This window comes from Dokdonia sp. Hel_I_53, from assembly GCF_007827465.1.
Lineage (GTDB): Bacteria > Bacteroidota > Bacteroidia > Flavobacteriales > Flavobacteriaceae > Dokdonia.
Genome location: NZ_VISL01000001.1, coordinates 1,906,372 through 2,137,057 on the forward strand (window position 1 = coordinate 1,906,372; position 230,686 = coordinate 2,137,057).

Below are 230,686 nucleotides of genomic sequence, written 5' to 3' on the forward strand. Positions count from 1 at the left end.
TTTTGAAAAAGTTAAACTTCCGTCACCGGATATAATTTATAACGCTTATCCTCATGAAATTTCTGGTGGACAGAAACAGCGAGTTATGATTGCAATGGCGATTGCATGTAAGCCCAAAATTCTTATTGCCGATGAGCCTACAACTGCACTTGATGTTACCGTGCAGCAAGAAATCATTCTTCTGCTCAAGGAATTACAGCAAGAAACAGGAATGAGCATTGTATTTATTTCTCACGACTTATCATTAGTAAGCGAGATTGCAGATAGAGTTATAGTTATGTACAGAGGAAAAATTGTGGAAACAGCAACCTCCAAAGAATTATTTAAATCACCTAAGCATCAGTATACTAAAGCGCTTTTAAATGCTAGACCTTCATTAGAGCAAAGACTAAAAAAATTACCAACTATAAAAGATTATCTGGAGAATAAACCTAGTTCTCCTATTGAGACAAAACAAGAACGGGAAAAACATCAAGAAGATTTATATGCTCAACAGCCATTATTAGAAATAAATAATATTGAAAAAACCTATTTCTCTAAAACAGGTTTTTTTGGAAAGCAAACTGAGTTTAAAGCTGTAAATGATGTCTCTTTTAGTATTTACGAAGGAGAAACTTTAGGTTTAGTAGGAGAGTCTGGCTGTGGGAAATCCACCTTAGGAAATGCTATTCTTCAACTAGACAAAGCAACGGCTGGATCTATCTTTTATAAAGGTAAAGATATAACAGCATTAAAAGGCTCTGAGCTAAGGTCTTTACGTAAAGAAATACAAATTATATTTCAGGATCCATTTGCCTCACTAAACCCAAGACTTACTGTAGGACAAGCTATCATTGAGCCTATGCAAGTGCATACACTATATGGCTCCAATAAAGATCGTAAAGAAAAGGTTTTTGAGTTATTAGAAAGAGTAGGTCTAGATCACTCTGCATATAATAGATATCCTCATGAATTCTCTGGAGGCCAAAGGCAACGTGTAGGTATTGCTAGAACTATAGCGGTAAAACCAAAATTAATTGTTTGTGATGAATCTGTAAGTGCGCTTGATATATCAGTACAAGCTCAGGTTCTTAACTTACTTAATGAATTGAAATCAGATTTTGGATTTACCTATATATTTATCTCACATGATCTTGCCGTAGTAAAATACATGTCAGATCAACTCGTGGTGATGAATAAAGGTAAAATAGAAGAAATAGGAGACGCTGATAAAATTTATGCCGCTCCAGAGAAAGAATATACGCAAAAACTCATTGATGCAATCCCAAAAGGTATTTAAAATTGCGTTTATAAATAACTAAAAGATAGCTTAATTAAAGACAGGCTACTACCAAATTTTAGAAGCTCTATTAAAGCATAAATAAAAATACTCTCTTCGCTAGTTTAGCACAATTTGCGGTGAATTCACTAGCTTCTTTTACTCCTTGAACAAAAGACTTAGATGATGTGATTAAAATTTCCATTGGGTTTCAGATTAATGTTTAAAAAATAAAATCCGTAGGGCTCCCCCCACGGATTTCTAACAAATCATAACTTATAACACTCTTATTAAAAGTTATTCTGTGTAGACTCACTTATGCAGTTCGTCCGATACTATCACCTCTTTAACGAGGTTTTATAATAATTTGGGGACTGCTAAAGTAATACAAAAAAACAATTGTCCAAATTTTTTCATAAGAATTTTTGTTAAAAGAAGAGAAAATTGTGTATTTCATCTGTGATTTAATGTTTTTTGTAGTACTTAAGTCATTTTCCTACACTCATGATTAAAAAATTCTTACAAAAAAAACCACCTAGCGGTGGTTTTTTGTGATTAATGTTACTGTAATTAAAAGATCATCTCAGGTATCTCCCCTTCGATTTCTAAAAACCCTTCTGTGGCTTGTTTTATATCTTCAATAGAAACACCAGGAGCTCGTTCCAAAAGCTTAAAACCTTTTTCTGTTATTTCTAATACAGCCAAATTAGTCACTATCTTTTTAACACAAGCCACTCCTGTAAGTGGCAAGCTACATCTTTTGAGAAGTTTAGATTCTCCAGCTCTATTGGTGTGCATCATTGCAACGATAATATTTTCTGCACTTGCGACAAGGTCCATGGCTCCTCCCATTCCTTTAACCATTTTACCTGGAATTTTCCAATTTGCAATATCGCCATTCTCAGCTACTTCCATTGCTCCTAAAATGGTGAGGTCAACATGTTTACCTCTTATCATACTAAAACTAGTTGCGCTATCAAAAAAACTAGCGCCAGGAAGTGTAGTGATAGTCTGCTTACCTGCATTAATAATATCTGCATCTTCCTCTCCTTCAAATGGGAAAGGCCCCATACCGAGAACTCCATTCTCACTTTGGAACTCCACATCTATATCCTCACGCACATAATTTGCTACCAAAGTAGGTATGCCTATTCCAAGATTTACATAATAACCGTCTTTTACTTCTCTAGCAATGCGTTGTGCTATTTGGGTTTTATCTAGTGCCATAATTATTCTCTTGTTCTAATAGTGCGTTGTTCAATTCTCTTCTCATAATTAGTTCCCTGAAAAATTCGTTGGACGAATATTCCTGGAATATGTATTTGATTAGGGTCTAAAGATCCCACAGGTACAAGTTCTTCAACCTCAGCCACCGTAATTGTTGCTGCACCACACATATTAGGATTAAAGTTACGGGCGGTACCTTTAAAAATAAGGTTGCCAGCTGCATCTCCCTTCCAAGCTTTTACAAATGCAAAGTCTGCCTTAAAAGCATGTTCTAAAACATACATCTTACCGTCAAACTCACGTGTTTCTTTTCCCTCTGCCACTTCTGTACCATATCCCGCTGGTGTATAAATTGCTGGAAAACCAGCCTGAGCAGCACGGCATCGCTCTGCAAGGGTTCCTTGTGGTATTAACTCTACGTCAAGTTCTCCGCTAAGCATTTGTCTTTCAAACTCTGCATTTTCTCCTACATAACTAGAGATCATTTTTTTTATTTGTTTTTTTTGTAGGAGCAGTCCTAAACCAAAATCATCTACCCCAGCATTATTTGAAATACAGGTAAGGCCACTTAAATTGAGAGCAACTAGCTCTGCAATTGAATTTTCAGGGATACCACTAAGCCCAAAACCGCCTAGCATCATCGTCATATTATCTGAAACTCCTTTTAGGGCTTCTTTTACTCCCGCAACTTTCTTTAATATCATATTCGTAATTATTGAGACTTAAAAATACATAATATACAGCCAATATATTCGTATTACGCGTATACAAACTGAAAAATATAATGCAATTCAAAAAGTTTTTGCTTTCGCGAAAGCAAAAAAAAAGAGCCCAAAAATTTGGACTCTTTTATATTATCAAGGATGAAGTTAAAAATCTAACTCGTCGGGTAAGTCATCACTTACGCCATTACTTTTATAATTATCACAATTTGTTTCAATACTAAGATTTTCTGGCCGTTCAAAATCTTTATCTGACACCTTCAGATCTATATTTGCATACACTCCCTTCATGTATAGTGCCCATATAGGTAAAGCCATGGTGGCTCCCTGCCCGTATCCTATTCCTGGAAAATGTACCGATCTATCATCTCCACCTACCCAAACGCCAGTAACTAGATCTGGTACTACCCCCATAAACCAGCCATCAGATTGATTTTGTGTAGTTCCTGTTTTACCCGCAATAGGATTTGTGAATCCATAGGGATAACCTGTAACGGTATTTTTATAAACCCCGTCTTTTCGCCAGCTGTGTCTTAGTCTTGCTCCAGATCCAGAGGAGGTCACTCCTTTCATAAGTTCTAGCGTAATATAAGCAGACTCATCACTTAATACATCTCTTGTCTCTGGAACATGTTGATATAATATAGTTCCATTTTTATCTTGGATTGTGCTTACCATTTGTGGCTTGACATACACCCCTTTATTTGCAAAAGCCCCGTAAGCCGAAACCATTTCATAAAGGCTTATATCTGGAGTTCCTAGTGCGATAGAAGGTACCTCTGGTATATTCTTTGTATCTACACCTAAGTCACTTGCTAATTTCAATACTTGTGAAGGACCAACCTTATCCATCAATCTAGCAGAGATTGTATTTATAGACTGGGCCAGTGCATACTTCATTGTAACCATACCTCCCATATCACCACCAGAGTTTTCTGGTGTCCAATCTTTTGTGTTCCCGTGAGATCCTGCTGGAATAGTATATAGCGTGTTAGGAAGCGTATCACAAGGTGATATGTGTAACTGATCTACTGCTGTAGCATATAAAAAAGGTTTAAAGGTAGACCCTACTTGACGCTTACCTGTCTGTACGTGGTCATATTGAAAATGCGTCATATTAATACCACCCACCCAAGCACGTACCTCACCGGTTTGCGGCACCATAGACATCATACCGCTGCGTAAGAATTTTTTGTAATACCTTATTGAATCTCTCGGTGTCATAAGGGTATCAATATCGCCTCTCCAAGAAAAAACGGTCATATCAGTTTTTACATCAAAGGATTTTTTGATATCACTATCACTTTTGCCTTGAGCTTTCATTTTACGCCAGCGTTCTGAAGATTTCATTGCTCTGTTAAAGATAAGTGCAATGTCCTCTTTTTCTATATCTCGGAAAGGAGCGGTTGTGTTATTTGCATTCTGTTTATCAAACGCACTTTGTAAATTCGGCATATGCTTTTCTACAGCTTCTTCCGCTAGCTTTTGCATGCGAGAATCTATAGTAGTCGTAATTGTAAGACCGTCCCTGTAGATGTTATAATATTCTAGATTTCCGTTTTCATCCTCCCCTTTTGGATTTTCTTCTATCCATTTACTTAGAAACTTTTTGAGATTCTCCCTGAAATAAGTCGCTATACCATCTGCATGTCCTTCTGGAGTAAAAGTGACTACCATTGGGATAGCCTGTAAGGAATCTTTCTCTGCAGTTGTGATCATCCCATTTTTCTCCATTTGTTTAAATACCTGATTACGCCTCATTAGGGATTTTTCTCGAGATATTTCGCGATAGGGATTATACTGTCTTGGATTTTTAAGCATTGCTACTAATACTGCGCTCTCGTGTAGCTCTAGGTCTTTTACATCCTTATTAAAGTAAATGCGGGATGCTGAGCTTATCCCAATAGCTCTAAAAAGAAAGTCAAACTTATTTAAATACATCGCTACAATTTCTTGTTTGGTATATTGTCTCTCTAGTCTAGTGGCAATCACATATTCTTTTACTTTTTGTGTGTATCGTTCCCAGCCTTTTGCTGCTTCTCCAGTAAATAAAAGCTTAGAAAGTTGCTGTGTAATAGTACTTGCTCCACCTTTTTTTCCCAAATAGGCAAATGCTCTGGCTGTTCCTTTAAAATCGATACCAGAGTGCTCATAATAACGCTCGTCCTCTGTGGCAACGAGGGCATCTATTAAGTTTTGAGGTAGGTCTTCATACTTAATAGGCGTGCGGTTTTCGTTATAGTAAGTCCCTAATAACTTCCCGTCTACAGAAATAATCTTAGTGGCCAGATTGCTTTCTGGGTTCTCAAGCTCTTCAAAGGAAGGTAATTCACCAAAAACATTCCAGCTTGCAAGTAAGAAGAGCATCACGACTGAAAGAATTCCTACAGCAAAAATTCTCCAAAACCAAGAGATATATTTCCCGTTGTTATTGGTAGTTTTTTTTGGTTTTTTTGAAGTTGCTCGTTTTGCCATATTTAATTCTTTTCTAGCTGCTTTTCAATACGCAACCCTACCTCTGTAATACCCTTTAACGTTTGGTCGCCAGAAATATTTCCATTTTTACGTACCGCGTGTTCTACGGTAAAAGTGTAGGTTCCGCTTTCGCGAAAGCGTTCTCCTCTTTTATACACTAATTTACTCTCCTTTATATCCCCAAAGCCCTCTCCTAACCATCTTCCGTCTGGTGCAGCCATTTCATACTCTAATGTATCTGTGAGTGTGTGACCCTGTGGAAATTCTAACGATGTAATTAAAAACAAATTGCTGTAAGGATACCTATTATCATTACGTACTGTGATGTATAGATTATAAGGCTGTACAGAATCTATATCCTTTATTTCTAAAGTTACAGGCTCATTAATATTCCAATTACCACCTAATGATTCATATCTGTGATAAACTTGATCTGAATCACAAGAGAACAGACCCATACAAATCACTACTAATAGAAATACGCTACGCATTAGGTTTTGGTTTTTGGGGGCGACGTTTATTTTTAGAATTTGACTTTGCTGCAGCGTTTTTTTGACTTCTCTGCTTAGACTCACTCGGCTGCTTTGAACTAACTTTATGAGTTGGGTTTACATCTTTTTGTACTTTTTTGTTTGTTTTTTTTGAACGATTATTTTTTACCTGAGGTGTATCTTTTGTTCCTTTTTTAGCTCTGTTTTTACGACGTTTATTGGTAGTTTTTGGTTTGTCAAAACGGGTCAAGCTGTCTTGACCTACTACATTACCAAAATCTACTTTATCTTCCTTCATTAACTCTGATGCAAACTCTTCCAAGCTAGCAACGGGCTCTTTTTTTCTATTTGCTGCAATAATCTCATTTGCATGCTCAGTTGTAAGCTTATGCCAGTTCATCCATTCTCCTTCGTAAGCATACCATAGGTGGCCCTGAAAAATATCTATTTTTTGACAAACAGCCGTTCCCTTTTGAGTGTAGAGCTTTATGTCAGTTTTAGGGAAGCTCTTTAGCGCATCCATATAAGAATCAAGCTCATAATTGAGGCAGCATTTTAATTTTCCACACTGTCCAGCAAGCTTTTGAGGGTTGAGAGATAATTGTTGATATCTAGCAGCGCTTGTAGTAACAGATCTAAAATCTGTAAGCCATGTAGAACAACATAACTCTCTACCACAAGAACCTATTCCTCCTAAGCGCGCAGCTTCTTGTCGTAAACCAATCTGTCGCATCTCAATACGAGTGCGGAATTCTTGAGCAAATTCTTTTATAAGTTGGCGAAAATCTACACGATCCTCTGCTGTATAATAAAACGTAGCTTTTGAACCATCTCCTTGAAACTCTATATCTGAGATTTTCATTTGGAGCTCAAGTCTGATCGCAATCTGTCGAGCACGTACTTTCATAGGCTCTTCCTTCTCACGAGCCGTTGTCCAGATATCTATATCTTTTTGGGAAGCTTTTCTATAAATCTTTAGTCGCTCAGGTGCATCTATTCGTACTTTCTTACGCTTCATCTGTACTCTCACAAGTTCTCCTGTAAGTGTAACCATTCCAATATCGTGACCAGACTCTGCTTGAGTCGCTACAATATCACCTATACTAAGCGTAAGGTTTTCTTCATTTTTATAGTAATCTTTACGTCCATTTTTAAAGCGCACTTCTACATAATTAAAAGTTTCTTGACCGTCTGGTAAAGACATGTTAGAAAGCCAATCAAAGACAGTAAGTTTATTACATCCATCTGTACCACAGGTTCCATTATTCTTGCATCCCTTAGGTGCTCCATCTTCTCCAGTGCCACAATTGCCACAAGCCATATGTTATATATTTGAGGTACATCACACTATATCAATCGTTAGAGAGCAACAGTAATGTGTACGTATTTTTTATTATGTTCAAAATGAACTATCGATAAAGATAAGTATTCTAAAAGAAGTATTTACTTCTTAAAAGCAAGCTTTTCAGAACGCCCTTTTTTGAATATTTTATTGCTATTACCTTTACCTGCTCGCAATTTCTTTTGCTCTTCAAAAGGAAGAGCATTTATGTCTGCGCATTCTGTTGAGCAGCAATTATGATTTGTTTTTGCACATTCTTCACATTGTATGAAAAGTAAATGGCAAGCTTCATTAGCACAGTTTACATGTTCATCACATGGAGTACCACACTGATGACAATTAGAAATCACTTCATTAGAAATACGCTCTCCACGACGGTGATCAAAAACAAAGTTTTTTCCTCGGAATTTATTATCTAATTTCTGATCTTCTACTTGACGAGCATATTCAATAATACCCCCTTCAAGCTGAAAAACATTTTTAAAACCTTTGTGCTTAAAATAAGCACTTGCCTTTTCACAACGTATTCCTCCGGTGCAATACATGACCAGCTTTTTATCTTCCTTGTGATTCTTTAAATCTTCCTCAATAATATCAAGACTATCTCTAAAAGTATCTACATCTGGTGTTACTGCATTTTTAAAATGTCCTATCTCACTTTCATAGTGATTACGCATATCTACAAGTACGGTATCTTCTTGCTCTATAAGTTCATTAAAGGCAACTGCATCCACGTGTACCCCTTTATTTGTGACATCAAAGCTTTTATCATTAAGCCCATCTGCCACAATTTTATGGCGCACTTTAACTTTGAGCTTCAAAAAAGATTTATTGTTTTGCTCTCTAGCAATATTCAATCTTACATTTTCTAAAAAATCAATATTATCAAGAAAGCTCTTAAACTCGTTAAACCTTGTTGCAGGTACAGACATCTGAGCATTTATACCTTCATGGGCGATATAGATACGACCTAGTGCGTTCATAGCATCCCATGCGATAAAAAGATGATTTCTAAAAAGTTCTGGGTTACCAATGTTATGGTATTGATAAAAAGAGAGTGTAAGGCGTTCTTCTCCAGCCTGCTCTATGAGCTCTGCTCTCTCTTTTGCGCTTAGTTTATTGTACAGTTGCATGCTATACCTATTTTAAGTGTTAAAGATTCTGGCAAAGATACATGAATTATATTCCTTAATTCAAATATCAGATAAGCACATACACAACAAATATCTGTATTTCTTGGCGGAAGTTATTTTTAAATTAACTCCACAAAAAATGCCCGGAAGTTCTTCTTGCGGGCATTTTTTGTGAACGGCTAATTCAGGTTTTTAACTTACTTGGTTGTTTTATAAGCAATCTCATTAATGTACTTTGTCGCGGTGGCCTTCCTAATATTGGTAAAGATTCCAAATTTTAGTATCTTTACTCAATATTGGGCTAAATTGGGTTTTATACTCGGTTAAACTTTAGTTTCAAATTTAAGATGCTGCAACTTACAAAAGGTTGCGTGTATTTAAATAGAAATGTTGTTAAAAAGTATTCCGCTTTCGCGAAAGCGGATCTTGTCCACACCTTTATTTAAACTTATTTTTACATTACAAATAAATGAAAAAAGACGATATGAGCAGTGAAAAAGAGGCAAAATTAAAAGCACTAAAACTTACACTTGATAAGTTAGACAAAACTTACGGAAAGGGTGCTGTTATGAAAATGGGAGACCAAGCTATAGTTGATGTAGAGTCTATACCAACTGGTTCTTTAGGTCTTGATGTTGCCTTAGGTGTAGGGGGCTATCCTCGTGGCCGTGTCATTGAAATTTATGGCCCAGAATCTTCTGGTAAAACAACCTTAACCTTACATGCAATCGCCGAAGCTCAAAAAGCAGGTGGTATTGCTGCTTTTATTGATGCAGAGCATGCTTTTGATCGCTTTTATGCAGAAAAATTAGGAGTTGATATTGATAACCTTATCATCTCTCAACCAGATAATGGAGAGCAAGCACTAGAAATAGCAGATAATCTGATCCGATCTGGAGCTATTGATATTGTTGTCATTGACTCCGTTGCCGCGCTAACTCCAAAAAGTGAGATTGAAGGAGAAATGGGAGATTCAAAAATGGGTCTTCACGCGAGGTTGATGTCTCAAGCACTTCGTAAACTTACTGGCTCTATAAGTAAGACTAATTGTACAGTGATATTTATCAATCAACTTCGTGAGAAAATAGGTGTTATGTTTGGTAATCCTGAAACAACTACTGGAGGTAATGCATTAAAATTTTATGCATCTGTTCGTTTAGATATACGCCGCTCTACTCAGATAAAAGATAGTAACGCTAACGTATTAGGAAATAAAACTCGCGTTAAGATTGTAAAAAATAAAGTAGCACCTCCGTTTAGAACTGCAGAGTTTGATATCATGTATGGAGAAGGGGTTTCTAAAGTAGGAGAGATTATAGATATTGGAGTTAATTATGAAATTATAAGGAAGGCAGGTTCTTGGTTTAGTTATGAAGACACAAAATTAGGTCAAGGTCGTGATGCAGTAAAAGCATTATTATTAGATAATCCTGATCTTATGGATGAGCTTGAGACTAAAATTCATGAAGCTATAAAATTATCTTCAGAATAAGTTTATCTGATAGTTTACACATAAAAGCCTCCTATTTAAGGAGGTTTTTTATTTTAATATATCCATACGCAACCTTTTAAAAGAATTGCATCTACAAAGTGTAAAGACATAAAAAAATTACCTATACGAGTAAATATTCTATAATCGATACCATAAAATGCTCTTTAAAGAGTTTTAGAGGTATCTGTTCTTATCTTGCCATAAGAACATAAAAAAGTTAAGTAGTTGAGTCAAAAGCAACTCATAAAGAATTGTAAAAAGAAGCTACCAAATGCACAAGCAGAATTGTACACCCGCTATGGAAGTGTGTTATTTTCTATATGCTTGAAGTATGCTCCTAACTATATGGAGGCAGAAGATATTCTGCAAGATGCTTTTATGACCATTTTTGACAAAATAGAGCAATATAAAAATAAAGGTTCTTTTGAAGGCTGGCTCAAGCGCATAGCAATCAATACTGCCTTACAGAGATACCGTAAGCCTGCTGTTTTTAGTCTGGTAAATGAGGAAAATTTAAATGTCGTTGAGGTAGAAGTAGATGAGGAAAGTGTTCCTCTAAATTTTTTACTCAAAATTATACAAGAATTGCCAGATAGATATAGAATGGTATTTAACCTCTATGTACTTGATGGATATTCACATAAAGAAGTTGCAGGATTATTAAATATATCGCAAGGAACATCTAAGTCAAACCTTGCAAGAGCTAGAGTAATATTAAAAGAAAAGATCGAGAGGAGCCAGCACAGCCCCCTAAGCAAATCTCAGATGTAATATGGAAGAAAATAAAAACATAGATAGACTTTTTCAAGAGAAGTTTAAAGATTTTGAAGCATACCCTAGTGATCGTGTATGGAATAAAATTGCTGCGAGGCAGAAGAAAAAAACTTCTAGAAAAGTAATTCCACTTTGGTGGAAGCTTGGAGGTATCGCTGCTGGTGTTGCCTTCTTATTAGGTTTAGGAAGCATTTTATTATCACCCGCAATATCTAATTCTCCTTTATTAGTAAATGAACAGCCTAATGAAAATCAAAAATCTATTATAGATAACGCTCCTCTTGATAAAAAACCACAAAAGAAAAACAATCCTTCTCATCTTATACCTGCTATAGAAGTGGTTAATAATTCTGACAAATCTAAACATCAAGGGAATACTACAGATAAAGCAACTATTCAGGAAAATGTTTCCTCGAGTATTAAATCAACATTTCTTCTTAATAAAAATAGATCGCTAGAATCAAAAACTAATAAAAGTTCTGTCGAAGAAAAAAATGCGTACACTACAGCTTCTGTAACGACAGACACTTTAAAAAACATTCAAGAACGTTCTGTTAAATCAAATATTAGTAATGTAGATCCCTTTCTTAGTTCAACTACAACGGTGACTTCAATAAATACGATAGATAATAAAAAAGATCTCACAGTAGAAGCTCAAAAAATTAAGGAAAAACAAAATGCAGAGGCCTTGGTTCAGGAACAAAACATACCTGGTACAAATAAATGGAATGTTGGAGCTATTGCAGCACCTGTTTACTATGGAGACTTTGGTGGTTCTGGTTTAGATAAGCAATTTGAGGATAATAGCAAGTCTGGTGATGTAAATTTTAGCTACGGAGTACAGGTGAGTTACGCTGTCTCACCTAAAATTAAAGTAAGAACAGGAGTAAGCTCCTTAGATCTAAGTTATACGACAAATGAAATCTCTTATAGTACCAGCGGGCAAGGAAGATCTTTACAAAGTGTAAACTACAAAGATGATGTAGCTACACTAATAATATCTGATAATAGCAGCGGTAATTTTATTGAAAATTTTGCTCCACAACGAGTGGGCAGCACTTCAAGTGGCGCTCTTGAGCAACGATTAAGTTATTTAGAAATCCCCATGGAAGCCGTTTATACCATTTCAGAAAAGCGCGTAGGAATATCACTTGTAGGAGGAGTAAGCACATTATTTCTTAATGATAACCGTGTGATTCTATCTTCTAAAGAACTCACTACAAATCTTGGCACCTCAAAAAATGCCAATGAACTTAGCTTTAGCACAAATATTGGCCTAGGATTGGATTATAAAATGTCAGATAAATTACAAATTAATTTAGAGCCTTCTTTTAAATATCAACTCAATGCTTTTGATAAGAATGCTGTAGACTTTAACCCTTATTATTTAGGTATATATACTGGATTAAGTTATAAATTTTAAAAAACATATACTCGATAAAAAGAGTAAATCCTTTTTTTTAGTTGGTTAGGTATTCGTTGTTTTAACAACGATAACTACAGAAGGCTCCGCTGGTTACGGAGCCTTTTTTTTAAAATCTTTTCTAAAAATTCTATTTACGCTTTCGCGAAAGCGTAATTCTAAAAACAGTTAGACATGCTTTTCCAATGCCGTGAGAATAACTTTTCGCGTCTCTTCTCTTAATTCCATTTTATTTACTTGAGACATCCCAGCAGTCGGAATAAAGGTGTGGACTCTCGCGCGCAATTTACCAGGACCTCCTTCTAAAAATGAATAAGGAAAGCGCTTTTTATTATCGTAAAATGTGATAGGCACAATAGGTAACTGGTGGTCAATGGCAAGTCTAAAAGCACCATCCTTAAAAGAGTCTAATATAAGGGAAGTATCATCTGGAACGCCACCTTCTGGAAAAATACAAATACTGAATCCCTGATTTAATCTACGCTGAGCTTGGTCAAAAACTGCTTTTCTACTCCTTGCATTTCCTCGGTCTACAAGAATACACGTACGCTTATAAAAAAATCCGAAAAGTGGAATTTTTGCAAGCTCTGCTTTACCAACAAATACAAATGGATTTTTAGCAAGATGTAGCATCAATAAAATGTCTAGCATAGAGGTGTGGTTAGACACCAACATGTAACTTTTATTTCTTACAAACTTTTCTTCTCGCTTTATAAGCGGTACAAAGCCCATTAAAAGCATAATCGTACGTGCCCAGATTTGAGCGAGCCTAAAGAAAACGCCATACCAAGTTTCCTTTAGAATACTTATAATAAGTAATGGAGACAAAATTAGAATAACGACTAGCATGAGGAAGTAAAACCATACTTTCCAAATTGCAGTAAAAATTTTATTTAGAATTTCCATCGAGCCAAAAATACCAAATTGTCACTAGCCAATAGACAGAAAAAGCTAACTTTGCTTTTTACTCAATTTTATGTCAAGAATACTTACTGGTGTCCAAAGTACAGGCACACCTCATCTCGGAAATTTATTAGGTGCTATTATTCCTGCTATCAAAATGGCAAATGACCCTTCAAATGAGTCATTTCTTTTCATAGCAGATATGCACTCACTTACACAAATAAAAGACGGATCACAACTGCGTCATAATACGTATAGTACCGCTGCCACTTGGCTCGCCTTTGGTCTCGACATCAACAAAACAGTTTTTTATAGACAAAGCGATGTGCCACAAACAGCAGAATTGACATGGTACTTGAGTTGCTTTTTTCCATACCAGCGACTTACACTTGCGCACAGTTTTAAAGACAAAGCAGATAGACTTGAAGATGTAAATGCTGGTTTATTTACCTATCCTATGCTTATGGCGGCAGATATTCTTCTATACGATGCAGAGATTGTACCTGTAGGTAAAGATCAAGCACAACATATTGAGATGACGCGTGATGTAGCAAGTCGTTTTCATGCTGCTACAAAAACTGAAGTTTTTGTTCTTCCAGAAGCAAGCCATAACGAGGAGACGATGTATATTCCTGGAACAGACGGTGCAAAAATGTCTAAATCTAAAGGCAATATTATTGACATCTTCCTTCCTGATAAAAAACTACGTAAACAAATTATGGGGATTAAAACTGACAGCACTCCAATGGAAGAACCTATGGAAACAGAAGGCTGTAATGTATTTAACCTCTATAAATTGCTAGCGACTCCAGAACAAGTAGAACGCTTACGCGAAAATTATAAGAGAACAGACTTTGGTTATGGTCACGCAAAGCAAGCAGTTTACGAGGTAATTATAGACACCTATGCTGAAGAAAGGAAAATGTATAGTTATTATATGGAAAACCTAGACCAAATAGACGCTGCACTCAAGATAGGGGCAGAAAAAGCTGGAAAAGTAGCAGATGAAGTTTTGGGAAGAGTAAGAAAAGTTGTTGGCTATTAGCCGAAATTTTTAATTGTTTAAATAAAGTAATATGGATTTTTTAAACTTTTTAAGTGGTAACGGACTTTTCCTCATTCTAGGATTGGTTTTGATTATCGTAGTTTTGTATAATAAATTTAGGAGAAGACGCTAGTTGAGGTGTTACCTTTTTCGCGAAAGCGGAAAACAAGAAGAATCAGTATGTCAAAAATTCGTATTACAAAACAATTCACTTTTGAAACAGGTCACGCTTTATATGGCTACGATGGGAAGTGTCGCAATGTACACGGCCATAGTTATAAATTAAGTGTCACAGTAATAGGTGAGCCTATCTCAGATTCATCACACGTGAAATACGGGATGGTGATTGATTTCTCTGACCTTAAGAAAATTGTCAATAGAGAGATTGTTGACGTTTTTGACCATGCAACTGTTTTTAACAAAAACACGCCTCACGTAGAGCTGGCAAAAGAACTTTCTGATCGTGGTCACTCAGTACTTCTCGTAGATTACCAGCCTACCAGTGAAATGATGGTCATAGATTTTGCCGCAAAAATCAAATCGCTTTTACCTAAAAATATTAAACTTCACTCACTACGCCTTCAAGAAACTGCCACTAGCTATGCAGAGTGGTTTGCAAGCGATAATTAATCTATGAAAATTAATCTTCCTCAAGGAAAAAAAATCTATTTCTCAAGTGACAACCACTTGGGTGCTCCCACTATGGAAGAGAGCAGGCCTAGAGAACGTAAGTTTTTGAGGTGGCTAGAAATGGCACGTAAAGATGCACAAGCTATTTTCTTAATGGGAGATTTGTTTGACTTTTGGTTTGAGTATCGCACCGTAGTCCCAAAAGGGTTTGTACGCACTTTAGGTAAACTAGCTGAGATGCGAGATGAGGGAATTGAAATATACTTTTTTGTAGGGAATCACGACTTATGGATGAATGGTTATTTTGAGGACGAGCTTGGCATTTCAGTTTTTCATGACCCAGAAGTTTTTCAAATCAATGATAAAAAGTTTTTTTTAGGTCATGGTGATGGGTTAGGACCTGGTGATAAGGGCTACAAACGAATGAAAAAAATCTTTCGAGGTAAGTTTTTTCAGTGGCTTTTTAGATGGGGGCATCCAGATATTGGGATGAGAATCGCACAGTATTTTTCGGTTAAAAACAAGCTTATTTCTGGAGATGATGATCATATTTTCTTGGGAGAAGAAAACGAATGGCTTGCTACCTATGCAAAGCGTAAATTAGAGACAGAACACTATGATTATTTTGTGTTTGGACACAGGCACTTACCTATGAATATCAAAGTAGGAGAAAATTCTACCTATCATAATCTGGGAGATTGGATTTCCCACTACACCTATGGGGTTTATGATGAAAAAGTTGGTTTCGAAATTAAAGAGTTTCACTCTTAATATCCTTAAGTCTAAGTTGTAGACTTACTTCACCATTCCACACATTTTCATCAATTGCATAAGCTGCCATAAACGGTTTTTTTCCTGATATGAGCTCATGCTTATTTCCTAAATTAAAACCTATTCCTCCAATGTAGTTACCTTTATTATTTTGTTTCACCGAAACTTTAAGGTGATCCTCATCTGCTCCTACTTTTTTTCCATAACCTGTATCGTACAAATCTCTTGTCATAAATGTAGGTGACATATTTTGAGGTCCAAAAGGAGCAAATTGTTTTAAAATGCGGTAGAATTTTGGGGTGATGTCTTTCAAATCAATTTCCGCATCTATAGCGATTTCTGGAACGAGTAATCGCTCATCACAACTTCTAGCAACGACATCCTCAAATTTGGCTTTGAAAGCCTCATACTGTTCGGGAAGCAAGGTAAGTCCGGCAGCATATTTATGACCACCAAATTGTTCGATGTGCGCTGCACATTCCTGAAGTGCATTATACACATCAAACCCTTTTACAGAGCGCGCACTTGCCGCATATTTATCGCCACTTTTTGTAAAAACTAAAGTAGGCCGGTAATACGTTTCTGTTAGTCGAGACGCCACAATACCAATAACTCCTTTATGCCAGTCTTCTTGAAAAACAACTGTCGTTTTTCTGCTTTCCTCTTTATTCTTTATAATTTGATCTAGGGCTTCTTTGGTAATAGACCTATCTGCCTCCTTACGATCTGCATTATACGTCTCTATTTCAGTAGCATATTGGCAAGCAACATTGTAGTCAGTCTCGCGTAGCAATGTCACGGCATGATTACCGTGTTTCATTCGGCCGGCGGCATTAATACGTGGTGCGATGATGAATACCACATCGGTTATGGTTAAAGTTTCTTTTTTAAGTTGTTTTATAATAGCTTCAAAACCTGCTCTTGGTGCCTTATTAATTACATGAAGTCCATGATAAGCAAGAATTCTATTTTCACCAGTAATAGGTACAATATCTGCGCCTATTGCCGTAGCTACTAAATCAAGATAAGGAAGCAATTCTTCTGGGTTACGCTTTCGCGAAAGCGTAATTGCACTTATCAATTTAAACCCAACACCACAGCCACAAAGCTCGTAATAGGGATAGGTACAGTCTTCTCGTTTTGGATCTAAAACTGCCACCGCATCTGGCAATGTTTCCCCGGGTCTGTGGTGATCACAGATGATAAAATCTACTCCCTTCTCCTTGGCATAGGACACCTTATCAATCGCCTTTACACCACAATCTAAGGCAATAATGAGTGTAATGTCATTGTCTACTGCAAAGTCAATACCCTTATAGGATACTCCGTAGCCCTCCTCATAACGATCTGGTATATACGTAGCGATTTGCGGGTGTAAGGTTTCTAAATAGGAGCTTACCAGCGCGACACTTGTGGTTCCATCCACATCATAATCACCAAAAACCATGATGTTTTCTCCACTTTCAACTGCCTTTTCTATGCGAGCAACAGCCTTATCCATATCCTTCATTAAAAAAGGATCATGAAGGTCTTCTAGAGCGGGTCTAAAAAATTTCTTTGCATCGGCAAAAGTTTCAATTCCTCGTTGTATGAGTAATCTTGATATTGGTGCGTCTACTCCCAGTTCTTGAGAGAGTTTTTTTTCTTTTTGTGGATCTGGTTTTGGTTTGTGTGTCCAGCGCATTGCATCAAATTTGGGAAATATAACAGGCTACTTCGTTATGAAATGAACCCCTATTTTAAGTTCGCAAAATTGTCTAAACATTTCCATCACACCACAATATTTTTCTTCAGAAAGCTTCACTGCTTTTTTAATCTTCTCTTGATCAAGGTGTTCACCATAAAAATGATAATCAAGTGTCACGGTATGGTAAGTCTTAGGGTGTTCCTCAGTTAAAACACCTTCTACTACCATCTCAAAATGTGGTATTTCTACGCGCATCTTTTTAAGCACATGAATGATATCTAAACCAGTGCAACCCGCTAGTGAAGAAAGCATTAAAGCTTTTGGTCCCATTCCCTCATTATCCCCGCCATTATCTGGCCCGGTGTTCATATATGTTTTGTAACCAGTGGGGCTATCGGTTTCAAATTGCATTTTACCCTTATATACTGTCGTAGTTTTATGTCCAGCCATTATTAAATTTTTTATTTTAAAATGAAGGTACAAAAAAACCGCTCCTTTAAAGAAGCGGTTTTCATAATCAAATATTTAAAATCGTTTAGTGAACGATGATTGTATCTGCATTACCATCTGGATCACCATTTACAGTTCCTCCTGAGCTAGCGTTACCTAAAAGTAATACTCCTGCTGCGTGAGGTGTTGCCATTGAAGTTCCACTTATAGTATTGTAACCTCCACCTTTCCAAGTAGACTTAATAGCCGATCCTGGTGCACAGTAATCTACTGGTGGATTTCCAAAGTTTGAAAAGCTAGACCAGTTATCACCTTGTGCCATAGAAGATATTGTATAAATATTGTTACCATTAACCCTTGCTGGTGAAACATTATTAGCATCTTGAGCCTCGTTTCCAGCTGCAAGCATGAAGCGTACACCTGATTGAGCAGCAGCTTTTATAGCGTCTTCTAGAGCTACAGAAATAGGACCTCCTAAACTCATGTTAGCCACATCTCCGGCAGAGCCATTTGCTGCAACGTGATCTACACCTGCTACAACTCCAGAGTAAGAACCAGAACCTCTCGAATCTAATACTTTAACAGGTATAACCGTTGCTCCTGCAGCAACACCTATAACCCCAAGATTATTATCTAAAGCAGCAATTGTTCCTGCAACGTGAGTACCATGACCGTTTCCATCATCTAATGAACGACCATCTTTACCTGATGTAAATGCGTTATATCCTCTAGACGCATCCACATTTAAATCTTGGTGATCAAGATCCACTCCAGAATCAAGGATCCAAGCTACGCTATTACCAGTGTAAGCAACACCTCCATTTACACGAGAAATCCCCCAAGGAGTTTCTTGTGCTGAAGATCCGCCATCATCACCTCCGCCACCATTTCCATCACAAGGTCCTCCGTTTGGAGTTCCACAAGGTGGAGCAAATTGAACAATTCTATCTTGTTCTATATATTTTACACGATTGTCTTTGTTAAGAAGTGCACGTTGATTCTCATTAAGAGATAAAGCAACACCATTAATCGATTTTGAATAGACATTACTAATACCTAAATCAGCTGCAGACCTTGTTGTTCCTAATATTTCTTGTGTAAGACTTAAAACAGCTTCTTTTGAAGATTGAGCGTTCATTGATTTTCCAAAATCTGTATTGTATACTACAATATATCTTCCTTCAAGATCTTGAGCGCTGCCCACATCTTCATTCATTTCTATAGTAAGTGATTCCTCTACATTTAAGTCAGAATCTGACAATGTAGCATCATTTGTACATCCTATTGCTGCAGCAGCAAGAATTACCCCTAAAATCTTTACATTTTTGTTCATCAAAATTTGAATTTTTAATTAATTATCACAAGAAACGAATAATTTGTAATATAATTAACATTTTATTTCATTTATCGACCAAATACACACTTCTTTGTTAAATTTTTAAAATCTATTTTATTTTTGTGTAGCTCATTCAATAATTTCTACAAAATCATCGATTTTAAATAAGTCTTATATTTAGCCTCATATTTTATTTAAATAATACTTTTCTTAAGAAAATTATAATTATGCCATTAGTCACTCCACTCTCTGCAGATCACGACGAAACCACTAAAGAGCTCGCCGAATTTTTCAATGAAACCTTGGGCTTTTGTCCTAACTCTGTACTTACCATGCAACGCCGTCCAGATATCTCGCGTGCTTTTATAAATCTAAATAAAGCAGTGATGGCAAATCAAGGTCGTGTAACATCTGCGCTCAAACGTATGATCGCTTGGGTATCTAGTAATGCCACTGGATGTCGTTATTGTCAAGCACATGCGATACGAGCTGCAGAGCGATATGGAGCAGAGCAAGAGCAACTAGACAATATTTGGGAATACAGACATCATCCAGCTTTTTCTGATGCAGAGCGTGCTGCGCTTGACTTCTCCCTGGCGGCGAGCCAAGTACCAAATGCCGTTGATAATGAGATAAAGGAAAAATTATATAAATACTGGGATGAAGGTGAGATTGTAGAGATGCTGGGCGTCATCTCACTCTTTGGATACCTTAATCGCTGGAACGACTCCATGGGAACAACATTAGAAGAAGATGCTATAGATTCTGGAAATCAATACCTCGGGAAACATGGTTTTGAAGTAGGAAAGCACGTTTAAAAAAATAAGAGTTGGAATTTTGAGACTATTGTAGAATGAAGAAAATTACCTCTGTAATAATCATCTATCTTTAAAACTTAATTGTAAAAGAAGCTCTAATTTCTAAAAAATTAGGTCTTTAAATTATTACTATTAAAAAAGTTAAAGAAGATTTCAGAATGGTCTATCTTACTTATGGCGTTTGAGATAAAATCTTTCACTTTTGGTGTAAATTTCTATCATTTTATTTTTGTGTTTTCAAAATATTTATAAATTTTTCCGAAAACTTGCCTAACTTACAAAGAAATCTGATCTCCTATAATACCTACTAAAAAGTATGACTCATAAAATACTTCATGAGGCTCTAATTGCTTTCCAATCGTTTTATTTGCATCTTTTTTTATAGACTCTATAAATGTTAATTCCTTAAATCCATCTTTACGTAAAGTAATCTCATAATTACTTTCTGTAAGATTTATAGTAATCTGTCCATCTTGATCTGTTTCTACTTCTTTAAAGTAATTTGTACGTTGATCTTTAATAGAAATTTCTACCTTATATAAAGCATTTTCTCCAAGCTGATCTTTAATAATAAAATGCACTCTTGAAGTAATAGTTTTAGGCGACTTTTGAATATTATAAATCATTAAGTTTTTTAGGTCTAACGTTTTTGCAGTTAACTGTAATTTTTGAGACAGTTGCACACTTTGTAGCGGCTTAGTCTGTTTTAATCTCATTTGCCTTTCAAAAAACTTAGGATTATTTCTACTCTTGGTCGATTTTATTTGAACTTTTTGGGCAGAGTTTTTTTGTTTTATTGTAGCAAACTTTTGCCTATGTAAAATTGGTTTTGCTTTTTTATGTTTAACAAGTGATCCTTTCTTTACAGGTTTTGATAATATAAGTCCTGAGGATATTTTTGCGAGTTTCTTATTAATCTTAGGAGCATAGGCCTTTGTGTATATTTCTTTACTGGTGATTGCTTTGATAAAAGTTTTTTTTGATGTGGCATTAATAAATGCTTGATTTTTCATAAAAATAGGTCCAAATTTTATGATACTATTCCCATCTATTTCTTTCTTCTCTTTAGGTGTAAGATCTTCCTTGAGAATTACACGTATATCCTTTATAAGAAGGATTTTATTTGCATAAGTAAACGTTTTGTTCTTGGTATTTCCATCTATAAACTCAGAGTCGAAAATGTTCTTATTGAGCCAAGGACGTTTTACCGTGATAATACAATAACTAGCAGTGATTTTCTCAATAAAATCCTCATTGTAATCAAACGTGAGTAAATCTTCATTAAATCCTTTAAGTGCTTTTTGAGCTCTTTTAAATATCGTGTCTACCTCGGCATTTGTAATTTCTAGCGAACTCCAAGAGAGATCACTTTTATTGAAATCTGTAGGGAAAATTTGCAGCTTAGAAAATTCTGACAAAGATTTTATTCCTGTGATTTCGGCGTTTCTTAAACGATTTTCAATTGTGTTTTTAAGTGCAAGAAAGGAATCAAAATCTGTCAGTTTATTAATACGTTCTAAAGCTTTTTCTATTTCTTCTTTGTGAGCATTAAGTTTCCAATTGGCTACAAAAAGTGCTAGTTGTTTTTGCAGTACATCCCATTTTCGACTGTTAAGAAGTTCTTCGGGCTCACTTGCCTCAACATCGATCTCGCTCAAAAACTCTCTATGTTCATCTAAAATCTGATCATATTCATCTAAGGTCTTTGTATAGTTTATAAGTGCTTCAGAAGGAGATCCATCTTTATTGTGTAACAATTCTTGAGCACTCTCATTGCCTTGTGAGACATCATCTTGCGTTCTTAATTTTAGATTTTCTAAACGTTCTTTATATAAATCAAACAGACTATTTGTTGCGTCTACATCCCAATATGTTTTGCTCGAACTTAGGGAGTTAAACTGCATAGAGATATTCTCTGTGCTTAGGCGATCTTCTGCATTCATCTGCGAGACCGTAAGAAAGTCAAAATCTGACGCTTCATAGACCCTTAGTGTCGGACAAGCTAGAAATTTATTCTCTACTCCAGATGTTTCTTGTACGAGTTCACTCAACTTTTGTATACAGGCAATATAAAATTTCATAACATTATTATTTAAAATTGTGCCGAACGTTTTCATCAAACCTTCGGCACACTAAAAATTATTTTACTTTAATCCATTCGTCATCCTTTATAGATGGTAATGGGTTAGGTGCGAGATCGAGAATTTTACATTTTCTTCCCACTAATAAAATTCCGTCTGAGGTGACTCCTTGACTTTCTTTTTCACCTGAACTATTTACTTTATCACTAGCATAGCCGTAAGAAGCACCCATTTTAAATAAACCTACACGTACGCTGCCTCCAGCATCTACAACATTCTTCACTTTTTTATAAGAAGATGATCCTTTTTTAAAGCCAATGTTGAGCTCAGAAAGCAAGTATAACTCTGTAGTGATTGCAGGTAAAAGCCCCCCACCTTTACCATCACTAAGCATCTGGTTATTCATAATATCTTTTCCGTGCTTACTGTACTTCCAGTATCTGGACTTTAGGTATGAGTTACTACACCACGGTCTAGACATGAAACACTTGGTAATCTTAAAAGACATTTTAAAGTCGTTAAAATTAAGTTCGGAGGTGTCTTTCTCATGCTTTCCTTCTGCATTTATTTTACCAATACCTCCGTAACTTGCTTTTGTGGACCATTTATGAGTGGTCTTCTTAGATTCATTATCATAATCAGATTTACTAAATTCAAACTTGGTCCACTTTGAACTGTTTTCAAGTATTTTACCCGGTATAGGAGATGAGTAATGGTAAGTGTTAGAGCCGCCAAGCCCTGTACGGCTTGCTGCTAGAAGTTCTGACTCATATCTCTTTTTGAGTGTTAAAAAATTACTGCTCTCTACCTCATCAAGGTAGTTCATTACCTTTTCAACTTTACCTTTATAACCCATAGACTCCCATCTCTTTAAGGCATTGTCCCTTTTTCTTTTAATACTACGACCTCTCATTGTCATTTCTGACATAGCTTCCAGATCTCCAGAATCTACTCGCATTTGTAAATCTGTAAGTACTTCATCGGCTTCTTCATAGAGCATCTCATACTCTAGATATTTAGCATAAGCTGGAGAAACAAAGGACTGATGGATATATTTTGGATTATCTTCTGGATGCTCTATAGACTCTTCATCAAAGTCGGGATTTTTGAGCTTCTTTGTTTTAAAGAGTTTTTTACGCTCTCGTTCAATACGCTTTACCACTTTAGGGTCCTCTTTACTATCCTTTACTACGCTAAATTCTAAAGCGTCACTATAGACATTAGACACTGTCTGCTCTGCAGGACTAAAAATTGTAAACTCCCTACTTTTTCCATCTGGAAGAAGTTTAGGGACGTGCGATGGTATCTGATCTGCTAGTCGTGCAAACTCCTCTGCAAAAGCATAACTTTCAAACTTCTTTTCGGCTCTGAGTGCTTGATACTGCTCGTCTGTCATTCCTTCAACCATAGGAGGAACACCTACTGCTCCTTTTGTTGCAAAGTCAAATGCTTCCTCATCTATAACCGTGGCAACAGGCTCCCAAGCAACAAAATTATTAGGTCCTAACATGGTGGGATCTCCACCATTTGTTAACTTTTTATACACTTGCCCTAAGACGACATTCATAAAGTCATCTGGAATTGGTTCAAATTTTGCCATAATACTTTTGTTTTAAAAATTTATAAATTGTTTGATTAATAATTCTAAAATTCTAATAAGTGATTTTCCATAACCTTATCTAGATATTCTCTCGTGGCTTTGTCTAGTTTGCCTGTAAGTTTTAAAAAACCGCTAGAGGCTTGAAAGTCTTTAAGACATTGTTCTGTTTTAGGACCGAATTTCCCATCAGTGGTCCCACAGTCGTATCCTAGTTGCTTGAGAATATCTTGTAGCTCTGCCACAGCAGTACCGTGGCTCCCTCTGTTGAGGTGCTGATCTTTGATCTCATTGACACCTACTTTACGCAGTCTTCTAAAACCTAATAGTCTATCCTTACCGTATGCTGTTATGGATACTTGATTGCCTTGATTACCACCTAAGCAATAGATACGCGATAGGTTATGTGAAAAACCAGTAAAGAATCCTACGTGACCCATCCAAGAATTACGATTTTCTCTCCAAAAAACTACTACATCTCCAGGCTCTGGACGATCTGTAGGAAAACCTACATTGAGCCAAGAGCGAGCTGTGAGTTTGCCTGTAGTTTCTAATCCGCCCTTGTGAGCAACCCAGTTTACAAAAAGACTACACCAAGCAGCATCGTCATTTGTATAATTGCTTATCCCAAGGTCTTTGGCATATTGCAAAATTTGCGCATTAGACTGGGAGCCGCTTATCTCTTTAACACCTAATTGTGAAGCTGCAGTTTGAATTGTGATTGACATATCTATATTATATTGTTTGAAGTGAGAGATAAAATTACTTAGTAGTAAGAAACTGATGGAGTATTAATAGACTGAAAATCAATAGGTAAACAACCCAAAATAAAAAAGCGCAAAAGCTATAGGATTTGTAAGAAGTTTGTTTATATAAATTTCTCAACAACTATAACTTCTTATAAAAAAGAATTATTTATACACTTTATAATTTGTCATAGTGATATTTGGTAAGAAGTCTCCTTTGAAACAAAAGGCTCCTTTACTGTAGAGAAAAACTCGTAAATTCGCACACAAACAATAAAGACTACAAAATGAGCGCTAAGTTCACTGAATATAAAGGATTAGACCTTCCTAATATCGCTAGCGAGGTACTTGCCTACTGGAAAGAAAACGACGTTTTTGAGAAGTCAGTTACCTCTCGAGAAGGAGCAAAACCGTATGTGTTTTTTGAAGGACCACCTTCGGCAAACGGACTACCGGGTGTACACCACGTACTAGCACGCGCGATTAAAGATATTTTTCCTCGTTATATGACGATGAAAGGTTTTCAAGTAAAACGCAAAGCGGGATGGGATACACACGGACTTCCTGTAGAACTTGGTGTTGAAAAAGAACTTGGTATTACTAAAGAGGATATCGGCACAAAAATCACTGTAGAGGAGTATAACGAAGCTTGTAAAAAGGCCGTGATGCGCTACACAGATATCTGGAATGACCTTACCGAAAAAATGGGCTACTGGGTAGATATGGATGATCCATACATTACCTACAAGTCTAAATATATGGAGACCGTATGGTGGTTACTTAAGCAAATCTATAACAAAGATTTACTGTACAAAGGCTACACCATCCAACCCTATTCTCCTAAGGCAGGAACGGGATTAAGCTCTCACGAACTTAACCAGCCTGGCTGTTACCGTGATGTGACAGATACTACGGTGGTTGCACAATTTAAAGTGACAGATCAAGGTGAAAATCCACTTGCAAAAGAACTTGCAGACGGGCAAACTTACTTTATCGCTTGGACAACAACCCCTTGGACGCTGCCATCAAATACTGCACTTACCGTAGGAAAAAAGATAGATTATGTACTTGTGGAAACATTTAACCAGTACACCTTCGAGCCCGTAAAAGTTATTCTTGCAAAGAACTTAGTCTCTAAGCAGTTTGATAAGAAATTTGCTTCCGCTTCCGCGAAAGAAGAGTTGGATGCATACAATGCTGGAGATAAGAAAATCCCATACTTCGTAGCCAGAGAATTTAAAGGAGCAGACCTTCTTGAACTTCGCTACGAGCAACTCTTTGATTTTGTACAACCTCATGATAATCCTCAAGATGCTTTCCGGGTGATTGCCGGTGATTTTGTGACGACCGAGGATGGTACGGGTATCGTACACACGGCACCTACCTTTGGTGCAGATGATGCTTTGGTGGCAAAGCTAGCTTCGCCAGAGGTACCACCATTACTAGTTAAGAATGAAGATGGAAACTTAGTACCGCTTGTAGATCTTCAGGGTAAATTTCGCCCAGAGCTCAAAGAGTTTGGCAACAAGTATATCAAAAATGAATATTACACAGATGGCGAGGCTCCAGAACGATCTATGGACGTGGAGCTTGCCATACGTTTAAAAGAAGAAAATAAAGCTTTCAAAGTAGAGAAGTACGTACACAGTTATCCACACTGCTGGCGTACAGATAAGCCGGTACTTTACTACCCGCTAGATTCTTGGTTTATAAAAGTAACCGATTTTAAAGATCGTATGCACGAGCTTAATCTTGGTATTAACTGGAAACCACAATCTACTGGGGAAGGCCGTTTTGGTAACTGGCTTGCTAATGCAAACGACTGGAACCTGTCTCGTAGTCGTTTTTGGGGAATACCATTACCTATCTGGCGTACTGATGATGGAAAGGAAGAACTACTCATAGGTTCTATAGCAGAGCTTAAAGCCGAAATACAAAAAGCACTTGACGCTGGTGTGATGGATGCAGATCCTTTTGCAGACTTTGAAGTGGGCAATATGAGTGAAGAAAACTATGAACTCGTAGACCTGCATAAAAATGTGGTAGATAAGATCACGCTCGTTTCTGCAAGTGGGCAGCCTATGAAACGTGAGGCAGATCTTATAGATGTTTGGTTTGACTCTGGATCTATGCCGTATGCACAATGGCACTATCCTTTTGAAAATAAAGAACTCGTAGAAGACACTTGGCGTAAAGCAGATTTTATAGCCGAAGGTGTAGACCAAACTCGTGGATGGTTTTATACACTCCACGCGATCGCTACAATGATTTTTGACGATGTAGCCTATAAAAATGTGGTTTCTAATGGACTAGTACTTGACAAGAACGGGCAAAAGATGTCTAAGCGACTAGGTAATGCGACAGACCCTTTTGAGACCTTAGAAAAATACGGGCCAGATGCAACACGCTGGTACATGATTTCTAACGCAAATCCATGGGATAACCTTAAGTTTGATTTAGACGGCATAGAAGAAGTAAAGCGTAAGTTCTTTGGGACACTTTACAATACCTATAATTTCTTTGCGCTGTATGCAAATCTGGATAATTTCGCTTTCGCGGAAGCGGAAATAGAACTTTCTCAACGTCCAGAAATAGACCGTTGGATTTTGTCAGAACTCCACTCTCTTATTGCCGAAGTAGATAAATTTTACTCACAATATGAGCCTACTAAAGCAACTAGAGCTATTGATAAGTTTGTACAGGAAAACCTGTCAAACTGGTTTGTAAGATTAAGTAGAAGACGCTTCTGGAAGGGTGAATATGCCACCGATAAAATTTCTGCTTACCAAACATTATATACCTGTCTTGAAACAGTTGCAAAGTTAAGTGCTCCTGTGGCACCATTCTTTATGGAAAAACTCTATAAAGATCTTAACGCTGCTACTGGCAGAGAAGATTTTGAAAGTATTCACCTCGCAAAATTTCCTATAAGCGATACGAATTACATCGATACAGCGTTAGAACATAAAATGCAAAAAGCACAAATTGTAAGTTCGCTTACCTTATCGCTTAGAGCAAAAGAAAAGATTAAAGTGCGTCAACCATTGCAACGTATTATGATCCCCGTGCTCAATGAAAATGACAAAAAAGAGATAGAAGCCGTAGCAGATTTGATCAAATCTGAGGTAAATGTGAAAGAAATTGAGCTCATTTCTGATGACTCTGGGATTTTAGTGAAGCAAATAAAACCAAATTTTAAGGTGTTAGGACCACGCTTTGGAAAAGATATGAAGCTGGTTGCCAGCAAAATAAATACTTTAGATGCAAAAAATATTGCCACAATTGAACAAGAGGGGCAATTACCTATTGAGATTAACGGAGAAAGCATTATTTTAGAGTCTGGAGATGTAGAGATTACCTCTCAAGATATAGAAGGTTGGTTAGTTGCTAGTCATGCTGGGGTAACAGTTGCTTTAGATGTAACGATAAGTGACGATCTTAAAAAAGAAGGAATTGCCCGAGAACTTGTAAATCGTATTCAAAATTTACGTAAAGACTCTGGTTATGAAGTGACAGATCGCATTCATATACAATTGCAAAATGAGCCTTCAATAGCGCAAACAGTAACAAGCAATGCTGACTATATTAAAGAAGAAACACTAGCAGATTCTCTAGAAATAGTAGAAAATATTTCTAACGGTTTAGAAATTGCTTTTGATGATATTAAAACATATTTAACCATTTCAAAACAATAGTTATGGGTACAGACACACAAGAACGTTTTAGCGATGCGCAACTAGAAGAGTTTCGCGAGTTAATTAACAAGAAAATTGAAAAAGCTCAGCACGATTTAGAGCTTATTAAAAGTGCTTATCTCAATGATGGAGATAATGGCACTGATGACACCTCTCCTCAATTCAAATCTTTTGATGAAGGTAGTGCAACTATGAGCAAAGAGGCGAATAGTGCGCTTGCCATACGTCAAGAAAAGTTTATAAGAGATCTTAAAAATGCCATCACACGTATTAATAATAAAACTTATGGTATCTGTAGGGTTACTGGTAAATTAATAAACCCAGAGCGCTTAAAGCTTGTTCCTCACGCAACGCTAAGCATTGAGGCAAAGAATATGCAAAGTTAACGCAGCTTTGTATTGCGATAACTAACATCTATGTTCTTAAGAAGAAGTATGATGTTCAATTTACAGAGCACTCTTTAGGGAGTGCTTTTTAATTATAATAATAGGGCTTAGAAGGCTCTAACCATATTAAGTAAAACCTTTGAAACTTTATACCGCCCTATTCATAGTTTTTTTTTCTGTGACCCTGACGGCTCAGAAAAGGGTTTCTAAAACATATTCTGCTGCTGGAGTAAAAGAACTGCAAATTCATAGTAATGAAATATTTGAGATCAAGGTCAATACTGCTCAAACTGACATAATCACTATATATACAGTTATTGACGGAGAAATCTTTGCTAGTACCCTTCTCAACACACAAATTGACAATGAGGTTTTACAAATTAAAACAGGTACAACTCCAGATTATGTTCCTTTTAATGATAAACTTTCTGCCCATAAAGTGATGGCTATTGAGTTAGAAATTATTATGCCTTTGGAAATGGATCTCTCTATTTTTTCTACCTTATCAAGTGTTATTACGGCTGGTAAATTAGGGAAAGTACGTATAGATTTAGGCAGAGGTAATTTTACTGCAAAAAAGTTTCGCTTTCGCGAAAGCGCAAAAATCAATACAATTTCTGGTAATGTCGATATAGAACTCGATCAAGCACATGTGACTGCACAATCTCGCAACGGGATCGTCGTTATACCCACAGACATTAATATGGGTGCACCGCTTTCTGTTGAGAGTTTAGATGGTGATATTACCATTCGTAAATCGCAGTAAATACCTTATTTTTGACACTTCCAAAAAATAGATTATGTCGCTTAAAAAAGCCGGGCTTATAATATTCTTGATTTTACTGGTAGATCAGGTTCTGAAAATTTACATTAAAACTAATTTTTACCTCAGAGAAAGTATTCAAGTTTTCGGTTGGGATTGGTTTCAAATTTTTTTTGTTGAGAATCAAGGAGCAGCTTGGGGTGTTGAGTTACCTGGTGAATATGGGAAGATAACACTCTCACTCTTTAGACTTATTATTGCTCCAGTAATTGCATACTGGCTCTATAAATCAATAAAAGACCATGCCCCTAAATTATTAATTATTGCGATCTCTCTTATTTTTGCTGGTGCATTAGGTAATATTATTGACTCACTTATTTACGGATCTATTTTTAGCGCGAGTACAACAAGTCAAGTTGCTACATTTATGCCAGAAGGTGGTGGGTATGCTCCCCCTCTTTTTGGAAAGGTGGTAGATATGTTATATTTTCCCTTTATAAAAAATGCACAATTCCCTGATTGGTTTCCTATATGGGGCGGAGACTCATTCACGTTTTTTAATGCTATTTTCAACATTGCAGATATGGCTATAAGCACTGGTGTAGGGATTCTTATTGTGTTTAACAAGAGAGTCTTTCCTCAAGATGAAGTGGCTGTAAAATAAAGGTCACTTTACACTCCCGTCCTTAAAACTTATGCACATTACGGGGTGTTATGCAATAATCTAACGCAACGTCATAACTGTTTGCTTCTATAGGCTCAACTTCTGGTTCAAATAAACTCATACCAACTTTAATTACTTCAGGGTTACAACTAGCTAAAAAGCGGTCATAAAATCCTTTTCCATAACCTACTCTATTTCCAAGCTTATCATACGCAAGAAGAGGTATGAAAACAACATCGATTTTGTCAGGCTGGATTTCAATACCATCTTTTGGTTCTGGAATCCCATAAGGGTTTACTTGAAGGATACTACTATCTGTTAAAAGAAAATGCTGCATTGATCCTTCATCAAAATTTGATTTTGATAAAAGAATATGCTTGTCTTTACCGCTAAGGATAGAAAGAAGATACTCAGTGTTGATTTCAAATAAGTGCTCTATAGGTAAAAAAACATGATAGTATTCATGGTCCCATAAGTCACTTTGCAATGCCTTATTTGCGATTTGAAGACTCATTTCTTCAAGGGTGTCTTTTGAGACGGTCGTACGCAATGCCTTATACTTCTTCCTCAGTTCTTGTTTGCTCACTTGCAACATTCTTTTGTAATGATGTATTAAAAATGGCATCCCCTTGATAGACCAGTGATGCCTCATTTACGTTAATAAGGTATCCTGCGTTTTTTGCAATCACTAAATGTCTAAATTTTCCGTAAGGATCAGTAATTGTTGCTAGGTGCTGTCCCACATTCACATACTCTCCGCAATTTACTTTTGTATGTAAAAGGCCAGAATATTTAGCTCTAAGCCATTGTGTTGCCTCCACTAATACCGAGGGTGCTTGAGCCTCTGGTACTTTAAAATCATCTGCAAGCATACCTAGATGAGCAAATACGCGCATCGCTCCAAAAACTCCTTGACGTGCAATATCCTTATCACTTACCTTAGACTTTCCTCCTTCAAAAAGTAGAATGGGCTTTCCTAGACGTGAGCAAGTTGCTCTATAGGATTTTGATATTGTTTTTGAATGTAATGTGAATGGTGCGTTAAAAACCTTTGCATATTGTGTAGACGTAAAATCAGAAGGATCTATACGCACCTGTGCAACATTAAATCTTGAAGCCCCTCCCGTATGAAAGTCCATACAAATATCTGCCACAGGAAGGATTTTCTTCACAAATTGATAGGCAAATCTACTCGCGAGGGACCCCCTTGGATTACCAGGAAAAACTCGGTTGAGGTCTCTTCCATCTGGGAAAGCACGCTTCATATCTAAAAAACCAAAAATATTTACGACAGGAATACATATTACGGTTCCTATTTTAGGTCGATTTATTTTTTTTGCTATAAGCTGGCGTACGATTTCTACTCCGTTGATCTCATCTCCGTGAATTCCTGAGGTAATCAGAATTACAGGGCCTGGTTTTTTTGACCTCTCAACTATGATCGGTACCTCAACAGCTGCTGTGGTATACAGCTTTGCAAGGTTAAAATTAACAGTCGCTCTTTTACCAGGTAAAATGCGCTCTCCTAATAACGTAAGTATATTATCGTCGTCAATAAATTTCACACGAATATTTATTAAATGTTGCGCTCTATATAGCGTATAATTGTTTTTGCAATATCTTTTCCAGTTGCTTTTTCAATACCCTCAAGTCCTGGTGAAGAATTTACTTCTAGTATTAAAGGCCCACGCTCACTCTGTAACATGTCTACCCCTGCCACTCCCAGTCCCATGGCTTTTGCAGCTTTAATAGCAGCATTTTCTTCCTCTTCAGATAGCTTAATGAGCTCTGCAGAGCCGCCTCTGTGTAGGTTTGACCTAAACTCGCCTTCTTTTCCTTGACGTTTCATAGCTCCTACAATTTGTCCATCTACCACAAAGGCTCGAAGGTCTGCGCCTTTTGCTTCTTTTATAAACTCTTGAATAATCACCCTGGCTTCCAGACCATTAAAGGCTTCAATAACAGACTCTGCTGCATTTTTTGTTTCTGCCAGTACTACTCCTAGTCCTTGTGTACCTTCAAGTAATTTAATTACCAATGGTGCACCTCCTACATGATCTATTACCTCAGAGACATCTCTACTGTAGTTTGTAAAAATTGTTTTAGGCATTCCAAGTTTTGACTTAGATAATATTTGCAAGCTTCGAAGTTTGTCACGACTCATAACAAGAGCTGTCGAAGTTGTCGTTGTAAAGCAATTCATCATTTCAAACTGACGTACTACTGCTGTCCCATAAAATGTGATCGAAGCACCTATACGAGGAATAATTGCATCCGTTGTGTCTAAGTGTCTTCCTTTATAGTAAACGATAGGCTTCTTTTTCTCTATAATGAGGTCACATTTGAGAGGATCTATTACTTCTACGCTATGACCTCTTTTTAAACCCACTTCAATAAGCCTACTAGTTGAATATAAATGCGGGTTTCGAGAGAGTATTTTTAAGTTCATTGGTTTTTTAAATTGAAGGACACATCTGTAAGCTCTGTATCTACTATGAATTTTTTAGTTAGAAATTTACGCCCCAAAAGTACGGGAAATCTCATATCTTCTCTTGATGATAGTGTTAAGGAGATTTTATATTTTTTATTGAAAATTCGTATGTCACTTTGCACTTCATATCGATATTGAATCTCTCCGTTGCTACTTTTTACAGCAGCAATGTCATAGTCTTCAAAAACAAGCTCCTTACCATTGTAAAGTGGATGTTTTTTATCAAAAAAAGTGCAAATAAGGAGACTGTCTACCTCAGTAATACTATGGCAATGAATTGAAGAGGTATATGCTCCAGTATCAATTTTCACATCAATATCTTCAAAGCCCAGTTCTGGAAAATCTGCTTTGTCAGTACGACCTATAATTTTTTTTGGCATAATAAAGCAAGGTACTAAATGTGATGGTCTGATGCATAGATTTAATAAGAATTTTTACGCTTTCGCGAAAGCGTAATCCCAATCATATACTATCTTTGAGTATGGCAAGTGCATCTGTAGAATTACATCTCAAAACGCTCCCTACCAGCCCTGGTATTTATCAATATTATGATAAAAATGGCAAACTATTGTATGTAGGTAAAGCAAAAAATCTCAAAAAACGAGTCCTCTCCTATTTCAATAAATCGCATGATAGTGGTCGTATACGGACCATGGTTAAAAAAATTCATGAAATTAAGCATATTGTAGTAGCGACAGAGACAGATGCTTTACTGTTAGAGAATAGCCTCATAAAGGAATACCAACCACGGTATAATGTCATGCTTAAAGATGACAAAAGCTACCCGTGGATTTGTATTAAAAATGAGCGATTTCCTAGAGTATTTCCCACAAGACGTCTCATAAAAGATGGAAGTGAGTATTACGGACCGTACACCAGTATGAAGACCGTACGTACCCTTCTTGATCTTATTAAAAGCCTTTATAAACTTCGCACCTGCAATTATGACCTTTCTCAAGAAAAAATAGATACTGGCAAATATAAAGTCTGCCTTGAATATCACCTTGGGAATTGTGAGGGTCCATGTGAGGGCAAACAGTCTGAAAAAGATTACCACGAACATATAGAGCATATCCGACAGATTGTAAAGGGAGATTTTAAAGAGTCTTTAGATCGCTTTCGCGAAAAAATGAAAGCTCATGCCGCCGCTATGGAATTTGAAGAGGCCCAACGTATCAAAGAGAAGTTAGATATTTTAGAAAATTACCAAGCTAAAAGTACAGTTGTACATCCTAAAATAAATAATGTAGATGTCTTCACCATCATAAGTGATGAAGGATATGGATATGTGAATTTTTTACAAATATCACATGGAGCAATTATAAAGTCTCACACCTTAGAACTCAAAAAGCAACTAGACGAGACAGATAAAGAATTACTAGAATTGGGAATTATTGAAATCCAACAACGCTTTGACCATAATTCAAAAGAAATATATGTGCCATTTGCTGTTGATATTGGGGAACATTATAAAGTAACTATTCCAAAGTTAGGGGATAAAAAACGGATCTTAGATCTTTCAGAACGAAACGCAAAATATTACCGTATGGAGCGTTTTAAACAAACAAAAATTGTTGATCCAGACAGGCATACAAATCGTATTATGGCCCAAATGAAAGTGGATTTACGATTGACTGAGGAGCCTCGCCATATAGAGTGTTTTGACAACTCAAACATACAAGGAACCAATCCCGTGGCGGCTTGTGTGGTTTTCAAAAATGGTAAACCTAGCAAAAGCGACTATCGCAAATTCAATATTAAAACCGTAGAAGGCCCAGATGATTTTGCTAGTATGGAAGAGGTTGTCTTTAGAAGGTATCGTAGGTTATTAGAAGAGGATCAACCACTGCCGCAACTCATTATTGTAGATGGTGGTAAGGGACAGCTTTCTAGCGGAGTAAAAGCATTAGAAACCTTAGGGTTACGCGGTAAAATCGCCATTATAGGTATTGCTAAGAGACTAGAAGAGTTATTTTATCCTGGAGATAGTATTCCGCTTTATTTGGACAAAAAGAGTGAAACACTTAAGATTATACAACAATTACGTAATGAGGCGCATCGTTTTGGAATCACCTTTCATAGGAATAAGCGTAGTAATGCCGCTCTTGGTACAGAGTTAGAAACCATTAGAGGAATTGGTGAAAAGACAATTGTAGATTTGTTGAAACACTTTAGGTCTGTCTCTAAGGTGAAAACTGCCACAAAGAAAAGCTTAACAGATGTTATAGGTCCTTCAAAGGCTGATATTATATATAATCACTATCACGCAAAATAATGAAGTATTTACTTTCTATATCGGTATTGTTTTGGAGCTTTCAAGTTTTCGCGCAAGCAGAAAATGATGATTTAAAAGTGGGGCTTGTCTTAAGTGGCGGGGGAGCAAAAGGTCTTGCTCATATTGGAGTTCTTAAGGTGATTGAAGAAGCGGGCATAAAATTAGATTATATAGCAGGAACGAGTATGGGAGCTGTGGTTGGCGGCTTATATGCAGCTGGATATAGCGCCTCTCAACTCGATTCTATTTTTACTAGTGTAAATTTTGATAATATCATACAGGACAATTTACCTCGAGAGGCAAAAACCTTTTATGAACGTGCGGATGCAGAGAGGTATGCTATTAAACTACCTTTTGATAATTTTAAAGTATCACTACCTAGTTCTTTAAGCAAAGGACAGAACACTTATAATTTACTGTCTCGTACACTAGAACACGTATCTGATATAGAAAACTATAGCAAATTACCTATTCCTTTTTTTTGTATTGCTACAGATGTAGAAAAAGGGGAGCAAGTGATTTTAGATTCTGGTTATCTTCCAGAATCTATAAGCGCCAGTGGGGCATTACCTTCTTTATTTAGTCCTGTATTGCTAGATGGGAAGTTACTAATAGATGGCGGTGTCGTGAATAATTACCCTATCTATGAATTAAGAGACAAAGGGATGGACATTATTATAGGTGTAGATGTGCAAGATACTTTGAGGGGGCGTAAAGATTTAAAATCTGCTACTGACGTACTGCTACAAATAAATAATTATAAAACTATCCAAGATATGGTCACAAAAAGAGGTGAGACAGACATCTACATACGACCAAGTGTGGATGACTTTTCTGTGGTTTCTTTTGATATGGGCAGAGAGATTGTTTCTAAAGGGTCTAAAATGGCAATGGATCAATATGAGATACTTAAAGAACTTGCCATTAAACAAAATGCCACGGTCAAGAAAAAAATAGCTCCAATCACCACAGACTCTATAGCTATACAGGCCGTAACGATAAGTGGTAATGATCACTATACAAGGAGCTACATATTAGGTAAACTAAAGTTTAAACCCCCTTTAACATTAAAATACGAGACATTGTATGAAGGTTTTAATAACCTTTCTGCAACAGAAAATTTCAAGAGGGTAGGCCACAAATTACAAGCTGTAGAAGATGGATACTTGCTACACATAGCCCTACAAGAGGCAACAAGTACTCAGTCTTTAAAATTAGGAATCCAATATAACGACCTCTACCGAGCTTCAGGTCTTCTGAATTTTACAAAGAAAAGAGTGCTCTTTCGTAATGATGTTGCCTCTATGGATTTAATTGTAGGAGATAATATTAGATACAATTTTGACTATTATATTGATAAAGGTTTTTATTGGAGTGTTGGTCTTAACTCTTCATACACATCATTTAATCACAGTATTAATGCACAACTTGTTGAAGAGGTACAAGGTATTGACATCGCTGGTGTCAATAAATTAAGCCTAGACTATCAAGATCTTACAAACAAAATTTACCTACAAACTCTATTTCTCAAACAATTCTCACTAGACTTAGGTTTAAAGCATAAGTATCTTGATGTTGAGACAGAAACCCTAGTCTCAACAAATGAAGGCGATCAAGGCGTAATCTTTGAAAAAAGTCATCTCGCAGGGGCCTACGGACAGCTCAAGTACGACTCTCTAGATAATATTTTTTTTCCAAATTCTGGATTCTATTTTGACGGAGATTTTAATTTGTATGTATACTCATCAGATTTTAATAATTCTTTTTCAGAATTTGGTATTGCTAATGCTGAATTTAAATATGCTCAAAACTTTAAACACAACCTAACCGCTATTTTAGAGATTTCAGGGGGATTTAAGGTAGGAGGAAAAGATACAAGGACCTTAGATTTTTTTCTTGGAGGATACGGAGCAAAAAAAGTGAATAATATGGTTCCTTTTTTAGGTTATGATTTTTTTAGTGTTACTGGTGATGGATATGTAAAGGCTGCTTTTGAGTTAGACTATGAAATTTTCAAAAAAAACCATGTAAATCTATCTGCAAATTTTGCAAATGTAGGATATGATCTTTTTGAATCACCAGATGACTGGTTACCGCCCCCTTCTTATTCTGGGTATTCATTAGGGTATGGAGCAGAAACATTTATGGGTCCTATGGAAGTAAAATACACCTATAGTCCAGAGATAAAAGCAAGTGAGTGGTTTATAAGTCTTGGTTTTAGATTTTAACGTGCTTAGACAATACTTTTAGGAATTGATCGTTAGTTTGATTTTATATTTTTTTTAACGCAACGAGACCAATTTATGGCATATATCGTGGTTTGATACTTATAACGTTTCATCTCTAAAATCCCTCCTTATGAAGACCTCTTTATTAATTGCTCTAAGTATCTCTCTCTTCTTTTTATCTACAAGCTGTAGCTCAGAAAAAAAGAATAACAACTCAACAAAGAGTGACGTTTCTATGAAGTCCTCCAGCCCTGCAGATGCTACTAACCTAAGTAAATCTTCTAACGCTTCTTTGTTTGTTAATGCCAGTTCTGGGTTGTCATTAAGAGAAGGTACAAATCTTAGATCCAATAAAATTCTCACATTACCATACGGCTCAGAGGTCATTAAAATAAGCACTCCAGCAAACACAAAAATGACCGTAGAGGGAATTACAGGAAATATGGTAGAAGTTAGTTATCAAGGGGCCAAAGGTTTTGCTTTTGATGGGTATCTAAGCCCGATTGCTCCGCCAAAAGCTGAAGAAACTTTAAAAAATTATGCAAGTCGTATCAGTACAGATTCACAAAAGATTGTGGTTGTAAAAACACCTCATAAGAAAGGAGATACATACGGAATGCTTACAGAAGTAATACTTCCAGCAACTAATTGGGGGGAAATATACAAGATTACCAAAATGCTTTTTAATTTACCTAAGAACATAAATCCCAATCTCTCTCAGGCTGAATCTAACATAAAGATAGTTAATAGTAGAAAAAGAGAGCGAACACTCATAGATGAGTTAACTATACATACGGATGATTCAAAAGAAATAACGTCTGTAGAATATGAGTACGTACTGAAAAATTATAGCAGGTCCGTACGAATTATAAAAGTGATAAACGGGTATAAAATTATCGAAAATGAAAGCTCTATATAAGTTGTAAACTAAGGTTGGAAGTTCATTCTTCCAACCCTTAGTTTAATAATCATAGATCTACACTTCTGATACTCGTAAAGTATTTACCATACCTCTGTCTAATAAGGGCATAGCTACTAGATTAATAAGCATATCACCTTTGTCAACAAAACCTCTATCTACAGCCAGTTGTCTAATATCTTCTACAGTCTCGTCAGTACTCACAAATTTGTCGTAAAACATTGCTTTTACACCCCAAAGCAAGTTGAGTTGCGTTAAAATTTGTTTATTCGAAGTAAATACTAAAATATGAGAAGAAGGTCGCCATGCCGAGATTTGAAAAGCAGTATACCCACTATTTGTAAGCGTTGTGATAGCTCTAGCATCAATTTCGTTTGCCATAAGTGAAGCATGGTAACAAATAGCCTTAGTAATATATCTCTTCGTTTTTATATGTGGAGGATTTTGAGGTACTTTTATGAGGTCTGAATCTTCCACATTACGACATATAGATGCCATTTTCTCAATTACTTGAACTGGATATTGACCCACTGAAGTTTCTCCAGAGAGCATTACAGCATCTGCACCATCCATTACAGAATTTGCTACATCATTAACCTCTGCACGTGTAGGTGTAAGGCTGGAAATCATCGTTTCCATCATTTGAGTAGCAATAATTACTGGAATACGAGCCTCCTTTGCCCTTAAAACTAATTGCTTTTGAATCAATGGGACTTCTTCTGCTGGAATCTCTACTCCGAGATCACCACGCGCGACCATCAAACCATCACAAAAAGCGATAATCTTATCAATATTTTCAACGGCTTCTGGTTTTTCAATTTTTGCTATAATTGGAATCTTATAATCAGAGTGTTCTAATATAATCTCTTGTAGTTGTTGTAAGTCTTGTGCGTGACGTACAAAAGAAAGAGCAATCCAGTCTACTTTGAGGCTAATAGCAAAAATGGCATCTTTTACATCCTTCTCAGTGAGTGCAGGTAGTGATATATTAGTATTAGGTAAATTCACACCTTTCTTTGAGCGTAATGGTCCGCCTTGAATCACTTCTGCTGTGACTTCTGTTTCTCCATCTGTTTCTAGTACCTCAAACATTAACTTACCATCATCTAATAAGATTCGTTCTCCTTTTTTTACATCTCTTGGGAAGTGCTTGTAATTCATATAGACACGATCTTTTGTACCCTCAAACTCACTTTCTGTAGAGAAAGTAATGTGATCGCCTGGTTGCACCACCACCTCTTCTTTCATCTTTCCAACTCTCAACTTTGGCCCTTGTAGGTCTGCAAGGATGGAAGTGTTATGACCCGTTTCTTCACTGAGTTGACGTATCATATCAACACGCTCTTTGACATCCTCGTAATCTGCATGTGAAAAATTGATTCTGAACACATCTACACCTGCATTCATCATATCGTGAAGTATCTCTTTCTTACTTGTAGCGGGCCCTAAGGTTGCTACTATTTTTGTTTTTTTTCTTTGTGGCATTATTCAAAAATTAAATTTTGTTTGTTTTTTAGCGAGCTCACATTAACGTCGTAAGCAGTTACGATTTGTGGTATTTGGTTGAGCGTTTTTAAGGTTTTCGCTTTCGCGAAAGCGCACCCATCTTCAACAATTTTTACAAAATAATCTACCTGTTGCATCTCAGGTATAAAATATGCTGTGCGTATTGATGATTCTGTTTCAAAAAGACCCGTTGCAGCTGTCACTATTTCTTGTCCTTTCATCTTATTTGAAAAAAGATAATAATCGATATACTGATGATCATCATTATATTCAAAATAAGGGTAGTTTAAGGGGTGAACCCCTTCATCTAGCACAAGGTCTCGATTTGATCTTGAGAGGCGGAGATTAAGGTGTTTATTAAGTAAAAAGGCAATATAATATGGTTCTAAAGAAGCATGAACAGCAATGAGCGTGAAGTCATAGCCAATAGAATCTTCTAAGAGAATTTTGTAAGCCCCCATAGTCACAAAGTAAGTAAGCAATATACAAATAAGTGATCGAACGCTTTTAAGCTTAAGCTTAAACTTACGTAAACGTTTGCGCTCATAAAATTTATGAAAGGGGCAGCGTAAAAGTAACTATTGTGCCTTTTCCAATCTCACTATCTATATGGAGTGATCCTTTGTGAATCTTGACCAAAGAAAAGCTTAGCACTAAACCCAGTCCTGAGCCTTTTTCTTTTTTTGCCCCTTCTTGAGCAACAAAACCTTTGAGATTAAAAAGCTTTGACTTATCACTTTCTGATATTCCTGTGCCTGTATCTTCTATACTAAAGGTAAAGTTGTTGTCTATTTTAGACAACTCGACGACTATAATTTCATTCTCATAGGAGAATTTTATAGCATTAGAAATTAAATTTCCAATTACTGTAGAAATCATATTTTTATCTCCAACTATGGTTGAATTAAAGCTTGATTCGACTCTTATATTTAAACTTTTGTTTAAAAGACCTTGCTGATGGGCTTTAATCTGGTCTTTTGTAATAGATAGTATATCTATTTCTTCAGGATTATATTTTATCTGGCCTTTCTGTAGTTTTGACCATTTTAAAAGATTGTCTATAAGTATGATACTATTTCTACTAGAGCATTCTAAAGATTTCATAATAGCCTTTGTCTCTTCATTTTGGATTTTTTCGTCATTAAGGACATCCAGAAAATTTATTATGGAAGATAGAGGACTCCGTAAGTCGTGTGCAATAATTGAAAAGAATTTATTTTTTGTTTCCACTAGCGAGGTAAGTCGCTTTTTTTGAGCTGCTATTAATCTATTTTTTCTTTTGTATATATAATATCGTACAGTTAGAAGCAACATAAACCCTAAAATCAACACATACAACGCTAGAGAAAATATAATAATTTTAGTGTTTTCTTTGTAACTGGATTTATAAGCGCTACTTACTATAAACTTTTTATTGTAAAATGAAAAAGTGGACGCTATAAATTGTTCTGGATGTATATCAAAGTTCTTATAATATTGAGGATCTTTTTCTTTTGCAAAAACCTTTTGACCGTTATACGCTCTAGTTCTATCAAAGTAACTGCCATCATTACTTTGAAATTTAAACACTAGATCTTTTATATTAATACCTAAATACAGATCGTCCATAATTGGGCCTAACTCAACTACACTAGAAATATACCCCAAGGAGACCCCCTCATTATTTACTATTCCAAATCCTACGGGTAGACCTACTCTGCCTTCTAAAAGATTTGTAGGGTTAGAAACATAAAAATCAGAACTGGTTATAAGAGTATCCATTCTTTCTATACCACTTTTTCCAATAATGGACTCTATAGATTTTCCAGCAAGTTGTAATGATTTTGTTTCTTGCATTGTAAAATCATATATGAAAATATGATTTGTATCAACATAGGAAACACAGAAGGGAGGGTTCGTATTTAAATCGTTAGTCTGATTTTCTAAATAGGTCTTTGCAAAATCTTCTGGAGGAACAATGTTTGTAAGCTCAATGTGTGATTTTAACCCTGATAATAATGTTGCGTAATTTTTAAAAGCATTTTCTAATCCCTCAGAAACGCCTCGATTAGCTATTTCTAGTCTTTGTTTTCTTGCAAATTTTTCTTGTGATAAGATATCTGAAGTTCCCCAGTATAACACAATAGCTGTCACAAGAGCTAGTAAAGCAAGTACAATATAATACTTCTTAGGAAAGTTTACAGACATAGACTAAAGAACAGAGGTTCAATGCTTTAATCTCCTAGGGACACAAGATGATTAAAAAAGCTAATTTAATGAAATGAATTCAAAAAATTATTTAATTACCTTCAATTTCTCGCTGAAAAGCATAAAAAGCCCGTTTAGATGCAATTTCTTCTGCTTTTTTCTTGCTAGTTGCTCTAGCCTTTGCGGCGATTCTACCATCGACATATAGCTTGACGCCAAAATGTTTTAAAGTGTCCTGTCCAGTATCTTCAAAAGTTTCAAACTTAAATGCTTTTTTCTCCTTTTGACACCATTCTATCAAAACGCTCTTATAACTTATGATACGACCCTCTAATTTTTCAATATCAACATAGGGTTTTATAACTCGTTTTTTTATGAATTTCTCGCAATAGCGATATCCTCTATCCAAGTAAATTGCACCAATAAGAGCCTCGAAGAGATTGCCGTGTATATTTGCTCCAAAGTTATCTAATGGGATATTTGCTCTTACGTAACGTATTAAATTAAGATCCCTCCCTAATTCATTGAGATGCTTACGGCTTACAACTTTAGACCTCATCTTTGTGAGATACCCTTCATTACCGCCCTGCACCACATCAAATAAATGAGCCGCAATTACAGAGCCTAGCATAGCGTCTCCTAAAAACTCTAATCGCTCATAGTTGAGTGGGTTACCATCTTCTTTCTTCAAAGCAAGAGAACGGTGAGTAAAAGCTTTTTCATAGTAGCTAATCTCTTTAGGCTTAAAGCCTAGTATAGAATGCATACGCATAAAAAAACTCCCGTCCTTGTTGGGACGAGAGTTAAATATTTTTTTTAGAGCACTCATTATTCTTAAGCCTCTAATTTTTTAAATAACACACAAGCGTTATGGCCTCCAAAACCAAAGGTGTTGCTCATGGCTACATTAATCTCTTTTTCTTGAGCTTTATTAAGTGTAAGATTAAAAGAGGGGTCTATATTTTCATCAACAGTCGTGTGGTTTATAGTTGGAGGGACAAGACTATGCTGCATTGCTAATATCGCAGCAATAGATTCTATAGCTCCAGCAGCACCTAAGAGGTGACCTGTCATAGATTTTGTTGAATTTATATTAATATCTGCTGCGTGTTCTCCAAATACTTTAGATATAGCTTTAAGTTCTGCTACATCACCAAGAGGAGTTGAAGTACCGTGTGTATTAATATGATCTACATCTTCTGGTTTTAAACCAGCATCTCTTAAACAATTGAGCATTACACGCTCTACACCTATTCCGTCTGGATGCGGTGCTGTCATGTGATAAGCATCACTAGACATACCTCCACCTACAACTTCTGCATAAATTTTTGCGCCACGTGCTTTAGCGTGCTCATATTCCTCAAGAATGAGAGCTCCGCCTCCTTCACCTAAAACAAATCCATCTCTAGTGGCGTCAAAAGGTCTTGACGCACTCTCCATATCATCATTTCTAGTTGATAACGCATGCATTGCATTAAAACCTCCCATACCTGCGGGTGTAACTGCTGCTTCACTTCCTCCTGTAACTATAATATCACAATGCCCTAAACGTATATAGTTAAGTGCATCGATCATTGCGTTTGCAGAAGAAGCACAGGCAGAGACCGTTGTATAATTAGGTCCCATAAAACCATGCTTAATAGAAATATTACCAGGAGCAATATCTGCTATCATTTTAGGTATAAAGAAAGGATTAAATCTTGGGGTTCCATCTCCGGCTCCAAAGTTGAGAACTTCATTTTGAAAAGTTTCTAGACCACCTATACCGGCTCCCCATATAACTCCAACTCTAAATTTATCAACCGTATCGAGGTCGATACCCGCGTCATTGATAGCCTCATCTGAGGCTACCAATGCATACTGGGCAAATTTATCTAGCTTTCGAGCTTCTTTACGATCAAAGAACTCGAGAGCGTCAAAGTTTTTAAGTTCACAAGCAAACTTCGTCTTAAACTTTTCTGCATCAAAATAAGTGATGGGCGCGCACCCACTTTTACCTGTAGAAAGTCCTTCCCAGTATTCTGCGATATTATTTCCAATAGGGGTAAGTGCACCAAGTCCGGTAACTACTACTCGCTTTAACTCCATAAGTTAAGACTTATTTTGCGTCTTCTATATATGAAACTGCTTGACCTACGGTCGCAATATTTTCTGCTTGATCGTCTGGGATTTGAATATCAAATTCCTTTTCAAACTCCATAATGAGTTCCACTGTGTCTAGTGAATCAGCGCCTAGGTCGTTTGTGAAGCTCGCTTCTGTTACAACTTCGTTTTCGTCTACTCCTAATTTGTCTACGATTATCGCTTTTACTCTTGATGCAATGTCTGACATAATTTTCTAATTTAAATTTTGATTTAAGTCGCAAAAATAACAAACTTTACCGTTAAACAAGTTTGCAACTCAAAAATGTGAAGGTAATTTACGTAATTCTACTATAAGTTAATCCTAAAGAACCCTCAAAATGTTACTAATAATTCTTTGTTTTGCACAGTCAACAGATCTAATCTAATGAAAAAAATCGTGATTTTTGCCTCGGGTAACGGTACAAATGCCCAGCGTATTATAGAGTTTTTCCAGGATCGTACGGATGCACAAGTTGTGCAAGTACTCTCTAACAACCCGCGTGCCAAAGTTTTAGAAAGAGCAACGCAACTAGAAACTAGCGCTATTTCTTTTAATAGAGAAGCGCTATATAGACAAGAAGACGTTCTAAACATTCTAAAAGCAACGGGCCCAGATGTTATTATACTTGCTGGTTTCCTTTGGTTATTTCCAGAAAAAATAATTTCTGCCTTTCCAGATAAAGTGCTTAATATTCACCCATCATTGCTCCCAGAATTTGGCGGTAAGGGAATGTATGGCAAACATGTACATGAGGCCGTTTACGCTTTCGCGAAAGCGCAACACCAAAAAAACCCAGAGAAAAAAGTGTATACTGGCATCACAATACATAAAGTAACTCCTGAATATGACAAGGGCGGCTTTTTATTTCAGCAAAGGGTTGAAGTTGACAAAGATGATACTCCAAAGTCTATTGCCGAAAAAATACACCTACTAGAATATGAGCATTTCCCAAAAGTGATCGCAAAATTCTTATCTTAGATAATGGCAAAAAAACAAAAATTCTACGTGGTCTGGGAGGGCAAAAGGCCTGGTATTTATGAATCTTGGAAAGATTGCAAGGCGATGATAAATGGTTATGCCGGAGCAAAATACAAGAGTTTTGAAACTTTTGCCAAAGCAAAAAAAGCATATAACGGAGACTATAACGACTTTAAAGGCTCCTCAATGAAGAAAAAAGTACTTACCGAAGCAGAGAAAGCCAAGTACGGCTTCCCTAACCTTTACTCTATCGCGGTGGATGCTGCGAGCTCTGGTAACCCCGGTAAGATGGAATATCGCGGCGTAGACACTCAAACGGTAAAACAGCTTTTTCACCAAGGGCCTTTTAAACAGGGTACAAATAATATAGGTGAGTTTCTAGCGCTTGTTCATGGTCTTGCATATTTAAAAAAAATAGGAAGTGATCGTCTCATTTATTCTGATTCTCGTATTGCCATAGGCTGGGTGAAGAAAAAGCATTGTAAAACAAATCTTAAAAAAAGTCCTAAAAATCAAGATGTTTTTGAACTCATACAACGTGCAGAGCATTGGCTTAAAAATAATACCTACACCACCACCATCGTAAAATGGGAAACCAAAGCCTGGGGGGAAATTCCTGCAGATTTTGGGAGGAAGTAATATTTCAAACTACGATGATCAAGTATCTCTTAATTTTAATAATTCTATTTACCATTACGAGTCATTCTCAAAAGAGTGATTTTGAAAATGTAGTCTATAATGTAGGCTTAGGCTCTTTTGGGAGTGCTATTGGTGCTGTTATTAATAAGAAAGAAAATGAAAAGTCAGGAAAAGTTTTTCTAAAAGGATTATGGCAAGGTAGTATAGGAGGTGCACTTATTTACGGCAGCAAAAAAATTGTCTCAGAAATTCCAAAAACAAAACATATAGAATATAATTGGGGTGCTAAGCTTGTAAATGCAGCAGGTGTATCTATTATAGAAAATGCGGCGAGAAATAGAGATTTTTGGGAACTATGGCATTTTAATTTAGGCTTTAATAGATTTGAATTTAATACTAAAGATAAATTTAAATTTACATACAAAATTAGACCCATCTCATTAGCTCTTACTTTAGGATCAGCTATAAATAGAAAAGCAGAATGGAGTCTTATGTTGCAATCTGGAGAAGTCATTTTTAGCGCATCAAAATTAAGACATAATGAGAATGCCGAGGCTTATGCACTTGGTCAAGCGGTTGTTTTAAAAGATAATAGCATTTTCAGTATTGAACAAGTTTTAGCTCATGAGTTCATTCACATTTATCAGTATAATGACTATAACTTTATTAATTCATATTTTACTAATACTATAAGTGATTTTCGTAACAAATCATCTTTAATTAATACATTAAGTAATTACATCTATTGGGATTTGCATTATCCTATAGTCGCAGGTCTTTATGAGATTGAAAGGAGGTCAAATACCTCTAACTCTGATAATTTTTTTGAAAGAGAGGCTCGCTTCTATTCTCCTGACGAATTAAATAGTATTTTTAATTACTAAATTTATGTGAAACTCTCAAAATATCACATCTTCACAAGCAAAAAAAGTTATTAGCATATTTTGGAAGGAAATAATTATATCATGAAATTAGAAAAAAGAAGGATTTACGGGTTGGCTATTGGCTTTATAATAGGATTGGCTATCGTTGAAAATTGGAATGCTATTAAAAGTTTTATCGGATCTCTAATTTGATATTGAAGTCTAATTTTCGCGAAAGCGAGCTTATCAAAGTTCACTTCTCAAACATTCAAAATCGTATATTTGCAAAAAATTTTTAGATGAGTAAATTGGTTATTGTGGGAACCTGCGCATTTGATGCGATTGAAACACCTTTTGGTAAAACTGAAAAAATTCTTGGTGGGGCGGCTACTTACATTGGTATGGCAGCGTCAAAGTTAAATAACGTTGATCCAGCTATCGTTTCTGTAGTAGGTGAAGATTTTCCAGATACATACTTGTCTTTATTAAAAGACCGTGATATAAATATAGATGGGCTAGAAATAGTTTCTGGTGGAAAAACGTTTTTCTGGAGTGGTAAATATCATAATGATATGAACACAAGAGATACCTTAGTTACAGAACTTAACACCCTAGAGAATTTTAATCCTAAAGTTCCTGCTTCTTATACCGATGCTGAGATTGTAATGCTAGGTAATTTACAGCCGCAAGTACAACTAAGTGTTATTGAGCAAATGGCAAAAAAGCCTAAGCTTGTCATTCTTGATACCATGAATTTCTGGATGGACATTGCACTTGATGAACTTAAGGAAACACTTAAGAAAGTTGACGTGATTACTATAAATGATGAAGAGGCTAGACAATTAAGTGGTGAATATTCGTTAGTAACAGCCGCAAAGGTAATTCACGAGATGGGACCTAAGTATGTGGTTATTAAAAAAGGAGAGCATGGCGCCTTACTTTTTGAAGGGAACAACGTGTTTTTTGCTCCTGCGTTACCACTAGCCGAGGTTTTTGATCCTACAGGAGCTGGAGATACATTTGCTGGAGGATTTGCAGGTTATATCGCTCAGGCAGGAGACACATCTTTTGAGACCTTAAAAACCGCCTTGATTTACGGTTCTTGCCTCGCCTCCTTTACCGTGGAAAAATTTGGAACAGAGCGTTTAGAGTCTGTAACTCGAGAAGAAATAAATAAAAGACTGCATCAGTTTAAACAGCTTGTGCAATTTGACATACACATTAATAATTAAACCTGCGCTCCATTATTGGAGCGCTTTTGTTTTATATACATTATGAGTGACGCTATTAAACACGAATGCGGAATTGCAGTAATACGCCTTAAAAAACCACTTCAATTTTATAAAGACAAATATGGCACAGCATTTTATGGGGTAAACAAAATGTACCTCATGATGGAAAAGCAGCATAACCGAGGTCAAGATGGGGCGGGCTTTGCTAGTATAAAGTTAGATGTCGCTCCTGGCGAGCGCTATATCTCAAGACAGCGCTCTACAGCGCAACAACCCATACAAGATATTTTTGCAGAGATTAACAACCGCATTAATACTATAATGACATCAAATCCAGATAAAAAGGATGATGTGGCTTGGCAAAAAAGTAACGTTCCTTATATAGGAGAACTCCTATTGGGTCACGTACGGTACGGGACCTTTGGTAAAAATAGCGTTGAAAGCGTACATCCCTTCTTACGTCAAAACAACTGGATGCATCGTAACCTTATTGTGGCTGGCAACTTTAACATGACCAACGTATCTCAACTCTTTGAGAAATTGATTTCACTTGGACAACATCCTAAAGAGCGTGCAGATACAATTACTGTCATGGAAAAAATAGGGCATTTTCTAGATGATGAAGTTTCAAAACTTTACAAAAAACTCAAAAAAGAGGGTTTTAACAAACAGCAGGCTTCGCCAAAGATTGCACAACGGCTCAAAGTAGGTAAAATACTTAAGCGTGCATCAAAAGATTGGGATGGAGGTTATGCTATGGCTGGACTATTAGGTCACGGTGATGCGTTTGTTTTACGTGATCCTGCAGGTATACGCCCTGCCTATTATTATGAGGATGATGAGGTTGCAGTTGTAGCAAGTGAGCGCCCAGTAATTCAGACCGCATTTAATGTACCGTTTGATGAAGTCAAAGAACTTGATCCAGGAGCAGCAGTTATTGTTAAGAAAAGTGGAGAGTTATCCATAGAACAAATTTTGACTCCGCTTGCGCGAAAAGCGTGCTCTTTTGAGCGCATTTACTTTTCAAGAGGTTCAGATGCCGAAATTTATAAAGAGCGTAAAATGCTTGGACGACTATTAATGCCAGAAGTTCTTAAAAGCATAGATTATGACACAAAAAATTCTGTATTCTCTTTTATTCCTAACACAGCTGAGACCTCTTTTTACGGAATGGTCGAAGCTGCACAAGATGAGTTAAATCGTCAAAAGGGTGAAGAAATATTAGCAAACAAAGATAATTTAGATCCCTCCTCTATAGAACGTATTCTATCAAGGAGATTGCGCACAGAAAAGATAGCTATAAAGGATGCTAAGCTCAGAACATTTATTACAGAAGATAGCAGTAGAGATGATTTAGTCGCTCACGTATATGATATAACATACGGTGTTATTAAACCAGAAGATAAGTTAGTCATCATTGATGATAGTATCGTACGTGGTACTACTTTAAAGAAAAGTATTATAAAAATGATGGCTCGATTGAATCCGGCAAAAATCATTGTGGTCTCTTCTGCTCCTCAGATTAGATATCCAGATTGTTATGGGATAGATATGGCTAAGCTAGAAGATTTCATTGCCTTTAGAGCAGCGATTGAGCTACTTAAGGATCATGGCAAAGATGGGTTGATAGATGAGGTTTATAATAAATGTAAAGCTCAAGAAGCCTTTGAAGATAAAGATGTCATAAATTATGTAAAAGAAATTTATGCACCATTCACTCAAAAGGAGGTTTCCAAAAAAATAGCAGAGCTACTTACAGATCCATCTATTAAAACTGAAGTCGAGATAATTTATCAAACAGTTGAAAATTTACACCAAGCTTGCCCAAAAAATCTTGGAGACTGGTATTTTACAGGAGACTATCCAACTGACGGAGGCCACAGAGTGGTAAACAAAGCTTTTATCAATTTTGTAGAGGGTAATAATGCTAGAGCATATTAATAGAAACTCTTAAAAAATCATAAATTATCAAATATTTGTGTATTTCGTCTAAAAAAAGTGTTTTTTATCTAATAGTAGCATAAAAGCTATTAAATCCCCCGTATATTAGCAAAGCCATAGCATAAGTAGGTTAAGTTCATGGTAGATTTGGGGCAAAAAAAGGTGGATCTTTCCACCTTTTTTTATTTCAATAAAATGACCTTATTATATTGTTCTAATAAAAAAAGCCACTTCATTATAAAGTGGCTTTTTAAATAAATAAATTAACACTATTTATTCTGAGCATACAATGCTGATACTTTTTCCCAATTAATTACATTGAAAAAAGCATTTACATAATCTGGTCGCCTGTTTTGATAATTTAGGTAATAAGCATGTTCCCAAACATCAAGCCCTAAGATTGGGAATCCTCCACAGCCTACTTTAGGCATAAGTGGATTGTCTTGGTTTGGTGTTGAGCATACTTCAACCTTACCGCCCTCATGTACACATAACCATGCCCATCCAGATCCAAACTGTCCGCCTGCAGCACTTGAAAATTTATCTTTGAAAGATTCGAAGTTACCAAAAGCATCGTTAATTGCTTCTGCTAGCTCTCCTTTAGGCTCTCCTCCTCCATTTGGAGACATAATTTCCCAAAACAGTTTGTGGTTATAAAAACCACCTCCGTTGTTTCTTACGGCCGTATTTGACATATCAAGGTTGATCAAAATATTTTCAATCGTTTTTCCCTCTAAATCAGTTCCCTCAATCGCATTATTAAGTTTTGTTGTATATCCTGCATGGTGTTTTCCGTGATGGATTTCCATTGTTTTAGCGTCAATATTTGGCTCTAAAGCATCTTTTGCATATGGTAATTCTGGTAGTGTAAATGACATTTTTTTAGTTGTTTAAGTTAAACTTCTACTCTAATTCTAACAAAGTTACACATTGTCAACGGTAAGCAATGTTATAGAATTCTTATAATAACCATATAAGTTATGTATTTTAAAATACTAATGTAATATAGGTGATCCTTTTTCTATCTTAGTAATATGACTCAAACAAACTCTTTTAAAGTTCTTAATGCTTCGGCTGGTTCTGGTAAAACGTATAGCCTTGTTAAGGAATATATTACAGTCCTTTTAAAGAGCAATAGCCTCACAAAATTTAGGAATCTATTAGCCATCACGTTTACAAACAAGGCGGTCGCCGAGATGAAAGAAAGAGTATTAGACACACTTACAGAACTCAACAATTATAAAGAAGGCCAGGATAAGCCAGCAATGTTAGATGATCTTATCGCAACTAGTGGGTTATCTACAGATATTATTGTAAACAAATCAGGTCAGATTTTAGATAAAATCTTACATAATTACTCAGCTTTTGATATCGTCACTATAGACACACTGACTCATAGGATTATCAGAACATTTGCAAAAGATCTAGATATTTCTGGCAGCTTTGAAGTTTCGTTAGATCAACAAACTCACAATGCTCAAGCAGTCGATGCTCTAATTGCTAAAATAGGGTTAGAAAAAGAAGTCACTGAGGTGTTAGTTAATTTTGCGATTGATAAAGCAGATGATGATAAAAGTTGGGATATCACCCGCGATCTTATTGATATAGCTCAATTGCTTCATAATGAAAATGATATCAAAGCATTAGAAGCCTTAAAAGACAAATCGCTCAGTGAATTTATCCAACTTTCCAAAAAATTAAATGCAGAAATAACTAAGCTCGCTGCCTCACAAAAACAAATCGCTACAGAGCTTCTTGATTTTATTCATGCTTTAGGTCTTGATCAAAAAAGTTTCAAAGGAGGATATTTTTATAATTTTATTGTAGATGTAAGTGAAGGAAAAAAGAAAATTTCTTACGTAGGAAATGGAAAAACCTACAAAGATCAAATTGAAGCTTATGATTTTTATAATAAATCTCATAATGATGAAATAAAGTCAATAATCGACATAAATAAAGGAACCTTTATTAGCACTTTTTTTAAACTGAAAAGTCTCTCTGGTAGGCAGCAACTTTTTAAAGCATTTAAATCTAAGCTCATTCCACTATCTGTTCTCCAACTTATAAAAAAAGAACTGGAACATATTAAAGAAGAAGAAAATATACTCCTTATTTCAGATTTTAATAAGTTAATAGCCGCCTCTCTTCGTGATCAACCTGCAGCTTTCCTCTATGAACGTTTAGGAGAACGATATACTAATTTTTTTATAGATGAGTTTCAAGACACCTCTATTTTACAATGGAATAATCTTATCCCATTGATAGAAAACTCTATAAGTACCCTATCTGAGGATCTGGTTGAAAACTCACTATTGCTAGTAGGTGATCCTAAACAAGCTATTTATAGATGGCGTGGTGGAGAGGCGGAGCAATTTATAGACTTAAGTTCTGGTAAGAACCCATTTTCTATTCCAGCACAAACAGATCAATTAGACACAAACTACAGAAGTCATGCAGAAGTTATAAATTTTAATAATAGTTTTTTTACGCACATCTCCTCACACTTCGATACGACCAAATATAAAGCTATTTACTTTACGGATAATGATCAAAAATTAAATCATCGTGCTGGAGGATATGTATCATTAGATTTTATCGATTTTACAGATCGAGCGGAAGCAGATATTGTTTATCCTGAACGGGTTTTAAATATCATAAATAAAGTGACCTTAGATGGGTTTTTATTGAGTGACATCTGTGTACTCACTCGTAATAATAGTCACGGTGGGATGATCGCTCAGTATCTCGAAAAAGAAGGGATTTCCATAATTTCCTCAGAAAGTTTGCTTGTGCACAACTCCCCTATTGTGCAATTTATTCATGCATTCCTTACTATGATCGTATATCGAGATAAAAAAGAAAAAAGACTTCCTGTTTTGTATTTTTTATCTGATTATCTGCAGATTGAACAACCACATCAATTTTACAAAGAGTTACTAGGCATGTCTGTATCAGAGATGCTTGTGTATCTACAACGATTTGATATTTTTATACACTTAGAACACCTACAAACACTTACTTTATATGAAAGTGTTGAGTATATCATACAGCGCTTTGCTTTACAAGAAAAAGGAGACGCTTACGTCCTAGCTTATTTAGATCTGGTTTATAATTATGTGCAAAAATCCGATCGTGGAATATTAGGTTTTTTAGATTATTATGATGAAAAAAAAGAAAAAGCTGCTATTGTAGCTCCACCACAAAAAGAGGCTGTTCAAATAATGAGTATTCATAAGTCTAAAGGATTAGAATTTCCTATCGTAATTTACCCGTATGCAGACACGAGTATATATCGTACTCAGGGCGAACATCAATGGTATCCATTACAGAACGAGACGGAAGTCACTGGCTTTTCTTTACTTATGGTACCTCACTCTAGTAAAATGTCAGAATTTGGAGATATAGGCAAAAGTCTCTATGAACAAAAACACAGCGAGCAGCAGTTTGACTCTCTAAACGTGCTTTATGTAGCGCTTACTCGCGCGGTAGAAAGATTATATGTGGTGTCACGCTTTCGCGAAAGCGTAAAGAATATTTCTACCCTCACAGATCTTTTTATAGATTTTCTACAAAAAAAACAATTGTGGAATGTGGAACAAAGGGTTTACACCTTTGGTTCACCAGATAAAGCAATTACTAAGCTTTCTGATAGTGAGGATTTGACTGTTACACTCCCTTTTATAAGTAGTTCAAAAGAGGATTTAGGGATTCAAATAGCAACACAAGCTGCTTTTTTATGGGATGACGAAAAGCAAAATGCTATAAACTACGGAAATCTCATACATAATCTTATGGCAGAAGTCAAGTATAAAGAAGATATCCCTGACGTATTAGATAACGCTCATGAAAATGGTCTAATCTCTTCTTCTGAAAAAGATATAATAGAAAAAATCATCTACTCAATTGTTCAACACCCTTCATTACAAGACTGCTTCGAGGTAGAAAATGAAGTGATTACAGAACGAGTTATACTTTCTAGCAACGGAGAATTTCATATTCCAGACAGGGTCGAAACAACGCCAGAGGGGCATACTACTGTTATTGATTATAAAACAGGAGCGCATAACTCCTCGCACATCACTCAAATTTCTGCCTATAGTAAACTACTTTTAGAAATGGGGTATCAAGTTGAGAAAAATCTCTTAGTTTATATAAATACCAAAGTAGAAGTTATCACAGTTTGATACCTTTATAAAAAATTTAAATATGTACGGTTCTATTAAAGAATATTTAGAAAAAGAGCTTTCTGAAATTAAAGAAGCTGGTTTGTATAAAAGCGAACGGATTATCACCTCTCCACAAGATGCAGTAATTAAAATATCTACTGGTGAAGAAGTTATAAATTTTTGTGCTAATAACTATCTTGGTTTATCCTCACACCCAGAGGTTATACAAGCTGCAAAAGACACAATGGACACTCATGGTTTCGGGATGAGTTCAGTTAGATTTATTTGTGGAACACAAGATATCCACAAGGAACTTGAACAGAAGATCGCAAATTTCTACGGCACGGAAGACACCATATTATATGCCGCTGCATTTGATGCAAATGGAGGAGTTTTTGAGCCATTACTTGGGGCTGAGGATGCTATTATTTCTGACTCACTTAATCATGCTTCTATTATAGATGGAGTAAGGCTTTGTAAAGCTGCTAGGTATCGTTATGCAAATAACAACATGACTGATCTTGAAGAACAACTCAAAAAAGCAGTAGCAAATGGAGCTCGCCATAAAATTATTGTAACAGATGGTGTTTTCTCTATGGACGGATTACTTGCACCATTAGATAAAATTTGTGACCTCGCTGATACATATGATGCGTTAGTAATGATTGATGAATGTCATGCTACAGGGTTTATAGGCGCAACTGGTCGTGGAACTTTAGAAGAAAAAGGAGTTTTAGGTAGAATAGACATCATTACAGGAACACTCGGGAAAGCGTTAGGAGGTGCCATGGGTGGTTACACTACTGCAAAAAAAGAAGTTATTGAAATATTGAGACAACGTAGTAGGCCTTACTTATTTTCAAATTCACTAGCACCTGCAATTGTTGGAGCCTCTATAAAAGTGTTTGATATGCTTGAGAATGATACTTCATTAAGAGATAAGCTAGCGAATAATACCACATACTTTAAGGAGGGTATGAAAAAGGCCGGTTTTGATATTATAGATGGTGATTCGGCAATTGTACCTGTGATGCTCTATGATGCGAAACTATCCCAAAAAATGGCAGATGCACTACTAAAAGAAGGAATTTATGTGATAGGATTCTTCTTTCCAGTTGTTCCGAAAGGAAAAGCTAGAATAAGAGTGCAACTAAGTGCTGCACATACAGAAAGCCACCTAGACAAGGCTGTAGAAGCTTTTACTAAGGTCGGAAAATCTTTAAACGTGATTTAAAGTCTCTTTGACAGTAGCAATAATAGGGTTTTTGGAAAATTTTAGGGTTTTTGTCTTTGCTGGTTAATTTTAACAACTTACTTTTGTTCTTAATTAACACTTAAAATTAAAGACTAAACAATGAAACATTTTAGCAGATTTTTAGTTGCTTCACTTTTGATTCTTGCTGTAGGATCTGTGAATGCACAAGACGAAAACAATCCTTGGAGCGTCTCTGTCGGAGTAAATGCAGTTGACACTTATCCAACAGGAGAAGCAGCTTATGATATTCCTTCAGGAATGATTAGCGATGAATTTCCAAATGAATTTTACAATGTAGAAGATCACTGGAACATCCTTCCATCTGTTTCTTATATTAACGTATCACGTTATGTAGGGAATGGTTTAGTAGTTGGTGTATCTGGTTCTCTTAACAGAATCGACCAAAGAGGTGATCAATCAGTTAATGATTTACAATATTATGCTGCAGATGCAGAAGTTGGTTATAGCTTAAGAGACCTTATCAATGGAGAAGGTGGATGGTTTGATCCTAGTCTTTATCTTGGTGGAGGTTACACTTGGTTTGAAAACCTTAACTCTGACGTAGTAGGTGATCCAACTGCAAATGCTGCTGCTGGTGTAAAAATCTGGTTTACTGAAAACTTTAACTTAGGTTTACAGTCAAAATATAAGCATAACTTCAGAACAGATTCTAGAAAGCACTTTCAACATGTAGCTTCTTTAGGAATTGCTTTTGGTGGAAAAGATACTGATGGTGACGGAATCTACGATAGAGATGACGAATGTCCTGAAGTAGCTGGTCTTCCTGAGTTTAACGGTTGTCCTGACACTGACGGTGATGGAATCCAAGATTCTAAAGATGCTTGTCCTACTGTATTCGGTTTAGCTGAATTTGATGGTTGTCCTGATACTGACGGTGATGGAATTCCTGATCCTAAAGATGCTTGTCCTACAGTTGCTGGAATCGCTGCTTTAGGTGGATGTCCTGATGCTGATGGTGACGGAATCAAAGATTCTGACGATGAGTGTCCTAACGAAGCTGGACCAAGAGAAAACAATGGTTGTCCTTATGCTGATAGAGATGGTGACGGAGTACTTGACAAAGATGATGAGTGTCCAGATGTTGTTGGAACTGTAGCAAATAATGGATGTCCTGAAGTATCAGTTGAGGTTCTTGCTCAATTAAACACTGATTTCAAAAATGTTTTATTTGATTACAATAAAGCAAGCTTACGTAAAGAGTCTTTTGAAACTCTTGATAGAGTTGCTTCAGTAATGATGGAATACCCTAACACTCGTTTCCTTATAGAAGGGCACACAGATAGTAGAGGTTCTGATTCTTACAACAAAAAACTTTCTAACGAAAGAGCTGCATCAGTTAGAACTTACCTTACTGGTAAAGGAATTCCTGCTGCTCGTTTAGAGTCTCAAGGTTTTGGTGAAGAAAGACCAATCGCAACAAACAATACAGCTGCAGGTCGTCAACAGAATAGACGTGTAGTATTATCTATCCTAGATAAATAAGAAATAAGATTTTTAATTCTTAGAAAAACGCCTCGCAATTGCGAGGCGTTTTTTATTTTAGACTATGCAAACTTTCATAGATACTGTTCTTAATGAAGAGCAGAACTTTAGTGATTTTAATACTATTTTTATCTCCCCAAGTAGACGTGCTGGAGGACTACTCAGGAAAAAATTAGCTCAAAGAAATACTAAAACTAGGTTTGCACCTCAAATATTTTCTATTGAAGAGTTTATAGAACATATTTCTGGATTATCTGCTTCAAGTACTATTGATCTTACTTTTAAGCTATACGAAAGCTATAAAGAAGTTGTTTTAGAACCGGTATCTTTCCAAATATTTTCTACTTGGGCACAACCTATACTGAGTGATTTTAATGAAATTGACCGCTATCTCTTAGATCATAATCAGATATTTAATCACCTCAAAGATCTAAAAAACATTAATGATCACTGGTCCCACTCTTCTAATGCTTTGGTTGTTAATTATCTGGATTTTTGGAATAGCCTCTTAAAAATATACGAAGTATTCATAGAAAAATGTCTTCAACAAAAAGCTACTCATCAAGGATATGTATATCGTCAAGCAGTTCAAAATATTGAACACTACATGACCTCCGTAAAGGATACTAGACACGTGTTTTTAGGTTTTAACGCCTTAAATACCTCAGAGCAGCAAATTATCCAATCATTACTTTCTAGGGAAATAAATACAATCTATTGGGATTCTGAGGAGACCTTTATGAATAACAAATCCCATGAAGCTGGAATATTTATTAGAAATTTTAAAAATACATGGCCCTACTATACCCAACACGCTTTTAAGTGGACTTCTAATAATTATAAAAATCAAAAAAAAATACAAACCTTTTCAGTCTCACAAAATATTCATCAGGCAAAAACAGTAGGTGCATTACTTTCTAAACTTTCTAAAGAAGATATTTATAAAACAGCCATTATTTTAGGTGATGAATCTTTACTCCTTCCTATTCTTAACTCACTACCGCTTAGTGTTGATAAAGTAAATGTTACTATGGGGGTTCCACTAGGGAAAACGCCTGCCGCTTCTTTTTTTGATCAGCTTATAGAGATGAAAAAGAGTGCCACAGACCGTGGTTACTATTACAAAAATGTGCTTTCTTTAATTGAACACCCTCTCTCAAAAAAATTATTAGGAGATACGCTCAAGCCTCTTGAAAACAAAATTATTAAAGAAAATAAAATTTTCATCCAGCCAGATGAGTTGATTAAAAATTACGACAAAGACACGTTAGATATTCTAGAATCGCTCTTCGCTTATTGGGAAAACGATCCAAAACGTGCAGTAAAAAATATACTTGATATTATACAAGCACTGAAGGCTAATTACCTAAAGTCACAATCTTTACAACTAGAGTATCTTTTTGGTTTTTATAAAGCGTTTAATAAGCTTGAAGAAATTATTGCTTCTTCTTCCTATGTAGAAGATATCTCTACTCTAATTTATTTTTATAGAGAAGTTCTCTCTTCAGAGACTATAGATCTCACAGGGGATCCAGAAGAAGGGCTACAAATAATGGGCGTTTTAGAATCTAGAGTAATGGATTATGAGCGAATTATCATAACCTCAGTTAATGAGGGAATATTACCATCTGGTAAAAGTCAAAACTCCTATATACCATATGATCTCAAAAGATTTTATAATCTCCCAACCTATACAGAAAAAGATGCCATCTATGCGTATCACTTTTATCATACATTACACCGATCAAAATATATAAGTCTTATTTATACTACAGAAAGCAAAGGGATAGGTAGCTCAGAGCCAAGTCGTTTTATAAAGCAACTTGAACGTGAAAAAATCCATACTATAAGTCATCAAATAGTCGCGCCTCCTACCCAAAAAATTGCGCAGAAAAAACTCACTATAAGTAAGACACCGGAAATCATAGAAAAAATAAATGATTTATTAAGAAAAGGGATCTCACCATCTGCGCTATCAACTTACCTTAGAAATCCATTAATCTTTTATGAGCGTTATATTCTAGGAGTGGATGAAAGTGATAATGTCGAAGAAACGGTTGCAGCAAATACTATGGGTACAATCGTTCACAACACCTTGGAAGAAATCTATAAGCCACTAGTTGGTTCTCATCTGGCGATAGCCGACCTAATGGGGCTGTTAAATACATTTCCTGATGAAGTTCAAAATCAATTCAAAAAAGAATATGGTGATACTCATATTAAGGAAGGAAAAAATTTAATCATATATGAAATCGTATGTCGTTTTATTGAAAACTATCTTAAGTTAGAAATAAAAAATCTTCAAAAAGGAGATAACGTTTACATACAATCTGTCGAGGAAAATTTATATGATATTCCCCTTACCGATACGATTAACCTAAGAGGCAAGGTAGACCTCGTAGAAGAACGAAATGGCAATTTTAATATCATCGATTATAAAACTGGTAAAGTAACTCAAAACCAGCTCAGAATTACTGATTGGCAAGATTTATTATTGCCAGAAGGAAAAGCAGAGAAAGCCTTTCAAGTACTGATGTATGCTTATATGATCCATAAGAAGGAATCCTTATCCTTTCCAGTGAGTGTGGGGATTATATCTTTTAAAAACTTACAATCAGGATATTTACCCTTTAAATTTGATAAAGACCCTCAAGTTACAGATGTAACTTTAAAACATTTTGAAACAATACTCAAACAACTTGTAAATGAAATTCTTGATCCAGAAGTACCGTTTCAAGACCGAACATAATTTTTCTTAATAAGCACGCTTTCGCGAAAGCGTACTCATTTAATAAACCTGTGGAGAATACCGGATTCGAACCGGTCACCTCTTGCCTGCCAGGCAAGCGCTCTAGCCAAATGAGCTAATCCCCCTTTAAATAATATCCAAAAATTAAGGAAATCCCTAATGCTTTACTCTTAATATGAGTAATGGCTTGCTTGTAAAAAATTCTTTCTTTAGAACTACATTTTTCTCCCAAAGCTTCTTAAAAAAACCACGCTTTCTTCTCACTACACAAATAATGTCGGGGTTAAAAGACTGAAAATGTTCAAGTACACCTTGATAAGTTGTTGCATTTACGGTTTTCTTATAAGATTTTTTTATTCTCTCTAAATCTTCAGAAACCTGAAGCATACTATCCGTACTATCTGGAGTTTCTACATGCAATAAGTGTACGTCTGTGCCAAAGTTTTTTTGGAATTTACGCAAAGGTTCTAACTGACGCTTTTTGTCAAAATTACCATTCTTAAAAGCCATCAGTATTTGTGTGGGATTTGTAAATGTTACATGTTCTGGCACAACCAATGCGGCAATATTTGTCTCCTTTATAAGCTTACCTGTCGTGTTACCCAAGTAAACTTCATCCCTTACAGAGTTACTGCGTGGAGAGAGAACCATTAAATCCACATGGACATGTTTATTAAAACGCTCCACTCCTTCAACGATTCCTCCTTTTATTGGGTGTGCAATTACAGAAACATTTTTGTGGTTAACACTAGACAATACTTTTGATAATTTCTTTTCTGACTCTTCTCTAAGAATAGAGTTTACTTTTGAAAGCCCACCAACTTTAGAGAGTTCTTGAAAAACAGAGATGGCATATACGTTTGCATCCATCGTATCTGCTAAGTCTATAGCATATTGTAATGTGTTTGAAGCATTTGATGATGAACCTATAGGAACCAAAATATTTTTCATAGTGAAATTGTATTTTTAAACCGTTAACAAAAATACCCTTTAAATCTGTGATTGTCACTGCAAAATTTTCAGAAATACCTGAAATTATATCTTTCACAAAAGCCTGTGCTCAAGAAATGATTTCTAGAAAATTTTTCAGTGGAATAATCATTATCCTTCTATAAGCATTTTTGAAACGACGTAGAACACGGTGAGTTATATGTCTTCAAGAGAAATAATACGCTCATAAGGATTAATGTGGTTTCTAATTACATGGGTACTTTGTACAAGAATGTCAAATAACTCACACCAAATAGAGAAAATATTTATATACATAGACTTCCTGTTCATCTAGAACACCAACATTTGGATATTGCTACTCTATTAATGGATTGTACGCTTAATCATGCAAAAAAGGAAAAAGCAACTTCAATTCGGCTGGATACTTATTTTAAAACAAAGTAAATCTAATGTTCTACAAATCTCGTGGTTATCAAAAGCCAGATATGATCTGTTTTCCAGATCAAAGCGTGTTTCCTTTTATTTGTTTTGAAAAAGTGCTTGAGAATAATGTTCTTGAGCAGACATAGACTTTAAGGAAAAGCACCTACTATAACCAACGGTTGTTTTACTTTTGCAAATATCAAACTTACAGCTCTGAGCACTCAAATAGATATTTCTTTTAACCGTATACAGCGACTAGCCATTCCGGCAATAATAGCTGGAATTGCAGAGCCTGTATTATCTAGCACAGACGCAGCTGTGGTAGGAAATATAAGCGAAAATAGTATCGAGTCTCTTGCGGCGGTTGGTATTGTGGGTTCATTTCTCTCAATGCTCATCTGGATTTTAGGTCAAACCCGCAGTGCTATATCTGCTATCATTTCTCAAAATCTAGGTGCAGGAAAACTTGATGATATAAAAGTGCTCCCTGCACAAGCTATATTTTTTAACATCTTACTTAGTATCATCGTACTTGCTAGTACTTACTTCTTTGTGGCAGAGATTTTTACCTTACTCAATGCGACAGGACTTGTTTTAGATTTGAGTATTGATTACTATAATATACGTGTATGGGGGTTCCCTCTTACCTTATTTACGTTTGCCGTTTTTGGCATTTTTAGGGGATTACAAAATACATTTTGGCCTATGGTAGTCGCTATTATAGGGGCTACTTTAAACATTTTACTTGATTTTTTGTTTGTATATGGTGTTGAGGGTTATATTCCTGAAATGGGAGTAAAGGGTGCTGCTTGGGCGAGTTTAATAGCCCAAGCAATAATGGCCGTAATGGCTTTGCTATTATTAGTAAAGAAAACAACTATTTCTTTAAAACTACAATTCCCACTTCATCCAGAAATTAAACGGCTAGTCTCGATGAGTCTCAACCTCTTTGTGCGATCTTTCTCCCTTAATATTGCACTAGTTTTAGCAGTAAGGGAAGCGACAGATATCAGTGATGAAACTGTAGCTGCCCACACTATTGTTGCTAATATTTGGTTATTTACAGCCTTTTTTCTAGATGGATATGGTGCGGCCGGTAATCTGTTAAGCGGGCGTTTATTAGGAGCACGCGATTATAAGAAACTCTGGGACCTTACAAAAAAAGTTATAAAGTATAATCTTGTTGTGGCTACGTTTTTGATCATACTTTGTAGTCTTCTATACAAACCTTTAGGACTTCTTTTTAGTAATGAAGGCGCTGTGCTCACTATTTTCTATAGCGTTTTCTTTATCGTTATCATAATGCAGCCTATCAACGCTATTGCGTTTACCTTAGATGCTATTTTTAAAGGACTGGGTGAAATGGCCTGGTTAAGAAATACGTTGTTGATAGCAACTTTTATAGGGTTTGTACCTGTTCTCTACCTAAGCAAGTATTTTCACTGGGGTATTATTGGAATTTGGCTTTCTTTTATGGTATGGATGATCTTTCGCGCAAGCGCACTCATCTATTTCTATCATAAGAAATATTATAGATTAGCTATAAATACTACTTCTTAATCTCCTATTGGTATTTCTATCTCTCCTTCTTCTCTATCGCTCGGGCTTCTAGTACTATCTTTTACTTGTTGAATAGTTTCGTCTGCAAGAGGTTTACCTAAATATACTATGTAGCTATCTTCAAACGATTTAAGTTCTAGTTCTTGGACAAGCGAACTTATAATATCAATAGTACCATCTGATTCTTTTACGAAAAGCGGGATCATGTCGTGGTCCTCTGCAATAATTTTTGCAATACTATGATACTCTGCTGAGCTATTGATAGCGACTTCGTTAATAGTAGGGAATTGGCGTGTAACTTCCGTCATATTTATAAAATCATCTGTAGATGAAAATAACCCTTCTTTAGGCAATTGAGTAACATTATCCATTTCTCTTTTGGAAATGAGGCGATAGGCACCATTTTCCCCAAATTGCTTTCTAAATCTATTAATCGCATATTTATTAATCTCGCTATTTCCTGTGAGTGACATTAAGTAACCTATGTCACTAAGCTCTACATCATCTGTGAGGTCATCTGCATAAATATTTGCCTGTAACGCTGTTAATCCAGATTCTTTAGCGGTACGGATATTAGTTACGTTACTATCCATAAGCACTACATGGCGACCATTTTTTTGTAAATATTTAGCTATAAGTCGTGGCATTTCTGAAGAACCTATAATTAGTATGCCCTCAGACTTTGTTAAAAAGACTCCTACTATTTTTGCAAAAAGTCTTGCCGTGGTTGCATTGAGCAATACAGTACCTAGTACAATCATAAAAACGAGCGGGGTAATATATTCTGCTCCGGGCTCTCCTTTTAAAATTAGTTTTGAACCAAAAAGGGAAGCAATACCTGCGGCTACAATACCTCTAGGTCCTACCCAAGATATAAAAAGCTTTGCCCCCATGCTTAGGTTTGAGCCCATGGTACTTAAGAAAACCCCTATAGGTCTTACTATAAAAACTACAACTAAAAACAGAAAGAGCGTGTCCCATCTGTATAATAATTCTAGATCAGCAATATTCATATTTGCTGAGAGTAATATAAATAAAACAGAGATTAAGAGAACACTAAGCGACTCTTTGAAATATAGTAATTCTTTTATATTAGGCAGGTTAATGTTTCCTAAAACCATTCCCATGACCACCACCGCGAGTAATCCTGACTCGTGAGCAAATTGATCTGACATCACAAAAACGCCTAGCACAGCAGCCAGTGTAAAGACATTCATTAGGTAATGTGGCACCAATTTTTTCTTTACTATTAACGCTAAAGCGTGGGCAAATGTAAAACCAAATGTACTTCCAAAAAGTACAATTTTTCCAAATTCCACTAAGGCTGTCTTTGTAAATTCAGCTCCTTGTCCTACGGATATAAATTCATACATTAATACGGCAACAAGAGCACCTATTGGGTCTATTAAAATACCTTCCCATTTTAGAACCGTAGAGATATCCCTCTTTACGGGAACATTTCTAAGTATGGGAGAAATTACAGTAGGTCCTGTCACTATTATTAGCCCAGAAAAAAGTAGAGAAATTTGTAAACTCAATCCAAAAATCCAGTACGCAGCAAAACCTGCACCTACAAAAGTTACAAGACTACCAAGAGAAATAAGTTTTGTAATTACTGGGCCTACATTACGTATCTCTTCTCTCTTGAGTGTGAGTCCTCCTTCAAAAAGAATAATTGAGATTGCTAGTGAGACAAACCAATAAAGACTTTCTCCTGGAAAAAGACCCTCACTACCGTCCCATATAGGCTGTATCCACTTTGTACCATCCTCAGAAATTAGTGTAGAAATAGGCCCTACAAAAAGTCCAATTAACAATAGAGGCAAAATTGCAGGTAGCTTTAAACGCCATGCAGCCCACTGTGCAATTATTCCCAATATGATGATTCCCGCTAGTTCTAACATAGTAAATCAGTTTTTGTGCGATATTAATCTTTTTCCGTTTTAAGAAGTTGCTGTCAAGTTACAATTCTTTGTTAAAAACAAGGCGTTACAACGTCTGAAAATAGGGATTTTGCTATTTTGCAGAGGTTTTGCCAGTATATAGATGCCTTTTTTCAAAATAGATACGCTTTCGCGAAAGCGTAAGCATCTAAGACAACTGTACATAATCAATCTATTTTTATGAAAATATACCCTATTGAAGCTGGAAATTTTAAACTAGATGGCGGCGCTATGTTTGGTGTGGTTCCAAAATCTATCTGGAGTCGAACAAACCCAGCAGATTCAAATAACCTTATTGATATTGCCGCTCGATGTATGCTTATTGAAAATGGTGATCGACTCACCCTTATCGATAATGGGATGGGAAATAAACAATCTGATAAATTTTTTGGATATTATTACCAGTGGGGAAATCACTCTATAGATGCATCTTTAAAAAAATATGGATTTCACAGAGATGATATTACAGATGTTTTTATGACTCACTTGCATTTTGACCACGTGGGTGGCGCTATCCAGTGGAATAAAAACCACACGGGATACGAGCCTGCTTTTAAAAATGCAAAATTTTGGACTAATGAAAATCACTGGAATTGGGCCATTAAACCTAACAATAGAGAAAAGGCTAGTTTTTTAAAAGAGAATCTTATTCCAATGCATGAAAGTGGCCACTTACACTTCATAGATAGAGGCATTGAAGAATATAAAGCAAATACAGAACTCAATTTTGGTATTTTATTTGCAGATGGACACACAGAAAAACAAATGCTTCCTCATATTGAAATTGCAGGAAAAATAGTTGTTTTTATGGCAGATCTCTTACCTACGGTAGGCCATATTCCTGTTCCTTATGTAACAGGTTATGATACAAGACCTCTACTTTCTATTGATGAAAAGGAGCGTTTTTTAAAAACAGCAGCAGATAGAAACTATTACCTCTGGTTAGAACACGACGCGCACAATGAATTAATTACCGTCCAGCACACTGATAAAGGCGTGCGACTCAAGGACACTTATACCTTTAATGAACTATTTAATTAAGATGATGAAAATAAAAAACCTAAAACCTATTCTCTTTGCAGCAGTAGCTAGCACCTTTCTTGTGGCCTGTGACACTCCCTCAGCTCTCGTTACAGTACCTGTAGAAAATGTAGATGATAATCCGTTAAAGATTAGTAGTCTTACTGAAGAGCAAGAAAAAACCTGGAGCCACCTAGATCTAAAAATGGATACCATACCAGGAATGAGTGTTGACCGCACCTATAAAGAAATATTACCTGGTAAATCTGGGCAACAAGTAATTGTTGCAGTTATAGATTCTGGAGTAGATATTACCCATGAGGATCTTAAAAATAAAATATGGACAAACCCAAAAGAGATCCCAGGAAATAATAAAGATGATGATAGTAATGGCTATGTTGATGATATGCATGGGTGGAACTTCTTGGGCGATGTTACATCAGAGCAACTTGAATTTGTACGTATAATCAAGCGATATGACGCTCAATTTTCTGGAAAAACACTTGCAAACATTCCAGCAAACCAAAAAGATGCTTTCTTGCAATATCAAAAAGCAAAAGGAGAGTACGATACTAAGGTGGGGGAAGCACAAGCAAACAAAGCTAGGTATGAGCAAATATTAAGTCAGCTTAAAACATCACATGCTGCTGTAAAAGCAAAGCTTGGAAAAGAAGACTATACGGCTGCTGAGTTAAAAGCTATCACAAATCCTTCTCCAGAAATGCAGAATCACATTGGTTTTCTTACGCAAATGCTGGGGTATGCAGATAGCATCCCAGAATTTATGAAAAACATAGAAGAAGGTGTGGAGTACTTTACAAATCAGCTTGAAGCAAATTATAATAAAACAGCAGATTTTAGGAAGCAACTAGGGGATGATCCTTATGATTTAACAGACAAAGTATACGGAAATAACAATGTTTATGGGCCAGAGCCAGACGGTGCAAAACACGGTACACACGTAGCAGGTATTATTGCTGCACAACGTAACAATGGCAAAGGAATGAACGGTGTGGCAAATGATAATATCAAGATTATGGTGTTACGCGCTGTTCCAGATGGAGATGAATATGATAAAGATATTGCACTTGCTATTCGTTATGCAGTAGATAATGGTGCAAAAGTAATCAACACCTCTTTCGGTAAATACTATGCTCAAAACCCAGAATGGGTCTATGATGCGATAAAGTATGCTGCAAAAAACGATGTCCTTATTGTAAATGCTGCTGGAAATGAAGGATTGAGCCTAGATGACCCAGCAAATAGAGTATATCCAAATGATCAATTAGACAATGTCTCTGAAATGGCAGATACCTTCTTAACAGTAGGTGCTCTTAACTTAAAATATGGTGGTGAGCTTGTTGCAGGTTTTTCAAACTATGGTAAATCTAATGTAGATGTTTTTGCACCAGGTGTAAAAATTTATGCAACTACCCCAGAAAACACATATGACTTCCTACAAGGTACATCCATGGCTTCGCCAAACACTGCTGGTGTGGCTGCTATGTTGCGTAGCTACTATCCAAAACTCTCTGCTTCTCAAGTTAAAAATATCATTATGAAAAGTGGTTTAACAACAAATACATCTGTTATCTTGGGGGGCGATACAGAAAAACAAGCTCGTTTTAGTGAGCTTTCAAAATCTGGAGAAATGGTTAATATGTACAATGCTTTTAGACTGGCAGAATTACAGAAGTAACAGTCACATAGAAGCCTAATTCTAAAAACTTTATAAAGAATGAAATACAACTTAAGAATTTTTGCCTTGATATTTGTTTTTGCTTTCGCGAAAGCGTTTGCTCAAAATAATACCTCGTACTGGCAACAACATGTAGACTATAAAATGGAAATTGATATGGACGTAAAGTCGTATCAATATGATGGAAAACAGAAATTAGAGTACACTAACAACTCTCCTGAGACCTTAGACCGTGTATTTTACCATTTATATTTTAACGCCTTTCAACCTGGAAGTGAGATGGATGTACGCTCACGCACTATTGCAGATCCAGACGGTCGTGTAAAAGATCGTATAAGTAAATTAACTCCAGATGAAATAGGATTTATAAAAATAAATTCTTTAACCCAAGACGGTACTCCACTAACCTATGAGGTGGCTGGAACGGTTCTAGAAGTAGAGCTTGCAGAACCCATAAAGCCAGGAAAATCTACCACCTTTGAGATGGACTTTAAAGGTCAAGTACCTGCACAAATACGTCGTTCTGGTCGTAACAATAAAGAAGGTGTTGCGCTATCAATGACGCAATGGTATCCTAAAATGGCCGAATATGATTTTGAAGGATGGCACGCAGATCCATACATTGCTCGTGAGTTTCACGGGGTGTGGGGAGATTTTGACGTAACTATTAATATTGATAAGGATTACACTATTGGAGGAACGGGATACTTACAAAATCCTAAAGAAATTGGTCACGGATATAATGGCCCCTCTATGAAGCCTGGAAAGGGTAAAAATGGAATACTATCTTGGCATTTTAAGGCTCCCAACGTACATGATTTTACGTGGGCTGCAGACCCAGAATATATCCATGACATTACAAAGGGAGAAAATGATGTAGACTTACATTTCTTCTATAAAGATAATGACGCAATCAAGGAAAATTGGAAAAAGCTACAGCCTATGACAGCGCAATTGCTGGCTTATTTTAATAATAATGTGGGTACATATCCCTACAACCAATATTCTGTCATACAAGGAGGTGATGGTGGTATGGAATATGCGATGTGTACATTAATTACTGGAGAACGCAAGTTTGGAAGTTTATTTGGTGTGACTGCTCATGAGATGGCACATACATGGTTTCAGTTTTTACTAGCTAGTAATGAGGCAAAGCACGAGTGGATGGATGAAGGTTTTACGTCTTACATCTCTGCTCTAGCAGAAAATGAAATTACAGGTGGTGACAACCCAAATCCACTTGCTGGATCTTACAGAGGCTATTACTATTTAGTAAAGTCAGGTAAAGAGCAGCCGCAAACAACACATGCAGATCGCTACAATGAAAATATGCCTTACAGCATTGCTGCATATAGTAAGGGTGCCGTATTTCTCGCACAACTGGGGTATGTAATAGGAAAAGAAAACCTTGACAAAACACTTAAGAAATACTTCGATGATTTTGCATTCAAACACCCTACTCCTAATGACATTAAACGAACCGCAGAAAAAGTTTCTGGAATAGAACTAGACTGGTATCTAATGGATTGGGCACAAACGACAAACACCATCGATTACGGAATCACTAGTGTTGAAGCAGACGGGGACAACACAAAGGTTACGCTTACGCGAAAAGGGCTCATGCCCATGCCTATAGATCTTTATGTAGAAAAATCAGATGGGAGCAAAATGTCTTACTACATCCCACTCAGAATGATGCGTGCTGAAAAAGAAAATCAAACTCCAAATATTATGCGTAAGCAGTTAGAAGATTGGCCTTGGACGAACCCAACGTATTCGTTTGTGATCGATGCTCCTTTAAAGGACGTAAAGATGATGACAATAGACCCTACTAGATTAATGGCAGATATTGATCAAGAAGATAATACTTGGATCAAAGAATAGAAGCGAGATTACAAAGAATCAAAAAAGGTCCTAACTAATTATTAGGGCCTTTTTTGATTTTATAAAATGAGTATTTTTGAGTCAAACTTTTTTAAAATGAAGAATTTTTTCTTTCTCCTATTACTTATTGGGTTTATAAATATAAGTAGTGCTCAAAATGATATACCTAAGCATCAAGAGGTTGTAAACCTGTTTGAAAAACATTTTAATAATGGAAATGACCAAGCGTTATTTGATCTATTTTCAGAAAGCATGCAGTCTTTTCTGCCTTTAGAAAAAGCTATAACTTACTTCTCAAATCTCAAAAATAATCTTGGTAAAATAGAAGCTTATAAATTTGATAGAATAACTCGAAAAGGTTTTGCCTCTTATAAAACTACCTTCACTAATGGACTTTTTTCTATTAATATAGCTTCTAATAAAGAGTCAAAAATCACAGGCCTCTTTATTGAGCCTTACAAAGAAAATAAACTTCCCGTTCTAGAAAAAAATATTTCTGATCTTATACTTCCCTTTACTAAAACGTGGACCGTTACATGGGGAGGGGATACCGTCATGCAAAATTATCATGTAGAGAGTACAGCTCAAAAAAATGCTTTTGACTTAGTAATCACAGATACCTCTGGAAAATCTTATAAAACAGACGGAAAGACAAATGAAGATTATTATGCTTTTGGAAAACATTTAATTGCTCCTTGTGATGCAGAAGTTGTTCTGGTTGTAGATGGGATAAAAGATAACCTCCCAGGGGAACTCAATCCAATCTACGTTCCTGGAAATACAGTGATCTTAAAAACCTCAAATGATGAGTTTCTATATTTTGCTCATTTTAAACAACATTCTATAATTGTTGAACTAGGCCAGAAAGTAGTGCAAGGGGAGTTGCTCGGGTTGTGTGGAAATTCTGGAAACTCATCAGAGCCTCACCTCCATTACCATATGCAGAATGTGGAAGACATGAACGTGGCAACTGGCGCAAAAAGTTATTTTAAGTCTATTGAAGTGAATGGAGAGGTAAAAGTTGATTATTCTCCTGTGAAGGGCGATAAAGTATCAAACCCTAATTAGATGTGTAAATTACCTAGCGGATCCATCCGAATGAGAAAATGTATATTGATACTATCTACAATTTGTTTTACAGCCTCCACTAGTGCACAAAAAAACGTAATTAAAGATTCTATTTTTAAAAAAGATCGCTCTCTTTCCTATGAGTCCTTTATCATACCCACAACACTTATTACATACGGCGCTGTAGCACTTAATGTTTCAAGTGTCAAAGATTTAGATACTCCTATAAATCAATATATCGACGGTAAAGAAGATTCCTTTCCTATTGATGATGTCACACAATTTCTTCCCTCTGCTTCCGTATATGTGCTTAACCTATTTGGGGTACCAGGCAAACATGATTTTATAGACCGCACACTAATTCTTGGAAGCGCCTACGTTCTTATGGGAGGCAGTGTGCGTATTATAAAAAACAATACAGGAATAAAGCGTCCAGATGGATATAGCAATAGGTCTTTTCCTTCTGGACACACTGCAACCGCCTTTATGGGTGCAGAGTTTTTATATCAAGAATACAGAGATGTCTCTATATGGTATGGAGTCACAGGCTATGCATTTGCTGTAAGTACTGCATTCTTACGACTTTATAATAATAAGCATTGGTTTTCTGATGTAGTAGCTGGAGCAGGAATTGGAATTTTAAGTACAAAAATTGCATATGCCATATATCCTTTTCTGAAGCGTATTTTTTTAAAATCTAAATCCACGAAGGCACTAGCGACTCCATTTTATAATGGGGAACATGTGGGTCTGGCATTTACGATGTCTTTTTAATTATACCTATTTCTAATAACTCACCCCACTGTGTAGTAAACCTTGGACTCCGTTCCTCTTTGATAAGTTCCCATTGCTTTTTACTTTTCTTTGTGCCTGATAACCCCGCACTCACTGTAGATTTCCCATAGCGATTATTAATGGTGTCAAACGTTTTAATGAGTGTAGTATTAAGTGACTGCCCTGTTGCAAAAAGATTTCCTTGAACTTGATTTTCTGGAATAAGCCCTAATAAATTTACTCCTACCTTTTTATAGCGATATCCTTTTTTATAAATCATTTGCAAGGCACGTTTGCCCTCGCTAATAAGTGTAAACGTATTATTTGTAGGCACAGCAAGTGTAATTGTTTTACTGTCTCTATACTGGTTATCGTAGAGGCTATGATAATTAGTAGTTAAAAACACCTGTAAATAAGTGCAGCAACATTTCTGAGCCCGCAACACCTCGCTTGTCTCGCTTATATAATAGGCACAAGCCTCTTCAATGGTTGCAAGGTCTGATAGTTTTTTTCCAAAAGACTTTGCGGTGCCTATGGCTTTTTTCTTTCGCGGAAGCGTTTCAAAAGTGATACACGATTCTCCATTGAGTTCTCTCCACATGCGTTCTCCTACCACTGTCATTTCCTTCCGTACCCATGACAGAGGGAGCTGTGTAAACTCATAGGCATTAAACACGCCTACTTTTGCGAGGCGTTCTACATGCTTTTTCCCCAGACCCCATATATCTTTTGTTTCGGCCCATTTAAGTGCTTTAATCCTTTTGTCTTCTGTATCCAACACAAAAACGTGTTTACAAGCAGGAAACTTTTTTGAGATACGATTAGCAAGTTTAGCAAGTACTTTAGTGGGGGCAATCCCTACACCTACGGGAATACCCGTATAACGCACTACTTTCTCTTTTATCTGAGTTCCATAAGTCTCTAGATCTATGTGCTGCATACCTGTGAGATTTACAAAAGACTCATCAATACTGTATACTTCTACATCTGGAGAGAACGTTCTCAAAACATTCATCACACGATCAGATAGATCGCCATATAGTGTATAATTAGAAGAGAAAAGCGTCACATCATTTGCTTCCAGCACGTGTTTTATTTTAAAAAGAGGCTCACTATATGGAATGTGTGTTAGTGCTTTTGCTTCTTTATTTTTTGCAATGATACAGCCATCATTATTGCTTAGCACCGCTACAGGTCTTCCTTTTAAGTCTGGTCTAAACACTTGCTCACAAGATGCATAGAAACTATTACAGTCTACCATCGCAATCATATAGCCTTATGTATTATGTATGTTATGATACCCCAAAGTTCCAGTTGACTTTTAAGCTTTGTGATCCTAATCACATTAAAATCACCTTCCTCAATTACTAGTGCTAATGTGTCAAGCGCTGGTGACAATGCCCGGTCTATGACTAAAATATCTTGATCTAGAATATTAAAATCGCGCCACTCATTCCCTTTTACACGTACATAGAAAGTCGCTTCTTTTGACGTTGTAAGTGCTTGATTTAAATCTATTACAGGCTCTCTGTAGTGCGTAGCAGGACTAGGAAAACCCGTTTGTACAGAGGTATTTCCATTATAATCTACAAGTGCCCGCTGTATTTTTTTAATTTTCAACTCCATAATAATGTAAAAGTATGGATATTTTCCATATTAATGTATTTATTCCAATATTTAACGTGTGTTTTATTTTTTTGATATCATCTCAATAGTACTCCTTGACTTAAAAAAGAATGGCTTCACGCAATGCTTTGTGAGTTAGTATTTCGCTTTCGCGAAAGCGAAAAAAACTATCTTTGTCCTAATGAAATACACGTATCCCAAGGCCGAAAGACTCAAATCAAGAAAGATCATTGATGCATTATTTGTTGAGGGACACTCTGTAAAATCATATCCGCTACGCCTAGTATATCTTGAAACGCCGCTACCAGTAGAAGGAATTAATGTTCAGGCTGGGGTTTCTGTTTCAAAACGTAGTTTTAAGCTTGCTGTCTCACGTAACCGCATCAAACGTTTAATGCGTGAATCGTACCGCCTACATAAAAACCTTATAGACACTAGCGGTAAAAGCTATGCGCTTCTTTTTCTATATACTGGTCGAGAAGAAATCTCTCAGCAAGATCTTCATAAGGCTATAATTAAACTTATAAAACGTTTTAATGAGGTGACTGTTCTTTCATAACAACTTTCTGCACGAGCTTTCCTGTTTTTATAGACTTGTTACATCTCTCTCCTTTTCTTATCTTGTTAGATCTAGAAATAGTTATGTACTATTCTATAGGAAAAATGTGGCGTGAACAGATGTACGCTTTCGCGAAAGCATACTATACTCTTTACCGTAATTTTACGTTATATCCAATGACTCTAGAACTAAAGAAATTCTAAATGAAAAAGAAAATAATCATACCTATATTAGCCATCACCATTGCTATAGGGACCTTAAGTTTTAAAAGTGACTTTTTTGAAATTGCAAAGCAAATTGAGATTTTTACAGATCTTTTTAAGGAGCTTAATATGAATTATGTGGATGAGACAAATCCAGCAGATTTAATGAATAGCGCCATCGAGGGGATGCTAGAAGACCTAGACCCATATACAAAATACTGGACAGAGCAAGAGGTAGAAGATGCGCGCATTAATCGCAGTGGAGATTATTCTGGCATAGGAGCAACTGTACGCAATCAAGATAGTAAGATGACTATTATGGAACCTCGTAAGGGCTATCCAGCAGATAAAGCTGGGCTAAAAGCGGGCGACGAGATTTTGAAAATAGGAGATATAAATGTAAAAGAGTTTGAGGGGGATGCTGGTGATCTTTTAAAAGGGGCTCCTAATAGTGAGGTAGAGATTACCTATAGCCGTCAAGGAAAATCGTCTACCACGACCATTACAAGATCTTCTGTAGAAATAGATGCAGTGCCCTTTTCAAAATTAATTAATGGGGATACTGGCTACATTGTTCTTACAAAGTTCAATAAAAAGGCTTCTGCGCAAGTGAAGGAAGCGCTCGTAAATTTAAAGTCTGATGGGGCCTCAAAAATTATTCTAGATTTAAGAGGAAATGGCGGAGGTCTTTTGAGTGAAGCTATCAACATCTGTAACCTATTTTTACCTAAAGGCAAACTTATTACCACCACAAAATCTGTCGTAAAAAAGTATAACAAAACGTATGTTACAAAGCAGGAACCTGTAGACACAGAAATACCGCTCGTAGTGCTTGTAAATGGCCGTAGCGCTTCTGCTTCTGAAATCGTTTCTGGAGGATTACAAGATTATGATCGTGCTGTTGTAGTGGGCGCTAGAACATTTGGTAAAGGACTGGTACAACGTCCTAAACCACTCACTTACGGAACTTCGGTTAAGATTACTATTTCTCGCTATTACACGCCTTCTGGGAGGTGTATACAGGCGCTAGATTACTGGAACCGTGATGATGATGGAAATGCTGTAAGAACTAATGCAGATGATTACAATGAGTTTAAAACAGTAAATGGGCGTAAGGTTTTTGATGGGGGCGGTGTATTGCCAGATATCCAAATTTCTTCTGCAAAATTAAGTCCCGTGACCACTGCTTTGCTTAAAGACAATGCAATTTTTGAATATGCTACAGATTATTATTACCGTCATCAATATAGTAATATGACCGAATTCAGCTGGACAAACGCAGATTATAATGACTTCAAAAGATTTTTGAAACAAACGGGGTTTGAATATGAGACAGAAACAGAAGTTGCGTTTGAAAAAGCGCTACAACAAGCTGGAAAAGATGACATAGAGAAAGAAGTTTTATCTGCTTACAACACCTTAGATGCGGCCATTGCTAAAGCAAAAGAAAAAGCTATAGATGAACGGCAAGAAGAAATAGAGAATTTACTAGTAGATGAGATTGTAAAACGATATTTCTATAGAGATGGACTGTATGAATACCAACTCCTTCATAATAAAGAAATTCAAGAGGCAGTGACTGTTCTAGGTGATAAAGGAAAATACAAGAAGATTCTCAATTACTAATTTACCACTTTAAGACATTTCCTTATTTCGTGAATGTCGCTTAAAAGTCTATATTTTATGTTGCTACAAGGCTCATTCTATCTGGGGAGTATTTTAAAAATATAGACAGACTTAAGAAGACTATTTTGAAATTTCAAAATAGAGTAACTCATCGCCATCAATTTCAATTTTTTTGGTAAACGCTAGACCTAGTTTTTTTAACAATTTTTGAGATGCTATATTATCTTCTACGGTGATAGCTCCTATTTTTGAAAGTTTAAACTCATTAAAAGCAACCTCAACTAATTTACGAGCAGCCTCATACGCATATCCTTTTTTCTCATGTTGCTCCAAAAAAGCAAATCCTATATCTACGCCTTCTAACCCTGAACGATCATATAGACCACAATTACCTAATAAAACTCCGTCTTTATCTCGAACGACCATATAGTTTCCATAGCCTAGCTTTTCAAATTGTGGAGTGATTTTTAAACGTATATAATTTTCGGCCTCTGAGATACTATGCACGTTTCTATCTCCTATGAATTGAAGCCATTTAGGCGAATTTACTAATGAGTAAATAAAAGGTGCATCTGCTACAGTAACGGGTCGTATTGTAAGGCGCTCTGTCGTGAATATTTTGTACATTTCTCAAAGATAGGACACAGTGATTGTCTATTTTAAGTTTTTCTATTTAACAAAAAAAGAGATTTTATCACATTTATACACATACTCTTATGGAATCTTTTTTAGATTTTTTTGAATTTATGCCGGTATGGCAAAATTAACTATGAGTATTATGCAATCAAGGGAAAAAATTTACAATTTTTAGAATGAAGAAAATGAAAATATGTCTAAAAGTTTATTTTGTAAATTTAGACTAGACAAATATTTTATAATTATGAAAAGGAAAGTTTTTCTTAGTATTATTAGTGTTTTTTATATTTCAAAACTTTTGGCTTCTTCTAAGATTTCTTCTAAAGTTGATTCAAAAAAAATCACTGTATTTTGGGATGCCTCCTCATTTGTTGATAATAAAAATTTAAACCTTGAACTTGAATTTCTTGACGCTTATCTCAATGAAGTTTATGACGCAGAAGTAAAATTGGTTGTCTTTTCAAATGAAGTTTTAAATTTTGACTTCTATCCAATCATAAATGGAGACTCATCATCACTTATTAAATATTTGAAGAATATCGTTTATGATGGTGATTCTGTGATTCCAATTGAACATATTAATGGGTGGGCAGATCAATATCTAATATTCACCAATGGACTATCTCTAAATGAAAGTGACTACTCAACTTTTGACGCGCAGATAATAGCTATAAATTCCTCAGATAATGTATCCAGTAAAGTTCTCCACAATTTTGCTTTTAAGAAATTGGGGTATTATTTTGACCTCAGAAAAATAGGCGTTAAGAATATTGTTCAAGATATTATTTCAGATAAAATCATTTTTACGATCTATGAGCCGATTCCTAAAAGCCAAGATGAATTTTTAATTTCTGGATTTTGCTACTCCTACGAGACGGGAGATGTCATTCAAAATTTTGAAATATTTCAAAATGGTAAACTTCAAAATTTTACTATTAATAATCAAGGAATGTTTGAAACAACAGTAAGATTAGGTGATACGCTTACATTTAATAGCCTTGGAAAAAATCAAAAAAAACTTGTAGTTCCAGATAAAGAGTTGCAATATGTTTACTTAACAGAACAAGTGGAAAACCTTGATGAGGTATTACTATCTAGTCGGAAATCTAGTAAATCTAATCTTCAAAAAATTACGGCTTATGGAAAAGTAAGTGAAGAGTCTGTAGGGTATGCTATTGAGACTATAGATAGAGATGATATTTCTGACTCTGCTAGAACTTTAGGAGAAATGATAAGTGGTAAGTTTTCGGGTGTACAACTATTTGATTCTCAGAATTTAGGAAAAGTTATAGTTCGCAATAATCGCAATATTCCGACATTTAGTAAGGGTGATAATAAATTTAAAGCCTATACATCAATTTATCCACTTTTTGTAGTAGATGGTATTCCTCTTAAAAGAAGTACTCCAGATAAAACAGTAGATTATAGTTTCATTAATCCAGATGATGTTAAAAGTATTACTGTACTAAAGGGTTTAGCAGCTACTAACCGATATGGCACACAAGGAAGTGCTGGTGTTTTTCTGATAGAAACTAAATCTAAAAACAAAGTCTACATAAAAGAAAAAACAAGAAGAAATTATACACGTGAACTAAGTATTTTTTCAGGAGATTTGAGCATTATTGATATTAAAACTAGCACAAAATATGTTGATAGACTTATGCATAAAAATATCAACACTTCTTATCAAAACTATTTAAAATATAAAGATGAATTTAAAGAAGATCCTCGATACTTTCTTAATTCTTCAGAATTTTTCCATAAGAATAAGAAATATGGCATAGCAAAAAGAATATTATCTAATATTCTTGTATATCATAAGGATCAATTATCTGTTTTACGTGTCGCTGCTTTTATCTTTAGAAAAAGAAATAATCATAGTGAGGCTTTAAAAATATATGAACGTATTTTAAAATTGAGTCCATACGAATCACAAAATTATCTAGATTTTGCAAAGGCACTTGGTAATGCAAACAAAAATAAAGAAGCAATAACCTTATTTCAAAAAATTCTAGACGGAAGCGCAAATTTAGAAATTGATTTTAGTAATCTTAGGCCTCAAATAGTATATGCATATAAAAAGTTATTAAATAAAAGAAACGGCTCTTGGGATACATCTAGCATTCCAAAAAATTATCTAAATGCAGCCTATCAGAAACTACGATTAGAAATTGAATGGACAAGTTACGATGATAGGTTTAGACTAAACATCGTAAGTCCAAATAAGAAATTATTGTATTGGGACCATACTGAAGAATTGGGATATGATGAGATTCAAAATAATTTAAAGTATGGGGTACTTTCTAAAGTAATAAATATCAACCCTCAGCAATTAGGAGAATATTATTTTGGTATTGAATCAAAGGACAGCCCATTTACTTCTAAAGAATCATTTGCTTTCGTTACAATTTATAAAAATTACGGTAGCCCAAATGAGACAAAAAAACAAAAACTTATTCCTTTGAGTTCTAATAATAATATATTTTTTCTAAAAACAACATTAGCTGTTGACTAAATAATAATGATGGCTTAACAGGTTTTTTTATATTTAGACTTTGGTAAATTATACGTCAAGCATTAGCTTTAATTATTAATGAATTTTCAAAAAAAAAGAATGACTTCAATAAATTAATATTTAATTTTAGGTAAAATAGCGCTATACTCAGCCCATACAAGGTATAAGTATGCTTTCTCACTAGTAAAATAATCACAATCAAAAAGCTACTGTCTCTTAGATCATTATTTATATTAACCTTCCGTAGGTCCCTTAAAGTAAAGACCTCACAGTTTGATGAACTTAAAATTTTTTCTCCCTACATATACTAAAGTAAATCTGTCTCACTAGAGAACATATTAATTACCAGAAGTGTAAAAGAAGACTATTTTATGATTTAATCATACCTATATGAGGGATACCGTCCTCTAAGTATTCTTTACCTACCTCGTAAAAACCTAAGTTATTATAAAACTTTTTGAGATATGTCTGGGCTGAAATTTTAATGGGCTGCTCTTCATAAAAATCATAAATACATTGTATAGAAGCTTCCATGAGATCATAGCCATATGCATGATTACGTTCTTTCTGCTTTACAAGAACACGACCTATACTTGCTTTATCAAAATAAAGTCCTGATTTAAATATACGGGTGTATGCGACTAACTCGTCATCTTTATATCCAAGAATATGGATGGCATCTTGATCTTTATAATCTATATCTTGATAAACACAGTCTTGCTCTACTATAAAAACTTCTGCACGTAATTGCAAAAGCGCATACAATTCCTTTATCGATAAAAACTCAAACTTTTTTATTTTAAAATCGAGCGCAATTTTCTCCATAATCTTGCCGCGAAGCGGTTTTTTTATACTATTTACATGCTATTTTTTCAACTCTAAGCTGGTGACGACCCCCTTCAAAAGGAGTATTTAAAAATGCCTTTACAATAGCTATTGCTTGATTTTCTGAAGTATATCTAGCAGGTATAGCTAGCACATTTGCATTGTTATGCTCACGGGCAAGAATGGCAATTTCTTTTATCCAGCAAAGCGCACCACGTACCCCTTTATGTTTGTTAACACTCATTGCAATACCATTACCACTCCCACAGATAACAATACCAAAATCTACACGACCCTCCTCAATATCTTGAGCTACAGGGTGTCCAAAATCTGGATAGTCTACACTAGCATCACTATCCGTTCCATAGTTTTTTACATTATGTCCTTCTGATTCTAAATAACTTTTTATAGCTACTTTATAACTTGTGCCTGCGTGATCATTACCGATGGAGATTTTCATAGTACGTTTGTTTTACAAACAAAAATAACAAAATGAGATACAGCTATCCTCCTTACGAGGTTTTAATAGTAATATTTAATACGGCTGTCAATACGCTTTCGCGAAAGCGTAAATTAGCATAAGTACCTTTCTACAAGAAGTTTAGATATAGGAAGAATAGCTTAAGGATTTATGAAATAGAGCGTTGTTCATAAGTAGCTTTAGATTGTTTATAGTACTTGTCAATAACTTTTAATCTAAAATGATAACTCTATTTGGATTATAAATTTAAAAACACAATACAGCGCATGGTTATTACAAAGCAAATTTTTCTCTCCCTAAAAGTGAGCAATTTTATGAATAACTTTTGACCATATTTTTAATAAGTTCATAACTTATTTATGATCAATTTTATGTCAATCTAGGTTATTAACAATTGTTAACAGAGATTGCTAAATTCCATAAATTCAGTCAATCAATACACTTTATAAAGTCTCATAATATGTCAATAAGTATCAAAAAGTAATATATGCTAACTTCTATACTTAAAGTTATACCGCTATTCACAGTATATAATAATCATCAATTATTTTTTAAAATTTTAAAGAAAACAAATGTTGTTTATATAGTATGTTGAAAACAATTAAAATTGACAAGACTTATAGATGTAAAAGCAACTGTAATTTTACTTTTAGTAAAATGGTATTTCTAATACTTTTTTTTAAAGATCAACTAGAAAAATAATGGGAAAGAATTTTAGCTGTTTAGAACAGTTGAAGTTTTATAAGTGGTAGAGGTCTGTTGCGCAGGATTCGCTTCAAAACTCGCATTGATATATATGACGAAACCAATTATACCTACTATAAATATTAGGATAAGCAATAGCGTAGTGCTGTAATATTTCTTTGGTATAGCCATAATCTTCAATACTGTAGACAACTTCAGTGTTAAAAGGTTTAACAAAATTAAGATAAATTTAAGAATTACCTAATCTATAACCTTTTTTTTTAGGTAAGCAACTGTTTTTTAGGCTAGTAATTTAAATGAGAACCTAAGCGATCATCGTTTTTTTAAAAATATTCATAATGTAAATTTCAAATCATAACTATTCATACAGCCTATAAATAAATTATTATGTTACTAAAACTTAAAATTTTAACACATATAGATGCATTGAATTATTTAACCCTAATTTTGTATTAGAAATAAATTAAATGAATCAGAAGAAAAGAAGGAGAGGATCAGGCAAAATATCAAACCTCTCAGAAAGAATTATTAAAATTCTAAAGGCAGATCAAAATAAAACATTCAATTATAAGCAAATAGCAGCAAAACTTGATGTTGATGATCCATCTAGCCGAAATCAAATTATAAAAAACTTACAGCAATTAAAGGCAAAAGAACAAATTGTTGAAGAAGGCCGCGGTCAGTTTAAACTCACACCTAATGAAAATTACCACACGGGAATATTAGATGTTTCTGGTAAAGGTGGCGGTTATGTGATGGTAGACGGTTTAGAACAAGATATTTTTATCCCACCTCATCATCTTAATCATGCTTTAAATGGGGATGAAGTTGAAGTTTACGTTTATAAAAAACGTAGAAGCAGTAAGAGCGATGGAGAGATTACAAAAATTATCCAGCGTAAAACTGAGGATTTTGTAGGAGTTGTAAAACTTCAAAAAAACTTCGCCTTTGTAATTACTTCTGAGTCTAACAAAATGTATACAGATGTTTTTGTACCGCTAAGTAATTTAGGAGAAGCAGAAGATGGCGACAAAGTAGTTGTAAAAATTGAGAGCTGGCCAGATAAAGAAGATTCACCAGTAGGAAAAGTTACAAAAGTGCTTGGTAAACCTGGCGAGCACAACACAGAAATCCATTCTATTCTTGCTCAATATGGACTACCCTATGAATTTCCAGCAGAAGTAGAAGAGTTTGCAAATAAAATTGATACCTCTATAAAAGAAAGTGAAATTAAGAAGCGCCGCGACATGCGGGACGTACTCACGTATACAATAGATCCAAAGGATGCAAAAGATTTTGATGATGCCCTAAGTTTCCAAGTACTTGAGAATGGAAATTACGAGATAGGAATCCACATTGCAGATGTAAGCCATTACCTTACACCAGGAACAATACTTGATGATGAGGCTTATGAGCGTGCTACTTCCGTATATCTAGTAGATAGGGTAGTACCAATGTTGCCAGAAATTTTAAGTAACGGTGCGTGTTCTTTAAGACCTCATGAAGAAAAATATACCTTCTCAGCTGTTTTTGAGATGAAGCCCGCTTCCGCGAAAATTGTAAATGAATGGTACGGCCGTACAGTTACTTATAGTGATGCACGTTTTGCCTATGAAGAAGCACAGGCAATCATAGAAAGTAGATCCAAAACTATCCCAGCTGAAGTATCCCTCACAGGTAAGCAATACGATGTTGCCGATGAGTTGGTGGAAGCTACATTAGAACTTGACCGTCTAGCAAAAGTAATGCGTCGCCAGCGTATGAAGGATGGAGCAATTTCATTTGATAAAGTCGAAGTTAAGTTTGATTTAGATGAGGATGCAAATCCTACAGGCGTATTCTTTAAGACCTCAAAAGATGCAAATAAATTGATTGAAGAGTTTATGCTCTTAGCCAATAGAAAAGTATCAGAATTTATAGGAAAACAAACGCCTAAAAAGACATTTGTCTATCGTATACACGATGAGCCAGATGATGAAAAACTAGCGGCTTTAGAAAAAGTGGTGGGCAAATTTGGGTATAAAATGAACCTTAAAGATCGTAAGAGTACAACTGCTTCTCTCAACAGCTTGCTTAGCGACGTACAAGGAAAAAAAGAGCAAAATTTAGTAGATACTTTAGCCATTCGTACCATGAGTAAGGCTATTTATTCCACAGATAATATTGGTCACTACGGACTAGCTTTTGATTATTATAGTCACTTCACATCTCCCATACGCAGGTATCCAGATGTAATGGTTCATAGATTGTTACAACACTATTTAGATGGCGGTAAAAGCGCGAGTGAAGAAAAGTATGAAGAGCGTTGTAAACACTCTTCTGCAATGGAACAACTAGCGACTAAGTCTGAGCGTGATAGTATCAAATACATGCAAGTCAAATTTATGCAAGATCATAAAGATGAAGAGTTTGTAGGCGTTATTTCTGGAGTAACCGAGTGGGGAATTTATGTAGAGATCATTTCAAACAAGTGTGAAGGAATGGTTCGTCTTAAGGATATTAAAGGCGATCATTATGAGTTTGATCAAGACAGCTATTCTGTTATAGGTAAAAAAACAGGATTACAAATAACCTTAGGTGATGAAGTAGTAGTAAAAGTAAAAGAAGCAGATTTAGTTAAGAAGCATCTTGACTTTACTTTGATAGGAGTGAAGGAAGGGTTGAATCAATAATTTATAAAATAAAAGATTTCTGAAACCTAGTGTGTAAACACTAGGTTTTTTTATTACTAATTTTACCAAAAAATTAAGAACAACCCTCACTAATTTTGCGCTTCTTAAGGAATACTAAAATCAACTCCTTACACAAACGAAATGACTACAACTATAGAAAATATTGAGCTTAAATATTTAACGCTTAATGATTATGAAGAGCTTAAAAGTGCCATGATTGAAGCATATTCTAATATGCCAGATATGTATTGGGATGAGAAGCAAATTACCGCGCTTATTGATAAGTTTCAAGAAGGTCAAGTAGTCATAAAAATAGATGGCAAGATAGCAGGTTGTGCATTATCTATAAAACTTAATGAAGCTACTTTTGATGATGTACACACTTACCAAGAGATTACGGGTAATTATAGCTTTAATACACACCAACCTCAAGGAGATATTTTATATGGGATTGATGTATTTATCAAAAAAGAATACAGAGGTCTTAGGCTAGGGAGAAGATTGTACGATTACCGTAAAGAACTATGTGAAGAACAAAATTTAAAAGGAATCTTATTCGGTGGACGTATTCCTAATTATCATAAACATGCAGCTTCAATAACTCCTAAAGAATACATAGAAAAGGTAAAACGCAAGGAAATACACGACCCTGTTTTAAACTTTCAGATCAATAATGACTTTCACCCAGCAAAAATCTTAAAGGGATATCTCCCTGGAGATGGTGACTCGGGTGAATTTGCTGTATTATTAGAATGGAATAATATTTACTACGAGAAAAAGTCTGAAGTTGCCGCTACTCAGAAAAAGGTAGTACGCCTAGGTTTGATACAATGGCAAATGCGTTTGTATAAAGACCTAGAAGAATTAATGCAGCAAGCAGAATATTTTGTAGATGCTGTTTCTGGATATCGCTCAGATTTTGCCTTATTTCCAGAATTCTTTAATGCGCCATTAATGGCAGAAAATAATCACTTGCCAGTTTCTGAAGCAATACGAGAACTGGCAAAGCATACAGAAGAAATTAAAAATAGATTCTCTCAACTGGCAATCTCTTATAATATAAATATCATTACGGGAAGTATGCCAGAAGTAGTAGATGATCTATTGTACAACGTGGGATATCTATGCAGGAGAGACGGTTCTACAGAACGTTATGAGAAACTACATGTGACACCAGACGAGGCAAAAGTATGGGGTATGCAAGGAGGATCTAAACTGCATTCTTTTGATACCGATTGTGGTAAGATAGGCATCTTAGTATGCTATGATTCAGAATTTCCAGAACTAAGTAGAATACTTGCAGATGATGGCATGGATATTCTTTTTGTTCCATTCTTAACAGATACTCAAAATGGTTACTCACGTGTACGTAATTGTGCTCAGGCAAGAGCTATTGAGAATGAATGTTACGTGGCCATTGCAGGAAGTGTTGGCAATTTACCTAAAGTGCACAATATGGATATCCAGTATGCACAATCAATGGTATTTACACCCTGTGACTTTTCATTTCCAGCAAACGGAATTAAGGCTGAGGCAACCCCTAATACAGAAATGATCCTCATTGCAGATTGTGATATAGATCTACTACGTAATCTCAATCAATTTGGAGCTGTAAAGAATCTTAGAGATAGGCGTAAAGACCTATTTGAGTTGAGAAGAAAATAATTTTATAGGGACTGGTTACGCTTTCGCGAAAGCGTAAAACAATTAATTAAATTTATATTCATCATATCAAAGTGTAACATTTCAAAAACACTAGGGTCTTTAAAGAAAGATAACTTATGAAAACATTATATACCTACATTGCGCTACTCATAACCTCAATTGTAGTAGCTCAAAATCCTATCACAAAGAATGTTGGTGACTTCACAGAGGTAAAAGTATACGACCGTATCGTTGTTAATTTAGTAAAATCAGATCAAAATAAGGTAGTCATTTCTGGAGAAGATGCAAGCCAAGTAAATGTGGTAAACGTTCAAGGTGTTCTCAAAGTAAAAATGGACTTTGATCTTATTTTTGATGGAAATAAAACGTTTGTACATGTTTACTACAATAATCTAGAAGTAATAGATGGAAATGAAGGTGCTGTGATAACATCAAATGAGCTTATTATTCAAGACCGTATTGAAATTAAGATGCAAGAAGGTGCGGTAATAAAAGTAGGCTTAGAAGTGAAAGAGGCTTTTTTAAGAGCAGTAACTGGAGGGGTTATAGAAGCTAGTGGACAAGCTATTGTACAAAAAGTAAAAGTAAACACAGGCGGTAGGTACGAAGGAAGAGAATTACAAACGGAAACGGCAGAGATATTTGTACAAGCTGGAGGCGTAGTAGAGGCATATGCTAGCAAGCTTGCAGACCTTACGATACGAGCTGGTGGTGATATAGATATCTATGGTAAACCTGCAGAGGTAAAACGTAAAAGAACCTTTGGAGGGCGTATACGTATTATGTAAATCTTACACATCAATCATTTATTTATAAGGATAATTACACTCGTAGTTATCCTTTTCTTATTTGTAGTATGCTTTTACCTAACTTTGTGTAAACGACAGCGACATATATGTTTCAAGATTTACATACAGCGATTCCTTTAGGCTTTTTTCTAGCATTTTTAATAGGACCCGTATTTTTTGTACTTCTGGAAACTGCCGCAACAAAAGGATTTAGAGCAGCTTTCACGTTTGATTTGGGAGTTGTTACAGCAGATATTCTTTTTATTATAGTAGCCTATTTAAGTAGTTATCAGCTTCTTGAAAATTTAAGTAATCAGCCTGGATTATACGTTTTTGGAGGAGCGATCCTTATAGTTTATGGACTTACAACTTATCTTAAAAAACCTACTCGAGATGCTATAGATCCTAGTAGAACAAAAATTAAGAAAGGGGGGTATGCACAATTATTTGCTAAGGGGTTCCTGCTTAATTTTATCAATATAGGGGTGTTAGTTTTCTGGTTAGGAATTTTAATCATCATAGGTCCTACGGTAGAAAATGATCAAAATAGATTGTTGGGATTTTTTACGGTGATGATTGCTACTTATTTAATAACAGATATAGGTAAAATTGCACTTGCTAAACAACTTAAAAAATACCTTACGCCACGTCGTATTTTTAAAGTAAAAAAACTCTTAGGGCTCGTACTTATTTTATGTGGTTTGATACTCGTAACAAAAGGATTTATTCCATCTGACGAGTTTAATATACAACAAGAGATGGAACGTTTTAAGACAGTTCCAGAAATAACCCCTGATAGTATTACTTAGAAATTTATAAAAAAATCACGCAGATGACCTCTTTAAGAACTGTTTTTTAGAGAATCTTCACAGTAAACATTACTATTTGTATGAGTAATCTTTAAAAAGTAATATATTTGCATCCCGTAACTGGTATCGTGGCCGAGTGGCTAGGCAGTGGTCTGCAACACCATCTACAGCGGTTCGAATCCGCTCGATACCTCTAAAAAAGGAACAACTCTCAGTTGTTCCTTTTTTTATGCATTGTATTTATTTTACTTTAGTACGTTCTACAGTAACCCTTTCTACATCACCTCCTATAGGTGGATTGAGCTTAGAGACGGAAACAGTAGCTTCTTGAATGAGCGCTTCCTCATCAAAAAATCGTACAAGTATACGCTCACAAACAGTTTCTAGTAGGGCAGAGGGTATAGCCATTTCCTCTTTCACAATACGATTAAGCAACACATAATCAACAGTGTCAGATAATTTATCAGAGCGTGCGCTCTTAGAAAGTTCTGCTGTTATCTCAACATCTACATTGTAGTCTGAGCCTATAGCAGTTTCTTCACTTAAACAACCATGGTAGGCGTACACACGAATGTTAGTAACTCTTATTTTTCCCATGTTTAATAGCTAATGATTAAAGATGTAAAAATACTCATTAGGAGTTATGATGTGATAATAATGACTTTTTCTAAGATGTAAAAAAGTCAAAAACATTACTCAATGCAGAAGTTTTTGTCTTGTAAAATTCTGTGTAGGTACATCTTGAGCATGTAACAGAAGTAAATTTTTTGTTTTGAACATCAAAAATTTTAGAGAGTGTTCCTCCTGTAGCTCTCATTTGATCTGTAGTATATGAAGTATTAGCGCATTTAGGGCAAGTGTAATTTACATTTTTCATAAAATCATTTTTTGATAGGTAGTATTCTTAAGTCTTTTGTTACATCTATAGACTGTGGAGTGCACCTTACGGTGCTTATTTTAGTAAATTTGTGCTCTATATCATTTTAATCTATGAGCGATACACACAAATCATTGAATTTTTTAGAACAAATTGTTGAAGAAGATTTAGCCGGATCTTATACAAGAGATGATTTACGATTTAGATTTCCACCAGAACCTAATGGCTATTTACACATAGGACATTGTAAAGCGATTTGCATTAGTTTTGGTTTAGGAGAGCGTTATGGTGCGCCAGTTAACTTAAGATTTGATGATACAAATCCCGCAAAAGAAGAGCAAGAATATGTAGATGCTATAAAAGAAGACGTCTCATGGCTTGGTTATGAATGGGATACTGTACGATTTTCTAGTGATTACTTTCAACAATTGTATGATTGGACTATTCAGTTAATTAAAGATGGTAAAGCTTATGTAGATTCACAATCGAGTGAAGCTATGGCAGAACAGAAAGGGACGCCTACGCAACCAGGAATAGCTGGACCCTACCGTGATCGTACTGTAGAAGAAAACCTTGATTTATTTTCTAGAATGAAGGCTGGAGAATTTAAAGAAGGTGCACATGTGCTAAGGGCAAAGATAGATATGCAACACGTAAATATGTTAATGCGTGATCCTATCATCTATCGTGTATTACATAAAGATCACCATCGCACTGGAAGTGATTGGGTGGTATATCCTATGTATGACTGGACACACGGGCAGAGTGATTACATCGAACAAATTTCACACAGTTTATGCTCCTTAGAATTTAAGCCACACAGAGAGCTTTATAATTGGTTTTTAGATCAAGTATATACTGGTAAAGATTTGAGACCAAAGCAGCGCGAGTTTGCCCGTCTAAATCTCAACTACACCATCATGAGTAAGCGCAAGCTTCTCAAATTAGTAGAGGAGGGCGTGGTTTCTGGTTGGGATGATCCTCGTATGCCTACAATTTCTGGTTTACGCCGTAGAGGTTACACACCAGCCTCTATAAGAAATTTTATTGATGCGGTAGGTGTTGCAAAAAGAGAGAATGTGATTGACGTTGCTTTATTGGAGTTCCACATACGTGAAGATCTCAACAAGATAGCACCTAGAGTAATGGCAGTTCTTGATCCCATAAAATTGGTCATTACAAATTATCAAGATGATAAAGAAGAATGGCTAGACGCAGAGAACAACCCAGAAGATGAAAGTGCAGGAGAACGCAAAGTGCCATTTAGTAAAGAGCTTTATATTGAGCGTGAAGACTTCAAGGAAAATGCAGGGAGTAAGTACTTTCGCTTGACATTAGGTAAAGAAGTCCGTCTAAAGAATGCGTATATCATAAAAGGGGAGAAGGTAGTAAAAGATAATGACGGTACTATCATAGAGATACACTGTACTTATGATCCAGAAAGTAGATCTGGCAGCGGTACAGAGGCCTCTAAACGCAACGTAAAAGGTACGCTACACTGGGTATCTGTTAAGCATGCAGTAGAGGCAGAGGTAAGATTATTTGATAGACTGTTTAGTGATGAGAACCCAGACGGTCATGAGGATAAAGACTTTATGGAATTTATCAATCCAGACAGCCTTAAAATTATTACGGGATATCTTGAGCCTAGTCTTAAGGAAGCTCAAGTTGGGGATATTTTCCAGTTCCAGCGTAAAGGATACTTCAATGTTGACAAAGAAAGTAGTTCAGATAAACTAGTATTTAATAGAACGGTAGGCTTGAGAGATTCTTGGGCAAAAATAAAGCCAAAACAACCTCAAAAGCAGCCCGCTAAACAAGTACAACAGCAAGCATCACCGCTTTCAACAATAAATAAATTGGGTAAGAAATTAGCCAATTTGCCTGATGCCAAACGAATTAGTACAATTGCAGATATCCAGAATTATGCGATTAAACTTTCTGAAGAGGAAGTAAAAAGTTTCTTTAATACAGCAGCAAAGAAAATAGGAACTAGAATTGCGGGGGTGGAGAGTTTATACGCTTTCGCGAAAGCGCAACAAAAACAAATTTCTGAGATAGAAGGCGCCGAAGAGTTCATTGCCAAAGCCAAAGAAGATACAAACGAGTTATTACAAGAGGCAGCTTCAAAATTTTAATAGAAATCTATGTTCCTTTTAACGTAAATTAAGACAATAGTTACCTTTGATGCTCAAACCCAGTTTTTTTAACAAAGTTTAGGACTTAACTTATAAGATATTAACCGGTTATTAACGGAGAAGGTGTAGGCTTAAAAATATCTTTGATGTTCACTAATTAATAAAAAGAAAATATTATGAGTAAGTCAGGAAATACATTATTAGCATTAGTTTTAGGTGGAGCCATAGGTGCTGCCGCAGGAGTTCTTTATGCTCCAGAAAAAGGCGTAAAAACTAGAAAAGATCTTTCTAAAAAAGCAAGGAAAGAGCAAGAAAAATTAGTACAGCAACTTAAAGAAACTAGAAGTTCTCTTGCTACTAACGCAGAGAAAGCAAAACTTACATTTGAAGAGAAGCTTAATGAAACTATAAACACTGCAAGTCATAAAGCTGATGATGTAATAGGAACATTAGAGTCAAAGCTAGCAGACCTTAGACTACAGAATTCAAAATTACAAACAAGAGCAAAAGTTGATGAATTAAAAGCAAAAGCAGATAAAGCATTATCTTAAGCATCACTAAACCAACCAAGCATTTATGGCTTTTGAAAAACTAACGAATAACCTTAAGGGACTAACAGATAATGGTCAAGAGTATGCAAATCATACTGCAGAGTATTATAAACTAAGTCTTTTTAAGAATGGAATGAAGGGACTTATAGGCGCAGCAAACTTAGGTATGCGAGTAACTATAGCTCTTATCTCATTAGTATTTATATCAATTGGTATAGCTATTGTTATAAACGAATCCTTAAATAGCTTAAGTGCTGGATATTTTATCGTAGGCGCATTTTACTTCCTAGTTTTTATTTTAGTTTTTGTTTTTGCAGCAAAACCTGTGGAGCGCATGCTCTTAACTAAGTTTAGTAAAATTGCATTTAGTAATCATACACCAGATGAGGTAATGCCAGAAGAAACCACAAAACCTTTTATTGATGAGAATATATAACAATTTTGATCAGATTGAACATGATTTAAAAATTCTCAAGCTTAAAAGACAAATAAGTGAAGAAGAATTAAGATTAAATTTTAAAGGGGCAAAAGGCGGAGTAAACCTTGGTCTTTCCCCGGTATCCACTTTAGGTAGTATGGTTGGTTCCATTCTCCAAAAAGCTGCAGTAGCTAAGTTATTGAGCGTCATTTTCGGTTATAAAAGAGTTAAAGAAGTACCTAACTCTAGTATTAAGAAAAAACACGACTATTAAAGATTATTGATTCAAACAAAAAGCCCGAGGTGATTTTCACTCCGGGCTTTTTGTTTTAGCAAAATTCAAATATTATTCTTCGTCAAGATTGTTTTTATCCTTCTTTCTGTTAACAATACCTTTTGCTTCGTTATCCTTTTTCATTTGTTCCCCAATTTGATTAGAAGCGACAAAAGAAGTGATCATATCATTAAGCATATTGCTACCTGCTTGAGGTGAGTTAGGCATCAATATTAGATTAGAATTAGTCTGTTCGCCCATTGATTGTAAGGTATCATAATGCTGTGTAACAACAATTAATGCAGACGCCTCTTGTGAGTTGATACCCACATTATTAAGAACGTCTACAGACTCCTCTAGACCTCGAGCAATCTCACGGCGTTGGTCTGCTATACCTTGTCCTTGTAATCTTTTAGACTCTGCCTCTGCACGTGCTTTTGCTACAATCTTGATACGATCTGCTTCTGCTTCAAACTCTGCAGCTACTTTCTCACGCTCTGCTGCATTAATACGGTTCATAGCAGCCTTTACCTGCAAATCCGGATCAATGTCTGTTACAAGTGTTTTAATGATGTCAAAACCATAATTTGACATTGCTTCATTTAATTCACGCTTTACAGCGATAGCAATATCATCTTTACGCTCAAAAACGTCATCTAATTTCATTTTAGGCACCTCTGCACGTACAACATCAAATACGTAAGATGTAATTTGATCTTGTGGGTTTTCAAGTTTATAAAAGGCATCATAAACATTATCCCTAACTACTTGAAATTGTACTGAAATCTTGAGTCTCACAAAAACATCATCTTTCGTTTTTGTTTCAACAACAACATCTAATTGCTGTATTTTTAAATTAATCCGGCCAGCAATTTTATCAAAAATGGGTATTTTAAATTGTAAACCCGAATTACGAACGCCTATAAATTTTCCAAAGCGCTCTACAACAGCAGCTGTTTGTTGTTTGACCATGAATATTCCAGATATAATTATTAATATAGCTAGAAAAATTAAAACTGGTAGTACTATTTGTCCCATAATGAGTTATTTAAGTTTGTGGAGGTTTTACTTTAGTTCTTAAATATATGTCTACATTATCGATAAAATGTAACAGTTAACCTAATAATTTGATTCAGATCTAAAAGTTATTTTATCTTTCAGATGTTGTTTTCCTTAAATTCCATTAAAAAAAATACGAATGAAATACGTTAACTTACTTCTGTTTCTATTATTTTCAATAACACTAGCAGCTCAAGGCGCTTCAGGAAGTGGTAATTATAACCGCATAGGTTTGCAAGGGAGAATTGCACTATTAGATATAAACACTTCAGATTTTCAATCAGAAAAAGATGTAGGTTTTATAGCAGGTCTAACCACTAGAGGAAGAATTTATAACGATTTTAGTATGGTCTATGGTATTGACTTTCTGAGTTCATCTGTTAATATACAAACCATAGCTTTAGGAGAAACCCAATCAGAAGATACGAGGTTTAATGTTATAGGCGCACAGCTTAATTTATTACTCAGTTATAATCTCATTGACAAACACCTAGCGATAGATTTTGGGCCAGCGTTACTTATTAACGGTAAAATGAAGGTGGACGGTACAAGCCAAGAAAATAATATAGTCTCTGGATATACAACATTAACAGCTAGTGATATTCAAGAAATTTCACGTATAAATGGTTTTGGTGTAGTAGGGCTAACAGGAGGTTTTGAGCGGGTAAGACTCATATTGCAATATCAGTATGGCTTTACAAATATTTTAAATAATCTAAACAAACAAGGACTTCTCAGTGTAGATCCACAAGCAACAGGATTTAAAGGTACTGCATCCATACTATCTGCTGGACTAGTATTTTATTTATAAAAGTTCTTACAAAGAAAAAAGATGCACTAGTACAATGCATCTTTTTAGCTCTCTATTATAGTACATTAACTTAAGCGCTGTATCGCGTAGTTAATGCGGTCAAGTGTTTCCTGTTTACCAATGGTAGTGGCTATTTCGAAAACGTCAGGTCCTTGCATAGAACCTACTAGACTTAATCTCAATGGTTGCATAACTTTACCAAAGCCCAGCCCTTTATCAACAATCCATTCTTTGATAGCTGTTTGTACATCTATTGTAGTAAAGTTTGAGACATTATCTAGTATAATAACTACTTCATTCATTATAGCAGCAGTATCTTCTTTCCAGGCTTTTTTAACGGCTTTAACGTCAAAATCCTTTGGTGATTGGTAAAAAAAACTTCCAAGTTTCCAAAAATCATCTATAAATACTGTTCGCTCTTTAAGTAGATGAACAACTTTTGAAGTAAACGCTTTTGAAGCTTTTATTCCTATGCTATCTAAATATGTTATATAAGAATCAGTTATAATTTCATTATCAGATAATTGCATATACTGTTGTTGAAACCACTTAGTCTTTTCTGGGTCAAATTTTGCACCTGCTTTATTCACTTTATGTAGATCAAAAGCTTTAACAAGCTGCTGTAATGTAAAAATCTCTTGTTCAGTACCTGGATTCCAGCCCAAAAAAGCAAGCATATTAACGACAGCTTCTGGAAAGTAACCATCTTCTCTATATCCCGTAGAAATTTCCTTTTTAAGGGGGTCTACCCATTGAAGAGGGAATACTGGAAACCCTAATTTATCTCCATCACGCTTACTTAGTTTTCCTTTACCTACAGGTTTGAGAATAAGCGGTAAATGGGCAAAAATAGGAGCTTGCCATTTAAAAGCATCGTATAATAATTGGTGCAAGGCAAGAGACGGCAACCATTCCTCACCACGAATTACGTGTGTAATTTTCATTAAATGGTCATCTACAACATTAGCCAGGTGATAGGTAGGCATACCATCTGATTTGAAAAGAACTTTATCATCTAAGATATTTGTATCTATTTCCATATTACCTCTAATCTCATCTTGTAATTGCAAGCGGTGATCTTGCGGAGATTTAAAGCGTATTACATAGGCTTCACCGTTGTCGATACGTTGCTGTGTTTCTTCTGTAGATATCACGAGAGAATTATCTAGCTTTAAACGATTGTGCCAGTTATATATAAATGTCTTGCCTTTTGCCTCATGATCTTTGCGGTGATCATCTAAGCTAGCTGCAGTGTCAAACGCATAATAAGCATTTCCAGAAGCGATAAGCTCTTGAGCATAAGCTTCGTATTTATCTTTACGTTCGCTTTGTCTATAAGGTCCAAACCCACCATCTTTAGTGGGTCCCTCATCATAAGAAATACCACACCAGTCTAAGCTCTCTCTTATATAATCTTCAGCGCCAGGCACGTACCTGTTTTGGTCGGTATCTTCAATACGAAGTATAAAAGTACCACCATATTTTTTTGCAAATAAATAATTGAAAAGAGCTGTACGTACACCACCTATATGTAAGGGTCCAGTAGGAGAAGGTGCAAATCGCACTCTAACATTTTGAGACATAATATTAAATTTTGTACAAAGATACTTTTACGGGGTCAAAAATATTGACCTTTAGTCTTGAAAGTTTTTAGCTTTCGCGAAAGCGTATTTTGTTCAATAAAACTTCGCTAATGAGGTAACTGATCTTTAGGAATTCTTTTATTCATAATGCTGAACCATAGTGGAGGAACCAAAGATAATACCATGCTGGTAGGATATCCATACGGTAATTGTGGACTCACATCGTGATAGTCCAATAGCTGATATTTCTTACTTGCACGGTAATGGTGGTCGCTATGTCTGGTAAGCTCATATAACAATATTCTTCCAAAGATATGATTGCTATTCCAAGAATGTACCTCGCGTACACGCTCATAGCGACCACTAGCAGTTTTATTACGTTTTAAACCATAATGTTCTATATAATTTATGGTTTCTAGTAGTAGAAAACCAGCAATGGCTGCACATATAACAATAACTACCCCTTGTGTCCCAAAGAACCAATATGAAGTCGCTAAGTAACTCCCTTGTATCAAGAGGTACCATAACATATCATTTTTGATTGAGAAGAACGAATCATTAGACCGATGCAATAAATTCATTTGTATTTTCCATGAATTTAGATATTGTTTATATACAGATGAAATCCAAAAAGCGTATACCGTTTGCTTATACTTTGCTGTTGCAGGATCTTTAGGTGTACCTACATTGAGATGATGACCATGATTATGTTCTATAAAAAAATGCATGTATAGGGCAGGCAGTAAAAGTAATTTCCCCATAAACTGTTCTATCTTTGTCTTTCTATGACCCAGTTCATGCGCTACATTTATACCGTTTGAACCTATTACAATACCGCAAGAAAAGACGAGCCCTATCACCTCAGTAAGTGTTAGTTCATGATTTGCAACAGTTTGAAGTGTTAAGAGAAGGGTTCCATAGACAATTATAAGATTGAGGTATAAAAGGGCATCTGTCCAATGTAAGTTCTTTTTAGGTTCTTTTTCAACTTCAGTTATATTGATTGTATTCACTGGAAAAATACTCTCTAGTATAGGTACGAGTATAAATACATAAACAGGAGTAAGCCATACAAAAACACCTTGTTGAGTAAGCCCTATAAATGCACAAAGCGGTATGGTATATGCGGTTAGATATTTTAAGTCTTTCATAGCTTTATGAATTTAATAGTAATATATTGAGCATTTAGGGAGTGTAACTGTCAAGGTTTTCTGACTACAAAGTATACTATTTTTAAAACATAATAAAATAGTAATTTAGTTGTTGATTTATAGAAAGGAGAGAAGATGAAAAGATATGAACAAATTGAAAAGAAACTAGAGTCTTTTATTAGTAAGTTTTATATAAACGAACTTCTGAAAGGAATTATTCTGTTTGTTGCATTTGGTGCTCTTTATTTTCTATTTATTCTTTTTGTAGAATATTTTTTATGGTTAAGTCCTGCTGGGAGAACAGTTTTATTTTGGTTATTCATCTTAGTAGAAGTTGGCTTATTTGCTAAATTCATTTTAATACCAATATTGAGACTTTTCAAGATATCAAAAGGTATTAATTATACTGATGCCGCAGATATAATAGGCAACTATTTTCCAGAGGTTAATGACAAATTGGTAAACACTTTACAGCTTAAAAACATTCATCAACACTCCGAACTATCACTAGCTAGTGTGGAACAGAAGTGTAAAGAATTAGAACCCATTCCGTTTAAACTTGCAATAGATCTTAAAAAAAACACCCATTATTTTAAATATGCTTTAATCCCTCTTTTTATATTTCTTTTAGTAAATTATTTAGGACAGGGTAAGGTATTACAATCTAGTTACAATAGAGTTATAAACTATAATAAAGCATACAAAGCACCAGCTCCTTTTAGTTTTTTTATATTAAATGAAAACCTTCAAGGCATAGAAAATACAGATTACGAACTTCACATTCGAACAGTAGGGTCTATCATCCCAGAGGACGTTTCTATCCATTACAATAATGAGGTATATTTTTTACAACAAATTGCTCCTGGTGAATACACCTATGTTTTTGAAAAACCTCTTTCTAATATAGATTTCTATTTAAAAGGTAATAAAGTATTATCTAAAAATTATAGTATCGAGATTGTAAAAGCACCTATTATTACTCAATTTGTGATGGAGCTTAGTTATCCTAATTATACTAAAAAACTTAGCGATAAACTTCAAAATACGGGGAATGCTATTATACCAGAGGGGACAAAAGTAACATGGAATCTAGGAGCACGGGAAACAAGTGAAATAGACTTTATAATAAAAGATAGTGTTCAACCTTTTTCTTTAGAGAATAGGGAAGGAGCCCAATACTCGTTTGACCTCTCACGAAGTATCTTTAACAACACAACCTATGAAATTAGAACAAGTAATGAAAAGCTTAAAAATTATGAGCGTTTAGTGTATACTCTTCAAGTAGTTAAGGATCAATATCCTAAGATAGAACTTAACTCAAAGCGAGATACAATAAATGAGCAACAGCAGTATTTTTATGGAACGGTAAGTGATGATTATGGTTTATCAAAACTACAACTTGTATACTACCCTGAAAATTCTGACAAAAAATTCTATGATCAAATTTCAATTAGTTCTAATAACGTAGATCAATTCGTATATGCTTTTCCCAACAATTTAAATTTAGAAAAAGGGGTTAATTATAATTATTATTTTGAAATTTTTGATAATGACGTTTTACATAATTATAAAAAAACAAAGAGTACTGTATATAGTTTCGTCAAACTCACAAGAGAAGAACTTGAAAAAAAACAATTAGACAATCAGGAGGCTGTAATCAAAAATTTTGATAAGTCATTATCTAAAATTAATGATAGAGAAAAGGAATTACAAGAAATAACTAAGACTCAAAAGGAGAAAGATAAACTTACTTTTAATGATCAAAAAAAGCTTGAAAATTTCTTAAATAGACAGGAGAAACAGGAAGCTTTAATGAAAGATTTTTCGAAGCAGTTAAAACAAAACTTAGAAGAATTTCAAAAGGATAACGATCTCAATGATGAGGATAAAGCACTTCTCAAAGACCGTTTAGAAAGACAAGAAAAAAAGGCAAGAGAAAATGAAAAGTTACTCAAAGAGCTTCAAGAGCTTAGAGAGAAAATGCCAAAAGAAAAACTCTCAGAAAAACTCGAACAATTAGAAAAACAAAATCGTAATAACAAACGAAACCTAGAACAAATGGTTGAACTTACAAAGCGATATTATGTTCAAAAAAAAGCAGAACAAATTACTAATGAACTTGCAAAACTAGCCGAAATCCAAGAAGCACTCAGTAAAAAATCTGGGCCTGAAAACACACAAGAAAAACAAGACCAACTCAATAAAGAATTTCAAAACATCGAAAAATCTTTAACAGCTCTAGAAAAAGAAAATTCTAACCTCAAGAAACCGTTAGACCTTCCTACTGACGAAAAAAAGCAGAAAGAAATAAATGAAGAACAAAAACAAGCCTCTACCAATCTTGATAAGAATAACAGTGAGGGTGGTGACAAAAAAAGCAATATTTCTGAGGCACAAAAAAATCAAAAAAAGGCTGCTTCTAAAATGAAGCAAATGGGCAATGCTATAGCCCAACAAATGCAAATGTCTGGAGAGAAATCCTTAGAAGAAGATGCACAAATGTTACGACAAGTTTTAGATAATCTTCTGGTTTTTAGCTTCGAAGAAGAGGCTATTATGAATGAATTCAGGCGTATTGATGGTAAGAATCCTAATTATGCTGCAAAATTAAAGCGTCAAAATATTTTAAAGCAAAATTTTACACATATAGATGATAGTCTCTATGCCTTAGCCCTTAGGCAACCTAAGCTTGATGAAGTAATAAACGAAGCCTTAGTAGATATAGATTATAATATGGATAAAGCTCTTGAGCGTTTAGCAGAGAGTGAAATTAATCAAGGCGTGAGCAGTCAACAATATGTAGTCAGCGGCGCAAACCAACTCGCAGATTTATTGAGTCAATCTCTAGATGATATGCAAAATGCTATGATGTCTGGAAGTGGTAAAGGTAGTGGTCAAGGAATTCCTCAGCCAGGATCTGGTAGTGGAGGAGGAGAACAACTACCAGATATCATACAAAGCCAAGAACAACTTAATAAGCAAATGTCAAAGGCGACAGCTTCTAATGAAGGATCTAAGGGAAGTTCATCTAGTCAAGGAGGAAAAGATGAAGAGCCTGGCAAAACACCAAGTGCCAATAATGAAAACAACCAAGGAGAAGGTAAAGGCAACGAAGGTATTTCATCCAGCCCAAATAATTCAGCATCTGGTAATAGTAATGAGGGAGATAATCCCAATAATCAAGACGATTATCAACAAGGTTTACTATACGAGATATATAAGCAACAATCTAAACTACGTCAACAACTAGAAGATGCTATCCAGAAGGAAGGAGTAGGTAATGGCGCTCAGCAATTAGTTCGAGACATGGAAAATGTAGAACAACAATTATTGGACAAAGGCTTTTCTAACGAGGTTTTAGAAAAAATGCTTAATCTCAAGCACAAATTATTGAAGTTAGAAAGTGCCACATTACAGCAAGGAGAAGATAAAAAAAGGGAATCTGCAACTAATATATTGGAGTATGACAATAGCCTTAATTCTCTTCTCAACACGGCAAAGCAATATTTTAACACTACAGAAATTTTAAGTAGAAAAGCACTGCCCATTAAAGAAGAATATAAAAAGAAAATTCAAGATTATTTCCAAGAAACTGATGATAGAATTTAATAGTACAAACGAATTTCAAATAGTCAATCCGGAGCGCATTATTCTATGGTTGTCAAATGTAATTATCTCTGAAAAAAAGGATATTGGCGAGATTAATTTTATATTCTGTGATGACGCCTATTTACATAAACTTAATGTTGATTTTCTGAACCACGATACCCTTACTGATATTATAAGTTTTGACTACTCTCAGGGTAATGTTTTAAATGGTGACATCTATATTTCTACACAAAGAGTAGAGGAAAACGCAAGTGATTTTAATGTCTCTTTTAGTGATGAATTATGTCGGGTAATGGTACACGGCATACTGCACTACTGTGGCTACAAGGATAAATTAGAAGAGGAGAAAAAGTTAATGCGTAGCAAGGAAAATTTATACCTAGCCTTAATGGGGTAGTATTTTTCTTACGCCCTCAAAATCATTTAATATCTGTGCTATACACTTTATAACTGTGTATCTTTGCATGTTAATTTTAAAACCGAATACGCTTTCGCGAAAGCAGAATCTTTTACTTTTCTCTTTCTAAGATAGTATGTTCCACGTGAAACAATGAGTCTATTTCTAGATACATATGATGTAATCGTAGTTGGTGCTGGTCATGCAGGTTGTGAAGCCGCCACCGCTGCTGCTAATATGGGAAGTTCAACACTTCTTATCACTATGAATTTGCAAAACATTGCACAAATGTCTTGCAATCCTGCCATGGGTGGTATTGCAAAAGGGCAAATCGTCCGTGAGATTGATGCCTTAGGTGGTTATAGTGGGATTGTCTCAGACAAGACAGCAATCCAATTTAAGATGCTCAATAAATCAAAGGGTCCTGCTATGTGGTCTCCACGAGTTCAAAGCGATAGGATGCGATTTGCAGAAGAGTGGAGATTGCGTTTAGAAAGAACACCCAATCTTGATTTTTATCAAGAAATGGTAAGTGGCCTTATTGTGGAAAATGATTCTGTAGTAGGGGTGCGAACTTCTCTTGGTATAGAAGTTAGAGGCAGGTCTGTGGTTCTTACAAATGGCACTTTTCTAAATGGCTTGATTCATATAGGAGATAAACAATTTGGTGGTGGAAGAGCAGGAGAGAGAGCGGCTACGGGAATCACGGAACAGTTATTAAGCCTCGGTTTTGAATCTGGAAGGATGAAAACAGGAACACCTCCTAGAGTGGATGGAAGGTCTTTAGACTTTTCTAAGATGATCATTCAACCTGGAGATGAAAGACCAGAAAAATTTTCTTACTCAGAAGAAACAACTCCTTTACGTAAACAAAGAGCTTGTCACATGACGTATACCTCTCCAGAAGTTCACGATCTTTTGCGTGAGGGTTTTGATCGTTCTCCTATGTTTAACGGAAGAATAAAATCTTTAGGTCCTAGATATTGTCCTTCTATAGAAGATAAGATTAACAGATTTGCAGATAAGGATAGACATCAATTATTCATTGAACCAGAAGGATGGGATACTTGTGAGATTTACGTGAATGGATTCTCTACTTCATTGCCAGAAGATGTACAGTTTAATGCGCTACGTTCTGTTGTAGGTTTTGAAAATGTAAAGTTTTTTAGACCAGGATATGCGATAGAATATGATTATTTCCCACCTACACAATTAAAACATACGTTAGAAACAAAACTTGTAAGTGGTTTATATTTTGCTGGTCAAATTAATGGAACCACAGGTTATGAAGAAGCAGCTTCGCAGGGATTAATGGCTGGGATGAATGCGCATCTCAAGGTGAAAGAAAAAGATCCATTCACACTTAAAAGGGATGAAGCTTATATAGGAGTTCTTATTGATGATTTAATTACGAAAGGAACAGAAGAGCCATACAGAATGTTTACTTCTCGTGCTGAGTATAGAACACTACTTCGACAAGATAACGCAGACGAACGCTTAACACCGCTTTCAAATGCTGTAGGTTTAGCTAGTGATTTACGACTTCAAACAATGGAAAAGAAAAAGCAAGAAGCTAACCAACTAGTTCGATTTTTTGAAGAAACTAGTATTCTTCCAGAGGAAGTTAATCATATTTTAGAAGAACGTGGTTCATCTCCTATGCGACAATCTGATAAAATGTATAAAGTTTTCTCAAGACCTCAAATACATCTCGACGATATGGTTTCTTTTGATAAAGTTGCTACATATATCAAAGATCATAATCTATCACAAGAAGTTCTTGAACAAGCAGAGATTAAAATTAAGTATGCTGGATATATTGAAAAAGAAAAAGCAAACGCAGATAAATTACAGCGACTCGAAAACATTAAAATCCCAGATGATTTTGATTATTCCAAATTAAAATCTTTATCCTTTGAAGCTCGAGAAAAATTATCAAAAATTAGACCTGTTACCATTTCTCAGGCATCACGTGTAAGTGGCGTTTCACCATCAGATATAAGCGTCATGTTGGTTTATATGGGTAGATAATTTTAAAGTTCCACGTGAAACAAAATAAAAAAGTGTTTCCCAAATTGAATTTTTAATATCATTCTATTGTATTTATGTTTAAAGATATTGAGGTTAAAGATCATTCTATTAGTCAGCAAACTTTCGTATTAAGATATGATAAGGATTTGCATATGTACTATACAGATCCAAAACCAGCGTTAAAGGATTTGCCTAATTATTATGAAAGTGAGGATTACATTTCTCATACAGATAGTAAAAGATCTTTATTTGACATTGCATACCAGAGTGTAAAAAAGATCTCTCTTATCCAAAAGCATAAACTATTACGTTCATTTCATGACGAAAAAGGGAGTGTGTTAGATATTGGAGCTGGCACAGGAGACTTTATCAATTACCTTTCTAAGAAAAATTGGAAAGTGAGTGGGGTAGAGCCTAATCCCAAAGCAAGGCTTCTGGCTCAAAAAAAAGGGTTGCAACTGCAAGAAAATCTTAAAGATATAAATAGCTCATTTGAGTGTATTACCATGTGGCATGTTTTGGAACACGTTTATGATTTAGAGAATCACATAAAATGGCTCAAAAGCCACCTCAAGAAAAATGGAACTTTGTTTGTAGCGGTTCCAAACTTTGAGGCTTATGATGCTTCTTATTATAATTCTTATTGGGCAGCTTTTGATGTCCCTAGACATCTCTATCATTTTTCTCAAAAATCTGTTGTGAAAATTTTTGACAAAGTTGGACTTGAGGTTGTCGCAATAAAGCCTTTAAAATTTGATGCCTATTACGTGAGCTTACTCTCTGAAAAATATCTTTCTAAGAAAATTAATTTTTTACGTGCGTTTAAAGTAGCTACAAAGTCTAACTTGAGAGCAAGAAAATCTTGTGGCTATTCATCACAAATATATGTTATAAAACACGTTAAAAATCAAAAATAGCCGTTTTAAGCCACTTTAAACTCTTTATCTATATACTTTGCTGGTAGAATTTTTATACACTCTTAAAACTAATGCAGCGGCTCGTTTTTATATAGCTATATTCTATTAAAAATAAAAAATTAATATATAATCTTTATTCTTAGAGTTGACACCATATTAGTGTTTTCATTATACAAAATAGTGGTGATTAAATTTTATATCATATTTTCGCCAAAATTAAAAATTTATATCATGAAAAAATTATTTGTAATCGCAGCTACTGCATTATTATCTCTGTCATGTACTCAACAAAAAACAGGTTATGTTGATACAGAAGAACTTTTAACTGAATATAATGAGCTTAAGGAAACAAAAGACATGTTTAGTGCAAAAGGAGATGCAATTAATGCAGAATTAGAGCCAAAAATCCAAGCATATCAGATTAAAGAAGATCTTTTTAGAAAAAATGGTCCTTCTATGGCTCGTAAAGAGGCCGAAAAGCAATATGCTGCTCTGAATGCAGAAGCACAGCAGTTACAGCAAGAACGTCAGATGAAAATTGGCCAATTACAAACCGAGAGTCAAGGTGCAATTGATAGCTTAATAAAGAAGGTAAAGGATAAAGTAAAATCTTATGGTCAAGCAAAAGGATATGATTTTATCTATGGATCTAACGATGCAGGAAGCGTACTTTATGGAAAAGATGAATTAAATCTTACAGAAGAAATTCTTGCAGAATTAAATTCAGAATACGATTCAGAAATAGAGGATTAACTTCAAGAATTATATGATTAAAAAAGGGTGCTGAAACGCACCTTTTTTTTATTCTCAATTACCAAAATCATCTAATTATTTTTTAGAATTCCTACTATAATTCTCTATAAAAGATGGCGTTTTAAATCCATTGAATTTAAGCCCAGCTTTAAACTTTTTAAAGAATATCTAGATTTTACCTTGTAAAGGAGAAAATATTGTGATTTTAGCATTTAAATTGTATTTAGATTACTAAAAATAAAAAATATTTAAGCCTAAAAAAATATTTAGTCGCATCTAAACGATTTAACATTTAATTGATATTCTATGACTTAGTATGTAATAGCTTAGTAAGTTTTATAGATAAATCAGTGAAAATAATTTTTGCATTACCATTTCTTTCGATATGGTACGAAGCTTCTTGAACTGCTTCTACGATAGGAAAAATATTGTTATTATGTATAAAAGGTGCAAATTTTGAAAGTTCAAAACCGGTTTCCATTTCCATAAAAACAAGATCATTTGCTTTATAATTTTTGAGTAAGGCTTGACGAAAGATTTGCACACAAAATTCAAGGAAATTTTTTTGAGTTTCTCGACCTGATTTTGCAATCGTTTCACTCCACTGCATTAGGTCTAAAATGGCATCTTTTTTTCGCTTTGCTTGAAAGGCAGTTCTCACCCAAGAGACAAACCATTTTTCAAACTCTATGTCATCACCATCTTGATTTAATAAATGGATTGCTTTATTATAATCCCCTTGGGCTTGATGGGCAATTTTGTTTGCAATTGAGACCGGTACTGGATAATTTGTTTCTAAGGCTTGGGCAATCTGTGGCTCACTTAGTTTTGGGAAGTGCAAGACTTGGCATCTCGACTTTATGGTATCTATGATCCCGTCTTCACTTTCAGACAGCAAAAGAAACAATGTTTTTTCTGGAGGTTCTTCAAGTAACTTAAGCAATTTGTTAGAAGCACTGGTATGCATTTTATCAATGCCCCAAATAATCATCACCTTGTACCCCCCTTCATACGCTTTTAATGAGAGTGACTTGTTAATTTCAGAGGCTTCATTGACGCCTATTTGACCCTGTTTTTTCTCTATACCAATATGCTGGTGCCATTCATAGAGATCTCCGTAAGGATTTTCTTGTACAAACGAGCGCCAGTCATTCATAAACAAATTTGAGACTGGATTTTTCTTTACGTCTCCGTTGATAGCAACTGGAAAAGCAAAATGCAAATCTGGATGAGAAAGCGACTCAAACTTTAAATTACAGGCTTGATTACCATTTAAATTTTCACTCCCAGTATTAGAGCATAATATATATTGCGCATATGCAATCGCCATAGGTAACACACCTACTCCCGAAGGACCTATAAATAGTTGTGCGTGCGCAATGCGGCCAGCATCGACACTCGTTGTGAGGTGATTCTTAATAAACTCTTGGCCTACGATACTTGAAAATTGCATAAGGCAAATATAATGCTCAACAGATAAAGAGGTATACCTTCTTATCTAAATATAGAGTGTGTGAGTACGCTTTCGCGAAAGCGTAAATCGATGATAAATGGATAATTTTAGTGTCCTTAAACTAGCAAGTTTTGAAAATAAGCTTTGACTACCAATGACAAAAGGTATATTTGCTAGTAAAAATTTTTATAGAGGATGAAAACTATTGCAGACATAAATTTTGAAGATAAAAAAGCCTTAATTCGTGTTGATTTCAACGTACCATTAGATGATAATGGAGAAATCACGGATGTAACTCGTATTGAAGCGGCAAAAACCACGATTTTAAAAGTATTAGAAGATGGCGGTGCCGCAATATTGATGTCCCACCTAGGAAGACCAAAAAATAAAGAAGAGGAATTCTCACTAGGTCAACTTTGCAGTAAAATTTCTGAAGTAATAGGTGTTGAAGTAAATTTTGTAGATGATTGTGTAGGTCCAGAAGCAACAAAAGCTGCAGCAGAGTTGGAAATGGGTAAAATTTTACTTCTTGAAAACTTAAGATTCTACCAAGAGGAGACAGAAGGTGATCTTGACTTTGCTAAGCAATTAAGTGAGCTGGGAGATGTATATGTAAGTGACGCGTTTGGCACCGCACATAGAGCTCACGCCTCAACAACGGTTATTGCGCAATTTTTCCCAGAAAATAAATGTTTTGGAGCGTTACTTGCTAAGGAAATAGAGAGCTTAGACCGTGTGTTAAACAATAGCGAGCGCCCTGTATTAGCAATCTTAGGCGGCTCTAAGGTATCATCAAAAATTACGGTAATTGAAAATATTTTAGATAAAGTAGATGAAATGATAATTGGGGGAGGAATGGCATTTACATTTATAAAAGCTCAAGGTGGACAAATAGGAGATTCTATTTGTGAAGATGATAAAATGGATCTTGCATTGGATATTTTGAAAAAAGCAAAAGAAAAAAATGTTCAAATTCATTTACCGATAGATGTTATTGCTGCAGATGAATTTTCAAACGATGCAAATACCAGAGTAAGCGAGATAAACAAAATTGAAGAAGGATGGCAAGGATTAGATGCTGGTCCTAAATCACGAGTTGTGTTGGATGCAGTTGTTAATAGAGCAAGAACTATTTTGTGGAATGGACCACTAGGTGTTTTTGAGCTTGAAAACTTTGCTGGTGGCACTATAGCTTTAGGTAAGAGTATAGCTCAAGCAACACAAAATGGTGCATTCTCCCTTGTAGGAGGAGGAGATAGTGTGGCAGCCGTCAAGCAATTTGGATTTGACGATCAAGTAAGTTATGTATCTACGGGTGGTGGTGCTATGCTTGAGATGTTAGAAGGTAAAACATTACCGGGGATTGCTGCAATACAGTGATGGTGAAGTTGTATTTCAGTTTTCTTGTAAAATAAAGGAGGTCAAAAGGGGATGCTTCTTGCATTGCATGTAGAGAAAAAGACATGTTAATCTTATTTGTGTCTTAGAAATTTTTTGAACCACACGATTTTCCCGTATATTTCGTTACGTCACTATGAAGAAAATGCAGAAAGAACACACTACAACTTATTTCTTAGCCCTTTTATTTTTACTTACCTCCTTTGCAAATGCGCAAAATTCTTCCTCAATTGAGAAGCGAAAAATAGAAAGCACTCATACAAAACAGCTACAGCGCGATACAATCACGGTTATTGATACCCTAACAACGCACGCGGTCTCTAAAGACCTTTCTAAAATACAAATAGCAACTACTATAAAAGATTCTGTTGTTTTTAATCTCGAGGATAATCAACAAGCTGCACTTATAGATATGAGGTGGCGTAAAGAACTTGCCAGAATGGATCTGTATGACTCTATAAGGCAGATGCGCTCTGTAAAAAAGTATAAAGAAGAAGTAAGCCTTGAATTACCTACAGACACTCTTAAAAAGCGACTTGCTGCTATTAATGCAAGAACACCCTTTAATGTCGATTATAATCCGTCGTTAGAGAATGTGATTAATCGCTATTTAAAGCGTCACAAAGTTACCATGGAGAAGCTAATGGCTGTTAGTCAGTTTTACTTCCCTATGTTTGAAGAACGCCTTGACAAATACGATATACCTCTTGAGATGAAATATCTTGCTATCGTAGAAAGCGCACTGCGACCAAGAGCAAAGTCTAGAGTAGGGGCCACAGGTTTGTGGCAGTTTATGTTTGGGACTGGTAAAATGTTTGACTTAGAGGTTAATAGCTATGTAGACGATCGTATGGATCCTATTGCTGCTACAGAAGCGGCTTGCGCCTATCTATCACAACTCTATAAAATACATGAAGATTGGGATCTTGCTTTAGCATCCTACAACTCTGGACCTGGAAATGTTTCTAAAGCAATACGCCGCTCTGGGGGATATAAGAATTATTGGAATATTAGAGGAAACTTACCTCATGAAACTGCTGGATATGTACCCGCGTTTCTAGCGACCATGTATATATTTGAGTACGCAGAGGAGCATGGATATTCTCCAGAAAAAGCACCTGTAAACTACTTTGCTACAGATACTGTACACGTAAAACAAACTATAACCCTAGATCAAGTATCAAGTATTGTGGGGGTACCTCTAGAGGTCGTTCAGTTTTTAAACCCTCAGTATAAGCTAGACATTATTCCTGTTGTTAAAAACAAGAAATACTATGTACGCCTTCCTATTGAAAATGTTGGAAAGTTTGTACAGAATGAACAGGCAATTTACGCTTTCGCGAAAGCGGAATTAGATAAAAGAGAAAAGCCTCTTCCTAAGGTTCAAACCGCTAGTTCACAAATAAGATACCGTGTGCGTAGTGGAGATTATTTGGGTAAAATAGCAGCGAAGTATGGGGTAAGAGTTAGTCAAATTAAAAAGTGGAATAACTTGCGCTCAAATTCTTTGAAAATTGGGCAGCGACTTACGATTTACCCCCGTAAGCCATTTTCTAATACTAAAGTAAGTTCTTCATCAAGTAAACCTTTAAATGCTACAACGTATACAGTACAAACAGGTGATTCTCTATGGAAAATAGCAAGTAAGTTTCCTGGGGTAAGCGTGTCAAATATAAAAAGTTGGAACGGTATTAGTGGAACAAAACTTAAACCTGGGATGAAACTTAAAGTTTCTAAATAAAATTTAAGCTACAGATTTCACAATAGGCTTTTGTAGTGTCAAATAGGTTAGCATTGATTGAGAAGGAACGTTTCTAAAGATAAATAATACGAAATATGATAAAAAACATTTTTTTTGTAGTCCTCACGGCATTTATAATTTGTAGTTGCTCAGATACTAAAGGCAAACGTATTTTAGGCGAGTCTGTAGGTAATATTAATAACGTAAAAGTTGTGCTAGACAAGGACCAGTGGGAGGGAACGGTAGGAGATGCCTTAAGAGATATCTTAGCAGATCCTGTGTACGGTTTACCCAGAGAGGAGCCTAAGTTTTCTATAGATCAAATACCGACGGCTTCTTTTAAAGATTTCTTGAGAAAAAATAGAATTTACATTCAAATAGTAAAAGCAGATAGTGCCACGGTAACGGTTGTAAAAGACAAATATGCGCAACCACAAACAGGTATCATTGTTTCAGGAAGTAATCAAGAAGAAATAGCAAACTTGATCATTGATAACGAGGAGATGATTGTAAATACCCTTAAAGACCAAGAGCTCGTTGCAAACCAGAGAAGAATTAAAAAAGCACTTAAAAACACAGATTCTTTGGTAAAATCATTTGGGGCTCGTATTAGATTTCCTAATGCGTATCGCTACGCATTCCAAGAAGGAGATTTCTTTTGGATACGTAAAGACTTAAAACGCAATGGTAATATGAATATCATTGTCTATGAAATACCCTTAGAGGTAATTGATAAGGATACATTAACTATCAAAAACATTATCCGTATGAGAGATTCTATAGGTGGAAGTATGATTCCTGTAGATGATGGTAGATTTATTACAGAACGTGCCTTTTCCCCATATCTTCAAGAAACTCAGATCGACGGTAAATTTGCTTACGAAACTAAAGGAACTTGGGAAGTGGATGGTCGTTATATGGCTGGGCCTTTTGTAAACTATGCCATTAGAGATGAGGAGAACAATCGCTATTTGATATTAGAAGGGTTTATATTCTCTCCTTCACAAGATCAAAGAGACAATATGTTTGAGCTGGAAAGTATTTTAAGAAGTGCCAAGCTCAGATAAATAAGGTTAGCGATAAATTTAATCCAATAAAAAACCCTGAATAATCAATTTTGATTATTCAGGGTTTTATTTAAACTAACTACTTAAATTAATTTTTTTCCTCTATACGGTCGTCATCTTCATCTTTAGAAGCTTTTTTAAACTCTTTGATACCACCGCCTAAACCACGCATCATTTCTGGAATCTTTTTACCTCCAAAAAGTAAAAGAATTGCCAATACAATGAGTCCTATTTGCCAAGGACCTACCATTCCTAAAAAAATACCTAAAAAGTTCATCTGCTTCGATTTTAGAAAAACAAAGATAGTAAGAAATGAAACAAAAGAGCGTTAAAGTCTTAAAAAGAGATGAGCGTTTATTTTGCATAATTATTTTAGAAACCTCTTATTCAATCTCCATATAATATTAATACTGTAGATATCCTTATAATCAGCATTCTCACACGCTTTTTTTAATTAGATTGAGAGGGTGACTTTCATATTTAATTTTTGCGAAAGCGAAAAAAAATCTCATCTGTAAAAAGTATATTTGTCCTGTACATGGGAAAACCAAAAGAAAAGAAAAAGAAAATTGCAAAAAAACTGCTTCATAAATATCGCTTAGTGATACTTAATGAAGATACTTTTGAAGAGCGTTTGAGTTTCAAACTTACACGGCTCAATGTATTTATTTTAGTAGGTATATCTGCTATAGTACTCATAACTTTTACGACGTTACTTATTGCATTTACTCCCCTTAGGGAATATATACCAGGATATTCAAGCACAAAACTTAAACGTAATGCCACACGGTTAGTAGCAAAGGCAGATTCTTTAGAAAATGCTATACGTGTAAACGAGCAATATTACTCTTCCATAAGACAGGTTCTAAGTGGCGATATCAAAGAATTGTCGTTTAATAGAGACTCAATACGCAACACTGTTTTTAACGATGAAGAAATTTATGTAGCACCTAGCAAAGAAGACAGTTTGTTGAGAGAGAAAGTAGCTCAGGAAGATAAATACAATGTTTTTGATAGTGCTATAGAGGACAAAAACTTTGCACTTTTTCCTCCAGTAAATGGTACTATTTCCTCACCTTATGATGCCTCAACAAAACACTTTGCGGTAGATATAGTGACAAAAAAAGACGCCCCAGTTAAGGCTGCTGCAGATGGAACTGTAATCTTTGCAGAGTGGACCTCAGAAACAGGTCATGTGCTCATCATTGAGCATAGTAAAAACCTTATTACTGTTTATAAACATAACGCCTCTCTAAGTAAGTCTCAAGGAGATCTCGTACAGTCTGGAGAAGTCATTGCTACAGTAGGAAATACAGGAGAGTTGAGTACGGGACCCCACCTTCACTTTGAGCTTTGGAGCAATGGCTACCCCATAAATCCAGTTAACTTTATAGATTTTAATTGATATGTCTTTAAAAGCCTTTGGAGCAAAAATTTTTGCAGCTTACATACAGCGAAAAGTAGATAAGTGGGCAAATAATCCTATAGCAACACAAGAGAAGGTTTTTCAAAGCTTAATCGATGCTGCACAGTATACTGTTTTTGGAACAGACCATCATTTTAATAGTATCAAAACTCACGAAGACTTTACAGAAAATGTTCCCGTAAGAGACTATGAAGCTTTACGTAAATATGTAGACCGCATGGTGGCGGGAGAGCCAGATATTCTTTGGCCAGGCAAACCACTTTATTACGCAAAAACTTCTGGAACTACTTCTGGGGCAAAGTATATTCCTCTCACAAAGGATAGTATGCAAACGCATCCAAACACGGCTCGCAATGCCATATTATCATATATTGCAGAAACGGGCAAAACAGATTTTGTAGACGGGAAGATGATATTTTTACAAGGAAGCCCAATAATGACAGATAAGAATGGGGTGAAATTAGGCAGGTTAAGTGGGATTGTAGCCCATTACGTACCTAATTATCTACAAAAAAATAGACTACCTAGTTATGAAACAAATTGTATTGAAGACTGGGAACAGAAAGTGACTGCGATTGTAGAAGAAACGTACGACCAAGACATGTCTATCATAAGCGGCATACCACCTTGGGTACAAATGTATTTTGAAAAGCTTATAGATAAAACAGGGAAACCTGTAGGTGAACTCTTTAAAAATTTTAATCTTTTTATTTACGGAGGGGTTAATTATGAGCCTTATCGCAAGAAGTTTGAAAGCCTAATAGGAAGACGCGTAGATAGTATAGAACTTTATCCGGCTAGCGAAGGGTTCTTTGCTTACCAAGATTCTCAAACGGAAAAAGGGATGCTTCTACAACTAGATAATGGTATCTTTTACGAATTTATAAAAGCAGATGATTTTTATAAGGAAAACCCAGTACGTATTACTTTAAGAGACGTAAAAGTAGCTGTAAATTATGTGATGATAATATCTACTACAGCTGGACTTTGGGCTTATAATCTAGGAGACACAGTCATGTTTGTTAGCACAAAACCATATAGACTTATTGTTTCTGGTCGTATAAAACACTTCATATCAGCTTTTGGAGAGCATGTGATTGGAAAAGAAGTTGAGCAGGCGATGCTCGATGCTGTACAAGGTAAAAATATTAATGTAACGGAGTTTACCGTAGCACCTCAAATTACTCCAGAGACTGGATTACCATACCACGAGTGGTTTATAGAGTTTGATGAAGGGGCAAAAATTGATATAGACGCTTTCGCGAAAGCGTTAGATCTTTCATTGCAGTCTCAAAATTCATATTACTTTGATCTTATTGAAGGCAAAGTATTGCAACCACTTAAAATTACCACAGTTACAAAAGGTGGGTTTAACGAGTATATGAAATCTCAAGGTAAGCTAGGAGGTCAAAACAAAATCCCTAGGCTTTCTAATGATAGAAAGATTGCAGATTTTTTCTATTCATAAATACACTCTTGAATGCAAAAGTTAACAGTAACAAGTAGCTGTTATATACATGTTTCTAGGTAGTTCAACTATAAATTAAACATCAGGTTACACTTTGTATGTTTACCTTTGATTTTTACTATGAGTATACTAAAAAACCAAAGCCGTACAAGGGCACAAGAAAGTAGCAGCGCCATTGAGCGTATGTATATCACAATGCGACACCTCTTTAATAGAGGGTTTTATAAACCTATGGGAGTTTCTGGTGAGACTTTGAGAGAAGCTTTACTTATTTTACGACCAGAAATTTACGGAACTATTGCAGATGAAAAAGTAGAGCTCAACGGGCTATTGTATGTTATAGATCGCTTACCGGAAGGCATCGAAGAGTGTAGGTATATTAACCTGACTAGTGATGAGGGCTATAAAAATAGTCATTTTGAACCCATTATCCCGCCAAAACGTCGCCGTAATTGTTACCGCATAGACGAGGAGCAGATGAATATCGAAATTACTAGAGGGAGGTCTGAGATTTATGATATTCTCACTCACCTTACATTCCTTTTTGTTGAGTCTCACAAAATTATGAAGCGCGTCCTTATCAATGAAGATGGGGCCGTTGTGAGAGACTGGGAAAAATTAGAGAAAGCGGTCCTTAATAATGAAGAGTTAGATCAAAAAGGATGGGAGATTGCTATGACCCATACCGCAAATATGCTAGGCCGTACCTACAGAGAGGTGAGTGAGATTGCACCTAGCTTTAACACACGAAAGGATAATAAAAGATTCCTCAAAATTATCTATTGGCTAGGTAAACTCGCAATGTCTGAAGTACGTAACGAACAAAAACGTATTATTACCTTTAGCCCTGTACTACGAGAAAGATTAGGACACCATATACACGGAGAAGTATGGGCAAATGACATTAAAAAAGCATTAAAAAAACTAAATTTACTAGAGAGACCGTTACATATTATTAGTGCAAACATGCATTCTGTAATGAATACTCTATACACACCTCTTGCACTAAAATCAGAGCTTAGAAAAAAATCTAAGTTAGAAGTGTATGAGCTCTTAAGTAATAGCGGTAATGGAAATTTGCGAACTAAAGTAGAAAAAGTCGCATTGCAAAACGGGATGACCTATTTACCAGACGAAAGTGGCACAAACATTAATGTGCAGCTTTTTGATACGTCAAAACTAGCTTTTTCTGAGAATGATTTTTGTTCAGATAAAGAGGTTTTAGAAAAAAAGCCAGTCATCATTGTCATGGATTATGCCTTTGGAGAGCAGGCTTATGAAACAATGGAAGAATTACTCAAGCCCTATGAGATTGGGGAAGAGCCTGTTTACTTAGATGTAGATTCTGTTTCGATAATGGGTAAAGCGGGTATCCTCGAAGGAGGAAAAGGTGATATTATGATCCCAAGCGCACATTTATTTGAAGGTACGGCAGATAACTATCCTTTTCATAATGAACTAAAGAAGGAAGACTTAGAAGGTCATGACTTACAAGTTTTTGAAGGAGCGATGGTTTCGGTTTTAGGAACCTCTTTGCAAAATAGAGATATTCTCAAGTTTTTTCATGAAAGCACTTGGAATGTAATCGGGTTAGAAATGGAGGGAGCCCATTACCAGAAAGCCATTCAAGCAGCATCAAAGCTACGTAAAAGCATTAAAGAAGATGTAAAAGTACGTTATGCGTATTATGCAAGTGATAACCCTTTAGAAACGGGTAGCACACTTGCATCTGGAGGCTTAGGAACATCAGGGGTAAAACCTACGTACCTAATTACCGAAAAGATTTTAGAACAGCTTTTTAAAAAATAGATGGAGTTTACGCTTTCGCGAAAGCGTAGTAATCATTTTCTATCTTTAAATTAGATTATAGATTAAAAGTGAAACAATATGAGTAATCATTATAATGATGCAACAACATATCAAGAAACTGACCTTACAGACATTTTCTCACTAATAGGTAGGTTTTTTAAAGGAATTTTGCACTTCTTTTTTAGAATTCTTGAATTCATAATTAGAATGTGGTGGGTTTTCTTGTTATTAATAATAGCAGGTGTTGCGTTAGGTTATACATCAAGTATTAATACATCATACACCGCAAACTTGCTAATAAAAACAAACTTTAAAAGTCAGTCTTATGTTTATACAGCAATTAAACAGTTTGATAAGAATTTAGCCGAAGGAGATGTCAATTTTATTAAAAATTTTAATAGAAGCCCAAAAAGTTTTACCATCTCAAGTGTAAAGATAGATCCAGTAGTAGAGGTATTAGACCTTATTTCTTACATAGGAGAAAACGATAGAGCGTTAGGGGAGATGACTAGAGAGTTTAAAGTTGAAGATGATAAAGAACTTTTTGCTACAGATAGGTTTTTATCAACTTATAAGTTTCATAAATTAGAAATAACACTTAATAGCGATCAACAGTTAGAGGATATAAAGGCGCTAATGTCATTTATTAACGAACAACCTTATGCTAAGGATTTAAAATCTAAGGGTGTTGAGAGTCATAACGAATTGCTCAATAGTCAAATTAAATCTATTGAACAAGTAAATAAATTAATTGATAGCTATGGTACAGAAATGAATGTAAAAGGCTCTATACCGGATGAAGCATTTTACTTTAATAACATGAGTGCTAATCTTTCAGGGTTATTTGACATAAAGACCACCTTAGTTAATAATTTAGAAGAGTATAGAAATGATGAAGTAAGTAATAAAGATGTAGCAGTTATTGTAAGTGATATCCAAGCATCTAAAAGTGATTCATTATTTAACAATTGGATATTAATTTTATATCCTTTGATATTAGTCGTTCTATTCTTAATACTAGCTGGAATATGGACCAGTTTTAAATCCTATAAGAATGAGAAAACAAGATCGTAATTACTAAAAAGAAAGAACGTAAACACTATGAGTAAAGTAGCACTTATAACTGGAGTCACTGGACAGGATGGGGCTTATTTGAGTGAGTTCTTACTTAAAAAAGGGTATGAAGTGCATGGTATTAAACGTAGAACATCTCTTTTTAATACAGATCGAATTGACCACTTGTATGAGGATCCACACATTGATAATCAGCAGTTTTTCTTGCATTATGGAGACCTTACAGATAGTACAAATCTTTTTAGAATCATACAACAAGTACAGCCAGATGAGATTTACAATCTAGGCGCTATGAGTCATGTACAGGTTTCTTTTGAAATGCCAGAATATACTGCAAATGTTGATGGTTTAGGTGCTTTGAGACTTTTAGAGGCTATCAGGGCTTTAGGCCTCGAGAAAAAAACACGTATTTACCAAGCTTCAACTTCAGAATTGTACGGTAAGGTACAAGAAGTACCTCAAACTGAGACTACACCTTTTTATCCCAGAAGTCCGTATGCTGTGGCAAAATTATATGCCTACTGGTCTACTGTAAACCACAGAGAGGCATATGGAATGTTTGCGTGTAATGGAATTTTGTTCAACCATGAATCTCCAGTGCGAGGAGAAACATTTGTCACTCGAAAAATTACCCGTGCAACCTCTAAAATCGCACTCGGACTCCAAGAAAAAATGTTTTTGGGTAACCTTGATGCAAAGCGAGATTGGGGTCATGCAAAAGATTATGTACGTATGATGTGGATGATCTTACAAGCAGACGAGCCAGAAGATTGGGTAATTGCCACAGGAAAAACAACCTCTGTTCGTGATTTTATAATTATGGCGTTTCATTATATTGGAGTCACATTAGAATTTAGTGGCGAAGGTATTGATGAAAAAGCCATTGTAAAAAGTGCCACAAATTCCCAATATCCGGTACCAATAGGCCAAGTGGTAGTTGAAGTAGATGCTAAGTATTTTAGACCCACAGAGGTAGCCCTTTTAGTAGGCGATGCCTCAAAAGCCTTTAAGAAACTAGGATGGAAGCCTGAGTATGATTTACAAAGCTTAGTAGATGAAATGATGGAAAGCGACATCAGACTCATGCAAAAAGATAGCTACCTCAAACAAGGTGGTTACAAAACTTTAAATTATTTTGAATAACTCCTCAATTTCAAAATCAGCTAAAATTTACGTTGCGGGTCACAAAGGCCTTGTAGGTAGCGCTATTATGAAGGAACTTCAAAAGAGAGGTTATTCTAATATTATTACGAGATCACATAAAGAGCTAGATCTTACTGACACTAGTACAACTGCTCGTTTTTTTCAAGAAGAAAAACCTGACTACGTTTTTCTAGCGGCCGCAAAAGTGGGAGGAATCCTTGCAAACAACACCTATAGGGCAGATTTTCTATATGAAAATTTGATGATCCAAAATAATGTGATTCATCACAGCTACAAGAGCAGCGTTAAGAAATTACTTTTTCTAGGTAGCACCTGTATTTATCCAAAAATGGCACCTCAACCGTTGTCTGAAAATAGTTTACTTACCGGTACATTAGAATACACAAATGAACCCTATGCCATTGCAAAAATTGCGGGAATAAAGCTCTGTGAAAGCTATAATTTGCAATATGGAACAGATTTTTTATCAGTCATGCCCACAAACCTGTACGGATATAACGATAATTTTAATTTAGAAACATCCCACGTACTACCTGCACTGATAAGGAAAATCCATCTGGCAAAACTATTGCAAGACGGTCATACGGATAAAGTATGCCGAAATTTGCAGGTAACCGCTTTCGCGAAAGCGCAACCCATTTTAAATACATACGGAGTAACTGCCGAAAGTGTTGCAATCTGGGGGAGCGGTTCTCCACGGCGGGAATTTTTATGGAGTCAAGATATGGCCGATGCTTGCGTTCATATTTTAGAACAAACTACCTTTGATGATGTCAAAGGAGCTGATACTGAAATACGCAATACACATATCAATATAGGCACAGGAGAAGATATTTCTATTAAAGAATTAGGAATACTCATCAAAGAGATTGTTGGTTTTAAGGGGAAGCTCGTTTTTGATACTTCAAAACCAGATGGTACTCCAAAAAAGCTCACAGATGTAAAGAAATTACACCAGCAAGGGTGGAAACACAGTGTTGCACTTAAGGAAGGTATTAGGATGTTATATAACTGGTACTTAGAACAGCAGTAAATGGAATTTTTTCGCTCCATTTTACAAAACAATACCGGCCGTACAGTTACAAATAACTATGTCTCACTATTACTCATACAGGCAGCAAATATTTTATTGCCACTGGCTATTTTACCTTACCTCGTGCGTACTTTAGGTACTGAAAAATACGGTGTGGTGTTGATAGCGCAATCCCTTTGTACGATTGTATACGTTTTTGTAGAATTTGGATTCTCATTGAGTGCTACCCGAAGAATTTCATTAGCGAGGAACAATCCTCGTTTGATGGCGGGTATTTTTTCGGCAGTTTATGCTGTTCAAGCAATATTAATCTGCGTGGTTGCTATATTATATCTCACTATAATTTTACTATTTGAGCAATTCACTAGAGAATGGGAAGTATTCCTGATAAGTTTTGGTGTTGTTATTGGTCAGACACTTTTTCCCATATGGTTTTTTCAAGGGATTGAAAAAATGCGCTTTATAGCGATCATAAATGTGGCAGCAAAAGCTTTGTTTACTATTCTTATATTTATTTTTATCCAACAGCGATCAGATTACACCTTAGTGCCGCTTTTTAATAGTGTAGGCTATCTTTTTGCGGGAGTAGTGAGTATGGTGTTGAGTTTGCGCTTTACAAGCTTTAAAATGCCTTCTAAGTCTCTCATGAGAGAATTAGTAGTCGAAAGTAAAAGTTTATTTGTTTCAAATATAGCGGCAAGATTGTTCAACTCTGCAAATGTTTTTATTGTGGGAGTGATAGCAGGCGAGTCTGTAGCGGGTGTATTTGGAAGTTTTGAAAAGATTTTTATCGCGTCAAAAAGTTTTTTTTCACCACTGTTTCAGGCGTTATTTCCATGGCTTTCAAAACAGCCATATAAGAAACAAAGAGTTACAATTTTTCGTTTAATGCCCATACTATCCATATGTGCAATCCTTTTTGCCATTGTAGTTTTTATTTTTGGAGAAGAGGTGCTCGTTTTGCTTTTTAATGATCCCGATATTACGCAACAGCTAGTTGCCTTTCAAATACTCTCGCTAGCCACTTTATTTGCTGCTTTAAACATGAGTTTACTTTCTTTATATTTTCCAGCAATAAAAGCCTATAAAACGCGTATGGTTGTACTGCTCATAGGTGGTGCTTTCAATATTTTTACGGCGTATATTTTAGTTACACATTACCAAATTTATGGTATGGTAATCTCTGTTGTTCTTACAGAACTCCTCTTATTGACATGTAGTTTCATTTATTTTCTAAGGATGAAAAAGGATATTGTTTATGTCTAGAAAGCTTATTATACTTCAAACAGTTTTACCAGATTATAGAAGGCCATTTTTTGAAGCCCTTAGAAATAGGTTGACTGAGAATTTTGAATTATATGGTGGGGAAACCTATTTTGAAACCTCTATTAAAACAAGTTCCAGTATACAACATACTAAAATTACAAACCTATTCTTATGCAATAGAAGGTTTTTATGGCAAAAAAGAGTATTAAGGTTAGCAACATCTAGTGGAACTTTAGTAGTAGAACTCAACCCGAGAATACTTACTAACTGGTTATTATTAATATTAAGACGTTTTAAAGGACGGAGAACAATTGTCTGGGGGCATGCATGGCCTCGAAAGGGCAAAGATAGCCCAACAGATGTGTTGAGAAACTGGATGCGGTTACTAGCAACCGAAATTATCGTTTACACAAATACACAGCGTGATGAGTTAAGCGTAAAAATGCCAAATAAAATTATTTTCGCTGCTCCCAATTCGGTTATATCAAAAGACCAAATGGAAGCATCCTCATCTAATAGTGTGCCCAAAAATTTAATTTATGTAGGTAGGCTTACAAAATCAAAGAAACCATTGTTTTTAGTGCGTTCATTTGCCAATATGATACACGAACTACCTATGGAGACCAATTTAATAATAGTAGGAGAGGGGACGGTTAAAGATGAAATTGCGGAGTTAATAAAAAAGAAAAAATTATCAAATAGGATCATTTTAGCTGGTCATATTAATGATGAACAAAAACTAAAGGATCTTTATCACACTAGTATTTTTAGTGTTTCTCCAGGATATGTTGGTTTATCTATCATACAAAGTTTCAGTTTTGGGGTTCCTATGCTTATTTCGAGAGATGAGCCTCATTCGCCTGAAATTGAAGCAGCGGTCCAAGGAGAAAATGCAATTTTTTACAAATCTGATTCTGAGGAAAGCTTTCGCGAAAGCGTAAGAGAAATATTAAACAATAAAGAATCTTGGTTAAAAAGGCGCCACGCGATATCACATTTTTGTGCTTCAACCTACAGTGTTGAAAAAATGGCAGCTGTTTTTTGTAATTTGATCAATCAAAAAAAGTGTAATTCTTAACAATAGGAAAAGTACTAGAATCAAATCTTTTGAAAAAAATCGTAATCCTTTTTTTTACTTTTATCCTTTTCGGGCTAATTCTTAGCTCAAATTTGAGTTGGGAGCTATCTATATCATTTGCCATAAGTGGTTTATTACTGTTGGCAATTTTAGTTATTCATTTGTACGGAGAAGTTTCTTACTCCCCATTCATTTCGGTTTTTATTGTTTTTAATTTTCTATTTTTCCTCGTCGCTCCACTTATTCAACTTAAATTAATTGGGTCAAAAAATGCAGCACTGCTTACCAACCTTCCTTACGATAAATATCTTACGGTCTACACAAATGTTTTAGTAATAATTTTCAATTTAGTTTTCTTCTTAACGTATTGTTATCTAAAAGGCAGAAGACGCGTTATAAAGGAGTCAAGGCTCGCTACGAATTATTTGAACAGAATACCGATAACCGTAAGCATACTTTTAGGAGTATGTTTCATAACTGCCATTTCTAGCTATAACTTTGTAACGAGCGAAATGATTAGAGCAAATTGGATGCCTGCCAGCGTTTCAACTGTTACGTTACTGCTCTGGAAAAAAGTACTGTTTATTATTCCTCTAGCAGGAGTCGTTTTATGTGTGGAATATTATAGAAAAGTAAAACAAACACCGCTCAATCAGCTATACTTGTTGTTAGTATTAGTAGCTTTTATAATCATCTTATTTTGGTTTAAGAATCCATTGGTAGAAAAACGTAATGCGCTTGGGCCTATCTATATAACACTCATCTATTTATTCTTACCTAGACTTTTAAATTCGAATGTGAGGAGTACTTCTTTTATGTTCTTCTCAATGGTTATTGTATTTCCATTATCTGCTTTTTTTACACATACTACCTCTTCTTTAAAGGATATCATTAAGAAACCTAGATTACTTGTAGAACAATTTGAAGGAGAAGGGATTAATGAAGTCTTTAACACCCTGCACTATGACGCTTTTATAAATATCTCTGCCACAGTAGATTATGTGAAACACGAAGGGTTTGTTTATGGAGAGCAATTACTTAGTGCCTTTCTATTTTTTGTGCCACGTAGTATGTGGGAAAGTAAGCCTATTAATACAGGACCTTTAGTGGGAGAGTATCTTATTAAACAATATGATTTTCACTATAGTAATTTATCAAACCCAATGGTGTCAGAAGGGTATATAAATTTTGGGATCTTTGGCGTGATATTAATGGCGATCGCAATAGCATATACCGTGGTATATTTATTAACTTGGTTGGAAGGAACTCATTATTTAAAAAAAATGATGGCATTTTATTTTGCTATTCATTTATTGTTTTTTCTACGTGGAGACTTCACAAATGGTTTTTCATATTACGTAGGGACTATGATTGGAGTACTTGGGGTATTTAAAATCACAGATTTTCTTATCAAGAACGCATTGCTTAATCAAAGACTATGGAAACAGAAAAAGAAAAACATAGTGTAACATTTTTAAGGTATGCCTTAGCCTTAGTTTTTGCTTCGGTTGTATTACCTACAAATTTAAAATCTATTGCCATTGGGGTTTTTGCTGTAGCAGTAATTTTCAATGTTTCACAGAGGCGCCTTACTTTTAATAAGCAAACTGGATATGCAGGTATATTTTATGTACTAATTGCACTCACCTTTTTCTATAGCAATAACCAAGAGTACGCTTTAAGAAAATTAAGCACGCTACTCCCTCTACTTATATTCCCAGTGTTATTTTCCTTATTAAACACAGGAGAAGTAAGACAGTTAAAAAAATGGCGAAGACCGCTACTACTAACCTATATTATAACCGTATTTCTTTTCAACTTGATTCCCTTCGTATGGTTATGGATCACCCATTATTCATTCGAAGAATTAATCATACACTATACAACCGTTGTAAGAGTAGACTTTGGAAAATATTCCATACACCCCATTTATTTGTCGATGCACAATGGACTGACCATTCTTTTTTCATTTTTCTTGATAGTTAGAAAACTTCCTAAAGGACTTATATATAGTTTACTTGCAGTAGATGCGGTTTTATTGCTATTTCTTTTGCTGTTTGCCAAGAAAGGACCGCTACTAGCGTTACTACTTATGTTAGGGTTAACACTTATTTTTCATCGTAAAAACAAGCTATTTAAACCTTATTTATTAATAACAATAGTACTCATAGGTTTAACGATAGTAATACCTAAAACGAGAAATAAATTTATAGAGCTATTCTCTATTGAGAATGTGGATACTGGGGCTATAAATTCTACAAATATTAGATATAGTATTTATACAACCACTATAAACCTTATACAAAAGGCACCAGTCTTTGGGTATGGTATAGGTGATTATAGGGAGGTGTTGACTAGCCAATTTCAAAAAGATGGAAATGAGATGTTGTATGAAGCAAACTACAATGCACATAATCAGTATTTGAGTTTTCTACTCATAGGAGGTGTTGTGTTGCTTATTACTTTTTTGATATACCTTTTTATCACAGGAGTATTAGCCATTCGGTATGATAATCAATTACTTATTTTAACCCTCATCTTTTATTCAATTGTGATGTTCACAGAGAACATATTAGAACGTGAGTCTGGGGTGTTATACTTTGCCTTATTTTTAAGCTATTTTGGACTGTTTAATGCAAAAGAAGTCTAGTGCACATTGCTCAAATACATAACGAGTATAAAGATTTAGGAGGCGAAGACGTGGTGGTTGCCCGTGAAAAAGAATTACTAGAAAATGCAGGACATAGCGTATCTCAATATATAGTGAGCAATAAAAATGTAGATACGCTTTCGCGAAAGCTAAAAACAGCTATTTCCCTACCATATTCGTATGATCAAAAGGATAAAATGCTGGCTTTTTTAAAAGTGAAGAAGCCCGAAGTTGTACACGTTCATAATTTTTTACCTATACTATCTCCTTCTGTATTTTACGCCTGTAAAGAGGTTGGTGTACCAGTAGTATTGACAATACATAATTATAGATTGATTTGTAGTAATGGACTATTGTATAGAGATGGGAACGTGTGTGAAAAATGTATCTCAAAAAAATGGGGATTCCCAGCCATTAAACATGGCTGCTATCAAGACTCTAGCATAACGTCAATCTTTCCAGTGCTTGCAAATGGAATTCATAGTTCTCTAGATACTTGGTCAAAATATATCGATAAAGTCATTTTTCTGACCGAGTTTTCTCAAAATATTTTCAAACGGTCTCACATACAGTTTACGAACGAACAAATGATCGTAAAACCAAACTTCGTTAAAGATCGCGGCTACAGCTATGAGAAAGAGGATTACTTTTTATATGTAGGTCGTCTTTCTGAAGAGAAAGGGATTATTGAAATAGTAAATGCCTTTATTGATTCTGGAAAACCATTAAGAATAGCGGGAGAGGGACCACTATCAGATATGATAAATACCAAAATAGAAAAATATCCACATATTAAACTTCTAGGCTTTCAAAATCAAGATGAACTCTCCGAACTTTATTTAAAAGCAAAAGCACTTGTGACAGGATCAAAAATGTATGAGACCTTTGGCCTTATCATTATAGAAGCTTTCTCTTTTGGAACTCCTGTAATCGCTCCAAATTTTGGAAACGTGGGGAGTTTAGTTACTACAAATATTGATGGAGTGTTGTATGATCATCTGGACGCATCAAGTTTGCAAGAATCCTTTGAGAAATTTGACTTTTTGGATCAGGAAAAACTACGAAAAAATGCTAGAGCTACATTTGAAAAGAACTTTACGTCTGGGCAAAACCTAAACCAATTAGAGGCTATTTATAAAAGTGTTTTATAGAGATTTATGAGTTTACAGGCAAAGCACATCACCCTTATTTCCCTTAACTTCTATCCAGAAGATACAGCTATAGGTTTATACAGTACCCAACTTGCCCAGTATCTTGAAAAGCAAGGTGCTGAGGTGTCAGTAATTACCGGATTTCCATATTATCCTAATTGGAAAATAAGAGAGGATTACAAAAATAAAGGAAGCTTTTACCACGAGAAAATAGGGAACATATCTATTTATAGATACAAGCAATTTACACCAGAAAACCCCACATTTTTAAAACGAATAGTTCAAATAGTTGACTTCACAATTGGCACTAGGATTAATTTTAAGCACATCAAAAACTGCGACATCGTTATATCTGTAATTCCATTTACGAGTAGTGCATGGTTAGGAAATACGCTTTCGCGAAAGCGTAACGCAAAGCATTGGATACACATTCAAGATTTTGAATTTGATGCAGCGTTTCAGTCTGGAGTTGCAAAAGGCTCGTACTTAAAAAAACGCCTATATAGAAGCCTTATGAAGCTAGAAAGGTACATCCTAAATCAAGCTGACGGAGCTAGTACAATTAGTTATGCCATGCTGTCTAAATTAAAACAGAAAACAATTACAGCACCTCATTATGTGCCTAATTGGGTAGTTAATGAGCATATAGACGCTCAAGACTTACTTGCAAATAATCTATTTACAAAGTCAAAGTTCAGTATTTTGTATGCAGGTAATGTGGGAGATAAACAAGATTGGGATTTGTTTGAAAAATTAGTGCATGCTTTAGACCCCAAGAAGTACGAAGTTGTTGTTGTAGGAGCAGGAGGAAAATTTGAAAATTTAAAGAAAGCACTCTCTACCACAAACACCCGCTTTGTAGATCCTGTTCCATTTAACGCACTGTCTTCTCTTCTTTCAAGCACAGATGTACATATTCTTTTCCAAAAGAATACGGTTATAGATACAGTCATGCCATCAAAATTATTGGGTATGATGGCCAGTGGTAAGCCATCTATAGTGACGGGTCATCCAGAGGCAGAAACCCGTGAAATAATAGAAAGATCGCAAGGAGGTTTTTATAATAGCGTACAATCTGTAACAGCTATAGTAGAATATCTTGAGAGGTTGCGTATGGAACCTACAATGCACACAGAGATTGGACAAAATGCGCAACTTTACATCACCCAAAACTTTAATAAAAAAGAAATCTTAGCAAATTTTTATAATAGATTGTTGACTTTATAGGTAAAACTTGCTGAGTACAAGCTTACTTTCCTACTTTTGCTAGGAATAGGTGACAATTCTAATCTAAAGCAATACTGAAAAGATGGTTACCCGTCGATGTTAAACTAAAGATATGCGCAAAAGAGTTTTGATTACAGGAGCAGCTGGCTTTTTAGGTTCACACCTATGTGATCGCTTTATTGCCGAAGGTTTTCATGTGATAGGGATGGATAATCTTATCACAGGTAGCTTAGCTAATATTGAGCACTTATTCCACTTGGAACAGTTTGAGTTTTACAACCACGATGTCACCACTTTTGTACATGTTTCTGGTGAACTAGACTATATATTGCATTTTGCCTCACCGGCTAGCCCTATTGACTATTTAAAAATTCCTATTCAAACCTTAAAAGTAGGTTCACTAGGTACTCACAATCTTTTGGGACTTGCTAAAGTGAAAAACGCACGATTTCTGATAGCCTCAACATCTGAGATTTATGGAGATCCTTTAGTGCACCCTCAAGACGAAGATTACTATGGAAATGTGAATACGATAGGTCCTCGTGGCGTATACGACGAGGCAAAACGCTTTCAAGAATCTATAACAATGGCGTATCATCGTTTTCACGGTATGGAAACACGCATTGTACGCATATTTAATACCTATGGTCCAAGAATGCGATTAAATGATGGTCGTGTAATACCCGCTTTTATGGGGCAGGCACTTAGGGGAGAAGACCTCACTATATTTGGCAATGGATTACAAACAAGATCGTTTTGTTATGTAGATGATCAAGTTGAAGGAATTTATAGGTTATTATTGAGTGACTACGCATTACCTGTAAACATTGGAAATCCAGATGAGATCACCATAAAAGATTTTGCAGAAGAAATTATCAAACTTACTGGCACCGCCCAAAAGGTAGTCTATAATGAACTACCAGCCGATGATCCGTTGCAACGACAACCGGATATATCTAAGGCCAATGCGATTTTAGGCTGGGAACCAAAAATTGATCGCTCAGAAGGTATGAAAAAGACCTTTGATTATTTTAGAAATTTGTCGAAAGAACAACTCTATAAGAGTGAGCATAAGGACTTTTCAAAGCATATACGAAAGTAGTTATGGCATATAGGGTAGGTAGATATTCTGTATATATTAGGCCAATAATCTTGTTTTTAGATATTGTACTCATTATTGCGATTGCTAAATTATTTTTAATTGAAAACAACCACTTCGTAATCTACGTTATCTACATTGCTGTAACATGGTTTGTTACATGCTATAAGTCGCATTTTTATGATATATATAGATACACAAAACCTGTTCGTATTATCTCCCTTTTAGTATTACAATTTTTTATTTTCACTCTACTAGTTTTTGCATTTTTCGGACTTTTTCAAGATGCAGGAACCTCTCCACAAAGAGTTCTTAAATATGTGACATATGTTTTCTTAGGAATTACCTCTTTAAAATTTGGTGTCTTTTACCTTTTAAAAACATATAGAGCTGTTTTAGGTGGGAACCACCGTAATGTAGTGATTTTGGGAAGAAACAAGGAAACAGAAGAGCTCACTACGTTTTTTTATGAGAATAAAGAATATGGATATGAAGTTCACAAAATATTTGATATAAATGAGCCCAATGTGTCTTTAAACAGCATTTTTTCAGAAATACTTTCGTTAAATGTAGATGAGGTATACTGCTCCATAGAACAGTTTACTAATGAGCAGCTAAGGGAAATTGCTGAGTTTACGGATAATCACTTGAAACTTTTAAAATTCATACCTGATAATAGGGAACTATTCACAAAAAAATTAGAATATCAATATTTAGGAATAACGCCAATATTATCCTTAAGGAGGATCCCTATAGACGCTCCGTTAAATCATTTTACAAAACGTTTTTTTGACATTGTAATGTCCATTGTTGTTATTGTTGGCGTGTTATCATGGCTTACACCTCTTCTTGCTATTTTGATTAAACTAGATTCTAAAGGTCCTGTTTTTTTTAAACAAAAGCGCAACGGGTTAGATTATCATGAGTTTGATTGTTACAAATTTAGATCTATGTTGCCTAATGATGATGCAGATCTTGAACAAGTAAGTAAAAATGACAAACGTATTACCCCAATAGGTAGTTTTCTCAGGAAAACGAGTATTGATGAATTACCACAGTTTATTAATGTGATTAAAGGAGATATGTCTGTAGTGGGTCCAAGGCCACACATGGTAAGTCATACACATATGTATGCAGAGCGTATAGATAAGTTTATGGTACGGCATTTTATCAAGCCAGGGATAACAGGTCTAGCACAAGTAAGTGGTTATCGAGGAGAAGTAGAAAACGACGGAGACATTGTAAACCGAGTGAAGTATGACATTTTTTATGTTGAAAATTGGTCTTTATTTTTAGATGTTAAAATTGTTCTCACTACGTTATATAAAGCAATTACTGGAGATGACAAAGCTTACTAATATAGCACCAGAAAAACCCCTAGTATCTATCATTACCCCTTTGTATAATGCGCAAGATTTTATTGTGGAAACTATAGAAAGTGTGTTATCCCAAAACTATATAAACTGGGAACATATAATTGTAGACGACTGCTCAACCGATAATTCTGTAAGTATTGTCAAAGAATTTACAGGAAGAGATGAGAGAATAAAATTAATTTCGCTTTCGCGAAACGGTGGTCCTTCCGAAGCTCGTAACAAGGCTACACTAGAAGCAAAAGGAAACTACATCGCCTTTTTGGACGCAGATGATTTATGGCATCCACAAAAACTTAACTTACAGATAGAATTTATGCAAGCTCACAACTGTGCTGTATCATTTACCAGTTATGTACATATCAATGAGCATGGAGATCAAGTAGGAAAACGGATTGTTGCGCTACCCAAACTTTCTTATAAAAAGCAACACAGCAATAATTATATTGGTAACCTCACAGGAGTCTATAACATCAATATGGTTGATAAGATACTCTCTCCAAACATTAAAAAACGTCAAGATTGGGGAGTCTGGTTAGAGGCTATACATCGAAGTGGTAAGTCTGCTTTGGGCATTCAAAAAGATCTTGCGTATTATAGAGTGCACCTCAACTCTATGAGCTCAAATAAATTAAATCTCGTTAAGTACAATTACTTGTTTTATAGATTACACCTTGGATATGGGAAGGCAAAGTCCACCTGGTGGTTATTACGTTTTTTTTGGGAGTACTTCGTACTGCGACCTAAATGGATACAGACATATAAAATCAATGATTAAGATTTCAGGTGAGTGTGATTTGTAAAAAATTGATCAACCTGTAGCAAGTGCAGTAAATTGTTTCAATTTTGATCCTTTGCCACGATTCATATTCGGGACGCGTTCAAATATGATATTAAGTCCTTTTTCTAAATATTTATAGGTTGCATCCTTTACAGCTTGTTTTTCTACCGTAGATAAGGGTCTTTGCGAGGTATAAATAAACTTAAAAGTATCTGGATATATTTGTTTTATGATAAACTCGCTCACATTACCACTTTCTTCAATGATGGTTTTTGTCACATAATAAAAAGTGAGTCCAGGTACAACCTTTCCGCTCGGTAAAATAGCAATATCATTTGTACGGCCTTGTAGGTTACTGAGGATAGTTTTGTCTGTATTTTTTTCGTGTTTCAGGGCACCCATATCTCCTATTTCATAGCGTATAAAAGGATGTGCTTTATTGTATAGAGATGTTATTACAATACGTCCCAATTCTCCATCTGGAAGTATGTTGTCATTTTCGTCTAAGATCTCAATATAGAGTAATTCGTCATCTACTTGAAAATCACCATTTTCATTTTCAAAAGCAATAAGTCCTACTTCAGAAGCCCCGTACTCGTTGATAATAGTTACATTAAACTGAGTGTTTAATAGCTCTCTATCACTCTCAAAGAGCATCTCACTTGTAACGATACATGCTTTCAAAGAAGGACAAATATCTTTGAGAATGAGTCGCTGTTTTTTTAAATACTTGGCAAAAAGTACAATGCTGCTAGTGTAACCATTTATGTATTCAAAATCCACATTTTTAAACGTATGTGCGATCTGCGCTAGCGTCTCATCGTTTAAGTTAAAAATAGGAAAGCGGTATCTATTAGCTAACTTATCTTTTAATTTTTCTTTGTAGTAATTTAATGGGTTTAGGGGTGTCCCATAAAAACGAGCTTGTTTTGAGTGATTGAGGTCAATATCATACCATTGATATTTATCAAAAAAACTTGCCCAGCTTAAGGCATGACAATGCTTATCTTTTGCATAAATAAAGGGGTGCCCAGAAGAGCCAGAGGTTTTTCCTTTATATACATCTTTCTGAAAATCATTTGAAAGTCGAGTTTCCAGCGGCTGTTGTAGGCTAGTTTTGGTCATTATAGGCAATGATTCCCAATCCCAAGTTGAGTTTGTTCCAGCAAAATTTTGATAAAAAGAATTAAACTTTTTATGGTGATTTACGATATCGATTTTAGCGCTTTCTACGTAATACTGATTATTATTAGACTGTATACGCTTTAATTCCGCTTTCGCGAAAGCGATATCAAACCCATTAAGCCGTAATGTCCATTCAAATAATTTCAACCTCACTTATCTTTAGGACAAATTAGGATAAAATACTGTTTTTACAAGTTTAGAAGCATAGTTTTTTTGGCAAGCCTTAATGCATAGCCTATTTTTGTTTTAAATTATATAACATTCCCACTGATGAATATTTTAATATTAGGTTCTGGAGGCCGTGAGCACACATTTGCATATAAAATTGCACAAAGTAAAAACTGTAATAACCTTTTTGTAGCTCCTGGGAATGCAGGAACTCAAAAAATTGCAACCAATATTGATATAGGTGTGACAGATTTTGACGCCATCAAAACATTGGTACTCAAAGAGCGTATTAAAATGGTAGTTGTGGGACCAGAAGATCCACTTGTAAAAGGTATTTATGATTTTTTCAAGGGAGATGATGCATTAAAAGATGTGGCAATAATCGGGCCTTCTAAAAAAGGGGCAAAGCTTGAAGGTAGTAAAGAGCGTGCAAAAGAATTTATGATGGCACATCAAATACCTACTGCAGCATATGCTGCTTTTACTAAAGAAACACTTAAAAAAGGGAAAGTATTTTTAGAAACGCTAAGTCCTCCATATGTTTTAAAAGCAGACGGACTTGCCGCAGGAAAAGGAGTACTTATTCTTGAAACCCTCGAAGAAGCGAAGGAAGAACTAGAGATAATGCTTGGCGGAAAATTTGGAGAGGCTAGCACCACTGTTGTCATAGAGGAGTTTTTAGATGGAATAGAGCTAAGTGTATTTGTACTTACAGATGGCGAGAACTATAAAATTTTACCTACCGCAAAGGACTATAAGCGTATAGGTGAAGGAGATAAAGGGCTAAATACGGGAGGAATGGGAGCCATCAGTCCAGTTCCTTTTGCAGATGAAATATTCATGCAGAAGATAGAAGAGCGCATTGTAAAACCTACAGTTAATGGTCTTTCTAAGGAGAATATAGAATATAAAGGGTTCATCTTTATAGGACTCATTAAAGTGGGTGAGGAGCCTAAAGTGATTGAGTACAATGTGCGTATGGGTGACCCAGAAACAGAAGTGGTATTACCACGTATTCAATCTGATCTTGTAGAACTATTTACGGCTGTAGCCAGCCAAAAGCTAGATACGAAAGATTTAAAAATTGACAATCGCAGTGCTTCGACTGTAATGTTAGTATCTGGAGGATATCCAGAAGCTTATGAAAAGGGAAAAACGATCACGGGCCTTGATGAGGTCAGTGATTCTATTATCTTTCATGCAGGTACAGCAATAACAGAGAATGGTAATATCGTTACAAATGGAGGCAGGGTGATTGCTGTTACTTCCTTAGATTCTGATTATAAAAAGGCACTAAAAAAATCCTATCAAAACATAGATAAACTACATTTTGATAGGATGAATTATCGTAAGGATATAGGTTTTGATTTATAGACGGCTGTCTAACTCGCTGTCCTTCCCTAGAAAACTGTGTGCTTTTGCCTCACGGTACTCTGTGTCATTATCATTATATTTTTTAAGCTCCAGCATCCAGTAAACAAGTGCTGCAGCACAAATAAGCATAAATATCCAATTGAGTCCATTAGCCAGCCACCAATTACTTAGTTCTAGCTCTGCTAAAGCGTTAAAAGGTGCAAATAAAACAGCTTCTGCAGCATCTTCAATTGCTTCAAAAAAACTTGTCAAACTCATAATGTTGTATGTTTACAATATTGAAATCTCAGTGATGCAAGTATTTTACTTGCAAGTGCAAAAATATAAAAATTTCTACTGATGCTCACAAAATTTTTTGGTACTGCAAAACCCATAGCAGTCATTGCTGTGCTTACCTATATGATCATAGGTTTTTTCTACAGTAATAAGAGTGTTTTTATGGCTCCATTCTCTTGGGTAGAGTTGCTTAAGGTATTTGGAATGTTACTACTTTTTATTTTGGCAATGTTCGTTTTAAGTTTTGTGGCTCAAAAGAATGACCTAACTAAACGTAACTCATATCGAATTTTATTATTTGGAGCCTTCGGTCTAGCTTTACCTGAAGCATTGCGCGATGGGAGTATTTTAATAGGAGGCGCATTAGTGCTTATCGCTTTGCGAAGAGTAATTAGTTTAAGATCAGAATTGCATATGGAGCGTAAGATATTAGACGCAACATTTTGGATATTATTAGCTTCTTTGGCGGTCTTTTATAGTTGGGTTTACGTAATAGCTATTTACCTCACTCTTTTAATCTACAGAAGTAACAAATTGCATATGTTGTTTATACCTATTGTTGCAATATGTAGCTTTTGTACAGTTGGCTATGCAATCCTTTTGTATTATTATGGAGCTCCTCAGGATGTGATCGTTGATTTACCAGCGATTTCATTTGACTTTAAAGCATATAATAACCTCCAGATTCTTATCGCTATCGCATTTTTAATAGGAACGTTACTCTGGACAATATGGAGCTACTTAAGAGAACAAAGTCGTGCGTCTTCAGTTCTCAAAGGGAGATATGCAGTAGTTTTGACCATATTATTTATAAGCTTTGCTTTTATAATGATGATAAATAATAAGACAGGAGCAGAGTGGTATTTTATACTTCCACCTATTGTTATTATCGTGAGTAACTATCTAGAAAACACCTCTAGTCTATTATTTAAAGAGAGTTTACTCTGGCTCATCATAATATTACCCATTATAATTCACCTTGTTTAAAATTGTAAATACCCTAAGGTTAAATTTTTTTTGGCACTACAGAAATAAAATTATTTATTTAGAATTACGCTTTCGCGAAAGCGAACACAAAAACTCTATTTCTTAGCGTAAAAAATATGATGAGTCTATTTAGAAAAACATCACTAATTAATTTTTGATGGAAAATAGGCAGAACAAACCCAATTATAATGCCGCCATAAGTAGCTATTACACGCTTGAGTTTATACAAGTCATTATTTTAGAATTGACATTTAAACTATTTAATTGACAATCAGTTGTTTGTGAGAAAAACACTACCATCATTAAAAATAATATCTTTGTAACAAGTTGTAACAATACACAGCTTATAGGTATTACAATGAAAATAACATATATGTTTACAGATAAGGCGAATAAAATATTTAAAGAAGTCATAGACACCTATCATGTGGTGAATACGGTAGTGCAACCATTCACAAATAAATATGATAAGAGTGATAATTTGTTAGCGCATCTACTATATAGAAAATGCTGGATAGATACTGTACAATGGCATTACGAAGATATTATTAGAGACCCACAGATTGATCCAGAGGCAGCTCTTACTCTAAAACGTAAGATTGATGCTTCAAATCAGGATCGTACCGATATGGTGGAGTATATAGATAGTTACTTTTTAGAAAAATACAGAGATGTTCAAGTAAAGAGTGATGCAACAATTAACACAGAAAGCCCAGCATGGGGTGTAGATCGACTATCAATTCTTGCATTAAAGGTGTATCATATGGAAGAAGAGGCTACACGAGAAAACGCTAGCCAGTCACATCGTAACACTTGTCAAAAAAAGCTTGAAGTCTTATTAGAACAACGAGAAGATCTCTCTACGGCTATAGACACATTACTTGACGATATCGAAAAAGGAGACAAATACATGAAGGTCTATAAGCAAATGAAAATGTATAATGATGACGAGTTAAACCCTGTATTGCGGAATATTAAAAAATAAATTTTCTACTCAACCCTTTTTAGACGCTCTAGTAACGACTATGCATAACAACTCTGATCATATATTAGTTATTCGACTCTCAGCAATGGGAGACGTTGCTATGATTGCTCCAGTGGTCTATGCATTAGCAAAAAAATATCCACATCTTAAAATTTCTGTTTTATCAAAGTCTTTTTTTAAACCTATTGTAGAGACCATTCCTGGAGTACATTTTGTAACAGCAGAAGTAAAGACAACACATAAAGGAGTAAGCGGTATATGGAAACTATCTCGAGATCTTAAAAAACAAAAGATAACACACATCGCAGATCTTCATAATGTACTTAGGTCAAAAATGCTTCTTAAATTTATGGCGACTCCTGCTGTACAACTGGATAAAGGGCGTACAGAGAAAAAGGCACTTATAAGCGGAGAAAAGAAGCACTTCAAACAACTCAAGAATACCATAACGAGATATGCAGATGTTTTTGAGAAACTTGGGTATGCCATACCATCACCTATTGCGCTCCCAAGACCGCAGAGAAAAGATGCTGTAGCGAAGTTTACAAAAAAATGTAGAAGGAAGTGGTTAGGTATAGCCCCTTTTGCGGCTCACTTAGGGAAGCAGTACCCATTAAACTTAATGAAAGAAGTCATTAGAAAATTAGATGAGTCTGGAGAATGGGATCTTTTTTTATTTGGTTCACCAAGTGAAGTAGACACACTCAAAGATCTATGCTTTAGTCACGTCGATGTCCATATTGCTGCAGGAGCTTTAAGTTTTAGTGAACAAATTAATCTTATTGCCCATCTAGATGCTATGATTTCTATGGATAGCGGTAATGGACACTTAGCCGCAATGTTTGGTGTACCTACAGTCACACTTTGGGGAGTAACACATCCGTACGCAGGCTTTACGCCTTTTGCTCAAGAGAAAAACTGTATTCTATCAGATCGCACATTGTTTCCTGAAATACCTACAAGTATATTTGGTAATACACTTCCAGATGGGTATGAGGAAGTAATGAGAACCATTACTCCAGAGATGATTGTTGAGAAGATATCCTCACTGTCATAACTATTATGCACGCATAGCATTTAATTCCTATATTTGATTAAAATAAAATACGTATGGCACCACAAAAAACATCATTACAAGAACTTTTAGGTATCACACACCCTATCATTATGGCACCTATGTTTTTGGTTTCTAATGTAGCGATGCTTAAAGCGGGGATGGAGAATGGAATTGCAGCATGTGTGCCAGCACTTAATTACCGTACCATAGAAGAATTAAGAGCAGCGATAACTGAGTTAAAAGCCGCAAAAGTACCTGGAGGCGCTTTTGGAATTAATCTTATTGTCAATAAATCAAACATGAAGTACCCCGCACAGCTAGAAGCGGCTTGTGATCTTGGGGTAGACTTTATAATCACTTCCTTAGGTTCGCCACAAAAAGTAATTGAAGCGGCAAAACCTAAAGGGATTAAAGTACTTTGTGATGTTACAGATCTTGGTTACTCTAAGAAAGTGGAGGCTATGGGTTGTGACGCACTTGTGGCTGTAAACAACCAAGCAGGAGGTCATAGAGGAAATATATCTCCAGAGAAACTTATTCGAGAATTAGATGAAAACTGTGCTATCCCAGTAATTTCTGCGGGAGGAGTGAGTACAAAAGCTCATTTAGACAAAATGATGTCCTACGGAGCCATAGGAGCAAGTATAGGAAGTCCCTTTATTGCATCTGAAGAAGCACCGGTTTCTGACGAGTATAAACAAGCTTGTGTAGATTATGGTGAAAAAGATATTGTGATGACTCAAAAGATATCAGGTACTCCTTGTACTGTCATTAACACGCCTTACGTTCAAAAAATAGGAACAAAGCAAACGTGGATTGAGAAAATATTGAACAAGAATAAAAAACTTAAGAAGTGGGTTAAGGCCATTCGCTTTGCAAAAGGAATGCGTGACACCACAAAAGCAGCTCAGGGAGCGACGTATAAGACCGTTTGGGTAGCTGGGCCTACCATAGAAGAAACGACAGCTATAGAGCCAGTAGCAACGATCATTAAAAAATTTATTTAAGAGAACGCTTTCGCGAAAGCGTAACCATTCGATCTTCTTTGCCTTTTCTCTGTACATAATCAGCGCTCGTCATGTACACGCAAGGAGAAATCTCATAATAAGTGCTACATAGCGCTTTGACAAGGGGCTACTTTCAATTTTCAAGTTCGCTTACACAGTGTACTTACTCCTATGCGATTTCTCGTCACTCGTGCCTCGTTCTGTCGAAATGACTTAGGGTTGTCATCTCGACGCAAGAAGAGATCACACAAGCAGCTCCACAATGTTAATAATATAAGCATCTACTTGTTTTCAGATTATTGCACACACAAAGTGTTTACTCTTATGTGATTTCTCGTCACTCGTGCTTCGTTCTATCGAAATGACTTAGGCTCGTCATCTCGACGCAAGGAGAGATCACGCAAGAAGCTCCAGGATGTTAATAAAATAAACATCTACTTGTTTTCAAATTATCGAACACATAAAGTGTTTACTCCTATTCGATTTCTCGTCACTCGTGCCACGTTTTGTCGAAATATCTTAGGCTCGTCATCTCGACGCTAGGAGAGATCACACAAGAAGCTCCAGAAGAGTTACTTTAAAAATTACATCAGCTTAAATAACCAAAATCTTTTAGATCTTCTGCAGTATGTACTTGGTTAGTCACACCATCTTTAATCACAAGGTTCTTAGTAGAAATATCTAATACATCTGTATAATAATGATCGGTGAGGATCATACCTTTCTTCTCTTTAAGTTTGAGTAGCAATGTCTTAATTTTATCTTTATACAGAGGCTCAATCATAGAAAAAGGCTCGTCTAGCATTAAGAAGGGATGAGGTAGGTTTGCAATGAGCAGTAGCTCTAGATAACGTAATTCTCCGAGCGAAAGAGATCCTGTTTTGCGGGAAGCAATTTTTTCAATAAAAGGCGCTCTAAAAATAATATCCTGGTCATTGCCTTCATAAAATAGCGGAATGATGTCACGCACTTTAAGATGTTTAGGTAGAAAGTGTTCTTGTGGTAAATACCCGATATGTTGCTGGGGAATTATGGAGGACTGCTTAATGACTATTTCATTAATTCTTAAGTCTAAGGTAGTCGCTTTTAATGTGCCGAATAAAATTTTAAGCAAGGTTGATTTGCCAGAACCGTTTTTACCAAACATTCCTAAAATCTCACCTTGTTTCAAAGAGAAAGAAACATCTTCTAGCACTTTTTTGGAACCAAAAGATTTGCGCGCATAATTTAGCTTTAACTCGCTCCTCATATAAAAAGAGCTAAAGTTATTGCTATAATAACCCCAATTGTAAAGTTTACAGCCCAAGTCTTAAGAATAAGCTCTTTTTTGGTAAATCCAAGATTGTAATACATATAATATTGCTGCTTTTGAAAATATCGAAAAGCAAGCACACCTAATCCCGTCCCAAAAACACCGAAGATGATAACCGTTCTTAGAAGCCAATCCAAAAGCCCATCTACCACCCCAGCACTTGCCAGTCCAAATAGGATACAAATTGCCATTGCAAATAGTGTAACGTCGCGGTAATATGGGAACATGTTTAAAAGTAAATAAATTTGTTTTATATAATAATCATGAAACTGCTCTCATAAAAATACTGAATAAACCTGCATTAAAATTACTTGTGTGACCAAAGTAAGACGCCCACATTACGATATTTTGAACCCATTTTTTCGTAAACCCTTAGATTTAATTCTTTAGTAGACCAAGCAGGATTATTGTCAAAAAACACATAGATGAACCCATTTCTTTCATTAAAAAGTGGTTTGGACATCCGGTAATTGTTTTCGTTATTTTCTGAAAAGTTTAATTGAAGATTATATTTACTTAACCTCACAGGTATTTCCATTTCCTTTTGTAACGTCAAGAAATCAGATTTAGATGGAAATACCTCAGATATGTCTTTATAAAAAATGCTAGGTGCTTTTTTTGCATTCATTCGAACCTCATCAATATCCCAATTAAAATCATATTCATTTTTAAGAATTTGATTTGTTAACGTTAGAGGGTGAATAGTTCTATTATTTAGAATAGGAGTTAAATATTCTAAGAATTCAATTTCCTGTGAATTCAAGTCTTTATAGAATGATTGAGATTTGCAGGAAGCCAGTAAAGCAACAGCAATAATCAAAAAAATCTTTATTGTATCTGTTCTCACTGTTATTTAGACTTAGAATAAGCAGGTATTATAAACTCTTCAACTTTTCTAGAAACATAATTTCCATTCTCAATAAAAACTTCCAACCTAGGAAACTCTTTATCCAAAATACGTATGATTTTTGGATTTATAAGACGTTCAATTTTAAATAAATTGCTCGTAGTATAATAGTCGCCATCTGTAATAAGAGATATAAAAATACTGAAATGTAGCTCTTCAGATTCACTCACATTTTTCACAGACACCTTACTTCATATATTTTAAACATCATCATGATCCACTACAATCGTAGCGCTTGTGGGATGTGCTTGACACGTGAGAATTAATCCCTCTGCCACCTCTGCATCTGTGAGGATTTGTTTTTTTTTCATCCCTGCGGTACCTTTTGTTACTCTAGCAATAAAGCTATTACAAACACCTCCTTGACAAGAGTGCGGTACATTGATTTATCTATTTCATAGTTTCTTTAATTAAAATCGTATCATTTTTTATAATACATGTATAGATACTATTTGTTGGGACTCCATTACTGTAGTATCCAAAGTTTTTAAAATGTTCCTCTAATCCTATTTTGTAATTTAGTTGATAACTACCATCTATGATAGGAACATCTATAAATTTTAAATTAACCTCTTTTTTTCCATTAGACTCTAAAGTATCAATATGAATAATGTTTGTGCCGTTTGAGATTTTTATATCAGTAATATATATAGAATTAGTATTCCATATTTCAAAATTGACTTCATTTGGCTCATTGTAGCATCCAATAATTGTAATGCATATTAAGATTCTAAATAGGGTTCTCACTGATTGGTTGGGATTAAACGTGTTGAATTTATAATACCGTGATTTCCATCATTAGGCGTTTGTGTTGATAAATTATCCCAGAAGTTCGGGTCATTGTTGTTAATTGGAGATAGATAAATCAAACTACCTATTAATAAACTCTGATAAACAGAATCAGAAAGTTCTTGATTAAACAAGATAAGCTTGTATGACTGCACTAGAGGTAAAACTTTAATAAATTAAGTAAAAACTATTAAGATTAAAATGATTAACGAACTTCTTAGATAAAATGTAAAGCTTAAAAGGCTAGATATCTTCTCGTTTCTAACACCCATATTCCATCTTCTCCTTTATTAAATATAGCTAAACTAAGTTGAGAATATCCTTCTCCTCCGGTAGTATATACATGTAAAGAATATTTCCTGTTATTTGAAAATAGAGGCTGTGCAATATATATATATGGCTTCTTTAATAAATCGTAAGCCTTTCTCTCTATTTTATGATACTCTTCTAATGAATTATAGCAAATATATTTTTCTTCATTTTCCGTGATATTTTCACAATCTATTACCTCCAGATTTTCAATTTGAGATTGCAATGTTTGCTTAGACGCTATTAAATGTTCCATAATGGATGCAGAAAAAGTATTCACATAGTGCAAGTAATTAGGATGGTTTTGATCTAAAACTTCTATAAAGTCTTTTAAACGTTCATTAGCATTAAGAACAACTTCTACCTTTCTGTCGGGTTGAAAGCTCTCGAGGTCATTTAAAGTGTTTTCTATGAATATAGTGACAACTTTTTGATTCTTAGGAGATGTTTTTGGTGTTGCACCACAGGAAAGTAATGTGTACAATATTATGTAAATAGTTAGTCGCATGGCTCTGAAGTATTAATATGACATCCTTTTTTTAAAGACCACTTTAATTTTTTGTAAAAGTGCACTTTGGATTTTTTTCAATCTTCTGGATCGATTGAGATTTGCAAGAAGCCAGTAAAGCAACAGCAATAAACAAAAAAATCTTTATTGTATCTGTTCTCACTGTTATTTAGACTTAGAATTAGCAGGTATTATAAACTCTTCGACTTTTCTAGAAACATAATTTCCATGCTCAACGAAAATTTCTAACCTAGGAAACTCTTTATCCAAAATACGTATGATTTTTGGATTCATAAGACGTTCAATTTTTTAATATATTGCTAGTAGTATACTACTCGCCATCTGGAGTAAGCGAAATAAAAATATTGGAATGTAGCTCTTCAGATTCACTCACATTTTTCACAGACACATTACTATCAAAAATTTCAAAGACACTCAAATAGAACGCACCATTATAGATTGGTTGTGATAATATATGCGGATCTTTTAAGTTTGAAAGTATGTAGTTAATTTCAGTTTTAGCTGAATAGTCTATAACTTCTGTTTGAGCTACGCAGGTAGTAATTGATAATAATAAGAACACTAAGCTAATTAATATCTTCATTTCAAAAACAGACCTATAATATTGGATAAATATATTTCTAATCTTTATTGCGTTAAGTCACAGTAATATGGAAACATGTCTAAATGTAGACAAACCTATGTGAATAAAAAAAGGCCAATCAAACTATCTTAGACTGGCCATTCCATTGTATTAAAAAATTTTAAACATCATCGAAATCCACCACCACTTTAGTACTGGTAGGGTGTGCTTAGCAGGTGAGTATTAACCCCTCTGCCACCTCTGCATCTGTGAGGATTTGGTTTTTTTCTATTTCTGCGATACCTTCTGTTACACGGGCAATACAACTACTGCAAATACCTTCTTGACAAGAGTGTGGCGCATTGATTTATCTATCTTAAGGATGTTTTTTCTGTAAAAAGTTCTTTTCTTGTCATTGTATAAATTTTAAAACTTTTTTGTAGTCCGAAAATTACTAAATACAATTTAATGACCTATTTTAAGAGTCTGTAAGTTTTTTACAGTTCCTGTATATATAGCATTGAAGAAGACTAACTCTCTGTCGAGATTCCTCCTTACAAAATAAATTTGTCTAGCTCCGCTTAATAATTCGTGTAGTTTGCAAGGTGATAATTTTTTAAAATCAGAAATAGATGTAATTTTTGTACCTAAAATGAAAGGTTTTTCAACTTGACTTAAAGGAACTTTATCAAATTCTATTCTATTAAACGGTTGAAATTTATAGTTGTCAAATGAGAAGTGTTTGTCATCACTGGCAATTAATAATTCTAAAGAATAATTATAAGCCTTATCTACAGTTAGAGTAATTGATTTATCCATCTTAATGAAAATAGAGTCTTGTTGAGCTATAATTGAAAACGAATTAAAGACAATAAGGAAATAAATAAATAATGATTTCATCTTAATTGCAGTTTGAGTTTACAGTATTTTATATCTGTTCTATTCTTTCAACTCCCAATACTCATCTTTTTTAACAAGATCTACTTCAAAACCAAAAGTATTGTCTAAAACATCTGTGGTCACGACAACATAAATTTTGGCTATGTTTGAATTTTCCATTTTATATATATTGCTATATTGAACAAAAATAGCTTGTTCCTTTGCCAAAGAAATTGATTTTAATTCATTTGTAGATAGATTAATAAAAGTATAGTCATTACAATTAAGTTTTAAATCTGCTTTAACCAACTCATATACTTGAAGATCTTTCTCATCGAAAAATGAATATACTTGATTCAATGATTTTATATTTTCAATTTTCAATTTTAAAGTATCAATATATACAGATAATGGAGGTATACTATCAGGCCGATTATTCAAGCGCTTGAACTTTGTTCCATTTTTAAACTCCTCCAGTAATGGAATTTGATCAAGTCTTTTGTCTACATTAAGTTTGTTTAGTACATTACATAGTAGATTGTCTGAAATTGATTCTTCTTTTTTTTGAAATTGGCAACTGGTTAAAAGCGAGCCTACTACAATTATACTAATTACAAGGTGGTGTGTTTGAATCATTGACTACAATAGAATAAAGGTTAGACAAATTATTGATTTCAGTTCGAGAAATATATCCAGATCTAATACCTACAGATTCTAAACCGCTCCAAGAAGGATATTTATAATGTTCTAAAGTTTGCGAATTACTATCAAATTCTCTTAATCCCCTACTTATTGGATTGATCAGGTATTGAGCCATAAAATAGTGTTCACTTGCTGTTGCTACATAATTTTGATCTGAATTTTGATCGCTATAGAACCTCCACATTTTTTCAAACCATTGAAATTGTTGTTGCGACAATGAATTAGGAGGACTATTATTAGAAAAATGAATTCTATGTAGCTCAGCGTGGAATGTTTCGTGAAAAATATCAGTTGCTATATCAATTCCCCCACTGCTAATATTAGCTAAATGAAACCTAATAGTAATTAAACCATTTTCATCAGGGATCCCAGTACGTGCGCTTGAAGTATCAATAGGATTGTTATATGTTGAAAATCTTATGTTAAATGGACTGTCATTTGGTCTAAATGCTTCAGAAGTTCTTTTCCATAGATTATTATTATCTTCAATTAGTGAAGTTAGTACACAATCCATTGGTGTATTAATAAAACTTGAGTCCTTCAGAATTCCATTCTCAATATCCACCTCACCATCTTCTTCTAAAGCTTCTTTTACTTCTAAAGCAAATAGTGGGTTCTCTAGTAAAACAGAAAGCTGTTCCTCACTAAGAGTTTCTCCAGTAGAGGTTTCTATACTTGTAAGTACGGAAGCCTCTTGTATAGTATAGTGGTATGGCAATGACATAGGCTAAAACACGATTAAATGTTGCTTCAATTATTTTTAGAAAATTTTAAGTATCAAAAAAAAAACGCCAGTTTAAACTAGGTTTATGTATTTAAATGCTGTAATTGTAAGTTTTGCCTTCCATAAGATTTATTAAGACATCTAAATACATTTAGACAGAATCTTTTTCGTATTTAGATGGGATGTAATTAAAAAAATAACAATAAATATTATTTTGCTTTTATTTATTTACAACTTCGAGGACTATCCTTTTGTTGGGATGATATTTTTTCTAGTTCCTACATAAATTAGAGGAAGGATAAAATATTCAAAACTATTTTTAGCAGTTATAGAAGTACAATTTACTTCTTCTAATAGAAAAATTTTCTTTTTAAGACTTAGTTCATTATGAACTTGCCAAAAAGCCTTTTGCTCAACTAATTCATTAATTGTTACATATTTTAAAGTGTCAATAGACACTTTTTTTCTTAATTCTTTAGGTGTTAAATATCCTATTTCATTTTTGTCCTCTATGTAAACCGTATTAAATACTTCAAACCTAAAGTAATCACTTATGAAACGAGGATCTTCGCTCTTTGATATAAATCCTGTAATGTAAGAAGTAGTATTAATTTTCTTAAAAAAAGGCTTTTCTATTTTAAGATAGAGCGTTTCATTTTGAGAAAAACAATTTGCTGTTATAAGTAAAATAATAATGCTTTGGATTAGTTTGTTCATAAGATTTTGCTATTCTACACAATCGGGTGTATATTGATTTCTGACAGCACGTTCTGAATAATTCTTTTTTGCTAGCTCAGTAGGATTTTCAGAAATAGAAGATATATATTCTTGGGTTCCTTCAAGCCCTATCCAACTAACATAATTAAGCAAATCCTCTAAATTAAAATCTCCAAATGTATTTAAAGGATCATTATTAACACTAAATAAAAAATCATCGCTTGGATCATTTAAAGACGGATGTATTTCAAGAAGATTTTCAACAATATTTTCTCTATAATTTAGAACGGTGAATAAGTCGTGATTCCATTGGCTCTCACCGGAATCTGTAGGGTGGTCGATATAATAATTTTTATACTTGTTTACTAACAACGCGAAGATAGTATCGTAAGTGGTGAAAGTATTTGGTGTGTTCGTGAAATTTGGGAAACCTTCACTATTAAAAGTATTTATTAGACCCAACCTAACACAACGATCAAGTAGCTCTGCGTGTATGGTCTCGTGAATAAATAAAAGTACGATTTCTATAGGCGACGAATCTTCTATTATTGATGGATTTATTTGTATTTCGAAAAGTCTATAATCTGTTCCGTTTGCGATCCCTTTTGTGAAAGCGTCTTCTCCATCAGGAGTTTCTTTTACAATAAACATTATGTGAGCATTCTTTGCGCTGTCAAAATGATTATCAATTACGTCACTAAAAAAGCTAGAGGATAGTTCTTTTAATTTATTATAAACACAATTTAATTTAGGATTACTAGATATGCTAGGATCGAGTATCACTTTCTCCTCAATATCTACCTCACCTCCTTCTTCTAAAGCCTCCATCACCTCCTGAGCAAATAGTGGGTTTTCTCGTAAAATAGAAAGCTGTTCTTCATTAAGGATTTCTCCAGTAAAAGTTTCTATACTTGTAAGCACGGAAGCCTCTTGTATGGTGATGGTGGGTATGGCAATAACATACGCTAATACACGATTAAGTGTTACTTCATTTATTGGTACTAAACTTTCAAATTGTGCAAATGGTAAATCTGTAAAAGGGTTTCCAAGCATATTTAAAATTGCAGAAAACTTCTCTTTTGCCTCTTCACCAAAGCGGTATTGCTTCAAGATATTATATAGTTCTGTATTAAGTGCTAGCTCACCTGCTATATAGTCTTGCGCAGCGCGACTTAATTCTCCTTTGAATGCTTCATATTTTATTTGGTCAGAACTAATAGGGGTAGTACCGCCACTAGGTCCACTATTATTACTTCCATAGGTAGTGCCATTATGAGAACCTCCAAGACCTCCACCTGAGCAGCCTGTACAATCTTGAATGGTATCGCAGGTGTTTAGGGTTTGAATAACCCCCACTGAACCAGTATGATTGCCTTTATCTCCACAAGTGGAAGTCGTATATCCATAGACGCAAAAGACTGGAATCATTATAGTTGTTTGTTCATACCCACAGTTGCGCTGAAATATCTCTTCTAATTGCTCAGTATCAAAAGGAGTTATAATTGCATCATCTCCCGTATATCTTGTAAATGGAAATATATCCTCTATATTTTCTAATTTATATGCTATGGTATAAGCCTTTTGTGTGTTATCATGTGTGGCTTTTAAGAGGGTGTCTCTAACTTTTTTAACCTTATAAAGTATAACTACATACCTTTAGAACCTGCTACCTTAAACTTAAGTGACTGATTAGTGAAATATTAATATGTTAAACAACCTTTAGTTTTAAAGTTATTTATAATTCTCTAGTATTCTTCAACTGAAAAATAATAATATATTAAAGGGTTGAAGTTACAGTCGTCATATTAAGATTTAGTTTTCTGAGTATCTAGATCTAATTCTAGAAGGTTTTATATTAATCATATTGAAAAAAACTTCATTGAACAATACATAGTTTTTGTGTCGATCAAAAGAGGTGGTTAAGTAAATAATTTTTGCACGACTCATAAGTCTAAAAATGGTAATAAATTCTTGAGAAGTTTTTATTTTTTTATTCAAATCAATAAGATAGAGACTTTTAACTTTCTTTTTAGAAATTATTTTTTGTTTATAATGTTTATAATTTTCATAATATTTTTTTCTGAGAAACTCCACTCTTTGATGATCTTCCCAGCCTCCTCCAGATAAGTTATTTACAGTATGGTTATCAAAAAAAGCAATTATTTTTTGATAGATTTCTTCCTTGTTTAGAGTATCTAAAGCTGGTTCATTAATTACCTTTTCAAGGTCAAATCCTGTATATAATCTGGAACATGATACGTTAAGATTATTTATAAAATTTAAGAAAGAGGATCTGTTTTTATAATTATTAGTATTTATTAAATACGAAAAATGAAAATTTTCTTTTCTAGTATACAACATTTCATTTAGTATCTGGTCTCGTTGTAAGAGCTTTTTATCTCTAGGTATTTTATTAAATTGAGACTTGTATTGCACTTCAAAAATATTTAAAACACTATCTTTTTTAAGATAATTAATATTATTATTGAAGTAACCAGTTTTTTTGGAATTTGAAATGCTAAATTTAATGTACAAAGTATCAACTTGGCAAGTTAATCCTGATGGATGACAAATAAAAAGTAATATTAAAAAAGTTAAATTAATATAGGGATGTTTCACGTAAAAGATTAAGAATTATTGAGGTATAAAAATAGTTTTGTAAAATGAGCATCATCTTTAAAATTAAGACGCTCTTTTTTAATATACTTTTTTAAAGATTTTGAATCAGTATCAAAAAGGTCGATAATAGTTGACTTCTTCAATTTTATTTTTTCTAGAGCTCCTTCGTTACTTAAGTAATACGTGTCACGTATTTTAATCTCATCGTTTACTTGTCCTCGTAATGGATCTGGATGTCCTAAAACACGCTCTGTTCTAAAGCCTTTTAGTATTTTCTTGCCGTTGTAGCTTCCCAAGTCTCTATACACCTTGAGTCTATTTTCTTCTGGATCAAGACCCACAACATAACGATCCTCATTAATGATCACATGCTCTATATTGGATAAGTCAAAAGAAAATACTGAGGTCTCAGACGTCTTAGACTCAAAAGATCCTTGAGCGGCATTGATATTAAAATTTTGTTTTAATGAGAATTTTCTACCGGTATCTAGTACAATCACAGCATCGTTGTTCCAATTTTCAAAAACATAATTAGAACCCAATACATCAGGAGGAGTAGATAAAATAGAACGGCCGCTTCCCATCGCATTGTTATTATTTTGAAGCGAGGTGAGTGCATTGTAATCTGTACCGCCGCCGCCGCCTTCTTGTGCGCTTAGGGTGTTAACAGATAATAACAATGGTAAAAGGAGGAGTGAAGATCTTCTTAAGAGGTAAATCATAATAATTAATTTTAAAGTTCAATATACTAGTTTTTTCATAGTTTTATAGCTATTCTAAAACCTATGAAAGTAAATTTATTTTTTTTGCGCTTACTCTGTGTAATCTTTATTATGGTTGCCATATGTTCCTGCAATTCCACAAAAAAACCCAAAATTCAAAAAGAACTAGCTATCAAAGAACTAGTTAAAGCAAAAATTGTGCCTATTTATAATAATTATAAAAAAGGCTACTTTAAAGAAATTCATTACTTATTTATAAATAAGACAGATCAATTACAACAGACAAGTGGCGATTTTTACAATGTGAAATATGACACCTCAAGTATTAATGTAATAGTTAGTTTTTTTGAAGAATATTTTGGTTTCAAAAATGTTATTGTTGCCTTACTGTCTAAGCCATATCCTTCAGCAATAACCTATAAGAACTTACCTGTTGAAATAACTTCTACAAAGCATGGCACTTTTCATAGAGCACAACTACCCATAGAAATGAATCTTCCTACTTATGATAGAATTTTATACGTCAGGCCTTTGGGCATAGATAATAAATACGATATTCTAGAAAAAATTAGGAATGATGCTGTCACGGTAAAAATAGGAAATGAAACTTACGGTTTTATAAATCCAGAATGGGGATACAACTTTGAAATTAATTAAGGCTTACACATCATCATAATCCACCACTACTTTTGCGCTGGTAGGGTGCGCCTGGCAGGTTAATATTAAGCCCTCGGCAACTTCTGCATCAGTGAGGATTTGGTTTTTTTCCATCTCTGCGGTCCCTTCAATTACTCTAGCGATACAACTACTACACACACCTCCTTGACACGAGTGTGGGGCATCTATATCTTTATCTAGCGCTGCGTCAAGGATGAGATCAGTCTGCTTCATTACAAACTCAAAATCTTCGTCATCACAAACGACTTTAATATTCGTTTGTCCATCTAAAGCTGCTTCTACGCTTCCCTCCTCAGAAGAAGCAGTAAAGAGTTCGAAGTGGATGTTAGTATCATTTACCCCATTTTCTTTAAGCACTTTGGTAACTTCTTTTACCATTGCCTCTGGCCCACACAAGAAATAATCATTGAAGTTGTGAGATGCATATTTATTTTTAACCACAAAATTTACTGTAGATTTCATAATACGTCCAAAGTGGGCACCATCTACGCGCGACTGGCTGTAAATATGTTCTATAGAAAAACGGCTTTTATATTGATCTCTTAAAGCAAGCAATTCTTCACGAAACATCGCCTCTTCTGGCGTTCGGTTACCATAAACGAGCACAAAGGTACTGTCCTGAGACTGAGCAAGAGTAGTTTTTATCATTGATAAAATAGGCGTGATACCTGACCCTGCGGCAAAGGCTGCATAGTGTTGAGCTTTCGCGAAAGCGGAATCTTCAATTTTAAATTTTCCTTCTGGAGGATGAACTTCTAAGGTATCGCCTTCTTTTAGCTCACGGTTTGCATAAACGGAAAATGTTCCGTTTTCTACCTCCTTAACTCCTACTGTAAGTCCCTCTTGTGGAGTACTGCACAAGGAATACGCACGACGAACTTCAGAGCCTTCTATGTTAATTTTAAGAGTAATATATTGCCCCGGAGCAAAAGTGAAGGCGTCTTTTAAATCATCTGGAATGCCGAATGATATGGCTACAGATTTATCTGTAATTCTTTTAATAGACTGTATACTAAGGGTATGAAATTGTGACATCTGTAATTTTTTGAGTAAAAATACAAACCAAACCCATTTAAGTGTAACTTTTACGATCTATTAACTACTCATACCTTGCTAAACAATCTATAATCATGATCAAACAATTTGTAAGTCTTGAGTGGAAGGCGTTTTTTAGGAGTGCCTCATTTCAAACAAATCTTGCCTTAAAAATTTTAATGGTTTTTGGTGCTTTATCCATGATAGTATGGTTTAGCATGCTCGGTTTGGGGTTATATTTTGGATTGAAAAAAGCAGATTTAAAGCCATTACTCACGGTAAATCAATTCATGATTTATTACGTGGTAGGAGATTTAATTATACGGTACTTAGGTCAAAAAATGCCCGTGGTTAATATCAAACCCTTGTTGTTATTACCATTTAAGAAATCAAAAATTGTAAAGTTTGCCTTAGGAAAAACGGTTCTTGCATTTTGGAACTGGATGCATGCATTCTTTTTTATTCCATTTTCAATCATACTTATTGTAAAAGGGTATGACCCATTGGGGGTACTCACTTGGCATCTCGCAATGTTTTGTTTGATTTATACAAACAATTTTATCAATGTCTTTTTTAATGACAAACTTTGGCTTGTTATTGCCGTAGGTGTTTTGTTTGCAGGGCTAGGTTATGCGCAGTATACAGGAATCTTTGATATTACATCATTTACACAACCTTTTTTTCAAGGGCTATATGAATTAAAATGGACGGTTATTTTCCCTATAGCTTTGCTTATCATAGTTGCAGTTATTGCATTTAGGTATTTCTTAGTACGCTTATATCTTGATGCAGGTCTGGCTAAAAAGACGAGTGTGGCTACTGGTGGAGAATTAGGGTGGGTAAATCGTTTTGGAAAGCTGTCTACTTTCTTAAAAAATGATATACGACTTATCATGAGAAATAAACGATCTCGCACCACAGTGATGATGAGCGTGTTCTTTTTATTTTATGGATTATTATTTTTCACAAACGCTATTGAGGTGTATAGCGGTCCTTTCTGGAAGATGTTTGCCGCTGTATTTGTTACTGGAGGATTCATCTTTAGCTTTGGGCAATTTGTGCCTTCTTGGGATAGTTCATATTACCCACTCATGATGACGCAAAATATTAAATACAAGGAATATTTAAAGTCTAAGTGGTTACTCATGGTTGTTGTAACGTTTATCTCTGCTATTCTTTGTATTCCATATATCTACTTTGGGTGGGATATATTGATCGCTATATTGGTTGGTGCCATTTTTAATCTTGGCGTAAATACCCACTTAGTTTTATTGGGGGGCGCATTTATTAAAACACCCATCGATTTGCAAAGTTCAAAAAAGGCTTTTGGTGATAAAAGCTCATTCAACCTCAAAACGTTGCTCATTAGTCTACCTAAAATGTTAGGTCCTATGGCCTTGTATGCAATTGGTCATTTTACGGTAGGTTCTTGGCTAGGGTATGTGCTTGTGGCTGTTGCTGGATTAGTGGGTATTGCCTTTCGCGACAGCGTATTTAACCAAATTATTAAAATTTATAAAAGCGAGAAGTATAAAACTCTAGCCGCTTACAAACAAACTAAATAACGTATCGCTATGATCTCAATACATAATTTATCAAAAACATATAACGGTGTCACTGTTTTAAACCTTGAGCATTTAGATATTCCAAAGGGTCAAGCTTTTGGACTTGTAGGAAATAATGGGGCAGGTAAAACAACCTTATTTAGCTGTTTATTGGATTTAATTAAACCATCCACTGGTTATATAGAAAATGGAGGTGTAAAAGTAAACGAAAGCGAAGATTGGAAAACCTACACCGCATCATTTATCGACGAGAGTTTTTTAATTGGTTATTTAACACCAGAGGAATACTTTTATTTTATAGGGGAACTACGTGGTCAAAATAAAGCAGATGTTGATGCACTACTCGCCACATTTGCAGATTTCTTTAATGATGAGATTCTAGGTAAGCGTAAATATTTGAGAGACTTGTCAAAAGGAAATCAGAAAAAAGTGGGTATAGTAGCAACTTTAATAGGTTCTCCAGATGTAATCATTCTTGACGAACCGTTTGCAAATCTTGACCCTACTACTCAAATAAGACTCAAAGGTATTATCAAAAAATTGGCTACTGATCAAGACGTAACTGTTTTAGTTTCTAGCCATGATCTACAGCATGTTACAGAAGTATGTGAGCGTATTGTCGTTTTAGAAAAAGGCAACCAGGTAAAAGATATAATTACCTCTCCAGCAACATTGAGAGAACTAGAAGATTATTTCGCTGGAAATGCGGTAGAAACTATAGTAGCACAAGCACAAATGGATGATATATAGGCTGTGAATTGCTTTTCAAATTGATATTTAAATCAAGTGAAGACTGTTTTTTCAAAAAGAACCGTATTTTTACGGGCTTACCATACTAAATATGGTAAATATCTGTTCCTTAGTTACAAAAACAATAGGTTTGAAATCACTTCTTTATTATACATTTTGCCTCGTACTTTTTGGAGTCCTCCTTTCTGGATGCTCCCGTAAAAAAGATAGTTTTGTAAGTAGAAATTTTCATGCCGTGACTACAGAGTACAATACACTCTATAATGGCGGTGTCGCATTAGATAAAGGAAGGGCATCATTAGTAGAAACGTTTAATGATAATTACTGGGAAGTTCTACCTATAGAGCGCATCGTTTTTACCGAAAATACTGCCTCTGGAGAAGAAAATAGAGATCCTAACTTTTTAAAAGCAGAAGAGAAAGCTATAAAAGCTATACAACGCCATGCGATGAAAATAGATGGCGAAGAGCGTAACCCTCAAATAGATGAGGCCTTTTTGTTATTAGGGAAAGCACGCTACTATGATCAGCAATTTGTACCCGCCTTAGAAGCATTTAATTATATACTTGCGTACTATCCAAAAAGTAATAATATTGCTCAAGCCAAAGTTTGGAAAGAAAAAACTAATATCAGGCTCGAGAATAATGTCATCGCGATAGACAATCTTAAAGATATTTTTGAAGTTGAAAGTGAGCTTAGCAATCAAGATAGGGCAGATGCTCATGCCATGCTCGCTCAAGCTTTTCTCAACCTAGAGACTCCTGATAGCGCACTTGTGTATATCAAAAGCGCATCAAAGCTTACTAAAAAGCTAGAGGAAAGAGGGCGCTATAATTTTATAAAGGGTCAGCTGTATAACAAACTTGGTAAAACAGATAGCGCAAACCTTGCATTTCAAGAAGTCATTGACCTCAATAGAAAAGTCCCCAGGAAATATCATATTAATGCCCATTTAGAAAAGATTCGCAACTTTGATTATGCATCAGGAGACACACTCTTATTAAGAGAACGCTTAGACCTTTTAGTAAAAAATAGAGAAAACAGGCCTTTTCTTGATAAAATCTATTATACTAAGGCGACCTATTTTATGAATATAGGAAAGGAAGACTCTGCTATCGTAAATTATAATAAATCATTATTACAAAAAAGCTCAGATCAATTTTTAAATTCTCGAGATTATTTGGCTCTTGCAGATTATAATTTTGATAAAGCAGCTTACAAAACTGCTGGAGCGTATTACGACAGTGTGTTGAATAAGTTGCCAGTTCGAACACGAGAGTATAGGAGTATAAGAAAGAAAAGAGAAAATCTCAACGATGTTATAGGTTATGAAAACACCGCCATACGAAATGACAGCATAATAAGACTCATAACGATGCCTGAGGAGGAGCTTACAGCTTACTTCGAAGCCTATATTTCAAAAATTAAAGAGAAAGCAACACAAGATTCTCTCGCTAGAGTAGAGGAAGTACGTAACCAGGAATTCTTTACAAATAGTACAAGTTCTAGAAAACAAGGTGCTGCTGGTGTTGGGGAGTTCTATTTTTACAATGATGTTGCAGTGGCCTATGGAAAACAATCTTTTGAAAAGCAGTGGGGCAACCGCCGTCTGGAAGATCGCTGGCGGACTTCAACAAAGCAAAATACTCTTCAAGGTGCAAACACACTACCGGGTATTGCAACGACCATTGTAGAAGAACAAATAGAAGCAAAAACAGCAGCCGATTATATTGCCACATTACCAAGAGAAAGAACTCAAATAGATAGCTTGATTAAGGAAAGGAACGTCGCCTATTTCCAACTAGGTCTTATTTATAAGGAAAAATTTAAAGAATTTCCACTAGCAATAGAGCGATTAGAAAAGTTGATCACTTTTGAACCTGACGAAAAGCTAATACTTCCTGCAAAATATAATTTGTATCAACTCTATGGTAACACAGACGCTTTCGCGAAAGAGGACTCCCTAAAAAATGATATCTTAACTACCTACCCAAACTCTAGATATGCACAACGCATTAATAATCCAAATACAGTATTTGCTGCAGATGTTGATGCACCAGAAGAAGTGTACAAACGTTTATATGATCGTTTTAAAGCCGAAGAGTTTGAAACATTATTGACTGTATTAGATACCAGAATCGAGCAATTTTATGGGGACCCTTACCTTCCTAAATTTGAATTACTAAAAGCTACTGCTCTAGGAAGATATAAAGGGTATGAAGCTTACAAAACAGCACTTAATTTTGTAGCTTTAACCTATCCTAGAACGGAAGAGGGTAAGAAAGCACAAAGTTTGCTACAGAAAGTTTTGCCTAACATGGCTTTTTCAAGTTTTGATGATGAGGCACTTTCTGTAAGTTATAAAGTGCTTTTTCCATTTGAAAACAAAGATTTAGTTGCAGCGCAAGAGTTTAATAAAAAGCTGCAAGAAGCTCTAGAAAAAGTAAAGTATGATAACTTTACGATATCTTTAGATTCGTATAGTCCTGAGCAATCTTTTGTTGTTGTGCATTATCTTAGTTCAAGGTCACAGGCAGAAGGACTTGTGGAGTTACTGGCAAATAATGATGAGATTAAACTCTCTAGGGATAATATTATTATTGCGAGTGAAAATTATAAAATTGTACAGCTTCATAAGAATGTAGAGGATTATCAAGAAAAAATAACTAATTAAAATAACCGCACCATGTTTTCAGATAATAAAAAAGGAAAAGAACCAGACCTTAGTAATCAACAAAATAGATTAAGCCAAGGAACTAAACTTGTAGGGGATATTACTTCAGAAGGAGGTTTTCGTATTGATGGTGAGGTAGAAGGAAATATCACATCGCCTAATAAAATCGTTATAGGAAAAACAGGTGTAGTAACTGGAACACTTGTTTGTAATGATGCAGATATAGAAGGAAGGGTAGAAGGTAAGATAGAAATTAAAAACCTATTATCAATAAAGTCTACTGCACAAATTGAGGGAGAAGTTATTACTGGAAAACTAGCTGTTGAGCCTAGCGCAACTTTTAATGCTTCCTGCGTAATGAAGGGTAGTGTAAAACCGCTTTCTAAAGATGGAAAAGGAAAAAAAGAACGTAGCGCTTAAAAATTGGGCACGATTCTCCACTATTGCTTTACAGATGGGGGTTACAATATATTTAGGAAGTCTTTTAGGAAAATGGTTGTCTGTAAAATTTGATGTAAGTTGGTTGGACAAAGTTGTAACTCTACTATCGGTTTTTGTAGCTATCTACTTAGTCATAAGGTCTGTTATATCGCTTAATAAATAAACCTTGATTAAAAATATACTTCTTTACATTGTTGCCATAGCAATACTTTTTTTTCTATCGTATTTCTCACACATGGCATTTTTGGATAAAGCTCAAAATAATACCATTTTTGATTTAAAATCTATTTACCTTTTTCATTCTGTAGGTTCCTTAATAATTGTAATTGCTGCAGAAATTTTGTTTACAACATCTCAGTCACTTAAAGAGCAGCTGGGATTTATCTATTTAGGAACTACAGCTTTTAAAGTGCTATTATTTTTTATATTTTTCTCTAATATTCTTTTTCTAAGCCATTCTGTATCAAAAAGCGAGAAGTTATCACTTATGATTCCACTTGCGATATTTATGAGCTTTGAAGTTATTATGGTTGTTAAAATTTTAAATCGAAGTGTTAAAAGTTGAAATTATAGAATAATTATAATTTTTTATAAGTTTTTACGTACTTTTGCGCCGAATTTCAGGCCATGTTTTTATTGAAAATACACTAATGAAGGTAGCATTAAAATCAATTACGTTTCTAACTCTATTTGTAGTTCTTTCTATTCCGTTGAGCAGCTTTGCTAAAACTGGACCTACGATTGTTGAGGTTGAAGAGACAGCTAGTGAAGGTACTAAAGGAGATCCTGTTAATACAAGCTCAGAGGTTAAAGAATATATACAGCATCACCTCAGAGATTCTCACGACTTTCATTTATTCTCTTATTTTTCTGATAATGGTGAAGAGCACCATGTAGGCTTTCCACTTCCTGTAATGTTATGGGGTGAAAATGGTTTTACCGCTTTTATGTCATCAAGATTTCATCATGACGACAATGGTCAAGTAGTGGTTGAAGAAAATGGAGGTAACTTCGTAAAACTTCATGGGAAAATATACGAGCTTAATGCAGGTGAAACCGCTGTTCAATTTGACGAAGATCACCATGCGATTAATGCATCAAAACCATTTGACTTATCTATAACTAAAAGTGTCTTAGGTATTCTTGTCATAGGTTTACTCATGTTATTGTGGTTTTCAGGTCTTGCAAGACAATATAAAAACAAGCAAGTACCAACAGGTTTTGGACGTGTTTTAGAGCCACTAGTTATCTATGTAAGAGATGAGATTGCAAAACCAAACATCGGTGATCAATACAGAAAGTTTACAGGATACCTTCTTACAGTGTTCTTTTTCATTTGGATTCTTAACCTTGTAGGTTTAATGCCTTTTGGTTTTAATGTTACTGGGCAAATTGCAGTAACTGCCGCTTTAGCGGTTATCACACTAGTTATTTACGTAGTTAGTGGTAACAAGCATTTTTGGGGCCATATGCTATGGATGCCAGGTATTCCTTATGTTTTTAGACCATTTTTAGGGATTATAGAACTTGTAGGAACTTTAATCATTAAACCATTTTCACTGCTTGTGCGTTTATTTGCAAATATCACAGCAGGGCACACGGTTGTGATGAGCCTTATTGCAGTAGGTATCTTATTACAAGATTCACTAACAGCTGCTGGTTCAACTATCGTATCATTACTATTATCAGGATTTATTATGCTTATTGAATTGCTAGTAGCATTTCTTCAGGCTTATATTTTTACAACATTATCTGCATTGTTCATTGGTATGGCGGTAGCAGATGATCATCATGATGAAGAGCTTCATGATGCAACGGGTGAAGAGATTGAGGATACAGAAGTTATCCGAAAAAACTTTACTTAATTAATTGCGTATTTTATTTGTTTAATTTTTTATATACACTATTATGTCTTTAGCATTAGTACAAGAAGTAGCACCAATGTTCCCAAATTTAGTAGGAGCAGGTCTAGTAGTAATTGGAGGTGGTATCGGTCTTGGTAAGATTGGTGGAGCTGCAATGGAAGGAATTGCTCGTCAGCCTGAGGCTGCTGGTAAAATCCAGACTGCGATGATTATTGTTGCTGCACTTTTAGAAGGACTTGCATTTGGTGCTCTTATTTTAGGAGCTTAATCCAAATCAAACTCAAAACGCAACCTCCTGTAACGGTTGGTTACAGGAGCTGCGTTTATTAATTAAACAAAGAATTACAAGAAACACTTTTTGATGGAACAATTATTAGAAAATTTTTCACTTGACCTGTTTGTAAAGCAAACCATTCTTTTCTTATTGCTTATTTTCCTTATGGTAAAATTCGCTTGGAAACCTATTATGAATGCTCTCAATGAGCGTGAAGAGGGGATTCAAGGAGCACTAGATGCAGCAGAAAATGCAAAACTAGAAATGCAAAATCTGCAGGCAGATAACGAGAAGCTTTTAAAAGAAGCTAGAGCAGAGCGTGAGCTCATGCTTAAAGAAGCTCGCGAGATGAAAGCTAAAATGATTGATGACGCAAAATTAGAGGCAACTCAAGCTGCAGATCAAATGATCTTACAAGCACAAGCTGCTATAGAAGCAGAACGTAAAAGTGCTATCGCAGATTTAAAAGGTCAAGTAGCGGCTCTTTCTGTAGAGATTGCAGAAAAAGTGGTGAAGAGTGAACTGTCAAATAAAGAGAAGCAGCTAGAGCTCGTAGATGAGATGCTAGGTCAAGCAACGTTGAACTAAGGTAATATTACGCTTTCGCGAAAGCGAACAAAGCAATACACTATGAGTAGAGCAGCAATACGATATGCAAAAGCAGTACTAGATCTTGCAAAAGATAACGGAACGGTTGATGTAGTTTTAAATGATATGAAGTCTGTGATGGCCACTCTTGAAGGTAGTAAAGAGTTACGTAACGCTATTAATAGCCCTGTCATTAAAGCTGATAATAAACGTGACGTATTGCGTGAAGTTTTTGCAAAACAATCTAATGAGACACTTGGTCTTATCGATGTGTTAGTAGATAATAGTAGAGCAGGATTGTTAGGCGCAGTTGCTTCTAGTTATATTTCAGAATATAATAAGATACATAAAATTGAGGCAGCTACAGTTACGACTGCAGTACCACTCACACCTGAACTTGAGACAAAAGTACTGGCAAAAGTAACAGAACTTACAGGTAGTACAAATGTTACCCTTACAAATGAAATCGATGAGAGCATCATTGGAGGGTTTATATTGAGAGTAGGGGATACACAGTATAATGCTAGTATCGCTAGCCAATTAGGCAGATTAAAAAGAGAATTTTCGAATAGTTTATAATTCAATTATACGTTTTCGCGAAAGCGTAAACCTAATATTAGATAGTAATGGCAGAAGTTAAACCAGCAGAAGTTTCGGCAATTTTAAAGAAACAACTTTCAGGTTTTGAAGCAAACGCTTCACTGGACGAAGTAGGAACAGTATTGACCGTGGGTGATGGTATCGCTCGTATTTACGGACTTGCAAACGCTCAGTATGGTGAGCTTGTGGAGTTTGAAAGTGGTCTTGAAGCTATTGTTCTTAACCTTGAAGAAGATAACGTAGGTGTTGTACTTTTAGGTACATCTTCAACTATTAAAGAAGGAGATACTGTTAAGCGTACACAACGTATTGCTTCGATTAATGTAGGTGAAGGGATTACTGGTCGTGTGGTTAATACTTTAGGTCAACCTATCGATGGTAAAGGACCTATCGCTGGACAGACTTATGAAATGCCTCTTGAGCGTAAAGCTCCTGGTGTTGTTTTTCGTGAGCCGGTGACTGAGCCGTTACAAACAGGTATTAAAGCAATTGATGCTATGATCCCAGTGGGTAGAGGACAGCGTGAGCTAGTTATTGGTGACCGTCAGACCGGTAAGTCTACGGTTTGTATTGATACGATCCTTAATCAAAAAGAATTTTACGATGCTGGTGAGCCAGTACATTGTATATATGTTGCTGTAGGTCAAAAGGCTTCTACAGTAGCTCTTATTGCTCAAGTATTAGAAGATGCTGGAGCTCTTGCTTATACTACGATTGTAGCTGCAAATGCATCAGATCCTGCAGCAATGCAAGTATATGCCCCATTTGCCGGAGCAGCTATTGGAGAATATTTCCGTGATACAGGTCGCCCTGCATTAATTGTTTTTGATGATTTATCAAAGCAAGCAGTTGCTTACCGTGAAGTGTCTTTATTACTTCGTCGTCCACCGGGACGTGAGGCATATCCAGGAGATGTTTTCTACCTTCACTCTAGATTATTAGAGCGTGCTGCAAAAGTGATCAATGATGATGAGATTGCAAAGAATATGAACGACCTTCCTGATAGCTTAAAACCTATAGTAAAAGGAGGAGGGTCTCTTACAGCGCTGCCTATTATTGAAACACAAGCAGGAGATGTATCTGCATATATCCCAACTAACGTAATCTCGATTACAGACGGTCAGATCTTCTTAGATGGTGATTTATTTAACTCGGGTGTGCGTCCTGCAATTAACGTAGGTATCTCGGTATCTCGTGTGGGAGGTAATGCTCAAATTAAATCAATGAAAAAGGTGTCTGGTACGCTTAAACTAGATCAAGCAGCTTTCCGTGAATTGGAAGCCTTTGCAAAGTTTGGGTCAGATCTTGATGCGGCAACGTTAAATGTTATTGAAAAAGGTAAGCGTAACGTTGAGATCTTAAAGCAAGCAGAGAACACTCCGTATACGGTAGAAGATCAAATTGCAATCATTTATGCTGGTTCTAAGAACTTATTACGTGATGTCCCTGTAGATAAAGTAAAAGAATTTGAAACTGAATATTTAGAATTTTTGAATTCTAAGCATAGAGATACTTTAGATACACTGAAGGCAGGTAAGCTTACAGACGAGGTTACAGATACATTGGTAGCTGTGGCAAAAGACCTTTCTGCTAAATATAACTAGTAGAAGTTCGCTTTCGCGAAAAACGATAAATTATAACCCTTAACAAGAGCGCCAATGGCAAACTTAAAGGAAATAAGAAATAGAATTTCATCAGTATCTTCTACGATGCAGATTACCAGTGCCATGAAAATGGTATCTGCTGCAAAGTTAAAGAAAGCGCAAGACGCTATTACAGCAATGCGTCCTTATTCTGATAAACTCACAGAGCTTTTGCAAAATTTAAGTGCTACTTTAGATGCAGATTCTGGAAGTAAACTTGCAGAAAATCGTGAAATTAATAAAGTTCTTATAGTTGCTATTTCCTCTAACAGAGGTTTAGCTGGAGCATTTAACTCAAATATAATTAAGGGAGCAAATGCTCATATAAAGGCAAATTACGCTGGAAAAGAGGTGCATTTAGTAACCTTAGGTAAAAAAGCAGATGCAATCTTAAGTAAATCATTTAAGGTGGTTACTAATGATAATGCCATTTTTGATGACCTTACCTTCGATAACGTATCTGTGATAGCAGAGGAGTTAATGGACAGTTTTGAAGTAGGTGAATATGATCGAATTGATATTATTTACAACAAGTTCAAAAATGCAGCTACACAAATCGTAACCACAGAGCAGTTCTTACCAATTGTAGCAGCGGTTAAAGATGTTCCAACTACAACCCCAGACTATATATTTGAACCTTCTAAGGAGGAGATTGTAGAAGGGCTTATTCCTAAAGCATTAAAGACACAGCTTTTTAAAGGAATAAGAGACTCTGTAGCTTCAGAACACGGTGCTCGTATGACTGCCATGCATAAAGCAACAGATAATGCAACAGAGCTTAGAGATGCTCTTAAATTACAGTATAACAAAGCCCGTCAAGCAGCAATTACTAATGAAATATTAGAGATTGTAGGTGGTGCAGAAGCATTAAATAACTAGTTTAATAAAAACTGTTTAATAAGAAAGCCCAAATTGAACAATTTGGGCTTTCTTTTGTCTAAAAAAAATCGAATCTTATCGCTTATTTATTGGCCGGCATTTTTATTGTATAAATACTAGGTTTTTCTTCTCCTTGAAAGTAGCATAAGAGATATCACAGGACCCAAAGCTAGAAATGGAAGAACCATTTTTAAATTTGTCAAATCGACCAGCATTGACATAAACTGCAAGCTTACGATTGTTACTGTAAAACCTAAGGATGTTACAATAGTTATTGCAGTGCCTTTTTTTTCTGGTTCAATACTTTGAGCAACAAGCGTTGAAAACAAAGGAGAGTCTGCAACCACTACCATTCCCCAAAATAAAAGGAAGATTACAAGAACAGTAGATGATGCATATGTTATCACGAATGGTGAAGCTAAGCAACAAAGCATTGAAAGGAATAAACTATATAAAGCTACTTTCTTTGTACCTATTTTTTCTGAGAGATAGCCGCCCATAATACATGCGACAGCTCCTAAACCTATAATATAAAATGAATTTAGAGGTACATTAATTACCTCGTCTAGGTGGGTAAAATTATATGTTGATAACATCACTGGAACCAACGCCCAGAATGCATATAATTCCCACATATGACCAAAGTAGCCTATCGCTGACTGCCTTAATTTATAATTCTTCAAGATGCTTAAGGTTTGACTTATATTTAATAAAGCTCCTTTTTTTCGATTTATCCCATCAGGGACCATAGTATAAAGTATTAGCCCTCCAAAACTTGCCAAGATAGATGTATATATTAACACCAGTTTCCAAGGAAGTTCATGGATAAAATTGCGTATAAAATGTGGGAATGCAGTTCCGAGCACTAGTGCGCCTACAAGATACCCTAATGACAGTCCAAGGCCTTTTTCGTAATAGTCTGCCGCTATTTTCATACCTACGGGGTAAATTCCTGCTAAAAAGAAACCTGTACAAAATCTACATAGTAAAATTGTAGATATTGTACTCTCTGGTATAATGAGTCCAATATTACAAACTGAGGCAAGAAGCGCACTTAAGAAGAAAACTTTAGAAGGGGAGTATGTATCTACAATAGAAAGTAGAGCAAATGTCAATGTCCCAATCACAAAACCTAATTGAACTGCGATTGTAATTTCCCCGATAATATCATTTTCAATATTGAAATCTATAATAAGATCATTTATTATAGCATTGCCAGAAAACCATAATGAGGTTCCGCAAAACTGTGCAAAAATGATAAGGGATAAAATGTAATTAGGTGTCTTCAGGATCAATGCTTTATGTGATGATGTAAGTTAATCGATTGTTTTGAATAACGCTTTCGCGAAAGCAAAAAACCACCTTTATTAAATAAAGATGGTTTTAAAATACGTACGCTTATTTAAAGAAAATTAACTCTATAAATCAAACTTGATCCCCTGTGCAAGAGGTAATTCTGTAGTATAGTTGATTGTATTTGTCTGTCTTCTCATATATACTTTCCAAGCATCAGACCCAGACTCACGTCCTCCACCAGTGTCTTTTTCACCTCCAAAGGCTCCGCCTATCTCAGCACCAGAAGTACCTATGTTAACATTTGCAATACCACAATCTGATCCAGCAACACTTAAGAAACGCTCTGCTTCACGTAAATTATTAGTCATAATTGCAGAGGATAACCCTTGGTTCACTCCATTTTGAAGTTCAAGAGCATTCTCTACATCACCGCTATATTTCATAAGATATAAAACTGGAGCAAAAGTCTCGTGTTGAACGATTTCAAAATCGTTCTTTGCCTCTGCAATTGCAGGCTTCACGTAACATCCACTTTCATAACCATCACCAGTAAGTACACCACCTTCTACAATGATTTTACCACCTTCTTCTACCACACGTTTTAGTGCACTTTCATATCCTGCTACAGCATCTTTATCAATGATAGGCCCAACATGATTATTTTCATCAAGAGGATTTCCTATACGTAATTGACTATAAGCATCAACAACTGCTTTTTTTACTTTATCATACATGCTCTCATGTATAATTAAACGACGTGTAGACGTACATCTTTGTCCAGCAGTTCCTACAGCTCCAAAAACAGCTCCGATAACCGTCATTTTAATATCTGCATCTGGAGTAACAATGATAGCATTGTTTCCTCCTAATTCAAGTAATGACTTACCTAAACGCTCACCTACTGTTGATGCAACAATTTTACCCATACGAGTAGAACCAGTTGCAGATACAAGAGGTATACGACGATCTGTTGTCATCATTTCTCCCACTTTGTAATCACCATTTATCAAGCAAGATATTCCCTCAGGCATATCGTTTGCTTTAAGAACTTCAGCAATTATATTTTGACAAGCGATACCACATAACGGTGTTTTTTCTGATGGTTTCCATACACAAACATCACCACAAATCCATGCAAGGGCAGTGTTCCATGCCCAAACGGCTACTGGGAAGTTAAATGCAGAAATAATTCCTACTACTCCTAGTGGGTGGTACTGCTCATACATTCTATGTCCAGGTCTCTCTGAGTGCATGGTAAGACCATGAAGTTGTCTAGAGAGACCAACTGCAAAATCACAGATATCTATCATCTCTTGTACTTCCCCTAAACCTTCTTGATAAGATTTTCCCATTTCATAAGAAACAAGCTTACCAAGAGGCTCTTTTACCTCACGTAACTTTTCTCCAAATTGACGTACGATTTCCCCACGCAAAGGTGCTGGCATTGTACGAAACTCTTTAAAAGCTGTTGTTGCAGCAGTCATTACCTTTTCATAATCTTCCTTAGAAGTGGTTTTTACTTTTCCAATTAATGCTCCATCAACAGGAGAATATGAAGAAATGACTTCACCAGAACTAAAGTTCTCTTGCCCTGTAGAAGTACCTTCATTAATATCCTTCACACCTAAAATCTTAAGTGCCTCATCCATTCCAAATTCTGTCGCTATTGTGCTCATATATTTAATTTTTACGTTGAGTAAGTAACTTACACTCAAACGCAATTGTTATTTGTGGCTACGAATTTAGCAATAATAAAATCCCTTTATAAAGAATAAGCAGGATTTTCATCCTGCTTATCTATTATTTTTAGTAAAACCGTATTTTATGTAGTAAAACGACTATCTGCTTCCATTACAGTACCGCAGTTATCACAAGTACGTTTATTGATATCTCCATAAAAATCTTTAAAGTGTTTTAGAAAGTCAGTTTCAATGTCTGTGAGTGGGAAATATACTTCGTATAATTTTTCATTACAATTATCACAAAACCAAAGCAAGCCATCTTTACCCTCTAGATCATCTCGCTTTCGCTCAATTACAAGACCTATTGAATCTTCATGTCTCACAGGTGAGTGAGGAACTCCAGCTGGGTGTAAATACATATCACCAGGACCTAGTTTCATCGTACGTTTTTCACCTTCATCTTGAACATGAACTTCAATTTGACCTTCTAGTTGGTAAAAAAGCTCTTCTGTCTCGTTGTAATGGTAGTCTTTGCGAGCATTAGGACCGCCAACGATCATCACGATATAATCGCCAGCATCTTTATATAAATTTTTATTACCTACAGGGGGTTTGAGAAGCGATCTGTTTTCTTTTATCCAGTTATTTAAATTAAACGGTTTTTGAATTGCCATAGACTTTCAGTTTGTTATAAAAATACGACAATGCAAATTATTTATTCTAGAGAGATAAATATAAAATGAGTCCCAAAAGAAATTTTCATTTGGGACTCATACAGTGCGTTTTTATGGGTTGAAAAATTATCTAATAAAGAGTTGTGTGTAGTAAGGTATTCCGTTATCTGTATGAACGATTCCTATTCCAGAATGTGTGTAATCTCCCTCAATGGCACTTTTATGAGAAGGACTGTCAAGCCATCCTTGTAATACAGAAGCTGCATCTTGATATCCGTAGGCTACATTTTCACTTACAAAATTTGCACCTCCTTGTTGCAATGCATCTGATCTTTCATAAAAGTTATCGTGACTTGCTTGATTATTTTGAACCATATAAAAAGAGTGCTCCACTGCAAGCTCTTCAGAATCATCGTGCCAAGCTAAGGGGTTTAATCCTATAGATACCCTATATTCATTTAAAGCTTCCATTACTTCTTCTGCTAGTATGATATTATTCTCAACATCTATAGATGTTTCAAGATTAGAGGAAAAGTCTTCTTCGCTTAAATTATCAGTAGAACACGATGTAAATACAAATAGTGAAATAACTGTGTAGAGGGTAATTTTAAAAGAGTTCATAATCTGGTACTTTGGTTGCTAGACTGCTAACTTACTATTTAAATGCACTTAATCGTGATAATTGTGTATTTAATCGATGTAATGCACTATTTTTTATGATTTGTTAACATTTTTAAGTGTTTTTCATCGTAAAAACAATGCACTTTATCGATATAAAATGACTTTTTGAACTATATGTTAATAAAAGTGTGGTGTTGAAAATAGAAATAATGTCTTACCGAAGTTTTATTTGAAAAATGTGAAACGTACCTAGCTAGGTTTCAAAAATGAAACCCCATAAGCAAGAGCTTATGAGGTATGTAATTATGGTTGAGTACTATTTGAATTATCTAATAAAAAGTTGTGTGTAGTAAGGTATTCCGTTATCAGTATAAACGATTCCTATTCCGGAATGGGTGTAATCTCCTTCAATAGTGATCTTGTGAGATGGACTATCAAGCCACGCCTGTAGTACGGATAGTGCATCTTGATACCCATAAGCTACATTTTCACTCACAAAACTAGCTCCCTTTCTTTTTAATATTTGCGATCTTTCATAAAAGTTATCGTGGCTTGCTTTATTGTTTTTAACCATATAAGAAGAGTGCTCAACGGCAAGTTCCTCACATTCACTATACCAAGCTATAGGATTTAACCCAATGGATGCTCTATGATTGTTTAAGACTTCCATAACTTCTTTAGCTAGAGTTATATCATTTTCGATTTCTAAAGATGCTTTAAGATTTGTTGAAAAATCTTCTTTGCTTAATGAGTCATTAGAACAAGATATATAGGCAATAACAACAACTACGGTATATAATATTTTTTTTATTGATTTCATAATGTAGGGATATTATCAAATACACATATAATATACTGATAATCAAAACTTAAGTGTGTTAATAATGTATTTAATAGATGAAACACATCGTTTTTTATCATTAATTAACATTACATAATTTCTACATTTAGCATTATCGCTTTCGCGAAAGCGTAATCATAGAAAACGTTTGTTACTTTGAGTAAATCATAAAAAAACCCATAAGAAAATATCTTATGGGTCTTTTATATAGTCTTTATGGGTGCAATAAGATTATCTAATAAACAGCTGTGTGAAATAAGGAACTCCATTATCTGTATGTACAATACCTATTCCAGAATGTGTATAATTCCCTTCAATGGCACTTTTGTGGGAAGGGCTATCGAGCCATCCTTGTAGTACGGATGCAGCGTCATAATATCCAAATGCTACATTCTCGCTCACATAATTTGCCCCACTTTCTTGTAAAATTTGTGCCCTATCATAAAAGTTATCATGGCTTGCTTCATTTTGTTGTACCATATAATATGAATGTTTTACTGCAAGCTCTTCAGATTCATCATGTTGTGATAAGGAGTTTAACCCAATAGATGCTCTATACTCATTTAAGACTTCTAACAATTCATTTGCGAAAACTGTATTATTTACTACTTCTGAAGAGGTTTCTAATGTAGAGGAAGTGTCTTCCTCACCTAATATGTCATTAGAACAAGCTGTAAATGCACATAGTATGACTATGGAGTATAAATAATTTTTAATCAAATTCATTATTTGGGGGTCATGAATAATAGGCAGCAAATATAAGCACAAAAAACACTTAATCGTCATTTATGTGTATTTAATCGATAAAAAACACTAAATTTTTATTTTCAAAAGCCAACTGCTATAATATGTTTGCGAATTATTTTTTTGCAAAGGATAATTAATAAAAGTCCCCTACATTCTACTTATATTAGTCATTATCTAAAAACCAATATGTTATGAATAAATGGATAGCTTGTCTAATTATAGGGTTATCACTTATTTGTTGTGATACCTCATCAAAAGAAAAGCTCATTAGTAAAAGTCCTGCTTCAAAGTCAGAAAGTTTTGGACTTGTCATTCACGGAGGAGCAGGAACAATCCTCAAAGAAAATATGACAGATTCTCTAGAAATGGCGTATCGAGACAAACTTGAAGAGGCTATCAGGGCTGGTCATAAAGTCCTAGCAGATGGAGGAACTAGTATGAAAGCAGTCACTACATCTATAAATATACTTGAAAATAGCCCTCTATTTAATGCAGGTAAAGGAGCTGTATTTACACACGAGGGCACTAATGAACTGGACGCAAGTGTTATGGATGGACACACACTCAACGCAGGTGCAATTGCAGGAGTCACTACGGTCAAAAACCCAATTGACCTTGCACTTGCTGTAATGAACAACTCAGAACATGTAATGCTTAGTGCAAAAGGAGCAGAAAAATTTGCTACAGAACAAGGCATAGAAATAGTGGACCCATCCTATTTTTATACAGATAGACGCTTCAAATCGCTTCAATCCATCTTAGAAAAAGAAAAAAAAGCATTAGAAAAAAATCAAAGCACACCTATAAGCTATCTAGATCCTTTTATAAATGACTATAAATATGGCACGGTAGGTTGTGCTGCTCTAGATAAATTTGGGAACCTTGCAGCAGGAACTTCAACAGGAGGAATGACTAACAAAAAATATAATCGTATAGGTGATGCTCCAATCATAGGAGCAGGAACCTATGCAAATAATGCGAGCTGCGCGGTAAGCTCCACGGGGTGGGGAGAGTATTTCATAAGGGGTATGGTAGCTCATGATATTGCTGCTATGATGGAATACAAAGAAGTCACACTTCAAGACGCTGCTCAAGAGGTTATCCAACAAAAGCTCAAAAATCTAGGAGGCACTGGAGGTATTGTTTCTATAGATAAAAATGGAAATGTGGCAATGGAGTTCAATACTGCAGGAATGTACCGTGCTCATATGAATGCAGAAGGAAAACTCATTATAAAAATATATGAGAATGAATAAAACTGCATTGATTACAGGTGCTAGTAGTGGCATAGGTAAAGCACTAGCCACCATACATGCAAAATGTTATGGAGATTTGATAATAGTGGCACGTACCGGAGACCTACTAAATGATTTAAAAAAAGCATTAGAAAATCAGTATGGAATAACTGTATATGTCATAGAGAAGGATTTAAGTAAGATAACAGCAGCAGAAGAAATTTATGAAGAGGTTAAAAGTCAAGGCATAGAGGTAGACTACCTTGTTAATAACGCAGGTTTTGGTGGTCATGGATTGTTTTACGAAAGAGAATGGGAAGAAGATCTCTCTATGATACAATTAAATATTATCGCTTTAACAGCGCTTACACGAAAGTTTCTACCCGATATGGTTCATCGTAACACGGGAAAAATATTGAACGTATCCTCTACAGCGAGCTTAATGCCAGGACCTTTACAGGCGGTTTATTTTGCTACCAAAGCTTATGTAACCTCCTTCAGTAATGCCATTGCAGAAGAATTGAGTGAAACAAACGTCACAGTGACTAATCTTATGCCAGGAGCAACAGATACAGACTTTGCAGAAACTTCAGGAATGGAAAAAACGGATTTATTTAAAAATCCTCACACAGCAGAAGAAGTTGCACAAGCAGCTTATAAGGGAATGCTTGAGGGAAAATTAAACGTATTAGCAGGATTGAGCTTTAGTCAAAAAATAATGATGAAGTTTATCCCTATTATTCCTAAAAAAATTATTATGGGTCAAGTAAAAAAATTGCAATCATTAAAGAAGTAGCCAATTTTTTTCTACAATTAGAGATTTTAAAATCGTAAATAAATAGAAATATGGAAAGAGCTTGCCCAGAATGCGGAAGTAAAATAATAGGTCGAGCAGATAAGAAGTTTTGTAGTGACGCCTGTAGGAATACCTATAATAACACACACAATAAAGACTCGAATAATATGATGCGTAATATCAATAATAGATTACGTAAAAATTATCGAATTCTTGAAAAACTAAATCCTGAAGAAAAGAAAAAGGTGTCAAAATCTCAACTTGATGCTGCTGACTTTGACTTTAATCACTTTACCTCTATTTATACCACAAAAGCAGGAACTGTTTATTATTTTGTCTATGACCAAGGATATTTACCTTTAGATGGCGACTATTTTGCCCTTGTAAAAAGAAAGTAAAAACCACTTTTCTAGAAAAAAAGAATGATATATCATATAGAAACTCCACGTTTAATATTACGAGAAATACGTATACAAGATACCGGATCCATGTACAAACTAGACAGCGACCCATTAGTCCATAAGTACTTAGGAAATAAACCCATTACTTGTATGGGTAAAGCTAGAGAAAATGTTGATTATATACGGATGCAATACGAGAAATATAATGTAGGAAGATGGGCGACAATTGAAAAATCGAGCGGTAAATTTATAGGCTGGTCAGGGCTTAAAATGAATTTTGAAACCAGTATGAACGGCCACCTGGATTTTTATGATATAGGATATCGGTTTATGCCAGCATTTTGGGGTAAAGGATATGCAACAGAGGCTTCTTTAGCTGCTAGAAATTATTTCTTTGAAAAGTACCCTTCCGAGACTCTTTATGGACTAGCAGAGGAAGATAATCTTGCCTCTTGCCGTATACTTCAGAAAATAGGACTCGAACGTAAGAGCACCTTTAAGCACCCCACACAAAATGTAACATTAGTATGGTTTGAAAAAAATAAGAACTAACCTATTTCCAAGTCTGTCCATTTAATTTTAATGCGGCTTTGAGCACATCCTTTTGACTTATTTGCCCTACTAGTTTTCCGTTTTCTATAATTGGGAAGCGGCGGTGCTTAGACTCTAAAAATTTATTTGCAGCGTCAAAAACATTCATATTGCCATCTATAGTATCAACAGTAGAGACCATATGATCTTGGACCTTCATCGCATCCATAGGCATATTATAATAACGACTTTCAGATATTTGTTTCATACAATCACCTTCAGAAATAATACCCAGCAACTCTTTTTTTTCGTTAACAACAGGCCCTCCAGATATTTTATGCTTGATGAGCTTATTCATAACGTCTAGAACAGATTGATCTGGACTAAAGGTTATTAAATTACGAGTCATGTAATCACTTACTTTTATATCTGTGACAGTGCCTTTTTTATCCTTTACACGCTTACCCATAAAACTTTTAATAGCCATAACTTGTTGATTTTGATCACTTAAATGTAGTGAATTTTATTTTGTAAAAAACTAATTTCTACTTGAGATTGTCTGTTATGTGCTTTTAAGTTTGCTTTACGCTTTCGCGAAAGCGTAAAAAGATCATAAAATCGTATTTTAGAACCCCAATACGATACACAAGCATTAATGAAACGACTTAAACATTTATTATCACTTTTAATTCTAATAGCATTTGCTTGGTGGAGTTTTAAATCTCTTTTACCTTCTGAGGGTTCATCTGCAAATGTTTCTCTAACTCAGTTTTCTACAGAACGAGCGATGAGACAGCTCAGAGAAATTTCTTCAGAGCCACATTACGTAGGTTCTAAGGCTCATAAAGATGTTAGAGACTACATTATATCAGAGCTTACTAAATTAGGTCTACAGCCTCAAATACAAGAAGGTTTTGTGCTAGACTCTTGGGGAGGAGCAAATACGCTAGTTAAAGCACAAAACATTGTTGCCAGATTTAAGGGAACTAGCTCTTCTAAGTCTCTATTGTTAATGTCACATTATGATAGTGCACCGCACAGTAAATCGTACGGCGCAAGTGATGCTGGTTCTGGTGTAGTCACTATTTTAGAAACATTAAGAGCATATTTTTCTGGTGATGAAAAGCCAGCAAATGATATAATAGTACTTTTTACAGATGCTGAAGAACTAGGATTAGATGGAGCATCTTTATTCGTGAGAGAACATCCTTGGGCAAAAAATGTTGGTGTAGCGCTTAATTTTGAAGCAAGAGGTAGCAGCGGCCCATCTAATATGATTGTAGAGACTAATGGCGGAAATGCTCAATTAATACAGGCTTTTCATGAGGCAGAAGTTGAGTTCCCGGTTGCTACTTCTTTGATGTATAGCATTTATAAAATGCTTCCTAATGACACTGATTCTACTGTATTAAGAGAAGAGGGTGATATTCCTGGTTTCTTTTTTGCATTCATTGATAGTCACTTTAACTATCATACGGTTAACGATAGAGTTGAGAATTTAGACCCTCGTACACTAGAACATCAAGGTAGCTATTTGCTCCCATTGGTTAAATATTTTTCCCAAATCGATTTATCTCAAATGAAGACGACAAAAGATGATGTATACTTTGATGCACCATTATTCACTTTTGTTTCTTATCCATTTTCTTGGATATGGCCTATGGTTGCGATTACGGTTATCTTATTTTTATTTTTAACATTTATAGGTGTGCGTAATAAGCGCTTACGATTTGGGTATATAGGAAGAGGTTTCTTGGCGCTCCTATTATCACTTCTAGCTCCATTATTTTTGATGCAACTTTTTAGCTGGATTTGGCCCTCTTTATATCCACAATATGAAGATATGTTGCCAGTTTTTATTTATAATGGTCACTGGTATACAATTGCCTTTGTTGTTATGACCTTATCAATTTGCTTTGGTCTATATAAATACTTTTGTAAATCAGATCAAACAGCTAGTGCATTTGTGGCACCGCTCTTCTTCTGGATACTCATTAATATTTTAATTGCAATTTTTCTAAAAGGAGCAGCTTATTTTATCGTACCAGTAATGTTTGGTCTTGTTTCTTACTATGCATTAGTAAGTCAGAAAAAGCCCAATATCTTTTTAATGTTGTTTTTGTGTGCTCCCGCCATCTTTATTTTTGCCCCACTTATTCAGTTTTTTCCAGTCGGTTTAGGACCTGAAGCTTATTGGATTTCAATTGTATTTACAGTATTACTTTTTGGGTTATTGCTTCCAGTTGTAGGGCGTTATAAAAGTAAGAATATGTTGAGTTATGTTGGTTTTGCTATTACTTTAATTCTCTTAGGTATTGCTCATGGAAAGTCTGACTATACACCAGAACGGCAAAAACCCAACAGCTTAGTTTATTATATTCAAAACGAAAGTAAAAAAGCGTACTGGCTTACGTATGATACACATCCTGACCCGTGGGTTAAAAAATACCTTGGTGACACACCAGAGAAGGCTAGTAAGTACGTTAAAAACTCGTCAGGTAGCAAGTATAATTCCTCATTTCAATATGCTAATGAAGCACCAATGGTAGCATTAGAAAATGCTACTATTATAAAAACAAAAGATCAATTAGTAGGTGAAAATAGAGAGGTAACCCTTTTAATAACACCTCAGCGTTCTGTCAATAGGTTGCGACTCTTTTCGAATGTAAATACCCCTTTTAGAAAACTCATATTCAATCAGAAAGAGTACAAACCAGATAGTACAGAAACTCTTTTTAAAAAGAGACGGAATAATGATTTACTAGGCTACTACCTAGGAGATGGCGAAGAGTTAGAGTTTACCTTTGCTGTACCCGCAGGAATTAATCCAGAATTGAGGTTAAGAGAATACTCATTTGATTTGTTAGAGAATCCAGTCTTTAGGGTAAGTGATAGGCCAGATTTCACAATGCCCGCACCCTTTGTAACGACAGATGCCGTTATTGTTGACCGTGAAATTAATCTAGATTTGCTTACGCTAATTGAACCAAAAAAAGACTCGGTATCTGATATTGATCTCAGTCAGATAAACCTTGAATAACAATATGTAGCGCAAACCAAAAAAAATGATGAGTAAAAAAATTACTATCGCTGGATTAGGTTGGCTAGGAAAACCTTTGGCAAGCACATTAAAATTATATGGATATTCTGTAAAGGGTAGCGTAACAGATGCTGTGAAGGCAAAAGAGATTACAAAGAGCGGTATAACGTGTTATCCTTTAGTGATCTCAGAAGACAGTGTATCTGGTATGGTAACGACTTTCCTTTCAGATACAGAAGTGCTAATTATTATGATACCGCCTGGGTTGCGACGTAATACAGGTGCAAATTATGCCTTAAAAATGGCCGTATTTCTTAACGAAATTGAGAACGCTGGTATACCTAATGTGATACTCGTGAGCAGCACTTCAGTTTATGCCGATGATCAAGGGCAGGTTTCTGAACATATTGTTCCTATGCCTGACACCGATGCTGGTAGGCAACTCTATGAAGTAGAGCAATTGTTTTTTAATTCCCCATCTTTCGAATGTACAATTGTACGTTTTGGAGGATTATACGGAGGCAGTCGTAATCCTGTAAAATTTCTTGCGGGGCGAAAAAACCTATCAAATGGAGAAGCTCCTGTAAACCTCATACATCGTCAAGACTGCATAGGTATTTTGATGGAAATTTTAAAGCGAGATGCTTTTGGTCACATATTTAACTGTGTACACCCTATGCATCCATCAAAAAAAGAATACTACACCAATAAAGCAAAAGAGCTAGGATTAGAACCTCCAGAATATCAAGCTGAAAGCAAAGAGGTGTTTAAGCAAGTAGAAAGCAATTTAGTAAGAAAAGTTCTAAACTACCATTTTAGAGATACCTTTTAATGTCTACTCCATTCTTGTATAGGATAGCGTATTCCCTCTAGACATGAACGTAAGTTCAAGATTTTTTTTATTTAGCGTATTAATGGACCAACAGCTTTCATCTGATATTATATAAAGTGTCTTAGCGTTTCCTTGTGCTGATAATTCATCATCTACACATGAAACGTTTAATTCATATGTATTCGAGCTTACAATGTCGTTATCGTAAATTTGCTTTAAATGTGTGGTTGTATAAATTACACCAGCCAGAGAATCCTCATTACTTTTCCACCTCCCAATAAGCTTTTCAGTAGTAAGATTAAAGTTTTTAAGAGGTTTTTCTATGATTACTTTAGTGATCTTTTTAGTATCATTTTCTTGACAAGAGACACCTAAAATTAGGATTATAAAAGTTAAAAGACCAATTTGAAATACTTTTTTTCTCATTTTCTAAATATAGCAAGGATTAATTTGTTTTAAAATGATGAATACGCTTTCGCGAAAGCGAAAATAATTTCATCTAGAAATTAAAAACCGTCTCATTTCTGAAACGGTTTTTAATATAATTAAGATTCTTTTGTAGAGAATGTCTTTACCAGATACGAACACGTTTTTCTGGAGCTAAATATATAGAATCTCCTTCTTTAATATCAAACGCTTCATAAAAGGCGTCTACATTAAGAAGTGGTTGTACAGCTCTTACCATGCCTGGAGAATGTGGGTCTGTTTTAATTTGAGTACGTAACGCCTCGTCACGACTTTTTGTTCTCCACACTGTTGCCCATGACATAAAAAAACGTTGCTCAGGCGTAAAACCATCTATATTATCTGGACGTCCATTCTCTGCATAATATTTCTGTAACCCATCATATGCTCCTAAAACACCTCCAAGGTCACCTATGTTTTCGCCTAAAGTGAATTTTCCATTCACAAAAACGCTATCTAATACTTCAACATTATCATATTGCTCTGCAAGTGCGTTACCACGAGCAGTAAACGCTTTTAGATCTTCTTCTGTCCACCAATTTTTTAGATTTCCATCTGCATCAAAACGAGCTCCACTATCATCAAAAGCATGTGATATCTCGTGACCTATTACAGCTCCTATTCCTCCATAATTTACAGCTTCATCTGCTGTGTAATTGTAAAAAGGAGGTTGTAAAATAGCTGCCGGGAATACAATCTCATTGTTAAGAGGATTAAAATAAGCATTAACAGTCTGAGGAGACATACCCCACTCCGTTCTATCAACAGGCTCCCCAATTTCTGAGAAGTTTTTCTCTTGACCCCATTTTCCAACTGCGGTCATATTATCAAAATATGTTTTATCTGATGAAACTTCCATGGTCGAATAATCTTCCCACTTATCTGGATATGCAATTTTAACAGTAAACTTATCTAATTTTTCAATCGCTTTTTCTTTGGTCTCTGGACTCATCCAGTCTAACTTCTTGATACGGTCTTTATACGCAGAAATGACATTTGTAATCATTGTTTCTGCCTTTTGCTTTGCTTCTGGTGGAAACTTTGCATCAACATATAATTGACCTAAAGCTTCTCCAACAGTACCATTAACTGTAGCTAACGCTCTTTCGTCTGCTGGTCGCTGTTTTTTATCTCCACGCAAATATTTGTTGTAAAACTCCCAGTTTGCAGTTTCTATGGCAGTGCTTAACCTCCCGGATGCACTATTAAATGTATCCCAGCGTACGAGTGTTTTGATATCTTCAATAGGTGTGTTTTTTAAGAAAGCATCTAGTGATTTTGTATATTCTAGTTGTGTTACTAGAAGCGTATCAAACTCTTTTTTAATTCCTAAATCTGTGATCATCTTCTTAAGATCAATGCTTGTAAGCATAGCATCGGCTTCAGCGATAGATCGAGGGTTATTATAATTACGAGCATCTCTACTCTGTACTTTATCAAGTCTAGGAACAGCGAGTTGCGTTTCCATTTTTAAAACTTTATCTGCAGCTGCTGTTGCTTGAGCTTCTGTATCTCCTAGCATTTGCAACATTCTAGAAATATGCTTTTTATATTCTGCGCGTATTTCTTTTGACTTTTCGTCTTGATCAATATAGTAGTCTCTGTCTGGAAGCCCTAGACCATTTGCACCTAGATATACAGTATTCATTGAGCTGTCATTTAAATCTGCTCCAGCTCCTAAACTCAAGAAAGGAGAGCTAACCGCTGGGTTTGTGGCAAGTACGGTCTGTAGATCGTTTAAGTCTTCTATTGCAGCGATTTCGTCAAGTGCAGGTTGTAAAGGATTAATTCCAGCATTGTTACGAGCGACAGTATCTAATTTACTATTAAAAATAGCTAGCGCTTTTGCTTGATCTGTATTCGCATCGTATTTTCCGCTCTTTTGAGCTTCATCTATAATGGCTAAAACATCTGCATCTGTTGACTTTCTCAAAACAGAGAATCCTCCCCAACTTGATCTATCATCTGGAATTTCTGTGTTCTTCATCCATGTGCCATTTACGTAATTGTAAAAGTCTTCGTTAGGAGTTACAGTAGTGTCCATGTTAGTAAGAACAATTCCAGGGATTTTCTCCACTTGAGCTGTCTCTTGTTTCACTTCTGTTTTACAACTAGTGATGGCTACTGCAGAAAGTACAGCAATTGCAGCCAGGTTAAAGTGTTTCATTTTATTATTTGATATTTTTGGTTATATATTATAGGACGTAGATCTAATCAGAACGTTACGTTTTTTAGCTTATTTATCTTAATTTAAAATAAGTTTCTTAGTAAGCTGCTTATTTGCGGTATGTATCTTTAATAAGTATAGACCCGAAGCAAATTTATTTAAATCTAACATATACATTTTTTCACCTTCATTTATATTAATTTCTTTAGTGATTGATTTTCCTAAAACATCAAACACTTCTAAAGTCACAGGTGTATTTTCTGCCCAATTTACTGTAAACACCCCATTAGATGGGTTGGGATATATTGCTAAACCATTTATGACTATATCATCAGTAGATAAAGGAGCTTGCCCTATTTTAAGATTGTCTATGATGACTCCTTCTTCGGCAACTCCTTGATCTGAGTGAAATACAAATCTAAACATCATATTTGTTTGTGAAGCAAAATCACTAAGATCATAACTATATTGTTTCCAAGATGTGTCATCCTTTCCTGTCCACTGTGCTCCCTTACAGTTTACACAGTTAGTATAATTACTATTATACCAATTAGGATCATTTGCACTTCCTAAAACGCTCCAAGTATTTGCGTCATCTGTTGTATATTCAACATATAAGACATCAAAATTATTTTCTAACTCAAATGCCATGTAGAAAGTTAAAACTGGTATTTCTAGAGAGGAAATGTCATAACATTTTGTTGTGAGATATTCTTTCACATTATTTGGATGATCTCCGCTAAGTGTTGTACCATAAACATTTTCACCTGATATAGTGGTATTTAAAGAAGTACCTGATGGAATTCCTCGTTGCCATACACTTTCAGATGCTGCACAATTAATATTATCGCTTGAGGAAATAATTAATAATTCATCCTCTTGAGATTCAAACTCGTTAATGATATTTCCTGCACTTTCTTCATTTACGTAAATTGAAACACTTGCGTCATTATTGTCAATTCTTTGATCTCCATCTACTGTTATACTTGCAGAAAGTATATATGATCCAGCAGATAACCCAAGTGGCGGTAGTTCAACAGCAGTAGTTTCCTCTGGTTGTAATGAGCCACTCCACTGAACGTTATTGGTTATTCCTGCAGCATTATATAGAATATTAGCAGCGGTAACGACAGATGTGCCATTATTTTCAAATGTCAATATTGTTGCAGTTTCTGAGCAACTCAAAGATTGATTATTCTTTATAACAAGACTTGTTGAGCTTAGATCATTTGTAACTGGAGTGATCTCAATAGCAGATTGCCAAATACCTCGGCCGTATGTACCCGCAGTCAGTATTCCATTCTTTTCATTAATGTCTAAATCTCGCACAGCAGTATGAGGCAAGTTATTTTGAAAAGGCTCCCAATCAGCTGTAGTATCGTTATATTTCCAAACACCAAGCGCCGTTCCTAAATATAATGGATTATTGCCTTCATAATTTTGATGTTTAATAACTAGTTTTGGTATAGATGGTAAAGATCCCGTTATATCAACAAAATCTATAGAATCGTTAGTAATGTTACCTTTATAAATGCGTCCATTCGATCCTCCTGTAACAATATATAATATACTACTATTATTATTGTTGACTTCTATTGAAGAAATATTTCGATTAAAAGATTCAACAATTGAAAATTCAGCACCGCCATTTGTACTCATTCTTAAAGTGGATCCGGTAGCTATAAACATTGTATTTTGATCATTAGGATCAGTTTCTAGCTTATCAATAGCTTCACTAAATCTTGATGATATTGCAGTCCAAGAATTTGAACACAAATTCAACTCATAGATTGCTCTGTAAGCAGCATAGAGCTTTTTATCTTTTGAGAAAGCTAATGGTGTTATCCAATTACCTTCTTCTGGACCTCCAAAGGAACCATCGTTAGAGGCACCGCCAGTTATTGAAGTATATAAACCACCACCATTTTGTGTAAATCCATAAACTTTTGATGGATCTTGAGGGTCGAAAACATTCTCCATACCGTCGGCTCCATAATAATTCTGCCAAATATCATTAGCTCTTGCATATCCACCATTATCTTGTAGACCACCAGCAATTAATGATGCATCAGATGTTGCAACATCAATTTTATAAAACTGACCAATTGCTAATCCATCTGTATAGCTCGTAAAAGTAGTTCCTTGATCAGTTGACGCATAGAAACCTCCGTCGCTTCCGCAATAGAGAATGCCATCAATAAAATTTAGATTATGAATGTCAGCATGCGTGTAAGATGCGTCATTGGGAGAATTCCAATTATTTAATTTAGTAAAATTTGTTCCACCATCAGTAGATTTCCAAATATTTAAAACACCTGTATAAATTTCGTTTTCATCAGTATCTGAAACTGCAAATGCCATGTCATACCACGCCTGGGTTGATTCAAAAACATTTGGGCTTCCATTATATGTTTTAGTGAATGTATTACCGCTATCGTCAGACTTGTATATCTCCCCTGCGCCGTAAGAATTGTCAGACTTAAATGCATATAAGACATCTGGATTTGCAGGAGTTACATCTAAAACAATACGAGAGGCTCCAGTGATAAAACCAGTACTTACGGGCTCCCAACTATCTCCAGCATCTGAAGATTTGAAAATTCTACTAGAAGTTGCTGCATATAAAACATTAGAACTACCTGGCTTTATTTTTAAATCTTGAAAATTTCCAGAAACAACATTTACCCAAACATCACCTCCATTTTCAGTTTTGAAAATACCTTGGTTAGTTGATACCCACAGCACCTCATTATTAGAAGGATCTATTATAATATCATTCATAGAAGATGGTGAGTTGTCAACATTTAAATCTGTAAACTCCCAAGTGATCCCTCCATTAATTGATTTTAGAACCCCAACGCTATAAGAATCGCCTGCATCATCATCACCAGTAGCGATGTAAATTATATCAGAATTGGTTTGATCTATGGCAATTCCAGAAACACCTATTTGGGGAAGGTTATCCGTTAATGGAACCCAAGAATTTCCAGTATCATTAGATTTCCATAATCCACCAGCAGGAGCTCCTACATAGATAGTTGCTGGATTATTTGGGTCTACAGCCATTGCATTAACTCTACCTTGACCAGCAGACCATGATCCTGTATTAGTATGTGTAAGTGGCCCAATGTTTTTCCAATCACTATTATCTAATTGAATTGATCTAGTTTCATTAATAGATTTCCAAGCATCCCACAGTTGTGTGGGTTTCATAACGGCACCATCAGTATTTAGATAATATTGATATAAAGACTCCCACCTTTTAAAGGGCTTATATCCACTACCTTTTGTAGTTTCATCTTTATCACTCCAATAAGCCTCAAAAGAATTTACAATTTCCTTAAATGTAGGTTGATCTAATGAGCGCGTTTGTGAATCTAATTTATTCATCCATGGAGCTTTACTACCTAATTGCGCATTACATACTCCAGAAACAAAAAGGATCAACAAAAAATAAAACAATCTCATCATATTAACTTTTTTTTAAGAACAGCAAATATAATTGATTGAGATTATAAGTTTCTAATGTATTGTCATAATACTATTTAGAAGACGGAAAAAAATTAACTAAGGTTCACTGTGAATTTTCAATTCTCAATTTTTTTTCTAAACACAGCATCCCAATCTTTCTTTATTTCTGTAAGCTCAGAAACATGTTCATTTGGTACGGCAATGGATAGGACATAATGTTGAATTTTCCATGATCCATTTTGCTTTCTCATTACACCAGATCCTCTACAAATTCCCATTTGAGTGTTAAGTAATTCGTCAAACCATGCTGTTGTAGGATTAGTTGCGTCTTGAAAAATATTACGTTCTAAGGCTTTGAAAGACCAGGCTTTACCTTTATCAAAATAAGGTTTTGAAAATGTTTTGAATTCTTCAAGTTTCCAATTTTCTGATGCATCTGTTCCAATGAATACAGCATCAGAGGTCATTAAATCGAAATATTGATTGTAATTTGCTTTAGAAGCGGCTTCATGCCACTGTGTTAAAGAGTTTTGAATAGCCTCCTCTTCCTCAATGATATTTTTATTTGGTATGCAAGATGCGCATAATAAAATGCTGACGTATATAATGAGAATTTTCATAATTGTGAGGTTTATTTTTTTTCAGATGGGGCATTTATAATTACTGTTTGATTATCATCCATTTGATCTTTTTCATTTTCTGCTTTGATCTCCTCTAGTAAGTCTTTTACACTTGTATTGTAAACTTCATTTAACTGTAGGTTGAGATCTTGGTATGCATTTATTAATTCACCTATTTTTATGGATAATTGTGAAGCACTTGGGTTGTTGAGATCTGCTTCATTTTGCAGTGCATCAATTCTGGTTTTCACTGCTAGAAGGCGTGCATTTATGGCGTTAGTTTCTACTTCTTTTGGAGTTACAGATACTTCAGCTTCTGTGGCCTCTTCTGAGACTTCATAAATGGTATTAAACCCCTCGAGTTTTTCTCTTAATTCATACAATGTTTTTGCATCAATATTATTAATAGCTGTTGTAAGCTCCTTGTAAAAAGACCAGTCTTGAACGGCAGCTTTTGCTTTTGAAGTGAGTGGGATAGGTGATTTTAGATTTTCTGGAGGTAATAATCTAAGCGTATCTAAGGTAACTTTATTGACTTCAAGTTGTTTGGGCGACTCAGTATTCTTCTTATTGCAGGCTGCTAGAATACTAACAAATAAAATGAGGATAAATATTTTAGTGTAATTCATAAGATTTAGACATATTACCACTACAAAAGTAGTTCAAATCGATAAATGGAAGTGACATTAATCCGTAAGTTTGCTTATTCGCTTTCGCGAAAGCGTACCCATTAAACGTTATTTATGAAATCAAGAATTTTAATTATAGGAGCCTGTGGACAAATAGGTACAGAGCTCACACTAGCTTTGAGAACACGTTTTGGAGCTGACAAAGTGGTTGCAAGTGATATAAGAGAAGGAAATGTAGAATTAATGAGTGAAGGGCACTTTGAATTGCTCGATGCCACAGATTTAAAAGCAGTTGAAGATATAATTTTGTTTCACAATGTGGAAACCGTTTATCTCATGGCAGCAATGTTATCTGCTGTAGCAGAGCGTTTTCCAGCAAAGGCGTGGCACCTTAATATGACATCTCTTTTTAATATTCTTAATTTAGGGAAAGAAAAAAAGATAAAGAAAATTTTCTGGCCTTCAAGCATCGCTGTATTTGGTGAAACTACCCCAGCACACAATACGCCTCAACTAACAGTTATGGAACCTTCAACGGTTTATGGAATATCAAAACAAACAGGTGAGCGCTGGTGTGAGTATTATAATAAAAAATTTGGAGTAGATGTGCGTAGCATAAGATATCCAGGACTTATAAGTTATACGACAGAGCCAGGCGGTGGAACTACAGATTATGCGGTAGATATTTACCATAGAGCACTTAAACATGGCAATTACCGTTGTTTTCTTGAAGAAGAAACTGTTTTACCTATGATGTACATGGAAGACGCTATAAGAGCGACGATCCAAATTATGGATGCTCCTAAAAAAGCAATAAAAATTAGATCTTCTTACAATCTTTCAGGAGTAAGTTTTGCTCCAGAAGATGTAGCAGAAAGTATTAAAAAACACCTCCCTGATTTTTCAATTACTTATGAGCCAGATTTTAGACAAGCAATTGCAGATACGTGGCCAGCATCTATCGATGATAGTGCAGCAAGGAATGATTGGGGCTGGAAACATGAATACGGCTTAGAGGAAATAACAGATGTGATGCTCGAAAATTTGAGAGGTAAATATTAGTGTAATAGCCTTAGTGTGAAAAAATCAAATCTTCCCATAAAAATATGTCCCGTGTGTGACAGACCCTTTATGTGGAGAAAAAAATGGGAAAAGAATTGGGACAAGGTTATATACTGCAGTGAGCGATGTCGTAAAAATAAATAATATTGAATAAGAAGCAACTTCTTTCAGAACTACATTTTAAAGCTACCAGAAGTAGTGGAGCAGGGGGACAACATGTAAATAAAACGAGTTCAAGAGTGGAGCTCTCTTGGAATACAAGCGAGACAGAAGCCTTTACAAATGAGGAGCTTGTGCGTATTAAAGAAAAACTTTCTCACCGTATCACAAAGAATGGTTTGCTGCAGCTTTCATCAGAAGCTTCAAGGAGCCAGCATAGAAATAAAGAAGAAGTAATCAACAGATTTTTCGGTTTATTAGAAGTTGCTATAGTACGGCCAAAAGTTCGCAAAAAGCGACGTCCGTCAAAAGTAGCAAAGCTCAAACGGCTGATGGCTAAGAAACAACAAGCAGAAAAGAAGCAAAACAGAAAAAAACCTACTCTATAAAATTTAAAGATCCTAAGGCAATAAACTTCACACCTTAGGATCTTTTGAGTTTTTTATTTTACAATAAATTTTCCCTTCATAAGTCCAGAGTGTCCTGGAAAACTGCATATGTAATCATATGTTCCAGCTTTTGGGGCAGTAAATGTCACCGTAGTAGTTTCTCCTCCACCTATCATTTTTGTATGAACGATTACTTGGTCACCTTCTGGAATCCAATCTTGAGATTCTCCAGCAGAAGCGGCTTTTGCTGCAAATTCTGGAATAGAAGTCCCAGGCTTGAGTAGCACAAAATTGTGCCCCATTATCTTCTTGTCTATTTTTCCAGTATGTCGAAAAGTAAGACTAACCTCTGCACCAGCATTTACAGAAAGTTCATTCTTATCAAATTGCATTAAATCATTGCCCGAGAGCGCGAGATTAACAGTGTTGTCGTTGACTTTTGGGGTGTTTTTTTTGGTGCCAATTTTAATAGATTCGTTAGATTCTTTTTTTGTGTCTTCACCACAGCCTATTAGTAATCCTCCTATAGCTAGAACTATTAGTATACGTTTCATAAAATATTTTTCTATTAGTAATTAGTATATAAAGATAAGTAACTAAGAAGAATGTTCTTCAAAAAACTCTAATGATCTAGTTTCATTATAGTAAAACGAACTTCTTGTATAAAAACCTACGTGACCTCCATGCGCTGGCATTTCTAAAAATAAATCGTCATTATTCTTTGCCTCTTGTGTCGGATAACAATTACCGTGTAAGAAACTATCATTTTTAGCATTGAGTATAAGGGTAGGTATTTTAATTCTGTTTAGATATTGATAGCTGCTCGCTTTCGTATAATAATCAAGCGCGTTTTCAAACCCATGAGCAGGAGCAGTATATAAGTCGTCAAATGTTTTTAGACTATCAATTTTGCGATAATCTTCTAAGCGCATCAGTTTAGGAAAACAGTTCATTTTTTTTCTAAACTTAGTTCGCAAGTGAATAAGAAAAGAGGTTCTATAAATGATGTTTTCTCTTTTTTCTAATTGTTCTAGTGATGCTTTAAGGTCTACAGGAACTCCTATACAGGCTGCTGCTTTAACCTTATTTGGAATGATATGCCCTTCACCCAAATATTTTAGTAGTGCATTGCCACCTAAGCTCACACCGTACAAATTTATCATACTGTAGCTTAGAGATGATAGCATATTGACCAAGTGTGAAATATCTCGTGTGTCACCACTATGATAAGAGCGATAGAGACGATTTTGGGAACCGCTACAACCTCTAAAATTAAGCGCCGCGACATCATAGCCATTATTAACAAGCAGTTTAGCCATCCCTAACATGTAAGGGCGCTGTGCATCACCCTCTAGCCCGTGAAGTAGTAATGCTACTTTTGAGGCACGCTTACGCGAAAGAGAACTATCTGTATATGACCAGTCAATATCCACAAAATCACCATCTGGGAGTTCTAGTCGTTTACGATTTTGTGACACTCCATGTACCCGCCGTATTTTTGCAGAATATATAGTTGAAAAATGAGCATTTTTAAAAAGCCCTATTGCTTTGTAAGGAGACTGTATAATAGGCATTTATAAGGTGAGGTTTCCCAATGTTAGTTTTTGTGATAAAAAATTTAAATTACATCTAAAGGCAAAAAAATAAAATTATAGATTTAAACTTTACTTAATAATAACAATTCGGAATAAATTTTGAATACTTTTATAAAAATTCTATAATTATGATGACATCAAAAATTTATATAACAGCTTTTTCAATAATTTGTGCACTAGTTTGTATTCAATGTAATTCTACAGAAAGTGCAGCGAAAAAACAAAAGGTCGAACTTTCGAGTCCAAATTTTGTAAACGAAACCATTTATTTTAATTCCTATACCGCAGGTACTAAGGAGGGTGGTACTGGCTATGAAATCCATCTAGAGAACTTTGATCTTCCAGAAAACGTAAAATTAAATAAAGTTTATTTTGCAGGCCAGTCTGGTGATGTATACCCAACATCAATCGGTTATAGTGCGCGTACTAAAGAAATGAGCACAGGAAAAGAAGATGTGATTATGTCAAGTGATGTAAATAAGGAGGCTGCAAATAACGTTCCAAGCACTACCGTGAAATTCCCTTTTCCGTTAACAGAGAGTCAAGCAGGTATTCAGTATACAGAGAATGGGGTTGTAAAATATACTATTATGAATAGTGTGCTTCAAAGAGAGCCTATCTACTATCCTAGTGCACCACCAAAAGAGCAGAACCAATAGACGTGACTAATTTCTGTACTTTTGTGCTTCATAAACTGAAACATCATTGGGTACGCTTAAAAGTCTCTTCAAACATACATTCATTTACGGTCTAGCAACCGTATTACCTAGAATTCTAACAGCACTACTCACGAGGTTGTATACTGGATATCTTCCAGATACAGATGCATTTGGGGAAGTGACGATTGTTTTTTCATACGTAATGTTTTTAAATGTGATTCTTACCTACGGTATGGAAACTGCATTTTTTAAATTTTTTAATGAAAAAAAACATAAAGAAAGCACATTATCTACCTCGCTAATTTCTCTTCTTGTAACAACTGTATTTTTTGCAGTATTAGCATTTTTGGCGATTGATTTTCTAGCAGGTATTTCTGGAGTTCCTAGTGCATATTGGAAATGGGTAATTTTAATTATTTCCTTTGATACACTTGCCGTCATTCCTTTTGCCTACATGCGAGCACAAAGTAAATCCACTAAATATGCGATGATCAAGTTGCTTAACGTTGTGATATCAACAACATTATCCGTGATTTTACTAGTGTGGTTGCCTAGGTTAGACATCATTAAAAGTTATTTTCCTTCAGATAAAATAGAACTCGTCTTTATAGCCCTTTTTGCCCCAAGTTTAATAACATTACTGATAGTTATTAAACCGTATTTTCAAAAGTGGAATTTTGATAGGGCTTTGCATAAAAAAATGCTTAGATATGGAGGACCTATACTCATTGCGGGTCTTGCATTTGTTGTTAACGAATCTTTTGATAAAATACTTTTAGAGAGACTCTTACCAGAGAAAATAGCAGATAGCCAAGTAGGAATTTATGGGGCCTGCTACAAATTGTCTATAGGAATGACCCTTTATGCAACCGCATTTAGAATTGGGATTGAGCCATTTTTCTTTAGTGAAGCAGGTAATAAAAATGCAACTCAGATGTATGCACAAATCACAAAGACCTTTGTAGTCTTTGGGGCTATCGCTCTTTTTATATATGTGGTTTTAGTAGATGTTGTGAAAGTGATTTTACTCAATAATACAGATTATTGGGAAGGTATGTACATCGTTCCTTTGATTTTGATAGCTTATTTATTTTTCGGTATTTATCAGACTTTATCTGTTTGGTATAAAACCACAGATAAGACGAGATATGGCGCTTATATTTCTGCTGGAGGTGCTGCCTTCACTATTCTTATTAATGTGTTATTAATACCACAAATAGGATATCTTGCTAGTGCTATTGCTACATGTGTTGCTTATGGAATCATGATGATTATCTCCTATTATATCGGAAGAAAACATTTAGCAATTCCTTATGATGTAAAAAATATACTTTTGTACCTTATCATAAGTATTTCTTTTTCTTGTGTGTTTTTTTACGGAGTAAGATCATATTACGGCGTGGGAACTCTAACTACTTATACTATTGGTACATTTATGACCTTAGTATTATCCGTTCTTATTGGATTTAAGGAAAAAGATATGTTGTTATCACTTTTTAAAAGAAAGTGATTTTGCTTTCGTAAAAAAAACTCAAATAAATAGATAAGTTAGTTATAATTAAAAGAAACAGATGAAAATCAAAGTCATAAATAAAAGTAATCATGCACTACCACACTATGAGACAATAGCTAGTGCGGGGATGGATCTACGTGCAAATCTCACGGAGTCAATAACCATTGGTTCACTAGAACGAGCAATCGTTCCAACTGGAATTTTAATAGAACTACCTGTAGGTATTGAAGCGCAAGTAAGACCTCGAAGTGGTCTTGCTGCAAAAAAAGGAATTACCGTTCTAAATGCACCAGGTACTATTGATGCAGATTATCGTGGAGAAGTAGGTGTTATATTAGTAAATCTATCAAACGACCCATTTACTATTGAAAATGGTGAACGTATTGCTCAAATGGTCATCGCAAAACATGAACAAGGGCAGTGGGATGAGGTAGAAGAACTCTCTACAACAGATCGTGGAGAGGGAGGCTTTGGCTCTACAGGTGTAAAATAATAATAGAAATTTTTCGCGAAAGCGAGAATTATAAAAACATTTTTAATGAAAATAATAGTACCTATGGCGGGATTAGGTTCCCGTATTCGTCCACACAGTCTTACTGTACCAAAACCTTTAATTCCAGTAGCAGGATCTCCCATTGTACACAGATTAGTGCGCGACATTGCTAAAATATTAGACCAACCTATAGAAGAAATTGCTTTTATCTTAGGTGACCCAACATTTTTTGGAGATGAGGTAACCACACAATTAGGGGAGCTAGCAACTAGTCTAGGGGCAAAGGCATCAATATATCGTCAAGGAGAGGCATTGGGAACGGGACACGCTATCATGAGCGCAGAGCCATCCTTAAGTGGGCCAGCTGTAATTGCCTATGCAGATGCTTTGATACGTGCAGATTTAGAGCTAGACCCAGATGCAGATAGCGTTATTTGGACAAAAACTGTCGCTAATCCTGAAGCATACGGGGTGGTAAAACTTAATGAAAAACAAGATATTATAGAGCTTGTAGAAAAGCCTTCAACTTTTGTTTCTGACCAAGCAGTGATAGGAATATATTATTTCAAAGATGTAGCCGTTCTTAAAGAGAAGCTACAAGAGGTAATAGATGAAAACATAATGAATGGTGGCGAGTATCAGATTAATGATGGCATAAAAAAAATGATGGCAGAGGGCCGTATATTTAAAACAGGTACGGTTGATGAGTGGATGGATTGTGGTAACAAGGAAGTGGCGATAGAAACAAACAGTAAGATGTTACAATTTTTACACGATGATGGTCAAGAACAACTCGTTGCCGACAATGTAACATTAGAAAATTCTAAAATCATTCCGCCTTGCTTTGTAGGAGACAACGTTGTGTTAAAAAATACTACCATTGGTCCAGGTGTAGCAATTGGAGCAGGCACAACAATTGAAGATAGTACAATCACACATAGCTTAATTCAAAAACAGAGTTATATTAAGAACGTACAATGGACAGAGGCTATGATAGGTAATAAAGTGCATTTCGATGGTTCATTTACAAGAGTAAGCCTCGGTGATTACAGTGTGATGAAATAAATGATATTTAGAGGATGAATAAGAAAATCTACATACTCGTTTTTATAGTGTTGGTTACGCTTTCGCGAAAGCGTATCCTCGCACAGCAACCACTAGAGCAAACTCCATTTGAGGATGAGAATGTAGATGACTTAGGCAATGTTTCAGATGCTTTTCAAGTTTCATTTTTTGAAGCATTAAAACAAAAGGGCATAGAAAACTATGACCGTGCAATAAGTGCTTTAGATAAATGTATTTTGTTAGAACCAGAAAAGGCAATCCTATACTTTGAAAGGGGTAAAAATAATGTGTTTTTGAAAAACTATGATCGAGCTATAGAAGATTTCAAAAAATCCTTAGAAATAAACCCAAATGACAAAGATGTTCTAATAGTCTTGTACGACGTTTACTATACACAGCGAGATTATACAGCTGCAGAGAAAATAGTAAAGGAACTAATGGATTTTGATATTCAATACAAAGAAGATCTAGCCCGTATTTATACTCAGACTAAACGTTACAATGAAGCTCTTGACCTCTTAGATGAGTTGGAAGATGAGTATGGACCAGATCTTTATCGTGATCAATTAAAAAATAGACTTTACATGCTCTCTGGAAATACAGAGCGACAAGTGAAAGAAATTGAAGAAAATATTGTTTCTAGCCCAAAGAGTACAGCCGAGTATTTGAAGCTTATCTTTCTTTACAGTGAACAAGGTAATTCTAGAAAGGCATATGAAACTGCGTTAGAACTTCAAAAAGTAAACCCAGAAGCAGATGAAGTGCAACTAGCTCTTTACAAATTTTATCTTATTGACAACAAAACAGACCTTGCAGTAGCAGCGATGCAAAAAGTGCTAGAAAGTAAAACAATCGCTCTAGAAGGTAAGCATAATGTTCTCAACGATTTCTTGATTTTTGTAAATGAAAATCCACAGTTTGAGATGCAGTTAGAAAATGCTATCACCGTCTTTGATAAACAAGTGGGAAGTGCTAATATCTTCTATGAATTAGCAGTATATTATTTACAAAAAGGGGATAAAGTAAAAGCATTGCCATACTTCAAAAAAGCCTTAGCTACTAGCCCAGAAGATCTTGAAATTATTAAAAACATTATACTTCTCCAGCTAGATGAAGATCAGTTTTTGGACGCAGAAAAAACGGTCTCTGAAGCCTTGGACTTATATCCTTCACAACCTTTATTATATTTAACATATGGAGTAACTTTAAATAAGCAAAACAAATTTAAAGAAGCAATAATACAGTTAGAAACGGGAATTGATTATATCATTGATGATGTAAAAATGGAAGCAGATTTTTATAATCAACTGGGCGATGCTTATTCGGGGACTGGAGATTCTTCTAAAGCAAAAAGTTATTACGAGAAGGTTAAAAGCTTACAAGCAAAAGAAAATTAATGAAAAAATATAGCTACTTATTCATATTTATACTTCTAGCAAGCTGTAGTGGAACAAAAAAGATTGCAACTTCAGAAAGTGCAGAAGATATAACATCTTCAAGATTGATCAATGAATATTATGCAAATGCACTTGAGTATAAAACCATGGATGCTCGTACGCGTTTAAGGTATGAAGATAAAAACAATAGCCAGTCTGTCACTGTAACGATTCGTATTGAAAAAGATAAAAAAATATGGCTCAATGCTTCTCTATTAGGTATTTCAGGAGCTCGTGCATTGATTACCCCTGATAAAGTTCAATTTTATGATAAGCTTAATCGGCAATATTTTGAGGGTGATTTTAGGTTTTTGAGTGAATATCTAGGAGTTGATATTGACTTTTTTCAATTGCAACGCTTATTGTCGGGACAAACAGTGTATGATTTACGAGAAGGGAAGTATGATTTTAAAAAAACGGCAGTAGGATACACTATCACTCCTAGAAAACAATTAGAGGGTATAAATTTATTATTTTCCATAAGTTCTGAAAATTTTATGGTAGACAGACAACGAGTTGAACAACCTGCAGAAAATGTCTCGTTAGACGTAGTATATGGCGCTTATCGTAATGTAGAAGGAAAACCTTTTCCTACACAAATAGATATTCTAGCAAATGATAATCAAAATCAGACTCGAGTAAGTATAGATTTTAGAGATATAGATATAAATGTAGATACTAATTTTCCATTTTCTATACCATCAGGATATTCTAAAATAGAGCTTCATGCAAGATAGTTGTTTCTCTTATAAAGCTATTTTGAGCTGTTTTTTCCTCTTTTTTATTGTCTCAACAGTAGTTGGTCAATCTGCAGAGCAAAAGAAGCTAGAAAAACGCCGAGAATCGCTCAAGCAAGAGATGGCACAATTGCAGCGTTTACGGGATACAAATAAAAAGAAAGAAATTTCTATTCTTACACAAGTAGAGGACCTAGACACAAAAATAAAACTGCGTACAGATTTAATAAAGGTTACAAATAGACAGGCAAATTTACTTACACGGGAAATTAACGAAAACTTATCTAAGATGGAAAGCCTGAGAGAGGAGCTAACCATTTTAAAAGAAGATTACGGAGAGATGATCCGTAAATCATATAAAAGTAAAAGCGGACAAAGTAAAATAATGTTTCTCTTATCTAGCGAAAGCTTTAAGCAAGCTTATAAGCGTACTCAGTATATGAAACAATATGCTAATTACCGTAAGAAACAGGGAAATCAAATAAAAGAGCGCACAAAGCTTTTACAACAAACTAATAAAAAGCTCGTACAGCAAAAGAAAGATAAAGATGTCTTAATAGCAGAAAATCGAATTGCAAAAGCAGCGCTAGATAAAGAAAAACAAAGACAAGCAGCACTTGTTAGAGAAATCAAGAAAAAATCGAGTAGCTATACAGCACAGTTACGTAAAAAGCAACGAGAAACAGATCGTATAGATCATCAGATAGATAAAATAATTGCAGATGCAATTAAAGCTAGTAATAAAAAAGCAGGTAAGTCAACCACAAGCAATAAAGGTTTTGCCCTAACACCAGCAGAGGTTACGTTAGCCAGAAAATTCTCTAGAAACAAAGGAAAGCTTATTTGGCCGGTAGAGCGTGGGCGTGTCACAAGACGCTTTGGGAAATCTGCACACCCTACCTTACCTGGGATTACAACTATTAATAGTGGAGTAGAAATTGAAACCAGTCAAGGCGCTTCGGCAAGAGCCGTATTTGCAGGAGAAGTCACAACCATACAAGATATGCAAGGAGGCGCCGCAACTGTTTTTATAAGGCACGGAGATTATTTCACAGTATATACAAATCTTAAAAACATAAAAGTCAAAACAGGTGATCAGATAGCCTATAAAGAAACACTAGGTGAGATCACTCGCAATGCTTTTAGTGGCAAAACAATTTTAAAATTTTCAGTTCGTAGAAATACTTCAAAGCTCAACCCCGCAGACTGGGTATTAGGAATGTAATTTTTTTCGCTTTCGCGAAAGCGTAATTATATATGTCACTAAGCAGTCCGACTTTAATTTTAGCATAACACTAAGTTTATTTTAATAGTTTCTTATTACAGCAACCTTTTAATTATAAGTAATTTAGAAGTGAACAAAAAAACAAATAAAATTATGAACTCTACAGAATTTGAAGGAAAATGGAATCAAGTAAAAGGAGAATTCAAACAGAAATATGGAAAAATGTTTAATGATGATGAAACCTTTGCAGAAGGTAAGTTTGATGAAGTAGCTGGACGTATCCAAGAAAAAACAGGAAAATCAAAAGAAGCTATTAGAGAAGAAGTAGAAAAGTGGTAGCCACTTTTATTAAGTTTAAAATAGTAAAGCCTCCCAATGGGAGGCTTTACTATTTTAAGAAGGTAGCAATTATGTAAATAAAGCTTTCAACTCTGTTGCTTCATTAGGTTTCATCTTTCCAGCAAGCACTAAAGAAAGCTGTTTGCGTCGCAGAGCGGCATCAAAGCGTTCCTTTTCTACTGTACTTTCTGGAATTAGCTTAGGTATTTGTACAGGAATCCCTTGGTCATCTACAGCAACAAAAGTGTAAATTGCTTCATTTGCTTGAGAGCGTTGCCCACTCTCACGATCTTCTACCCAAACATCTATAAATACCTCCATAGAAGTTTTAAAAGCACGAGATACTTTTGCCTCCACAGTAACAACACTACCTAAAGCAATACTTCTGTTAAAAGCAACGTGATTCACAGAGGCAGTTACAACAATACGGCGACAATGTCTTCTTGCAGCAATACTAGCAGCACGGTCCATACGCGCGAGTAATTCTCCACCAAATAAATTATTTAATGGGTTTGTTTCACTAGGAAGTACAAGGTCAGTAAGTATAGTTTTTGAATCACTTGGAGTTCTCGGTTCCATATTTCATATTTTAGACAAAGGTACGTAGGTCTCACAAGACGAAAAGACTCTTTGTAAAAATTTAAGATGCAACTAGGATATGTGTGTAATTTTAAGAATAGCTTTAAGAATACACTAGATCTATATATGTAAATGTATTATTTTGAAAATAGTCTATTTCTAGACTCGCTACTTAATCTTTTGTACGAGTAACCAAGCAGAAGAGTTGTCCTCTTTACGTATTTTTCTGAGCATATTTATTGCCTCATCACTATCAGTAAAACTACCATAAACAACTTGGTGTAAACCATATCTATTAATACCTATTTGACGTGCCTTGTAGCCTTTTTCACGTAGTTGTGAGACACGAGTTTGAGCATTTTCTTCTTGTCGAAATGCTCCTGCAACAATATGATATTTACCCGTAGGTTTTGAAACTGCAAGTGTTATTGCAGGTAGTGGATTTTCAATTACAAAAGTTGCCTCTTGAATTTTATCCTCTAGTTGTATACTTGCTTCTTGTTTTGAAGCATAATTAAACTCCTCTACATCTCTCAAGTAGGTGTAACCTAATATTCCTGATACTCCTAGAATCACTACGGCCGCCGCCGCATATTTAAGCCAATTACTGTTTCTTCTTTCTGGGGTAAAAACTATCGGTGTTGTAGCCTCTATAGATTTTACCTCTTCCTTATAAACTTCTCTGAGCACTTGAGAAGAAGTAAAGGAAGATAATCCAAATGAAGACGTTAAATAATTGAGATGGTACGATGGTTCAAAATGTAATTTATTTTCTTCATCAAGAGAAAGAGATCCTATATTTTGTAACGTTTGACTTTCCCCTTTATGCAATCCATCATATAAATAGCGCACATAGGATGCAATTTTCATAGTTGCCTCCTCATAAGGAATCATCTCTGTTTTTGAGATATAGTTTGCTAATAAACCATCATTATCTATAAGCTGCCTATTAAAAGATAATTTTTTCTTAGGTGGATAAAAAGCGTTAGTACTAGAATGCACTTGAGCACTCTGTAACTGTGTTAGAAAGGCACCAAATTCTGGTAAAATTACACACTCATATCTATAAAGAAGGTCACTTATGTACTGGTCTAACTGCATAAGCTCAAATTTAGAAAAAATCAACTTCAGCTGGAGACATCTTTCAAGATTTTATTAACACATTTTTTTGTTGTTTCTTGTTACTCCCATTAATATGTCATAAATGTCAGAAAAAGAACTTCTTGCCTTATTAGTTTTACAATACACTCCACATCTAGGAGATGGTTCTATAAAAAGGCTTATACAAAAATTTGGTAGTGCTCAGGAGGTGCTCTTACAGAAAAAAAGCACTTTATTAGCTATCGATGGGATAGGAGAGCATAAATTAAGTGCTTTTGGTAAAGAAGAATACTATGCTTTCGCGAAAGCAGAATTAGAATATATGAGTAATGACGGTATTCATGCCGTATCGTATCTACAAGACGAATATCCACTGCGACTCAAACATTGCATCGACAGTCCAGTAATACTATTTTCTCGCGGAAAGATTAATTGGAACAATCCACGCATACTAAGTATTGTGGGAACGCGAAAGATTACAACCTATGGAGAAGATTTCATTAAAAAATTTATAGCCGAAATTGCACCACTCAACCCACTTATTATTTCTGGTTTTGCTTATGGAGTTGATATAACAACTCACAAAGCATGTATAGCGCATGGATTGCAAAACGTGGGTGTACTAGCACATGGGTTAAATCAAATTTATCCAAAGGTGCATGCTAGATATGTTAATGAAGTGGAAAGAAATGGGGGTTTTGTGACAGATTTTTGGAGCTCGAGTACATTTGTACACACAAACTTTTTACAACGTAATCGCATCATTGCTGGCCTCTCTGAAGCAACTATTGTTATAGAGTCTGCCGCAAAGGGAGGCTCACTGGTGACCGCAGAGTTTGCAAATGGGTATAACCGAGAGGTATTTGCTGTACCAGGTAGAACAAATGATAAACAAAGTATAGGCTGTAATAATCTTATAAAACAATCTAGAGCACACTTACTAACTAATGCAGCAGATATCGTGTACATGCTTAATTGGAAGCTGGAAGAAAAAACAAAACCTGTTATACAAAAACAACTTTTTGTAGAGCTTACAGATGATGAAAAACTAGTGTGGCGCTTTCTTAGTAATAATGGTAAAGAACTTCTAGATAGTATTGCTTTACATTGTAAAATGCCCACCTTTAAAGTTGCCAGCGTATTATTACAAATGGAATTAAAGGGAGTGGTAAGGCCATTACCAGGTAAGCTATTTGAAATCATATAATGTAATATGACCTAGTAAACTTTCAAGTGATTTAAATTCACTATTCTAAAATTATAATTTTAATACAACATAAATAACTGATTAACAGAATTTTAAGTTTTTGGCACGTGTTTTGGTTTGTATTTAGGGAATCAAAAAACGAACACTTATGAAAACGATCAAAAAACTTTTCGGATTCGTGCTAATTGCAGCTCTCTTTACATCATGTTACTCAGAAGTAGTAGTCACAGATGATTATATAGAACCAGCAGGTCCCACACTTAATCAAGTATTGAATCAATATGAAATATGGTACATTGACATAGACCGTTCATCTGGTGACACAGTGGTACCATTTTTACAAAAAGCATTTACAGTATCTTTTAGAAATGGTACCCTCTTTGCAAACAATAACCTTTCTGGTATTGGACAAAATGGTGGAGGCTTTGGTATTGCAGTGGCTGGGTATGATACTTTTAATTATGAGCTAGATGTTGCTCATGATCTAGATGGAGATTACTCTTTTGATGTAAGAGTGTTATCTAATTTTGAAATAGAGCTTTATCATCCATTTACTGGCGCGCGTTACATATTAGAAGGTTTTCAACGCAGTAGCTTTGATTATGACCTTGTATTCTATGAGAACATACATTACTTTCTTCAAGAGTTTGAGGCATGGGAGAAAATTTACGCAAGTGATGAAGGAGAGGTAAATCCTTTTGACGATGAAAACTTTCTACAGTTTTTACCTGCAGGCAACTCAGGAAACTTTAGAAGTTCAATAGATCCAAATGGAACTTATATAAATGATATTATTTGGGATTTCAACGGTATTTATGATGTAGATGATATCCCAGGTGAGTTTTACCAGAAGACATTGTTTCTTGAGTATAATACACTAGAATTTGAAGACTTTGACTTGACTATTATTGATGATACGACCATAGAGTTATATCAGCCTTCAACTGGAACAACTTATGAATTTCGAGGTAGAGGGTACATAGAATTTAGAACGTCAACAGACGGTAAATCTACCAAGTTGCCTAAATACCGTAAGAAAACGGCAACAATTAAAAAAGAAATAGAAGCTCTTAAAGAGAAAAAGCTTAAGGCGCTTAAAGAATAAATGGTTGCTCAATAGACAGCAACGGGATTGACGAGTTTTTGGTTGGTTATTTAGTTGAAGAATCCTTACCTAAGGTGGTACTTAGAGTGAGGGTTCTTTTTTTTGGATGTTTGTGAAGATTATATGTATTGACACAAAAAATAAAAACGAAACACAAAATTTATTAATAATAGTTATAGTTCGCTTTCGCGAAAGCGTACACTTCTTTTTACCTTAAGCTATACCGCTTTAAATATTTGTTTCTTTTGCCAAACTAGTCTTAATATATGGATACAACCACTCGTTTTTTGTAACTTTCTAATTCAATTGAAACACTAACTAAAAATCAGAATTATGGGATTATTTTCATTTATTAAAAATGCAGGTGCAAAAGTATTTGGTATAGGAAAAACAGATAAAGAGGAGGCAGCAGAAAAAGCAGCTGCAGCCGAAGAAAAGATAGCATTGCGCAATGCACACGCGGCTAGAAACATGACAGAGACAATACGTGATTTAGGGTTAGATGTAGACAATCTTGATATTTCAATAGATGGAGATGTCGCTGTAGTAACAGGAAGTGCACATGATCAGTCAACTAAAGAGAAAGTTGTTCTTGTGGTAGGAAACTCAACAGGAATAGCTACCGTAGATGATAGATTAACTGTTGAAAATCCAGAGCCAGAAGCGCGTTTTTACACAGTAGAAAGTGGAGATTCTCTAAGTAAAATCTCTAAGGAGATGTACGGAGATCCTATGAAATACCCTCAGATATTTGAAGCAAATAAGCCTATGCTTTCAGATCCAGATAAGATTTATCCTGGTCAAGTATTGCGTATACCACATTTGGATAAGTAATAAACAGTATCAGGATACACGTTATATAAAAGAGTAAACGCTAGTAATGTTTGCTCTTTTTTTATGAGGTGAAATTAAACCAAGGGTCATGTATAATTTCAGGGAAGCACTGTTTTAAATATTTTAAAAAGCACTAACACCCAGAAGATACACGCTAGGATTGCAAAAATAGTTGCTTTATTACGTTGAGTAGTCCTTGGTTCCTTTCTAGACTTAACGTATTTTATAATAGTGATAATGCTGGACAATAAACATAATACTACCGAAAAACCTATAAGAAAATCAGGTAAGTCAGACTTGGTTTGCATTACTCTATCTATAATATACCACGCAAGAAAAGAAACTACCATTATAAGCCCATAATAAGATGCTTCTTTGGAGTTTTGGGCAGCGAGATCTTTTTTAGGCATAAGAAATATGCTATCTATAAAAATTCATTTGATCTATGTAAGTATACACCTCTGGAGGGAGTAACGGGCGTATGCTTTTACCTAATGCAATTCCATTCCTGATCATTGTAGATGAGATCTCCATAATAGGTGCTTTTACCCTATGTATTTTTGGGTGATTGTCAAACTGAGTTTCTATTTGCCCTTCAGAAATACGGGGGTATACATAGATATGATAGCGCTCAAGAATAACATCATGATTTTTCCATTTATGAAGACTTTTTAAATTGTCTTCACCCATGATTAGACAAAACTCATGTTGTGGATACTTTTCTTCTAAATAGGCAAGGGTGTTAATTGTATAGTTAGGTTGCGGTAGATTGAACTCAATCGTACTGGGCTCAATTTTATCATAGCTTTCTACGGCCTCTAAAACCATTTGATACCGATGGTTATTATCTAGTAATGAGCTTTTTTTCTTGAAAGGATTATGAGGTGTAATTACCATCCATATTTTTTCAAGGTCGCTATATTCTGCTAAATGATTTGCTATAGCAAGATGCCCAATATGAATGGGATTAAAGGTTCCAAAATAAAGTCCTATTTTCAAAGAGATATAAATTTATGATTTACATTACAAAACAGCCCCATCAGCAACATCAAGTATATGCTCTGCTACAAGTGTATGAGCTGCAGCGAGTGCTTTATCAAGATTATCGTTTAAAATAATATGGTCAAACTGTGGTGCTGTAGCAAGCTCTACAGAGGCTTTTGCGATACGCATATTTATTTTATCTTCACTCTCTGTGCTACGTTTTTTCAAACGTATTTTTAGCTCATCTACACTTGGAGGTTTTACAAAAACTGCAAGTGTCTTATCAGGAAACTTCTTTTTAATGCGTAGCCCCCCTACAACATCTATATCAAAAATAACATGCTTTCCCATAGCCCATATGCGCTGCACTTCTTTCCATAAAGTACCATAAAAATTATCACGATACACTTCCTCCCATTCTAAGAACTCATCTGCTTTGATGTGATTTTTAAAATCTTTAAGGGATATAAAGTAGTAATCTTTACCATGCTTCTCTTCCCCTCTTGGCTCACGACTTGTAGCAGAAATACTAAACTCAAGATTTAACTCTTCTTGTTTAAGTAGATGCCGTACAATCGTAGTTTTTCCGCTCCCAGATGGTGCTGAGAAAACAATAAGTTTGCCTTGATGTTCTAAGTTATTTTCTTCTGGTTGTTTTCCCATTAGAGTACGTTTAAAACTTGCTCTTTTATTTTTTCTAACTCGTCCTTCATTTGCACTACAAGCTGTTGCATAGGTGCATAGTTAGATTTTGAACCTATTGTATTAATCTCTCTTCCTATTTCTTGACCGATAAAGCCTAGTTTTTTTCCATTAGAATCTGCAGAGTTGAGAGAAGTTGTAAAGTAATCTAAGTGATTTTTTAATCTCACTTTCTCCTCTGTGATGTCGTATTTTTCTAGATAGTAGATGAGCTCTTGTTCAAATCGATTTTCATCTAGTTCAGCTTTAAGATCAACTACTGCTTTTTGAAGTCTTGTTTTTACATCTTTTATGCGGTCCACGTCAAGTGTAATGACCTCGCTTAGTAAGCGCTGCAGGTTTGCAATACGTAATTCAAATTCACTTTTTAATGAATTTCCTTCGTCCAGTCTGTAAGCATTGATCTCTTTTAATGCTGCTTGTAAGTTTGTAACAATAGACTGGTACTCATTTTCATCCAGTTCTTCCTTTTCTGTTTTAAGAACATCAGGCAGTCGCATCGCAATTTTTACTGCTTCTGCATTTTCCATGCCTCCTGGAGTTACCTCTTGGAGTTGCTGCGAATAAGCAAGGACCACAGATTCATTAATAATCGTATTAGTATTTTGACCCGTACTTTCAAGGTAGAGACTTACATCCACTTTACCGCGTTCCAGCTCTTTAGCGACCATATTACGTAGCGCTAATTCTTTCTCACGGTAGGTAGAAGGAATACGCGCGTTAAGGTCTAAGTTTTTGCTATTAAGCGACTTAATTTCTATAGTAATTTTTTTCCCAGGAACTTGTACGACACTTTTCCCAAAACCAGTCATCGATTTTATCATAGCCGCAAAGATAACAGTTCAAACTATAAATCAGAATGATAAAAAGTAGATTAGATACGCTCGCACACGCTTTCGCGAAAGCGTAACAACTATTTTTTGTTCCCATTCTTATCAAAATGACTGTCTACATATTTATAAGTAGTCCAGATAGAAATGGCAAGCCCTACAAATAGAACAACTAGAAATACAATCATAGGGTGAGGAATATCTAAGAGTAAAATTAAGATGCCTACAATCGTAAGGATGATGGAATACTTCCACATATTATTTGCGGCACGATGGTTTGCAACATCCCAAATCTCTTGGTTTGCCATGGTGCGTCTGGTTCTAAAACCATATAAGTGATTAATTTTTTTAGGTGGAAATTTCTTATAACAAAAAGCGACGATGAGAAATAATATGGAGCACACTATTATTCCAATTGGTTCTTCTAAATGGTTATGAAATAGACGGTGTATCATTTTTATAGTTTCCTAAGCCATATATTTCTAAACCCTACGCCACTCATATCTCCATGATCTTGCAATATTATAGGGCCATCACCATGAGCTTTGTTTTTTGGGTAACCTATATACTCAGTACTTCCTAATAGCTCAAAATGGTCTTGTATAAGGACTCCATTAAGAAAAACGGTAAGAATGCCTGCCTTAACGCGATCTCCAGAATTGTCAAATTCTGGAGCGTGAAATATAATGTCGTAACTATTCCATTCTCCTGTAGGCTTTGCAGCCATAACAAGCGGCGGATTTTGCTTGTAAATAGAGCCTACCATGCCGTTTACATAGGTGTCATTATCATTATTATTTAAAATTTGTACTTCGTACAATCCTTGAAAAAACACACCACTATTACTTCTGTTTTGGTTAGTCTGTGTGTTGTTTGGGTCACTACGCCATTCTAAGTGTAATTGCACACTCCCGAAGTCTTCTTTAGTTACGATATCTCCCGTTTTATCTTTTACGGTCATACTGCCGTCTTTATTAATCGTCCATTTAGGAGCGCTGCCGTCGTTTTTACTCTTCCACGCGTTGAGGTTTGTACCGTTAAATAATATCACAGCATCGCTTGGGATACCGGTCTGGCCATTGATAGCGACTTTAGCCGGTTTAGGTTGCCAAACTTCAGTAGCCTCAGGATTGGTTGGTTCGACTTTTTGTTGAGAAGGTCCACATGATATAGTTGTTACAGTCAGTGCAATAATTAGAAATATTTGTTTTCTCATAATTTAATTAGTTTTTTGAATAGACATATTATAATATAATGATTTGTCCTCCCTGTAATATTGTAGCTAATGTGTATTTAGGGATATTTATCAAAGCTTCTCCATTCTTTAAATTCGGTATCAAGAGATTATTGTTTCTAATATCTTAGAGTGATTTATAGATAGGACAATATCATTTCATTCATCATTGAAATTTATCATTCCATCTATAAATTTTATATCATCATAAACAGTACCTGTTTTATATGTGTCGTTCGTTACTTTTGCATTTGGCCTTAGGCTCATTTTTCAATATGTCTATATTCTCCTTCAGAAAATCATAATGTTTAGTGCTAGTATCATCTATGACTCTTTCTAATTTCTCAAAATCTATGGTAAGTGAACTATGTTCTTCTTCCCATTTCCATTGTTCTTAATAGAAGTAAGATCATTTTCTACATCTTTATAATATATACTATTACGAGGTAGATCATTAGGTATATTATGAATAGGTATAATGGTTTGCGCAGTACCACTTATTGTGAACATTAATATTAGAATGTTATTATGCAACATTTTCATTTACTTATTTATCGCTTATGTTATAGTTACTGTTTTAAAAAAGTATAAACCCCTTCTGGAATACTCAAAAGTTCTGGTCCCGTGTAATTATCTTGGGTAAGGTAATTCTTGTTAAAGGTTGTTAAAATACGTGCCACTATTTTTTCTTCTCCATTTTCTAAGTATCTAGCAAATACCATAGACCCTGATATACCAGGTCTCGTTGGGTCATCTAGATTTACACGTATAAACCGAGTGTCTGTTGTACAGGCATCACAAGGAGGTGCACCCACGGTTACATTTACAATACCTCCTACAATACTATGTCTATACACGTCATTAGGATCTGCTGTAAATGGGATGGCATCTACTAATACAGTTCCGTTTTCTATATATCTATATTCTCCTACCAGAAAATCATAATATTCAGTGCCAGTATCATCTATAACTCTTTCTAATTTCTCAAAATCTATGGTAAGTGAACTATGTTCTTCTTCCCATTTCCACTGTCCTACAATACGCGTTAAATCATTTTCTACATCTTTATAATATATATTATTAAGAGGTACATCATTAGGTATATTATGAATAGGTATGATGGTTTGCGCAGTACAGCTCAAAGTAAGAATGAATAAAAAGCCATTAAAAATTGTTTTCATATTAGAGTATATTAGTTGCAAGGAGTATTTTGGGTACTGTTTTCTGTGGGATGGAGACTTACTTTCTCAAACTGACCGATTGCTTCATTAAAATCATAAAGAGCTATGGGACTAGTGTGTATATTATATTTTAACGATAGCCTTTCTATAGTCTTTAACAATACCTTTTTATAATTAGGAAAACTTCGATTCATTTCTACATTGTAAGCCCTATCTAACTGATCTTTAAAACTCTTAAAAGGAACTGCATTAATTAAACGACCTAGTGCTAAGATATTATTTATTTTAAGCAAATAAGTATTTGTGCTTTGTGTACCTACTGGCACCACTAGTCCAGAAAACACATCACTGGCTTGTATAGTCTCATCCCTACGGTGGTCGTTCTTTATATAGGTAAAGAATAGCGTGACTACATCTTCGGCACTATACATAGGATATCCAATGTTTGTATGATGATGTATTCCTCCTATAATATTACCACCTACATTTAGTTTTAATCTATCAAAGCCCCCTTCTACAAAGTTTGTAGTTGACTGGGTTGCCTCTGGGGCTTTTGAAATCTCATAACCGCTCTCACTATCATTATGAGCTCTGCTTTGTATGTTTGAAAGTGATTGTCTAAACTGAGTATCTGTAAGTAGCTCGTTGGCTTTTGTGCAATTTGTGAGATCATTTAGAATTTTTTTATAAGTAGGGTTGTCTCCATCTTGTCCCTCATATATCTCAAAAGCATCTTCAATGATTGCTCTTGCTTGTGCTGAGAATCTCTCTGCAACTAGATAATCAAAAACCACATTATTGATTGTACTGTCCATAACTAGCAAATCTCTAAGGTCTTGTGGCATATTAAGCATAAAAAAATTCCAAGATAATATATCTGGATCTACAGGGGCGGTAATTGTTTCTTTAGAACCGCCACCGCTGGTGCCTCCTAAATTTCCATAATTAGGTTGTGGAGCAGGACCATCAGATAGGTGTCCACTTGTTGTGTTTCCATTTTCAGTATCGTTACAAACATAGACCATTACATTATTACAGCTCCAAGTAGTCCATTCTGAGTCCCAGCAACCGTCTACCGTACAAGCATTTTCTACACAAACTTGATCTACTTCATAAGAACAGCTGTAATCTCTAGTATCTAATAAATCTAGTACTGTTTCTTCATCTATATTGAGAATCGTTACATCTTGGGTTGCATCTATAGCTATATTTTTTCTTATATTCTCTAAATCACCGGGACTAAATTTATAAGAAAGCAATAATGCACTTTTAAATTCATCGTTTTCAAAACTGAACACAGCGTTTTCTAGTATTTCTGTAACATCTTGGCGTATTACTGGAAATGTAAATGAATAAAATTTACCGTCATCAGAACTTATATATTGTGCATAATTAGTAAGTATTGTAAAGCCAAGACTTTCTGAATGCACAGATCTTGTCCCACTGGTAAAGGACTTTTTACTTATTTCTTTTAGTTTAGTAGTTAAGGATATTTCTTTGGATAATTTGTCAGAACTATACAACTGGCGAGTAAACATATTTAAATGTTCGAGATCATTACCTTCTACCTTTTTATGTTCTATTATTAGTTCTTCTTTTTCACAACTTGTAAAAAGACTTACAAGTAGTAAGTAAAGTGCAAAGTTTTTTAAAGCATAGTAGTTTTGCATTAAATTCACTTAAGTTATATATTTTTAGAAAATACGGATTATAATTCTAATATCTTTTTAAGCTTTTCTTTATCAATATCTTCTCCAGCAAAATCATCAAATCGCTTTTGTGTTGCCTCAATAATATGTGAGGCGATAAAAGGGGCACCTTCTCGAGCGCCTTGTTCAGGACTTTTTACACAGCATTCCCACTCCATCACTGCCCAAACATCACAACCGTATTCTGTTAGTTTTGTAAAAATGGTTTTAAAGTCTATCTGTCCATCTCCCGGAGAGCGGTAGCGCCCAGCACGATCTTGCCAGTCGCTATATCCGCCAAAGGTTCCGCGTCTACCGTCAGGTTTAAACTCAGAGTCTTTTACGTGAAAGGCTTTTATAAACTCATGATAGTGATCAATATAGGCTATATAATCTAGTTGCTGCAATACAAAATGACTAGGGTCATATAAGATATTACAACGCTTGTGATTCCCTGTAGCTTCTAAAAAACGCTCAAAAGTGACTCCATCGTGTAGATCTTCACCAGGGTGAATCTCATAAGCCACATCTATACCACACACATCGTAAGTGTTGAGTATAGGTAACCAGCGTTTGGCGAGTTCTTCAAAACCCATCTCAACAAGTCCTGCAGGTCGCTGAGGCCACGGGTGCATGGTGTGCCAGAGCAGCGAACCACTAAATGTCGCGCTCACCTCTAGGCCTAAATGCTTACTAGCGTGTGCAGCGCTTATTACTTGCTTACGAGCCCACTCAGTACGCTTCTTTGGGTTGTTTTTACAATCGTTAGGTGCAAAATTATCAAACATTAAATCATAAGCAGGATGCACGGCCACAAGTTGTCCTTGTAAATGTGTAGACAGTTCTGTAATCTCAAGCCCATAGTCGTTTACTTTGCCCTTAAGCTCATCACAGTAGGTTTTACTCTCTCCTGCTGTGGTGAGGTCAATTAATCGGTTTTCCCAAGTTGGGATTTGTATTCCTTTATACCCAAGGTCTGCGGCCCATTTACATAAACCGTCTAGCGAATTAAATGGTGCTTTGTCGTCCATAAACTGGGCGAGAAATACTGCGGGTCCTTTTATTGTTTTCATATCTAAAAACTTCATTTTATTGTACTCTGGCAATAGTTACTTTATGCTCAAAGTAGTTTGACCTTGTAATGTTTTGCTTTCGCGAAAGCATTATCGATTCATAAATAATAAAGTAGAACACTTCATAATTATAGGAGAGAGATCCAAACATTACCTTCTTTATGACTCTCTACTGCCTTTTCAATAAATTGCATACCACGTATACCATCTTCCATCCCTGGAAATTCTGCTGGATGAAAATCTTCACCCCTAATGGCCTTTGCCACGCCCTTATAGATATTACCCATTGCATCAAAAATACCTTCTGGGTGTCCTGGAGGTAGTTTTGTGCCGTCTAGCGATAATGAGCTATTGTACGAGTGACCTGGTTTTAATACACGTATAGGCTTGCCATCCTCTAAAAAGGTAAGGTAATTAGGATTTTCTTGTTCCCACTTGAGACCTGCCTTTTTTCCATAGATAGCGACTGTAAAATTATTTTCTTCACCAGTAGCAATTTGACTAGCACGTAGCACTCCCTTTTGATGCTCACCTAAACGTAGTAGTACCGTCCCATCAATATCCATTTGATTATCATCGTATAAATGATTGAGATCTGCAAGTATGGATTTTATTTTTTGACCTGTTACAAATTCTAGCATTTGATAAGCATGTACGCCTATATCTCCCATACAGCAAGATATCCCAGATTTTTCTGGCATTAAACGCCAGGTTGCATTGCGCTGCTCTTTATCGTGTATAATAGGATTGATCCAGCCTTGATAGTACTGTGCATCTACCTTTTGAATCTCACCTATCTCTCCATTTGTAATCATCTCCTTCATTTGGCGTACCATAGGGTACCCGGTATACGTATGAGTGAGTCCAAATATTGTTTCGTTTTTTTGGTGTATTGTTTGTAAAATGAGGGCTTCCTCATAAGTCATAGTCATAGGTTTCTCACAAATTACATGAAACCCCGTCTCTAATAGCCTTTTTGCCATGGGGAAGTGCAAGAAATTGGGTGTAAGTATGGAAACTACCTGTATGCGTTCAGCTTCAGGTAGTGCAAGTTCACCCGTAATGAATGCTTCTATATCTTTGTAAATTCTATCTGTAGAGATACCTATTTGTGTTGCAAATGCTTTGCTCTCTTCTATATTTGGGTTAAAAGAACCACCGACCAGTTGGTATGCATCAAACATAGTAGCTGCCACGCGATGTACTATTCCTATTAAACTATCACCACCACCACCTAGGACGCCCCATCTAATTTTATTGCTCATAGTTGTTGTATTATTCTTTTACTTCAATTTTCTCGTTTTTAAATGTAATAAGGAAAAATAGAAAAACGCCACCAGCTATTATTGCAGGTATGGTCCATATAGCTTCCCAACTATGCCCACCATCTGCTAGTGCGTTTAAATCTGTGATTTTTCCAGCAAGGCGAAAACCAATGAGCATTCCTAACCCGTATGTAGCAAGTGTAATTAGTCCTTGTGCTGAGCTTTTAAATTTTTCTCCCGCCTTATAGTCTGTATAAATCTGACCAGATACGAAGAAGAAATCATAACATATACCGTGTAAGATGATCCCAAATATGAGCATCCAAGTGCCTTCTCCTGCATCGCCATAAGCAAATAAAATATAACGCACAACCCAGGCTAACATACCAACTAGAAGCGTAAGTTTAATACCATATTTCTTTAAAAATATAGGAAGCAGTAACATAAATGCTATTTCTGACATTTGCCCAAAGGTCATTTTACCCGCAGCACCTTCCATACCTATTTCATTTAAAAATTGATTTGCGTGTTGGTAATAAAACGCCAGTGGAATACAGATAAGAATAGAGGCTATAAAAAAGACAAGGTATCTTTTGTCCTTTAGCATCCCAAGTGCATCTAATCCTAATATGTCACGCACGGTAACTTTTTCGTTTTTACTTACCACAGGTGGAGTATCGGGTAGCGTAAAACTAAATAAGCCAAGTATCGCCGCTGCTACAGCAGCCATAAGAAAGGTGTTTTGTAAAAGATTTTCAGATTCCCAAGCTAAAAATCCAATAGCTAGACCAGCTACAATCCACCCTACGGTGCCTAGTACACGTATCAACGCAAAGTCTTTAGCGGGATCTTTCATTTGTCTAAAAGCCACAGAGTTTACTAGCGCTAGTGTAGGCATATATAATATCATATAAATTAAAATATATGGATAAAATGAGTCAAAGCTTTGCGATGTACCAGCTAGATATAATAACACAGCGCCTATTAAGTGTAAAACGCCTAATATCTTTTGGGCAGAAAAGTATCTATCGGCAATGAGCCCTATTATAAATGGAGCTATAATAGCCCCTATAGATTGGGTTTCGTAGGCCATAGCCAGTTGTCCTCCATCTGCACTAAAAGCTTGAGCTAAAAAAGTACCCATGGTCACAAACCATGCTCCCCAAATAAAAAATTCGAGAAACATCATAACCGATAATTGAATTCTAATCGTTGATTTCATATAGTTTATTTAAGGTTTTCGATCGAATTTTCAACCAGTGCTTTTGTAAGCTTTACACCCTCCATTGGGTCGTCTAGCGAGCCTTCATACTCAGTACCTACATACCCCTCAAAACCACTATCTTTTACTATTTGCATTAGTTGCTGGTAGTCAAGAGTTGTTTCATTACCATCATTGTCAAATTCGTATGATTTTGCAGAGACACCTTTAGCATAGGGCATTAATTGTTTGATACCCTTATAGGTATCGTAAGTTTCAATACATGGAGCGCCCCATCTGGCTCCTCCTTCACGTTTAATGCAAAAGTTACCAAAGTCTGGTAATGTTCCTACCGTAGGCATATTAACTTCTTCCATAACGGCAACAAGTTTAGTTGCATCGCTAGACCAACCGCCATGATTTTCTATAAGAATATTCACTCCAAGTTCTTCTCCATATGCACCAAGCTCTTTTAGAGAAGCAACAGAAATTTTATGCCATTGTTCAGGATCGAGTTCGCCAAATAGATTTGCCCTTATGGAATGAGCACCCATAACTTTTGCGGCGTCCATCCATATTTTATGATTTTCGATAGCCGCTGCGAGTTTTTCAGGGTCTGGGTCTGCAAGTTCTCCTGCATTATCAACCATGAGTAACACACTTTCAACCTCTGCTTGTTTTGCATTTTTAGACAATGTTGTCGCAAGTTTCATCACGTCTTCTCGGTAATTGGGTCCTACTGATTGTACAGAAGGGTATAGCTGTGTTACGTATTCAACACCGGAGAAGCCTAAATCTCTAGCAATTGCAGGGAAGTTTAAGGGGTCCAAAGTTCCATCAAGAAAAGGTTTGTGTAAAGACCATTGTGCTAAAGAATGTTGAATGTTCATAGCGGTACTGGCTACTTCTTCTTTTTCTGCTTTCGCGAAAGCGTTTTCATCCTTAATTTTTACTTCATTTTTACATGAAATAAAACCTAAAAAGACGATAATAGAGCCAATTATAAAATTTTTCATAAAACTAGAATTAAAAAAGAGGCGTACTACAACGTTTTCGCCTGCGAATTACTGTTAAATATAGGTTTTTACTAAGGTAGTCTTTTTTACATATTCACAAAAAACAACATAAAATTTATATATTTGGTAACAAGCTTCCTAAATAATTTTCATAAATACAATATAACAGTGAATACAGCTAACGAAAACGAAATGTACGACGCAATTGTCGTAGGCTCAGGCATCTCCGGAGGATGGGCCGCAAAAGAACTTTGTGAAAATGGGCTCAAAACGCTTGTCTTAGAACGAGGGCGTATGGTCAAGCATATTGAAGATTATCCTACCATGCACATGGATCCATGGGATCTAAAATACCGTGGGAATAATAGCGCAGAAGTGGAAGCTCGTTATCATAAACAAGCACGTACAGGATATGTGCACAAAGCAGATACCAGACACTTTTTTGTAGATGATATTGATCATCCATACAACGAGACAAAACGTTTTGATTGGATACGAGGCTATCATGTAGGAGGACGCTCGTTAATGTGGGGTAGACAAAGTTACCGACTTAGCGATATAGATTTTGAGGCTAACAAAAAGGAAAATATTGCAGTAGACTGGCCTGTACGATATGAAGATATCTCTCCATGGTACGATAAAGTAGAAGAGTATATCTCTGTATCTGGAGAAAAACTTGGATTAGAGGTGCTTCCGGATGGTAAATTTTCACCACCTATGGAACTTAATTGTGTGGAAGAAACACTTAAGAAAAACATGGCCGAAAACTACAAAGACGGTAGATTGCTCACCATAGGTCGAGTTGCGCATATTACAGGTTCAAAAAGCCATGATGGGCGCTCTGCGTGTCAGTTTAGAAATCGTTGTGCTAGAGGGTGCCCTTTTGGAGGGTATTTCTCATCCAACTCTTCAACCCTACCTGCTGCAGAGAGAACAGGAAATCTTACAGTAAGACCTTATTCTATTGTTACAGAGGTAATGTATGATGATGCTACTGGTAAAGCTACTGGAGTTAGAGTGATCGATCAGGAAACGATGGAGAAAAAAGAATTTAAAGCAAAAGTAGTATTTCTATGTGCTTCTGCTATAGCATCTGCCAGTATCCTTATGCAGTCTAAAAGCGAGCGCTTCCCTAACGGTATGGGGAATGACTCTGGAGAATTAGGTCACAACTTAATGGACCATCACTTTAAGGCAGGAGCCACAGCAAAATGGTCAGGAGATAAAGACAAATATTACAAGGGCCGCAGGCCTAATGGAATTTATATCCCACGTTTTAGAAATTTAGGAGGAGAAACAGAGCAGAAAAACTTTAAAAGAGGATATGGTTATCAGGGTGGAGCAAGCCGCGGTGATTGGTCTTCTTTAGTATCTGAAGCAGGATATGGAAAAAAACTGAAAGAGGTTGCTCAAGAACCAGGGGGGTGGACTATTGGTTTAATGGGCTTTGGAGAATGTTTACCATACCACGAGAACAAAATGACACTCGATTATAATAAATTGGATAAATGGGGATTACCTACAGTTACTTTTGATGCAGAGTGGAAAAAGAACGAATGGGAAATGCGTAAGGATATGATTTCGAGCGCTAAGGATATGCTTAAAAAAGCTGGCTTTGAAGATATTCAAACGATGGATGATCCAAGTGCACCTGGAAATGGCATACACGAGATGGGTACCGCTCGTATGGGACGAGATCCTAAAACTTCTGTATGTAACGGTGATAATCAATTACATGCTGTACCTAACGTGTATATTACAGATGGAGCTTTTATGACATCTGCTAGTTGTGTTAATCCATCACTTACCTACATGGCCTTTAGCGCACGTGCAGCAAATCATGCTGCAGCTCAACTCAAAAAAGAAGCATAAGATGAAAAGGAGACAACTTATAAAAAACTTAGGACTAGGTGGTGTGGCTTTAGTAGCAACGCCTACAGTATTAAGCTTACTTCAAAGCTGCAAAAGTGAACCTGTTTTTGAAACAGTTTTTGTAAACCAGCAGCAAGGAAGAGCATTGCGTCATATTGTAGACTTAATCATACCTTCTGATGAAAGTGTTCCAGGAGCTATAGATGTAGGTGTACATAACTTTATTGATATGTATTGGAATGATGTGCTGGAAGAAGAGGACAAGCCGCAAATAAAATTAGGCTTTGATGCACTAGCAAATAGATTGGAAGACCTAACGGGCAAAACCTTTGAAAATGCAAATGCAGAAGATTTTGATCAAGTACTGGCAAAATATCTCATGGCTACTCCAGAGCAAGCAGCTGCCTATGAAAAAAATCTTGGTTCTTTTTACCAAACATACGCTAAAGACAAATCAACCATTCCAGATCCAGATGCAGCTTCATTTAGTTTATTAGGTAATCTAAGAGGGATGACGCTTTGGGCATGGAAAACCTCAGAAGAAATAGGAGAGAATGTACTAGCTTACGACCCTATTCCGGGACAACAGATAGGTTGCCTGCCAGTGCAAGGCGCTACAGGAGGTAAGGCATATTCACTATAAATAGCTTTACAATTAAGCTGTTTAAATAGTAACTAGAAATTAATCTTTCTACAGTTTTTAATCTTATATTTAAGATATCTATGGATCGAAGAAAATTTATACTAAAAGGAGCCCTTACAGGTTCCTTTTTAGGTTTTGGGGGAGTGGGTCACGCTTTCGCGAAAGCGTACCCAAAAGAGAAAGCTGCTCTTAAACTCAAAAGTGATCATGATTTTAATTTAAATTATGCGCCTCATATAGGCATGTTTAAGGAACATGCAGGAGCAGATCCTATGGATCAACTTGAGTTTATGGCATCTCAGGGATTTACAGCTTTTGAGGATAATGAGATGCGCAACCGTCCTATTGCACAACAAAAGGCTATGGCTGCCAAAATGGAGTACCATAATATGATGATGGGTGTATTTGTGGGTCATAAAATTTATTGGACGGAAGCAAACCTAGCAAGTGGTAAAGCCACCTACCGTGAAGAATTTTTAACGGATATAAGAAAGTCTATCGAGGTAGCAAAACGCATGAATGCCACTTGGATTACGGTCGTTCCAGGGCACGTAGATCTACGACAGGACATGGGTTTTCAAACAGCAAATGTTTTGGAAACTCTTAAGCAAGCCGCTTCTATTTTAGAACCGCACGGGATTGTAATGGTGCTAGAACCACTCAATTTCAAAAACCACCCAGGATTATTTTTGTCAAAATCGCCGCAAGCATATCAAATTTGTAAAGCGGTTGATAGTCCTTCTTGTAAAATTTTATTTGACATCTATCACCAGCAAATTCAAGAGGGTAATTTAATTCCTAATATTGCACAGACGTGGGATGAGATAGCCTACTTTCAAATAGGGGACAATCCAGGTCGTAACGAGCCTACCTCTGGAGAAATTAATTATAAAAATGTTTTCAAATACATACATAGCCGTGGCTATGAAGGAATTTTAGGTATGGAGCATGGGAATAGCATTAATGGAAAAGAAGGAGAGCAACGTGTGATTGAGGCTTATGTAGCGAGTGATTCATTTATTTGAAAAAATAAAAGTAGAGAGTTAAAACGATTGGATAAGGATTCTATAGTATTTACTACTTTTACACGAAACAATTGCCAATGAGTTCTTCTTTTGAAAAATATCAAAAACGACGCTTAATCACTTCTTACTTTTCAGTCGTGATTAGTATCGCGTTGGTACTTTTTTTATTAGGATTACTAGGTATGCTCATACTTAACACTAAAAAAGTAGCAGACTATTTTAAAGAAACCGTAGCGATAGGTATATATTTCAAGGATACCGCGAAAGACGTTGAAATGAAACAGCTTGAGAAATCGCTTTCGCTAGCTCCTTCAACAAAATCAATACAGTTCGTTTCAAAAGAAGAAGCGGCTGAGGCTCATAGTAAAGAGTTGGGAGAGAATTTTGTAGAATACTTGGGAGAGAACCCACTACAGAACAGTATTGATTTGTATCTAAATGCAGATTTCGTGTCGGCAGAAAAGGTTGATGAAATTGCGGCAACTATTTCTAGCAAAGACTTTGTGGAAGAGGTTACCTACGACAAGCCTCTTATCTCCTTATTAAATGATAATATTAAAAAGATAAGTCTATGGGTCTTAATTATCTCGGGCATATTTACGTTTATTGCCGTGTTGCTCATTAATAGTTCGATTCGATTATCTGTATACGCAAAGCGTTTTACTATCAAAACGATGCAAATGGTAGGTGCCACTAAACGGTTTATACGCAGACCTTTTGTTTGGAAAAGTGTAAAGTTAGGAATGATAGGTGCCATCATTGCCCTTGCAGGGATGGGTGGCGTATTATATTATGCAGATAAAACATTCCCACAACTAACGTTGTTAGATGACCCTTTGCTTATAGGTGCATTATTTCTAGGAGTATTTCTAATTGGTATATTGATCACTTGGTTTAGTACCTTTCTAGCAACACAGCGTTTCTTAAATTTGCGTACAGACGAATTATACTACTAAACACATGGGAGAGCAAAAACGAAAGACGGAAACAAAACAGGCTACCGAATTTATATTTGGCAAGAAAAATTTCAAATGGATGCTTATAGGCCTAGGAGTTATAGCTCTAGGTTTTTTACTTATGTCTGGAGGAGGAAGCGACGATCCTACTGTTTTTAATCCAGAAATCTATTCTTGGAGACGTATACGACTAGCACCCGCAGTTATCCTCATAGGCTTTGGTATCGAGGTGTACGCTATATTATTAAATCCGCATAAGCATTAATAGCTTTTAAAATTTATGGATTATTTAGACGCACTTATTCTTGGTGTTATACAAGGACTCACAGAATTTTTACCAGTATCTTCAAGTGGACACTTAGAATTAGGTAAAGCTGTACTGGGAGACACCTCCGTTCCAGAGGAAAGTCTCATGTTTACCGTGGTAGTACATTTTGCTACCGCTTTATCTACTATCGTTGTTTTTAGAAAAGATATTATCGAAATAGTAAAAGGACTTTTTTCGTTTAAGTGGAATGAAGAGACGCAATTTTCTGCAAAAATTATTCTCTCCATGCTTCCTGCTGTTTTTATAGGTTTATTCTTTGAAGAGCAATTAGAAGCATTGTTTGGTAGTAACATTTTACTTGTAGGTTGTATGCTTATAGTAACGGCTGTCTTGTTATATTTTGCAGACAGAGCTAAGGACACACAAAAAAATGTTTCATTTTCAAACGCATTCATTATCGGAGTTTCTCAAGCCGTAGCCATGATACCAGGGATCTCTCGTAGTGGAGCTACTATTTCTACTTCTGTATTGCTGGGTAATGATAAGAGTAAAGCAGCCCGCTTTTCATTTCTAATGGTAATACCATTAATTTTTGGTAAAATAGCAAAGGATTTAATGGATGGGGCGCTTACCTCACAAACAGGGAATGTATCAGTGCTGATTATTGGATTTTTTGCGGCTTTTATAGCTGGTCTTGTAGCTTGTACCTGGATGATTAAATTGGTTAAGAAAAGCAAACTTTCTTGGTTTGCTGTATACTGTCTAGTAGTAGGTTTAGTTGCTATAGGATTCACACTATATAATCGATAATGGTGGAGCCAGAAAATACATTAACAGACCATGATTATAAAGAAGGGCAGGTGTTACTTTTTGATAAGCCATTAGAGTGGACCTCTTTTCAGCTTGTAAATAAAGTACGCTGGCTTATTCGTAAGAATCTAAATATAAAGAAGATTAAGGTAGGTCATGCTGGAACGTTAGATCCGCTCGCTACAGGCTTAATGATCATTTGTACAGGTAAGTTTACTAAGCGTATAAATGAATTTATGGGTCAGGAAAAAGAGTATACAGGTACTATATATCTTGGAGCTACTACACCTAGCTATGATCTTGAAACAGAAATAGACCAGACCTTCCCTACAGAACATATAACGGAGGAGGCGATATACGCTTTCGCGAAAGCGTACCAAGGAAAGATTCAACAACGGCCTCCTATCTTTTCTGCACTTAAAAAAGAGGGAAAACGACTATACGAATTTGCAAGAGCAGGTGAGGAAGTTGAAATACCCACTAGAGAAGTAGAAATCACTTCCTTTGAAATCACACGTATTGAAATGCCAGAAGTAGATTTTAAGGTGAGTTGTAGTAAAGGTACGTACATACGATCTTTAGCCTTTGACTTTGGTAAAGCGCTAGAAAGTGGTGCGCATCTTACGAAGCTTAGAAGAACTAGAATAGGTGATTATCACGTAGATAAAGCACAAACACTAGATAATTTTATAGAAACGTTCTCTCCAGCAGCTTTTGAAAGCTAAAACTTAGAGTAAGAGGTCTTTATAAATTAAGTTTACGTAATTTTACATCCCCATGAAAATTTCGAATTCAGATAAAGCATTATTAATTACAATTTCAAGTGCGAGTATACTTGTTTTGGTATTTTTCTTTCTGGGGGTTAAACCTTACCAAGGAGAACTAGAAGAGGAATTTATAGAAATGGCCGTTCTTACAGAACCCATACCAGAAGATCAGGAAGATCTACTTTCTGAAATGCCAGATATCTCCTCAATTCTATCTAATCAGCTATATGACCCTAATCAACTGGAAGCAGAGTCAAAGGCATTAGACGCAGATGATGAAGTTAGGAAAGCCATAGAGGCAAGACAGGAAGAGAGTATTCAAAACTTAGATGCAGATAATGAAGCTAGGCGTAAAGCACTACTAGAAGAACAAGATGAACATCTTGAAGCTCAAAGGAAAGATCTGGAGGAAGCGATAGCGGCTAGGGAATCAAATCGCGGTCAAAAAAAGCAGAGTAAATACAGACAGAGTACAGTATCTTATAATCTTGTAGATAGAACTGCCATTAAATTACCTAACCCAGTATATACCTGCGACGCAATTGGCAAAGTTGTAATTAATATTACGGTAAACGGTCAAGGATCGATTATTAAAAAATCATTTAACAGCACTTCTTCTTCATCTTCTAATGGTTGCTTGATAGAACAAGCCATGAAATACCTTGAGAATGCTTACTTTGACAATAGTCCTAAATTGCAGCAGCTAGGTACCGTAACCTTTATTTTTCAAGGCTAATTTGTTGAAGTAGCTTTAGTAAATCTTCTGCTGTATTTTGCCCTTTATCTTTAGTATACCAGATTTGTAAATCCTGCTTAAACTCAGGTGTTAAAGAGCCATGTTCTTCTTTGTAATCATTCACAAGTTTAGTCGCCTTTGTAGGTCTAGGACCCCAATCACCCACAATCTTTTTACCTTGAGAATCGTAGGCAATAAGTTTGGGAATTGATCTCCCGCCATTATATAAAAACGCATCCATAAGTTCCTTATGCTCATCTCTCAATACGACCTTGAACTGTATGCCCTCATTTAGATCTGCAAACTTTTGCATTACGGGCATAGTTTGAGCAGCATCCCCACACCAAGTTTCTGTAAGTACAAGCCAAGTTACTTTATTATCATAATTAGTTATGACAGTTTTCACATCTTCAGAAAGTTTGAGAGTTTTATCAAGGCGCTTCATCCGTTTGTGATTGAGCATCGTATAGTTTGCGAGGTTTTCTGATCTCTCGTCACCAGAATTAGTTCCCACAATGGCATGCTGTTCTGTAAAAGCTCTATAGTCTTTGTAGGAGATGGCATCTTTTAGCGCATTTTCAACTAATTGCTCTTTAGTATCTTCAATGACTTTCATATTAGATTATTTAAGTTATTGACAACAAACTTACTATCTTTAAGAGAACTATAAACTTAGATAAATGCTAAAAAACAGATGTGGCTGGTGTGTAGGAGATTCGGTGTATGAAGAGTATCATGATATAGAATGGGGAGTTCCGATAAAGGATGACCAAACTCTTTTTGAATTTTTAGTATTAGAAACTTTTCAAGCTGGGTTAAGCTGGATTACTATTTTGCGTAAAAGAGAAAATTTTAGAAAAGCCTTCGACAATTTCGATTATAAACGTATTGCAAGCTACAAGGAAGATAAAATACAATCATTACTACAAGATGAAGGAATTGTACGCAATAAGCTAAAAGTTCGTGGTACCGTAGTAAACGCAAAATTATTCATGGAATTGCAAAATGAATACGGAAGCTTTTCAAATTACCTTTGGGCTTACGTAGATCATAAACCTATTAAAAATAGCGTGAGAGATTATAAAAATGCACCTGCAAATACAGTTTTAAGTGATACTATTTCTAAAGATCTCAAAAAGCGAGGTTTTAAATTTGTAGGATCTACGGTGATTTATGCTTTTATGCAAGCTATAGGTATGGTAAACGATCATGAAGTAGATTGTTGGAGGTATCATATCGTATAAAATTAAATTGTCAATTTAAGGGCTACTTTAGATATTTCAAGAAACGATCCCTAGAGATCTCATCTGCACCTAGACTTGCGAGATGTTCTGTGTACATTTGGCAATCAATCAACTTATAATTGAGTGCGGCAAGCTTTCGCGAAAGCGTAATAAACCCCGCTTTACTTGCATTGCTCATGGTGGTAAACATGCTTTCTCCACAAAAAACGCCTTTCTCCTTGAGGTCAATTCCATACAAACCTCCTACTAGCTCATCTTCGTGCCATACCTCTATAGAGATAGCATATCCTAGTTCATGTAATCTTAAGTAAGCATCTACAATATCGTTAGTGATCCAAGTGCCTTCCTGACCATTACGTTTTATACGCTTACAAGCGAGAATTACTTCAAGAAAATTTTGATTGTAGGTTACTTTAAAATAATTATCGCGTAATACTTTACGCATAGACTTAGAGACCTTTACATCATTAGGTTTTACTACCATTCTCGGGTCTGGTGTCCACCATAAAATGGGCTGCCCGTCGTTGTACCACGGGAAGATTCCTGAGCGGTAAGCTTTAAGAAGCCAGTCCGGTGTGAGTTCACCTCCTACCATAAGCAAGCCATCCTCATCTGCAAGGTGGTGATCTGGAAACCGAGGCTGGTGATAATGCATGGGGATTCCTATTTAGAATTAGCTTAAAGTTAGTATCACAATATAAAAGGCCCAAAACAATTGAGATCGCTTTGGGCCTTTTAATTTAAAATAAATTTTCCTTAGAAAGGAAGATCGTCGTGATCGTCTGTGTTTAAATTTGATGCAGGTTCAAAGGAGTCTGCTGGAGGCATAGGTGGTAACGGTTGCCCTCCACCTGCATTTGCAGCACTTAAGTTTTCTATTCTCCACCCTTGCACTGTATTAAAATATTTAGTCTCTCCTTGTGGGCTTACCCACTCGCGTCCTCTTAGGTTAATGCTAATTTTCACATTTTGACCTACTGAGTAGCTGTTTAAAAGATCTGTTTTATCTTGAACAAACTCCACCATAATGTGTTGCGGATATTGCTCTTCTGTGGTGACTACCACTTCTCTTTTTCTAAAACCGTTGTTCCCAAAAGTTTGCGTCTCACCTATCTTCTTGATTTTTCCTTGTACTTCCATCTTATTCAATTATTGAGGATGTAAATTTATGAAATTTCTACCGCTTTGCGAGTAGAACCATCCACGCTTTATTCACATTTTTTTCGGCAAGAAAGGCCTGTGCAATTCTGTGTCTAGAAACGTTGTCTTCGTGAGCGAGCACATCTTTTAATTGGGCATTTGCTTTCGCGAAAGCGTTAATAGCATCCTCACTAGGTAAGTTTTCTACATTTCCCAACATACCCAAATCATTACCCGTAAGAACACTGCTATTTCTTATATCTTGAGGTATTTGATCTACTCCTATTCCTGTTCTAGCAACAGGTTTGGGTACTTCAAAGAGCCCTTCTTTTGCACGCCCGTACCAATTACCGCCTAATCGGGAAACTTGATCAATTTTTACAGGATCAATGCCTCCATTTTCATCTAAGATGTTTTTTGAGAGATGTATTTTTAATACTTCACAGATTACTAAATTTCCTGCACCACCCTGATCACCTAGTGGTTTAACCTCTATTACATTACATTCAAACTGAACGGGTGATTCTGAAACGCGAGGAGGTTGTACCATTTCTGAAGCTACGGGAGTAAGACCTGACTTAATAAATTCGTTTATCCCTTTATCATAGGCAGTACTAGCGAGAGACATTTGCTGTACCATGGCATAATTTACAATATTAACGGTGCACTCTGAAACCTCTAGTACATTATCCAACGTATTTTTTGTAGTGTTATCCCGACCACTTCGAGATGGAGAATACACTAAAATAGGAGGGTTTGCGCCAAATACATTAAAGAAACTAAATGGTGCTAGGTTAACATTGCCATCCTTATCTACAGTACTTGCAAAAGCGATAGGCCTAGGGCCTACGGCTCCAGTGAGATGACCAAATAACTGAGATACTGGAATTTCTTTTGGATCTATAGTGAGCATTACTTTTGAAATTTTATCTTGTTTCTTCAAAAATAACCAATCTTTAATGTTAAAGCGCGCTCTTATTTTGAATTGATACAATAAACTGTCATTGCCTGTCGCTTAGAAAAGCAAATTTAAAATGGGGTAAAGAACCCTACTATTTCAAGACATAAACACCCACTATCCTTTTTATAAGTAAATCATCTTTGTAAGGAATTAACCATTTAAATAATCAATTATGAAAACGCAACAAGAAGATTGGGGGCTTCTAGAGCAAATCTGTCAAGATGAAGAATTTGATGTAGCCTATTTTTCAATAGAATTTCCAGATGGAACTTCTTACGAGTATCAAGCTTAATGTCTTGTAACTAAGACATATTATTTAAATTTTGAATCGGCTATAGTTTGGGGGAACAATAGCCGATTTTTTATGTCTTAATTTCATAACTTTAAGACAGAAATTAAAACTACAATTTATGGGGATTTTTGATACAATTAAAGAGAAGCTTAGTCATGAATTTATCGATATCATTGAGTGGCTTGACTATACAGATGACACCATCGCACATCGCTTTGAAAGATATCAAAACGAGATAAAAAATGGAGCAAAATTAATTGTAAGAGAAGGACAAACGGCAGTTTTTGTGAATGAAGGACAGCTTGCAGACGTTTTTAATCCTGGCACATATGATCTTACTACTCAAAACCTACCCATTTTATCGACATTAAAAGGATGGAAATTTGGATTTAACTCGCCATTTAAAGCAGAGGTTTATTTTGTAAACACCCACCTCTTTACAGATGAAAAATGGGGCACAAAAAGTCCTATAACTTTGAGTGATGATCGTTTTGGACTAGTAGAGATAAGAGCATTTGGGACTTATGCTTTTAAAATTGCAGATGCAGGGAAGTTTATTACAGATATTGTCGGCACAGATAATAATTTTACAAATTTTGAAATTAATGAACACCTCAAAAGTCTAATTGCCACACGATTTACAGATACCGTTGGAGAGGCTAACTTACCTATTGAATTGTATGCTGCAAATACCTCTGAGCTTTCAGAAACCTGTAGAGAAGTGATGAAGGCAGAATTTTTATCTGTTGGTATTGCTTTAGAAAAATTTTATATAGAAAATGTGTCTATGCCTGAAGATCTTAAAAAAGAGATCTTTGAATACAGTCGCATTGATAAATTAGACCTAGATAAGCTTACTAAATTCAAAACAGCAAAAGCAATAGAGGCGGCTGCTGCAAATGAAGGCGGTACGGCAGGAGCTGGGATGGGTATGGGCATGGGTTTTGTGCTTGCTCAACAAATGGGGGGTCTAATGGGAGGACAATCAGAAATGGGTTCTCAAAATCAAGCTCAGCCTCAAGTAACCCAAGGAGGTTCTATACCACCACCTATGCCTATTCCGGTACAATATTTTTATGCTGTAAATGGTGCAGAGCAAGGCCCCGTCTCGTTTGAGCAACTCAAATCACTATTTGCAAACCGCACTATTAATAGAGAAAGTTTGATCTGGAAGCAAGGAATGTCCGGATGGACTATGCTACAAGAGGTAGAGGATTTGAAAGTTTTTCTTGGAGGCAATACTCCACCGCCATTACCATTATAAGAGACACAGCTCATACTATTTGATGGTCAACTAAAATTTAAATTTTGAAAAGGTTATGCTTTCTCAAAAGCGTCACCTAATCTATGTCTCAATGGAAGAAAAACACATCCATAAAACAGAATTAAAAAAAGCGTGTATAAACTGCGGTGCTGAGCTTAGATACAAGCCTGCAACGACTTCTATAACGTGTGACTATTGCGGTCATCAAGAAGAAATCTCTATAGCGACGAGCACATTTGAAGAGCTAGAGTTGTATCCCTATTTAGATAAGATGGGGGATCAAAAAAACAGTGAAGAAATAGCTATACTACATTGTAAAAATTGTGGCGCAAACCAACATGTAGAAGAAAACTATAAATCCCTACATTGTGTGTACTGTAGTATGCCTCTCATACTTGAAGATTTTGCTACAGAAGAGTGGATATTGCCTGGGGCTGTACTTCCGTTTCAAATAGATAAAGAAAAAGCTTTTCAAGTCTTTAAAAATTGGGTGCGAGGTCTATGGTGGGCACCTAATAAACTAAAAAAAGCATCCTTAGATCCTCAGTTTACCAAGGGGCTGTATTTACCATACTGGACGTTTGACGCACAGCTTTCGGCCACTTATTTAGGACAAAGAGGTGAATACTATTATGAAACCCAAACTTACAAAGACAATCAAGGAAATAGAAAAACACGCCAAGTGAAAAAAACAAGATGGCACCCTGCTTCTGGTAAGGTCTCTGGTTTTGTAGACGATACTCTTATAGAAGCATCAGCTCAGCGGGCAGGTAGAATTCCTTCAAAAATAGCAAGATGGGATTTACAAAAATTAAAGCCTTTTAATAGTAGTTTTTTAGCAGGCTTTGTTACAGAAAAGTATACAATACCCTTAAAGAAAGGCCATATATCTTCTAAGGAAACAGCTAAGGATATTGCTACCTCATGGGCAATGACAGATATAGGAGGAGATACACAACGTGTAACTACAATTGATATGAATTTAACAGAAGAGACTTTTAAACATATACTGTTACCTGTATATGTGAGCGCTTATCGATATAATGGGAAGGAGTATAATTTTTTTGTAAATGGAGAAACGGGAGCATTATCTGGAAAAAGGCCATATTCTTTTTGGAAAATATTCTTTGCCATATTTGCAGCGCTTCTACTCGTGGGTGTTATTGTGCTGCTTACTCAGTATGGACAAAATGTAGGTTCTTAAGCAATGTTAAACCCGCTGTTATAAGGTGTTAATTACGCTTTCGCGAAAGCTGAATCTTATTACCTTTAAATAAAAAATATGAAGACAACGGTTTATGATTGTCTTAATAAAAACAAATTATATGAAATTTACGAGAAAAGCAAAAGCACATTGGGAAGGAAGTGGTAAAGAAGGTCAAGGAACCATTTCTACTGATAGTACAGCTATGAATGAAGAAAAATACGCTTTTGGTAGCAGATTTGAAAAAGGAGTTGGAACAAATCCAGAAGAATTAGTAGGAGCGGCACACTCAGGCTGTTATACGATGCAATTAAGCTTTTTATTAAATGAAGAAGATTATGTAGCAGATACACTTGATACTGATGCACATGTAACTTTTGAAGATGGAGAAATTACTACCATAAAACTAGTTACAAAAGGAAAAGTACCTAATATCACAAAAGAGAAATTTGAAGAGATAGCACAAAAGGCAAAAAAAGTTTGTCCTATGTCAAAATTAGTAAAAGCAGATGTTAGTCTTGAAGCCACACTTTTATAGAATAGTCGCACATAGAGTATTTTAAAAAGCCCAATGATTAAATTGGGCTTTTTTAATATATACCTCTGGACATTATAAAATAGTATGCGTGCATAGTAAATCATTTTGTAATTTTATGGTTTACTAGACAACAACACAATACAATAAACTATGTATACAAAAGAATTTGATATAAGATGGAGTGATATTGATGCTAACAGACATTTGGCAAACTCAGCTTATGTTAATTTTATGTCTCACACACGTATGGGATATATGATAGAAAATGGATTAAGTCAAAAAGAGATGGTGCAATACAACTTAGGCCCCGTAATCTTTCATGAACAATTATTTTTCTTCAAAGAGGCTTTTCAAGGAAAACCTATAACCGTAACCTTTGAGCTAGGTGGCGCTAGTGAAGACGGTATGTTTTTCAAATTTGTACATAACTTTTACGATCACAAAGGAAGAAACTTAGCTAGAGGAAGTATGCAAGGAGGGTGGATAGACTTAAAATCAAGAAAAATGGTAGGTCTTCCAGAATCTCTAAAGCCTATCCTTACAAATGCTCCAAAAACGAATGATTTCAAAGTCCTTACAAAGGAAGACATGAGAGCACATGGTGAGTTTCCTAAAGATATCGAACAAAAAAATTAGTACGTTCAGTATAGAAAGATAGAATGTTACTCTTTAATAGGAGAATGCTGTTTAAACGCTTTCATTTTAAGCTGCTTGAGCAATGGCTTAAAAAGTAAATTAGGTACAGTACGCTTATGCTTTACATAACATTTTAAATAGTCTGGAGTAGCACCTAGAGTGCTTTTAATTTCTGAAGCTGTTCTACCTAGATTTATTTTTTTTACTCTTAGATTAATTCCTAGTCGTACGTAATCGTTCAACATTCTTGGGTAAATAGCATACTTTTTATTATACCTATAGTCTAACCCAACAAAATGTGCATCAAGTGTTTCTTTGTAATGAAAAGCTGTTGAAAAGCCAACGATGAGATTTTCTTTTTTGTAAATATTAAAAAGAATGCTTTCGCGAAAGCGTTCTTTTAATAAAGCGTAGGTTTCTAAATTTAAGTTTAAGATATTAAAGGTCGCTTTTCTAGTCACATTCTCATACAACTCTTGTAGTCTTGGCATATGATAACGTATTTCATGAGCATCAAGAGTTTTGACTTCTAAAGAGTTACTAGAAGCATCTGCCTTATTTAACTTAACTCGATACTTTGATTTAAGTCTATTTTTATAGCTATCAAAACTTTGCCATTGCACATCAATTACCATATTAGGCTCAACGTCAAAAGCAGTAAAATTAAATCTTTCTGATACGCGAGCAGCTGTATTTTGTGTGTCGTCAAAGTCTTTAAAAAAAAATAAGTTTGTCTTTTTTTTCTTTCCTGTTAGAAGTCTATTACAAAGGATATAAATGATGTTTTTTAGATCTTTTTGTTCTTTACAAAAAACACCATAGTTACCACTTAGAAAGATGTTGCCGCATATTGTAGTAGAAAATTCTTTAGCTATGAATAATGACCGAATGCTTGCAATTAATTTCAAGGGGTATTGTATCTGTTTTACAGCAGGGTTTAATGCAATGTCTAATTTTTGTGTGATGGCTATTGCAATCGGCTGATTGTTTTTTGAAAAGAGAAGGTAGTTATATGTGATATCCTTATTTTGACTTTCAAAAGCATCTAGGAAATCCTTAGAAAAATAAAAAGAATCTACACAACCTAACTCCTTAAAAACAGATTCAGGAATAGTAGCAACCGTACTTATTTCTTTTATATCAATTTGCAACATTTGGTTTTTTTCGTTTGGTACTTAAATAAACACCTAAGAATATTAAGGATGCTGCAATTATGCGTATAGTTGATAGTGAATCTGCTCCTAAAATAATGGCTACAATCGTTGCAATGAGGGGTTGTAGGTAAATAAATGCTCCTATGGTGGAAGGCTTGAGTTCTTTTAAGGCAAAAACATTAAATAAGTATGTAAGATATGTCGTTCCTACAACAACAAATAACATCACACCTATTACATTTAAAGGAAGTTCACTCCATTGGATCTCTAAGAATTGAGGTAATCCAACAGGGGCGTTTGTAAATATGGCAATTAAAAAAAACCACTTCATAAGAGTAATAGAGGAATATTTTGCTGTAAGAGGTTTTACTAATATTAAATAAATAGAATATGCAGTTGCGTTTATAATAAACAAGGTGTTTCCTAAAGTGATATTTGGAGCATTAGTTTGTGTTTTTACGCCAAATAAAATAAGAATAAGTGCCCCTATAAGACCTATAGCTATACCAGATCCTTTTAGCCAAGTAATTTTTTCTTTTAAAAACAGCGCAGAGAGAATTAAAAGAATTACTGGGGATAATGTGATCACAACACTACTATTAATGGGAGTGGAGAGCTCGAGACCTTTAAAAAACATAAGCATGTTTAAAGTCATTCCGAAAAGTGCACAGCTTATAATGCGCCACCAGTCTTTACGCTCTATTTTTTCTCTAGGAAAAAAGAGACTCGTAATCCAAAATAAAATCGCAGCACCTAATACTCGAAGCATGATAAACCCGTAGGCCTGTACATAGGTAGGCATGAGGTCTTTTGCGAGTGTGTGGTTTACACCATAAATAAAACTTGCGCTAAAAGCTGCAAGGAAAGCTAAATAACGCTTTTTCATAAGAGACCTATTTTAAAAGTGCATCGGCAGCAGAAGCTATATTTTTTTTAGAATTACCAATAAATATCTGATCGTCAATAATAATTACAGGTCTTTTAAGAAAAGTATAGTGCTCTAGAATAAGTTCTTTAAAATCATTCTCATTAAGCGATTGTGTGTTAAGACCTCGCTGTCTATATAGTTGTGCACGCTTACTGAATAAAGACTCGTAACTTCCCGAGAGTTTATACATTTCTTCTAGCTGTTTTTCTGTTATAGCCTCTGTCTTTATATCTTGTAATACAACATCTGCCCCAGGGTTTATCTCAGAAATAATACGCTGGCAAGTATTACAAGTAGATAAGTGATATATTTTTTTCATAGCAGGCTCTCTTTTAATTATGATATAAAAATACCGCCTAAGATTACTCAAATGAAGTATTTTTAAAGAAAATAAATGATATGGACTATAGTTTTCAAATATGCCTTAAGAATCGTCAAATTTTAGAGCGTTTTATAAACGGGCACACACTGGAGCAACTTAATAAAATCCCAAAGGGATTTAATAATAATCTTGTTTGGAATATAGGGCACAGTATTGCAACCCAACAGTTGCTCACCTATGGTTTGTCAGGTGTAAAACCACAAATAGATATGGACTTCATTAATACGTATAAGAAAGGAACAAGACCCGAGAAGGATGTTTCACAAGATGACGTAAATAGTATACATAAGATGCTTTTTTCTACCTTAGAAACCCTAGAAGAAGATTATAAAATGGGTCTGTTCTCAACCTTTAAAGAATACACATTGTCTACCACAGGTGGAGTTCTATCAAAGGTTGAGCACGCTATAGAGTTTAATAATTTTCACGAAGGGCTACATTTGGGCTGCTGTATACAACTAAGTAAATTAGTTAAATAGTAACGTAATCTTCTACTATTTCCCACGGAATTATAAGTTGCTTGTTTTCTAAAGGAATAGCTTCTTTTCCTAGTTCATTGTAAATAATAACCATTCCAGCATCTGAAAATCCTATCTGTAAATAATTTTCAGGAAGTTCAGCTATACTTAGATTAGGGAATTCTTTTTGGAGTTGCGCTTTCGCGAAAGCATAAAACCCTTCTTTTAAAAGTTCATCTCTAGAAAATTCGCGTCCTGTATGGGGGTTAAAGTTCCCGTATAATTCATAGTCATACCCATGAGCACCTCCAGAGAAAGCATAACCACTAAGAAGAATTGAGAGAAGTTCATTTGATTTATAAGAGATATCGGTATCTATAGAAAGTTCATGCGCTACAGATAATTCTGAAGTTTCTGGATATGATATTTGGCTACTATTTATATAAGAGGCAATAGCTTCATTAAAAGAAGTCTGCATATCGTAATCGGTAAAATCCATTAGTTGAAAAGCAACTAATTTTGTCCAATTGTTAGTCACCTCTGTAAGAGATTTAGGGTTGTCTATGACCACTAAATTTAATACTACCGCGGGACATGTATCAGAGAAACAATTAATAGCATTTTCTGTAGTGAAAGTATCGATATGACTTTTATACTCTACTGTTTGTTCACATCCCCAAGCAAATAAAAGGATGATAGTGTATAAAAATTTATCCTTGTGATTTATCATGTTATCAAATGTAGCTTGAGCAAGCCTAATAAAAAAACACTTCATCTTATAAGCTTGTAATCTGTAGCAATATTAAATAGTATTTATAAAAAATGAGCGTTGTTCTCAAATGGTATTGGATTCACTAAGCTATCCCTTAAATTTATATTTTTCTCAGACCTAAGCCTAGTAAACATATAATTATGAAATTTAATACTAAAACAATTCATGGAAATCAGCATCCAGATAAAGCTTATGGAGCCGTAATGCCTCCCATTTATCAAACCTCCACTTATGCACAAAAATTTGTTGGAGAGCTTAAGGAATACAGCTATAGTCGCTCCAGTAATCCTACAAGACATGCTTTGGAACAATCTCTAGCAAGTCTGGAAAATGGTTTGTACGGGATTGCATTTGCTTCTGGTCTTGCAGCAATAGACGCGGTCATGAAGCTCCTTAAACCCGGTGATGAGGTGATTTCAACAAGTGATTTGTATGGAGGAACGTATAGGTTGTTTACTCAAATTTTTGAAGGTTTTGGTATTAAGTTCCATTTTGTAGGGATGCATCACGTACCTACGATAGAAAAATACATTACAGCCAATACTAAATTAATCTGGGTAGAAACTCCTACTAATCCTATGATGAACATCATAGATATTGAAAGTGTAGCCAGTATCGCAAAGCAACATAATATTCTACTAACGGTAGATAACACCTTTGCAACTCCTTATTTGCAACAACCCCTCAATTTAGGAGCAGATATTGTAATGCATAGCGCGACTAAATATTTAGGAGGTCATAGTGACTTAGTTATGGGAGGACTTGTCGTAAAGAAAAAGGATATTGCAGACCGTTTATATTTTATACAGAATGCCAGTGGGGCTATTTGTGGTCCCCAAGACAGTTTCCTTGCATTGAGAGGAATTAAGACGTTACACGTGAGAATGCAAAGGCATTGTGAGAATGGCGCTGCAATTGCTCGCTATTTAAACAACCACCCTAAGGTATCAAAAGTATACTGGCCAGGATTTAAACAGCACCCTAACCACGATATAGCACAAAAACAAATGAGTGGGTATGGAGGGATGCTTTCATTTTCAACAAATAATGACTCTATTGAGGTGGCGATGGCTATTTTAGAAAATCTCAAAGTCTTTACGCTGGCAGAAAGTCTAGGGGGAGTCGAGTCACTCGCTGGGCATCCAGCGACAATGACGCATGCATCAATCCCTAAAGAGGACCGAAAGAAAATAGGAATTACAGATTCCTTGATACGTTTAAGTGTGGGTATTGAGGATGTTGAAGATTTAATAAACGATTTAAAACAAGCATTGGATGCCAGTTAAATAGATATTATTATTCAAAAATTAAGAACCTAACTACGCTTTCGCGAAAGCTTACTTTAATTTAAATAGTATATATACCCCAAATTTATCCAAAAAATCCAATCATCTGCGCGATTTGCAGGTCTTGGATCTGGATTCAATCCATCTACCCAGTTTGAGGTATAGTAATGCCATCTGAGATCTAGTAATAAATCACTTAAAATATCAAGCTTATAGCGCGTTCCTACACTCCATGTTACGGCCCATGTATCACCAGCCCTTCTATCAATACCAGAGTTAAATTCTCCATCACCTTGAGCAAACCCGTTAAATAATGCGGGCCCACTACTTACTGGAGTTGTATAGGGATTTGTAATTTGTCCAAAAATATCACCACTGCCAAGTTCTGAGAAAGCATCTGGATCATACGCTACAAAATGGACGCCTAGACTTATATATGGTGTAAATTTATAAGCACCGGCAGCAAAATCCCTTATACTCAAAGGAAAGTATTCCAGCTGTGAGCCTATTTCAAACACACGGGTCATTCCTTTATGAGAAGCCAGTTGTAGCCCTCCAAAGCTATCTTCTCCTACTTCATCTCCGAAGTGCTCGAAATTAGTTACGTGGTAATCTATTTCATTTCGAACTTTAAAATGGTCATTAAAATATGTGTATCTAGAATAGCAGTTACAATCTGCATTATAAGCAAAGTTGAGGTAGTGTACAATTCCTAACCCATAGCCTACATTGCCACTATTTGTTTCAAAATCATTACGTTGACCGTAATCCGATTGGAAAGCCACTGGTCCAGCGATAACTCCCACCTCATGAGAAAACCCAAACTGAGCTTGGAGACTCTGCTGCGCTATCACAAAAGATAACAACGCCAGTAATAAGTACTTGGCTTTCATAAATAGGTTATTTAGTAACAAACAAATATATAAAATAATGTCAAACACCGAAATTTACTACCACTTGGTCGATATTTCTAGTAGGAAACTTTAAAATAACATAAAGTTTATTATGATATATTAAAAAAATGTACATCAAAATAGAGGATAATGTATATTTGTGGCGTGTAAAAATAAATTTTACACTAATAACGTATTCAATACAAAAATCATATGTCAGACAGCATTAAAAAATTTGTCGATTATGTTGCAAAAAGCAACCCTAACGAGCCAGAATTTATGCAGGCCGTTCACGAGGTAGCAGAAACTGTTATACCTTTTATAGAGAAAAATAAAAAATACCAAGGAAAAAAACTTCTTGAGCGCATGGTAGAACCAGAGCGCACAATACTATTTAGAGTACCCTGGACAGATGATAGTGGAGAAATACACGTAAATAGAGGTTACCGCGTTGAGTTTAACAGTGCTATTGGTCCGTATAAAGGAGGATTACGTTTTCACCCTTCAGTAAACTTGAGTATTCTTAAATTTCTTGGTTTTGAACAAGTATTTAAAAATAGCTTAACTACATTACCAATGGGTGGTGGAAAAGGAGGTTCTGACTTTGATCCTAAAGGAAAATCAGATGCAGAAGTAATGCGTTTTTGCCAAAGCTTTATGTCAGAGCTAGCTAGACATATAGGACCTAACACAGATGTCCCTGCTGGAGATATAGGAGTTGGTGGTCGTGAGATCGGTTATATGTTTGGACAATATAAAAGACTTCGCAATGAATTTACAGGTGTTCTTACAGGAAAAGGAAGAAGTTATGGCGGTTCTTTAATGCGTCCAGAAGCAACGGGTTACGGTGATGTGTACTTTGCACAGAGTATGCTAGAAACTAGAGGTGAGAGTTTTGAAGGTAAGACAGTTGTGGTTTCTGGATCTGGTAATGTTGCACAATACGCTACAGAAAAAGCAACACAACTTGGAGGAAAAGTTGTGACCATGTCAGACTCTGGAGGATATATACATGATAAAGACGGCATAGATGCAGATAAACTGGCATTCATTATGGAGCTCAAAAATGAAAAGCGAGGTCGCATAAGTGAGTATGTAAATGAATACAGTAGTGCTACATATCATGAAGGTGAAAGACCTTGGTCTGTAAAATGTGAGGTTGCCTTGCCATGTGCAACTCAAAATGAATTGAATGAAGAAGAAGCAAAAACGTTAGTAGATAATGGATGTATTTGTGTGGCAGAAGGTGCTAACATGCCATCTACACCAGAGGCTATTGAAGTGTTTAAGGACGCTAAGATATTGTTCTCTCCAGGAAAGGCTTCAAATGCAGGAGGCGTAGCTACATCTGGGCTAGAAATGTCTCAAAACAGTCTTAGATACAATTGGACTGCAGAGGAGGTAGACCAAAAACTACATAATATTATGCTAGATATTCACGCAGCTTGTGTAGAATATGGAAAAGACGAAGATGGTTATATAGATTATGTAAAAGGAGCAAATGTAGCTGGTTTTGTAAAAGTTGCAGATGCAATGCTTGCGCAAGGAGTGGTATAAATCATTTAAAATACGTATTAAAAAAGGGTAGACTTCATGTACTACCCTTTTTTTATGAATTAATTATACGCTTTCGCGAAAGCGTAATTATATGTAGACTCTAACCATCATTTCGTTACAATAAGCAATAATTGTACATTTATCCGTTTAAAAGAATAGACAAACTATCGTGAGATTTAGCTATACACTTCTTATATTTCTTACTACACTTAATGTAGTTGCACAAGATTTTTCTCAAGATTGGACGGGTCATTTTTCGTTTACTCAAGCAATTGATATTTCCTCGGGTAGCTCTATGGTTTATGTTGCTTGTGAGAATGCAGTATATAGTTACGATGTCTTGAGCGGTGAGGTAGAAACTATTACTACTATAAACGGTCTTTCTGGGAACACTATTTCCTCAATTTATTACAGTGAAGATTCCACCACACTTTTTATTGGTTATGAAAATGGAATTATAGATGTAGTCTCAACAGATACTTCTCAAGTACTTACTGTGGTTGATATCTTTAACAAACCCTCCATAACTCCAGATAGAAAACGCATACATCATTTTACGGAGTTTAATGGATTTATATATATAGCTTCTGGGTTTGGAATTTCATTATTTGATTTGAACCGCCTAGAATTTGATGATTCTTACTTTATTGGTGATGCCGGGGCATTACTTGATGTGAGAAGCACGGCAATAAAAGATGATTATATATATGCGGCAACAAATGATGGCGGTCTAAGAAGAGCTTTAGTAAATAATGATAACATTATTAATTCCCAAAATTGGGAAACGGTAAGATCTGGTTCTTTTGAAATTATTGTGTCATTTAATAACAATCTTTATTTACAGGAAAATGCTACTCTTTATAAGTCTACTGACGGTATAAATTATGTAGTTTTTGATCAATATCAAACAGCCATAACTGATATTACTACAACAGATGGGCTGTTACATATTGTACTTGCAGGTACCGTTGTGATATATGATGCTACGGAATCTGTAGTTCAAAATTTTACAAATATACAAGGTTATACAACTCGCTACAGTACGGCAATTTCTTTAGAAGGTTATGTATTTGTTGGGACACTAGGCACTGGTGTGGCACAACTTTCTTTAGACGAGAGTCAAAGCATCGAGCGACTTTTACCTAACGGACCTTTAGAAAACAACCATTTTGACATAGCAGCTACAGCTGGAAATATCTGGACAGTTTTTGGTGATTATGACGTTTTTTACAACCCATTTCCTTTAAAAAGACAGGGTATTAGTCAATTTATAGAGGGTTCTGGATGGGAGTCTATAAATCCAGGAGAATTTTTTGGTGCAACAGATTTATCGTATATATCCATTAATCCTCAAGATGTCTCTCAATTATATGTGAGCTCTTATCATTCTGGGTTAATTGAAGTTATTGATAATATACCTGCGATTATCTATGATGAAAATAATAGTAGTCTCAAGCCCGTTAATAGTACGAATGATGATGTACGTGTAGCAGGAACGGCATTTGACAGAGAAGGCAATTTATGGGTAGGTAATTCATTTTCTATTACTGCCTTGCACAAAATTTCTGCAAGTGGTCAATTTTCATCTTTTAACACAGAAGAAATCTTAGCAGGCTCAAGTACGAATATTGATAATATTGTTGTAGGTGTAGGCGGGAATATTTTTATTGGAACAGATAAAAGGGGGGTTATAGCATATAACCCAATTACGAATACATTTGAACGTATTGCAGGTGAAGATGGAGCTGCAAATTTACCTATAGATGATATACGTTCTCTAGCGATTGATCGTAACGGTGCTTTATGGATAGGAACACGTCTTGGTTTACGAGTACTTTTTGGACCTTCACAGGTATTTGAAAATCCTCAGGTGAGCACTAGCGAAATTATCATTTTGCAGGACGGATTGGCACAAGAGCTATTAAATGATCAAGTGGTAACAGATATAGTTGTAGATGGTGCTAATAACAAATGGCTAGCTACGGCAGATTCTGGAGTATTTTATATATCTCCTACAGGGCAAGAAACTATCTTTCATTTTACAAAAGACAACTCTCCATTACCTTCTAACAGTGTTCAGGCCGTGGCAGTAGACCCTCAGACGGGAAGTGTTTATTTTGGAACAAATCAAGGGATGGTATCTTTTAATGGAAGTTCTACTGCGCCAGCAGACAATTTAGAAGAAGTGCTTATTTACCCAAACCCTGTTAGACCCAATTATAATGGAAATGTACGTATTGAGAATCTCACAGCAAATACAAATGTAAAAATCACAGACCTTGTTGGGAATCTAGTTTATGAAGAAACAACATCTGGAGGAAGTATAGAATGGGATACCACAGCCTTTGGACGTCATAAAGTAGCCTCTGGTGTTTATCTTGTGCTCCTAACAGGCCCTGTAGAAGAATCACAAGAAACAGCCATTGAAAAAATAATGATTATCCGATAATGCAAGTTAAAACAGAGGCAATAGTTTTTTCTGCATTAAAGTATGGGGAGGCAGACCTTATCGTAAAAGCTTTCACAAAAAGCAATGGATTAAAATCTTATTTACTTCGCAATATTCTCAAGTCAAAAAAGGGAAGGCTTAGGGTAGCTATGTTTCAGCCACTTATGCAGTTAGAAATTGAGGCAACTCATAAAGATAAGGGCACACTTGAAAGTATACGGGAGGCAAAAGTAATTACACACTATCAAAGCTTACATACACAGCTCTCAAAGAGTGCTATTGTTTTTTTTGTTTCAGACATGTTACGTACAGTAATTCAAGAAGAGGAAGAAAATAGTCGTTTGTATACGTATCTTTCCGTCACTACTTTATGGCTTGATGAGAACACAGATATAGCAAATTTTCATCTTTTATTCCTCGTAAAGTTAACTGGTTACCTGGGGTTTTACCCAGATGATACAGAGGTAGAGCATGATTATTTTAATTTACTAGATGGAACATTTGAACCCTCTGAAACTAATCTGTATTGTCGTACTGGTAATTCTGTCTCCATCTTAAAGGAGCTCTTAGGCATAAATTTTGATGAGCTTTCTAATTTAAAATTAAATCAGCAACAGCGCAGTGAGTTCCTCAATATGCTATTACAGTATTATGAGTTACATTTGCACGGTTTTAAAAAACCGCGATCTCTTGCGGTTCTAAATTCAATTTTCAGTTAGATGCGCACTATTTATTTGCTTCTTTTTTTTATTTCTTTTAGCGCAGTTTCACAAACTATAGAAGTTCTTGACTTAGATACTCGCGAGCCTATCATCGGGGTTGCTATATTTAATAAAGATAAAAGTAAAAGTGCCTTAACAGATTTTGACGGTAAGGCAGATATTTCTGCTTTCGCGAAAGCAGAAGTTATATTTTTTAAAGAGATAGCACATAAAGAAACGCAGTATACAAAAGCACAGATACAAGCATTTTCGAATCGTATTTTTCTAAAACAAAAAGACAATCAGTTAGGAGAGATTGTATTATCTGCTAGTAAATTTGCGCAAAGAAAAAAAAATATACCTCAAAAAATAGTAGGCATTTCATCTGAAGTAATAAGCAGATTAAATCCTCAAACAGCAGCAGATTTATTGCAATCAAGTGGAGCGGTTTTTGTACAAAAAAGCCAGCAAGGTGGAGGGAGTCCCCTTATAAGAGGTTTTTCGACCAATAGATTGTTAATTACCTTGGACGGTGTTCGTTTCAATACAGCCATCTTTAGAGGTGGGAATGTTCAAAATGTGATTTCTTTAGATCCTTTTTCAATAGATCGCACAGAGGTTTTATTAGGACCAGGATCTGTAATTTATGGTAGTGATGCAGTAGGGGGAGTGATGAATTTTTATACTAAAAAGCCTACACTCACTTTTTCTGATAGTGTTGCAATACATGGGACGGCTTTATTTCGAGCAAATACCGCAAATAAAGAACGCACAGGACATTTTGATATAAATTTTGGAAAAGATAAATGGGCTTTTTTAACAAGTGCTAGCTATTCTGATTATGACAACCAGCGACAAGGGAGTAATGGTCCGGATGATTACTTGAGGTTAAAATATGCTGCAAGAATAGATGGTCAAGATGTTGAAGTTGTTAACGATGATCCCTTGGTTCAAGAAGGCTCTTCCTTTAGCAGTATGAATCTTATGCAAAAAGTGAGGTATGCTCCTAATCAATTATGGGACATAAGCTTTGATCTGCATTATGCAACTACATCAAATTATGATCGATATGATAGATTAACCCGAGAACGTGATGGACAACTACGCGCAGCTGAGTGGTATTATGGACCTCAAAAATGGTTAATGGCAAACGCACAAGTGACTAAAGAGGGAGATGGTACTATTTATAACAAGGCTCAAGCGACCCTTACCTACCAAAATTCTCAAGAGAGTAGAAATGATAGAAACTTTAATAGCACGGAGTTTTTTGAAACAGATGAAAATGTAGATGCCTATTCAACAGGTGTAGATTTTACTAAGAACCTTGCTAATCGAAAGAACAAACTTTTTTATGGATTAGAATACATTTATAATCGCGTAAACTCTTACGGACAGGTTACAGATATCACAACTGGTAATGTTTCAAAACAAGCCTCTAGATATCCAAATGGATCTAACTGGAGTTCAGTAGCAGGATATGTAAGTACACAATTAGCAATATCATCAAAAACTAAACTACAGTCCGGTTTACGATATAATCAGGTTTGGGTAAATGCTGACTTTACAGAGAATAATGAGTTTTTTGACTTGCCCTTTAATCAAGCAAACATTAGTACTGGGAATCTAACAGGAAGCTTAGGTGTGACTCATGAACTTTCAAAAAGCTTTACGGTTATCGCAAATGTAGGTACAGCATTTAGAGCACCAAATATAGACGACGTAGGAAAAATATTTGATAGTGAGCCAGGCTCTGTAGTCGTTCCTAACCCTGACTTGAAGGCAGAGTATGCTTATAATTCTGAGATAGGAGTAAAATATAAATATAAAAACAAGATTGACTTTACGATAAATGGATACTACACCCTATTAGATAATGCATTAGTTCGTCAGGATTACGACCTTGATGGAGTTACTCAGATCGAATATCAAGGAGAATTAAGTAATGTACAAGCTATCCAGAATGCATCGAAAGCTGAAGTTTATGGTTTAGAAGTAGCACTTAA

215 protein-coding genes, 2 tRNA genes and 2 pseudogenes (2 of these 219 running past the window's edge) are annotated in these 230,686 nt (G+C 35.4%); 123 read left to right on the plus strand and 96 right to left on the minus strand.

The window, feature by feature from the left end; genetic code table 11:
• Window positions 1–1,279: the 3' portion of an ABC transporter ATP-binding protein gene (locus OD90_RS08515; RefSeq protein ID WP_144668756.1), read on the plus strand. The gene continues 410 nt to the left of window position 1, outside the view; only the last 1,279 of its 1,689 coding nucleotides appear in the window; the start codon falls outside the window, past its left edge; it ends in the stop codon at window positions 1,277–1,279.
• A gap of 549 nt (window positions 1,280–1,828) precedes the next feature.
• Here OD90_RS08515 and OD90_RS08520 read toward each other — a convergent pair.
• The 6 genes from OD90_RS08520 to OD90_RS08545 form a co-directional block, all read right to left on the minus strand.
• The gene (locus tag OD90_RS08520; RefSeq protein ID WP_144668757.1) at window positions 1,829–2,485 is read right to left on the minus strand and encodes a CoA transferase subunit B; all 657 of its coding nucleotides are present in this window, start codon (window positions 2,483–2,485) and stop codon (window positions 1,829–1,831) included.
• 2 nt (window positions 2,486–2,487) lie between these two features.
• Complete coding sequence (locus OD90_RS08525) at window positions 2,488–3,189, minus strand: CoA transferase subunit A (RefSeq protein WP_144668758.1); 702 nt, start codon at window positions 3,187–3,189, stop codon at window positions 2,488–2,490.
• A gap of 165 nt (window positions 3,190–3,354) precedes the next feature.
• Window positions 3,355–5,682, minus strand: a complete 2,328-nt coding sequence (locus OD90_RS08530) for a penicillin-binding protein 1A (protein WP_144668759.1) — start codon at window positions 5,680–5,682, stop codon at window positions 3,355–3,357.
• A gap of 2 nt (window positions 5,683–5,684) precedes the next feature.
• Window positions 5,685–6,173 (minus strand): gliding motility lipoprotein GldH, encoded by a 489-nt coding sequence (locus tag OD90_RS08535; RefSeq protein ID WP_144668760.1) that lies wholly within the window; start codon window positions 6,171–6,173, stop codon window positions 5,685–5,687.
• Complete coding sequence (locus OD90_RS08540; protein ID WP_144668761.1) at window positions 6,166–7,494, minus strand: stage 0 sporulation family protein; 1,329 nt, start codon at window positions 7,492–7,494, stop codon at window positions 6,166–6,168. The genes OD90_RS08535 and OD90_RS08540 overlap by 8 nt, the downstream gene beginning before the upstream one ends.
• Window positions 7,495–7,616: 122 nt before the next feature.
• Window positions 7,617–8,648: a rhodanese-related sulfurtransferase gene (locus OD90_RS08545; protein WP_144668762.1), complete on the minus strand. Its 1,032-nt coding sequence runs from the start codon at window positions 8,646–8,648 to the stop codon at window positions 7,617–7,619.
• A 484-nt stretch (window positions 8,649–9,132) separates the two neighbouring features.
• Here OD90_RS08545 and recA point away from each other — a divergent pair, with 484 nt between their 5' ends.
• The 3 genes from recA to OD90_RS08560 all read left to right on the plus strand — a co-directional run bounded on the left by recA (window position 9,133) and on the right by OD90_RS08560 (window position 12,337).
• A complete protein-coding gene (recA, locus tag OD90_RS08550) occupies window positions 9,133–10,140 on the plus strand; it encodes a recombinase RecA (RefSeq protein ID WP_144669676.1) in 1,008 nt (335 codons plus the stop codon).
• A 225-nt stretch (window positions 10,141–10,365) separates the two neighbouring features.
• On the plus strand, window positions 10,366–10,911 hold the full coding sequence (locus OD90_RS08555) for an RNA polymerase sigma factor (RefSeq protein ID WP_144668763.1): 546 nt from the start codon (window positions 10,366–10,368) through the stop codon (window positions 10,909–10,911).
• Window position 10,912: 1 nt separating this feature from the next.
• On the plus strand, window positions 10,913–12,337 hold the full coding sequence (locus OD90_RS08560) for an outer membrane beta-barrel protein (protein ID WP_144668764.1): 1,425 nt from the start codon (window positions 10,913–10,915) through the stop codon (window positions 12,335–12,337).
• A gap of 168 nt (window positions 12,338–12,505) precedes the next feature.
• On the opposite strand, the gene OD90_RS08565 is transcribed toward OD90_RS08560, so the two are convergent.
• Window positions 12,506–13,243, minus strand: coding sequence for a lysophospholipid acyltransferase family protein (locus OD90_RS08565; protein WP_144668765.1), 738 nt, complete (start codon window positions 13,241–13,243; stop codon window positions 12,506–12,508).
• A gap of 70 nt (window positions 13,244–13,313) precedes the next feature.
• Between OD90_RS08565 and trpS the strand changes: the two genes are divergently transcribed.
• The 3 genes from trpS to OD90_RS08580 all read left to right on the plus strand — a co-directional run bounded on the left by trpS (window position 13,314) and on the right by OD90_RS08580 (window position 15,686).
• A complete protein-coding gene (trpS, locus tag OD90_RS08570; protein ID WP_144668766.1) occupies window positions 13,314–14,285 on the plus strand; it encodes a tryptophan--tRNA ligase in 972 nt (323 codons plus the stop codon).
• A 180-nt stretch (window positions 14,286–14,465) separates the two neighbouring features.
• Window positions 14,466–14,915, plus strand: coding sequence for a 6-pyruvoyl trahydropterin synthase family protein (locus tag OD90_RS08575; RefSeq protein ID WP_144668767.1), 450 nt, complete (start codon window positions 14,466–14,468; stop codon window positions 14,913–14,915).
• A 3-nt stretch (window positions 14,916–14,918) separates the two neighbouring features.
• Window positions 14,919–15,686, plus strand: coding sequence for a UDP-2,3-diacylglucosamine diphosphatase (locus tag OD90_RS08580; protein ID WP_144668768.1), 768 nt, complete (start codon window positions 14,919–14,921; stop codon window positions 15,684–15,686).
• Here the strand turns inward: OD90_RS08580 and recJ are convergent.
• The 3 genes from recJ to OD90_RS08595 all read right to left on the minus strand — a co-directional run bounded on the left by recJ (window position 15,667) and on the right by OD90_RS08595 (window position 19,156).
• The gene (gene recJ, locus OD90_RS08585) at window positions 15,667–17,370 is read right to left on the minus strand and encodes a single-stranded-DNA-specific exonuclease RecJ (RefSeq protein WP_144668769.1); all 1,704 of its coding nucleotides are present in this window, start codon (window positions 17,368–17,370) and stop codon (window positions 15,667–15,669) included. The two genes, OD90_RS08580 and recJ, sit on opposite strands and share 20 nt — an antisense overlap.
• A 27-nt stretch (window positions 17,371–17,397) precedes the next feature.
• Window positions 17,398–17,823: an OsmC family protein gene (locus OD90_RS08590; RefSeq protein WP_144668770.1), complete on the minus strand. Its 426-nt coding sequence runs from the start codon at window positions 17,821–17,823 to the stop codon at window positions 17,398–17,400.
• 85 nt (window positions 17,824–17,908) lie between these two features.
• A complete protein-coding gene (locus tag OD90_RS08595) occupies window positions 17,909–19,156 on the minus strand; it encodes a S8 family serine peptidase (protein ID WP_144668771.1) in 1,248 nt (415 codons plus the stop codon).
• Window positions 19,157–19,386: 230 nt separating this feature from the next.
• Between OD90_RS08595 and OD90_RS08600 the strand changes: the two genes are divergently transcribed.
• Window positions 19,387–19,977: a carboxymuconolactone decarboxylase family protein gene (locus tag OD90_RS08600; protein WP_144668772.1), complete on the plus strand. Its 591-nt coding sequence runs from the start codon at window positions 19,387–19,389 to the stop codon at window positions 19,975–19,977.
• Between the two features lie 275 nt (window positions 19,978–20,252).
• Here OD90_RS08600 and OD90_RS08605 read toward each other — a convergent pair whose 3' ends face one another.
• From OD90_RS08605 to OD90_RS13300, 3 genes are read right to left on the minus strand one after another with little or no spacing between them, the layout of a single operon-like run.
• Entirely contained in the window at window positions 20,253–22,058 is a 1,806-nt protein-coding gene (locus OD90_RS08605; protein ID WP_144668773.1) for a hypothetical protein, read from the minus strand.
• 58 nt (window positions 22,059–22,116) lie between these two features.
• Window positions 22,117–23,658 carry a hypothetical protein gene (locus OD90_RS08610; RefSeq protein ID WP_144668774.1) on the minus strand — a complete coding sequence of 514 codons (1,542 nt, stop codon included), beginning with the start codon at window positions 23,656–23,658 and terminating at the stop codon, window positions 22,117–22,119.
• Between the two features lie 44 nt (window positions 23,659–23,702).
• Entirely contained in the window at window positions 23,703–24,383 is a 681-nt protein-coding gene (locus OD90_RS13300) for a TIGR02594 family protein (protein ID WP_144668775.1), read from the minus strand.
• A gap of 305 nt (window positions 24,384–24,688) precedes the next feature.
• Between OD90_RS13300 and ileS the strand changes: the two genes are divergently transcribed.
• From ileS to OD90_RS08635, 4 genes are all read left to right on the plus strand, one after another.
• Window positions 24,689–28,096 carry an isoleucine--tRNA ligase gene (gene ileS / locus OD90_RS08620; protein ID WP_144668776.1) on the plus strand — a complete coding sequence of 1,136 codons (3,408 nt, stop codon included), beginning with the start codon at window positions 24,689–24,691 and terminating at the stop codon, window positions 28,094–28,096.
• Window positions 28,097–28,098: 2 nt separating this feature from the next.
• Complete coding sequence (locus tag OD90_RS08625; protein WP_144668777.1) at window positions 28,099–28,482, plus strand: TraR/DksA family transcriptional regulator; 384 nt, start codon at window positions 28,099–28,101, stop codon at window positions 28,480–28,482.
• A gap of 139 nt (window positions 28,483–28,621) precedes the next feature.
• Window positions 28,622–29,248 (plus strand): DUF4097 family beta strand repeat-containing protein, encoded by a 627-nt coding sequence (locus OD90_RS08630; protein ID WP_144668778.1) that lies wholly within the window; start codon window positions 28,622–28,624, stop codon window positions 29,246–29,248.
• A gap of 34 nt (window positions 29,249–29,282) precedes the next feature.
• Entirely contained in the window at window positions 29,283–29,909 is a 627-nt protein-coding gene (locus OD90_RS08635) for a lipoprotein signal peptidase (protein ID WP_144668779.1), read from the plus strand.
• A gap of 22 nt (window positions 29,910–29,931) precedes the next feature.
• On the opposite strand, the gene OD90_RS08640 is transcribed toward OD90_RS08635, so the two are convergent.
• The 4 genes from OD90_RS08640 to OD90_RS08655 are packed head-to-tail and all read right to left on the minus strand — an operon-like array spanning window position 29,932 to window position 32,780.
• Window positions 29,932–30,495 carry a 5-formyltetrahydrofolate cyclo-ligase gene (locus OD90_RS08640; protein ID WP_144668780.1) on the minus strand — a complete coding sequence of 188 codons (564 nt, stop codon included), beginning with the start codon at window positions 30,493–30,495 and terminating at the stop codon, window positions 29,932–29,934.
• Complete coding sequence (locus OD90_RS08645; RefSeq protein WP_144668781.1) at window positions 30,464–31,474, minus strand: succinylglutamate desuccinylase/aspartoacylase family protein; 1,011 nt, start codon at window positions 31,472–31,474, stop codon at window positions 30,464–30,466. Before OD90_RS08645 ends, OD90_RS08640 begins: the two co-directional genes overlap by 32 nt.
• An 11-nt stretch (window positions 31,475–31,485) precedes the next feature.
• Window positions 31,486–32,358 (minus strand): 30S ribosomal protein S6--L-glutamate ligase, encoded by an 873-nt coding sequence (gene rimK, locus OD90_RS08650; protein WP_144668782.1) that lies wholly within the window; start codon window positions 32,356–32,358, stop codon window positions 31,486–31,488.
• Window positions 32,355–32,780, minus strand: a complete 426-nt coding sequence (locus OD90_RS08655; protein WP_144668783.1) for an ATP-dependent zinc protease — start codon at window positions 32,778–32,780, stop codon at window positions 32,355–32,357. The genes rimK and OD90_RS08655 overlap by 4 nt, the downstream gene beginning before the upstream one ends.
• A 101-nt stretch (window positions 32,781–32,881) precedes the next feature.
• On the opposite strand from OD90_RS08655, the gene uvrC reads away from it, so the two are divergent.
• The 3 genes from uvrC to OD90_RS08670 all read left to right on the plus strand — a co-directional run bounded on the left by uvrC (window position 32,882) and on the right by OD90_RS08670 (window position 37,822).
• Window positions 32,882–34,675, plus strand: a complete 1,794-nt coding sequence (gene uvrC / locus OD90_RS08660) for an excinuclease ABC subunit UvrC (protein WP_144668784.1) — start codon at window positions 32,882–32,884, stop codon at window positions 34,673–34,675.
• Window positions 34,675–36,903: a patatin-like phospholipase family protein gene (locus OD90_RS08665; protein ID WP_144668785.1), complete on the plus strand. Its 2,229-nt coding sequence runs from the start codon at window positions 34,675–34,677 to the stop codon at window positions 36,901–36,903. Before uvrC ends, OD90_RS08665 begins: the two co-directional genes overlap by 1 nt.
• A gap of 130 nt (window positions 36,904–37,033) precedes the next feature.
• Window positions 37,034–37,822, plus strand: a complete 789-nt coding sequence (locus OD90_RS08670) for a hypothetical protein (RefSeq protein WP_144668786.1) — start codon at window positions 37,034–37,036, stop codon at window positions 37,820–37,822.
• Between the two features lie 57 nt (window positions 37,823–37,879).
• Here the strand turns inward: OD90_RS08670 and pyk are convergent, their stop codons facing one another.
• From pyk to OD90_RS08700, 6 genes are all read right to left on the minus strand, one after another.
• On the minus strand, window positions 37,880–39,307 hold the full coding sequence (gene pyk / locus OD90_RS08675) for a pyruvate kinase (RefSeq protein ID WP_144668787.1): 1,428 nt from the start codon (window positions 39,305–39,307) through the stop codon (window positions 37,880–37,882).
• Window positions 39,307–39,789: an IPExxxVDY family protein gene (locus OD90_RS08680; protein WP_144668788.1), complete on the minus strand. Its 483-nt coding sequence runs from the start codon at window positions 39,787–39,789 to the stop codon at window positions 39,307–39,309. Before OD90_RS08680 ends, pyk begins: the two co-directional genes overlap by 1 nt.
• A gap of 91 nt (window positions 39,790–39,880) precedes the next feature.
• Window positions 39,881–41,515: a sensor histidine kinase gene (locus tag OD90_RS08685; RefSeq protein ID WP_144668789.1), complete on the minus strand. Its 1,635-nt coding sequence runs from the start codon at window positions 41,513–41,515 to the stop codon at window positions 39,881–39,883.
• Window positions 41,516–41,606: 91 nt separating this feature from the next.
• Window positions 41,607–42,344, minus strand: a complete 738-nt coding sequence (gene rnc, locus OD90_RS08690) for a ribonuclease III (RefSeq protein ID WP_144668790.1) — start codon at window positions 42,342–42,344, stop codon at window positions 41,607–41,609.
• Between the two features lie 5 nt (window positions 42,345–42,349).
• A complete protein-coding gene (gene fabF / locus OD90_RS08695; RefSeq protein WP_144668791.1) occupies window positions 42,350–43,603 on the minus strand; it encodes a beta-ketoacyl-ACP synthase II in 1,254 nt (417 codons plus the stop codon).
• Window positions 43,604–43,613: 10 nt separating this feature from the next.
• Window positions 43,614–43,847 carry an acyl carrier protein gene (locus OD90_RS08700; protein WP_136840785.1) on the minus strand — a complete coding sequence of 78 codons (234 nt, stop codon included), beginning with the start codon at window positions 43,845–43,847 and terminating at the stop codon, window positions 43,614–43,616.
• Between the two features lie 177 nt (window positions 43,848–44,024).
• On the opposite strand from OD90_RS08700, the gene OD90_RS08705 reads away from it, so the two are divergent.
• From OD90_RS08705 to OD90_RS08725, 5 genes are all read left to right on the plus strand, one after another.
• Complete coding sequence (locus tag OD90_RS08705; protein WP_144668792.1) at window positions 44,025–44,618, plus strand: phosphoribosylglycinamide formyltransferase; 594 nt, start codon at window positions 44,025–44,027, stop codon at window positions 44,616–44,618.
• 3 nt (window positions 44,619–44,621) lie between these two features.
• Entirely contained in the window at window positions 44,622–45,257 is a 636-nt protein-coding gene (locus OD90_RS08710) for a viroplasmin family protein (RefSeq protein WP_144668793.1), read from the plus strand.
• Between the two features lie 14 nt (window positions 45,258–45,271).
• Window positions 45,272–46,141 (plus strand): hypothetical protein, encoded by an 870-nt coding sequence (locus OD90_RS08715; protein WP_144668794.1) that lies wholly within the window; start codon window positions 45,272–45,274, stop codon window positions 46,139–46,141.
• Window positions 46,142–46,419: 278 nt separating this feature from the next.
• Window positions 46,420–47,352 carry a PfkB family carbohydrate kinase gene (locus OD90_RS08720; protein WP_144668795.1) on the plus strand — a complete coding sequence of 311 codons (933 nt, stop codon included), beginning with the start codon at window positions 46,420–46,422 and terminating at the stop codon, window positions 47,350–47,352.
• Between the two features lie 42 nt (window positions 47,353–47,394).
• Complete coding sequence (locus OD90_RS08725) at window positions 47,395–49,293, plus strand: amidophosphoribosyltransferase (RefSeq protein WP_144668796.1); 1,899 nt, start codon at window positions 47,395–47,397, stop codon at window positions 49,291–49,293.
• 269 nt (window positions 49,294–49,562) lie between these two features.
• Here OD90_RS08725 and OD90_RS08730 read toward each other — a convergent pair whose 3' ends face one another.
• Window positions 49,563–50,171 carry a superoxide dismutase gene (locus tag OD90_RS08730; RefSeq protein WP_144668797.1) on the minus strand — a complete coding sequence of 203 codons (609 nt, stop codon included), beginning with the start codon at window positions 50,169–50,171 and terminating at the stop codon, window positions 49,563–49,565.
• Between the two features lie 156 nt (window positions 50,172–50,327).
• Between OD90_RS08730 and OD90_RS08735 the strand changes: the two genes are divergently transcribed.
• From OD90_RS08735 to OD90_RS08750, 4 genes are all read left to right on the plus strand, one after another.
• The gene (locus tag OD90_RS08735) at window positions 50,328–53,477 is read left to right on the plus strand and encodes a UvrD-helicase domain-containing protein (protein ID WP_144668798.1); all 3,150 of its coding nucleotides are present in this window, start codon (window positions 50,328–50,330) and stop codon (window positions 53,475–53,477) included.
• A 22-nt stretch (window positions 53,478–53,499) separates the two neighbouring features.
• On the plus strand, window positions 53,500–54,693 hold the full coding sequence (gene kbl / locus OD90_RS08740; protein WP_144668799.1) for a glycine C-acetyltransferase: 1,194 nt from the start codon (window positions 53,500–53,502) through the stop codon (window positions 54,691–54,693).
• Window positions 54,694–54,813: 120 nt separating this feature from the next.
• Complete coding sequence (locus tag OD90_RS08745) at window positions 54,814–56,217, plus strand: OmpA family protein (RefSeq protein WP_144668800.1); 1,404 nt, start codon at window positions 54,814–54,816, stop codon at window positions 56,215–56,217.
• A 64-nt stretch (window positions 56,218–56,281) separates the two neighbouring features.
• A complete protein-coding gene (locus OD90_RS08750; RefSeq protein ID WP_144668801.1) occupies window positions 56,282–58,966 on the plus strand; it encodes a PD-(D/E)XK nuclease family protein in 2,685 nt (894 codons plus the stop codon).
• Between the two features lie 51 nt (window positions 58,967–59,017).
• On the opposite strand, the gene OD90_RS08755 is transcribed toward OD90_RS08750, so the two are convergent.
• Together OD90_RS08755 and OD90_RS08760 are read right to left on the minus strand one after the other, a co-directional pair.
• Window positions 59,018–59,091 (minus strand) — tRNA-Ala (locus tag OD90_RS08755).
• A 31-nt stretch (window positions 59,092–59,122) separates the two neighbouring features.
• Window positions 59,123–59,917: a universal stress protein gene (locus tag OD90_RS08760; protein ID WP_144668802.1), complete on the minus strand. Its 795-nt coding sequence runs from the start codon at window positions 59,915–59,917 to the stop codon at window positions 59,123–59,125.
• A 636-nt stretch (window positions 59,918–60,553) separates the two neighbouring features.
• Here OD90_RS08760 and OD90_RS08765 point away from each other — a divergent pair.
• Window positions 60,554–61,900, plus strand: coding sequence for an MATE family efflux transporter (locus OD90_RS08765; RefSeq protein ID WP_144668803.1), 1,347 nt, complete (start codon window positions 60,554–60,556; stop codon window positions 61,898–61,900).
• Here OD90_RS08765 and OD90_RS08770 read toward each other — a convergent pair.
• Entirely contained in the window at window positions 61,897–63,804 is a 1,908-nt protein-coding gene (locus tag OD90_RS08770; protein ID WP_144668804.1) for a cation:proton antiporter, read from the minus strand. The genes OD90_RS08765 and OD90_RS08770 overlap by 4 nt on opposite strands.
• A gap of 219 nt (window positions 63,805–64,023) precedes the next feature.
• On the opposite strand from OD90_RS08770, the gene OD90_RS08775 reads away from it, so the two are divergent.
• From OD90_RS08775 to OD90_RS08795, 5 genes are all read left to right on the plus strand, one after another.
• Window positions 64,024–64,884 carry an MBL fold metallo-hydrolase gene (locus OD90_RS08775; protein ID WP_144668805.1) on the plus strand — a complete coding sequence of 287 codons (861 nt, stop codon included), beginning with the start codon at window positions 64,024–64,026 and terminating at the stop codon, window positions 64,882–64,884.
• A gap of 4 nt (window positions 64,885–64,888) precedes the next feature.
• A complete protein-coding gene (locus OD90_RS08780) occupies window positions 64,889–66,562 on the plus strand; it encodes a S8 family peptidase (protein WP_144669677.1) in 1,674 nt (557 codons plus the stop codon).
• Between the two features lie 39 nt (window positions 66,563–66,601).
• Complete coding sequence (locus OD90_RS08785) at window positions 66,602–68,446, plus strand: M1 family metallopeptidase (protein WP_144668806.1); 1,845 nt, start codon at window positions 66,602–66,604, stop codon at window positions 68,444–68,446.
• A gap of 96 nt (window positions 68,447–68,542) precedes the next feature.
• Window positions 68,543–69,514 (plus strand): peptidoglycan DD-metalloendopeptidase family protein, encoded by a 972-nt coding sequence (locus OD90_RS08790; protein WP_144668807.1) that lies wholly within the window; start codon window positions 68,543–68,545, stop codon window positions 69,512–69,514.
• Window positions 69,515–69,559: 45 nt separating this feature from the next.
• On the plus strand, window positions 69,560–70,288 hold the full coding sequence (locus OD90_RS08795; RefSeq protein ID WP_261374493.1) for a phosphatase PAP2 family protein: 729 nt from the start codon (window positions 69,560–69,562) through the stop codon (window positions 70,286–70,288).
• Here OD90_RS08795 and OD90_RS08800 read toward each other — a convergent pair.
• The gene (locus tag OD90_RS08800) at window positions 70,272–71,558 is read right to left on the minus strand and encodes a Y-family DNA polymerase (RefSeq protein ID WP_144668808.1); all 1,287 of its coding nucleotides are present in this window, start codon (window positions 71,556–71,558) and stop codon (window positions 70,272–70,274) included. The genes OD90_RS08795 and OD90_RS08800 overlap by 17 nt on opposite strands.
• Entirely contained in the window at window positions 71,555–71,914 is a 360-nt protein-coding gene (locus OD90_RS08805; RefSeq protein WP_144668809.1) for a S24 family peptidase, read from the minus strand. Before OD90_RS08805 ends, OD90_RS08800 begins: the two co-directional genes overlap by 4 nt.
• A gap of 181 nt (window positions 71,915–72,095) precedes the next feature.
• Here OD90_RS08805 and rnpA point away from each other — a divergent pair, with 181 nt between their 5' ends.
• Both rnpA and OD90_RS08815 read left to right on the plus strand, forming a co-directional pair.
• Window positions 72,096–72,473, plus strand: coding sequence for a ribonuclease P protein component (gene rnpA / locus OD90_RS08810; RefSeq protein WP_144668810.1), 378 nt, complete (start codon window positions 72,096–72,098; stop codon window positions 72,471–72,473).
• A 203-nt stretch (window positions 72,474–72,676) separates the two neighbouring features.
• The gene (locus tag OD90_RS08815) at window positions 72,677–74,302 is read left to right on the plus strand and encodes a S41 family peptidase (protein WP_144668811.1); all 1,626 of its coding nucleotides are present in this window, start codon (window positions 72,677–72,679) and stop codon (window positions 74,300–74,302) included.
• A 120-nt stretch (window positions 74,303–74,422) separates the two neighbouring features.
• Here the strand turns inward: OD90_RS08815 and OD90_RS08820 are convergent, their stop codons facing one another.
• Window positions 74,423–74,929, minus strand: a complete 507-nt coding sequence (locus OD90_RS08820) for a GNAT family N-acetyltransferase (RefSeq protein ID WP_144668812.1) — start codon at window positions 74,927–74,929, stop codon at window positions 74,423–74,425.
• A 253-nt stretch (window positions 74,930–75,182) separates the two neighbouring features.
• Here OD90_RS08820 and OD90_RS08825 point away from each other — a divergent pair, with 253 nt between their 5' ends.
• Entirely contained in the window at window positions 75,183–77,453 is a 2,271-nt protein-coding gene (locus OD90_RS08825) for a TonB-dependent receptor plug domain-containing protein (RefSeq protein ID WP_186434738.1), read from the plus strand.
• 369 nt (window positions 77,454–77,822) lie between these two features.
• Here the strand turns inward: OD90_RS08825 and OD90_RS08830 are convergent, their stop codons facing one another.
• Both OD90_RS08830 and rpiB read right to left on the minus strand, forming a co-directional pair.
• Complete coding sequence (locus tag OD90_RS08830; protein ID WP_144668814.1) at window positions 77,823–78,278, minus strand: GNAT family N-acetyltransferase; 456 nt, start codon at window positions 78,276–78,278, stop codon at window positions 77,823–77,825.
• 28 nt (window positions 78,279–78,306) lie between these two features.
• Complete coding sequence (gene rpiB, locus OD90_RS08835) at window positions 78,307–78,738, minus strand: ribose 5-phosphate isomerase B (protein WP_144668815.1); 432 nt, start codon at window positions 78,736–78,738, stop codon at window positions 78,307–78,309.
• A gap of 1,193 nt (window positions 78,739–79,931) precedes the next feature.
• Between rpiB and rnr the strand changes: the two genes are divergently transcribed.
• The 5 genes from rnr (at window position 79,932) to OD90_RS08860 (ending at window position 85,591) form a co-directional block, all read left to right on the plus strand.
• Window positions 79,932–82,136 (plus strand): ribonuclease R, encoded by a 2,205-nt coding sequence (gene rnr, locus OD90_RS08840; RefSeq protein WP_144668816.1) that lies wholly within the window; start codon window positions 79,932–79,934, stop codon window positions 82,134–82,136.
• 141 nt (window positions 82,137–82,277) lie between these two features.
• The gene (locus OD90_RS08845; protein ID WP_144668817.1) at window positions 82,278–83,801 is read left to right on the plus strand and encodes a carbon-nitrogen hydrolase family protein; all 1,524 of its coding nucleotides are present in this window, start codon (window positions 82,278–82,280) and stop codon (window positions 83,799–83,801) included.
• Between the two features lie 116 nt (window positions 83,802–83,917).
• The gene (locus tag OD90_RS08850) at window positions 83,918–84,589 is read left to right on the plus strand and encodes a head GIN domain-containing protein (RefSeq protein WP_144668818.1); all 672 of its coding nucleotides are present in this window, start codon (window positions 83,918–83,920) and stop codon (window positions 84,587–84,589) included.
• Window positions 84,590–84,696: 107 nt separating this feature from the next.
• Window positions 84,697–85,398 carry a LysE family translocator gene (locus OD90_RS08855; RefSeq protein WP_144668819.1) on the plus strand — a complete coding sequence of 234 codons (702 nt, stop codon included), beginning with the start codon at window positions 84,697–84,699 and terminating at the stop codon, window positions 85,396–85,398.
• Between the two features lie 122 nt (window positions 85,399–85,520).
• A tRNA-Cys gene (locus OD90_RS08860) sits at window positions 85,521–85,591 on the plus strand.
• A 47-nt stretch (window positions 85,592–85,638) separates the two neighbouring features.
• Here the strand turns inward: OD90_RS08860 and folB are convergent.
• The gene (gene folB, locus OD90_RS08865; protein ID WP_144668820.1) at window positions 85,639–85,995 is read right to left on the minus strand and encodes a dihydroneopterin aldolase; all 357 of its coding nucleotides are present in this window, start codon (window positions 85,993–85,995) and stop codon (window positions 85,639–85,641) included.
• A gap of 70 nt (window positions 85,996–86,065) precedes the next feature.
• Window positions 86,066–86,275 (minus strand): zinc ribbon domain-containing protein, encoded by a 210-nt coding sequence (locus tag OD90_RS08870; RefSeq protein ID WP_144668821.1) that lies wholly within the window; start codon window positions 86,273–86,275, stop codon window positions 86,066–86,068.
• 113 nt (window positions 86,276–86,388) lie between these two features.
• On the opposite strand from OD90_RS08870, the gene OD90_RS08875 reads away from it, so the two are divergent.
• The 4 genes from OD90_RS08875 (at window position 86,389) to OD90_RS08890 (ending at window position 89,656) form a co-directional block, all read left to right on the plus strand.
• Window positions 86,389–88,413, plus strand: coding sequence for a glutamine--tRNA ligase/YqeY domain fusion protein (locus OD90_RS08875; RefSeq protein WP_144668822.1), 2,025 nt, complete (start codon window positions 86,389–86,391; stop codon window positions 88,411–88,413).
• A gap of 176 nt (window positions 88,414–88,589) precedes the next feature.
• Entirely contained in the window at window positions 88,590–88,964 is a 375-nt protein-coding gene (locus OD90_RS08880) for a YtxH domain-containing protein (RefSeq protein WP_144668823.1), read from the plus strand.
• Between the two features lie 25 nt (window positions 88,965–88,989).
• Window positions 88,990–89,400, plus strand: a complete 411-nt coding sequence (locus tag OD90_RS08885) for a phage holin family protein (protein ID WP_144668824.1) — start codon at window positions 88,990–88,992, stop codon at window positions 89,398–89,400.
• Window positions 89,387–89,656: a hypothetical protein gene (locus OD90_RS08890; RefSeq protein ID WP_144668825.1), complete on the plus strand. Its 270-nt coding sequence runs from the start codon at window positions 89,387–89,389 to the stop codon at window positions 89,654–89,656. Before OD90_RS08885 ends, OD90_RS08890 begins: the two co-directional genes overlap by 14 nt.
• Window positions 89,657–89,728: 72 nt before the next feature.
• On the opposite strand, the gene OD90_RS08895 is transcribed toward OD90_RS08890, so the two are convergent.
• The gene (locus tag OD90_RS08895) at window positions 89,729–90,694 is read right to left on the minus strand and encodes an SPFH domain-containing protein (protein ID WP_144668826.1); all 966 of its coding nucleotides are present in this window, start codon (window positions 90,692–90,694) and stop codon (window positions 89,729–89,731) included.
• 160 nt (window positions 90,695–90,854) lie between these two features.
• Here OD90_RS08895 and OD90_RS08900 point away from each other — a divergent pair, with 160 nt between their 5' ends.
• Complete coding sequence (locus tag OD90_RS08900) at window positions 90,855–91,526, plus strand: hypothetical protein (RefSeq protein WP_144668827.1); 672 nt, start codon at window positions 90,855–90,857, stop codon at window positions 91,524–91,526.
• 65 nt (window positions 91,527–91,591) lie between these two features.
• Here OD90_RS08900 and gltX read toward each other — a convergent pair whose 3' ends face one another.
• Both gltX and OD90_RS08910 read right to left on the minus strand, forming a co-directional pair.
• The gene (gene gltX, locus OD90_RS08905) at window positions 91,592–93,109 is read right to left on the minus strand and encodes a glutamate--tRNA ligase (protein ID WP_144668828.1); all 1,518 of its coding nucleotides are present in this window, start codon (window positions 93,107–93,109) and stop codon (window positions 91,592–91,594) included.
• A gap of 107 nt (window positions 93,110–93,216) precedes the next feature.
• Window positions 93,217–94,260: an alkane 1-monooxygenase gene (locus tag OD90_RS08910; protein WP_144668829.1), complete on the minus strand. Its 1,044-nt coding sequence runs from the start codon at window positions 94,258–94,260 to the stop codon at window positions 93,217–93,219.
• Window positions 94,261–94,395: 135 nt separating this feature from the next.
• Here OD90_RS08910 and OD90_RS08915 point away from each other — a divergent pair, with 135 nt between their 5' ends.
• From OD90_RS08915 to OD90_RS08935, 5 genes are all read left to right on the plus strand, one after another.
• Entirely contained in the window at window positions 94,396–97,869 is a 3,474-nt protein-coding gene (locus tag OD90_RS08915) for a DUF4175 family protein (RefSeq protein WP_144668830.1), read from the plus strand.
• Window positions 97,856–98,266, plus strand: a complete 411-nt coding sequence (gene ybeY / locus OD90_RS08920) for an rRNA maturation RNase YbeY (protein ID WP_144668831.1) — start codon at window positions 97,856–97,858, stop codon at window positions 98,264–98,266. Before OD90_RS08915 ends, ybeY begins: the two co-directional genes overlap by 14 nt.
• 153 nt (window positions 98,267–98,419) lie before the next feature.
• Complete coding sequence (mnmG, locus tag OD90_RS08925; RefSeq protein ID WP_144668832.1) at window positions 98,420–100,297, plus strand: tRNA uridine-5-carboxymethylaminomethyl(34) synthesis enzyme MnmG; 1,878 nt, start codon at window positions 98,420–98,422, stop codon at window positions 100,295–100,297.
• Window positions 100,298–100,371: 74 nt separating this feature from the next.
• Window positions 100,372–101,214: a class I SAM-dependent methyltransferase gene (locus OD90_RS08930; RefSeq protein ID WP_144668833.1), complete on the plus strand. Its 843-nt coding sequence runs from the start codon at window positions 100,372–100,374 to the stop codon at window positions 101,212–101,214.
• 231 nt (window positions 101,215–101,445) lie between these two features.
• The gene (locus tag OD90_RS08935; RefSeq protein WP_144668834.1) at window positions 101,446–101,967 is read left to right on the plus strand and encodes an OmpH family outer membrane protein; all 522 of its coding nucleotides are present in this window, start codon (window positions 101,446–101,448) and stop codon (window positions 101,965–101,967) included.
• Between the two features lie 304 nt (window positions 101,968–102,271).
• Here the strand turns inward: OD90_RS08935 and OD90_RS08940 are convergent, their stop codons facing one another.
• Window positions 102,272–103,420, minus strand: a complete 1,149-nt coding sequence (locus tag OD90_RS08940; RefSeq protein ID WP_144668835.1) for an ATP-binding protein — start codon at window positions 103,418–103,420, stop codon at window positions 102,272–102,274.
• Window positions 103,421–103,615: 195 nt separating this feature from the next.
• Here OD90_RS08940 and OD90_RS08945 point away from each other — a divergent pair, with 195 nt between their 5' ends.
• The 3 genes from OD90_RS08945 to OD90_RS08955 all read left to right on the plus strand — a co-directional run bounded on the left by OD90_RS08945 (window position 103,616) and on the right by OD90_RS08955 (window position 107,626).
• Complete coding sequence (locus OD90_RS08945; RefSeq protein ID WP_144668836.1) at window positions 103,616–104,800, plus strand: phosphoglycerate kinase; 1,185 nt, start codon at window positions 103,616–103,618, stop codon at window positions 104,798–104,800.
• Between the two features lie 154 nt (window positions 104,801–104,954).
• Entirely contained in the window at window positions 104,955–106,559 is a 1,605-nt protein-coding gene (locus OD90_RS08950; protein ID WP_409994635.1) for a LysM peptidoglycan-binding domain-containing protein, read from the plus strand.
• A 95-nt stretch (window positions 106,560–106,654) separates the two neighbouring features.
• Window positions 106,655–107,626 (plus strand): DUF4837 family protein, encoded by a 972-nt coding sequence (locus OD90_RS08955; RefSeq protein WP_144668838.1) that lies wholly within the window; start codon window positions 106,655–106,657, stop codon window positions 107,624–107,626.
• A gap of 88 nt (window positions 107,627–107,714) precedes the next feature.
• Here OD90_RS08955 and tatA read toward each other — a convergent pair whose 3' ends face one another.
• Window positions 107,715–107,903 (minus strand): twin-arginine translocase TatA/TatE family subunit, encoded by a 189-nt coding sequence (gene tatA / locus OD90_RS08960; RefSeq protein ID WP_144668839.1) that lies wholly within the window; start codon window positions 107,901–107,903, stop codon window positions 107,715–107,717.
• 261 nt (window positions 107,904–108,164) lie between these two features.
• On the opposite strand from tatA, the gene OD90_RS08965 reads away from it, so the two are divergent.
• The 15 genes from OD90_RS08965 to OD90_RS09035 all read left to right on the plus strand — a co-directional run bounded on the left by OD90_RS08965 (window position 108,165) and on the right by OD90_RS09035 (window position 126,222).
• On the plus strand, window positions 108,165–109,031 hold the full coding sequence (locus tag OD90_RS08965; RefSeq protein WP_144668840.1) for a M23 family metallopeptidase: 867 nt from the start codon (window positions 108,165–108,167) through the stop codon (window positions 109,029–109,031).
• Between the two features lies 1 nt (window position 109,032).
• Window positions 109,033–110,520 carry a GH3 auxin-responsive promoter family protein gene (locus tag OD90_RS08970; RefSeq protein WP_144668841.1) on the plus strand — a complete coding sequence of 496 codons (1,488 nt, stop codon included), beginning with the start codon at window positions 109,033–109,035 and terminating at the stop codon, window positions 110,518–110,520.
• A 120-nt stretch (window positions 110,521–110,640) separates the two neighbouring features.
• Window positions 110,641–112,329 carry a DUF6909 family protein gene (locus OD90_RS08975; protein ID WP_144668842.1) on the plus strand — a complete coding sequence of 563 codons (1,689 nt, stop codon included), beginning with the start codon at window positions 110,641–110,643 and terminating at the stop codon, window positions 112,327–112,329.
• Between the two features lie 78 nt (window positions 112,330–112,407).
• A complete protein-coding gene (locus tag OD90_RS08980) occupies window positions 112,408–113,403 on the plus strand; it encodes a hypothetical protein (protein ID WP_144668843.1) in 996 nt (331 codons plus the stop codon).
• 27 nt (window positions 113,404–113,430) lie between these two features.
• Window positions 113,431–114,546 (plus strand): GDP-mannose 4,6-dehydratase, encoded by a 1,116-nt coding sequence (gmd, locus tag OD90_RS08985; protein ID WP_144668844.1) that lies wholly within the window; start codon window positions 113,431–113,433, stop codon window positions 114,544–114,546.
• Between the two features lie 7 nt (window positions 114,547–114,553).
• Entirely contained in the window at window positions 114,554–115,600 is a 1,047-nt protein-coding gene (locus OD90_RS08990) for a GDP-L-fucose synthase family protein (RefSeq protein WP_144669679.1), read from the plus strand.
• Window positions 115,601–116,866 (plus strand): oligosaccharide flippase family protein, encoded by a 1,266-nt coding sequence (locus tag OD90_RS08995; protein WP_144668845.1) that lies wholly within the window; start codon window positions 115,601–115,603, stop codon window positions 116,864–116,866.
• Complete coding sequence (locus OD90_RS09000) at window positions 116,859–117,944, plus strand: glycosyltransferase family 4 protein (RefSeq protein ID WP_144668846.1); 1,086 nt, start codon at window positions 116,859–116,861, stop codon at window positions 117,942–117,944. Before OD90_RS08995 ends, OD90_RS09000 begins: the two co-directional genes overlap by 8 nt.
• 512 nt (window positions 117,945–118,456) lie before the next feature.
• Window positions 118,457–119,413, plus strand: coding sequence for a hypothetical protein (locus OD90_RS09005; protein ID WP_144668847.1), 957 nt, complete (start codon window positions 118,457–118,459; stop codon window positions 119,411–119,413).
• Window positions 119,383–120,594, plus strand: coding sequence for an O-antigen ligase family protein (locus OD90_RS09010; protein WP_144668848.1), 1,212 nt, complete (start codon window positions 119,383–119,385; stop codon window positions 120,592–120,594). The genes OD90_RS09005 and OD90_RS09010 overlap by 31 nt, the downstream gene beginning before the upstream one ends.
• Window positions 120,594–121,745: a glycosyltransferase family 4 protein gene (locus OD90_RS09015; protein ID WP_144668849.1), complete on the plus strand. Its 1,152-nt coding sequence runs from the start codon at window positions 120,594–120,596 to the stop codon at window positions 121,743–121,745. The genes OD90_RS09010 and OD90_RS09015 overlap by 1 nt, the downstream gene beginning before the upstream one ends.
• Before the next feature lie 6 nt (window positions 121,746–121,751).
• Window positions 121,752–122,972, plus strand: a complete 1,221-nt coding sequence (locus OD90_RS09020) for a glycosyltransferase (RefSeq protein WP_144668850.1) — start codon at window positions 121,752–121,754, stop codon at window positions 122,970–122,972.
• 112 nt (window positions 122,973–123,084) lie between these two features.
• Window positions 123,085–124,074: a UDP-glucuronic acid decarboxylase family protein gene (locus tag OD90_RS09025; RefSeq protein ID WP_144668851.1), complete on the plus strand. Its 990-nt coding sequence runs from the start codon at window positions 123,085–123,087 to the stop codon at window positions 124,072–124,074.
• Window positions 124,075–124,076: 2 nt separating this feature from the next.
• The gene (locus tag OD90_RS09030; RefSeq protein WP_144668852.1) at window positions 124,077–125,429 is read left to right on the plus strand and encodes an exopolysaccharide biosynthesis polyprenyl glycosylphosphotransferase; all 1,353 of its coding nucleotides are present in this window, start codon (window positions 124,077–124,079) and stop codon (window positions 125,427–125,429) included.
• The gene (locus OD90_RS09035; protein WP_144668853.1) at window positions 125,413–126,222 is read left to right on the plus strand and encodes a glycosyltransferase family 2 protein; all 810 of its coding nucleotides are present in this window, start codon (window positions 125,413–125,415) and stop codon (window positions 126,220–126,222) included. The genes OD90_RS09030 and OD90_RS09035 overlap by 17 nt, the downstream gene beginning before the upstream one ends.
• A gap of 33 nt (window positions 126,223–126,255) precedes the next feature.
• On the opposite strand, the gene OD90_RS09040 is transcribed toward OD90_RS09035, so the two are convergent.
• Window positions 126,256–127,557, minus strand: a complete 1,302-nt coding sequence (locus tag OD90_RS09040) for a phenylacetate--CoA ligase family protein (RefSeq protein ID WP_144668854.1) — start codon at window positions 127,555–127,557, stop codon at window positions 126,256–126,258.
• A gap of 123 nt (window positions 127,558–127,680) precedes the next feature.
• On the opposite strand from OD90_RS09040, the gene purD reads away from it, so the two are divergent.
• The gene (gene purD, locus OD90_RS09045; protein ID WP_144668855.1) at window positions 127,681–128,952 is read left to right on the plus strand and encodes a phosphoribosylamine--glycine ligase; all 1,272 of its coding nucleotides are present in this window, start codon (window positions 127,681–127,683) and stop codon (window positions 128,950–128,952) included.
• Here purD and OD90_RS09050 read toward each other — a convergent pair.
• Window positions 128,947–129,210, minus strand: a complete 264-nt coding sequence (locus tag OD90_RS09050) for a DUF6341 family protein (RefSeq protein WP_144668856.1) — start codon at window positions 129,208–129,210, stop codon at window positions 128,947–128,949. The two genes, purD and OD90_RS09050, sit on opposite strands and share 6 nt — an antisense overlap.
• A gap of 81 nt (window positions 129,211–129,291) precedes the next feature.
• Here OD90_RS09050 and OD90_RS09055 point away from each other — a divergent pair, with 81 nt between their 5' ends.
• The 4 genes from OD90_RS09055 (at window position 129,292) to OD90_RS09070 (ending at window position 133,264) form a co-directional block, all read left to right on the plus strand.
• On the plus strand, window positions 129,292–130,215 hold the full coding sequence (locus OD90_RS09055; protein ID WP_144668857.1) for a DUF6427 family protein: 924 nt from the start codon (window positions 129,292–129,294) through the stop codon (window positions 130,213–130,215).
• Window positions 130,216–130,588: 373 nt separating this feature from the next.
• Complete coding sequence (locus OD90_RS09060) at window positions 130,589–131,200, plus strand: DUF4254 domain-containing protein (protein WP_144668858.1); 612 nt, start codon at window positions 130,589–130,591, stop codon at window positions 131,198–131,200.
• A 40-nt stretch (window positions 131,201–131,240) separates the two neighbouring features.
• Window positions 131,241–132,257 carry a glycosyltransferase family 9 protein gene (locus OD90_RS09065; RefSeq protein ID WP_261374494.1) on the plus strand — a complete coding sequence of 339 codons (1,017 nt, stop codon included), beginning with the start codon at window positions 131,241–131,243 and terminating at the stop codon, window positions 132,255–132,257.
• Window positions 132,258–132,310: 53 nt separating this feature from the next.
• Window positions 132,311–133,264, plus strand: a complete 954-nt coding sequence (locus OD90_RS09070) for an NAD(P)H-dependent flavin oxidoreductase (RefSeq protein ID WP_144668859.1) — start codon at window positions 132,311–132,313, stop codon at window positions 133,262–133,264.
• A gap of 589 nt (window positions 133,265–133,853) precedes the next feature.
• Here the strand turns inward: OD90_RS09070 and OD90_RS09075 are convergent.
• The 16 genes and pseudogenes from OD90_RS09075 to OD90_RS09150 form a co-directional block, all read right to left on the minus strand.
• Entirely contained in the window at window positions 133,854–134,459 is a 606-nt protein-coding gene (locus tag OD90_RS09075; protein WP_315897471.1) for an ATP-binding cassette domain-containing protein, read from the minus strand.
• A gap of 50 nt (window positions 134,460–134,509) precedes the next feature.
• Window positions 134,510–134,767, minus strand: coding sequence for a hypothetical protein (locus OD90_RS09080; RefSeq protein ID WP_144668861.1), 258 nt, complete (start codon window positions 134,765–134,767; stop codon window positions 134,510–134,512).
• A 116-nt stretch (window positions 134,768–134,883) separates the two neighbouring features.
• A complete protein-coding gene (locus OD90_RS09085) occupies window positions 134,884–135,423 on the minus strand; it encodes a hypothetical protein (RefSeq protein WP_144668862.1) in 540 nt (179 codons plus the stop codon).
• Between the two features lie 2 nt (window positions 135,424–135,425).
• A complete protein-coding gene (locus OD90_RS09090) occupies window positions 135,426–135,653 on the minus strand; it encodes a hypothetical protein (RefSeq protein WP_144668863.1) in 228 nt (75 codons plus the stop codon).
• A 30-nt stretch (window positions 135,654–135,683) separates the two neighbouring features.
• Window positions 135,684–135,869: pseudogene (locus OD90_RS09095) on the minus strand (2Fe-2S iron-sulfur cluster-binding protein); the annotation flags it as partial.
• A gap of 4 nt (window positions 135,870–135,873) precedes the next feature.
• Window positions 135,874–136,230, minus strand: a complete 357-nt coding sequence (locus OD90_RS09100) for a hypothetical protein (RefSeq protein WP_144668865.1) — start codon at window positions 136,228–136,230, stop codon at window positions 135,874–135,876.
• A 277-nt stretch (window positions 136,231–136,507) separates the two neighbouring features.
• Complete coding sequence (locus tag OD90_RS09105) at window positions 136,508–137,065, minus strand: hypothetical protein (protein ID WP_144668866.1); 558 nt, start codon at window positions 137,063–137,065, stop codon at window positions 136,508–136,510.
• A 355-nt stretch (window positions 137,066–137,420) separates the two neighbouring features.
• Window positions 137,421–137,693: a hypothetical protein gene (locus OD90_RS09110; protein ID WP_144668867.1), complete on the minus strand. Its 273-nt coding sequence runs from the start codon at window positions 137,691–137,693 to the stop codon at window positions 137,421–137,423.
• A gap of 208 nt (window positions 137,694–137,901) precedes the next feature.
• Window positions 137,902–138,039: pseudogene (locus OD90_RS09115) on the minus strand (2Fe-2S iron-sulfur cluster-binding protein); the annotation flags it as partial.
• Window positions 138,040–138,137: 98 nt separating this feature from the next.
• Window positions 138,138–138,572, minus strand: a complete 435-nt coding sequence (locus OD90_RS09120) for a hypothetical protein (RefSeq protein WP_144668868.1) — start codon at window positions 138,570–138,572, stop codon at window positions 138,138–138,140.
• A gap of 39 nt (window positions 138,573–138,611) precedes the next feature.
• Entirely contained in the window at window positions 138,612–139,187 is a 576-nt protein-coding gene (locus OD90_RS09125; RefSeq protein ID WP_144668869.1) for a hypothetical protein, read from the minus strand.
• The gene (locus tag OD90_RS09130) at window positions 139,159–139,977 is read right to left on the minus strand and encodes a hypothetical protein (RefSeq protein ID WP_144668870.1); all 819 of its coding nucleotides are present in this window, start codon (window positions 139,975–139,977) and stop codon (window positions 139,159–139,161) included. Before OD90_RS09130 ends, OD90_RS09125 begins: the two co-directional genes overlap by 29 nt.
• Before the next feature lie 243 nt (window positions 139,978–140,220).
• Window positions 140,221–140,694: a hypothetical protein gene (locus tag OD90_RS09135; RefSeq protein WP_144668871.1), complete on the minus strand. Its 474-nt coding sequence runs from the start codon at window positions 140,692–140,694 to the stop codon at window positions 140,221–140,223.
• 9 nt (window positions 140,695–140,703) lie between these two features.
• Entirely contained in the window at window positions 140,704–142,122 is a 1,419-nt protein-coding gene (locus OD90_RS09140) for a hypothetical protein (RefSeq protein WP_144668872.1), read from the minus strand.
• Between the two features lie 384 nt (window positions 142,123–142,506).
• Window positions 142,507–143,313: a hypothetical protein gene (locus OD90_RS09145; RefSeq protein ID WP_144668873.1), complete on the minus strand. Its 807-nt coding sequence runs from the start codon at window positions 143,311–143,313 to the stop codon at window positions 142,507–142,509.
• A gap of 8 nt (window positions 143,314–143,321) precedes the next feature.
• Window positions 143,322–144,035, minus strand: coding sequence for a hypothetical protein (locus OD90_RS09150; protein ID WP_144668874.1), 714 nt, complete (start codon window positions 144,033–144,035; stop codon window positions 143,322–143,324).
• Between the two features lie 63 nt (window positions 144,036–144,098).
• Between OD90_RS09150 and OD90_RS09155 the strand changes: the two genes are divergently transcribed.
• Window positions 144,099–144,692, plus strand: a complete 594-nt coding sequence (locus OD90_RS09155) for a hypothetical protein (protein ID WP_186434739.1) — start codon at window positions 144,099–144,101, stop codon at window positions 144,690–144,692.
• Between the two features lie 3 nt (window positions 144,693–144,695).
• Here the strand turns inward: OD90_RS09155 and OD90_RS09160 are convergent, their stop codons facing one another.
• Window positions 144,696–145,748 (minus strand): ferredoxin--NADP reductase, encoded by a 1,053-nt coding sequence (locus tag OD90_RS09160; RefSeq protein WP_144668876.1) that lies wholly within the window; start codon window positions 145,746–145,748, stop codon window positions 144,696–144,698.
• A 95-nt stretch (window positions 145,749–145,843) separates the two neighbouring features.
• Between OD90_RS09160 and OD90_RS09165 the strand changes: the two genes are divergently transcribed.
• The 12 genes from OD90_RS09165 (at window position 145,844) to atpG (ending at window position 157,027) form a co-directional block, all read left to right on the plus strand.
• Window positions 145,844–147,313, plus strand: coding sequence for a DUF5687 family protein (locus OD90_RS09165; RefSeq protein WP_144668877.1), 1,470 nt, complete (start codon window positions 145,844–145,846; stop codon window positions 147,311–147,313).
• A 9-nt stretch (window positions 147,314–147,322) separates the two neighbouring features.
• Entirely contained in the window at window positions 147,323–148,063 is a 741-nt protein-coding gene (locus tag OD90_RS09170) for an ABC transporter ATP-binding protein (protein ID WP_144668878.1), read from the plus strand.
• A 130-nt stretch (window positions 148,064–148,193) separates the two neighbouring features.
• Window positions 148,194–150,737: a tetratricopeptide repeat protein gene (locus OD90_RS09175; RefSeq protein ID WP_186434740.1), complete on the plus strand. Its 2,544-nt coding sequence runs from the start codon at window positions 148,194–148,196 to the stop codon at window positions 150,735–150,737.
• Window positions 150,738–150,749: 12 nt separating this feature from the next.
• Entirely contained in the window at window positions 150,750–151,157 is a 408-nt protein-coding gene (locus OD90_RS09180) for a polymer-forming cytoskeletal protein (RefSeq protein ID WP_144668880.1), read from the plus strand.
• Window positions 151,126–151,341 (plus strand): AtpZ/AtpI family protein, encoded by a 216-nt coding sequence (locus tag OD90_RS09185; RefSeq protein WP_144668881.1) that lies wholly within the window; start codon window positions 151,126–151,128, stop codon window positions 151,339–151,341. Before OD90_RS09180 ends, OD90_RS09185 begins: the two co-directional genes overlap by 32 nt.
• A gap of 3 nt (window positions 151,342–151,344) precedes the next feature.
• A complete protein-coding gene (locus OD90_RS09190) occupies window positions 151,345–151,743 on the plus strand; it encodes a DUF6168 family protein (protein ID WP_222430161.1) in 399 nt (132 codons plus the stop codon).
• Window positions 151,744–151,828: 85 nt separating this feature from the next.
• On the plus strand, window positions 151,829–153,043 hold the full coding sequence (atpB, locus tag OD90_RS09195; RefSeq protein ID WP_144668883.1) for a F0F1 ATP synthase subunit A: 1,215 nt from the start codon (window positions 151,829–151,831) through the stop codon (window positions 153,041–153,043).
• Window positions 153,044–153,086: 43 nt separating this feature from the next.
• A complete protein-coding gene (atpE, locus tag OD90_RS09200) occupies window positions 153,087–153,311 on the plus strand; it encodes an ATP synthase F0 subunit C (RefSeq protein ID WP_269465683.1) in 225 nt (74 codons plus the stop codon).
• Between the two features lie 93 nt (window positions 153,312–153,404).
• The gene (locus OD90_RS09205) at window positions 153,405–153,905 is read left to right on the plus strand and encodes a F0F1 ATP synthase subunit B (RefSeq protein ID WP_144668884.1); all 501 of its coding nucleotides are present in this window, start codon (window positions 153,405–153,407) and stop codon (window positions 153,903–153,905) included.
• A gap of 42 nt (window positions 153,906–153,947) precedes the next feature.
• Entirely contained in the window at window positions 153,948–154,484 is a 537-nt protein-coding gene (gene atpH / locus OD90_RS09210; RefSeq protein ID WP_144668885.1) for an ATP synthase F1 subunit delta, read from the plus strand.
• A gap of 47 nt (window positions 154,485–154,531) precedes the next feature.
• Complete coding sequence (gene atpA, locus OD90_RS09215; protein ID WP_144668886.1) at window positions 154,532–156,109, plus strand: F0F1 ATP synthase subunit alpha; 1,578 nt, start codon at window positions 154,532–154,534, stop codon at window positions 156,107–156,109.
• A gap of 54 nt (window positions 156,110–156,163) precedes the next feature.
• Complete coding sequence (gene atpG, locus OD90_RS09220; protein WP_144668887.1) at window positions 156,164–157,027, plus strand: ATP synthase F1 subunit gamma; 864 nt, start codon at window positions 156,164–156,166, stop codon at window positions 157,025–157,027.
• Window positions 157,028–157,143: 116 nt separating this feature from the next.
• Here atpG and OD90_RS09225 read toward each other — a convergent pair whose 3' ends face one another.
• The 6 genes from OD90_RS09225 to OD90_RS09250 all read right to left on the minus strand — a co-directional run bounded on the left by OD90_RS09225 (window position 157,144) and on the right by OD90_RS09250 (window position 162,867).
• On the minus strand, window positions 157,144–158,322 hold the full coding sequence (locus OD90_RS09225) for an MFS transporter (RefSeq protein ID WP_315897472.1): 1,179 nt from the start codon (window positions 158,320–158,322) through the stop codon (window positions 157,144–157,146).
• Window positions 158,323–158,445: 123 nt separating this feature from the next.
• The gene (locus OD90_RS09230; protein WP_144668888.1) at window positions 158,446–159,999 is read right to left on the minus strand and encodes an aldehyde dehydrogenase family protein; all 1,554 of its coding nucleotides are present in this window, start codon (window positions 159,997–159,999) and stop codon (window positions 158,446–158,448) included.
• Between the two features lie 146 nt (window positions 160,000–160,145).
• The gene (locus tag OD90_RS09235; RefSeq protein ID WP_144668889.1) at window positions 160,146–160,679 is read right to left on the minus strand and encodes a 3-hydroxyanthranilate 3,4-dioxygenase; all 534 of its coding nucleotides are present in this window, start codon (window positions 160,677–160,679) and stop codon (window positions 160,146–160,148) included.
• Window positions 160,680–160,805: 126 nt separating this feature from the next.
• On the minus strand, window positions 160,806–161,300 hold the full coding sequence (locus OD90_RS09240) for a CAP domain-containing protein (protein WP_144668890.1): 495 nt from the start codon (window positions 161,298–161,300) through the stop codon (window positions 160,806–160,808).
• 325 nt (window positions 161,301–161,625) lie between these two features.
• Window positions 161,626–162,120 (minus strand): CAP domain-containing protein, encoded by a 495-nt coding sequence (locus OD90_RS09245; protein ID WP_144668891.1) that lies wholly within the window; start codon window positions 162,118–162,120, stop codon window positions 161,626–161,628.
• A gap of 252 nt (window positions 162,121–162,372) precedes the next feature.
• Window positions 162,373–162,867, minus strand: a complete 495-nt coding sequence (locus OD90_RS09250) for a CAP domain-containing protein (RefSeq protein ID WP_186434742.1) — start codon at window positions 162,865–162,867, stop codon at window positions 162,373–162,375.
• 212 nt (window positions 162,868–163,079) lie between these two features.
• On the opposite strand from OD90_RS09250, the gene OD90_RS09255 reads away from it, so the two are divergent.
• The 4 genes from OD90_RS09255 to OD90_RS09270 are packed head-to-tail and all read left to right on the plus strand — an operon-like array spanning window position 163,080 to window position 165,872.
• The gene (locus OD90_RS09255) at window positions 163,080–164,144 is read left to right on the plus strand and encodes an isoaspartyl peptidase/L-asparaginase family protein (RefSeq protein ID WP_144668893.1); all 1,065 of its coding nucleotides are present in this window, start codon (window positions 163,080–163,082) and stop codon (window positions 164,142–164,144) included.
• Window positions 164,137–164,919 (plus strand): SDR family NAD(P)-dependent oxidoreductase, encoded by a 783-nt coding sequence (locus OD90_RS09260; protein ID WP_144668894.1) that lies wholly within the window; start codon window positions 164,137–164,139, stop codon window positions 164,917–164,919. Before OD90_RS09255 ends, OD90_RS09260 begins: the two co-directional genes overlap by 8 nt.
• Window positions 164,920–164,969: 50 nt before the next feature.
• Window positions 164,970–165,317: a DUF2116 family Zn-ribbon domain-containing protein gene (locus OD90_RS09265; protein ID WP_144668895.1), complete on the plus strand. Its 348-nt coding sequence runs from the start codon at window positions 164,970–164,972 to the stop codon at window positions 165,315–165,317.
• Window positions 165,318–165,341: 24 nt separating this feature from the next.
• Window positions 165,342–165,872: a GNAT family N-acetyltransferase gene (locus tag OD90_RS09270; RefSeq protein ID WP_144668896.1), complete on the plus strand. Its 531-nt coding sequence runs from the start codon at window positions 165,342–165,344 to the stop codon at window positions 165,870–165,872.
• A 1-nt stretch (window position 165,873) separates the two neighbouring features.
• Here OD90_RS09270 and OD90_RS09275 read toward each other — a convergent pair whose 3' ends face one another.
• Window positions 165,874–166,338, minus strand: a complete 465-nt coding sequence (locus tag OD90_RS09275; RefSeq protein WP_144668897.1) for a CBS domain-containing protein — start codon at window positions 166,336–166,338, stop codon at window positions 165,874–165,876.
• 168 nt (window positions 166,339–166,506) lie between these two features.
• On the opposite strand from OD90_RS09275, the gene OD90_RS09280 reads away from it, so the two are divergent.
• Window positions 166,507–168,891, plus strand: coding sequence for a M28 family peptidase (locus OD90_RS09280; protein ID WP_144668898.1), 2,385 nt, complete (start codon window positions 166,507–166,509; stop codon window positions 168,889–168,891).
• 25 nt (window positions 168,892–168,916) lie between these two features.
• Window positions 168,917–169,723, plus strand: coding sequence for an SDR family NAD(P)-dependent oxidoreductase (locus OD90_RS09285; protein ID WP_261374495.1), 807 nt, complete (start codon window positions 168,917–168,919; stop codon window positions 169,721–169,723).
• Between the two features lie 3 nt (window positions 169,724–169,726).
• Here the strand turns inward: OD90_RS09285 and OD90_RS09290 are convergent, their stop codons facing one another.
• The 5 genes from OD90_RS09290 to OD90_RS09310 form a co-directional block, all read right to left on the minus strand.
• Window positions 169,727–170,149 (minus strand): hypothetical protein, encoded by a 423-nt coding sequence (locus OD90_RS09290; RefSeq protein ID WP_144668899.1) that lies wholly within the window; start codon window positions 170,147–170,149, stop codon window positions 169,727–169,729.
• A 145-nt stretch (window positions 170,150–170,294) separates the two neighbouring features.
• Entirely contained in the window at window positions 170,295–172,355 is a 2,061-nt protein-coding gene (locus OD90_RS09295) for a M13 family metallopeptidase (protein WP_144668900.1), read from the minus strand.
• A 78-nt stretch (window positions 172,356–172,433) separates the two neighbouring features.
• Window positions 172,434–175,826 carry a T9SS type A sorting domain-containing protein gene (locus tag OD90_RS09300; RefSeq protein WP_144668901.1) on the minus strand — a complete coding sequence of 1,131 codons (3,393 nt, stop codon included), beginning with the start codon at window positions 175,824–175,826 and terminating at the stop codon, window positions 172,434–172,436.
• Between the two features lie 116 nt (window positions 175,827–175,942).
• The gene (locus tag OD90_RS09305) at window positions 175,943–176,446 is read right to left on the minus strand and encodes a nuclear transport factor 2 family protein (protein WP_144668902.1); all 504 of its coding nucleotides are present in this window, start codon (window positions 176,444–176,446) and stop codon (window positions 175,943–175,945) included.
• Between the two features lie 11 nt (window positions 176,447–176,457).
• Window positions 176,458–177,075 carry a hypothetical protein gene (locus OD90_RS09310; RefSeq protein ID WP_144668903.1) on the minus strand — a complete coding sequence of 206 codons (618 nt, stop codon included), beginning with the start codon at window positions 177,073–177,075 and terminating at the stop codon, window positions 176,458–176,460.
• 114 nt (window positions 177,076–177,189) lie between these two features.
• Here OD90_RS09310 and OD90_RS09315 point away from each other — a divergent pair, with 114 nt between their 5' ends.
• The 3 genes from OD90_RS09315 to arfB are packed head-to-tail and all read left to right on the plus strand — an operon-like array spanning window position 177,190 to window position 178,685.
• Window positions 177,190–178,137 carry an NAD-dependent epimerase/dehydratase family protein gene (locus OD90_RS09315; RefSeq protein ID WP_144668904.1) on the plus strand — a complete coding sequence of 316 codons (948 nt, stop codon included), beginning with the start codon at window positions 177,190–177,192 and terminating at the stop codon, window positions 178,135–178,137.
• 15 nt (window positions 178,138–178,152) lie between these two features.
• Entirely contained in the window at window positions 178,153–178,281 is a 129-nt protein-coding gene (locus tag OD90_RS09320; RefSeq protein WP_144668905.1) for a DUF2256 domain-containing protein, read from the plus strand.
• A 2-nt stretch (window positions 178,282–178,283) separates the two neighbouring features.
• Window positions 178,284–178,685 (plus strand): alternative ribosome rescue aminoacyl-tRNA hydrolase ArfB, encoded by a 402-nt coding sequence (gene arfB, locus OD90_RS09325; protein ID WP_144668906.1) that lies wholly within the window; start codon window positions 178,284–178,286, stop codon window positions 178,683–178,685.
• Window positions 178,686–178,738: 53 nt separating this feature from the next.
• On the opposite strand, the gene azu is transcribed toward arfB, so the two are convergent.
• Together azu and OD90_RS09335 are read right to left on the minus strand one after the other, a co-directional pair.
• Window positions 178,739–179,239, minus strand: coding sequence for an azurin (gene azu, locus OD90_RS09330; protein WP_144668907.1), 501 nt, complete (start codon window positions 179,237–179,239; stop codon window positions 178,739–178,741).
• A 42-nt stretch (window positions 179,240–179,281) separates the two neighbouring features.
• Window positions 179,282–180,259, minus strand: coding sequence for a YheT family hydrolase (locus tag OD90_RS09335; RefSeq protein ID WP_144668908.1), 978 nt, complete (start codon window positions 180,257–180,259; stop codon window positions 179,282–179,284).
• Window positions 180,260–180,408: 149 nt separating this feature from the next.
• On the opposite strand from OD90_RS09335, the gene OD90_RS09340 reads away from it, so the two are divergent.
• From OD90_RS09340 to OD90_RS09375, 8 genes are all read left to right on the plus strand, one after another.
• The gene (locus OD90_RS09340) at window positions 180,409–180,939 is read left to right on the plus strand and encodes a hypothetical protein (RefSeq protein WP_144668909.1); all 531 of its coding nucleotides are present in this window, start codon (window positions 180,409–180,411) and stop codon (window positions 180,937–180,939) included.
• A 46-nt stretch (window positions 180,940–180,985) separates the two neighbouring features.
• Complete coding sequence (locus tag OD90_RS09345) at window positions 180,986–182,449, plus strand: lipopolysaccharide biosynthesis protein (protein WP_261374496.1); 1,464 nt, start codon at window positions 180,986–180,988, stop codon at window positions 182,447–182,449.
• Window positions 182,450–182,510: 61 nt separating this feature from the next.
• Window positions 182,511–182,945, plus strand: coding sequence for a dUTP diphosphatase (dut, locus tag OD90_RS09350; RefSeq protein WP_144668910.1), 435 nt, complete (start codon window positions 182,511–182,513; stop codon window positions 182,943–182,945).
• Between the two features lie 45 nt (window positions 182,946–182,990).
• Window positions 182,991–184,010 carry a nucleotidyltransferase family protein gene (locus OD90_RS09355; RefSeq protein WP_144668911.1) on the plus strand — a complete coding sequence of 340 codons (1,020 nt, stop codon included), beginning with the start codon at window positions 182,991–182,993 and terminating at the stop codon, window positions 184,008–184,010.
• A gap of 14 nt (window positions 184,011–184,024) precedes the next feature.
• Entirely contained in the window at window positions 184,025–185,407 is a 1,383-nt protein-coding gene (locus tag OD90_RS09360) for a tetratricopeptide repeat protein (protein WP_144668912.1), read from the plus strand.
• Window positions 185,407–186,183 (plus strand): DUF4292 domain-containing protein, encoded by a 777-nt coding sequence (locus OD90_RS09365; protein WP_144668913.1) that lies wholly within the window; start codon window positions 185,407–185,409, stop codon window positions 186,181–186,183. The genes OD90_RS09360 and OD90_RS09365 overlap by 1 nt, the downstream gene beginning before the upstream one ends.
• The gene (locus OD90_RS09370; RefSeq protein ID WP_144668914.1) at window positions 186,173–187,408 is read left to right on the plus strand and encodes a murein hydrolase activator EnvC family protein; all 1,236 of its coding nucleotides are present in this window, start codon (window positions 186,173–186,175) and stop codon (window positions 187,406–187,408) included. Before OD90_RS09365 ends, OD90_RS09370 begins: the two co-directional genes overlap by 11 nt.
• Window positions 187,409–187,561: 153 nt before the next feature.
• Window positions 187,562–187,747: a CsbD family protein gene (locus tag OD90_RS09375; protein ID WP_144668915.1), complete on the plus strand. Its 186-nt coding sequence runs from the start codon at window positions 187,562–187,564 to the stop codon at window positions 187,745–187,747.
• A 69-nt stretch (window positions 187,748–187,816) separates the two neighbouring features.
• Here OD90_RS09375 and OD90_RS09380 read toward each other — a convergent pair whose 3' ends face one another.
• Both OD90_RS09380 and OD90_RS09385 read right to left on the minus strand, forming a co-directional pair.
• Window positions 187,817–188,326, minus strand: coding sequence for an acyl-CoA thioesterase (locus OD90_RS09380; RefSeq protein ID WP_144668916.1), 510 nt, complete (start codon window positions 188,324–188,326; stop codon window positions 187,817–187,819).
• Window positions 188,327–188,494: 168 nt separating this feature from the next.
• Window positions 188,495–189,427: an SPOR domain-containing protein gene (locus OD90_RS09385; RefSeq protein WP_144668917.1), complete on the minus strand. Its 933-nt coding sequence runs from the start codon at window positions 189,425–189,427 to the stop codon at window positions 188,495–188,497.
• A gap of 103 nt (window positions 189,428–189,530) precedes the next feature.
• On the opposite strand from OD90_RS09385, the gene dprA reads away from it, so the two are divergent.
• The 3 genes from dprA (at window position 189,531) to lysM (ending at window position 192,573) form a co-directional block, all read left to right on the plus strand.
• A complete protein-coding gene (dprA, locus tag OD90_RS09390; protein WP_144668918.1) occupies window positions 189,531–190,634 on the plus strand; it encodes a DNA-processing protein DprA in 1,104 nt (367 codons plus the stop codon).
• A gap of 148 nt (window positions 190,635–190,782) precedes the next feature.
• A complete protein-coding gene (locus OD90_RS09395) occupies window positions 190,783–191,739 on the plus strand; it encodes a nicotinic acid mononucleotide adenyltransferase (RefSeq protein WP_144668919.1) in 957 nt (318 codons plus the stop codon).
• A gap of 333 nt (window positions 191,740–192,072) precedes the next feature.
• Window positions 192,073–192,573, plus strand: coding sequence for a peptidoglycan-binding protein LysM (gene lysM, locus OD90_RS09400; RefSeq protein ID WP_144668920.1), 501 nt, complete (start codon window positions 192,073–192,075; stop codon window positions 192,571–192,573).
• Between the two features lie 98 nt (window positions 192,574–192,671).
• Here lysM and OD90_RS09405 read toward each other — a convergent pair whose 3' ends face one another.
• The 13 genes from OD90_RS09405 to OD90_RS09460 form a co-directional block, all read right to left on the minus strand.
• The gene (locus OD90_RS09405) at window positions 192,672–192,983 is read right to left on the minus strand and encodes a hypothetical protein (RefSeq protein ID WP_144668921.1); all 312 of its coding nucleotides are present in this window, start codon (window positions 192,981–192,983) and stop codon (window positions 192,672–192,674) included.
• Between the two features lie 10 nt (window positions 192,984–192,993).
• Window positions 192,994–193,572: a nicotinate (nicotinamide) nucleotide adenylyltransferase gene (gene nadD / locus OD90_RS09410; protein ID WP_144668922.1), complete on the minus strand. Its 579-nt coding sequence runs from the start codon at window positions 193,570–193,572 to the stop codon at window positions 192,994–192,996.
• Between the two features lie 24 nt (window positions 193,573–193,596).
• Entirely contained in the window at window positions 193,597–194,220 is a 624-nt protein-coding gene (gene gmk, locus OD90_RS09415; protein ID WP_144668923.1) for a guanylate kinase, read from the minus strand.
• Window positions 194,220–195,083 (minus strand): YicC/YloC family endoribonuclease, encoded by an 864-nt coding sequence (locus tag OD90_RS09420; protein ID WP_261374497.1) that lies wholly within the window; start codon window positions 195,081–195,083, stop codon window positions 194,220–194,222. Before OD90_RS09420 ends, gmk begins: the two co-directional genes overlap by 1 nt.
• A gap of 89 nt (window positions 195,084–195,172) precedes the next feature.
• On the minus strand, window positions 195,173–195,544 hold the full coding sequence (locus OD90_RS09425; RefSeq protein ID WP_144668924.1) for an SdpI family protein: 372 nt from the start codon (window positions 195,542–195,544) through the stop codon (window positions 195,173–195,175).
• Window positions 195,545–195,546: 2 nt separating this feature from the next.
• Window positions 195,547–196,305 carry a DUF1080 domain-containing protein gene (locus OD90_RS09430; protein WP_144668925.1) on the minus strand — a complete coding sequence of 253 codons (759 nt, stop codon included), beginning with the start codon at window positions 196,303–196,305 and terminating at the stop codon, window positions 195,547–195,549.
• Window positions 196,306–196,674: 369 nt separating this feature from the next.
• Window positions 196,675–196,833 carry a hypothetical protein gene (locus OD90_RS13205; RefSeq protein WP_186434743.1) on the minus strand — a complete coding sequence of 53 codons (159 nt, stop codon included), beginning with the start codon at window positions 196,831–196,833 and terminating at the stop codon, window positions 196,675–196,677.
• A 59-nt stretch (window positions 196,834–196,892) separates the two neighbouring features.
• Window positions 196,893–197,504 (minus strand): DUF6705 family protein, encoded by a 612-nt coding sequence (locus OD90_RS09435; protein ID WP_144668926.1) that lies wholly within the window; start codon window positions 197,502–197,504, stop codon window positions 196,893–196,895.
• 11 nt (window positions 197,505–197,515) lie between these two features.
• Window positions 197,516–199,174 carry a hypothetical protein gene (locus OD90_RS09440; protein WP_144668927.1) on the minus strand — a complete coding sequence of 553 codons (1,659 nt, stop codon included), beginning with the start codon at window positions 199,172–199,174 and terminating at the stop codon, window positions 197,516–197,518.
• 38 nt (window positions 199,175–199,212) lie between these two features.
• Complete coding sequence (locus tag OD90_RS09445; protein ID WP_144668928.1) at window positions 199,213–200,265, minus strand: sugar phosphate isomerase/epimerase family protein; 1,053 nt, start codon at window positions 200,263–200,265, stop codon at window positions 199,213–199,215.
• Window positions 200,266–200,393: 128 nt separating this feature from the next.
• Entirely contained in the window at window positions 200,394–201,530 is a 1,137-nt protein-coding gene (locus OD90_RS09450) for a Gfo/Idh/MocA family protein (RefSeq protein WP_144668929.1), read from the minus strand.
• 10 nt (window positions 201,531–201,540) lie between these two features.
• Window positions 201,541–202,752 carry a nucleoside permease gene (locus OD90_RS09455; protein ID WP_144668930.1) on the minus strand — a complete coding sequence of 404 codons (1,212 nt, stop codon included), beginning with the start codon at window positions 202,750–202,752 and terminating at the stop codon, window positions 201,541–201,543.
• 5 nt (window positions 202,753–202,757) lie between these two features.
• Window positions 202,758–203,747 (minus strand): sugar phosphate isomerase/epimerase family protein, encoded by a 990-nt coding sequence (locus OD90_RS09460; protein WP_144668931.1) that lies wholly within the window; start codon window positions 203,745–203,747, stop codon window positions 202,758–202,760.
• A gap of 192 nt (window positions 203,748–203,939) precedes the next feature.
• Between OD90_RS09460 and OD90_RS09465 the strand changes: the two genes are divergently transcribed.
• The 8 genes from OD90_RS09465 to OD90_RS09500 all read left to right on the plus strand — a co-directional run bounded on the left by OD90_RS09465 (window position 203,940) and on the right by OD90_RS09500 (window position 210,824).
• Window positions 203,940–205,619, plus strand: coding sequence for a GMC oxidoreductase (locus OD90_RS09465; protein ID WP_144669685.1), 1,680 nt, complete (start codon window positions 203,940–203,942; stop codon window positions 205,617–205,619).
• A 1-nt stretch (window position 205,620) separates the two neighbouring features.
• A complete protein-coding gene (locus tag OD90_RS09470) occupies window positions 205,621–206,262 on the plus strand; it encodes a gluconate 2-dehydrogenase subunit 3 family protein (RefSeq protein ID WP_186434744.1) in 642 nt (213 codons plus the stop codon).
• An 80-nt stretch (window positions 206,263–206,342) separates the two neighbouring features.
• On the plus strand, window positions 206,343–207,287 hold the full coding sequence (locus OD90_RS09475; protein WP_144668933.1) for a hydroxypyruvate isomerase family protein: 945 nt from the start codon (window positions 206,343–206,345) through the stop codon (window positions 207,285–207,287).
• Between the two features lie 77 nt (window positions 207,288–207,364).
• Window positions 207,365–208,243, plus strand: a complete 879-nt coding sequence (locus OD90_RS09480; protein WP_144668934.1) for a cell division protein FtsX — start codon at window positions 207,365–207,367, stop codon at window positions 208,241–208,243.
• A 4-nt stretch (window positions 208,244–208,247) separates the two neighbouring features.
• The gene (locus OD90_RS09485) at window positions 208,248–208,508 is read left to right on the plus strand and encodes a DUF3098 domain-containing protein (RefSeq protein WP_144668935.1); all 261 of its coding nucleotides are present in this window, start codon (window positions 208,248–208,250) and stop codon (window positions 208,506–208,508) included.
• Between the two features lie 15 nt (window positions 208,509–208,523).
• On the plus strand, window positions 208,524–209,321 hold the full coding sequence (locus OD90_RS09490; protein WP_144668936.1) for an undecaprenyl-diphosphate phosphatase: 798 nt from the start codon (window positions 208,524–208,526) through the stop codon (window positions 209,319–209,321).
• Window positions 209,321–210,046, plus strand: a complete 726-nt coding sequence (gene truB, locus OD90_RS09495; RefSeq protein ID WP_144668937.1) for a tRNA pseudouridine(55) synthase TruB — start codon at window positions 209,321–209,323, stop codon at window positions 210,044–210,046. The genes OD90_RS09490 and truB overlap by 1 nt, the downstream gene beginning before the upstream one ends.
• Window positions 210,047–210,098: 52 nt before the next feature.
• Complete coding sequence (locus tag OD90_RS09500) at window positions 210,099–210,824, plus strand: hypothetical protein (protein ID WP_144668938.1); 726 nt, start codon at window positions 210,099–210,101, stop codon at window positions 210,822–210,824.
• Here OD90_RS09500 and OD90_RS09505 read toward each other — a convergent pair.
• Window positions 210,808–211,440 (minus strand): thioredoxin family protein, encoded by a 633-nt coding sequence (locus tag OD90_RS09505; protein ID WP_144668939.1) that lies wholly within the window; start codon window positions 211,438–211,440, stop codon window positions 210,808–210,810. The two genes, OD90_RS09500 and OD90_RS09505, sit on opposite strands and share 17 nt — an antisense overlap.
• A 64-nt stretch (window positions 211,441–211,504) precedes the next feature.
• Here OD90_RS09505 and OD90_RS09510 point away from each other — a divergent pair, with 64 nt between their 5' ends.
• Window positions 211,505–212,068 (plus strand): DNA-3-methyladenine glycosylase I, encoded by a 564-nt coding sequence (locus OD90_RS09510; protein WP_144668940.1) that lies wholly within the window; start codon window positions 211,505–211,507, stop codon window positions 212,066–212,068.
• Window positions 212,069–212,090: 22 nt separating this feature from the next.
• Here the strand turns inward: OD90_RS09510 and aat are convergent, their stop codons facing one another.
• The 3 genes from aat to OD90_RS09525 form a co-directional block, all read right to left on the minus strand.
• Window positions 212,091–212,723, minus strand: coding sequence for a leucyl/phenylalanyl-tRNA--protein transferase (gene aat, locus OD90_RS09515; RefSeq protein WP_144668941.1), 633 nt, complete (start codon window positions 212,721–212,723; stop codon window positions 212,091–212,093).
• A gap of 101 nt (window positions 212,724–212,824) precedes the next feature.
• Complete coding sequence (locus tag OD90_RS09520; protein WP_144668942.1) at window positions 212,825–213,208, minus strand: DUF3127 domain-containing protein; 384 nt, start codon at window positions 213,206–213,208, stop codon at window positions 212,825–212,827.
• 37 nt (window positions 213,209–213,245) lie between these two features.
• Window positions 213,246–214,121: a flavin reductase family protein gene (locus OD90_RS09525; protein WP_144669686.1), complete on the minus strand. Its 876-nt coding sequence runs from the start codon at window positions 214,119–214,121 to the stop codon at window positions 213,246–213,248.
• Window positions 214,122–214,579: 458 nt separating this feature from the next.
• Between OD90_RS09525 and OD90_RS09530 the strand changes: the two genes are divergently transcribed.
• From OD90_RS09530 to OD90_RS09545, 4 genes are all read left to right on the plus strand, one after another.
• Window positions 214,580–215,725, plus strand: coding sequence for an SPFH domain-containing protein (locus OD90_RS09530; RefSeq protein ID WP_144668943.1), 1,146 nt, complete (start codon window positions 214,580–214,582; stop codon window positions 215,723–215,725).
• Between the two features lie 91 nt (window positions 215,726–215,816).
• On the plus strand, window positions 215,817–216,929 hold the full coding sequence (locus OD90_RS09535; protein WP_144668944.1) for a DNA helicase PriA: 1,113 nt from the start codon (window positions 215,817–215,819) through the stop codon (window positions 216,927–216,929).
• Window positions 216,930–217,050: 121 nt separating this feature from the next.
• Window positions 217,051–217,467 (plus strand): OsmC family peroxiredoxin, encoded by a 417-nt coding sequence (locus OD90_RS09540; RefSeq protein WP_144668945.1) that lies wholly within the window; start codon window positions 217,051–217,053, stop codon window positions 217,465–217,467.
• 150 nt (window positions 217,468–217,617) lie between these two features.
• Complete coding sequence (locus OD90_RS09545; RefSeq protein ID WP_144668946.1) at window positions 217,618–218,103, plus strand: acyl-CoA thioesterase; 486 nt, start codon at window positions 217,618–217,620, stop codon at window positions 218,101–218,103.
• 26 nt (window positions 218,104–218,129) lie between these two features.
• On the opposite strand, the gene OD90_RS09550 is transcribed toward OD90_RS09545, so the two are convergent.
• The 3 genes from OD90_RS09550 to OD90_RS09560 are packed head-to-tail and all read right to left on the minus strand — an operon-like array spanning window position 218,130 to window position 220,504.
• The gene (locus OD90_RS09550) at window positions 218,130–219,257 is read right to left on the minus strand and encodes a peptidogalycan biosysnthesis protein (RefSeq protein WP_144668947.1); all 1,128 of its coding nucleotides are present in this window, start codon (window positions 219,255–219,257) and stop codon (window positions 218,130–218,132) included.
• Window positions 219,244–220,143 (minus strand): DMT family transporter, encoded by a 900-nt coding sequence (locus tag OD90_RS09555; protein WP_144668948.1) that lies wholly within the window; start codon window positions 220,141–220,143, stop codon window positions 219,244–219,246. Before OD90_RS09555 ends, OD90_RS09550 begins: the two co-directional genes overlap by 14 nt.
• A gap of 7 nt (window positions 220,144–220,150) precedes the next feature.
• Entirely contained in the window at window positions 220,151–220,504 is a 354-nt protein-coding gene (locus OD90_RS09560) for an arsenate reductase family protein (protein ID WP_144668949.1), read from the minus strand.
• A gap of 80 nt (window positions 220,505–220,584) precedes the next feature.
• On the opposite strand from OD90_RS09560, the gene OD90_RS09565 reads away from it, so the two are divergent.
• Window positions 220,585–221,046: a DinB family protein gene (locus OD90_RS09565; protein ID WP_144668950.1), complete on the plus strand. Its 462-nt coding sequence runs from the start codon at window positions 220,585–220,587 to the stop codon at window positions 221,044–221,046.
• On the opposite strand, the gene OD90_RS09570 is transcribed toward OD90_RS09565, so the two are convergent.
• Entirely contained in the window at window positions 221,039–221,800 is a 762-nt protein-coding gene (locus OD90_RS09570; protein WP_144668951.1) for a PdaC/SigV domain-containing protein, read from the minus strand. The genes OD90_RS09565 and OD90_RS09570 overlap by 8 nt on opposite strands.
• Before the next feature lie 137 nt (window positions 221,801–221,937).
• On the opposite strand from OD90_RS09570, the gene OD90_RS09575 reads away from it, so the two are divergent.
• On the plus strand, window positions 221,938–223,083 hold the full coding sequence (locus OD90_RS09575) for a cystathionine gamma-synthase (protein WP_144668952.1): 1,146 nt from the start codon (window positions 221,938–221,940) through the stop codon (window positions 223,081–223,083).
• Window positions 223,084–223,139: 56 nt separating this feature from the next.
• Here OD90_RS09575 and OD90_RS09580 read toward each other — a convergent pair whose 3' ends face one another.
• A complete protein-coding gene (locus OD90_RS09580) occupies window positions 223,140–223,976 on the minus strand; it encodes a THC0290_0291 family protein (protein WP_144668953.1) in 837 nt (278 codons plus the stop codon).
• Window positions 223,977–224,189: 213 nt separating this feature from the next.
• Here OD90_RS09580 and gdhA point away from each other — a divergent pair, with 213 nt between their 5' ends.
• The 4 genes from gdhA to OD90_RS09600 all read left to right on the plus strand — a co-directional run.
• Window positions 224,190–225,533, plus strand: a complete 1,344-nt coding sequence (gene gdhA, locus OD90_RS09585; RefSeq protein ID WP_144668954.1) for an NADP-specific glutamate dehydrogenase — start codon at window positions 224,190–224,192, stop codon at window positions 225,531–225,533.
• Window positions 225,534–225,702: 169 nt separating this feature from the next.
• Window positions 225,703–227,982 (plus strand): two-component regulator propeller domain-containing protein, encoded by a 2,280-nt coding sequence (locus tag OD90_RS09590; RefSeq protein WP_144668955.1) that lies wholly within the window; start codon window positions 225,703–225,705, stop codon window positions 227,980–227,982.
• Complete coding sequence (gene recO / locus OD90_RS09595) at window positions 227,982–228,701, plus strand: DNA repair protein RecO (protein WP_144668956.1); 720 nt, start codon at window positions 227,982–227,984, stop codon at window positions 228,699–228,701. Before OD90_RS09590 ends, recO begins: the two co-directional genes overlap by 1 nt.
• A protein-coding gene (locus OD90_RS09600; protein WP_144668957.1) for a TonB-dependent receptor plug domain-containing protein crosses the window boundary here: on the plus strand, window positions 228,702–230,686 show its 5' portion. The gene runs 427 nt beyond the window's last position; the window shows 1,985 of its 2,412 coding nt (coding positions 1–1,985); the start codon lies at window positions 228,702–228,704; its stop codon lies off the right edge, out of view.

Excerpts from the sequence above, each read along its gene's own strand:
- OD90_RS08520 (WP_144668757.1), bottom strand. The coding sequence starts at position 2,485 with ATGGCACTAGATAAAACCCAAATAGCACAACGCATTGCTAGAGAAGTA.
- OD90_RS08525 (WP_144668758.1), bottom strand. The coding sequence starts at position 3,189 with ATGATATTAAAGAAAGTTGCGGGAGTAAAAGAAGCCCTAAAAGGAGTT.
- OD90_RS08530 (WP_144668759.1), bottom strand. The coding sequence starts at position 5,682 with ATGGCAAAACGAGCAACTTCAAAAAAACCAAAAAAAACTACCAATAAC.
- OD90_RS08535 (WP_144668760.1), bottom strand. The coding sequence starts at position 6,173 with ATGCGTAGCGTATTTCTATTAGTAGTGATTTGTATGGGTCTGTTCTCT.
- OD90_RS08540 (WP_144668761.1), bottom strand. The coding sequence starts at position 7,494 with ATGGCTTGTGGCAATTGTGGCACTGGAGAAGATGGAGCACCTAAGGGA.
- OD90_RS08545 (WP_144668762.1), bottom strand. The coding sequence starts at position 8,648 with ATGCAACTGTACAATAAACTAAGCGCAAAAGAGAGAGCAGAGCTCATA.
- recA (WP_144669676.1), top strand. The coding sequence starts at position 9,133 with ATGAGCAGTGAAAAAGAGGCAAAATTAAAAGCACTAAAACTTACACTT.
- OD90_RS08560 (WP_144668764.1), top strand. The coding sequence starts at position 10,913 with ATGGAAGAAAATAAAAACATAGATAGACTTTTTCAAGAGAAGTTTAAA.
- OD90_RS08565 (WP_144668765.1), bottom strand. The coding sequence starts at position 13,243 with ATGGAAATTCTAAATAAAATTTTTACTGCAATTTGGAAAGTATGGTTT.
- trpS (WP_144668766.1), top strand. The coding sequence starts at position 13,314 with ATGTCAAGAATACTTACTGGTGTCCAAAGTACAGGCACACCTCATCTC.
- OD90_RS08575 (WP_144668767.1), top strand. The coding sequence starts at position 14,466 with ATGTCAAAAATTCGTATTACAAAACAATTCACTTTTGAAACAGGTCAC.
- OD90_RS08580 (WP_144668768.1), top strand. The coding sequence starts at position 14,919 with ATGAAAATTAATCTTCCTCAAGGAAAAAAAATCTATTTCTCAAGTGAC.
- recJ (WP_144668769.1), bottom strand. The coding sequence starts at position 17,370 with ATGCGCTGGACACACAAACCAAAACCAGATCCACAAAAAGAAAAAAAA.
- OD90_RS08590 (WP_144668770.1), bottom strand. The coding sequence starts at position 17,823 with ATGGCTGGACATAAAACTACGACAGTATATAAGGGTAAAATGCAATTT.
- OD90_RS08595 (WP_144668771.1), bottom strand. The coding sequence starts at position 19,156 with ATGAACAAAAATGTAAAGATTTTAGGGGTAATTCTTGCTGCTGCAGCA.
- OD90_RS08600 (WP_144668772.1), top strand. The coding sequence starts at position 19,387 with ATGCCATTAGTCACTCCACTCTCTGCAGATCACGACGAAACCACTAAA.
- OD90_RS08605 (WP_144668773.1), bottom strand. The coding sequence starts at position 22,058 with ATGAAATTTTATATTGCCTGTATACAAAAGTTGAGTGAACTCGTACAA.
- OD90_RS08610 (WP_144668774.1), bottom strand. The coding sequence starts at position 23,658 with ATGGCAAAATTTGAACCAATTCCAGATGACTTTATGAATGTCGTCTTA.
- OD90_RS13300 (WP_144668775.1), bottom strand. The coding sequence starts at position 24,383 with ATGTCAATCACAATTCAAACTGCAGCTTCACAATTAGGTGTTAAAGAG.
- ileS (WP_144668776.1), top strand. The coding sequence starts at position 24,689 with ATGAGCGCTAAGTTCACTGAATATAAAGGATTAGACCTTCCTAATATC.
- OD90_RS08625 (WP_144668777.1), top strand. The coding sequence starts at position 28,099 with ATGGGTACAGACACACAAGAACGTTTTAGCGATGCGCAACTAGAAGAG.
- OD90_RS08635 (WP_144668779.1), top strand. The coding sequence starts at position 29,283 with ATGTCGCTTAAAAAAGCCGGGCTTATAATATTCTTGATTTTACTGGTA.
- rimK (WP_144668782.1), bottom strand. The coding sequence starts at position 32,358 with ATGAACTTAAAAATACTCTCTCGAAACCCGCATTTATATTCAACTAGT.
- OD90_RS08655 (WP_144668783.1), bottom strand. The coding sequence starts at position 32,780 with ATGCCAAAAAAAATTATAGGTCGTACTGACAAAGCAGATTTTCCAGAA.
- uvrC (WP_144668784.1), top strand. The coding sequence starts at position 32,882 with ATGGCAAGTGCATCTGTAGAATTACATCTCAAAACGCTCCCTACCAGC.
- OD90_RS08665 (WP_144668785.1), top strand. The coding sequence starts at position 34,675 with ATGAAGTATTTACTTTCTATATCGGTATTGTTTTGGAGCTTTCAAGTT.
- OD90_RS08670 (WP_144668786.1), top strand. The coding sequence starts at position 37,034 with ATGAAGACCTCTTTATTAATTGCTCTAAGTATCTCTCTCTTCTTTTTA.
- pyk (WP_144668787.1), bottom strand. The coding sequence starts at position 39,307 with ATGCCACAAAGAAAAAAAACAAAAATAGTAGCAACCTTAGGGCCCGCT.
- OD90_RS08680 (WP_144668788.1), bottom strand. The coding sequence starts at position 39,789 with ATGGGGGCTTACAAAATTCTCTTAGAAGATTCTATTGGCTATGACTTC.
- OD90_RS08685 (WP_144668789.1), bottom strand. The coding sequence starts at position 41,515 with ATGTCTGTAAACTTTCCTAAGAAGTATTATATTGTACTTGCTTTACTA.
- rnc (WP_144668790.1), bottom strand. The coding sequence starts at position 42,344 with ATGAGTGCTCTAAAAAAAATATTTAACTCTCGTCCCAACAAGGACGGG.
- fabF (WP_144668791.1), bottom strand. The coding sequence starts at position 43,603 with ATGGAGTTAAAGCGAGTAGTAGTTACCGGACTTGGTGCACTTACCCCT.
- OD90_RS08700 (WP_136840785.1), bottom strand. The coding sequence starts at position 43,847 with ATGTCAGACATTGCATCAAGAGTAAAAGCGATAATCGTAGACAAATTA.
- OD90_RS08705 (WP_144668792.1), top strand. The coding sequence starts at position 44,025 with ATGAAAAAAATCGTGATTTTTGCCTCGGGTAACGGTACAAATGCCCAG.
- OD90_RS08710 (WP_144668793.1), top strand. The coding sequence starts at position 44,622 with ATGGCAAAAAAACAAAAATTCTACGTGGTCTGGGAGGGCAAAAGGCCT.
- OD90_RS08715 (WP_144668794.1), top strand. The coding sequence starts at position 45,272 with ATGATCAAGTATCTCTTAATTTTAATAATTCTATTTACCATTACGAGT.
- OD90_RS08720 (WP_144668795.1), top strand. The coding sequence starts at position 46,420 with ATGAGTAAATTGGTTATTGTGGGAACCTGCGCATTTGATGCGATTGAA.
- OD90_RS08725 (WP_144668796.1), top strand. The coding sequence starts at position 47,395 with ATGAGTGACGCTATTAAACACGAATGCGGAATTGCAGTAATACGCCTT.
- OD90_RS08730 (WP_144668797.1), bottom strand. The coding sequence starts at position 50,171 with ATGTCATTTACACTACCAGAATTACCATATGCAAAAGATGCTTTAGAG.
- OD90_RS08735 (WP_144668798.1), top strand. The coding sequence starts at position 50,328 with ATGACTCAAACAAACTCTTTTAAAGTTCTTAATGCTTCGGCTGGTTCT.
- kbl (WP_144668799.1), top strand. The coding sequence starts at position 53,500 with ATGTACGGTTCTATTAAAGAATATTTAGAAAAAGAGCTTTCTGAAATT.
- OD90_RS08745 (WP_144668800.1), top strand. The coding sequence starts at position 54,814 with ATGAAACATTTTAGCAGATTTTTAGTTGCTTCACTTTTGATTCTTGCT.
- OD90_RS08750 (WP_144668801.1), top strand. The coding sequence starts at position 56,282 with ATGCAAACTTTCATAGATACTGTTCTTAATGAAGAGCAGAACTTTAGT.
- OD90_RS08760 (WP_144668802.1), bottom strand. The coding sequence starts at position 59,917 with ATGAAAAATATTTTGGTTCCTATAGGTTCATCATCAAATGCTTCAAAC.
- OD90_RS08770 (WP_144668804.1), bottom strand. The coding sequence starts at position 63,804 with ATGTTAGAACTAGCGGGAATCATCATATTGGGAATAATTGCACAGTGG.
- OD90_RS08775 (WP_144668805.1), top strand. The coding sequence starts at position 64,024 with ATGAAAATATACCCTATTGAAGCTGGAAATTTTAAACTAGATGGCGGC.
- OD90_RS08780 (WP_144669677.1), top strand. The coding sequence starts at position 64,889 with ATGAAAATAAAAAACCTAAAACCTATTCTCTTTGCAGCAGTAGCTAGC.
- OD90_RS08785 (WP_144668806.1), top strand. The coding sequence starts at position 66,602 with ATGAAATACAACTTAAGAATTTTTGCCTTGATATTTGTTTTTGCTTTC.
- OD90_RS08790 (WP_144668807.1), top strand. The coding sequence starts at position 68,543 with ATGAAGAATTTTTTCTTTCTCCTATTACTTATTGGGTTTATAAATATA.
- OD90_RS08800 (WP_144668808.1), bottom strand. The coding sequence starts at position 71,558 with ATGATTGCGATGGTAGACTGTAATAGTTTCTATGCATCTTGTGAGCAA.
- OD90_RS08805 (WP_144668809.1), bottom strand. The coding sequence starts at position 71,914 with ATGGAGTTGAAAATTAAAAAAATACAGCGGGCACTTGTAGATTATAAT.
- rnpA (WP_144668810.1), top strand. The coding sequence starts at position 72,096 with ATGAAATACACGTATCCCAAGGCCGAAAGACTCAAATCAAGAAAGATC.
- OD90_RS08815 (WP_144668811.1), top strand. The coding sequence starts at position 72,677 with ATGAAAAAGAAAATAATCATACCTATATTAGCCATCACCATTGCTATA.
- OD90_RS08820 (WP_144668812.1), bottom strand. The coding sequence starts at position 74,929 with ATGTACAAAATATTCACGACAGAGCGCCTTACAATACGACCCGTTACT.
- OD90_RS08825 (WP_186434738.1), top strand. The coding sequence starts at position 75,183 with ATGAAAAGGAAAGTTTTTCTTAGTATTATTAGTGTTTTTTATATTTCA.
- OD90_RS08830 (WP_144668814.1), bottom strand. The coding sequence starts at position 78,278 with ATGGAGAAAATTGCGCTCGATTTTAAAATAAAAAAGTTTGAGTTTTTA.
- rpiB (WP_144668815.1), bottom strand. The coding sequence starts at position 78,738 with ATGAAAATCTCCATCGGTAATGATCACGCAGGCACAAGTTATAAAGTA.
- rnr (WP_144668816.1), top strand. The coding sequence starts at position 79,932 with ATGAATCAGAAGAAAAGAAGGAGAGGATCAGGCAAAATATCAAACCTC.
- OD90_RS08845 (WP_144668817.1), top strand. The coding sequence starts at position 82,278 with ATGACTACAACTATAGAAAATATTGAGCTTAAATATTTAACGCTTAAT.
- OD90_RS08850 (WP_144668818.1), top strand. The coding sequence starts at position 83,918 with ATGAAAACATTATATACCTACATTGCGCTACTCATAACCTCAATTGTA.
- OD90_RS08855 (WP_144668819.1), top strand. The coding sequence starts at position 84,697 with ATGTTTCAAGATTTACATACAGCGATTCCTTTAGGCTTTTTTCTAGCA.
- folB (WP_144668820.1), bottom strand. The coding sequence starts at position 85,995 with ATGGGAAAAATAAGAGTTACTAACATTCGTGTGTACGCCTACCATGGT.
- OD90_RS08870 (WP_144668821.1), bottom strand. The coding sequence starts at position 86,275 with ATGAAAAATGTAAATTACACTTGCCCTAAATGCGCTAATACTTCATAT.
- OD90_RS08875 (WP_144668822.1), top strand. The coding sequence starts at position 86,389 with ATGAGCGATACACACAAATCATTGAATTTTTTAGAACAAATTGTTGAA.
- OD90_RS08880 (WP_144668823.1), top strand. The coding sequence starts at position 88,590 with ATGAGTAAGTCAGGAAATACATTATTAGCATTAGTTTTAGGTGGAGCC.
- OD90_RS08885 (WP_144668824.1), top strand. The coding sequence starts at position 88,990 with ATGGCTTTTGAAAAACTAACGAATAACCTTAAGGGACTAACAGATAAT.
- OD90_RS08890 (WP_144668825.1), top strand. The coding sequence starts at position 89,387 with ATGAGAATATATAACAATTTTGATCAGATTGAACATGATTTAAAAATT.
- OD90_RS08895 (WP_144668826.1), bottom strand. The coding sequence starts at position 90,694 with ATGGGACAAATAGTACTACCAGTTTTAATTTTTCTAGCTATATTAATA.
- OD90_RS08900 (WP_144668827.1), top strand. The coding sequence starts at position 90,855 with ATGAAATACGTTAACTTACTTCTGTTTCTATTATTTTCAATAACACTA.
- gltX (WP_144668828.1), bottom strand. The coding sequence starts at position 93,109 with ATGTCTCAAAATGTTAGAGTGCGATTTGCACCTTCTCCTACTGGACCC.
- OD90_RS08910 (WP_144668829.1), bottom strand. The coding sequence starts at position 94,260 with ATGAAAGACTTAAAATATCTAACCGCATATACCATACCGCTTTGTGCA.
- OD90_RS08915 (WP_144668830.1), top strand. The coding sequence starts at position 94,396 with ATGAAAAGATATGAACAAATTGAAAAGAAACTAGAGTCTTTTATTAGT.
- ybeY (WP_144668831.1), top strand. The coding sequence starts at position 97,856 with ATGATAGAATTTAATAGTACAAACGAATTTCAAATAGTCAATCCGGAG.
- mnmG (WP_144668832.1), top strand. The coding sequence starts at position 98,420 with ATGAGTCTATTTCTAGATACATATGATGTAATCGTAGTTGGTGCTGGT.
- OD90_RS08930 (WP_144668833.1), top strand. The coding sequence starts at position 100,372 with ATGTTTAAAGATATTGAGGTTAAAGATCATTCTATTAGTCAGCAAACT.
- OD90_RS08935 (WP_144668834.1), top strand. The coding sequence starts at position 101,446 with ATGAAAAAATTATTTGTAATCGCAGCTACTGCATTATTATCTCTGTCA.
- OD90_RS08940 (WP_144668835.1), bottom strand. The coding sequence starts at position 103,420 with ATGCAATTTTCAAGTATCGTAGGCCAAGAGTTTATTAAGAATCACCTC.
- OD90_RS08945 (WP_144668836.1), top strand. The coding sequence starts at position 103,616 with ATGAAAACTATTGCAGACATAAATTTTGAAGATAAAAAAGCCTTAATT.
- OD90_RS08950 (WP_409994635.1), top strand. The coding sequence starts at position 104,955 with ATGAAGAAAATGCAGAAAGAACACACTACAACTTATTTCTTAGCCCTT.
- OD90_RS08955 (WP_144668838.1), top strand. The coding sequence starts at position 106,655 with ATGATAAAAAACATTTTTTTTGTAGTCCTCACGGCATTTATAATTTGT.
- tatA (WP_144668839.1), bottom strand. The coding sequence starts at position 107,903 with ATGAACTTTTTAGGTATTTTTTTAGGAATGGTAGGTCCTTGGCAAATA.
- OD90_RS08965 (WP_144668840.1), top strand. The coding sequence starts at position 108,165 with ATGGGAAAACCAAAAGAAAAGAAAAAGAAAATTGCAAAAAAACTGCTT.
- OD90_RS08970 (WP_144668841.1), top strand. The coding sequence starts at position 109,033 with ATGTCTTTAAAAGCCTTTGGAGCAAAAATTTTTGCAGCTTACATACAG.
- OD90_RS08975 (WP_144668842.1), top strand. The coding sequence starts at position 110,641 with ATGAGTATACTAAAAAACCAAAGCCGTACAAGGGCACAAGAAAGTAGC.
- OD90_RS08980 (WP_144668843.1), top strand. The coding sequence starts at position 112,408 with ATGAGTAATCATTATAATGATGCAACAACATATCAAGAAACTGACCTT.
- gmd (WP_144668844.1), top strand. The coding sequence starts at position 113,431 with ATGAGTAAAGTAGCACTTATAACTGGAGTCACTGGACAGGATGGGGCT.
- OD90_RS08995 (WP_144668845.1), top strand. The coding sequence starts at position 115,601 with ATGGAATTTTTTCGCTCCATTTTACAAAACAATACCGGCCGTACAGTT.
- OD90_RS09000 (WP_144668846.1), top strand. The coding sequence starts at position 116,859 with ATGTCTAGAAAGCTTATTATACTTCAAACAGTTTTACCAGATTATAGA.
- OD90_RS09005 (WP_144668847.1), top strand. The coding sequence starts at position 118,457 with ATGATTAGAGCAAATTGGATGCCTGCCAGCGTTTCAACTGTTACGTTA.
- OD90_RS09010 (WP_144668848.1), top strand. The coding sequence starts at position 119,383 with ATGGAAACAGAAAAAGAAAAACATAGTGTAACATTTTTAAGGTATGCC.
- OD90_RS09020 (WP_144668850.1), top strand. The coding sequence starts at position 121,752 with ATGAGTTTACAGGCAAAGCACATCACCCTTATTTCCCTTAACTTCTAT.
- OD90_RS09025 (WP_144668851.1), top strand. The coding sequence starts at position 123,085 with ATGCGCAAAAGAGTTTTGATTACAGGAGCAGCTGGCTTTTTAGGTTCA.
- OD90_RS09030 (WP_144668852.1), top strand. The coding sequence starts at position 124,077 with ATGGCATATAGGGTAGGTAGATATTCTGTATATATTAGGCCAATAATC.
- OD90_RS09035 (WP_144668853.1), top strand. The coding sequence starts at position 125,413 with ATGACAAAGCTTACTAATATAGCACCAGAAAAACCCCTAGTATCTATC.
- purD (WP_144668855.1), top strand. The coding sequence starts at position 127,681 with ATGAATATTTTAATATTAGGTTCTGGAGGCCGTGAGCACACATTTGCA.
- OD90_RS09050 (WP_144668856.1), bottom strand. The coding sequence starts at position 129,210 with ATGAGTTTGACAAGTTTTTTTGAAGCAATTGAAGATGCTGCAGAAGCT.
- OD90_RS09055 (WP_144668857.1), top strand. The coding sequence starts at position 129,292 with ATGCTCACAAAATTTTTTGGTACTGCAAAACCCATAGCAGTCATTGCT.
- OD90_RS09060 (WP_144668858.1), top strand. The coding sequence starts at position 130,589 with ATGTTTACAGATAAGGCGAATAAAATATTTAAAGAAGTCATAGACACC.
- OD90_RS09065 (WP_261374494.1), top strand. The coding sequence starts at position 131,241 with ATGCATAACAACTCTGATCATATATTAGTTATTCGACTCTCAGCAATG.
- OD90_RS09070 (WP_144668859.1), top strand. The coding sequence starts at position 132,311 with ATGGCACCACAAAAAACATCATTACAAGAACTTTTAGGTATCACACAC.
- OD90_RS09080 (WP_144668861.1), bottom strand. The coding sequence starts at position 134,767 with ATGGCAATTTGTATCCTATTTGGACTGGCAAGTGCTGGGGTGGTAGAT.
- OD90_RS09110 (WP_144668867.1), bottom strand. The coding sequence starts at position 137,693 with ATGAAGATATTAATTAGCTTAGTGTTCTTATTATTATCAATTACTACC.
- OD90_RS09120 (WP_144668868.1), bottom strand. The coding sequence starts at position 138,572 with ATGAAATCATTATTTATTTATTTCCTTATTGTCTTTAATTCGTTTTCA.
- OD90_RS09125 (WP_144668869.1), bottom strand. The coding sequence starts at position 139,187 with ATGATTCAAACACACCACCTTGTAATTAGTATAATTGTAGTAGGCTCG.
- OD90_RS09130 (WP_144668870.1), bottom strand. The coding sequence starts at position 139,977 with ATGTCATTGCCATACCACTATACTATACAAGAGGCTTCCGTACTTACA.
- OD90_RS09135 (WP_144668871.1), bottom strand. The coding sequence starts at position 140,694 with ATGAACAAACTAATCCAAAGCATTATTATTTTACTTATAACAGCAAAT.
- OD90_RS09140 (WP_144668872.1), bottom strand. The coding sequence starts at position 142,122 with ATGATTCCAGTCTTTTGCGTCTATGGATATACGACTTCCACTTGTGGA.
- OD90_RS09150 (WP_144668874.1), bottom strand. The coding sequence starts at position 144,035 with ATGATTTACCTCTTAAGAAGATCTTCACTCCTCCTTTTACCATTGTTA.
- OD90_RS09155 (WP_186434739.1), top strand. The coding sequence starts at position 144,099 with ATGAAAGTAAATTTATTTTTTTTGCGCTTACTCTGTGTAATCTTTATT.
- OD90_RS09160 (WP_144668876.1), bottom strand. The coding sequence starts at position 145,748 with ATGTCACAATTTCATACCCTTAGTATACAGTCTATTAAAAGAATTACA.
- OD90_RS09165 (WP_144668877.1), top strand. The coding sequence starts at position 145,844 with ATGATCAAACAATTTGTAAGTCTTGAGTGGAAGGCGTTTTTTAGGAGT.
- OD90_RS09170 (WP_144668878.1), top strand. The coding sequence starts at position 147,323 with ATGATCTCAATACATAATTTATCAAAAACATATAACGGTGTCACTGTT.
- OD90_RS09180 (WP_144668880.1), top strand. The coding sequence starts at position 150,750 with ATGTTTTCAGATAATAAAAAAGGAAAAGAACCAGACCTTAGTAATCAA.
- OD90_RS09185 (WP_144668881.1), top strand. The coding sequence starts at position 151,126 with ATGGAAAAGGAAAAAAAGAACGTAGCGCTTAAAAATTGGGCACGATTC.
- atpB (WP_144668883.1), top strand. The coding sequence starts at position 151,829 with ATGAAGGTAGCATTAAAATCAATTACGTTTCTAACTCTATTTGTAGTT.
- atpE (WP_269465683.1), top strand. The coding sequence starts at position 153,087 with ATGTCTTTAGCATTAGTACAAGAAGTAGCACCAATGTTCCCAAATTTA.
- OD90_RS09205 (WP_144668884.1), top strand. The coding sequence starts at position 153,405 with ATGGAACAATTATTAGAAAATTTTTCACTTGACCTGTTTGTAAAGCAA.
- atpH (WP_144668885.1), top strand. The coding sequence starts at position 153,948 with ATGAGTAGAGCAGCAATACGATATGCAAAAGCAGTACTAGATCTTGCA.
- atpA (WP_144668886.1), top strand. The coding sequence starts at position 154,532 with ATGGCAGAAGTTAAACCAGCAGAAGTTTCGGCAATTTTAAAGAAACAA.
- atpG (WP_144668887.1), top strand. The coding sequence starts at position 156,164 with ATGGCAAACTTAAAGGAAATAAGAAATAGAATTTCATCAGTATCTTCT.
- OD90_RS09230 (WP_144668888.1), bottom strand. The coding sequence starts at position 159,999 with ATGAGCACAATAGCGACAGAATTTGGAATGGATGAGGCACTTAAGATT.
- OD90_RS09235 (WP_144668889.1), bottom strand. The coding sequence starts at position 160,679 with ATGGCAATTCAAAAACCGTTTAATTTAAATAACTGGATAAAAGAAAAC.
- OD90_RS09240 (WP_144668890.1), bottom strand. The coding sequence starts at position 161,300 with ATGAACTCTTTTAAAATTACCCTCTACACAGTTATTTCACTATTTGTA.
- OD90_RS09245 (WP_144668891.1), bottom strand. The coding sequence starts at position 162,120 with ATGAAATCAATAAAAAAAATATTATATACCGTAGTTGTTGTTATTGCC.
- OD90_RS09250 (WP_186434742.1), bottom strand. The coding sequence starts at position 162,867 with ATGAATTTGATTAAAAATTATTTATACTCCATAGTCATACTATGTGCA.
- OD90_RS09255 (WP_144668893.1), top strand. The coding sequence starts at position 163,080 with ATGAATAAATGGATAGCTTGTCTAATTATAGGGTTATCACTTATTTGT.
- OD90_RS09260 (WP_144668894.1), top strand. The coding sequence starts at position 164,137 with ATGAATAAAACTGCATTGATTACAGGTGCTAGTAGTGGCATAGGTAAA.
- OD90_RS09265 (WP_144668895.1), top strand. The coding sequence starts at position 164,970 with ATGGAAAGAGCTTGCCCAGAATGCGGAAGTAAAATAATAGGTCGAGCA.
- OD90_RS09270 (WP_144668896.1), top strand. The coding sequence starts at position 165,342 with ATGATATATCATATAGAAACTCCACGTTTAATATTACGAGAAATACGT.
- OD90_RS09275 (WP_144668897.1), bottom strand. The coding sequence starts at position 166,338 with ATGGCTATTAAAAGTTTTATGGGTAAGCGTGTAAAGGATAAAAAAGGC.
- OD90_RS09280 (WP_144668898.1), top strand. The coding sequence starts at position 166,507 with ATGAAACGACTTAAACATTTATTATCACTTTTAATTCTAATAGCATTT.
- OD90_RS09285 (WP_261374495.1), top strand. The coding sequence starts at position 168,917 with ATGATGAGTAAAAAAATTACTATCGCTGGATTAGGTTGGCTAGGAAAA.
- OD90_RS09290 (WP_144668899.1), bottom strand. The coding sequence starts at position 170,149 with ATGAGAAAAAAAGTATTTCAAATTGGTCTTTTAACTTTTATAATCCTA.
- OD90_RS09295 (WP_144668900.1), bottom strand. The coding sequence starts at position 172,355 with ATGAAACACTTTAACCTGGCTGCAATTGCTGTACTTTCTGCAGTAGCC.
- OD90_RS09300 (WP_144668901.1), bottom strand. The coding sequence starts at position 175,826 with ATGATGAGATTGTTTTATTTTTTGTTGATCCTTTTTGTTTCTGGAGTA.
- OD90_RS09305 (WP_144668902.1), bottom strand. The coding sequence starts at position 176,446 with ATGAAAATTCTCATTATATACGTCAGCATTTTATTATGCGCATCTTGC.
- OD90_RS09310 (WP_144668903.1), bottom strand. The coding sequence starts at position 177,075 with ATGAATTACACTAAAATATTTATCCTCATTTTATTTGTTAGTATTCTA.
- OD90_RS09315 (WP_144668904.1), top strand. The coding sequence starts at position 177,190 with ATGAAATCAAGAATTTTAATTATAGGAGCCTGTGGACAAATAGGTACA.
- azu (WP_144668907.1), bottom strand. The coding sequence starts at position 179,239 with ATGAAACGTATACTAATAGTTCTAGCTATAGGAGGATTACTAATAGGC.
- OD90_RS09335 (WP_144668908.1), bottom strand. The coding sequence starts at position 180,259 with ATGCCTATTATACAGTCTCCTTACAAAGCAATAGGGCTTTTTAAAAAT.
- OD90_RS09340 (WP_144668909.1), top strand. The coding sequence starts at position 180,409 with ATGATGACATCAAAAATTTATATAACAGCTTTTTCAATAATTTGTGCA.
- dut (WP_144668910.1), top strand. The coding sequence starts at position 182,511 with ATGAAAATCAAAGTCATAAATAAAAGTAATCATGCACTACCACACTAT.
- OD90_RS09355 (WP_144668911.1), top strand. The coding sequence starts at position 182,991 with ATGAAAATAATAGTACCTATGGCGGGATTAGGTTCCCGTATTCGTCCA.
- OD90_RS09360 (WP_144668912.1), top strand. The coding sequence starts at position 184,025 with ATGAATAAGAAAATCTACATACTCGTTTTTATAGTGTTGGTTACGCTT.
- OD90_RS09365 (WP_144668913.1), top strand. The coding sequence starts at position 185,407 with ATGAAAAAATATAGCTACTTATTCATATTTATACTTCTAGCAAGCTGT.
- OD90_RS09370 (WP_144668914.1), top strand. The coding sequence starts at position 186,173 with ATGCAAGATAGTTGTTTCTCTTATAAAGCTATTTTGAGCTGTTTTTTC.
- OD90_RS09375 (WP_144668915.1), top strand. The coding sequence starts at position 187,562 with ATGAACTCTACAGAATTTGAAGGAAAATGGAATCAAGTAAAAGGAGAA.
- OD90_RS09380 (WP_144668916.1), bottom strand. The coding sequence starts at position 188,326 with ATGGAACCGAGAACTCCAAGTGATTCAAAAACTATACTTACTGACCTT.
- OD90_RS09385 (WP_144668917.1), bottom strand. The coding sequence starts at position 189,427 with ATGCAGTTAGACCAGTACATAAGTGACCTTCTTTATAGATATGAGTGT.
- dprA (WP_144668918.1), top strand. The coding sequence starts at position 189,531 with ATGTCAGAAAAAGAACTTCTTGCCTTATTAGTTTTACAATACACTCCA.
- OD90_RS09395 (WP_144668919.1), top strand. The coding sequence starts at position 190,783 with ATGAAAACGATCAAAAAACTTTTCGGATTCGTGCTAATTGCAGCTCTC.
- lysM (WP_144668920.1), top strand. The coding sequence starts at position 192,073 with ATGGGATTATTTTCATTTATTAAAAATGCAGGTGCAAAAGTATTTGGT.
- OD90_RS09405 (WP_144668921.1), bottom strand. The coding sequence starts at position 192,983 with ATGCCTAAAAAAGATCTCGCTGCCCAAAACTCCAAAGAAGCATCTTAT.
- gmk (WP_144668923.1), bottom strand. The coding sequence starts at position 194,220 with ATGGGAAAACAACCAGAAGAAAATAACTTAGAACATCAAGGCAAACTT.
- OD90_RS09420 (WP_261374497.1), bottom strand. The coding sequence starts at position 195,083 with ATGATAAAATCGATGACTGGTTTTGGGAAAAGTGTCGTACAAGTTCCT.
- OD90_RS09425 (WP_144668924.1), bottom strand. The coding sequence starts at position 195,544 with ATGATACACCGTCTATTTCATAACCATTTAGAAGAACCAATTGGAATA.
- OD90_RS09430 (WP_144668925.1), bottom strand. The coding sequence starts at position 196,305 with ATGAGAAAACAAATATTTCTAATTATTGCACTGACTGTAACAACTATA.
- OD90_RS13205 (WP_186434743.1), bottom strand. The coding sequence starts at position 196,833 with ATGTTCACAATAAGTGGTACTGCGCAAACCATTATACCTATTCATAAT.
- OD90_RS09435 (WP_144668926.1), bottom strand. The coding sequence starts at position 197,504 with ATGAAAACAATTTTTAATGGCTTTTTATTCATTCTTACTTTGAGCTGT.
- OD90_RS09440 (WP_144668927.1), bottom strand. The coding sequence starts at position 199,174 with ATGCAAAACTACTATGCTTTAAAAAACTTTGCACTTTACTTACTACTT.
- OD90_RS09445 (WP_144668928.1), bottom strand. The coding sequence starts at position 200,265 with ATGAAAACAATAAAAGGACCCGCAGTATTTCTCGCCCAGTTTATGGAC.
- OD90_RS09450 (WP_144668929.1), bottom strand. The coding sequence starts at position 201,530 with ATGAGCAATAAAATTAGATGGGGCGTCCTAGGTGGTGGTGGTGATAGT.
- OD90_RS09455 (WP_144668930.1), bottom strand. The coding sequence starts at position 202,752 with ATGAAATCAACGATTAGAATTCAATTATCGGTTATGATGTTTCTCGAA.
- OD90_RS09460 (WP_144668931.1), bottom strand. The coding sequence starts at position 203,747 with ATGAAAAATTTTATAATTGGCTCTATTATCGTCTTTTTAGGTTTTATT.
- OD90_RS09465 (WP_144669685.1), top strand. The coding sequence starts at position 203,940 with ATGTACGACGCAATTGTCGTAGGCTCAGGCATCTCCGGAGGATGGGCC.
- OD90_RS09470 (WP_186434744.1), top strand. The coding sequence starts at position 205,621 with ATGAAAAGGAGACAACTTATAAAAAACTTAGGACTAGGTGGTGTGGCT.
- OD90_RS09475 (WP_144668933.1), top strand. The coding sequence starts at position 206,343 with ATGGATCGAAGAAAATTTATACTAAAAGGAGCCCTTACAGGTTCCTTT.
- OD90_RS09480 (WP_144668934.1), top strand. The coding sequence starts at position 207,365 with ATGAGTTCTTCTTTTGAAAAATATCAAAAACGACGCTTAATCACTTCT.
- OD90_RS09485 (WP_144668935.1), top strand. The coding sequence starts at position 208,248 with ATGGGAGAGCAAAAACGAAAGACGGAAACAAAACAGGCTACCGAATTT.
- OD90_RS09490 (WP_144668936.1), top strand. The coding sequence starts at position 208,524 with ATGGATTATTTAGACGCACTTATTCTTGGTGTTATACAAGGACTCACA.
- truB (WP_144668937.1), top strand. The coding sequence starts at position 209,321 with ATGGTGGAGCCAGAAAATACATTAACAGACCATGATTATAAAGAAGGG.
- OD90_RS09500 (WP_144668938.1), top strand. The coding sequence starts at position 210,099 with ATGAAAATTTCGAATTCAGATAAAGCATTATTAATTACAATTTCAAGT.
- OD90_RS09505 (WP_144668939.1), bottom strand. The coding sequence starts at position 211,440 with ATGAAAGTCATTGAAGATACTAAAGAGCAATTAGTTGAAAATGCGCTA.
- OD90_RS09510 (WP_144668940.1), top strand. The coding sequence starts at position 211,505 with ATGCTAAAAAACAGATGTGGCTGGTGTGTAGGAGATTCGGTGTATGAA.
- aat (WP_144668941.1), bottom strand. The coding sequence starts at position 212,723 with ATGCATTATCACCAGCCTCGGTTTCCAGATCACCACCTTGCAGATGAG.
- OD90_RS09520 (WP_144668942.1), bottom strand. The coding sequence starts at position 213,208 with ATGGAAGTACAAGGAAAAATCAAGAAGATAGGTGAGACGCAAACTTTT.
- OD90_RS09525 (WP_144669686.1), bottom strand. The coding sequence starts at position 214,121 with ATGCTCACTATAGATCCAAAAGAAATTCCAGTATCTCAGTTATTTGGT.
- OD90_RS09530 (WP_144668943.1), top strand. The coding sequence starts at position 214,580 with ATGGGGATTTTTGATACAATTAAAGAGAAGCTTAGTCATGAATTTATC.
- OD90_RS09535 (WP_144668944.1), top strand. The coding sequence starts at position 215,817 with ATGGAAGAAAAACACATCCATAAAACAGAATTAAAAAAAGCGTGTATA.
- OD90_RS09540 (WP_144668945.1), top strand. The coding sequence starts at position 217,051 with ATGAAATTTACGAGAAAAGCAAAAGCACATTGGGAAGGAAGTGGTAAA.
- OD90_RS09545 (WP_144668946.1), top strand. The coding sequence starts at position 217,618 with ATGTATACAAAAGAATTTGATATAAGATGGAGTGATATTGATGCTAAC.
- OD90_RS09550 (WP_144668947.1), bottom strand. The coding sequence starts at position 219,257 with ATGTTGCAAATTGATATAAAAGAAATAAGTACGGTTGCTACTATTCCT.
- OD90_RS09555 (WP_144668948.1), bottom strand. The coding sequence starts at position 220,143 with ATGAAAAAGCGTTATTTAGCTTTCCTTGCAGCTTTTAGCGCAAGTTTT.
- OD90_RS09560 (WP_144668949.1), bottom strand. The coding sequence starts at position 220,504 with ATGAAAAAAATATATCACTTATCTACTTGTAATACTTGCCAGCGTATT.
- OD90_RS09565 (WP_144668950.1), top strand. The coding sequence starts at position 220,585 with ATGGACTATAGTTTTCAAATATGCCTTAAGAATCGTCAAATTTTAGAG.
- OD90_RS09570 (WP_144668951.1), bottom strand. The coding sequence starts at position 221,800 with ATGAAGTGTTTTTTTATTAGGCTTGCTCAAGCTACATTTGATAACATG.
- OD90_RS09575 (WP_144668952.1), top strand. The coding sequence starts at position 221,938 with ATGAAATTTAATACTAAAACAATTCATGGAAATCAGCATCCAGATAAA.
- OD90_RS09580 (WP_144668953.1), bottom strand. The coding sequence starts at position 223,976 with ATGAAAGCCAAGTACTTATTACTGGCGTTGTTATCTTTTGTGATAGCG.
- gdhA (WP_144668954.1), top strand. The coding sequence starts at position 224,190 with ATGTCAGACAGCATTAAAAAATTTGTCGATTATGTTGCAAAAAGCAAC.
- recO (WP_144668956.1), top strand. The coding sequence starts at position 227,982 with ATGCAAGTTAAAACAGAGGCAATAGTTTTTTCTGCATTAAAGTATGGG.